This window comes from Neorhizobium sp. LMR1-1-1.1 (genome assembly GCF_040675795.1).
In the GTDB taxonomy this organism is placed as follows: domain Bacteria; phylum Pseudomonadota; class Alphaproteobacteria; order Rhizobiales; family Rhizobiaceae; genus Neorhizobium; species Neorhizobium cellulosilyticum.
Genome location: NZ_JBEGHE010000069.1, coordinates 57,672 through 269,720 on the forward strand (window position 1 = coordinate 57,672; position 212,049 = coordinate 269,720).

At 59.0% G+C, this 212,049-nt stretch carries 187 protein-coding genes and 4 pseudogenes (1 of these 191 cut by a window edge); 87 read left to right on the forward strand and 104 right to left on the reverse strand.

The window, feature by feature from the left end; translation table 11 throughout:
• From MRBLMR1_RS27260 to MRBLMR1_RS27280, 5 genes are all read left to right on the forward strand, one after another.
• Positions 1-1,190: the 3' portion of an ABC transporter substrate-binding protein gene (locus MRBLMR1_RS27260; RefSeq protein WP_500066977.1), read on the forward strand. It extends 64 nt beyond the left edge of the window; the window shows 1,190 of its 1,254 coding nt (coding positions 65-1,254); the start codon falls outside the window, past its left edge; the stop codon is at positions 1,188-1,190.
• A gap of 73 nt (positions 1,191-1,263) precedes the next feature.
• Positions 1,264-2,196, forward strand: coding sequence for a carbohydrate ABC transporter permease (locus tag MRBLMR1_RS27265; protein ID WP_404945499.1), 933 nt, complete (start codon positions 1,264-1,266; stop codon positions 2,194-2,196).
• Positions 2,193-3,023, forward strand: a complete 831-nt coding sequence (locus MRBLMR1_RS27270; RefSeq protein WP_183685443.1) for a carbohydrate ABC transporter permease — start codon at positions 2,193-2,195, stop codon at positions 3,021-3,023. Before MRBLMR1_RS27265 ends, MRBLMR1_RS27270 begins: the two co-directional genes overlap by 4 nt.
• 4 nt (positions 3,024-3,027) lie before the next feature.
• Positions 3,028-4,662: a glycoside hydrolase family 43 protein gene (locus MRBLMR1_RS27275; protein WP_183685441.1), complete on the forward strand. Its 1,635-nt coding sequence runs from the start codon at positions 3,028-3,030 to the stop codon at positions 4,660-4,662.
• A gap of 4 nt (positions 4,663-4,666) precedes the next feature.
• Positions 4,667-5,665, forward strand: coding sequence for an ABC transporter ATP-binding protein (locus tag MRBLMR1_RS27280; protein ID WP_183685439.1), 999 nt, complete (start codon positions 4,667-4,669; stop codon positions 5,663-5,665).
• A gap of 21 nt (positions 5,666-5,686) precedes the next feature.
• On the opposite strand, the gene MRBLMR1_RS27285 is transcribed toward MRBLMR1_RS27280, so the two are convergent.
• From MRBLMR1_RS27285 to MRBLMR1_RS27310, 6 genes are all read right to left on the reverse strand, one after another.
• Positions 5,687-7,087 carry an ABC transporter permease gene (locus MRBLMR1_RS27285; protein WP_183685437.1) on the reverse strand — a complete coding sequence of 467 codons (1,401 nt, stop codon included), beginning with the start codon at positions 7,085-7,087 and terminating at the stop codon, positions 5,687-5,689.
• On the reverse strand, positions 7,084-7,773 hold the full coding sequence (locus MRBLMR1_RS27290; protein WP_148144503.1) for an ABC transporter ATP-binding protein: 690 nt from the start codon (positions 7,771-7,773) through the stop codon (positions 7,084-7,086). The genes MRBLMR1_RS27285 and MRBLMR1_RS27290 overlap by 4 nt, the downstream gene beginning before the upstream one ends.
• A 4-nt stretch (positions 7,774-7,777) precedes the next feature.
• Positions 7,778-8,206, reverse strand: a complete 429-nt coding sequence (locus MRBLMR1_RS27295; protein WP_148144746.1) for a hypothetical protein — start codon at positions 8,204-8,206, stop codon at positions 7,778-7,780.
• Between the two features lie 189 nt (positions 8,207-8,395).
• Entirely contained in the window at positions 8,396-10,150 is a 1,755-nt protein-coding gene (locus MRBLMR1_RS27300) for an alkaline phosphatase (RefSeq protein WP_148144504.1), read from the reverse strand.
• A gap of 187 nt (positions 10,151-10,337) precedes the next feature.
• Positions 10,338-11,132, reverse strand: a complete 795-nt coding sequence (locus tag MRBLMR1_RS27305; RefSeq protein ID WP_206827173.1) for an IclR family transcriptional regulator — start codon at positions 11,130-11,132, stop codon at positions 10,338-10,340.
• Between the two features lie 131 nt (positions 11,133-11,263).
• The gene (locus MRBLMR1_RS27310) at positions 11,264-12,172 is read right to left on the reverse strand and encodes a dihydrodipicolinate synthase family protein (protein WP_206827175.1); all 909 of its coding nucleotides are present in this window, start codon (positions 12,170-12,172) and stop codon (positions 11,264-11,266) included.
• Between the two features lie 361 nt (positions 12,173-12,533).
• Here MRBLMR1_RS27310 and MRBLMR1_RS27315 point away from each other — a divergent pair, with 361 nt between their 5' ends.
• The 5 genes from MRBLMR1_RS27315 to fhuB all read left to right on the forward strand — a co-directional run bounded on the left by MRBLMR1_RS27315 (position 12,534) and on the right by fhuB (position 19,478).
• On the forward strand, positions 12,534-13,403 hold the full coding sequence (locus MRBLMR1_RS27315; RefSeq protein WP_148144506.1) for an alpha/beta hydrolase: 870 nt from the start codon (positions 12,534-12,536) through the stop codon (positions 13,401-13,403).
• 234 nt (positions 13,404-13,637) lie between these two features.
• Positions 13,638-15,755, forward strand: coding sequence for a TonB-dependent siderophore receptor (locus tag MRBLMR1_RS27320; protein ID WP_183685435.1), 2,118 nt, complete (start codon positions 13,638-13,640; stop codon positions 15,753-15,755).
• A gap of 85 nt (positions 15,756-15,840) precedes the next feature.
• Positions 15,841-16,617: an ABC transporter ATP-binding protein gene (locus tag MRBLMR1_RS27325; RefSeq protein ID WP_500067044.1), complete on the forward strand. Its 777-nt coding sequence runs from the start codon at positions 15,841-15,843 to the stop codon at positions 16,615-16,617.
• A 12-nt stretch (positions 16,618-16,629) separates the two neighbouring features.
• On the forward strand, positions 16,630-17,514 hold the full coding sequence (locus tag MRBLMR1_RS27330) for an ABC transporter substrate-binding protein (protein ID WP_148144509.1): 885 nt from the start codon (positions 16,630-16,632) through the stop codon (positions 17,512-17,514).
• Positions 17,511-19,478 carry a Fe(3+)-hydroxamate ABC transporter permease FhuB gene (gene fhuB, locus MRBLMR1_RS27335; protein ID WP_148144510.1) on the forward strand — a complete coding sequence of 656 codons (1,968 nt, stop codon included), beginning with the start codon at positions 17,511-17,513 and terminating at the stop codon, positions 19,476-19,478. Before MRBLMR1_RS27330 ends, fhuB begins: the two co-directional genes overlap by 4 nt.
• A gap of 39 nt (positions 19,479-19,517) precedes the next feature.
• On the opposite strand, the gene MRBLMR1_RS27340 is transcribed toward fhuB, so the two are convergent.
• From MRBLMR1_RS27340 to MRBLMR1_RS27360, 5 genes are read right to left on the reverse strand one after another with little or no spacing between them, the layout of a single operon-like run.
• Complete coding sequence (locus MRBLMR1_RS27340; RefSeq protein ID WP_500067045.1) at positions 19,518-20,447, reverse strand: GDP-L-fucose synthase family protein; 930 nt, start codon at positions 20,445-20,447, stop codon at positions 19,518-19,520.
• Positions 20,448-20,459: 12 nt separating this feature from the next.
• Positions 20,460-21,545: a GDP-mannose 4,6-dehydratase gene (gmd, locus tag MRBLMR1_RS27345; RefSeq protein ID WP_500066978.1), complete on the reverse strand. Its 1,086-nt coding sequence runs from the start codon at positions 21,543-21,545 to the stop codon at positions 20,460-20,462.
• Between the two features lie 3 nt (positions 21,546-21,548).
• On the reverse strand, positions 21,549-22,715 hold the full coding sequence (locus MRBLMR1_RS27350; RefSeq protein ID WP_148144513.1) for a DegT/DnrJ/EryC1/StrS family aminotransferase: 1,167 nt from the start codon (positions 22,713-22,715) through the stop codon (positions 21,549-21,551).
• Positions 22,715-23,494: a glycosyltransferase family 2 protein gene (locus tag MRBLMR1_RS27355; RefSeq protein WP_206827184.1), complete on the reverse strand. Its 780-nt coding sequence runs from the start codon at positions 23,492-23,494 to the stop codon at positions 22,715-22,717. The genes MRBLMR1_RS27350 and MRBLMR1_RS27355 overlap by 1 nt, the downstream gene beginning before the upstream one ends.
• The gene (locus MRBLMR1_RS27360; protein ID WP_148144515.1) at positions 23,487-24,275 is read right to left on the reverse strand and encodes an NAD-dependent epimerase/dehydratase family protein; all 789 of its coding nucleotides are present in this window, start codon (positions 24,273-24,275) and stop codon (positions 23,487-23,489) included. The genes MRBLMR1_RS27355 and MRBLMR1_RS27360 overlap by 8 nt, the downstream gene beginning before the upstream one ends.
• A 275-nt stretch (positions 24,276-24,550) precedes the next feature.
• Between MRBLMR1_RS27360 and MRBLMR1_RS27365 the strand changes: the two genes are divergently transcribed.
• Positions 24,551-25,372, forward strand: coding sequence for a glycosyltransferase family 2 protein (locus MRBLMR1_RS27365; RefSeq protein WP_148144516.1), 822 nt, complete (start codon positions 24,551-24,553; stop codon positions 25,370-25,372).
• Here MRBLMR1_RS27365 and MRBLMR1_RS27370 read toward each other — a convergent pair.
• Genes MRBLMR1_RS27370 through MRBLMR1_RS27380 form a run of 3 tightly spaced genes read right to left on the reverse strand, consistent with a single transcriptional unit; the run spans position 25,369 to position 28,621 of the window.
• Entirely contained in the window at positions 25,369-26,382 is a 1,014-nt protein-coding gene (locus MRBLMR1_RS27370; RefSeq protein WP_148144748.1) for a sensor histidine kinase, read from the reverse strand. The genes MRBLMR1_RS27365 and MRBLMR1_RS27370 overlap by 4 nt on opposite strands.
• Before the next feature lies 1 nt (position 26,383).
• On the reverse strand, positions 26,384-27,088 hold the full coding sequence (locus tag MRBLMR1_RS27375) for a response regulator transcription factor (RefSeq protein WP_148144517.1): 705 nt from the start codon (positions 27,086-27,088) through the stop codon (positions 26,384-26,386).
• Positions 27,089-27,142: 54 nt separating this feature from the next.
• Positions 27,143-28,621, reverse strand: coding sequence for a DUF4153 domain-containing protein (locus tag MRBLMR1_RS27380; RefSeq protein WP_500066979.1), 1,479 nt, complete (start codon positions 28,619-28,621; stop codon positions 27,143-27,145).
• Between the two features lie 462 nt (positions 28,622-29,083).
• Here MRBLMR1_RS27380 and MRBLMR1_RS27385 point away from each other — a divergent pair, with 462 nt between their 5' ends.
• Positions 29,084-29,926, forward strand: coding sequence for a D-hexose-6-phosphate mutarotase (locus tag MRBLMR1_RS27385; RefSeq protein ID WP_500066980.1), 843 nt, complete (start codon positions 29,084-29,086; stop codon positions 29,924-29,926).
• A gap of 121 nt (positions 29,927-30,047) precedes the next feature.
• Here MRBLMR1_RS27385 and MRBLMR1_RS27390 read toward each other — a convergent pair whose 3' ends face one another.
• Genes MRBLMR1_RS27390 through MRBLMR1_RS27410 form a run of 5 tightly spaced genes read right to left on the reverse strand, consistent with a single transcriptional unit; the run spans position 30,048 to position 34,572 of the window.
• Positions 30,048-30,893, reverse strand: coding sequence for a transporter substrate-binding domain-containing protein (locus tag MRBLMR1_RS27390; protein WP_148144519.1), 846 nt, complete (start codon positions 30,891-30,893; stop codon positions 30,048-30,050).
• A 37-nt stretch (positions 30,894-30,930) separates the two neighbouring features.
• Positions 30,931-31,710 carry an ABC transporter ATP-binding protein gene (locus tag MRBLMR1_RS27395; protein WP_404945492.1) on the reverse strand — a complete coding sequence of 260 codons (780 nt, stop codon included), beginning with the start codon at positions 31,708-31,710 and terminating at the stop codon, positions 30,931-30,933.
• Complete coding sequence (locus tag MRBLMR1_RS27400; protein ID WP_148144520.1) at positions 31,707-32,429, reverse strand: ABC transporter permease; 723 nt, start codon at positions 32,427-32,429, stop codon at positions 31,707-31,709. The genes MRBLMR1_RS27395 and MRBLMR1_RS27400 overlap by 4 nt, the downstream gene beginning before the upstream one ends.
• Positions 32,429-33,148: an ABC transporter permease gene (locus tag MRBLMR1_RS27405; protein ID WP_148144521.1), complete on the reverse strand. Its 720-nt coding sequence runs from the start codon at positions 33,146-33,148 to the stop codon at positions 32,429-32,431. The genes MRBLMR1_RS27400 and MRBLMR1_RS27405 overlap by 1 nt, the downstream gene beginning before the upstream one ends.
• Complete coding sequence (locus MRBLMR1_RS27410) at positions 33,145-34,572, reverse strand: M20 family metallopeptidase (RefSeq protein ID WP_148144522.1); 1,428 nt, start codon at positions 34,570-34,572, stop codon at positions 33,145-33,147. The genes MRBLMR1_RS27405 and MRBLMR1_RS27410 overlap by 4 nt, the downstream gene beginning before the upstream one ends.
• Before the next feature lie 113 nt (positions 34,573-34,685).
• Here MRBLMR1_RS27410 and MRBLMR1_RS27415 point away from each other — a divergent pair, with 113 nt between their 5' ends.
• From MRBLMR1_RS27415 to MRBLMR1_RS27430, 4 genes are all read left to right on the forward strand, one after another.
• Entirely contained in the window at positions 34,686-35,315 is a 630-nt protein-coding gene (locus MRBLMR1_RS27415; protein WP_500066981.1) for a GntR family transcriptional regulator, read from the forward strand.
• 105 nt (positions 35,316-35,420) lie between these two features.
• A complete protein-coding gene (locus tag MRBLMR1_RS27420; protein ID WP_500066982.1) occupies positions 35,421-37,076 on the forward strand; it encodes a LytS/YhcK type 5TM receptor domain-containing protein in 1,656 nt (551 codons plus the stop codon).
• On the forward strand, positions 37,073-37,810 hold the full coding sequence (locus MRBLMR1_RS27425) for a LytR/AlgR family response regulator transcription factor (RefSeq protein ID WP_148144525.1): 738 nt from the start codon (positions 37,073-37,075) through the stop codon (positions 37,808-37,810). The genes MRBLMR1_RS27420 and MRBLMR1_RS27425 overlap by 4 nt, the downstream gene beginning before the upstream one ends.
• A gap of 101 nt (positions 37,811-37,911) precedes the next feature.
• A complete protein-coding gene (locus MRBLMR1_RS27430) occupies positions 37,912-39,111 on the forward strand; it encodes an MFS transporter (RefSeq protein WP_148144526.1) in 1,200 nt (399 codons plus the stop codon).
• Between the two features lie 224 nt (positions 39,112-39,335).
• Here MRBLMR1_RS27430 and nadC read toward each other — a convergent pair whose 3' ends face one another.
• From nadC to MRBLMR1_RS27450, 4 genes are all read right to left on the reverse strand, one after another.
• On the reverse strand, positions 39,336-40,181 hold the full coding sequence (nadC, locus tag MRBLMR1_RS27435; RefSeq protein WP_500066983.1) for a carboxylating nicotinate-nucleotide diphosphorylase: 846 nt from the start codon (positions 40,179-40,181) through the stop codon (positions 39,336-39,338).
• 15 nt (positions 40,182-40,196) lie between these two features.
• Positions 40,197-41,750 (reverse strand): L-aspartate oxidase, encoded by a 1,554-nt coding sequence (locus MRBLMR1_RS27440; protein ID WP_500066984.1) that lies wholly within the window; start codon positions 41,748-41,750, stop codon positions 40,197-40,199.
• Positions 41,747-42,718, reverse strand: coding sequence for a quinolinate synthase NadA (gene nadA, locus MRBLMR1_RS27445; RefSeq protein WP_500066985.1), 972 nt, complete (start codon positions 42,716-42,718; stop codon positions 41,747-41,749). The genes MRBLMR1_RS27440 and nadA overlap by 4 nt, the downstream gene beginning before the upstream one ends.
• A 69-nt stretch (positions 42,719-42,787) precedes the next feature.
• On the reverse strand, positions 42,788-43,693 hold the full coding sequence (locus MRBLMR1_RS27450) for an NrtR DNA-binding winged helix domain-containing protein (protein ID WP_148144530.1): 906 nt from the start codon (positions 43,691-43,693) through the stop codon (positions 42,788-42,790).
• Positions 43,694-43,993: 300 nt separating this feature from the next.
• Between MRBLMR1_RS27450 and MRBLMR1_RS27455 the strand changes: the two genes are divergently transcribed.
• Positions 43,994-45,310 (forward strand): replication-associated recombination protein A, encoded by a 1,317-nt coding sequence (locus tag MRBLMR1_RS27455; protein ID WP_148144531.1) that lies wholly within the window; start codon positions 43,994-43,996, stop codon positions 45,308-45,310.
• A 15-nt stretch (positions 45,311-45,325) separates the two neighbouring features.
• Here MRBLMR1_RS27455 and MRBLMR1_RS27460 read toward each other — a convergent pair whose 3' ends face one another.
• Positions 45,326-45,925 carry a CDP-alcohol phosphatidyltransferase family protein gene (locus MRBLMR1_RS27460; protein WP_148144532.1) on the reverse strand — a complete coding sequence of 200 codons (600 nt, stop codon included), beginning with the start codon at positions 45,923-45,925 and terminating at the stop codon, positions 45,326-45,328.
• A 121-nt stretch (positions 45,926-46,046) separates the two neighbouring features.
• Here MRBLMR1_RS27460 and MRBLMR1_RS27465 point away from each other — a divergent pair, with 121 nt between their 5' ends.
• The 6 genes from MRBLMR1_RS27465 (at position 46,047) to MRBLMR1_RS27490 (ending at position 51,961) form a co-directional block, all read left to right on the forward strand.
• Positions 46,047-47,783: a bifunctional alpha/beta hydrolase/class I SAM-dependent methyltransferase gene (locus MRBLMR1_RS27465; RefSeq protein WP_500066986.1), complete on the forward strand. Its 1,737-nt coding sequence runs from the start codon at positions 46,047-46,049 to the stop codon at positions 47,781-47,783.
• A 7-nt stretch (positions 47,784-47,790) separates the two neighbouring features.
• A complete protein-coding gene (locus MRBLMR1_RS27470; RefSeq protein ID WP_500066987.1) occupies positions 47,791-49,125 on the forward strand; it encodes a phosphatase PAP2/dual specificity phosphatase family protein in 1,335 nt (444 codons plus the stop codon).
• On the forward strand, positions 49,122-49,559 hold the full coding sequence (locus MRBLMR1_RS27475) for a hypothetical protein (protein ID WP_500066988.1): 438 nt from the start codon (positions 49,122-49,124) through the stop codon (positions 49,557-49,559). The genes MRBLMR1_RS27470 and MRBLMR1_RS27475 overlap by 4 nt, the downstream gene beginning before the upstream one ends.
• Complete coding sequence (locus MRBLMR1_RS27480) at positions 49,556-50,209, forward strand: lysophospholipid acyltransferase family protein (RefSeq protein ID WP_500066989.1); 654 nt, start codon at positions 49,556-49,558, stop codon at positions 50,207-50,209. The genes MRBLMR1_RS27475 and MRBLMR1_RS27480 overlap by 4 nt, the downstream gene beginning before the upstream one ends.
• The gene (locus tag MRBLMR1_RS27485) at positions 50,206-51,138 is read left to right on the forward strand and encodes a phosphatidate cytidylyltransferase (protein WP_148144537.1); all 933 of its coding nucleotides are present in this window, start codon (positions 50,206-50,208) and stop codon (positions 51,136-51,138) included. Before MRBLMR1_RS27480 ends, MRBLMR1_RS27485 begins: the two co-directional genes overlap by 4 nt.
• 286 nt (positions 51,139-51,424) lie before the next feature.
• Positions 51,425-51,961: a DUF992 domain-containing protein gene (locus MRBLMR1_RS27490; protein WP_148144538.1), complete on the forward strand. Its 537-nt coding sequence runs from the start codon at positions 51,425-51,427 to the stop codon at positions 51,959-51,961.
• 100 nt (positions 51,962-52,061) lie between these two features.
• On the opposite strand, the gene MRBLMR1_RS27495 is transcribed toward MRBLMR1_RS27490, so the two are convergent.
• Genes MRBLMR1_RS27495 through MRBLMR1_RS27510 form a run of 4 tightly spaced genes read right to left on the reverse strand, consistent with a single transcriptional unit; the run spans position 52,062 to position 55,561 of the window.
• Positions 52,062-52,598, reverse strand: a complete 537-nt coding sequence (locus MRBLMR1_RS27495; protein ID WP_148144539.1) for a winged helix DNA-binding protein — start codon at positions 52,596-52,598, stop codon at positions 52,062-52,064.
• 59 nt (positions 52,599-52,657) lie between these two features.
• Positions 52,658-53,638 carry a TRAP transporter substrate-binding protein gene (locus tag MRBLMR1_RS27500; RefSeq protein ID WP_148144540.1) on the reverse strand — a complete coding sequence of 327 codons (981 nt, stop codon included), beginning with the start codon at positions 53,636-53,638 and terminating at the stop codon, positions 52,658-52,660.
• A gap of 20 nt (positions 53,639-53,658) precedes the next feature.
• Entirely contained in the window at positions 53,659-54,972 is a 1,314-nt protein-coding gene (locus MRBLMR1_RS27505) for a TRAP transporter large permease (protein WP_183685430.1), read from the reverse strand.
• 4 nt (positions 54,973-54,976) lie between these two features.
• Complete coding sequence (locus MRBLMR1_RS27510) at positions 54,977-55,561, reverse strand: TRAP transporter small permease (protein WP_500066990.1); 585 nt, start codon at positions 55,559-55,561, stop codon at positions 54,977-54,979.
• 198 nt (positions 55,562-55,759) lie between these two features.
• On the opposite strand from MRBLMR1_RS27510, the gene MRBLMR1_RS27515 reads away from it, so the two are divergent.
• Positions 55,760-59,398 carry a hydantoinase B/oxoprolinase family protein gene (locus MRBLMR1_RS27515; protein WP_500066991.1) on the forward strand — a complete coding sequence of 1,213 codons (3,639 nt, stop codon included), beginning with the start codon at positions 55,760-55,762 and terminating at the stop codon, positions 59,396-59,398.
• 15 nt (positions 59,399-59,413) lie between these two features.
• On the opposite strand, the gene MRBLMR1_RS27520 is transcribed toward MRBLMR1_RS27515, so the two are convergent.
• From MRBLMR1_RS27520 to MRBLMR1_RS27545, 6 genes are all read right to left on the reverse strand, one after another.
• A complete protein-coding gene (locus MRBLMR1_RS27520; RefSeq protein ID WP_148144544.1) occupies positions 59,414-59,992 on the reverse strand; it encodes a flavodoxin in 579 nt (192 codons plus the stop codon).
• A gap of 28 nt (positions 59,993-60,020) precedes the next feature.
• On the reverse strand, positions 60,021-61,238 hold the full coding sequence (locus MRBLMR1_RS27525; RefSeq protein ID WP_148144545.1) for a (R)-mandelonitrile lyase: 1,218 nt from the start codon (positions 61,236-61,238) through the stop codon (positions 60,021-60,023).
• Between the two features lie 191 nt (positions 61,239-61,429).
• The gene (locus MRBLMR1_RS27530; RefSeq protein ID WP_183685427.1) at positions 61,430-62,446 is read right to left on the reverse strand and encodes a zinc-dependent alcohol dehydrogenase family protein; all 1,017 of its coding nucleotides are present in this window, start codon (positions 62,444-62,446) and stop codon (positions 61,430-61,432) included.
• Positions 62,447-62,500: 54 nt separating this feature from the next.
• Positions 62,501-63,742: a multidrug effflux MFS transporter gene (locus MRBLMR1_RS27535; RefSeq protein ID WP_500066992.1), complete on the reverse strand. Its 1,242-nt coding sequence runs from the start codon at positions 63,740-63,742 to the stop codon at positions 62,501-62,503.
• Between the two features lie 85 nt (positions 63,743-63,827).
• Positions 63,828-64,817: an aldo/keto reductase gene (locus tag MRBLMR1_RS27540; protein ID WP_148144548.1), complete on the reverse strand. Its 990-nt coding sequence runs from the start codon at positions 64,815-64,817 to the stop codon at positions 63,828-63,830.
• A gap of 221 nt (positions 64,818-65,038) precedes the next feature.
• Complete coding sequence (locus MRBLMR1_RS27545; protein ID WP_148144549.1) at positions 65,039-65,986, reverse strand: sugar-binding transcriptional regulator; 948 nt, start codon at positions 65,984-65,986, stop codon at positions 65,039-65,041.
• A gap of 211 nt (positions 65,987-66,197) precedes the next feature.
• On the opposite strand from MRBLMR1_RS27545, the gene MRBLMR1_RS27550 reads away from it, so the two are divergent.
• The 7 genes from MRBLMR1_RS27550 to MRBLMR1_RS27580 all read left to right on the forward strand — a co-directional run bounded on the left by MRBLMR1_RS27550 (position 66,198) and on the right by MRBLMR1_RS27580 (position 73,475).
• The gene (locus tag MRBLMR1_RS27550; RefSeq protein ID WP_500066993.1) at positions 66,198-67,835 is read left to right on the forward strand and encodes an ABC transporter substrate-binding protein; all 1,638 of its coding nucleotides are present in this window, start codon (positions 66,198-66,200) and stop codon (positions 67,833-67,835) included.
• Positions 67,836-67,906: 71 nt separating this feature from the next.
• Entirely contained in the window at positions 67,907-68,917 is a 1,011-nt protein-coding gene (locus MRBLMR1_RS27555; protein WP_500066994.1) for an ABC transporter ATP-binding protein, read from the forward strand.
• A gap of 71 nt (positions 68,918-68,988) precedes the next feature.
• Complete coding sequence (locus MRBLMR1_RS27560; protein ID WP_500067046.1) at positions 68,989-69,915, forward strand: ABC transporter ATP-binding protein; 927 nt, start codon at positions 68,989-68,991, stop codon at positions 69,913-69,915.
• 14 nt (positions 69,916-69,929) lie between these two features.
• Positions 69,930-70,856 carry an ABC transporter permease gene (locus MRBLMR1_RS27565; protein WP_148144552.1) on the forward strand — a complete coding sequence of 309 codons (927 nt, stop codon included), beginning with the start codon at positions 69,930-69,932 and terminating at the stop codon, positions 70,854-70,856.
• Between the two features lie 12 nt (positions 70,857-70,868).
• Positions 70,869-71,750 carry an ABC transporter permease gene (locus tag MRBLMR1_RS27570; RefSeq protein ID WP_500066995.1) on the forward strand — a complete coding sequence of 294 codons (882 nt, stop codon included), beginning with the start codon at positions 70,869-70,871 and terminating at the stop codon, positions 71,748-71,750.
• A gap of 29 nt (positions 71,751-71,779) precedes the next feature.
• Positions 71,780-72,544 carry a glycerophosphodiester phosphodiesterase family protein gene (locus MRBLMR1_RS27575; RefSeq protein WP_500066996.1) on the forward strand — a complete coding sequence of 255 codons (765 nt, stop codon included), beginning with the start codon at positions 71,780-71,782 and terminating at the stop codon, positions 72,542-72,544.
• Positions 72,545-72,560: 16 nt separating this feature from the next.
• Positions 72,561-73,475 (forward strand): TIM barrel protein, encoded by a 915-nt coding sequence (locus MRBLMR1_RS27580; protein WP_500066997.1) that lies wholly within the window; start codon positions 72,561-72,563, stop codon positions 73,473-73,475.
• A 100-nt stretch (positions 73,476-73,575) separates the two neighbouring features.
• Here MRBLMR1_RS27580 and MRBLMR1_RS27585 read toward each other — a convergent pair whose 3' ends face one another.
• On the reverse strand, positions 73,576-75,162 hold the full coding sequence (locus tag MRBLMR1_RS27585) for a GMC oxidoreductase (RefSeq protein ID WP_148144556.1): 1,587 nt from the start codon (positions 75,160-75,162) through the stop codon (positions 73,576-73,578).
• A gap of 427 nt (positions 75,163-75,589) precedes the next feature.
• On the opposite strand from MRBLMR1_RS27585, the gene MRBLMR1_RS27590 reads away from it, so the two are divergent.
• The gene (locus tag MRBLMR1_RS27590; RefSeq protein WP_404945483.1) at positions 75,590-75,898 is read left to right on the forward strand and encodes a hypothetical protein; all 309 of its coding nucleotides are present in this window, start codon (positions 75,590-75,592) and stop codon (positions 75,896-75,898) included.
• 209 nt (positions 75,899-76,107) lie between these two features.
• Positions 76,108-77,013 (forward strand): S1C family serine protease, encoded by a 906-nt coding sequence (locus tag MRBLMR1_RS27595; RefSeq protein ID WP_148144751.1) that lies wholly within the window; start codon positions 76,108-76,110, stop codon positions 77,011-77,013.
• A 4-nt stretch (positions 77,014-77,017) separates the two neighbouring features.
• On the opposite strand, the gene MRBLMR1_RS27600 is transcribed toward MRBLMR1_RS27595, so the two are convergent.
• From MRBLMR1_RS27600 to MRBLMR1_RS27660, 13 genes are all read right to left on the reverse strand, one after another.
• On the reverse strand, positions 77,018-78,280 hold the full coding sequence (locus MRBLMR1_RS27600; protein WP_148144557.1) for a glycerate kinase type-2 family protein: 1,263 nt from the start codon (positions 78,278-78,280) through the stop codon (positions 77,018-77,020).
• Positions 78,281-78,443: 163 nt separating this feature from the next.
• Positions 78,444-79,052 (reverse strand): DUF2026 family protein, encoded by a 609-nt coding sequence (locus MRBLMR1_RS27605; RefSeq protein WP_206827301.1) that lies wholly within the window; start codon positions 79,050-79,052, stop codon positions 78,444-78,446.
• Between the two features lie 272 nt (positions 79,053-79,324).
• Entirely contained in the window at positions 79,325-79,528 is a 204-nt protein-coding gene (locus MRBLMR1_RS27610) for a cold-shock protein (RefSeq protein ID WP_112456227.1), read from the reverse strand.
• A gap of 146 nt (positions 79,529-79,674) precedes the next feature.
• Positions 79,675-80,283, reverse strand: coding sequence for a J domain-containing protein (locus MRBLMR1_RS27615; RefSeq protein ID WP_183825220.1), 609 nt, complete (start codon positions 80,281-80,283; stop codon positions 79,675-79,677).
• Positions 80,284-80,390: 107 nt separating this feature from the next.
• Positions 80,391-80,993, reverse strand: coding sequence for an alkylhydroperoxidase domain protein (locus tag MRBLMR1_RS27620; protein WP_148144559.1), 603 nt, complete (start codon positions 80,991-80,993; stop codon positions 80,391-80,393).
• Between the two features lie 13 nt (positions 80,994-81,006).
• Positions 81,007-81,603 carry a CMD domain protein gene (locus MRBLMR1_RS27625; RefSeq protein WP_500066998.1) on the reverse strand — a complete coding sequence of 199 codons (597 nt, stop codon included), beginning with the start codon at positions 81,601-81,603 and terminating at the stop codon, positions 81,007-81,009.
• A gap of 25 nt (positions 81,604-81,628) precedes the next feature.
• A complete protein-coding gene (locus MRBLMR1_RS27630; RefSeq protein WP_148144561.1) occupies positions 81,629-82,666 on the reverse strand; it encodes a putative FMN-dependent luciferase-like monooxygenase in 1,038 nt (345 codons plus the stop codon).
• The gene (locus MRBLMR1_RS27635) at positions 82,663-84,315 is read right to left on the reverse strand and encodes a dipeptide ABC transporter ATP-binding protein (RefSeq protein ID WP_206827226.1); all 1,653 of its coding nucleotides are present in this window, start codon (positions 84,313-84,315) and stop codon (positions 82,663-82,665) included. Before MRBLMR1_RS27635 ends, MRBLMR1_RS27630 begins: the two co-directional genes overlap by 4 nt.
• A complete protein-coding gene (locus MRBLMR1_RS27640) occupies positions 84,312-85,202 on the reverse strand; it encodes an ABC transporter permease (protein WP_148144563.1) in 891 nt (296 codons plus the stop codon). Before MRBLMR1_RS27640 ends, MRBLMR1_RS27635 begins: the two co-directional genes overlap by 4 nt.
• Positions 85,199-86,143, reverse strand: coding sequence for an ABC transporter permease (locus MRBLMR1_RS27645; protein WP_206827227.1), 945 nt, complete (start codon positions 86,141-86,143; stop codon positions 85,199-85,201). Before MRBLMR1_RS27645 ends, MRBLMR1_RS27640 begins: the two co-directional genes overlap by 4 nt.
• A gap of 81 nt (positions 86,144-86,224) precedes the next feature.
• Positions 86,225-87,853, reverse strand: coding sequence for a TIGR04028 family ABC transporter substrate-binding protein (locus MRBLMR1_RS27650; protein WP_148144565.1), 1,629 nt, complete (start codon positions 87,851-87,853; stop codon positions 86,225-86,227).
• 164 nt (positions 87,854-88,017) lie between these two features.
• Positions 88,018-88,734 carry a histidine utilization transcriptional repressor HutC gene (gene hutC, locus MRBLMR1_RS27655; protein WP_500067047.1) on the reverse strand — a complete coding sequence of 239 codons (717 nt, stop codon included), beginning with the start codon at positions 88,732-88,734 and terminating at the stop codon, positions 88,018-88,020.
• Between the two features lie 501 nt (positions 88,735-89,235).
• Entirely contained in the window at positions 89,236-89,988 is a 753-nt protein-coding gene (locus tag MRBLMR1_RS27660) for a FadR/GntR family transcriptional regulator (RefSeq protein ID WP_148144567.1), read from the reverse strand.
• 436 nt (positions 89,989-90,424) lie between these two features.
• Here MRBLMR1_RS27660 and MRBLMR1_RS27665 point away from each other — a divergent pair, with 436 nt between their 5' ends.
• The 8 genes from MRBLMR1_RS27665 (at position 90,425) to MRBLMR1_RS27700 (ending at position 99,097) form a co-directional block, all read left to right on the forward strand.
• Positions 90,425-90,898 carry a RidA family protein gene (locus MRBLMR1_RS27665; RefSeq protein ID WP_148144568.1) on the forward strand — a complete coding sequence of 158 codons (474 nt, stop codon included), beginning with the start codon at positions 90,425-90,427 and terminating at the stop codon, positions 90,896-90,898.
• 18 nt (positions 90,899-90,916) lie between these two features.
• Entirely contained in the window at positions 90,917-91,672 is a 756-nt protein-coding gene (locus MRBLMR1_RS27670; RefSeq protein WP_148144569.1) for an amino acid ABC transporter ATP-binding protein, read from the forward strand.
• Between the two features lie 10 nt (positions 91,673-91,682).
• Complete coding sequence (locus tag MRBLMR1_RS27675; RefSeq protein ID WP_148144570.1) at positions 91,683-92,351, forward strand: amino acid ABC transporter permease; 669 nt, start codon at positions 91,683-91,685, stop codon at positions 92,349-92,351.
• Between the two features lie 9 nt (positions 92,352-92,360).
• Positions 92,361-93,011, forward strand: a complete 651-nt coding sequence (locus MRBLMR1_RS27680) for an amino acid ABC transporter permease (RefSeq protein WP_148144571.1) — start codon at positions 92,361-92,363, stop codon at positions 93,009-93,011.
• 40 nt (positions 93,012-93,051) lie between these two features.
• Positions 93,052-93,897: a transporter substrate-binding domain-containing protein gene (locus tag MRBLMR1_RS27685; protein WP_148144572.1), complete on the forward strand. Its 846-nt coding sequence runs from the start codon at positions 93,052-93,054 to the stop codon at positions 93,895-93,897.
• Positions 93,898-94,071: 174 nt separating this feature from the next.
• On the forward strand, positions 94,072-96,162 hold the full coding sequence (locus MRBLMR1_RS27690; protein WP_500066999.1) for a hydantoinase/oxoprolinase family protein: 2,091 nt from the start codon (positions 94,072-94,074) through the stop codon (positions 96,160-96,162).
• A gap of 16 nt (positions 96,163-96,178) precedes the next feature.
• Positions 96,179-97,816: a hydantoinase B/oxoprolinase family protein gene (locus MRBLMR1_RS27695; protein ID WP_148144574.1), complete on the forward strand. Its 1,638-nt coding sequence runs from the start codon at positions 96,179-96,181 to the stop codon at positions 97,814-97,816.
• A gap of 75 nt (positions 97,817-97,891) precedes the next feature.
• The gene (locus MRBLMR1_RS27700) at positions 97,892-99,097 is read left to right on the forward strand and encodes a pyridoxal phosphate-dependent aminotransferase (RefSeq protein WP_500067000.1); all 1,206 of its coding nucleotides are present in this window, start codon (positions 97,892-97,894) and stop codon (positions 99,095-99,097) included.
• A gap of 169 nt (positions 99,098-99,266) precedes the next feature.
• Here MRBLMR1_RS27700 and MRBLMR1_RS27705 read toward each other — a convergent pair whose 3' ends face one another.
• The 8 genes from MRBLMR1_RS27705 to MRBLMR1_RS27740 all read right to left on the reverse strand — a co-directional run bounded on the left by MRBLMR1_RS27705 (position 99,267) and on the right by MRBLMR1_RS27740 (position 106,843).
• Positions 99,267-99,923, reverse strand: a complete 657-nt coding sequence (locus MRBLMR1_RS27705; protein WP_500067001.1) for a 3-oxoacid CoA-transferase subunit B — start codon at positions 99,921-99,923, stop codon at positions 99,267-99,269.
• Positions 99,920-100,579 (reverse strand): CoA transferase subunit A, encoded by a 660-nt coding sequence (locus MRBLMR1_RS27710; RefSeq protein WP_500067002.1) that lies wholly within the window; start codon positions 100,577-100,579, stop codon positions 99,920-99,922. The genes MRBLMR1_RS27705 and MRBLMR1_RS27710 overlap by 4 nt, the downstream gene beginning before the upstream one ends.
• Before the next feature lie 141 nt (positions 100,580-100,720).
• On the reverse strand, positions 100,721-101,629 hold the full coding sequence (locus MRBLMR1_RS27715; RefSeq protein ID WP_500067003.1) for a cupin domain-containing protein: 909 nt from the start codon (positions 101,627-101,629) through the stop codon (positions 100,721-100,723).
• A gap of 3 nt (positions 101,630-101,632) precedes the next feature.
• Entirely contained in the window at positions 101,633-102,394 is a 762-nt protein-coding gene (locus MRBLMR1_RS27720; RefSeq protein ID WP_206827235.1) for an HpcH/HpaI aldolase family protein, read from the reverse strand.
• A gap of 15 nt (positions 102,395-102,409) precedes the next feature.
• The gene (locus tag MRBLMR1_RS27725; protein ID WP_500067004.1) at positions 102,410-103,606 is read right to left on the reverse strand and encodes an acetyl-CoA C-acyltransferase; all 1,197 of its coding nucleotides are present in this window, start codon (positions 103,604-103,606) and stop codon (positions 102,410-102,412) included.
• A gap of 58 nt (positions 103,607-103,664) precedes the next feature.
• Positions 103,665-104,396, reverse strand: coding sequence for an NAD(P)H-dependent oxidoreductase (locus MRBLMR1_RS27730; RefSeq protein WP_148144581.1), 732 nt, complete (start codon positions 104,394-104,396; stop codon positions 103,665-103,667).
• Positions 104,397-104,503: 107 nt separating this feature from the next.
• Positions 104,504-105,808, reverse strand: a complete 1,305-nt coding sequence (locus tag MRBLMR1_RS27735) for an MFS transporter (protein WP_404945479.1) — start codon at positions 105,806-105,808, stop codon at positions 104,504-104,506.
• A 111-nt stretch (positions 105,809-105,919) separates the two neighbouring features.
• Positions 105,920-106,843: a DUF6282 family protein gene (locus MRBLMR1_RS27740; protein ID WP_500067005.1), complete on the reverse strand. Its 924-nt coding sequence runs from the start codon at positions 106,841-106,843 to the stop codon at positions 105,920-105,922.
• Between the two features lie 563 nt (positions 106,844-107,406).
• On the opposite strand from MRBLMR1_RS27740, the gene MRBLMR1_RS27745 reads away from it, so the two are divergent.
• Positions 107,407-108,186 carry an IclR family transcriptional regulator gene (locus tag MRBLMR1_RS27745; RefSeq protein ID WP_148144584.1) on the forward strand — a complete coding sequence of 260 codons (780 nt, stop codon included), beginning with the start codon at positions 107,407-107,409 and terminating at the stop codon, positions 108,184-108,186.
• A gap of 270 nt (positions 108,187-108,456) precedes the next feature.
• On the opposite strand, the gene MRBLMR1_RS27750 is transcribed toward MRBLMR1_RS27745, so the two are convergent.
• From MRBLMR1_RS27750 to MRBLMR1_RS27760, 3 genes are all read right to left on the reverse strand, one after another.
• Positions 108,457-108,747, reverse strand: a complete 291-nt coding sequence (locus MRBLMR1_RS27750; protein ID WP_148144585.1) for a hypothetical protein — start codon at positions 108,745-108,747, stop codon at positions 108,457-108,459.
• Between the two features lie 147 nt (positions 108,748-108,894).
• Positions 108,895-109,071, reverse strand: coding sequence for a hypothetical protein (locus tag MRBLMR1_RS27755; RefSeq protein ID WP_500067006.1), 177 nt, complete (start codon positions 109,069-109,071; stop codon positions 108,895-108,897).
• Between the two features lie 77 nt (positions 109,072-109,148).
• A complete protein-coding gene (locus tag MRBLMR1_RS27760; RefSeq protein WP_148144586.1) occupies positions 109,149-109,337 on the reverse strand; it encodes a hypothetical protein in 189 nt (62 codons plus the stop codon).
• Positions 109,338-109,658: 321 nt separating this feature from the next.
• Between MRBLMR1_RS27760 and MRBLMR1_RS27765 the strand changes: the two genes are divergently transcribed.
• A complete protein-coding gene (locus tag MRBLMR1_RS27765) occupies positions 109,659-110,273 on the forward strand; it encodes an RBBP9/YdeN family alpha/beta hydrolase (RefSeq protein WP_500067007.1) in 615 nt (204 codons plus the stop codon).
• 37 nt (positions 110,274-110,310) lie between these two features.
• Here the strand turns inward: MRBLMR1_RS27765 and MRBLMR1_RS27770 are convergent, their stop codons facing one another.
• The 16 genes from MRBLMR1_RS27770 to MRBLMR1_RS27845 form a co-directional block, all read right to left on the reverse strand.
• A complete protein-coding gene (locus MRBLMR1_RS27770) occupies positions 110,311-111,528 on the reverse strand; it encodes an SfnB family sulfur acquisition oxidoreductase (protein ID WP_148144588.1) in 1,218 nt (405 codons plus the stop codon).
• A 194-nt stretch (positions 111,529-111,722) separates the two neighbouring features.
• Complete coding sequence (locus MRBLMR1_RS27775) at positions 111,723-112,724, reverse strand: C-terminal binding protein (protein ID WP_183685415.1); 1,002 nt, start codon at positions 112,722-112,724, stop codon at positions 111,723-111,725.
• A 59-nt stretch (positions 112,725-112,783) separates the two neighbouring features.
• Entirely contained in the window at positions 112,784-113,344 is a 561-nt protein-coding gene (msuE, locus tag MRBLMR1_RS27780; protein ID WP_148144590.1) for an FMN reductase, read from the reverse strand.
• Between the two features lie 63 nt (positions 113,345-113,407).
• On the reverse strand, positions 113,408-114,589 hold the full coding sequence (locus tag MRBLMR1_RS27785; protein ID WP_500067008.1) for an acyl-CoA dehydrogenase family protein: 1,182 nt from the start codon (positions 114,587-114,589) through the stop codon (positions 113,408-113,410).
• 110 nt (positions 114,590-114,699) lie between these two features.
• Positions 114,700-115,803, reverse strand: a complete 1,104-nt coding sequence (locus tag MRBLMR1_RS27790; protein WP_148144592.1) for an LLM class flavin-dependent oxidoreductase — start codon at positions 115,801-115,803, stop codon at positions 114,700-114,702.
• A 152-nt stretch (positions 115,804-115,955) separates the two neighbouring features.
• On the reverse strand, positions 115,956-117,044 hold the full coding sequence (locus MRBLMR1_RS27795; RefSeq protein ID WP_500067009.1) for an LLM class flavin-dependent oxidoreductase: 1,089 nt from the start codon (positions 117,042-117,044) through the stop codon (positions 115,956-115,958).
• Positions 117,041-118,765, reverse strand: coding sequence for a dipeptide ABC transporter ATP-binding protein (locus tag MRBLMR1_RS27800; RefSeq protein WP_500067010.1), 1,725 nt, complete (start codon positions 118,763-118,765; stop codon positions 117,041-117,043). The genes MRBLMR1_RS27795 and MRBLMR1_RS27800 overlap by 4 nt, the downstream gene beginning before the upstream one ends.
• Positions 118,744-119,592 (reverse strand): ABC transporter permease, encoded by an 849-nt coding sequence (locus MRBLMR1_RS27805; RefSeq protein ID WP_148144595.1) that lies wholly within the window; start codon positions 119,590-119,592, stop codon positions 118,744-118,746. Before MRBLMR1_RS27805 ends, MRBLMR1_RS27800 begins: the two co-directional genes overlap by 22 nt.
• The gene (locus tag MRBLMR1_RS27810) at positions 119,589-120,599 is read right to left on the reverse strand and encodes an ABC transporter permease (RefSeq protein ID WP_206827243.1); all 1,011 of its coding nucleotides are present in this window, start codon (positions 120,597-120,599) and stop codon (positions 119,589-119,591) included. Before MRBLMR1_RS27810 ends, MRBLMR1_RS27805 begins: the two co-directional genes overlap by 4 nt.
• A gap of 34 nt (positions 120,600-120,633) precedes the next feature.
• Positions 120,634-122,289, reverse strand: coding sequence for an ABC transporter substrate-binding protein (locus MRBLMR1_RS27815; RefSeq protein WP_500067011.1), 1,656 nt, complete (start codon positions 122,287-122,289; stop codon positions 120,634-120,636).
• 538 nt (positions 122,290-122,827) lie between these two features.
• The gene (locus MRBLMR1_RS27820; protein WP_500067012.1) at positions 122,828-125,146 is read right to left on the reverse strand and encodes a molybdopterin guanine dinucleotide-containing S/N-oxide reductase; all 2,319 of its coding nucleotides are present in this window, start codon (positions 125,144-125,146) and stop codon (positions 122,828-122,830) included.
• A 46-nt stretch (positions 125,147-125,192) separates the two neighbouring features.
• Positions 125,193-126,569 (reverse strand): FAD-binding oxidoreductase, encoded by a 1,377-nt coding sequence (locus MRBLMR1_RS27825; RefSeq protein WP_500067013.1) that lies wholly within the window; start codon positions 126,567-126,569, stop codon positions 125,193-125,195.
• Positions 126,566-127,429 carry a 3-mercaptopyruvate sulfurtransferase gene (gene sseA, locus MRBLMR1_RS27830; protein ID WP_206827248.1) on the reverse strand — a complete coding sequence of 288 codons (864 nt, stop codon included), beginning with the start codon at positions 127,427-127,429 and terminating at the stop codon, positions 126,566-126,568. The genes MRBLMR1_RS27825 and sseA overlap by 4 nt, the downstream gene beginning before the upstream one ends.
• Positions 127,430-127,505: 76 nt before the next feature.
• Positions 127,506-128,108 carry a 2-hydroxychromene-2-carboxylate isomerase gene (locus MRBLMR1_RS27835; RefSeq protein WP_500067014.1) on the reverse strand — a complete coding sequence of 201 codons (603 nt, stop codon included), beginning with the start codon at positions 128,106-128,108 and terminating at the stop codon, positions 127,506-127,508.
• A gap of 15 nt (positions 128,109-128,123) precedes the next feature.
• Entirely contained in the window at positions 128,124-128,693 is a 570-nt protein-coding gene (locus MRBLMR1_RS27840) for a TetR/AcrR family transcriptional regulator (RefSeq protein WP_148144602.1), read from the reverse strand.
• Between the two features lie 204 nt (positions 128,694-128,897).
• Complete coding sequence (locus MRBLMR1_RS27845; RefSeq protein WP_148144753.1) at positions 128,898-129,668, reverse strand: FadR/GntR family transcriptional regulator; 771 nt, start codon at positions 129,666-129,668, stop codon at positions 128,898-128,900.
• A gap of 279 nt (positions 129,669-129,947) precedes the next feature.
• On the opposite strand from MRBLMR1_RS27845, the gene dgoD reads away from it, so the two are divergent.
• Positions 129,948-131,096 carry a galactonate dehydratase gene (gene dgoD / locus MRBLMR1_RS27850; RefSeq protein ID WP_148144603.1) on the forward strand — a complete coding sequence of 383 codons (1,149 nt, stop codon included), beginning with the start codon at positions 129,948-129,950 and terminating at the stop codon, positions 131,094-131,096.
• Between the two features lie 390 nt (positions 131,097-131,486).
• On the opposite strand, the gene MRBLMR1_RS27855 is transcribed toward dgoD, so the two are convergent.
• Genes MRBLMR1_RS27855 through MRBLMR1_RS27865 form a run of 3 tightly spaced genes read right to left on the reverse strand, consistent with a single transcriptional unit; the run spans position 131,487 to position 135,602 of the window.
• The gene (locus tag MRBLMR1_RS27855) at positions 131,487-132,020 is read right to left on the reverse strand and encodes a 2'-5' RNA ligase family protein (RefSeq protein ID WP_286194879.1); all 534 of its coding nucleotides are present in this window, start codon (positions 132,018-132,020) and stop codon (positions 131,487-131,489) included.
• A gap of 27 nt (positions 132,021-132,047) precedes the next feature.
• Positions 132,048-134,066 carry an acetyl-CoA carboxylase biotin carboxylase subunit gene (locus MRBLMR1_RS27860; protein WP_500067015.1) on the reverse strand — a complete coding sequence of 673 codons (2,019 nt, stop codon included), beginning with the start codon at positions 134,064-134,066 and terminating at the stop codon, positions 132,048-132,050.
• 12 nt (positions 134,067-134,078) lie between these two features.
• A complete protein-coding gene (locus MRBLMR1_RS27865) occupies positions 134,079-135,602 on the reverse strand; it encodes an acyl-CoA carboxylase subunit beta (RefSeq protein WP_500067016.1) in 1,524 nt (507 codons plus the stop codon).
• A gap of 296 nt (positions 135,603-135,898) precedes the next feature.
• On the opposite strand from MRBLMR1_RS27865, the gene MRBLMR1_RS27870 reads away from it, so the two are divergent.
• A complete protein-coding gene (locus tag MRBLMR1_RS27870) occupies positions 135,899-137,998 on the forward strand; it encodes a carboxy terminal-processing peptidase (protein ID WP_183685405.1) in 2,100 nt (699 codons plus the stop codon).
• Positions 137,999-138,029: 31 nt separating this feature from the next.
• On the opposite strand, the gene MRBLMR1_RS27875 is transcribed toward MRBLMR1_RS27870, so the two are convergent.
• Positions 138,030-138,911 carry a LysR substrate-binding domain-containing protein gene (locus tag MRBLMR1_RS27875; RefSeq protein ID WP_183685404.1) on the reverse strand — a complete coding sequence of 294 codons (882 nt, stop codon included), beginning with the start codon at positions 138,909-138,911 and terminating at the stop codon, positions 138,030-138,032.
• Positions 138,912-139,046: 135 nt separating this feature from the next.
• On the opposite strand from MRBLMR1_RS27875, the gene MRBLMR1_RS27880 reads away from it, so the two are divergent.
• Genes MRBLMR1_RS27880 through MRBLMR1_RS27915 form a run of 8 tightly spaced genes read left to right on the forward strand, consistent with a single transcriptional unit; the run spans position 139,047 to position 148,101 of the window.
• Entirely contained in the window at positions 139,047-140,597 is a 1,551-nt protein-coding gene (locus MRBLMR1_RS27880; RefSeq protein WP_500067017.1) for an ABC transporter substrate-binding protein, read from the forward strand.
• A gap of 21 nt (positions 140,598-140,618) precedes the next feature.
• Positions 140,619-141,500 (forward strand): dihydrodipicolinate synthase family protein, encoded by an 882-nt coding sequence (locus MRBLMR1_RS27885; protein WP_500067018.1) that lies wholly within the window; start codon positions 140,619-140,621, stop codon positions 141,498-141,500.
• A 32-nt stretch (positions 141,501-141,532) separates the two neighbouring features.
• Positions 141,533-142,495, forward strand: a complete 963-nt coding sequence (locus MRBLMR1_RS27890) for a nucleoside hydrolase (protein WP_148144610.1) — start codon at positions 141,533-141,535, stop codon at positions 142,493-142,495.
• Positions 142,492-143,472 carry a nucleoside hydrolase gene (locus tag MRBLMR1_RS27895; protein ID WP_148144611.1) on the forward strand — a complete coding sequence of 327 codons (981 nt, stop codon included), beginning with the start codon at positions 142,492-142,494 and terminating at the stop codon, positions 143,470-143,472. Before MRBLMR1_RS27890 ends, MRBLMR1_RS27895 begins: the two co-directional genes overlap by 4 nt.
• The gene (locus MRBLMR1_RS27900; protein ID WP_148144612.1) at positions 143,469-144,443 is read left to right on the forward strand and encodes an ABC transporter permease; all 975 of its coding nucleotides are present in this window, start codon (positions 143,469-143,471) and stop codon (positions 144,441-144,443) included. Before MRBLMR1_RS27895 ends, MRBLMR1_RS27900 begins: the two co-directional genes overlap by 4 nt.
• Positions 144,443-145,384 (forward strand): ABC transporter permease, encoded by a 942-nt coding sequence (locus MRBLMR1_RS27905; RefSeq protein WP_148144613.1) that lies wholly within the window; start codon positions 144,443-144,445, stop codon positions 145,382-145,384. Before MRBLMR1_RS27900 ends, MRBLMR1_RS27905 begins: the two co-directional genes overlap by 1 nt.
• A gap of 4 nt (positions 145,385-145,388) precedes the next feature.
• A complete protein-coding gene (locus MRBLMR1_RS27910; RefSeq protein WP_148144614.1) occupies positions 145,389-147,194 on the forward strand; it encodes an ABC transporter ATP-binding protein in 1,806 nt (601 codons plus the stop codon).
• Between the two features lie 13 nt (positions 147,195-147,207).
• On the forward strand, positions 147,208-148,101 hold the full coding sequence (locus MRBLMR1_RS27915) for a ribokinase (RefSeq protein WP_500067019.1): 894 nt from the start codon (positions 147,208-147,210) through the stop codon (positions 148,099-148,101).
• Between the two features lie 11 nt (positions 148,102-148,112).
• Here MRBLMR1_RS27915 and MRBLMR1_RS27920 read toward each other — a convergent pair whose 3' ends face one another.
• Genes MRBLMR1_RS27920 through MRBLMR1_RS27930 form a run of 3 tightly spaced genes read right to left on the reverse strand, consistent with a single transcriptional unit; the run spans position 148,113 to position 151,630 of the window.
• Positions 148,113-149,333 carry an amidohydrolase family protein gene (locus tag MRBLMR1_RS27920; protein ID WP_500067048.1) on the reverse strand — a complete coding sequence of 407 codons (1,221 nt, stop codon included), beginning with the start codon at positions 149,331-149,333 and terminating at the stop codon, positions 148,113-148,115.
• Between the two features lie 7 nt (positions 149,334-149,340).
• The gene (locus tag MRBLMR1_RS27925) at positions 149,341-150,906 is read right to left on the reverse strand and encodes a gamma-glutamyltransferase family protein (RefSeq protein WP_500067020.1); all 1,566 of its coding nucleotides are present in this window, start codon (positions 150,904-150,906) and stop codon (positions 149,341-149,343) included.
• A gap of 1 nt (position 150,907) precedes the next feature.
• Positions 150,908-151,630 (reverse strand): GntR family transcriptional regulator, encoded by a 723-nt coding sequence (locus tag MRBLMR1_RS27930; protein ID WP_500067021.1) that lies wholly within the window; start codon positions 151,628-151,630, stop codon positions 150,908-150,910.
• A gap of 207 nt (positions 151,631-151,837) precedes the next feature.
• Here MRBLMR1_RS27930 and MRBLMR1_RS27935 point away from each other — a divergent pair, with 207 nt between their 5' ends.
• From MRBLMR1_RS27935 to MRBLMR1_RS27985, 11 genes are all read left to right on the forward strand, one after another.
• Positions 151,838-153,391: an ABC transporter substrate-binding protein gene (locus MRBLMR1_RS27935; RefSeq protein WP_404945465.1), complete on the forward strand. Its 1,554-nt coding sequence runs from the start codon at positions 151,838-151,840 to the stop codon at positions 153,389-153,391.
• Positions 153,392-153,467: 76 nt separating this feature from the next.
• Positions 153,468-154,433: an ABC transporter permease gene (locus tag MRBLMR1_RS27940; protein WP_183685400.1), complete on the forward strand. Its 966-nt coding sequence runs from the start codon at positions 153,468-153,470 to the stop codon at positions 154,431-154,433.
• 12 nt (positions 154,434-154,445) lie between these two features.
• Complete coding sequence (locus MRBLMR1_RS27945; protein WP_500067022.1) at positions 154,446-155,402, forward strand: ABC transporter permease; 957 nt, start codon at positions 154,446-154,448, stop codon at positions 155,400-155,402.
• 9 nt (positions 155,403-155,411) lie between these two features.
• Positions 155,412-156,605 (forward strand): amidohydrolase family protein, encoded by a 1,194-nt coding sequence (locus tag MRBLMR1_RS27950; protein WP_500067023.1) that lies wholly within the window; start codon positions 155,412-155,414, stop codon positions 156,603-156,605.
• Complete coding sequence (locus MRBLMR1_RS27955) at positions 156,605-158,107, forward strand: amidohydrolase family protein (RefSeq protein WP_500067049.1); 1,503 nt, start codon at positions 156,605-156,607, stop codon at positions 158,105-158,107. Before MRBLMR1_RS27950 ends, MRBLMR1_RS27955 begins: the two co-directional genes overlap by 1 nt.
• Positions 158,104-159,105: an ABC transporter ATP-binding protein gene (locus MRBLMR1_RS27960; RefSeq protein ID WP_183685397.1), complete on the forward strand. Its 1,002-nt coding sequence runs from the start codon at positions 158,104-158,106 to the stop codon at positions 159,103-159,105. Before MRBLMR1_RS27955 ends, MRBLMR1_RS27960 begins: the two co-directional genes overlap by 4 nt.
• The gene (locus MRBLMR1_RS27965; RefSeq protein ID WP_183685396.1) at positions 159,102-160,082 is read left to right on the forward strand and encodes an ABC transporter ATP-binding protein; all 981 of its coding nucleotides are present in this window, start codon (positions 159,102-159,104) and stop codon (positions 160,080-160,082) included. Before MRBLMR1_RS27960 ends, MRBLMR1_RS27965 begins: the two co-directional genes overlap by 4 nt.
• A gap of 38 nt (positions 160,083-160,120) precedes the next feature.
• The gene (locus tag MRBLMR1_RS27970; RefSeq protein WP_500067024.1) at positions 160,121-161,317 is read left to right on the forward strand and encodes an amidohydrolase family protein; all 1,197 of its coding nucleotides are present in this window, start codon (positions 160,121-160,123) and stop codon (positions 161,315-161,317) included.
• Between the two features lie 81 nt (positions 161,318-161,398).
• The gene (locus MRBLMR1_RS27975) at positions 161,399-161,545 is read left to right on the forward strand and encodes a hypothetical protein (RefSeq protein WP_183685394.1); all 147 of its coding nucleotides are present in this window, start codon (positions 161,399-161,401) and stop codon (positions 161,543-161,545) included.
• A 257-nt stretch (positions 161,546-161,802) separates the two neighbouring features.
• Positions 161,803-162,831: a four-carbon acid sugar kinase family protein gene (locus MRBLMR1_RS27980; RefSeq protein WP_500067025.1), complete on the forward strand. Its 1,029-nt coding sequence runs from the start codon at positions 161,803-161,805 to the stop codon at positions 162,829-162,831.
• A 2-nt stretch (positions 162,832-162,833) separates the two neighbouring features.
• Positions 162,834-163,538: a FadR/GntR family transcriptional regulator gene (locus MRBLMR1_RS27985; protein ID WP_148144756.1), complete on the forward strand. Its 705-nt coding sequence runs from the start codon at positions 162,834-162,836 to the stop codon at positions 163,536-163,538.
• 107 nt (positions 163,539-163,645) lie between these two features.
• On the opposite strand, the gene MRBLMR1_RS27990 is transcribed toward MRBLMR1_RS27985, so the two are convergent.
• From MRBLMR1_RS27990 to MRBLMR1_RS28000, 3 genes are read right to left on the reverse strand one after another with little or no spacing between them, the layout of a single operon-like run.
• Positions 163,646-164,767, reverse strand: coding sequence for an iron-containing alcohol dehydrogenase (locus tag MRBLMR1_RS27990; RefSeq protein WP_500067026.1), 1,122 nt, complete (start codon positions 164,765-164,767; stop codon positions 163,646-163,648).
• A complete protein-coding gene (gene pdxA / locus MRBLMR1_RS27995) occupies positions 164,764-165,723 on the reverse strand; it encodes a 4-hydroxythreonine-4-phosphate dehydrogenase PdxA (RefSeq protein ID WP_183825029.1) in 960 nt (319 codons plus the stop codon). Before pdxA ends, MRBLMR1_RS27990 begins: the two co-directional genes overlap by 4 nt.
• A 2-nt stretch (positions 165,724-165,725) precedes the next feature.
• Positions 165,726-166,928 carry a sialidase family protein gene (locus tag MRBLMR1_RS28000; RefSeq protein ID WP_183685391.1) on the reverse strand — a complete coding sequence of 401 codons (1,203 nt, stop codon included), beginning with the start codon at positions 166,926-166,928 and terminating at the stop codon, positions 165,726-165,728.
• A gap of 348 nt (positions 166,929-167,276) precedes the next feature.
• On the opposite strand from MRBLMR1_RS28000, the gene MRBLMR1_RS28005 reads away from it, so the two are divergent.
• From MRBLMR1_RS28005 to MRBLMR1_RS28035, 7 genes are all read left to right on the forward strand, one after another.
• Positions 167,277-168,794 (forward strand): ABC transporter substrate-binding protein, encoded by a 1,518-nt coding sequence (locus tag MRBLMR1_RS28005; protein ID WP_500067027.1) that lies wholly within the window; start codon positions 167,277-167,279, stop codon positions 168,792-168,794.
• An 85-nt stretch (positions 168,795-168,879) separates the two neighbouring features.
• Positions 168,880-169,794, forward strand: coding sequence for an ABC transporter permease (locus tag MRBLMR1_RS28010; RefSeq protein WP_148144632.1), 915 nt, complete (start codon positions 168,880-168,882; stop codon positions 169,792-169,794).
• 14 nt (positions 169,795-169,808) lie between these two features.
• Entirely contained in the window at positions 169,809-170,741 is a 933-nt protein-coding gene (locus MRBLMR1_RS28015) for an ABC transporter permease (protein WP_206827277.1), read from the forward strand.
• Positions 170,734-172,353, forward strand: a complete 1,620-nt coding sequence (locus MRBLMR1_RS28020) for an ABC transporter ATP-binding protein (protein WP_183685388.1) — start codon at positions 170,734-170,736, stop codon at positions 172,351-172,353. The genes MRBLMR1_RS28015 and MRBLMR1_RS28020 overlap by 8 nt, the downstream gene beginning before the upstream one ends.
• A gap of 24 nt (positions 172,354-172,377) precedes the next feature.
• A complete protein-coding gene (locus MRBLMR1_RS28025; RefSeq protein WP_404945457.1) occupies positions 172,378-173,259 on the forward strand; it encodes a dihydrodipicolinate synthase family protein in 882 nt (293 codons plus the stop codon).
• Positions 173,260-173,615: 356 nt separating this feature from the next.
• The gene (locus MRBLMR1_RS28030) at positions 173,616-174,371 is read left to right on the forward strand and encodes a fumarylacetoacetate hydrolase family protein (protein WP_500067050.1); all 756 of its coding nucleotides are present in this window, start codon (positions 173,616-173,618) and stop codon (positions 174,369-174,371) included.
• Positions 174,372-174,573: 202 nt separating this feature from the next.
• The gene (locus tag MRBLMR1_RS28035) at positions 174,574-175,722 is read left to right on the forward strand and encodes an iron-containing alcohol dehydrogenase (protein ID WP_500067028.1); all 1,149 of its coding nucleotides are present in this window, start codon (positions 174,574-174,576) and stop codon (positions 175,720-175,722) included.
• Positions 175,723-175,830: 108 nt separating this feature from the next.
• On the opposite strand, the gene MRBLMR1_RS28040 is transcribed toward MRBLMR1_RS28035, so the two are convergent.
• Positions 175,831-176,673: a helix-turn-helix domain-containing protein gene (locus tag MRBLMR1_RS28040; protein WP_183685385.1), complete on the reverse strand. Its 843-nt coding sequence runs from the start codon at positions 176,671-176,673 to the stop codon at positions 175,831-175,833.
• A 234-nt stretch (positions 176,674-176,907) separates the two neighbouring features.
• On the opposite strand from MRBLMR1_RS28040, the gene rhaB reads away from it, so the two are divergent.
• The 5 genes and pseudogenes from rhaB to tpiA all read left to right on the forward strand — a co-directional run.
• The gene (rhaB, locus tag MRBLMR1_RS28045; protein ID WP_500067029.1) at positions 176,908-178,383 is read left to right on the forward strand and encodes a rhamnulokinase; all 1,476 of its coding nucleotides are present in this window, start codon (positions 176,908-176,910) and stop codon (positions 178,381-178,383) included.
• Entirely contained in the window at positions 178,383-179,654 is a 1,272-nt protein-coding gene (locus tag MRBLMR1_RS28050; RefSeq protein ID WP_404945455.1) for an L-rhamnose isomerase, read from the forward strand. Before rhaB ends, MRBLMR1_RS28050 begins: the two co-directional genes overlap by 1 nt.
• Complete coding sequence (rhaD, locus tag MRBLMR1_RS28055) at positions 179,651-180,505, forward strand: rhamnulose-1-phosphate aldolase (protein ID WP_286194888.1); 855 nt, start codon at positions 179,651-179,653, stop codon at positions 180,503-180,505. The genes MRBLMR1_RS28050 and rhaD overlap by 4 nt, the downstream gene beginning before the upstream one ends.
• Positions 180,506-180,517: 12 nt before the next feature.
• Positions 180,518-180,850 carry an L-rhamnose mutarotase gene (gene rhaM / locus MRBLMR1_RS28060; RefSeq protein WP_148144640.1) on the forward strand — a complete coding sequence of 111 codons (333 nt, stop codon included), beginning with the start codon at positions 180,518-180,520 and terminating at the stop codon, positions 180,848-180,850.
• Between the two features lie 181 nt (positions 180,851-181,031).
• Positions 181,032-181,730: pseudogene (gene tpiA, locus MRBLMR1_RS28065) on the forward strand (triose-phosphate isomerase); the annotation flags it as partial.
• A gap of 146 nt (positions 181,731-181,876) precedes the next feature.
• Here the strand turns inward: tpiA and MRBLMR1_RS28070 are convergent.
• The 11 genes from MRBLMR1_RS28070 to MRBLMR1_RS28120 form a co-directional block, all read right to left on the reverse strand.
• Complete coding sequence (locus tag MRBLMR1_RS28070) at positions 181,877-182,962, reverse strand: branched-chain amino acid aminotransferase (protein ID WP_500067030.1); 1,086 nt, start codon at positions 182,960-182,962, stop codon at positions 181,877-181,879.
• A 57-nt stretch (positions 182,963-183,019) separates the two neighbouring features.
• Positions 183,020-183,862 carry an HpcH/HpaI aldolase/citrate lyase family protein gene (locus tag MRBLMR1_RS28075; protein WP_206827889.1) on the reverse strand — a complete coding sequence of 281 codons (843 nt, stop codon included), beginning with the start codon at positions 183,860-183,862 and terminating at the stop codon, positions 183,020-183,022.
• Positions 183,859-184,311: a MaoC family dehydratase gene (locus MRBLMR1_RS28080; protein ID WP_206827887.1), complete on the reverse strand. Its 453-nt coding sequence runs from the start codon at positions 184,309-184,311 to the stop codon at positions 183,859-183,861. The genes MRBLMR1_RS28075 and MRBLMR1_RS28080 overlap by 4 nt, the downstream gene beginning before the upstream one ends.
• Positions 184,311-186,170 (reverse strand): acetyl/propionyl/methylcrotonyl-CoA carboxylase subunit alpha, encoded by a 1,860-nt coding sequence (locus tag MRBLMR1_RS28085; RefSeq protein ID WP_500067031.1) that lies wholly within the window; start codon positions 186,168-186,170, stop codon positions 184,311-184,313. Before MRBLMR1_RS28085 ends, MRBLMR1_RS28080 begins: the two co-directional genes overlap by 1 nt.
• Positions 186,171-186,182: 12 nt before the next feature.
• Positions 186,183-187,778, reverse strand: a complete 1,596-nt coding sequence (locus MRBLMR1_RS28090; RefSeq protein WP_500067032.1) for a carboxyl transferase domain-containing protein — start codon at positions 187,776-187,778, stop codon at positions 186,183-186,185.
• Positions 187,778-188,941: an acyl-CoA dehydrogenase family protein gene (locus MRBLMR1_RS28095; RefSeq protein WP_206827881.1), complete on the reverse strand. Its 1,164-nt coding sequence runs from the start codon at positions 188,939-188,941 to the stop codon at positions 187,778-187,780. The genes MRBLMR1_RS28090 and MRBLMR1_RS28095 overlap by 1 nt, the downstream gene beginning before the upstream one ends.
• Before the next feature lie 28 nt (positions 188,942-188,969).
• Positions 188,970-190,364: a dihydrolipoyl dehydrogenase gene (gene lpdA / locus MRBLMR1_RS28100; protein ID WP_404945449.1), complete on the reverse strand. Its 1,395-nt coding sequence runs from the start codon at positions 190,362-190,364 to the stop codon at positions 188,970-188,972.
• Between the two features lie 3 nt (positions 190,365-190,367).
• A complete protein-coding gene (locus tag MRBLMR1_RS28105; protein ID WP_404945448.1) occupies positions 190,368-191,630 on the reverse strand; it encodes a dihydrolipoamide acetyltransferase family protein in 1,263 nt (420 codons plus the stop codon).
• A gap of 3 nt (positions 191,631-191,633) precedes the next feature.
• Positions 191,634-192,647: an alpha-ketoacid dehydrogenase subunit beta gene (locus MRBLMR1_RS28110; protein WP_206827875.1), complete on the reverse strand. Its 1,014-nt coding sequence runs from the start codon at positions 192,645-192,647 to the stop codon at positions 191,634-191,636.
• A 1-nt stretch (position 192,648) separates the two neighbouring features.
• Entirely contained in the window at positions 192,649-193,881 is a 1,233-nt protein-coding gene (locus MRBLMR1_RS28115; protein ID WP_423334253.1) for a 3-methyl-2-oxobutanoate dehydrogenase (2-methylpropanoyl-transferring) subunit alpha, read from the reverse strand.
• A 130-nt stretch (positions 193,882-194,011) separates the two neighbouring features.
• On the reverse strand, positions 194,012-195,013 hold the full coding sequence (locus MRBLMR1_RS28120) for an AraC family transcriptional regulator (RefSeq protein ID WP_500067033.1): 1,002 nt from the start codon (positions 195,011-195,013) through the stop codon (positions 194,012-194,014).
• A 129-nt stretch (positions 195,014-195,142) separates the two neighbouring features.
• On the opposite strand from MRBLMR1_RS28120, the gene MRBLMR1_RS28125 reads away from it, so the two are divergent.
• Genes MRBLMR1_RS28125 through MRBLMR1_RS28135 form a run of 3 tightly spaced genes read left to right on the forward strand, consistent with a single transcriptional unit; the run spans position 195,143 to position 198,261 of the window.
• On the forward strand, positions 195,143-195,910 hold the full coding sequence (locus tag MRBLMR1_RS28125) for a 3-hydroxyacyl-CoA dehydrogenase (protein WP_500067034.1): 768 nt from the start codon (positions 195,143-195,145) through the stop codon (positions 195,908-195,910).
• Positions 195,911-195,931: 21 nt separating this feature from the next.
• Entirely contained in the window at positions 195,932-197,119 is a 1,188-nt protein-coding gene (locus MRBLMR1_RS28130) for an acetyl-CoA C-acyltransferase (protein ID WP_500067035.1), read from the forward strand.
• A gap of 14 nt (positions 197,120-197,133) precedes the next feature.
• Positions 197,134-198,261 carry an acyl-CoA dehydrogenase family protein gene (locus tag MRBLMR1_RS28135; protein ID WP_500067036.1) on the forward strand — a complete coding sequence of 376 codons (1,128 nt, stop codon included), beginning with the start codon at positions 197,134-197,136 and terminating at the stop codon, positions 198,259-198,261.
• 86 nt (positions 198,262-198,347) lie between these two features.
• Here the strand turns inward: MRBLMR1_RS28135 and MRBLMR1_RS28140 are convergent.
• A pseudogene (locus MRBLMR1_RS28140) lies at positions 198,348-199,183 on the reverse strand (fumarylacetoacetate hydrolase family protein).
• A 304-nt stretch (positions 199,184-199,487) separates the two neighbouring features.
• Positions 199,488-199,634 (reverse strand): annotated as a pseudogene (locus tag MRBLMR1_RS28145) (SDR family oxidoreductase); the annotation flags it as partial.
• Between the two features lie 84 nt (positions 199,635-199,718).
• Between MRBLMR1_RS28145 and MRBLMR1_RS28150 the strand changes: the two are divergent.
• Positions 199,719-200,039, forward strand: a pseudogene (locus tag MRBLMR1_RS28150) (winged helix-turn-helix transcriptional regulator); the annotation flags it as partial.
• A gap of 134 nt (positions 200,040-200,173) precedes the next feature.
• On the opposite strand, the gene MRBLMR1_RS28155 reads toward MRBLMR1_RS28150, so the two are convergent.
• Positions 200,174-200,557: a glycine zipper domain-containing protein gene (locus MRBLMR1_RS28155; RefSeq protein WP_500067037.1), complete on the reverse strand. Its 384-nt coding sequence runs from the start codon at positions 200,555-200,557 to the stop codon at positions 200,174-200,176.
• Between the two features lie 245 nt (positions 200,558-200,802).
• Here MRBLMR1_RS28155 and MRBLMR1_RS28160 point away from each other — a divergent pair, with 245 nt between their 5' ends.
• The 5 genes from MRBLMR1_RS28160 (at position 200,803) to MRBLMR1_RS28180 (ending at position 203,379) form a co-directional block, all read left to right on the forward strand.
• A complete protein-coding gene (locus MRBLMR1_RS28160) occupies positions 200,803-201,252 on the forward strand; it encodes a DUF892 family protein (RefSeq protein WP_500067038.1) in 450 nt (149 codons plus the stop codon).
• Between the two features lie 28 nt (positions 201,253-201,280).
• Entirely contained in the window at positions 201,281-201,904 is a 624-nt protein-coding gene (locus MRBLMR1_RS28165) for an alpha/beta hydrolase (protein WP_500067039.1), read from the forward strand.
• 334 nt (positions 201,905-202,238) lie between these two features.
• Positions 202,239-202,661 (forward strand): GNAT family N-acetyltransferase, encoded by a 423-nt coding sequence (locus tag MRBLMR1_RS28170; protein WP_286194987.1) that lies wholly within the window; start codon positions 202,239-202,241, stop codon positions 202,659-202,661.
• Positions 202,662-202,740: 79 nt separating this feature from the next.
• On the forward strand, positions 202,741-202,953 hold the full coding sequence (locus MRBLMR1_RS28175) for a hypervirulence associated TUDOR domain-containing protein (protein ID WP_206827859.1): 213 nt from the start codon (positions 202,741-202,743) through the stop codon (positions 202,951-202,953).
• 15 nt (positions 202,954-202,968) lie between these two features.
• Positions 202,969-203,379 carry a GFA family protein gene (locus tag MRBLMR1_RS28180; RefSeq protein WP_206827858.1) on the forward strand — a complete coding sequence of 137 codons (411 nt, stop codon included), beginning with the start codon at positions 202,969-202,971 and terminating at the stop codon, positions 203,377-203,379.
• Between the two features lie 303 nt (positions 203,380-203,682).
• On the opposite strand, the gene MRBLMR1_RS28185 is transcribed toward MRBLMR1_RS28180, so the two are convergent.
• Both MRBLMR1_RS28185 and MRBLMR1_RS28190 read right to left on the reverse strand, forming a co-directional pair.
• On the reverse strand, positions 203,683-204,168 hold the full coding sequence (locus MRBLMR1_RS28185; RefSeq protein WP_500067040.1) for a GFA family protein: 486 nt from the start codon (positions 204,166-204,168) through the stop codon (positions 203,683-203,685).
• Between the two features lie 242 nt (positions 204,169-204,410).
• On the reverse strand, positions 204,411-205,454 hold the full coding sequence (locus MRBLMR1_RS28190; RefSeq protein ID WP_206827856.1) for a class I SAM-dependent methyltransferase: 1,044 nt from the start codon (positions 205,452-205,454) through the stop codon (positions 204,411-204,413).
• A gap of 254 nt (positions 205,455-205,708) precedes the next feature.
• On the opposite strand from MRBLMR1_RS28190, the gene MRBLMR1_RS28195 reads away from it, so the two are divergent.
• Positions 205,709-207,685 carry a putative bifunctional diguanylate cyclase/phosphodiesterase gene (locus MRBLMR1_RS28195; RefSeq protein WP_500067041.1) on the forward strand — a complete coding sequence of 659 codons (1,977 nt, stop codon included), beginning with the start codon at positions 205,709-205,711 and terminating at the stop codon, positions 207,683-207,685.
• 331 nt (positions 207,686-208,016) lie between these two features.
• Here MRBLMR1_RS28195 and MRBLMR1_RS28200 read toward each other — a convergent pair whose 3' ends face one another.
• Both MRBLMR1_RS28200 and MRBLMR1_RS28205 read right to left on the reverse strand, forming a co-directional pair.
• A complete protein-coding gene (locus tag MRBLMR1_RS28200; protein WP_500067042.1) occupies positions 208,017-209,210 on the reverse strand; it encodes an enolase C-terminal domain-like protein in 1,194 nt (397 codons plus the stop codon).
• Between the two features lie 3 nt (positions 209,211-209,213).
• A complete protein-coding gene (locus MRBLMR1_RS28205; RefSeq protein ID WP_206827854.1) occupies positions 209,214-210,524 on the reverse strand; it encodes an MFS transporter in 1,311 nt (436 codons plus the stop codon).
• Positions 210,525-210,714: 190 nt separating this feature from the next.
• On the opposite strand from MRBLMR1_RS28205, the gene MRBLMR1_RS28210 reads away from it, so the two are divergent.
• Positions 210,715-211,752 carry a LacI family DNA-binding transcriptional regulator gene (locus MRBLMR1_RS28210; RefSeq protein ID WP_206827853.1) on the forward strand — a complete coding sequence of 346 codons (1,038 nt, stop codon included), beginning with the start codon at positions 210,715-210,717 and terminating at the stop codon, positions 211,750-211,752.
• Positions 211,753-212,049 lie beyond the last annotated feature (297 nt).

Sequence of the window (212,049 nt, forward strand, 5' to 3'; positions counted from 1 at the left end):
CCGATGACGTCCGCATGCTGGCGATCGAGCCGAATGTTCCGGAAGGACGGCAATATTATCTCGATGTCGCGAAGGCATATGAGGCTGCAAATCCGGGCACCAAGGTGCAGTTCGACTTTCTCGACGACACGTCGTTCAAGTCCAAGCTGCCGACCCTGCTGCAGTCTTCCGCACGTCCTGACGCCTTTTTCACCTGGACCGGCGGTGTGTTCTACGAACAGGCCAAGGCAGGCGTGCTGAAGGATATTTCGGCGGACTTCACGGATGCGGACCGCAAGAACTATTCGCCCTCCGGCATCCAGTCGATGAGCCATGATGGCAAGCTCTATGGCGTGCCGATGTATGCCGCGAGCGTCGTGCTTTGGTACAACAAGGCGCTTGTCGAAAAGGCCGGTGTCGATCCCAAGGCGATCAAGAACTGGCAAGACCTGCTTGCCGCTTCCAAGAAAATCCAGGGCGCCGGCATCGTGCCGATCGTCATGGGCGGCAAGGACAAGTGGCCGATCGCTCTCTTCTACGGCCAGCTTGCTGCCCGTATCGCCGGCACCGATGGCGTCGCAGCCGCCGACAAGGGCGAAAACGAAGGCTTCAACAATCCGGCCTTTGTTCAGGCTGGCGAAGCCGTGAAGCAGCTGGCCGATATAAAGCCGTTCCAGCCGGGTTACATGGATACGACACAGCCGAAGGCGGCAGGCCTGTTCGGTGACGGCAAGGGTGCCTTCTATCTGGCCGGTAACTTCCTGGTCGGCGCGCAGGCGCAGAATTCGGCCTCCGGCAAGGGGCTTGGAGACGATCTCGACTTCATCACCTTCCCTTCTGTTGACGGCGGCAAGGGTGATCCGGCCGACACGTTCGGCGGCGTCAACGGCTGGCTGGTCACCAAGGATGCTGGCAAATCGACGGTCGATTTCCTCAAATTCCTGACCAACAACAAGAACCAGACGGAAGGCGGCCGCCTGAAGATCTGGTTACCGATCGGCACCGACGCCCAGTCCGGCATTGCCGATCCGCGCCTGCGCCGGATAGCAGAAGGTCTTTCCAAGGCACCACATCACCAGCTCTATCTCGACCAGATGCTCGGTGCAAGCGTCGGTGCGGCCTTGAACGACGCCGCAGCACAGATCGTCACCGGCGACATCTCCCCGGAAGAGGCTGCAGCCCTGGTGGAAGAAGCACGCGAAATGCGCTGATCCCTTGCTTGAAAGTGGGCGTGGCGATGCATTCGCCGCGCCTCACCCAACACCGGACATATCGAGGAATGACATGACGACCATGACCGGCTCACGCCCACAGCTGAGCCCGGCGGCGCGCATTGCGCGCATGCATAGACAGGGGAAGCTCACCGCTCTCTTGCTGTTTCTGCCGCCGGCCCTGGTGCTGTTCACCCTTTTCGTCATCTGGCCGATCTTCAACGCCGCCAATCTCAGCTTCTTCAAGTGGAGCGGTTACGGCGCGATCGACAATTTTGTCGGCACGCAGAACTATCAGCGGCTTGCCAACCATTCCGTCTTTCACCAGTCCTTGTGGAATTCGGTAAAGCTGATCCTGGCGTCGCTGTTCATCCAGATTCCGCTGGCCCTTATGCTGGCTCTGCTCATCTACAAGAAGACTTCGATCAACACGGCGTTCCGGCTGATCTTCTTCGCCCCCTATATTCTCGCCGAGATCGCCTCCGGCGTGATCTGGAGCTTCATCTTCGACGGTGATTTCGGGGTGTCCGGCCAGATCGCCACCGCACTCGGGATCGAGCCTTTCTATATCCTCGCCGACCGGCAATTCGCCTTCCTGGCCATCATCACCGTCGTCGTGTGGAAATATTTCGGCTACCACATGATGATCTTCATCGCCGCCTTGCAGGCAGTGCCGGATGATCTGATCGAGGCTGCCGAAATCGACGGTGCAGGCCGCTGGCAGAAGGTGTTCTACGTCAAGCTGCCGCTGATCATGCACGCGATCAAGCTCTCCGCATTCTTCGCAATCGTTGGCGCGCTGCAGGTCTTCGACATCATCATTCCGCTCACCAATGGCGGCCCGTCGAACTCCACCCATTCGATCGTCAGCTATCTCTACACCTATGGGCTTGCGCAGCTGAATGTCGGTTATGGCGCTGCCGTCGGTGTCGTCCTGTTCATTCTCTGCATGGTGACCGCTTTCAGCTACCGGCGCCTCGCCATGGGTAAAGGAGGCGCATTATGAACCGCCCTGGCTTTTTCCTGGCGCTTGCCCGCGCCGCAGTGCTCTCGATCGTCGCGTCGCTGGTCATCGTGCCGCTGATTGCAACCTTTCTCGGCGGTTTCAAATCCGTCGGCGAATTGAGGGCCTCGCCCTTCGGCCTGCCGCCTGTGTGGCGCATCGAAACCTATACGGATATTCTCGGTGGACCGGTCTTCTGGGGTTATATCCAGAACTCGCTGATCATCTCGTTTTCGGCGGTGTTTCTCACCCTGATGCTAGCCTCGATGGCAGCCTATATCTTCGCGCAGATCCACTTTTTCGGCTCGAAATATATCCAGGCCTATCTGCTGCTGGGGCTGATGTTCCCGTTTGCCACGGCGATCGTGCCGCTCTTCCTGCAGATCCGCAATTTCGGCCTGCTAGACAATCCGCTCGGTGTGATCCTGCCCCAGACGGCCTTCTCCATGGCCTTTGCGATCGTGCTCCTGCGCAGCTTCTTCCAGCAATTGCCGAAGGAGCTGTTCGAGGCCGCCTATGTGGATGGCTGCGGGTATATCGGTTTCTTCTTCCGCTTCACCCTGCCGCTGTCGACGCCGATTCTTGCCACTGTCGGCACTTTCGTCTTCGTTCAGAGCTGGAACAACTATCTCCTGCCTCTGGTCGTGATCAATGACAGCGCAGGCTACACCTGGCCGCTCGGCATCATGCGGTATCGCGGCGAGTTCATGGTCGAGTGGAACCGCATCCTCGCCTTCGTTTCGCTGACCATCCTGCCGGCGCTGATCTTCTTCACCTTCACCCAGAAATACATCGTGGCCGGTCTCACCCGCGGCTCCGTGAAAGGATGACCTCATGACACCCGTAATCCGAAACCCGATCCTGCCCGGCTTCAATGCCGACCCTTCGATCTGCCGCGCCGGCGACGATTACTACATCGCCGTTTCGACCTTCGAATGGTATCCGGGCGTACAGATCCACCATTCGCGTGATCTCGTGAACTGGCGTCTCGTCACAAGGCCGCTCAACCGGGCCTCGCAGCTCGACATGCGCGGCGATCCGGACAGCTGCGGCATCTGGGCACCATGCCTCACCTATTCCGACGGTCTGTTCTGGCTGGTCTATACGGATGTGAAGCGCAAGAGCGGCTCGTTCAAGGATGCGCATAACTATGTGGTCACCGCGCCTTCGATCGAAGGTCCGTGGTCGGACCCGGTCTATCTGAATTCCTCCGGCTTCGATCCGTCGCTCTTTCATGATGACGATGGCCGCAAATGGCACGTGAACCTGCTTTGGGATCATCGCGGACGTCCATCCCGCTTCGGCGGCATCGTGATGCAGGAATATGACCCGGTAGAAAAGAAGCTCGTCGGGGCGATCTCCACCATCTTCAAGGGATCGCCGCTCGGTCTTTCGGAAGGGCCGCATCTCTACAAGCGTGACGGCTGGTATTACCTGATCGTTGCCGAAGGCGGCACAGGCTACAGCCACGCCGTGACGATGGCGCGTTCGCGCAATCTGACCGGCCCTTACGAACTGCATCCCGACACCCATGTCGTCACTTCACGGTTCCACCCGGATGCAACGCTGCAGCGCGGCGGGCATGGCGATTTCGTCGAGACGCCGGATGGCGGGACCTACATGGTGCATCTGTGCAGTCGACCGCTGCCCGGCCTCTACCGCTCGGTTCTTGGCCGCGAGACCTCCATCCAAAAATGCGTATGGGGTGAAGATGGCTGGCTGCGTCTGGATGGCGAAAAATTCGTGCCGCAGGACGAGGTGCCGGCCCCGAACCTGCCGGCGCATCCGTTCCCGGCAGAACCGGAGCGGTATGAGTTCAACCCGGACAGCGGATTGCCGCTGGCTTTCCAGTGGCTGCGTTCTCCTTATCCCGAACGGCTTTTTTCCCTGACGGAACGCCCCGGCCATCTGCGTCTGTTCGGGCGCGAGTCGGTCGGCTCATGGTTCGAACAGTCGCTTGTTGCACGACGCCAGACGGATTTCGATTACGATGCGGAGACGGAAGTCGATTGCGATCCGACCTCGCATCTGCAGATGGCCGGACTGATCGCCTACTACAATCGCTTCGCCTACCACTATCTCTGCGTCAGCCAGGACGAGAAGGCCGGGCGTTCGCTGCAGATCTTCTACTGCAACGGCCAATGGCCGAACGGCATGACGATGCTAGGACTGGACAATCCGATTTCCGTTCCGGACGGTCCGGTGCGCCTCCGGGTCGAGGTGCGCGGGGCGGCGTTGCGCTTCTTCTACATGAAGGATGGCGCCTGGACCCGCATCGGTCCGGTTCTCGACAATTCCGTGCTTTCCGACGAAAGCGGCGAGGGCGAGCAGAGCAAGATCACCGGCTCCTTCGTAGGCATCGGTAATTTTACAGGCGCCTTTGTGGGCATGGCGGCCCACGATCTCGGTGGGCTGGCGATGCCGGCCGACTTCTCGCATTTCACCTACAAGAACCTTCCCAAGGAATGATCCGATGGCCGTTGTCGAATATCAAAACATCAAGAAGGTTTTCGGTGCGGTCACCGTCATTCCGGATGCCTCGCTGCATATTCCGGACGGTTCCTTCACGGTCTTCGTCGGTCCGTCGGGCTGCGGAAAATCGACCTTGCTGCGCCTCACGGCGGGGCTGGAAGATGCGACCGACGGAAAGATCTTCATCGACGCGCGCGATGTGACCGAGGAACGCCCAACCGAACGCGGCATTGCCATGGTCTTCCAGTCCTATGCGCTTTACCCGCATATGGATGTGGCCGAAAATATTGGCTTCGCGCTGAAAATGGCCAAGGTTCCTAAGGCGGAAATCAAGGCGAAGGTTGAAGCCGCCGCTGATGTGCTCCAACTGACGCCGCTTTTGAAACGCAAGCCGGCGGAGCTATCCGGTGGCCAGCGGCAGCGTGTCGCCATCGGCCGCGCCATCGTGCGCCAGCCCAAGGTCTTCCTGTTCGACGAACCGCTGTCGAACCTCGATGCAGCGCTACGCACCCAGATGCGGGTCGAACTGGCGCAGCTGCACAAGCGGCTTGGCGCGACGATGATCTACGTGACCCATGACCAGGTAGAGGCCATGACGCTGGCTGACCAGATTGTCGTGCTCAACAAGGGGCTGATAGAGCAGGTCGGCGCGCCGATCGATCTCTACAACAAGCCGGAGACCCTGTTCGTCGCCGGCTTCATCGGCTCGCCGAAGATGAATTTCTTCACCGGGCCGCTGGCTGCGGCAGTCGGCGCGCATACGCTTGGTGTCCGGCCCGAGCATCTGGACGTTGATCGCAAGGACGGACTTCTTTCCGGCAGCGTGCAGTTCTCGGAACGGCTGGGCAGCGACACCTATCTGCATGTCGCGATGGAGGGTATCGGCATCGTTATTGCCCGTGCTGTGGGCGACGCGGTTTATGGGGCAGGGGAGACTGTATGGCTCTCCTACGCTCCGGAGATGACGCATCGTTTCGACGAAGCCGGCAAGCGACTGTGAAGACGAAATCCTGCGCGCTGATCAGGCGCGCAGGGCGGTTGCGGGGGACTGGCGATAGGCAAGCAGTGCCGGCACGGCTGCCAGAATGGCGGCGAAGCCGAGGAATACCAGCGCCAAACGCAGATCTTCACGCGTAAATCCGACTGGCAGGATGACGCCGCTTTTGGCGGCGAAAAGCTGCGCGCCGATCTGGGCGGCCGCCAGGCCGATGAGGAAGCCGATGCCGATGCCGAGCGCAACAAGCAGGAAAAGCTCCAGCCAGACGATGGTGAATACGGAAAGGCGGGGAGCGCCAAAGGCTCGCAGCGCACCGATCTGACGACGCCTCTGGCCGACATGGATGACGGTGACCAGAACCAGTGCTGCCGCAACAAGCCCCTGAGAGCCGGCAGCGACCGCGCTCAGGATCATCTTCGCATCCCCGAGCGTCGCATAAAGCCTCGTCAGCACTTCGCCGGGAAAGACGCCAAGCGTGCTGCCGGTTCGATATTCCTGACGCAGCCGATAGGCATCGGCAATCGTTTTCGGCTTGACGAGAATGGCCGGCAGGCCGGGCGTGGAGGGACCAAAGGTTTCGACTATCAGCGCATCCGGATCGATGCTGCCGTGATGATCCTCTTCGATATGAGCGGAGGACGCTGCACCGAGGGCGAAGGCTGGTTTGGCAGGCTGCACGGCGGGTATCTCCGCGACCGGTGTGGCGTGTTCCTCCGTCTCGCCCTCGACATGCGTTTCGCCGTCCTCGTGGTGTTCCTTGCCTTCATGGGCGTGGTGGTGACCGTCTCCGTCGCGATGCTCTTCCTCATGCCCATGCTCTTCGCCGAGACCATGGACGTGCCAGACTGCCTGAATGGGCACAAGAATGGCGCGGTCCCAAGGCGTGCCGGTCGGTCGCAGCTTTCCAGTGACTTTATAGGCCGGGCCGGCATGCGTATGGCCACCCGTCTCGGCCGTGCCGTGCATCGGCTTGATTTCCGCGCCGAGCGGCAGATTGACGGTAGCGCCGAGAACCGCTTCACCTTCCAGGGCAAACATCCTGCCTTCGGCAAAGCCGGGCGTGGTGCCCGCAACGAGTTTCGTGGTCGTACCGATGATCGGATAACCGGCAAAACTGTCGCCAAAACCGACCGGGGCAGCCCAATCGACGCGCGGATCGGCGGAAAGCTTGGTCAAGACAGAACCATCGATCAGAGGTAGAGGGGCGGCCTGCAGGAAGATGGAGGAGAGGACAAGCTGGGTTTCGCTTCCGGCGGCGCCGACAATCAGATCGAACTTGTCTGCGGCGCGGGCGCTGCCGAGACGAAGAGAACGCTCCTGGAGTGTGACGGCAACGCCGAGTGCGGTGGCAAGTGCCACCAGAAGCACCACGACGGCACCGCCGAGCCAAAGGCGACGCAGATCTGCAAGGATGAACCGGATCATGCCGCCATCTCCCCGGTCTGCGTGTCGCCGACGATCTGGCCGCCCTTCAACGACAGGCGGCGACCAAGCCGTTCGATGAGGCGCGGGTCGTGGCTGGCGACGATCAGGGTCGAGCCGGCATCCGCGGCAACCGACAGAAGAAGATCACCGACTGCCTCACCGCTTTCGAGATCGAGGCTGGCGGTCGGCTCGTCGGCGATGATGACGCCCGGCTTGCGCAGAAGCGCGCGGGCAATCGCGACACGCTGCATCTCACCACGAGACATGGTCTCGACATGCTGTTCGGGCCGCTTGAGGCCAACCGTTTGAAACAGCATGTGGGCGCGCTTCACAAGATCGGCCGTCACCACGCGCGACAGGCGCGCCGGCAGCAGAATGTTGTCGATCGCCGACAGGCCGGGAAAGAGATGAAAATCCTGCATGACCAAGCCGATATTGGCGGCGCGCCAGCGGTCGCGCCTGCCTTCGGAAAGATCCGCAAAGTTTTGATCACCCCAGAAGACGTGACCCGCACGCGTGCGTTCAAGGCCGGCAATGATGTTGATGAGCGTGCTTTTTCCCGAGCCGGAACCACCCGTCAGCGCAACACCGCTGCCTGCTGCGATTTCGAGATGATCTATGGCGAGCACCGGTGCCGTCAGGCCGGGAAACGCGACGGCGAGATTTTCAATTTTCAGCGACAGCATGTTTTCAAACCGTGGCGTATTCGGCCTGGCGAATACGAAGAAGACTGACGAATCCGGTTTCCGGATCCGTCCAGGAGCCCATTTCCAGCTTGCCGCGCACTTCGATCGTCTGGCTGGGCTGGGTGAAGGTCTGTTTTTCATCGAGATAGACGACGACGATGTTGTCGGGCCAGTCGCTATCGGTCGAGCAGAAGGGGCAGATCGACATTGGAATTTCGGTCAGCACGAAGAATTGCGCTTCGGCTTTCAGCGGTGGGGCCATGAAACCGCGCATGGCGATCTCCTTGCCGTTCAGCTGCTTGACCTTTTCGGAGAATTCCAAGCCGAGGACGCTGACCTTGCCGTAAAGTTCGTCGAAAGTGATGTCGCTATTGGCCTGTGCACGACCCGCAGCCGCCAGCAGCGGCAGGCCGGACATGAGGCCGAGTGTCATGGTGAGCGCCTGGCGGCGATTGAAACGCGCCGGATGAAGCTGCTTCATGACCCTTCTCCTTCCTGAAATATTCGCTCATCGTCACGCGGGACGGCGGACAATGCAAGCCGGGCAAAACCAGGGACAGCTCAACCCGGAAAAATACGATGAGGGCACGCCACGGCGGCGTACCCTCATTGTTTTCAAGTCTTAGTTGGTCTGCTTTGCGCCAAGCGCGAAAGCTTCGGCGAGAGCCTTGTAGACGTCGCTCTGCTCCATATAGCCACGGAAACCTTCGGCGCCGGGGCCTTCTGCCTGCAGAACGATATCGTCAACGGCGTGCACGCCGCTGTCTGCGCTCTTCGGGATGATGCCGGTTACGAGAACTGCGCCGGGCACATCCTTATAGGCTTCGTTGGCGACATATTCCTTCTTTTCGTTCTGGATGGCTGGAACGAACGGAGCATCAAGCTTCGGGCGGAAGGTTTCGTAATGGTCCGGGCCGTTGTTGGCGTTGAGGAACAGGCGACGCGATACGTCGACCTTGTCCGGGTAGCCGTCGCCGTCCTTGTCTTCGTAGTTCGGGAAGCCGGCTTCGGCATAGGTGCCGACCTTTTCGCGCATCTCGGTGCCCGGCTTTTCGTCATCGACGGTGCCGATGATGGAAACGCCGTGCGTGTGGTCGCCGGTAACGACGATCAGTGTGTCGGGGTTCTTGGCGGCGAATTCGCGCGCAACACCGATCGCCTTGTCGAATTCGATCGTGTCGACGACAGCGCGATCCCAATCCAGCGGATGGGACATCTTGTCGACGTTTGCGGCTTCAACCATCAGGAAGAAGCCTTCCGGGTTCTTCGACAGGTTGTCGAGAGCAACCTTGGTCATTTCGACGAGGCCCGGCTGTTCCGGGAATTTGCCGACGGTGCCCTTCTTCAGGAACTCGCGGTCAAGCGTCGTGTCCATGTTGCCGGTGTGGAACAGGCCGAGGATCTTGCCGGTATTGGTGCCGGCAGCCGTTGCAAGTTCACTCTTGCTGGTTGCCAGCGTGTAACCGGCATCCTTGAACATGGCGATATAGTCCTTGTCGTCCTTGCGCTTCGAGCCGGCAGTTGCCTGTGGCAGGAAGTAGGCGGAACCGCCGCCGAGCAGAACGTCCGGCTTGACGTCGAACAGCATGCCGTTGATTTCGGCCTTGTCGCCGCGCTTGCGGGTATGGGCGACGACGGCTGCCGGCGTTGCGTCCTGCAGTTCGGCGGTCGAGATTATGCCGATCGACTTCTTGGTCTGGCGGCGCAGCGCTTCCGCGATGTTTTCGACCTTCGGGTCGTCCATCGAGGAAGGAGTACGGTCGGCATAAACACCGATGGCGTTCACGGCGGTCTTGTGACCTGTCATGTAGGCCGACATGGTGTTGGCGCTGTCGGTGGCGACGGCGTCGGTGGCCGAGGTGCCGATGAAGGCTGCCGGCGGAACGTCGTCCATGTTCAGGCGGCCATTGGCCTTGCCCTCGGTCATGCCCTTGGACATGATGCGAGCAGCGGTGCGGTGAGCAACCGACAGGCCGTCGGCGATCAGGAAGATGACGTTCTTGGCCTTGGCCTGTTCCGGCGTGCCGTAGACGTTCCAGGTGATGCTCTTGGTCTCGCTGCCGGCGGCAACTTCAACCTTGTAGTCGCCGGCTTTTGCAAGTGTCACGCCGCGCAGGATGACGGCCGAACCGAGGACCTTGTCCTTGTTCTTCTCTTCGGCAACGAACTCAGCTTCCTTGCTGAGAGCTGCCTTGTAATCCTGGCCGTTGACGGTGATCTTGACGTCTTCCGGCTTTACGACTTTATCGAACTCGACTTTGAAATCGAACGGCGAACCAGTCAGGATCGTCGCGCGATCGAGCGGGTAGACTTCGGCAGCCTGAGCGGCGCCGGCGAGAATGGTCGTAGCGACCAAGGCGGAAAAGAGTTTGCGCATATTCCCCTCACGGACATGTGAAAAAACGACGCCCCCTCCTAGTCCCGCCATGTGACAGTTGGATGACTTGCCCACAGTAATGATTGGTCGATGTCTCGACGCCCAGCCTCAAATTTCCGGTGGCAGTGAAATGCAGTTGCCTGGATCACCCGTCCATACCGTGGCAAGCCAAGCAGGCCGGCTCGCGTTAGGAACGGTGCCCGATCAGAGCAGAAATTTCGCTACTGACGGAATTCAACAGGCCGATGTAACGTTCGAAGTCACGATTGTTGACGATCGGCGTGAGCGTGGAGAGGCTGATGGCTGCGGCAATCTTACCCTTGTGGTCGAAGATCGGCACGGCGGTGCAGCGCACGCCTTTTACATGTTCCTGGTCGTCGATCGCATATCCCTGCTCACGAACGCTGGTAACCTCTTTGACAAAGGCTGCTTCGCTGCCGATGGAACGCGGTGTCGCCGCCTCGTAGGAATATCCTGTCAGGATGCGCTCTCGGGTCTCCCGATCCTGAAAGGCAACCAGCACCTTGCCGATTGCCGTACAGTGAAGCGGGAGTTGCCGACCTATCCGTGAATAAGTGATGACGGCTGCCTGCCCCTCCACCTTGTCGATATAGACGCCATGCTTTCCATCGAGGATGCCGAGATGCACCGTCTGGCCGGTCTGTTCGGAGAGGCTGACAAGAAAGCTGTTGCAGATCTTGCGGATGTCTATCGAACTGATGACAAAATTGCCGCGTTCGACCAGTTTCATCCCCAGGCGATAACGCCCGTTATCCTCATTCTGGTCGATGTAGCCGCGCGCCTGCATGGTCTTAAGCAGCGCATGCAGCGTGCTCTTGTTCAATCCGGTCCGGATACTGATGTCCGTGATCTTGATCTCCCTGTTCTGATCGTCGAACAGGTCGAGAATCTGCAGTGCTCTGTCTACGGACTGGATGATCGGCATGCTTACCCGCTGGGATGAGAGCAAGCCGATGTCCACCGGCTCGCCTGAAATTGAATGATGTCTAGCACAGTTCCGGCTGTCTTGCAGGTGCGCGACATATGGCCCGGCTCGCGGTAACCAGCCGGGAGGCGGTTCCCTTCGATGGTTCCGATCTCGCCAAGGCAGGCTCAGATGATGCCCGCATCGGTGAGCACGCGACGGACCACCGCAATCTTCTCCTCGCTGAGCGGCGCTGCCGGTGGCAGCGAATAGGAGGAGATCGGCAGCCCGCAGGCTTTCATCGCTTCCTTGACCACGCCGACGAACGGCACATCGACCTTGTAGATGCGCGGCAGCTGCAGGATGGTGCGATGGAGAGCGGTGGCCCTTGCAAGATCGCCGTCCTTGACTGCGCGATAAATGCCCGTCGAAACATTCGGCGCGAAATTTGCGCTGGCAGAAATGGCGCCGTCACCGCCCAGAAGCAGCGTATTCAACAGATGATCGTCATAGCCGCAGAAGACACTGAATTCGGGATGTGCGCCCTTCACGATATCGACCATGTCTCGCAGATGCGCCACCGAATCGATCGTATCCTTAAGGCCGACGATATTGGGATGTGCATCGACCAGCCGCTTGACGAAGGCAGGATGGAGATCCTGGCCGGTAAGCGCCGGGAAATTATACAGCAGCACTGGCAGTTCGACCGCGTTGGCGATTGCGGAGAAGTAACCGAACAGGTTTTCTTCCGTCACCTTCCAGTAGTAGGGATTGATGGCCACGACGCCGTTGGCGCCGATCGACTGGGCGTGCCGGCTGAGCGTGACTGCCTCGCGCGTATTGGTGCTGCCGGTGCCGATCAGTACCGGCACGCGGCCGGCAGTGTAACCGACGACAAATTCGGCAAGCGCCAGACGCTCCTCATGGGACATCTGGGAGAACTCTCCCCCGGTGCCGAGGAAGAACATGCCGTCCACGCCTGCATTGACGAGATGGTCAATGACCAGTGCCATGCCGGCCGTGTCAAAGCTGCCATCATCTTTGAAGACCGTGGGTACGGGTGGAATGATGCCGGAAAATTTCATCAATCTGGACATTAACAAACCTCCTTTTGTCAAAAGCGATATCGGAACATGCGAAATGGTTGGACGTTAGAAATTTCTCATATGTTCTATATTATAGAACGACGTTCCGATAATTTTCAGCGTAGCCGAAGTGCCACTGTCCGGCTTTGGCAAATGCCATTGCGAGGCTGTATGTCGCACCATGGGGAGATTGCGGGCACTGATCGGGTGCTGAGGGGCAGCCGTAGTCATCCTGCCCATCCGCCTTGGCGATTGAAATGACCGCTCAATACCTGTGATTTCTTGTCAAGATTTATCCCGGGTGGCTTGCAGCCATTCGATCGATCCCCTAGCGATCACTTACGTGATGCACGATTGACTGATGGGAGAGAGCATGACCGAGGGGACACAAGTCTATGCGATGCCCGGGACATGTTTTTTCGATCTGATGCCCGCAAAGGGTGGTGAACCCTATCGGATCTTCCTTTCAATTCCGACCGGCGAGCCGCCTGCGGAGGGATGGCCGCTTCTGGTGACGACCGACGGCAATGCCACCTTTCCCTTCGCGGTAGCGAGCCTTGTTACTCAGGCCCCCTATTCCACGGGAACGAATGTCGGTTGGGGCGTCGTTGCAGCCATCGGTTATCCTTCGGACGAGCCCTATAATGCGATGCGCCGAGCCTGGGATCTCGGACCTCCGCCGGTCAAATCCTATCCGCCTTATTTCGAAGGTGGTCCTCCGGTTCTGATCGGCGGCACGGGAGAATTGCTCGATTTCATCGAACACGAACTGCTGCCGAAAATCGCGGACATGGTGCGGCTCGATCCTGCGCGCCGATCGCTTTTCGGCCATTCGTTCGGCGGCCTCTTCACGCTTTTTTCGCTGTTCGAGCGACCGGGTCTGTTCAAAAATTGGATTGCCGCCAGCCCGACCATTTATTGGGAAGGAAGCGAAATCCTCAATAATGAGGCGCGGCGACAGGATGCACCCGGTAACGCACCATTCCTGCATCTATCTGCCGGGGAGTACGAAGGCGATGAACTGGCACCGTTTCAGTATCGGAACGAGGATGCCGAGGCACGCCTCGAAAAGCGGAAAACGGAGAGAACTATATCGCTTGCCAGGGAAATGGCTGTTCGTCTGAACGGCACTGCAGACAGTATTCGCACCGAATTTGAAATTTTCCCTGGTGAGACGCACATGTCGGTGCTTGGACCTGCTGTAAACCGGGCCGTCAACATCGCATTCGCAGTCAGAAAGTGATCTTTAATATCAAAGGCCTCTGGCATATGTGCCTCGACTGAGGCGTGACAAATTTACGCCGCCTGAGAAAAAGATGACTATATGCATCATATTTTATTGATCACTCGAAATCGAGCTTTTATAGCTGACCCCGTGAGTTGACTTCGTCGAGAGAAACTCGCTTTCGCGCGTCTCACATCCACGATCTTTTCGGATCATTCAATTCAGTTTGTCCCTTGTCAAAAGGATCGGGCAATGACGTTCTCTCTTCACCGGTTCCACGCGCGCCATCGTCTTCTTGGTTCCACTATACTGGTTGGTGCCATGACCGTAGCTTTCGTACCGGCCACGGCTATTGCGCAGGACGCAGCTGGTGAGGCAACTCAGCTTGCTCCGATCGTTCTCCAAAGCGGAGCAACGACAATCGGCGAAGACAACGACACGGTGGTGCCCAGGCGCACCGTTTCAGCCACCAAGACGGACACGCCTTTGGTAGAAACGCCACGCGCCATTTCGGTGGTGACACACGAGGAAATGGAGCAGCGTGCCGTCACCGACATGATCCAGGCAGCCCGCTACAGCTCGGGCGTCACCACCGGCGCTTTCGGTTACGATCCTCGTTTTGACCAGATCTACATCCGCGGTATCGAAACCACGACCACCGGTGACTTTCGCGACAGTCTACGCCAGCCGATCATGAACTACGGCTCGTTTGCTACTGAAGTCTATACGCTGGATCGCATCGAGATCCTCAAGGGGCCAGTCTCGGTGATGTATGGTGCGGCGAGCGCCGCGGGTATCGTCAACCGTATCTCCAAGATGCCGCAGGAAGAGGCTCACCACGAAGTCGAATTGCAATACGGCACCGTTGGCCGCAAGCAGGCTGCCTTCGATTTCGGAGGTCCAGTTGGCGAGAGTGACGAGCTGTTCTACCGCTTGGTCGGCCTTGCCCGAGAGGGAGAGGGAAGCTACGACATCCCCGATGATCGCTACCTCCTCCAGCCATCGTTTACCTGGAAGCCAAGCGACGACACGACCCTCACGGTCTACGGTCTGGCGCAGAAGGGTGAAACAGGCGCGAGCGCGTGGAGCTACCTTCAGGGCAAGGACGTCTTCCTCTATACCGACCCTGACTTCAACAGCCAGAAGGTGGAGCAGTACCAGCTCGGCTATCAGCTTGAGCACAAGTTCGATAACGGCCTGACCTTCCGCCAGAATGCGCGTATCGGCGATGTCGATCTCAAGGCGCATTACCTGAACCGCGTATACCTTAATGCCGCTGGCAATTGGCCAACGACTGCGGTGACGGAGGACATGCGCGCCTATCAGATCGACAATCAGCTCGAGAGCCAGTTTGACACCGGCAGCCTTTCGCATACGCTGCTCATGGGGCTTGACTACACCCGGGTCATGTCGGAATTCGCTATGGGCGATGATGAGGTTGCGCCAGGTACTCCCGGCTCCACGGTGGCAATCCCCGCGCTCACCGACTTCACCGACAGCAGCCTCAGCCAGACAGGCATCTATGCCCAGGACCAGATTGAATTCGGCAAATGGCGCGCTGTGGCGGGTCTTCGCTATGACTGGGCGCACCAGAAGACCGCTGTAGAGGGCGGCTCCACCAGCGAGAAGGATGACGGTGTCCTCTCCGGCCAAGTGGGACTGCTTTACCTGTTTGACAACGGTCTTGCGCCCTATATCAGCTATGGAACATCATTCATTCCATCCACAGCGCTTGCAGCCGATGGTTCGGTTCTCGAACCAACCAAGGGCCGCCAGATCGAAGTTGGCTTGAAATACCAGCCGCAGGGCGAGAACTATTCGTTGAGTGGTGCCGTATACAGGCTGGTGGAAACGGGCAAGCCTCAGTACGATGTCCCGAGCTACCTGTTCTCGCACAATTCCGGCGAAAACACCTATACCGGCTTTGAAATCGAAGGACGTACCGAGTTCGATAACGGCATCAGCCTGATCGCTGCCTATACCTATGCTCACGCCGAAATCACGGAAAACTTCGACCCAACCCTGATCGGCAACACGCCTTCGACGGTGCCGCGTCACGTCGCATCTCTGTGGGTGAACTATGCCGTGCCGGAAGACACTGCATTGAGCGGTCTTAGCATCGGTGGTGGTGTACGTGCGATGAGCGAATCCTTCACCAGCGACGCGAATACCGGCAAGAATGCCGGCGTTGCCTATCTCGACGCCGCACTGTCCTATGACTTCGGCGCCACCGCTCCCGACCTCAAGGGACTATCGCTTGCTGTCAGTGCCACCAATCTTGCGGATCGACGCGAACAGGTTTGCACGGACGGTTATTGCTATACCGGCCGAGGCCGCACGGTCTTGGGTTCGCTCAAGTACAAGTGGTAAAACTGGCAGCCGTCCTTCCGATGTCATCCTAGACATACGGGCGGGCGGCATGACCTTGGTTCCGCTCGCGCAGGAAACGCTCGATATGACGAAAGCCTTTACCGTGCAGGACCTCGGTCTTTCGATCGATGGCAATGCGATCCTGTCGGATGTCGGCCTCGATTTTCCGGCAGGAGAAGTGGTGGCTTTGGTCGGCCATAATGGCTCGGGCAAATCAAGCCTTTTGAAAATACTTGCACGACAGCTGACGCCAACCGCGGGATCCGTCGCTTATGCTGGCCGCGAACTCAAGCAGTATGACGGCCGCGATTTCGCACGGTCCGTCGCCTATTTGCCGCAAGATCTGAGCACCGGATCCGACATGACGATCCGCGAGCTTGTCGCCTGCGGGCGTTATCCCTGGCATGGTGCACTTGGCCGGTTTTCCGATCTCGACCGGCAGAAGGTCGAGGCTGCGATCGAGGCGACGCATATCGAAAGATTTGCCGACCGAATGGTGGGCACGCTGTCCGGCGGGGAGCGCCAGCGGGCATGGATCGCCATGCTGATCGCACAGGACGCAAACTGCCTGTTGCTCGACGAGCCGACTGCTGCACTCGATATCGCCCATCAGATCGAAGTCCTGTCGTTGGTGCGGCGGCTTGCGCATGAGGGTGGTCGAAGCATCGTCATCGTGCTTCACGATATCAACATGGCCGCACGCTTCTGCGATCGGATCCATGCGCTGAAGGGCGGACGCGTGGTCGCCAGTGGAACGCCGGATGGCATACTTGTGCCAGAGACTTTACGCAGCATTTACGGAATCGACATGGATGTGATTGCCGCATCCAGCCTGTCGCATCCCCTTGCCTATGCCCGCTGAGGCCATGACAAGATGACGGTCTTGCGGCGATCTTTCCTGCAATGCGCGGCGGCGGCAGCAGCAATGATGCCGAAGCCGGTATTTGCCGAAATGGCCGGATTGCGAATTGTCAGCCTTGATTATGGGCTATCATCCACGCTTCTGTCGCTTGGTCTGCCGCCTGTCGGAATTTCGGATCTCGCCGATTGGGGCCGATGGGTCGTCGAGCCAGTTCTGCCATCCTCCGTGATCGATATCGGCAGCGCCAACGAGATCAATTTCGAAATCCTCGTGCAGTTGAAGCCCGATATCATCCTGACGACACCTTATCTCAATGAACTTTTGTCCAAGCTCCAGCCCTTCGCAAAGGTCGTTCGATTGGAAGTTTTTACGCCAGGCGCCGGTCCTATCCTGCCGGCGGCCATTGCCGCGACACGCAGGCTTGCGGCGGAAATCGGACGGCAGAACGAGGCGGAGCGGTTTCTGGCGCATTCCGACGCCTTTTTCGAATCCTGCAGGAATAGACTTTCCGGCAGGAAATTGCCGCCGGTGGCGCTGGTCAATTTCATGGACGCCCGCCACGCCCGGATCTATTCGGCGCCGGGCCTGTTTCACAATGCGCTGGAGCGTATCGGCGTGCGCAACGCCTGGGAAAAACAGTCGAATTACTGGGGATTTGAGACGATCGGCATCGAGGAATTGTCGGCGATCAAGGATCCGGATGCGCGCCTGATCGCCTTCGATCCCATCCCGCCGGATGTATTGCCGAGGCTCGCCGATAGTCCGCTCTGGCAACGCCTTCCATTTTCCCAGCCAGGACATTTTTCCGTTCTTCCACCGGCCCTGATGTTCGGCATGGTGAACGAGGCCGTGCGCTTCGCCGGTCTGTTGACTGAGCTTTTGGAAAAAGATTCATGACTGCATCCCGTCGCGACATTCTCGGGCCGGCCCTCGTGACGTTATTGCTGTTTTGCGCCGGCGGAGTGGCATCCTGGTTTCTTGCCGCCCCCGCCTTGTCCGCGCCAACGATGTCCGCATACGATATCGAGCGGATGGTGCTCTATTATTCAACGCTCCCGCGGCTCGCGACGGCGCTGCTTGCCGGTGCTGCCCTTGCCTTGTCGGGCGCGCTTTTCCAGCAGGTCCTGCGCAATCCGCTGGCCGATCCGACGACGCTCGGCGTTTCGGCAGGAGCAAACCTCGCCTTGGTCATCACATCGCTTTTCCTGCCCGGTCTTTTGGGAGCCGGCCGTGATCTCGTTGCTCTAGTCGGCAGTGGTGTCGCAGCCGCAATCGTCGTCAGCCTCGGTGCGCGCCGAGGGTTCTCACCCTATTCGCTCGTGCTCTCCGGCCTGGTGCTGAGCCTCTGGTGCGGCGGCCTTGCGGCCATCCTGACCTATCTGAACCAGAAATACCTGGCGAGCCTGTTCATCTGGGGCGCGGGCTCGCTCGCACAGCAAAGCTGGGTCATTCCCGTGTCGCTGATCTGGAAACTTGCCGTCGTTTCCATCATCTGCGCGGTGCTCATCCGGCCGCTCTCCCTGCTTGATCTGGGGGAGAGCAGTTCCTCGGCGCTCGGGGTGAAGTTGATCCGTCTTCGTGCCATCGTCATTGTCTGCGCCGTTGCGCTTGCAGCCTTCGTCACCAGCGCTGTGGGTGTGATCGGCTTTATCGGACTGGTGGCGCCGACGATTACCCGGCTTGCCGGTGCGCGGCGGCCGGCGCAATTGATCTTATGGTCTCCGCTGGTCGGCGCCGGGCTGCTCTTCTTTGCCGATTCCGTCCTGCAGCTTGTCGCAGGCGAGCTTGGCGATTTCCTGCCGACCGGAGCGGTCACGGCGATCTTCGGCTCGCCTTTACTTCTGGCGCTTTTGCCGCGACTGAAGATCCGCCACCGAATTCAACAGGCCGCGATACAAAAACGGTCGCGCCGATGGGATACAAAAATCCCGATCATCATCGCTTTTTCAATCCTCGTTCTTCTGTTGCTGCTCAGCATGTTTGTCGGGCGAGGTGTCGATGGAAGCTGGACGCTTGTTTTCGGTGAATATTCTCTCGATATTCTGTCCATCCGAATACCGAAGATATTCGCTGTCCTGGCATCCGGGGCGATGCTCGCCGTCGCGGGCGCGATCCTCCAACGGCTGACCGGAAACGAGATGGCAAGCCCCGAAGTTCTCGGGATCAGCGCCGGGTCGACATTCGGTGTCGCGATCGCACTTTTTTCGATCGCGCCGGGGTTTTCCGGCCAATTCCTGTTTGCGGTGATAGGGGCAATCATCGTGCTTTCGATGATATTGCTTGGTTCCCGTCGATCATCCTTCGCACCCGAGCGGGTATTGCTTGCCGGTATCGCGCTCAGTGCAATGGTCGATGCCGTTGTCGGCGTGCTGAGTTCGACGGGGGATCCGCGCGCTGTGCTTTTGATGCGCTGGATGAGCGGTTCCACCTATCTGGTCGACGGCATGAGTGCCGCAGCAGAGACAGTGATTGCAGTTATCCTCATCGCAACTGCATTTGCCGCACGGCGATGGCTTGATATCCTGCCGCTCGGACCCGCGCCATCCGCTGCGGTCGGTGTACCTCTGGCGCGCGCCAGACTGGCACTGTTCGGGCTTGCCGGATTGCTGACTGCAACTGCAACGCTGACAATCGGCCCTCTGTCCTTTGTCGGGCTGATGGGACCGCATCTGGCGCGGGAGGCCGGCCTGACGCGTGCCATGCCGCAAATGATCGGCGCATCCCTGATTGGCGGCGGATTGATGGTGGCCGCCGATTTCGTCGGCCGGACGATCGTGTCGCCCTACCAGATCCCGGCGGGGCTCGTTTCAGCACTCATCGGCGCGCCATTCCTGATGCTGATGATGCGTCGAAAGGCCTGAGCGTCTTCCGCTCCGGACTTTGAACGGCTCCCCACCTGCCTACTGGCTGGCCAGAAAACTCTCGTAGGTCTGCTTCAAGCCCACTCTCAGCGGCCGGGCATTGTCCCAGCCGAGGCCATGCAGGCGAGTGAGATCGGCAAGCTTGCGCGGCGTACCGTCCGGTCGCGAACGATCAAAGGAGAGCGGTCCCTCGAAGCCTACGGTTTCACAGACAAGATGGGCGACATCGGCGATCGAAAGCTCTTCGCCCGAGCCGATATTGACCGGCAAAGCGTCGGAATAGTTACGCAACAGGAAGACGACTGCCTCTGCCAGATCGTCGACGTGAAGAAACTCCCGAAGCGGCTTACCGCTGCCCCAGATCGTCAGACTGTCTGCATTGTTCAGTTTGGCCTCATGTGCCTTGCGGATCAGCGCCGGCAGGACATGACTTGTTTCCAGGTCGTAATTGTCGCCGGGACCGTAAAGGTTGGTGGGTTGTGCCGAAATGAAATCCAGTCCCTGCTCCTGCCGATAGGCCTGGCAAAGCTTGATGCCGGCAATCTTGGCAATGGCATACCATTCGTTGGTCTTTTCCAATGGACCTGTCAGCAGCGATTCCTCGCGGATCGGCTGTTCCGCGTCACGCGGATAGATGCAGGTCGAGCCGAGAATAAGAAGCTTCTCCACCCCGGCGCGCGCCGAACCCTCGATGACATTCGCCTCGATCATCAGATTGTCGTAGAGAAAGGAGACTGGCGACGTGCTGTTGGCCGCAATGCCGCCAACACGGGCTGCCGCCATGATGACGGCATCCGGCTGTGTGTCCACAAGCCAGCGCCGCGTCGCAGCCTGATCCCGCAGGTCTACTTCGCTGCGCGGCACGGTCAGTACCTCGCAGTTTTCCCTTGAGAGAAGCCGCACGAGCGCCGAGCCGACCATACCGCGATGGCCAGCCACCCAGACCCGTTTTCCCTCAAGCTCGAACAGCGGCTTCATCTGTCAGTCCTTGTCCCTTTGATGCACCGAATTCCCATGTTCGCGAATATCGGACTGGACCATCTCGGTAATCATTTCTTCCAGCGTGGTGGTTGCTGTCCAGCCGAGCTTTTCCTTAGCCTTGGCAGGATCCCCCAGCAAGAGATCGACTTCCGTCGGGCGGAAGTAACGCGGATCGACCTCGATGAGGCAGCGATCCGTGCCACGCTCGAAGCCGCGTTCATCGACACCTTCGCCCTTCCATTCGATATCGATGCCGGCAACCTTGAAGGCCGTACTGACAAAATCACGCACGCTGACGGTGCGGCCGGTGGCCAGGACGTAGTCGTCTGGTTCATCCTGCTGGAGAATCCGCCACATGCCTTCGACATAGTCACGGGCGTGGCCCCAGTCGCGCTTGGCGTCGAGATTGCCGAGATACAACCGATCCTGATCGCCAGCAGCGATGGCGGCCACGGCGCGGGTGATCTTGCGGGTCACGAAAGTTTCGCCGCGACGCGGGCTTTCATGATTGAAAAGGATGCCATTGGAGGCATGCATGCCATAGGATTCACGGTAATTGACCGTGATCCAGAAGGCGTAGAGCTTGGCGACGCCGTAAGGCGAACGCGGATAAAACGGGGTGGTTTCCTTCTGGGGTGTCTCGACCACCTTGCCGTAAAGTTCGGATGTGGAGGCCTGATAGAAGCGAGTCTTCTTTTCCATGCCCAGAATGCGGATCGCTTCGAGGATGCGCAATGTGCCCATGCCGTCCGCGTTTGCGGTGTATTCCGGCGTTTCGAAGCTCACATGCACGTGGCTCTGTGCGGCAAGGTTATAAATCTCATCCGGCTGCACTTCCTGAATGATGCGGATCAGGTTGGTGGAGTCGGTCATGTCGCCGTAATGCAGGGTAAAATGGCGTTCGGTTTCGTGCGGGTCTTCGTAAAGATGGTCGATGCGCCCGGAATTGAAGCTCGATGAACGGCGCTTGATGGCGTGAACATCATAACCTTTCTCGAGCAGGAGTTCAGCCAGATAGGAACCGTCCTGCCCGGTGACGCCAGTAATCAGTGCGCGTTTCACAGCCTTGTTGGTCATGGTAGTCATTCCTTAGCAGGGACGAGCGACTGCTGCGAAGGCTTCAGCCACACGCGCAATATCCGCCTCGTTCAGGTTATGATGGTTCGGCAGGTAGATACCGTAATCGTGCACCTTGTCTGCGTTCGGTAGCGCGGGCTGCGAATGGTCCCTGAGCCAGAAGGGATGGCGCGCGATGTTGCCGCAGATCAACGGACGGCATTCGATATCGAGCGCATTGATGTGCTTGTAGGTTTCAAGCCGGTTTTCAATGAACGTCCCATAGGCGAAGGAAGAAAGAACTTCCGTATTGCCCGACTGGCAAAAGAAGTCCGGCAATGCCTTGCGATAGAGCTCGAAATTGATGCGCCGGCGCTCAACGATATGGTCGAGTTTTTTCAGCTGCGAACGTCCGAGGAACGCCTGAAGGTCGGTCGAGCGCAGGTTATATCCGGCGTGATAGAAGGTGTAGAGGTTCTTGAACTCGTCGATACCATTCTCGTCAGCCAGAGATTTGCGCAGGTCCGGCCGCAGGTCGCGGCTCCATCCATGCGATCGCAGCGATAGCATCAGCTGGTGCAGGTCGCTGTCGTCGGTGACGACCATGCCGCCCTCAATGGTGGAAATATGGTGGCCATAATAGAACGAGAAGCTGCCTGCCGTCCCGATCGAGCCGAGTTTCCGGCCCTTGTATGTAGAGCCTAGCGCTTCGCACGAATCTTCTAAAAGCTCGATGTCATAACGCTGGCAGATGTCGCGGATCGCATCCATGTCGCCGGAGTGGCCGAGCACATGCACAAGGATCAGCAGCGACGGGGGATCAGTGCGGCACAGATCCTCCAGGTGGTTGAGGTCGATACCGAGCGAATTGGGATCGCAATCGCACAGGCGGACGTCGAAGCCCAATTGCAACAGGGGCGAGACGGTGGTGACCCAGCTGACGCCGGCGGCGATCGCCTTGTTATTGCGCAGACGGCCGGCTTCTTTCAGCGCGGCGATCATCAGGAGGTTGGCGGAGGAGCCGGAATTCACATAGACCGCATGCCGGCTGCCCATCCAGGTCGCGAACTCTTCTTCGAAGGCGAGCGTCTGCTCGGCCTTGGTCAGTCGGTTGCCCGCGAGCATCCATTCGGAGAGCGCCTCAAGCTCGTCCTGGGCAATGGTTTCCTCGGCGAGGCGGATAGGACGAAGTGCGGACATCAAGATGCCTCCCTGATGCGCACCGAGCGCATCACTTTCATTTCCAGATAATAGCGGGTGACTTCGGCATAGGCGGCGCGAAGTTTCAGGGTCTTCTCGCCGGACGCAAAAGCATCGATGGTGATGGATCCCTCATGAGCGCGGAAGAAGGCGAGCGGCTCTTTGACAAAGCCGACCTTGGGATAACGCAGCATCGAGAGTAGCGAGACAAAGGCGTCAGGGCCGACGCCGCGATATTCGTGCGTCTGCAGCGGCAGCCGGCCTTGATAGAGAGCATCGAGCAGGATCTGGCGGCGATAGACGGCTGCACCGGGCGAAATCAGCGAGCCGAGGATCTGTTTCTCGACAGCCTCGACAGCGAATATGCCGGTTTCGGGTAGCCACTCTACGAACTGGCGAAGCTTGGTCGGAAGCCCCGGTCCATCGACCACATCCGCGCCGCTGAATGCAAAGCCGGTGTCTTCGCCGATAACGGAAAGGCAAGCCTCGATGAAATTCGGAGCGATCCAGTCGTCATCATACTGAAGGTGCACGAAGTCACCCTTGGCATGCAGCACGCCTTCCAGCCAGCAAAAATGCGGGCCGAAGTCGCGTTCGCGGCGAATGTAGAGGATACGATCACCGTAGGATGACGCCACCTCCGCTGTGTTATCTGTCGATCCGTGGTCGACAACGATAACCTCGACGGGGCGCGTCTGGTTCAGCGAACTCTCTATCGCCACAGGTAGCATGCCCGCGCGATTGAAGGTTGGAATGACAATGGAAACAGTCTCAGACATTAAGGTCTCCTAGGATCTGTCTAAGCCGCGAAATATTGGCAACGAGAGTATCGGCGCTGCCGGTAGCTCGGATTTCGAGAGGATGCGGGCTCAATCCCTGAACAAAATCGCGTATCGTCGTGCCACTGCCAGAGGCGACATTGACAGGACCGGTTGCTGAAGAAAGGGCAAGGCGCACCACGTATTCGGCTGCCTTCTCAGCAGGCAGAAAATCACGGATGCTGTCTGCGCCAGGCAGTTCGAAAGGCTGCGTCAGATCTTCATTGGCAAGACGACGTTCTACAGAGGGGCGCAGGAACGAGCCCGTTTGGGCAGGGTCGTGAATGGAGAAAAGCCGCGTTGCGAGAAAGGCCCGCCCTGTGGCGTCGCATATATCTGCAGCAACGCTTTCCGCCTGCCACTTGGTGCGGCCGTAAAGCGATGCCGGCACCTTCTCCGCTTCTTCGTAAATTGGCTCTGCTGATGGCGCGTAAATGTGGCTTGAAGAGCAAAACACAAACGAAGCCTTCTGCCCCTCCAGCGCGGAAAGAAGGTTGATCGTGCCGCCGACATTCACCGCGTAGGCACGAGCAGGATCTGCCTTGACCGAGGCGACAGGAACCAGAGCAGCAAGGTGGATAATCTTATCGACTGAGGCTGCCGTATACTGCGCCCGCACGGCATCCAGGCTGGTCAGGTCGATCTTGTTGATGATTACTTCCGCATCAGGACACAGGCGGGCCAGATGTGAAATCACATGCCGCCCCAGTATCCCGCCTGCACCGGTCACCAGGATTCGCATTGATCACACCATCTACGGACATGGGCCGGAGACGAAGCCCATCGACAATAAGAAGTGGAGCCGACTGCCTGCTGCATTCTATGCCCTTGTTATGCGTGACGAAGGGTTTCGCAGCGCAGAGATTCATCCAAGTAACAGGCTTGAAGACTCACGGTTCAGGCCCCAGAAATCGTGGTTATGGCAATTGACGTGAACGCCCGACGCATGCCATCCCTCGTTAACAATAAATGACGCTTGTTCCATGCGCGAACCTTACGGCGAAGGAATTCCCCGATATGCATTATACCCGAGTGAGGACGCAGAGCGATTTTGAGGGCGCTCTGGTTACCGTGTATTGCGCGGTCTGGCATCGGCAGCAAAACAAGCTCGATCTTCTAAAATCCCATTATGTTAATCTGCGCCGCCAGAGTATTGGCGTGCGCATGATCTACATTTTCGACAATGGTGATACGCCGCCGGATTGGCTGGATGCGGATTGCTACGTGTTCTCAGGCCCACTTTCGATCTACGAAGCGTGGGCTGCAGCCGTCGCGCTCAACAAGTCGTTCTATGTCATGAACCTCAATCTTGACGATCGCCTGGCCACCAATGCAGTGGAAATGATGGTTGGAGCGTCCTGCGCCTCGTCGGCGGCGCTCGTTGGCGGCGAGTGGCTGATCTGTTTCGATGACTCCCATCTGGATCAGCCGTTCAAGGCGCCTTTGCTTATCGCTTCGGAATTCGTATCCGAGTGGCCGCCCAAACCACATTCGCGGCTGAGATTGGGCTCGGGGTCCGGTGAACGCGGCACTTTTGGTCCGGCGACCCTCTGGCATGCCGCAGCGTTGGGGAAATATTATCCGAGTTATTTCAACGATGGATCGATCATCAAATCGATTGGCGATACGTTGTTTTGGGGCGCGGTGCATCAAAAAGGGCTAAAAATGGTGCGTCTGCCGATGCTGATCGGCAAATATTACTCGTCACCGACCCAGCAGGCGGAATTCCGTTCGCATGAGGACCAGGAGCTTCTCACTCGCCATGGCATCTCCAAAATCTCGTTTGCGGACCGCATTCTTGGCGGAGAAGTGCCGGAAGTGCCTGGACCAACCATCTAGCCTCTCGATTGCGGAACGGTAACCAGGAAAACGGTGCCCTGGCAGGATGATTTTTGCAGCGTGATTGTTGCTGCGTGCGAGGCGAGCATCGTACGGGCGATTTCAAGCCCCATTCCCGTTCCGCCATCCAGTCGCCGGGTCGAGAAAAATGGCTGGAACACACGGTCCTTGTTTGCGTCCGATATCCCGCTCCCATCGTCCGCTACGAAGATCTTGGTGGAAAGCCGGTTGGCTTCCACCCTAAGATCGAGGCGCGTTGCACCATTCTGGAAAGCATTTTCCGCGAGGTTTGCGAAGACCACATTGGCCGCCTCAATCGGAAGCGCGAAGCGAGCCGCCGATTGTCCTGATACAGCAATCACATAATCGGGAAAGCGGACCTGAAGCATGCTTTGGATCTCGTCGGCACAGATTTTGTCGACGGGGAGCGCTGTTTCTGCTTGAGCGAGTTCGCGAAGTCTCTCCAGCAACAGGTCAAGCCGCTTCGAATCGTCGATGATGTTTTCGAGAAAATGCAGGCGTTCGGCCTTGGTCATAACCTGATCGTCACCATCGTCGAGCATCAACTCTGCCGCCCCGCGGATCGAGGTCAGGGGCGATTTTAGTTCATGCGACACATGTGCAGCAAAGGAACGCACATATTCGCTGCGATCGACAAGTTTGCCGGCGAGATCCAGAAAGCTCTGGGACAAGGTTGCGACTTCGCGCGTGCCGTAGCTTTCAAGCGGCCGGATCGCGGCTCTCCCGCCTTGGGCAATCTCGTTCGATCGCACAATCAGCGCATTGATAGGGCCGGCAATGTTTCGATTGAGAACATAGGCAACCGCTAGGGTTACGAGAAACACAACAAGAAGTACGGCGGCCTCCGTCGACGTCGTCAAGGAAGCGCTGTCTGTTGCTCGAAACCAGATGATGCTGATGATTGGCAACATCATGATCGATAGAAGCACCGAATAGACGATGAGCGCGATCGGTGGCCGCCATTTCGATTTGACCTGCGGAGCCGGCATTTCAGCTGCCTCGCTCATTGTTCGCGCGCAGCTTGAAGCCGACGCCATGGACCGTTGTGATGATGTTATCGGCGCCGGTCGCTGCCAGCTTCGCCCTTATATTGCGGATATGACTGTCGATCGTACGGTCGGAGACATACGTTCCGGGTCCGTAGGCGGCCTGCATCAATTGCTCGCGACTGAAAACCATGTCCGGGCGCGTCATCAGGGTTTCGAGGATCGAAAATTCGAGAGCGGTGGGCGTCATGGGAGTGCCATTGACGTTTACAGTGCGGCTAGCTCGTTCCAGCCGCAGACCACCAGCGACCACACCCTGCTCATTTTTTTCGGTTATGCCCGAAACACCGCTGCGCTTGAGGATGGTTTTGACCCGCGCAACCAATTCGCGTGGGCTGAAAGGTTTTGTAACATAGTCATCTCCGCCGATTTCCAATCCCAAAACCCGATCGATCTCTTCATCCCTTGCAGAGAGAAAAAGGATCGGGATCGAAGAAGTCTTTCGGATCTGACGGCAGAGATCCAGCCCGTCCATATCCGGCATGCCGATGTCGAGAATGATGAGGTCAACCCTGCCGGAACGAAACGCCATCATGGCCTGAGATCCGTTCCGTGCCGTTTCGGTCATCATGCCGGCACGTTCCAGCGCAAAGCAGATGACGTCGCGGATGTTCGGCTCGTCATCAACAACAAGGATGCGGAGTGGCATGATGTCTCCCGAGATATTCGACCATGTCGGTGATATCGTCGTTTCATGGCCCAATCAAAGCCTTGTCAGCAAATAGTTTTTCATCCTCTCTTGCCGGTAGCTCCAGCTGCGCCACGCCTGGGGCCGCGATGTGATCGGGAAAGCAAGGTGCTGTCTCGCAAAGCTTGCCAGACGTCTTTTGTCGCCATCTTCGGGCGCGGCGGATAGGTAAAGATCAAGCGCCGGAATGGCTGAGGGGCCAAGCGAGGCAAGATAGTGGATATCCAGTGGCGTTCCATGTTGGGAAAATTCCAGACTGTTCTCGACATTGAACCGCGCGATAAACGCTGAAGAGTCGAGGAATGCCCCAAAGTATAGAACTGTTGCCAAAGTTAAGAGGTTCATCGAAATCAGCCATTCGTTGGAACGTCGCAATGCTATCCGCAAGAGGATGAACATCAGGCCGGTTGCAACCAGTCCCATCCACACACCCGCAGCAAGCCGCAGATGCGTCAGCGAATAGGCTTCCACGTAAAGATCGAGCCTTAGAATGGATGACAGGCAGAGAAGGACGTTCTGGATGATCCATGCAATGACGAGAGCGCGAATTAATCGGCTCGCGTCCCCTGGCCCGCCCCGGCGCATGGCAATGAGCACGAATGCTGCGGCCAGCAATGCGGTTGCCGCCAATGGATAGGCGCCTTGATGTGCATATTCGGCATGGCTCATTCCTGCCGGCAATTCTGCACCGCCCCAAAGGTAGATGAGGTCGAGCGCGGTTTGCATGGCAAAGAGCAGATTGAATATCGCCAGGGAGCGGACAAGTGCCCTGTGATCGAGGAGGCCGGTTATTGGGCTATCCCCCACGGGATCTATCGACGATCGCCTGCGTTTTGGTGTCAATCGTGGGCGTATCATAGCCCAGATCAAGCTTGCCGCAGCCAGCCAGAACGCCAGCCGGCTGATATCGAGCAGGTTCAACATGAACCGCAGATCGATATTGTGAAGGCCCATCTCGATCAACGGATTGGCGGCGCTGAACAGAAGCAGGAAAACCAGCCCCATACCGAGTGGCAGCATCCAGCCGGTAAGCGATTTCAGCCCTGCACCAAAGATCGTTCGACCGGATAGAGAACGTGAATATCGTCGGTAGGTTTTCGGCAATCCGGTCAACATCGATGGCATGAAACGCAGAAGAACGAGAGGGATTGCGCCCGGTCTTTTCGGCAGAAGTTTTGCGGCTTTGAGGGCGATAAGGATCACTGCTGCCATCGAGATAATGAACCCGCTCGCCGTCGGTGCTTCCAGCAATGGTGCTGATGCGATGGCGGAGAGGCAGAGATAGACAGCGGCGGTAACTGGATGCGTCGGTTTGCGTGCCGAAATCAGAATGGCGCAAGTAAGTAAGATCGGCAAAAGAAAAAGATTCAGGCCAAATGCTTGTCTGAAAGAGAGAAAATCCGCAAGTGCGACCGTCGCGGCAAGAACGGCTACACGCCTCTTGCCGTTTGAGAAGGCGTTCGTAATGATGAATTGGGGATGGGTCAGTTGCATGGTTGAATTCCGCGCTCATGCCAATGGAGATGAATTTCCTCACCGCGGCCGACAGATGGATCTGGGCCTTCACGGCGAAAATCTTCTCCAAGCCACCAGTCCTCGGCGAGGAGGCGATAGGGCAAGCGGGGAAGGGTGGAGCGATCGGGAATGAGGTGCTTTTTCATGTCGGCAGAATGCCCATGGCATTTGCAGATTATGTGCAGGCCATGAGGAGATATTCAGGATTTTGGTCCGAACCGAGCCGACTTCATCGAGATGCCTTTGGGAGAATGCATGTTCTCCGGCAGATAATCTTAAAACGGGCTTTCCACAAATGGCGCTGGCGGGCTTGAAGCAGGATCGTGCAGCCAAGCTCCGCTGACCGTACGTGGTAGCTTTGCCGCATACTCAACTCCATGTGTCTGCTGTACAAAAATGACAACGTCGCCTGGCGCGGCTCCATGGGAAGAGAAAGACATCATGAATTCATTTCAACCAGCTCCCTCGAAATCGTACCTGACGACACCGGGAGGCGCGGCGGCCGCCGTTCTGCATCATGGCGCTCAACTGGCTTCCTGGCAGTCTGCGAAAGGTACGGAGAACATCTATCTATCGGAGCTGGCCGATTTTTCTCCGGGTAGCGCGGTGCGTGGCGGCGCGCCAATCTGCTTTCCGCAATTCTCCACCCTCGGCGATCTGCCGCTGCACGGTTTCTTCCGCAACCAGATCTGGACGCCGGTTCCGGGTGGTGCAGATGGCGCCGAGATTGCGCGGTTACAGCTTCGCGATACAGACGAGACTCGCGCGCTTTGGCCGCACGCTTTCCAAGCTGAACTTCAAGTGGCAGTTGCGGACCACAGCCTGGAGATCGCGTTTTCGGTATCGAATACAGGGGCCGAGGTTTTCTCCTTTACCGCAGCGCTCCACACTTACTTCCGGGTGACGGAGATCGCGAACGTAGCCATCGCCGGCTTGCAGAATGTCCGCTATCTAGACAAGCTAAAGGATAATGTCATCGATACTGAGACGAGCGCGCGACTGCTGATCGACCGCCCGCTGGACCGCATTTATTACAGCACCACGGGGGCGCTCACCCTCGAAGAGGGCGCTCGTCAGTTACGGATTTCTACGCAGGGCATGCCCGATACCGTGGTATGGAATCCTGGCCCGGAACGTTGCGCCACCATCGCCGATCTGCCCGATGATGCCTGGCGGCATTTTGTCTGCGTCGAGGCTGCGGCTATTGACGCGCCTATCTCTCTTGCTCCTGGCGCAACGTGGCGCGGGGTCCAGAAAATGGAAGATATTCAAGGCGATCGATAAATTCCGGAATGCGCCGCAGGCGATCATTCGTAGTGTGATTACCGTCTTTAATGTCGGTAAAAAATCTTTCGTGAGGGGCAGGCGCCGCGCTTTCAGCGGCGCCTGCCCCTCGATCGCAGAATTATTGCGGGGTCAGATCGAAGCCGAACCATTTCATCGACAAGGTCTTCAGCGTGCCGTCAGCCTTGGCGGCGGTGATCGCCTCGTCGAACTTAGCCTTCAGGGCCGTATCGCTCTTGCGCAGGCCGACGGAGCTGCCGGCGCCGAGGAAGCCACCCTGGAAGCGCGGGCCGACGATTTCGATATCGCTGTTGGTCGGCTTTTCGACGGCGGTCTTCAGATAGCCCATCGACGCCATGATCACGTCGACGCGGCCGGCGATCAGGTCGAGGTCATGCTGTTCGGTGGTCTTGTATTCGCGCTTTTCGACGGTGTCCTTGAGATATTCGTCGATGAAGCGCGACGCGATCGAGGCGGTCTGCACGCCGATGATCTTGCCCTTCAAAAGCGGCTTCAGCTCTTCGACGGCCTTGCGTGCGCCTTCCTGATTGCTGGAGAGCGAATAAAGCGCGTCCTTCAGCGGCATGCTGGAAAGGTCGCTGTCCTTCAGCACGGCGAAAGCCTGGCCGGTGCTGCCGTAGGACATCGAGAAATCGATGACTTCCTTACGCTTTTCGGTGGCGGACATGCCGGCCATGATGGCGTCGAACTTGCCGGCGTTAAGCGCGGGGATCATGCCGTCGAAAGCCTGGGCAACGATGGTGCACTTGATCTTCATGTGATCACACAGATAGTGCGCCAGCTCGACATCGTACCCGTCCAGCGTGCCATCCGGGCGGGTGAGGTTATAGGGAGGAAATGCACCTTCGGTGGCGATGGTGATTTCCGTCTTTTCCTGCGCGAAAGCGCCGGTCGCAAGCGTCATCGCTGCGAACATGCCGGCAGCCAGTGTCTTGATGATTGTCATTGTCGTTACCCGTCTCCTTGTTGGGTATTCATTGGTCTCAGGCGTTGATGAATTTGCGAAAACGCTCCGACTGCGCGTGGGTGAACATCTCCTCCGGGCTACCCTGTTCCTCGATTGCGCCCTGATGGAGGAAGATCACCCGGCTGGATACGTCGCGGGCAAAGCCCATTTCGTGGGTGACGACCAGCATCGTGCGGCCCTCGTCGGCAAGCGAGCGCATGACACGCAGGACCTCGCCGACCAGTTCCGGGTCGAGCGCCGATGTCGGCTCGTCGAACAGCATGACCTTGGGGCGCATGGCGAGCGCCCGCGCAATTGCCGCACGCTGCTGCTGGCCGCCGGAAAGATGCGAGGGATAATGATTGCGCTTGTCGGCAATGCCGACCTTTTCGAGCAGCGCTTCGGCTTCGGCGATCACATCCGCCTTCGGCCGTTTTTGCACATGGATTGGCGCCTCGATGATGTTCTCGATCACCGTCTTGTGGGACCAGAGATTGAAGCTCTGGAACACCATGCCGAGTTCGGAGCGGATGCGTTCGACCTGCCGACGGTCGACAATATGCCCGTGGCCCCTTGCATCGCGCTTGAGAGATATTTTTTCGCCAGCCACGCTGATATCGCCGGCATCGGGTGTTTCCAGCATGTTGATGCAGCGAAGCATGGTCGATTTGCCGGAACCGGACGAACCGAGAATGGAGATGACTTCGCCCTCATGCGCCGTCAGGTCTATGCCTTTCAGCACTTCGACCGGGCCGAAGCTCTTGCGCAGTCCGCGGACCTCGATCGCAGGTGTAGTATTGGGTGTCATTGCGGTCATTTCATTTCTCCTGCCGCAACGGGCTGAAGGCTGGGCGCTTGTCGCAAATGCGGGCTCAGGCGATATTCTGTCAGGACGACGATGCGGGTGAGCAGGAAATTGATGGCGAGATAGATCGCGCCTGCAACGATAAAGACTTCGATCGCCCGGTAGGTTTCGGAAATCAGCTTCGCGGCAACGCCCGTCACTTCCATGATGGTGATGATCGAGGCGAGCGAGGTCGCCTTGACCATGGAGATGATCTCGTTGGAATAGGCCGGCAGCGACTGGCGGATTGCCAGCGGCATGACGATGCGGCGGAACACCAGAAAACGTGACATTCCGCAGGCGCGGCCGGCTTCCACCTGGCCATGCGGTACGGACAGCAGGCCGCCGCGGATGATTTCGGCGGAATAGGCGGCGGTGCATAGCATCAGCGCGATGATCGCGCACCAGTAGGGATCGCGCAGGATAAACCAGAACATGCTGCGGCGTACGCCGCGGAACTGGCTGAGGCCGTAATAGATCAGGAAGATCTGCACGAGCAGCGGCGTGCCGCGGAAGATGAAAATATAAGCGCGGGCGAACCAGTCGAGAGGGGCAATGCCGGAGAGCCGGCAGAGCGCCAGCCCGAGTGCGAGGACGGTTCCCAAAGCCACCGATGTTGCAGCCAGTTGCAGCGTCGTCGGAATGGCCGAGATCAGCGTGACAAACGTCTCGTAGAGAAACAGGAAATCCATCAGCCCCTCCGGACACCGCGGGTGAACTGCTTTTCGCTGAACTGCAGCAGCGCGCCCGACAAGGTCGAGATGGCGAGATAGATCATGGCGGCGATGAAATAGAAGTCGAAAGGGCGACCGGTGGAGCCGGCACCAATCTGCGACTGGCGCAGCAATTCGACAACGCCGGTGATCGACACGAGGGCGGATTCCTTCAGCACGATCTGCCAGACATTGCCCATGCCGGGCAGGGCGTAGCGCAAGGTCAGCGGCGCGATGATGCGGCGAAAGCGCAGGAAGGGAGGCATGCCGCAGGCAATCGCCGCTTCAAGTTCGCCGGCATGGACGGCCTTGTAGGCGCCGCGAAACACTTCCGTCTGCTGAGCGCCGGAGGTGACGCCGACGGCGAGTGCACCGGCGAGAAAACCGGGAAAGCTGATGAAGCCGCTTGCGCCGAAGAGATGGCCGAAGGCGGAAATGACCGTGCTGCCGCCGAAATAGAAGAGGTAGATGACGAGCAGATCAGGAATGCCGCGCAGCACCGTGGTGTAGGTGCCGGCAACGCCGCGGGCAACCGGTCCGCCTGCAATCTTTGCCCATGCGCCGAGCGCGCCGAAGACCATGCCGATGGCATAGCCTGCGAGCGCGATCAGGATCGTCATCATCGCACCGGCGGCAAGCGCCGGTCCCCAGCCATCCGGCCCGCTGCCGATCAGATCGAGAAAGGAGGGTTGTGTCATGCAGCATCCTGGACGAGCGGGATCGGAGGATCGACGTCATCCGGGATCGGGTTGACGAAGGGCGTGCCTTCGAGGCGATAGGCGAAATCGGCCTTTGCCTCGGCAATCCGTTCTGGATTTGCGAAGAGATCCGCAGCCGTCGAGGCCATGACCTTGGCTGCATGGGCCATGCCCTTGTGGGCTGCCGGCAGCTTGCCCTGCGCGACCAGCTGCCAGGAATGGCCGGGCGTGCCGATTGCGTAAGTGGCGCCGCGCACCTGCACGGTCGGAACCACCCAGCTGACGGTGCCGACATCGGTGGAGCCGACGATCGATGTATCGCCGCTTTCCGGCGGGAAGATCACGTCGCAGAGCGACACGCCGGGGCGGGGTTTGAGACCGAAACGCTGGAAGGACGACTTGATGTCGGCCGGCGTGAACGTCTTCTGGAATTCGGCAGCCTTGGCGCGATCGGCATCATCGAAATCCGGCAGGCCGATACGCTCGATATGGCCGTGCATCAGGGTCTCGAGCGGCGTGTTGCCGACGAGGTTGGCGTCACCGCTTATGATTTCGCTTCTGACTGTCGTGCCGGTCATCAGGGCAGCGCCGGCTGCGACATCCTTGACGCGATCCACGAGTTCGAGGAGGTCCGGCAGGTCGCGTGCGCGCACAAGGTAACGGACCGTGGCACGGGCCTGGACGACGTTCGGGGCATGGCCGCCAGTATCCGTGACGGCGTAGTGAATGCGTGCGCTCGACGGCATGTGTTCGCGCAGATAATTGACGCCGACATTCATCAGCTCGACAGCATCGAGAGCGGAACGTCCGAGGTGGGGCGTGGCAGCCGCATGCGATGCGCGGCCGGAAAAATGGAAATTCAGCTCATTGCAGGCAAGCGAGACCGGATTGTTGACGCCGACAAAAGCGGCCGGATGCCAGCAGATGGCGATATCGACATCATCGAACACGCCGGCGCGAACCATGAAACCTTTCGAGGAGCCGCCTTCTTCCGCCGGGCAGCCATAATAACGGATACGGCCGGGCAGGTTGTTGGCGGCGAGGTAATCCTTGACGGCTGCTGCCGCGAGCAGGGAGCCGGAACCAAGCAGGTTATGCCCACAGCCATGGCCGTGACCGCCGGCGACCAGCGGGCGTTCTTCGGCGAGACCGGCTTCCTGGCTGAGGCCGGGCAGGGCATCGTATTCACCAAGAATGGCGATGACCGGGCCGCCTTCGCCGGCTTCGCCCATCACCGCTGTCGGCATGCCTGCGACATTGCGGATGATCCGAAAACCTTCCGCCTCAAGCTGTGCCGCATGCGCTTCACTGGAAGAAAATTCCTCGTAATTCACCTCTGGTGTGTCCCATACCTGGTCGGCGAGGCGGGCATAATCGGGCGTCTTGTTGTCGACGAGTTCCCAGACGGCGTCGGAATTTTTCATGCTATCGGTCTTTTGTTGACAAAATTGGTACCAATCCTATTTACGGAATAACATTTGCGCAACATTTCTTTTTGATTATTTATTGAGCAGGTATGCGGGCTTCGAGAGTGGTGATGACGGGTTCCCAGACGGTTACCGACGTGGATGGAGAGCGGGATGCGACCCAGTTGATCCTGCAGGATATTCAGTCCGGCATATATGCGCCCGGCACGTGGCTCAAGCAGATCGATCTCGAGATGCGTTATGGCCGCGGCCGCAACGAAATTCGCCGCGCACTCGATCGTCTCGCCCTCAAGCGGGTTGTCGAGCATGTCCCCAATCGCGGCTATCATGTCTATCTGAGTGACGGAAAGCAGTGGGACGATATCGCCGAGATCCGCATCATGCTGGAGACCGGTATTGCCGGAAAAGTCATTGCACATGCGACGACGGCGGATATCGCGGGTCTCAGAGATCTGGCGAACCGGTTTCAGGGCCTGCTTCTTTCGGGCACGGTGCTCGAGCTTTACGAGGCAAACCTCGCCTTTCACCGCGCTTATGTCGATCTTGCCGGAAACGTGGAACTGCACAGCGTGATTGCGGAACTGCGGCAGCGTACGTCCTCCGCCCCGGTGTCGCAGTGGCATACGCGATCGAGGATCGAGGTTTCGGCTGCGGAACACCACGAGATGGTCAATGCAATCGAAGGGAAGGACGAGATGCGGCTCAGGACACTCATCGAGCGGCACATCCGGCAGAAATAGCCGGTTTCAATTCCTGCTCAAAAGTCGCACAATCCCGTCAGTTTTTCAATTCGACCCATTCAGATCGGCCGAGATTCGGTTCACTCGCTCGTTTTTCGGTTCATTATGATTCTACTTGCTCTTTTCGAACGCGCAGCGCTGATGCTGATGGTGCTGTTCTTTCTCGGACGCACGCGCCTTTTCAAGAACGTGCTCTGGAAAGGCAGGCTCAGCGGGCTTGAACTTGCCTTTCTGTCCGCACTGTTTTCCGGCTTTGCGGTCGGCGGCACCTATATGGGCATTCCGGTCGAAGGCGCGCTCGTCAACGTCCGCACCATCGCCATCATGTCCGGCGGTATTCTGTTTGGGCCGTGGGTCGGCATCCCCGCAGGCATCATTTCCGGCCTGCACCGTTTCCTGATCGACATCCACGGCCCGTCGGCAACCGCCTGCCTGATCAGCAGCATCTGCGCCGGGCTTCTATCGACCGTTATCCACTATCGCGGTCGCCGCAGGTGGCTTTGGCTGACCGGCAGCCTTGCCGGCATGGCCTGCGAATGCCTGACCATGCTGCTCATCCTGCTTCTGGCCCCAGTTGGTGTCGGCAGCGCGATCGTTGCGGAAATCGCCTGGCCGATGATCATCGGCTCCATGTGTACCGGGATGATCATCAAGCGCATTCAGGATATCGAGGACGAGAAGGAGCTGACGGCAGCCCATCAGGCAAAGCTTGCACTCATCATCGCCAACCGAACCCTGCCGTTTTTCCAGAACGTGCAGGATGATACTTTCGCAAAGGTCTGCGGCGTGATTCACGAATGCCTGGGGGCGGACGCGGTGGCGATCACCGACCGCGACCATGTCCTTGCCTATGTCGGTATCGGTCACGAATATTACGACGAGAAAAAGCACAAGCATCTGAGTGAACTGACGGCCGATGCCATCCGCAACGACCGTATCACCATCGACAACAACCTGCATCGTTATCCGGCGGCGGATTTCCGTTCCGTGGCGATCGTGCCGCTGCGCGAGAACGGCCTTGTCACCGGCACGCTGAAGATCTTCTTCGCCAAGCCGGACATGATCACGGATTCACTGCGTGAACTCGGTGTCGGCCTGTCGCAGCTGATCTCGACGCAGATGGAACTGTCGCGCGTAAAAGCTCTGCGCGAGATGGCGGCAAAGGCGGAATTCCGCGCACTTCAGAGCAAGATCAATCCGCATTTCCTTTTCAATGCGCTCAACGCCATCTCGTCTCTTGTAAGGCTTCGCCCCGACGAGGCGCGGCAGGTGATTGCCAAGCTTGCGGATTATCTGCGCCAGAACCTCTCGCTCAGCGACGGCATGATCGACATAAAGGACGAGTTGCGGCAGGTGCAGGACTATGTGGCGATCGAGCAGGCGCGTTTCGGGCCAAAATTGACGGTCACGTTCGATGTTGATGACGTGAATGTCGAGATCCCAAGCCTCTCACTTCAGCCGCTGGTCGAAAACGCCATCCTGCACGGCATCCAGTCACAGCCGAAGCCGGGCGAAGTCCATATCGCAGTGAAGCGCCTTACCGATCGGGTCAATGTCACCATTCGCGATACGGGCAAGGGTATCGATCCCGAAGTCATCGAAGCGGTTGCCAATGGCCAGGCCGTGCGCGACCGGATTGGTCTGATGAACGTGAATGAGCGCCTGAAGCTGCTGCATGGCCAGGGGCTGACGATCCAGAGGCTTGAACCGGGTACGTCCGTGAGCTTCGATCTGCCGCTCGAAAACAAGGAAGCCGCATGAAGGCCCTGATCGTTGAAGACGAATATCTGGCGCGGGACGAGCTGAAATGGTTGATCGAGAACCATAGTTCCATCGAGGTCGTGGCAACGCAGGAAGATGGCCTTGCGGCCCTGCGTTATATGCAGGAACATGATCTCGACGTCGTGTTTCTCGACATCAACATTCCGTCGATCGACGGGATGACGCTGGCGCGCAGCCTTCACAAGCAGAGCAATCCGCCCAAGATCGTCATCGTCACGGCTTACAAGGAACATGCGGCCGAAGCCTTCGAGCTCGAAGTGTTCGATTATATCCTCAAGCCCTTCAATGAGCAGCGTGTCGCCAACACGCTGAAGAAGCTGGAAAATCAACCGGCCCCGGCAGCATCGGCGGAGCCGGTACCCCAGCCGGTTACCGCAGCCAAGCGCACGGTCAACATTCCGCGCAAGGACAGCATCCTCGTGCTGCCGGCGGACCTTATCTATTACGCCCGTGCCGACGAGAAGCTGACCTATGTACATACCGTCAAAGGGCATTTCGTCATTCCGACCAGCATTGGCGATTTCGCCGAAAAGCTGCCGGCAGACACATTCTTCCGCTGCCATCGCTCCTGGTGCATCAACACGTCCAAGATCCGCGAGATCTCACCGTGGTTCAATGGTACCTATGTCATCAAGCTGCACAATTTCGATGATGTCGAAATTCCGGTCAGCCGGTCTCACTTGAAAGAGTTCAAGCAACTCATGCAGCTCTGACTGCCATTCATTCCACCGATCGTGCAGTTCACGCCTTTTTCGAACAGACGGAATAAAGAGCGGCCTAGGTTTCCTCCATATTCATAAAGGAGGAAACGCGGATGACCGCTCTTTCCAATTCAAAGCGTTATTTCACACTTGTCGGCACCATTTTGTGCCAGTTCGGCCTCGGTTCGGTCTACACATGGAGCCTGTTCAACGAGGGACTTTCAGCCAAGCTTTCGCAGCCGCTGACCCAGGTTGCGTTCACCTTCGGTCTGCTGAGCCTGGCACTTGCCGTCGGCTCGTCGCTCTCGGGAAAACTGCAGGAGAAGTTCGGGCTTCGCAGCGTCGCAATCACCGCCGGCCTTGCGCTTGGCCTCGGCCTTTATCTGACCTCGACGGCAAGCAATCTCGCGCTGCTCTATATCTACGGCGGCATTCTGATCGGCGCGGCCGATGGCGCCGGCTATCTGCTCACCCTGTCGAATTGCGTCAAATGGTTTCCCGAGCGCAAGGGCCTGGCTTCGGCATTTTCGATCGGCGCCTATGGTCTCGGCAGTCTCGGCTTCAAATACCTGAACCTCGAGCTGATCAACCGTTTCGGCATGGAAAGCGCTTTCGGCCTGTGGGCGATTGCGGCCCTGGTTCTGGTTGTCGGCGGCGCGCTGCTCATCAGCGAGGCTCCGCAAACCCGTGCTCAGACAGCCGGTGCCGGCGCAAGGGATTACACGTTGGCAGAGGCCGTCCGTCAGCCAAGGTACTGGCTGCTGGCGCTGATGTTCCTCACCGTCTGCATGAGTGGCCTATACCTGATCGGTGTCGCAAAGGATGTCGGTGAGCGTTACGTCGGCCTGTCGACTTCGGTTGCAGCCGATACCGTCGCCATCATCGCTGCCGCTAACCTGCTGGGCAGGCTCGTTCTCGGCATCTTGTCGGACAAGATTGCCCGTATCCACATCATCAGTATCGCGCTTGCCTGCGCCCTGACCGGCATGGCCATGCTGCTTTTCGTGCCGCTGAATGAATATTCGTTCTTCTTCGCTGTCGCCTGCGTTGCCTTCTCGTTCGGCGGAACGATCACCGTCTATCCGGGCCTCGTCAGCGATTTCTTCGGCCTGACCAACCTCGCCCGCAACTACGGCCTGATCTATCTGGGCTTCGGTATCGGCAGTGTCGTCGGTTCGATCGTTTCCTTCGTCCTCGGCGGCTTCCTGCCGACATTCTACCTGTCGCTGCTGCTGCTGTTCGCCTCGCTTCTGTGCTCGATCAGCCTTTGGCCAAGCCGGTCGCATCACGCAAAGACCGCGACCGTACATTGAACGTCGAGAAATCCTTCAGATGTCTTCACTTCGTGATATCTGAAGCCATCCTGGCCGCGTGCAGCCAACGCTTCAAAGCCTCGCCATTGGCGAGGCTTTGGAAATATGCAGCTGTAGATGGCCGGTCAAAGCTCTGGCCCGATCGCCTTGAGGGTGGGCGTCTTGTCGGGTTTCTTGTGCGGCGTTCGGACGGCAAACTTCATATCGTCGAGGCATATCGCGCTCTAAATGTAGTCCAATCCGATATCCAGCACCTGTGCGCTATGGGTGATCCAGCCGACTGATAGCAGATCCACGCCGGAGGCGGCGATTTCAGCTGCTGTCGTCGGATTGATATTGCCGGAAGCCTCGGTAATCGCCCGACCGGCGGCGAGATTGACCGCCTGGCGCAATTGGACCGGCGTCATGTTGTCGAGCAGGACGGCATCGACCCCGATCTGCAGGGCTTCTAGCAGCTGATCGAGCGTGTCGACCTCAACTTCTATCTTGACCATGTGCCCAACGCCCGCCTTCGCGCGCCGGATAGCTTCTGCAATGCCGCCGGCAATCGCGATATGATTGTCCTTGATGAGAACCGCATCGTTCAGCGCGAAACGATGGTTCATGCCGCCCCCGGCTCGTACTGCGTATTTTTCGAGCGACCTTAATCCCGGGGTCGTCTTGCGGGTGCAGACGACCGACGCTTTGCTGCCTGATATGGCTGACACGATGCTCGCTGTCACGGTCGCTATACCGGAGAGGTGGCCGAGAAAGTTCAGTGCAGTACGTTCGCCGGTCAGCAAGGCGCGGGAAGGCCCTTCGATGGTGGCGATCACATCGCCGGGCTTCACCACAGAACCGTCCTCCATATGGCGAACCATGCCAACCGCCGGATCTATGAGTTGAAACGCAAGCTCGGCGGCATCGAGACCGGCAATCACGCCTGGGTTGCGGCTGACCATCGCAAGGCGTGAGCGATGTCCTACAGGAATAACAGCTGCTGACGTAATATCGCCGGCAAGTCCCAAGTCCTCGATTAGGGCGTTGCGTACTGTGGGTTCGATAACGATCCGGGGAAGCGTCGCAATCATCTCGTATGTCGCTCTTTAAGCACTGTGAATGAGGGATAGGGGCGCCATTTGGCGCGCGGCGGCCAGCACTGCACTGAGTGTCATTCTTTGGCGCCGAGCGTCCGGGAGGCTGAGCGGGTAATCGGTTCGGGCATGGGCGCCACGTGACTCTTCCCGCATTAATGCAAAGACGGCGATGGAAATAGCGACAAGAGCTGGATCTGCCGCCGCCCCATCCTGTTCCACCAATGGCAGCAGGCTTCCGATCGCAGATCTCATCGTCTGTGAATTGCGCAGCACACCGAGACTGCGAGAGACGATGGGTCGTACAAACGAAAGATCCGATGATACCGGCAGCTCGATCGCGTTGCATATCGGGGCCATTGACCTTGGCCTCGCAAGGATATCGCGGGCGGCGTTCATGCCCATGACCGCGGCTTCAAGAAGCGAGTTGCTGGCTAGGCGGTTTGCGCCATGCAGGCCGGTCGAGGCGGCCTCGCCGACAACCCAGAGGCCATCGAGAGTACTGCGTCCTTGACGATCGGTTGCGACGCCGCCCATGTGATAGTGAACGGCAGGCCGAACGGGAATGCGCTCTCGCAACGGGTCAACACCGGCTTCTCGGCATAGAAGCGTTATTGTCGGGAAACGGTTGGCAAAGCCTTGCCCCAAAGCCTCTCTCGCATCGAGGAACACCCTGCTGCCTTTGGCAATTTCGGCGCTGATAGCTCTGGTAACGACATCGCGTGGGGCAAGCTCGGCACCCGGTTGATCGGCCAGAAACCGCTCGTTCCTGTCATTGACAAGAATAGCGCCCTCGCCACGCACCGCCTCGCTGACAAGTGCCAGCGGCCGCCCGGCGGACCAGTTGGCGGCGTCGAGCGCGGTTGGATGGAATTGTACGAATTCCATGTCGGCAAGCTTGGCGCCGGCACGGGCGGCGAGCATGATGCCTTGCCCGTAATTGCCGCTCGGGGTCGTGGTCGTTTCGTAAAGACCGCCAAGTCCGCCCGTGGCGAGAACGATCCGCGTTGCAGGAATGACGAGAGGCCCCGATCGGCTTGCGCAGATAAGACCGGACAACACATCATCTGTCTTCAGCAAGCGGCGGACTTCGATGCCTTCCATGACTGTGATCGATGGTGTGCGGCTAACCTTCTCCACGAGGGCGTGCACAATCGCAGCTCCCGATCCGTCGCCGGCGACATGGGCGATGCGGTGCCGTGAATGTGCAGCCTCCAGTCCAAGCAAATAGGCTCCGTCAGGGCTCCGGTCGAACTGCACGCCGAAACTCTCAAGCGATGCGATCGCGGCCGGTGCGTCTGCGAGGATCGCAGCCGCGACGTCGGCGTCACACAATTCGTCGCCTGCTGCCAGCGTGTCTGCTAGATGCAGGCCGACGCTGTCGTCATCGCCAAGGCTTGCGGCGATGCCGCCTTGCGCCCATGCGCTGGAGCTTTCGGCCCCCAGTGCCGCCCGTGTCAGGAGCAGAACCGGCTGCGGCGCCAGCGTCAACGCCGTGACCAGTCCCGCGAGCCCGCTTCCGACCACCACGACTTGGTCGGCGAAGCGATCGAGATACTCCGTCATATCGCCAGCATCCTTTCGACAGCAAGCCGTGCGCCTGCTGCCACGGCGGGATCGACTGTCACTTCATGGCGATTTTCTTCCAACGCCTGGCGGATATTGGAGAGCGTGATGCGCTTCATATGCGGGCAGAGGTTGCAGGGTCTGATGAATTCCACGCCTGGATGGTCGACCGCGACGTTGTCGCTCATCGAGCACTCCGTCAGAAGAACGACGCGCGCCGGGCTCTTGGCTCCGACATAGTCCGACATGACAGCCGTGGAGCCGGCAAAATCAGCTGCCGCCACCACGTCAGGTGGACATTCGGGATGCGCCAGAATGGTGATGCCGGGATGCGCATCACGCAGGTCGCGCACATCCTGGGAGGTAAAAAGCTCATGCACTTCGCAATGGCCGTGCCAGGCTATGATCTCGACATCTGTCTCGCGGGCCACGTTTTGTGCCAGATATTCATCCGGGATCATCAGGACTTTCGACACACCGAGGGATTCGACAACCTTCTTTGCGTTGCCTGACGTGCAGCATATATCCGACGCCGCTTTGACGGCCGCCGACGTGTTGACATAGGTGATGACCGGCACGCCGGGATGGGCCTGACGCAGAAGCGCCACGTCTTCCGGCGTGATGGATTCTGCCAGCGAACAGCCGGCGCCCATGTCCGGGATGAGCACGGTTTTTTCCGGGTTGAGCAGCTTTGCGGTTTCCGCCATGAAATGAACGCCGGCCAGAACGATCACGTCTGCCTCTACATCGATTGCCTTGCGAGCGAGCGCCAGACTGTCGCCAACGATATCGGCAACGCCATGGAAGATTTCCGGTGTCTGGTAGTTATGCGCGAGGATTACCGCATTACGGCTTCGTTTCAACTCGAGGATCGCGTCAACATCTTTCTGGTGCGACAACCACTCCGCTTCAGGCATGACTCTGCGGACGCGCTCATAGAGCGACAACATGGAAACCGGCGAATTCATCGATAACCTCCGTTAATACTCTATTTGAGTATATGTGCGGCAAATAGTTATTCTCGATTCGAGATTATGTCAATTACGCGAGAGCGGAAGTTTCGAACCCGACAGGGCACGTTCTTCGAGGACCGCATGCCGATAACGAAAGAGCTTAGCCGGACGGCCGCCGGTTTCGCTGCTCATGCCGCCGGTTTCCTCGATCAACTCCTGTTGATCTATGAGCCGCCGGAAATTTGGTTTGTGCAGTGTCAGCCCCGCCAGCGACTCGACGGTTCGCTGCAGCTGCAGCAGTGTGAAATTTTCCGGCATCAGTTCGAAGACGACCGGTCGATATTTGATCTTGGCGCGCAGCCTTGCGATTCCAGTCGCAAGAATACGGCGATGATCCGCAAACATCGGGCGTCCGGTCGCAGGGTCGGCTTTTCCCCCAGCCTCGGCCACGATCCCAGCCTCGTAAAGCAATTCATATCGCTGCAGTGTCAGGTCTTCGTTCCAAGGGCTGCCGTCCAGCCCGAAGGCGAAATCGGTTCGGCGCTGGCGATGTTCGCGGCGGGAAGGCTCGGCGATGATCCAAGCGTGCAGACTTTCTGCGATGGACTGCAGACTATTGGGTCTTCCATTGCGATGATCTTCCCAGGGAAAATATTCGTACCAGCCATGCCAGCCGGGCTTGCCTGCACCGGGCGCGGCCTGTTCGCGGACAAGCCCAAGATAGCTGATCGAAATCGTCCTGCCGTCATCGCTCCCTGCCGATGAACGATCCCGGTCGGCGAATGTGTAGAGTTGCTCGAGATAGCCGATCGGGTGCCCGGTCTGGTCGCCAATCCATTCGCGCAAACCCGATTGCAGGCTGCGGTGCCCCAGCTCGAACGGACCAGACGGTAGCGCCTCTCCCGATTTTACCGTCATGACACGCGGAACATCGCTCGTCACGGCAGTCAGCGCGGCAATGAGCTCGATATGTGTTTGGCTATCCGGCAAACGAGGTCCTGTCTGGTCTCAAATCTATCGTCATGTCTCCTGTTTGATTTGCTATCAGAGCGGGCAGAATTTGGGAATGAATGCATTGGGGATATCTGTTGTTGTTCAGGGATGTGAGATCATAGAGCCTGACCGTGCCAGTCAATGCGACGGAGGATGAACCAGTTGAATATCCGCGTCAGATCGCGGAGCGAATTGCTGTATTTGACCCAGCCTGCGGAGGCCGGTAGACGAACCTGATCCGGCGGGCAGCAATTTAGATGCGGCCGTCGGAATGGAAATCCTTTCGATGAGGCTCCCATGACCGATCTTTTCGATGCCGCACCCCGTACCGGCTCCATGCCGCTCGCGGCGGAATTGCGTCCGACGACGCTCGACGACGTCATCGGTCAGGAGAAGGTTCTCGGCGAGGGAACGATGCTGCGTCGGCGCATCGCTGCTGGGCGGCTGGGCAGCATCATTCTCTATGGCCCGCCCGGGCTTGGAAAGACCTCGATTGCCCGCGCCATCGGCAACATGCTGGGCAAGAATTTCAGGCCGCTGCATGCGGCGCATAACAATGTCGCCGATATCCGCAAGATTGCCGACGAGGCGCGCATGCGGCCAACGCTGCTGTTCGCCGACGAGGTGCATCGGTTCAGTGCGACGCAACAGGATCATCTTCTGGCGCTCTGCGAGGAAGGGATTGCCGATTTCATCGGCGCGACGACCGGCAACCCCTATCACTCGCTGACGCCCGCTCTGATTTCCCGATCGACCATCCTGAAGCTGGAGCCCCTGGCGATCGAGGAGATGGAGGAGGTCGTGCGGCGCGGCCTCGATCATCTCGCCGGCAAAGGTATTGCGGTTGAGCTTGCCCCGGCACTGCTGCGGCGCATTGCCGGTCGCTCCGGCGGAGACGCGCGCCGTGCTCTCACCGTGCTCGAAAGCCTTGCCGTCGGCCATCCTTCGGGAAAGCCTGTGGTGATCACGGAGGAGATGGTCGATGAGGCCTATTCGGCGGCGCCGGTCAATCACGACCGCTCCGGTGACGCGCATTATGATGTGGTGTCGGCCTTCGTGAAATCCATGCGTGGCTCGGATCCGGATGCAACGCTCTACTGGCTGGCGCGGTTGGTGCATGGCGGCGAGGATCCGCGCTACATCGCCCGCCGCATCATGATCCACGCCTCGGAAGATGTCGGGCTGGCCGATAACACCGCGTTGCAGACGGCTGTTGCCGCACTTCATGCGGTGGAGAAGATCGGTTATCCGGAGGCGCAGATCGTGCTTGCGCATGCAGCCCTTCATGTGGCGCGCGCGCCGAAATCGAATTCCGCCTGCCGCGGCATTTCATTGGCGCTTGCCCATGTGGCAAGCGAGGCGCCGTCATCCGTGCCGATGCATCTGCGCGACGCGCACTACAAGGGAGCGGCGGCGCTCGGCCATGTCGGTTATGCCTTTCCGCATGACGATGGTCGCGGCTGGAGCGATCAGGTCTATGCGCCGGACGTGCCGCATGGCTCCTTCTACCAGAGCGATGCGCGCGATGCCGCAACCTTCGAGCGGCGGGCGGACGAACATTGGGAGCAGGTGACCGGCCGCGCCACGGCGCGGCGTTTCGGCGACAAACACTGATATTGGCTTAACCGATCAGCGCGGATCGACCAGACCGGCTCGCACACGGTTGACCACCGTCCAGATCAGCAGGACGCAGGCCATTGGCTGGATATGCCATGTCCAGTCGGGCAGGGTCTCGAATATGGCGACGAGCGCGCCCAGGGCTCCGAAGAGCAGGGCACGGTCGCTCTTGCCCATCGGCCCTTCGTAATTGCGGCCGTTTCCATGCGCGATGCCGAGAACGCCGGCAAATTCCGTCAGTACCGCAAGAAAGACGATGGTTGCGATCCATGGCAGGGAGAAAGGCGCAATCAGCGCGAAGGGGATGTAGAGCGCTGCGTCCGACACGACGTCGGTAATCTCGTTCAGATAGCCGCCAAGCGCGGACCTTTGGCCATGTTCGCGCGCCAGCATGCCATCGACGGCATTGAAGGCCATGCGGAGAAACATCCAGATCGGCACGAGCGCAAACAGCGCAGGCAGCGGCTCGATGATCAACAGGACGCCGATCGCAACGGAAACGAAGGAGGCGAACAGTGTCACCTGGTTGGCGGTCACCCCTATTGCTGCGAGGTGCCCAACCAGCGGGCGAAGGAGGGCCTGGAATGACGACTTCAGTTTGTAGATCGACATGAAAGCTCGAATCCGCTTGATTGCGTTCAACAAATGCAGACGCAAGTTGAAGAAATCAACTGCAAACCTGGGGCTTTCATCCGTATAGGTTACGGAACAGATGGGCGGGAGTGACAAAAGCATGATCGAAACCGCGTTTGCGAGCCATGACGGCGTCGAACTCTTCTATCGCCACTGGCCCGCTCGCTCCGGTACGACGAAGGGTGCAATCGTTCTTCTGCACCGCGGCCACGAGCATGGCGGCAGGGTCGCCCATCTTGTCGAAGAGCTTGGTCTCGACGATTTCGCCTTCTACGCCTGGGATGCGCGCGGGAATGGCCGCTCTCCCGGCGAACGCGGCCACTCGCCATCTTTTGCTCATTCGGTGCGCGATCTCGACTGCTTCGTTCGTCATATCCGCGAGACCGGCGGCTTTGCCATGGATCAGGTCGCCGTCGTGGCCCAAAGTGTCGGCGCGGTGCTCGCATCCACATGGGTGCATGATTATGCGCCTGGCATCCGCGCCCTGGTGCTGGCTTCGCCGGCATTCGACGTCAAGCTTTACGTGCCTTTCGCCCGGGAGGGCATTGCGCTGTGGCAGAAGCTGAAAGGCACGTTTTTCGTCAACTCCTACGTCAAGGCACGGTTTCTGACGCATGATGCCGAGCGCATCGCATCGTTCGAGAGCGATCCGCTGATTACCCGGCCGATTGCGTCCAATGTTCTTCTCGAGCTTTACGAGGCTGCTGACAGGGTTGTCGCGGACGCCCGCGCGATCACGGTGCCGACGCAATTGCTTATTTCCGGCAGCGATTTCGTCGTGCGCCACGCGCCGCAACATCGCTTTTTCGAAAACCTCGGCAGCACGATCAAGGAACGTCATGTGCTGCCCGGTTTCTATCACGACACGCTCGGCGAACGGGACCGGGCCAAGGCCGTGAAAAAGGTACGTTCGTTCATCACCGAACGCTTCCAGGAGGTGCCGGTCGTTGCTGATCTTCGGCAGGCTCACCTATCCGGTTACAGCCGCGACGAGGCCGACCGGCTGGCGACGCCATTGTCGATAGCCTCGCCGCGCGGATTGTATTGGGCTTTCACGCGCGCCTCGATCCGCTTCGGCGGTCTCTTTTCCGACGGTATCAAGACGGGCCTGCGGACCGGTTTCGATTCCGGTTCGACACTCGATTACATTTATGAGAACGATGCGCGGGGCCTTGGTCCAGGTGGCCGGCTGATTGACCGGCAGTTTCTCGATGCGATAGGCTGGCGCGGTATCCGGCAGCGTAAGGTGCATCTCGAAGAACTGATCGGAAGGGCGTTTGCGCGCCTGAAAGCCGAGAACAAGCCGGTACGGGTGCTCGATATCGCCGCCGGTCACGGGCGCTACATTCTCGACGCAGTAGCGGCATCCGAGGTGAAACCGGACAGCATCCGGCTGCAGGATTATTCGCCGATCAATGTCGAGAAAGGCACCGCGCTCATCGCCGAGCGTGGCCTGAGTGACATTGCGAGCTTCCATCGCGCCGATGCCTTCGATACGGCCGGCCTGACTTCGATCGAGCCCAGGCCTACGCTCGCCGTCGTTTCCGGCCTTTACGAACTGTTCCCGGATAATCACGCCATCGAAGCCTCTCTGCGCGGTCTTTCGCAGGCGCTGGAGCCGGGATCGCTGCTGCTCTATACCGGCCAGCCATGGCATCCGCAGCTTGAGATGATCGCGCGGGCGCTCACCTCTCACCGCGGCGGCGAGGCATGGATCATGCGCCGACGCACACAGCAGGAGATGGACCAGTTGGTCGCCGCTGCCGGTTTCCGCAAGATCGAGCAGCGTATCGACAAATGGGGCATTTTCACCGTGTCGCTGGCCGAGCGTATCTGAGGCCGAGATGGGGGAGGGGAATGCATCTGTTCCGGTTGGCGTGCGCGGCGCTGTGATGCGAACGGCAGCGCTGTGGCTGCTTTTCCTCGCTCCGTTTTTCTATCTCACCTATGGCGTGGCGAACTGGCTGGCTTCGCTGCGCGCCGACGTGCCGAACCTTGCCTTCGGCTGGGAAAAATACATTCCGTTCTTCGCCTGGACGATCATTCCCTATTGGTCAATCAACGCGTTTTATGCGCTGTCTCTCTTCGTCAACGATACGCCGCAGGATGTCGGCCGTCTGGCGCGCCGGTATCTGACTGCGCAGGTCGTGGCGGTTATCTGCTTCATCGCGTTTCCCCTGCAGGCGATTTTCCTGCGGCCGGAAACCGATGGCCTTCCGGGCTTCATGTTCGATGTTCTCGGCGGTTTCGACAAGCCGTTCAATCAGGCGCCGTCGCTGCATATCGCCCTTCTGGTGATCATCTGGGACCATTGGCGTTGCCGCTTGAAGGGTTTTCCGCGCACAGTCTGGCATGTCTGGTGTGTGCTGATTGGGCTTTCGGTGCTGACCACCTGGCAGCACCATGTCATCGACATTCCGACCGGAATGCTGCTCGGCCTGTTTGCGCTCTGGTTGTTTCCTGCGGACAAAGCCTCACCGCTTGCCGACTTCCGCCTCACGAAGGATCGAAAGGCGCGGCGGCTGGCGATCGTTTATGCGGTTGGCGCGACAATCTTCCTGCTGATTGCGGTGATTTCGGCGCGCAGCAATGGTGCAGGCCTGTTGTGGCTGTGGCCGAGCCTTGCTCTGGCGCTCGTTGCCATAGGTTATGCCGGAGCAGGACCGCGGGTCTTTCAAAAGCAAGGAGACGGGGTGACGAGCCTTGCGAGCCGTTATCTGCTCTGGCCCTATCGTCTCGGTGCGCGGGCGAACCGCTGGTGGTGGACGCACAGGCTTCCGGCTGCGGTCAAAGTTGGCGACGGGGTGTTCCTCGGGCGCGCTCCGGGCCGTGACGAACTTAGGGCCTATGCCTCGGTCGTCGACATGACGGCTGAATTTCCGGCGCGCCGCGCTGCCGGTCTCGTTTGGCGTGCGATACCGTCGCTCGATCTGCTGCCGCTATCGGTGGCAAGTATTCGTGATGGGGCGCTTGCTGTCGAGGACGTCCGCAGCCGTGGCCCGGTGCTCGTCTGCTGTGCACTCGGGTTTCAGCGTAGTGCGGCGGTCGTCGCATGCTGGCTCGTGCGGTCCGGTCATGCGGCTAATGCTGCTGCGGCAGCTGAGCAGATCAAGGCGCTCGGCCGTCCTGTTCATCTCAAGCCGCAAACCTATGCGGCAATCGACGAGGCGGCGCGATGAGCGACTGGAAACCAGCGACGGCAAAAGCGGTCCGGCGATTATGCTGCAACGGCATCGGTGGTGGCCTGGTCGCTCTGTTTCTGCTGGCCATCGCACCATTGACGGAGGGTTCAAACGGGTTCGGCTCGGCACTTGGCTGGTTGCTTCTGCTCGCTTTCTGCCTTGTCGCTCTCGCACTGACGGTTCATCTCCTGTTCGATGCCGCACTGTTTCGCATAGCGCTTTCGCATGATGGCGAAGAGGCGGGCCTGGCTGCGATCGATGACGTTCTGGTGCGAATGGGGCTGAGGGCGAAGCCTGCCGTTCCGGCACCCTTGTCGCAACGGTTTTTCGGATGCCGTCGGCTTATCCTGCTGCAATGGATGAGCCTTGTCGCCGGCATTGTACTTTACGGCATTCTTCTCCTCGATGCGATGAATGGAGGTCTTGCATGAGAGGCGGTGCATCCCTGCTTCAGATCGTGTCCGGTTCCTTGCTCGCCGTATTCGCGCGGGCGGTAACCGGAGTGCGTCCCATATGGGCGGGATCCGCGCCGAATGGTCGCCAGCGCATCTATTTCGCCAATCACGCCAGCCATGGCGATTTTATTCTGGTCTCGACCTGCCTGACGCCTGTCGAGCGCAGCCGGACGGCGGCCGTTGCCGGGGCGGATTACTGGGATTCGGGCCGTGTGCGCCGATTCATCTCCCGCCGGCTGCTGCGCACCGTGCTTGTCGAGCGCAACTGGGTGGAGCGAACGGCCGATCCCATGCAGGTGATGATCGATGCGCTTGGTACGGGGCAGTCGCTGATCTTCTTTCCGGAAGGCACGCGCAACATGACGGAAGAGCCGCTCTTGCGGTTTCGGTCCGGCCTCTACAATCTTGCGGCTGCCCGGCCGGATGTGGAGCTGGTGCCCTGCTGGATCGAGAACATGTCGCGCGTCCTGCCCAAGGGCGCGCTTCTGCCGATCCCGCTTCTCTGCCGGGTCGTTTTCGGCGAGCCGGTGAGGCTCGACGAAGGCGAAGACCGCAAGACCTTTCTCGACCGCGCCCGGCAAGCCCTTCTTGCGCTTGCGCCCCAAAGGGATGGAGACAGCCGATGAGCGATGACACGACGCGCCTTTTTATCGGTCTGGTCGGCGTGCTTTTAACGGCAAGCGTGATTGCGGGCGTGCTCTCCTGGCGCAGCCCGAAGCCGTTGCCGCCGACGCTCGACAATCTCAATGCACGGATCAAGGCGTGGTGGATCATGGTGGCGGGCATCAGCTTCGCCTTCCTGTTCGGCACAGGCGGGGTGATCCTGCTTTTCGCCTTCGTGTCCTTTGCCGCGCTGCGGGAATATGTGACGCTGACCAATACGCGCCATGCGGACCGCTGGACGCTGCTCGGCATGTTCCTGATCGTCAACCCGGTGCAGTATTATCTGATATGGATCGACTGGTACGGGCTCTATTCGATTTTCATTCCGGTCTACTGCTTCCTGGCCATGCCGGCGCTGACGGCAATGCGCGGCGACACGTCCCGTTTCCTCGAGCGGGTCAGCGAGCAGCAATGGGGCATCATGCTATCCGTCTACTGCATCAGCCATGTGCCGGCGCTGGTGACCTTGCCCATTCCGGGTAATGAAGGGCGGGGGCTGCTGCTGATCGCCTTCCTGATCGCGACAGTGCAGGGCAGCGATGTGCTGCAATATGTCTTCGGCAAGCTTTTCGGTCGTCACAAGGTTGCTCCCAGCATCTCGCCGTCCAAGACCTGGGAGGGACTGATCGGCGGGATCGCCAGTGCCTCGCTTATGGGCGCAGGGCTTTACTGGCTTACTCCCTTCTCGCCTATTGAAGCGGGAGTGCTGGCAGTACTTTCCTGCGTCATGGGCTTTTTCGGCGGCCTTGTTGCTTCCGCCATCAAGCGGGATCGTGGCGTCAAGGACTGGGGCCACATGATCGAAGGCCATGGCGGCATGCTGGACCGGGCCGACAGCCTGGTTTTTGCAGCGCCCGTCTTTTTCCATATTGTCCGCTATGCCTGGACATAGCGCTGGATCCGTCTAACTGGCGCAAACCGTGATCGTTATATTGCCGAGTCGGTGACAAAGCTGGCCATTGTCCAGGAGGGAGAGCGTGAAACCAGTGAGCAAGAAGCTCGGCTTGGTTCTCGCAAGCCCTGATACAATCTCCTGATACACGCAGTCACGTTGGCGCGCAGGACGAGATATTTCGTGTTTCGATATCTTTGGATCATTCTTCTGCCACATGCGTTAGTAATCGCTGTGTGTCATCCGCACCCGAACGGATGAACATAATATTACAAGGAGTACAGGGATGAAAAAGACAATTGCCGTGGCCCTCGCAGCCCTCCCGGTCGCATTCGTTGCAACGGCCGCATCCGCAGCCGACGTCATCAGCCGGCGCGACAGCGTGCCGACCTATCAGGAAAATGATCAGCGCGGCGGTGTTCGCATCGGTTACCTGGATTGCTCGATCGGCGGCGGTGTTGGCTACGTTCTCGGTTCCGCCAAGGAAGCAGACTGCGTCTTCAAGTCGACCATGGGCAGCGAGCCGCTTGACCGCTATACCGGCGTCGTTCGCAAGATGGGTGTCGATCTGGGCTTCACGACCCGCAGCCGTTTGATCTGGGCGGTCTTCGCGCCGACCGCAGGCTACCACCACGGTTCGCTCGGCGGCCTTTATCAGGGCGCAACGGCAGAAGCCACGGTTGGTGCCGGCATCGGCGCAAACATCCTGGTCGGCGGCACGTCCGGATCGATCCACCTGCAGACGGTAAGTGTGACCGGCCAGCTCGGCCTCAACCTTGCTGCCACCGGCACGTCGGTAACGCTGTCGCCTGCAGCAATGTAATCTGATCAATCGGCCTGCCTCGTAATTTCCTGAAGGCAGGCCGAATCTATTATGTGCGACGATTGGTGCGTTGATCGGTTTTTTTGGGGTTTACCTCCGGTCAAAGCGACGCAGCGGCACGCGCTGCCTGATCATAGTGACCGGAAAGCGCGCGTAGCCTTGCGGCCACTTGAGACAGGCTGTCTATCGCAACCTCCGTCGACAGCACCGACTTGACGAGCAGGCTCTCGCGGGTCGCCTTGTAGCGGGCGCAGGCATCGGCACCGGCTTCGGTGACCATTACCAGCTTTTCCTTGCCGCGACGGCCAGACTTGATCAGCTTCATCCGCTCCAGCTTTTTCAGCGCGTAGGTAACCACATGCGTGTCCTCGATATTGAGGACGAGGGCGATGTCGGCGAGAGTTTTCGGCTTGTTGCGGCTGTTGATGTTGTGCAGGACGAGGATATCGACCGGCGACAGATCCGGCACGCCGGCTGCTGCCATGCAGCGGACCATCCAGCGGCTGAAGGCGTGGTTGAGCATGACGAGGCCGAACTCGATCTCGGAGAGTGCGGGCAGCGCGCCGCTTGCCAGATGTTCCGAGGATACGATGGGGCCGAGGCTATGCTCCGCCAGAGGCTGCTTTTCCTGTGACATGATCCCTCCTCTCCCGCGAAGGAAAGGCGCCACGGCATGGTCGCCGCAGCGCCATCCGATTATTTCTTGTATGCGTCGAGAATGGCCTGGCCGTCGGCTCCGGCCTTCTTTGACCAGTCTTCCGTCAGCTTGGCGCCGACTTCCGACAGGCCAGTCTTCAGTTCGGCGCTCGGCTCAAGGACCTGCATGCCGTTCTTCTTGAGCGTGTCCATATAAGACTTTGTCCTCTCGGCGGCGAGCGCCCAGCCACGGGTTTCGGCCGCCGCCGCCGCATCGGTCACGGCCTTCTGCGTGGCGGGATCGAGTGCCGCAAAGGCGGCTTTGTTGACGAAGATGGCGTTCTTCGGGATCCAGGCCTGCGTGTCGTAATAGTGGGTGAGCGATTCCCAGATCTTCGAATCGACACCGGTCGCCGATGAGGTCATCAGACCGTCGACCACGCCGGTGGCCAGTGCCTGCGGCAGTTCGGCGGCCTGGACGGTGACCGGCTGCGCGCCGACGATTTCAGCAATGCGCGACGTGCCGACATTATAGGCGCGCCATTTGAGGCCCTTGAGGTCGGCAACGGAATTGACGTCCTTCTTGGTGAAGATGCCCTGCGGCGGCCACGGTGTGGTGTAGAGAAGCTTCAGACCCTGCTTGTCGAGCGCCTGTTCGATAGCCGGCTTGGAAGCGTCGTAAAGCTTCTTCGACTGATCGAAGCTGGTTGCCAGGAAGGGCACGACATCGAGGCCGAAGACGGGGTTTTCGTTTTCATGCAGCGACAGCAGAACTTCGCCGACCTGCGCCTGGCCGGTCTGGACGGCGCGCTTGATATCCGGTGCCTTAAACAGCGAGGCGTTCGGATGGACGGTTATCTTCAACTCGCCCTTGGTCGCCTCGTCGATATCCTTGGCGAACTGGTTGAGGTTCTCGACATGGTAGTTTGCCGGCGGGTAGGCCGACGGCAGGACCCAATTGGCTGCGAAGGACGGTGCGGTGGTGGCGAGAAGGGCGGCAGCAGCGAGGCCCCATCGCGCAAATCTTGCAGTTACGTTCATCTTGTCAGTTCCCTCTCTTGTTATCCCGGAAACGCCATTTGCGGCAGAACCATCACGATTTCCGGGAAGACCGTGATGATGGCGACTGTCGCCACGAGCAGGAAGAAGAACGGTAACGAAGCCTTCGCTACCGTCAGGCTGTCACGGCCGCTCATCGTCTGGAGCACGAAGAGATTGAAGCCGACAGGCGGCGAGACCTCGGCCATTTCAACGATCAGCACGAGGAAGATGCCGAACCAGACAAGATCGAAACCGGCCTGCTGGATCATCGGCAAGACGACGACGGTGGTCAATACGATCATCGAAAGACCGTCGAGCGCCGCACCCAACAGGATGTACATGACCGTCAGGACGGCGATCAGCGCGAAGGGGCTGAGGTTGAAGCTGTCGACCCAGGCGGCCAGCGCGTTCGGAATGCCGGTATAACCCATGGCGATCGACATGAAGCCGGCGCCGGTGAGGATCAGCATGATCATGCAGGTCAGCCGGGTTGCGCCCATGACGCTGTCCCAGAAGGATTTCCAGGTCAGTGACCTCGACCATGCGGCAATACCGAGCGAGCCGAGTACGCCCCATGCAGCGCATTCCGTTGCCGTCGCCCAGCCGAGCAGCAGCGTTGCGAAGACGAGGATGATCAGCAGCGTGACCGGGATGAGGTTGGCCGATTCCTTCAGCTTTTCCTTGAAGCTCATCTTCGGCGGGGCAGGCGGCGTCTTGTCCGGGTTGAGCAGCGACCAGACGGCGATATAGCCGCAATAGAGGACCATCACGATCAGGCTCGGCAGGAAGCCGGCGAGAAAAATCTGGATGATCGAGACGTTGGCGGCCACCGCATAGACGACCATGGTGATCGACGGCGGGATGAGGATGCCGAGCGTGCCGGCGCCGGCAAGCGAGCCGAGGCTGACCATTTCGTCATAACCGCGCTTCTTCAGTTCCGGCAGGGCGATCTTGGCGATCATCGCCGTTGTTGCCGCCGATGATCCGGAAATCGAGCCGAACAGGCCGCAGCCGAGCACGTTGACATGCATGAGCCGGCCCGGAAGCCAGCCGAGCCAGGGGGCGAGGCCGCGGAACATCTCTTCTGAAAGTTTTGTCCGAAACAGGATTTCGCCCATCCAGACGAAAAGCGGCAGCGCTGCGAGCGACCACGACGCGCCATTGCTCCAGGAATTGGTGGCAAGCACGGCGCCGATCGGGATGCCGGGCATGAACAGCATGGCGATGAAGCCGCAGATCAGCAGCGAGAAGCCGATCCACACGCCGCTTGCCAGAAGTGCGAGAAGGGCAACCAGAATGATGCCGGAAATTTCGACGAGTTCGACTGTGCCCATGAGATCAGGCCCCGCTCTGGATGGCGCGTTCGATGGCTTCTTCCGGTGTGTCCGGCGCGGGTTTTTCGTAACGGGGCAGGCCGCCGAACAGCACATGCACAAGCTCGTCGACCATGGCGACGGCAAGAATGATCAGACCGCCGGAAAAGCCGATCTGCGGGATCCATAAAGGCATGGCGATCACGCCCTGGGCTAGGTCGTTAAACGCCCATGAGGTGCGGTTCATGTCAAACGCATACCAGGCGAAATAGACCGCAGCAGCAGACCCGATCAGCAGGGCCACGACCTCGAAGAGCTGGCGGGTGGGTCCGGTCATCCGCTCGATCAGCAGGCCGACGCGGATCATTTCTCCTGAACGAAAAGTATGCGCCAGGCCGAGAAAGGCGGAAGCCGCCATCGCCCAGGAGGCGAAGTCGTCACCGGCCGGGACGTCGATGCCCAAGGGGCGGCCGGCGGAAAGCGCCAGCATGATGACGAAGATCGAGATGAGGAAAAGCCCGGCCAGCCAGCCGGAGACGAGATACAACCCATCCAGCCCCTTGCGGAGCCATTCGGGGAATATGCTGTGGTGCGGATCAGCGGCGGACATGACGTGTCCTCCGCTCGAAAATGCGGAAATCGCTCATGTGGCTTCCCCTCGGTTGCCGTTGAAGGCAAGGCTCTTTGCGGCCCTTTGCCTGTTCGATAGGCATGATGCAGCATTGTGCATTTTCCTGTCAACTAATCATTGACGTTTTATCGACGAACTGTTTTCGTTGGGTCAGATCGAGCTTCCAAGGGGGACAGCATGGCTGGCAACGCAACCGGCAGTAAGTGGGATTTCTGGGTCGATCGAGGCGGTACATTCACCGATATCGTCGGTCGCAAACCGGACGGAACCCTCGTTGCGCACAAGGTTCTCTCGGAAAATCCGGAGGCTTACCGGGATGCGGCGGTGCAGGGCATTCGCGAGCTTCTGGGTGTCTCCACCGGAGAGCCGATCCCCTCAGGATTGATAGGCGCGGTAAAAATGGGCACGACGGTCGCCACCAATGCGCTTCTGGAGCGCAAGGGCGAAAAGACGCTGCTCGTCACCACACACGGTTTCCGCGATGCGCTGGCGATCGGTTATCAGGCCCGTGCCGACATCTTTGCCAAAAGGATCATCAAGCCCGAATTGCTTTACAGCGCCGTCGTCGAAGTCGGCGAGCGTGTCCGTGCTGATGGCCAGGTCGAGGCGGTGCCGGATGAAGCAACCGTCCGCACCGACCTGCAGGCGCAGTTCGATGCCGGTTACCGCGCCATCGCCATCGTCTTCATGCATGCCTATCGGTATCCGGCTCACGAGCAGCTTGTCTCGCGTATTGCCGGCGAGATCGGCTTTACCCAGATTTCCGTCAGCAACCAAGTCTCACCGCTGATCAAGCTTGTCGGCCGCGGTGATACGACGGTGGTCGATGCCTATCTGTCGCCGATCCTGCGCCGTTACGTCGAGCAGGTGGCGGAAGAACTCGGGGCGGATGCGAACGGGTCGGGTGACGATGGCCCGCAACTGATGTTCATGCAGTCTTCCGGCGGCCTCACCGCCGCACGGCTGTTTCAGGGCAAGGATGCGATCCTTTCCGGTCCCGCCGGCGGTGTGGTTGGCGCGGTGGAGACATCACGGCTTGCCGGGTTCGACAAGATGGTCGGCTTCGACATGGGCGGAACGTCGACAGACGTTTCCCACTATGACGGAGAACTCGAACGCTCCTTCGAGACGGAGGTCGCAGGCGTGCGCATGCGCGCGCCGATGATGTCGATCCACACTGTTGCTGCCGGTGGTGGCTCGATCCTGCATTTCGAGAATGGCCGTTTTCGCGCCGGCCCGGATTCCGCCGGCGCCAATCCCGGACCGAAGGCCTACCGCCGCGGCGGGCCGCTCACCGTCACCGACGCAAACGTGATGCTCGGCAAGCTCTCTCCCGATCTTTTCCCGAAAATCTTCGGTCCCAACCGTGACCAGCCGCTCGATGCAGCGGCCGTCCGCAAGGCTTTCGAGGAGATGGCCGAGGTGGTCGGCGATGGCCGCTCGCCCGAACAGGTGGCCGACGGTTTTCTCGCCATTGCGGTGGAAAACATGGCGAATGCGGTGAAGAAGATTAGCGTTCAGCGCGGTTATGATGTCACGCATTATGCGCTGACCTGCTTCGGCGGTGCCGGCGGTCAGCATGCCTGCCTGACGGCCGATGCGCTTGGCATTTCGACCGTGTTGATCCATCCGTTTTCCGGCATTCTGTCGGCCTATGGCATGGGGCTTGCCGATATCCGCGCCACCCGCCAGCGCACGATCTCTGAAGGTCTTGCGGCGGCACTTGCATCGCTGGGCCCGGTTCGTGATGAGCTGACGGCGGCCGTGCTTGGCGAAATGAAGAGTCAGGGCGTGGCGGAGACGGATATCGAAGTCCTGCATCGCGCCCATCTGCGGTATCAGGGCACGGATACGACCCTGTCCATCGCTGTTTCCGATGCCGCCGAGATGACTGCCGCTTTCGAGACGGCGCATAGGAAGCAGTTCGGTTTCATCTTCGAGAATCGCGAGATCATTTTCGAAGCCTATGAAGTCGAGGCGATCGGCGGCGGGGCGGATAGTTCAGAGCCGGAATTCGCGCTGGAGACTCCAGCGCCAACATCCACGGAAGCGACGAAATTCTTCTCCGGCGGAGCCTGGCGCGATGCTCCCATCTATCGCCGTGCCGACATTTCACCTGGTGCCCGAGCCAATGGCCCCTGCCTGATCGTCGAACCGCATCAGACGATCGTCGTCGAGGATGGCTGGGCTTTCGAGATCACAAAACTCAACCATGTGGTGCTGAAACGCGTCGCGGAGCTTTCCCGTGCAAAGGCGGTCGGCACTCAGGCCGATCCGGTCCTGCTCGAGGTCTTCAACAACCTGTTCATGTCGATTGCCGAGCAGATGGGCGTGACGCTGCAGAACACGGCGTCTTCGGTCAATATTAAGGAACGGCTGGACTTCTCCTGCGCGGTGTTCGACGAAAACGGTGCGCTTGTCGCCAATGCTCCGCATATGCCGGTGCATCTCGGCTCGATGGACCGTTCTGTCGAAAGCATCATCGCGCAGAACAAGGGCAGGATCCGTCCCGGCGACGTGTTCGCGCTCAACGCGCCCTATAATGGCGGGACGCATCTGCCGGATATCACGGTGGTCACGCCGGTTTTCGATGAGGCAGCTGAAAAAATCCTGTTCTACGTTGCCTCGCGCGGTCACCATGCTGATGTCGGCGGTACGGCTCCCGGCTCGATGACGCCGCTTGCGACGACGGTCGATGAGGAAGGCGTGTTGTTCGACAACGTCCTGCTTGTCGATCGCGGCAGGTTCGACGAGGCGGGCATCACGAAGCTGCTTTCCGATCACCCCTATCCGGCCCGCAACGTTGCCCAGAACGTTGCCGACCTTCGCGCCCAGATCGCCGCCAACGAAAAGGGCGTGCACGAGATGCGCAAGATGATCGCGCAATTCGGCCTGGATGTGGTTCAGGCCTATATGGGCCATGTGCAGGATAACGCGGAAGAGAGCGTTCGCCGGGTTCTGGAAAAGCTCGGCGATGCCGAATTCTCCTATGCGACCGACCAGGGCAGTACGATCAGGGTGAAGATCACCGTCGATAGAGCGAAGCGCGAGGCGACCGTCGATTTCACCGGAACCAGCGAGCAGAAAAAGAACAATTTCAACGCGCCCGAGCCCGTGACACGGGCGGCGGTTCTCTATGTCTTCCGCGTCATGGTGGAAAGCTCGATCCCGATGAATGCCGGCTGCCTGAAGCCGATCAGGATCATCGTGCCGGATGGCTCGATGCTCAAGCCGCAATATCCGGCAGCGGTCGTTGCGGGTAATGTGGAGACCTCGCAGCATGTCACCAACGCGCTGTTCGGCGCCTTGGGCGCGATTGCTGCCAGCCAGGGAACGATGAACAATCTCACTTTCGGCAACGCCACCTACCAGTATTACGAAACCCTGTGCTCCGGCTCGCCCGCAGGCCGGTTCAACGACGGCACCGGTTTTGCCGGTACGGATGCGGTGCATGTTCACATGACCAATTCCCGCCTGACCGACCCGGAAATTCTCGAGACGCGTTATCCGGTGCTGCTGGAAGATTTTCATATCCGTGAAACATCCGGCGGCAGGGGTGCGTTTTCGGCCGGTGACGGCACGAAGCGGACGATCCGCTTTCTCGAAAAGATGGATTGCGCCATTCTCTCGTCACATCGCACGATCCGGCCGCATGGGCTTGCCGGTGGCGGAGAGGGCGAACTCGGCCTCACCACCGTGCGCCGTCTCGACGGCTCGGTGGAAGAACTTGCCGGCTGCGCCCAGACGCTGATCGAGGCGGGCGAAGCCGTCACGGTCGTGACGCCGACGGCGGGAGGTTATATGGCGGCGGAATAGGAATGGCGAGCTGAGCTAGTTTTCCACCAGCCAGCTGGAGACCTGCTCCAGGGTTTTGCGCTCCTGGTCCGCCTCCATCGAAAAGGCCGGGCGCAGGTCGGCGCCCGGCATATGGGCGCGCAGCACGTCGATACTGTTGCCCAGCCCATATCCCCCATGGGTGATGAAGGGAATGACTACTTTGCCGGAGAGGTTATGGGCGCGAAGGAACGAGCGGATCACCGGCGGGGCGGTCATGCCCCAGATCGGCATGCCCAGATAGACGGTATCGTAGCGACCGATATCGGCAACGAAATGCCCGAGCGGCGGCAGATATTGCGACTGCGTTTCGCGGCGTGCCTGTTCGACAGTCGCTTCGTAGTCCTCCGGATAGGGCGTCTCCGTCTTGATCTCGAACTGTGTCGCATCCATGGCCCGCCTGATCTGGCGGGCGATGACGGCGGTGTTTCCCGTTCGCGAATAATAGGCGACGAGGATGCGCCCCGCTTCAGCAGGGCGCTGTTCGGCCGATGTCTCAGATGCTGCCAGCACCAGGCCGGCGGCAGTCAGCGGCAGAGCCTTCAGCAGGTTTCTTCTCGGCAATTCGGTTCCCATGATCGGCTGCCTCCGGCTCCCGGTTTCGTCAGTCTATGGCACCGGCCGTGGCGTAATCCTCGTCGGAAACCTTCTCCATCCAGGTGACGACACTGCCGTTTTCCGCCTCGGCCACGGCGAAATGTGTCATGGCTTCATCGGCGGACGCGCCATGCCAATGTTTCAGATGCGGCGGGATCCAGACGACATCACCGGGACCGACCGTTTCGACCGGGCCGCCTTCCTTCTGCACCCAGCCCTTGCCGGAGGTGATGAAAAGCGTCTGTCCGAGAGGATGGGTATGCCATGCGGTGCGCGCGCCGGCCGAGAAGGAAACGGTTGCGCCACTGATGCGCGCCGGATCGGTGCCCTTGTAGTGGCCGGCAACGCTCACTTCTCCGGTGAAATAGGCGTCCGGCCCGGGGCCGGAATTGCTGTTGGCGCGTGTGACCTGAAGGTCCATGTCTGCTCCTTGGGATTTGACTTGTGTCGGCTTTGCTTGAGCCGCAGCGTTACGGCTATCGAAGACCGCCTTCAGCACAGGGACTGCGGACATGGCGCGTGGCCAGCCTGCATAAAAGGCGACATGGGTTATCGCTTCGGATGCCTCGGAAGCGCTCAGGCCGTTATCCATCGCGCGGTTGGCGTGAAATGGCAGCTGTTCCGGCTGGCCGATCGCCACGAGTGCGACCATGGTAATCAGGCTTCGGTCGCGGGCGGAAATATCCGGCCTCTGCCAGAGATCACCGAACAGCACGCGGTTGGTCAGGTCGGCAAGGGCAGGGGCAGTCGGAGCGACCGCCGTATTGACCGTCGCGGTACGGGCAGCTTCCGCCGCCGCTTCAAGTTCGATGCGTGCGGCATCGCTGTTTCTCACCGGCGCGATATTGCGTTCACCGAAGACCTGGGCGACTTCCTGCACCGCTGAAATCGAATTGGGCCAGCCGGAATAAAGCGCGAGTTGGGTGATCAGTTCACCGATCTCCTCGGGCTTTACACCGTTATCGAGCGCGCGCCGCACATGGCTGCCGATCTGTGCCGACTTGCCGGTGGAAACGAGAACCGCGACCGTCACGAGGCTGCGGTCGCGGGGCGCAAGTTCGGTTCGCTCCCACACCTCGCCGAAGAGGACGCTATCGGTGAAATGGCCAAGCCCCGGTGCAACGTCATAGACCGCCGGCGGAGCGACGCGCCGCCGTTCCTCCTGGGCTTCGACGCCTGTGACGGCGAGCGTGGACATGGCGATGCTGGCGGCGATGTTCTTCATCCGGATTTTCCTCTTCATACGGTGTCGGTTGGCCAAAAGCGCGGATTTCCCGCCCTTGATGTGGGCCGGAATTGCCGCAGGATTAGATGGTTGAAACCGATTGGGCCTATGCGACGGGTTCATGAATGGTCGGCCGGTCGCGCCATCGATATCGGCGACGCGACCGGTCTCTTTTTAGAAGCGCAGGAGTTTTAGAAACGCAGCAGTGTCTTGATCGCCCGGCGCTCGTCCATCGCCCTGTATCCCTCCGCCACGTCGGCCAAAGGCAGTTCGAGGTCGAAAACCTTGCCGGGATTGATCGTGCGGTCGAGAACCAGATCCATCAGATAGGGTAGGAAGCGGCGCACCGGGGCGGGGCCGCCAAGCAGGCTCTTCTGCTGGAAGAACAGGTTCTGGCCGTCGAATGTCACGCCATGCGGAACACCGACAAAGCCGATCTTGCCGCCCGGACGGGCGCAGGCGAGCGCCTGGGACATGGATTCCTGCGTTCCGACGCATTCCAGAACGGAAGCAGCACCTACGCCCTCGGTCAGTTCCTTGATGCGGGCCACGCCTGCGTCACCACGTTCAGAAACGATATCGGTTGCGCCGAATTCCATCGCCAGATCCTGGCGGGTCTTGTGGCGGCTCATCGCGATGATGCGTTCGGCACCCATCTGTCTGGCGGCGAGAACGCCCATCAGGCCGACAGCGCCGTCACCCACGACGACGGCGGTCGATCCCTCCTGGACGCCTGCCGCGTCGGCCGCATACCAGCCGGTCCCCAGCACGTCGGAGGTGGCAAGAAGGCTCGGGATCAGATCGTCGGCGGGCAGGTCGGCGGTTGCGACAAGCGTTCCGTCGGCCAGAGGCACGCGGGCATAGGGCGCCTGAGCGCCGGTCATGAACTCGCGCTGCTCGCAGGACGACTGGAAACCGAAGCGGCAATGCGGGCAGGTATTGTCCGAGAGGCAGAAGGAGCCGACGACGAACTGACCCGGCTTGACGTTTCTGACCGCACCGCCGACTTCAACCACCACGCCGCAATATTCATGGCCCATGGAGAGCGGTGCGGTGACTTCGTTGGCGCCGCGATAGGGCCACAGATCCGATCCGCAGATGCAGGATGCCGACAGTTTGATGATGGCATCCGTCGGCTTGAGGATCTTCGGTTCGGAGACTTCCTCGCAGCGAACGTCGCCGGGACCATGGAGAATTGTCGCAAGCATTATGTGCTTCCTTCTGATTTCAACTTTGTTGTCGGGAACGGATGAGAGGTTTGATCAGTCCTTCGAAGATGTCGAGATGACGAGCCAGGCGCAGAGTGCTGCACCTGTCGCCATCACCGCGATCACCCAGCCCATCGGCCAGGGCGTGCCGTCCGCAAGAGCGCCGACCAATCCCGACCCGGCAATGCCGCTGCCATATTGAATGGCGCCGACAAGCGCCGAAACCGAGCCGGCCTGTTCGGGGTAATCGGCCATCGCACCGGCGATCGAATTGGCGACGACGAAGCCGGTGACGGAAACGAAAGCCAGAAGCGGCAGGAAAAGCCCCCATAATCCGCCGAAATCGAAATAGGAATTTATCGCAAGGACGATGCCCGAGAGCATCGCAAAACCCGTACCACCTGCCAGAATCCGGTTCATGCCGAAGCGATGGACGAGCCGCGCGTTGATCAGGTTGGTGATGACGATGCCGATGATGCCTGAACCGAAAAGCAGCCCGTAATATTCGGCCGGAACCTTGTGGTAGGTGATGAAGGCGAACGGGGTTCCGGCGATATAGGCATACATGCCCGAGTAGAAGAAGGCGCCCGTACCGGCATAACCGATGATCTTCTTATGGGTGAGCAGGTTCGCGTAACGACGGAATGCTCCTGTCAGTGGCTCCGTACTCCGCCGCTCGGCCGGCAATGTTTCCGGCAAGGTGAAAAGACCTACGAGCGCCAAAGGCCCGAGCAGTACCAGCACCCAGAATATTGCGCGCCAACCGGCGATGGCCGCGATCTGGCTGCCGAGGATGGGCCCCAGCAACGGGGCGATTGCCATCACGGCAATCAGCGTGGAGAGCATCTGTGCGGCGCGCGCACCTTGATAAAGATCACGGACGATGGCACGTGACAGAACCACACCCGCACAGGCGCCTATCGCCTGCAGGATGCGCCACAGAATGATCTCCTCAACGCTTGCCGAGAGCGCACAGCCGATCGAACCGATGACGAACAGGACAAGGCCGATCGCGACCGGGAGCCTCCGTCCGTATTTGTCGCTCAGGGCTCCCCATAAAAGCTGTCCAAGGCTGAAGCCGATCAGGAAGCCTGAAATGGTGAACTCGACACTGCCTGCATCGGCGCCCAGCTGATCGGCCATTTCCGGCATCGCCGGCAGATAAAAATCGGTCGGGATCGACGCAAAGCCCATCAATGCGCTGAGGATGGCGAGCACCTGCCAGCGCTGCGTGTGCGGTGTGGGGGCGCTGTCGATGATGGTATCCGCCGAACAGAGCTGAGTTTGGGATGGCATGAGGGTGTGGGTGTCCTGTTGCCGGATAAGTGCCAGCGCCCGGCAGGGCATGCTGCTCCTGCCGGCCTGAAATAATGCGGGAATGTTAGAGACCGGTCGTCCTGAGCAGATGTTCGGGATAACGCTCACCCTCGATCCGGATCTCGGCGGCGGCTTTTTCTATCCGTGCAAGCTCACCCGATGTCAGTTCGACATCCGCGGCTGCTAGGTTCTCTTCGAGCCGGTGCAGCTTGGTGGTACCGGGGATCGGAACGATCCATGGCTTCTGCGCCAAAAGCCATGCAAGCGCGATCTGGGCAGGCGTACCACCCTTTTCATCGGCAATCGTCTTCAAAAGATCGACCAGCGCCTGGTTTTTCTCCATCGCCTCCGGCGTGAAACGCGGCAGGATATTGCGGAAATCGCCTTCGCCGAGCTTCGTATCCTTGTTCATAGCGCCGGTGAGGAACCCCTTGCCGAGCGGGCTGTAGGGAACGAGGCCGATGCCGAGTTCCTCGCAGGTCTCAAGAATGCCGTTGGTCTCGACACCGCGGGTCCACAGCGAATACTCGTTCTGCAGCACGGTGACCGGCTGCACCGCATGGGCGCGGCGCACGGTGTTGGCGCCCGGTTCCGACATGCCGAAATGCTTGACCTTGCCCTCGGTAATCAGGTCTTTCACCGTGCCGGCGACATCCTCGATCGGCACATTGGGATCGACGCGATGCTGATAGAGCAGATCGATCACCTCGACGCCGAGGCGCTTCAGGCTGCCTTCGACGGCTTGCCTGATATGCGCCGGCTGGCTGTTCAGGCCGGACTGCTTGCCGTCGACGAAGTTGAAGGCAAACTTGGTGGCGATGACGACCTGATCGCGGAAAGGCTTCAATGCCTCGCCGACCATTTCCTCGTTGGTAAAGGGGCCGTAGACCTCAGCCGTGTCGAAAAACGTTACGCCGCGTTCGACCGCCTGACGGATCAGGGTGATGCCTTCCTCTTTGCTGACCTTGTTGGCATAACCAAAATCCAGCCCCATGCAGCCAAAACCGAGTGCCGACACTTCAAGGCCGGCCTTTCCGAGGACGCGCTTTTTCATATCCTGTCTCCATTCACGGACAATAACGAGCGGGTGTCTTCCGGCCAGTTTTCGCTGGCGATCACCTCACCGTGGATGGAGATGTAAACCTTAAGCAGTCATTCTATTAGGCGCTGGATACGGCATGAACTTATGCTTAAAATTCATGAATTGGCTCGAAGCCAGGTCATGCCGCAGCTCGCTCGCCGTAGATGATAAATGTGATTGTCGAGCCTCACCGCTTATTCAGATAGGTTCCTGCCCAACAGGCGATAAGCGCTATCCGTATCGGTAATCACGGTGGTCGCCAGGCCTGCACGGAGGCACGCAGTCAAAATCGCCCTCTTATGCGCTCCTCCAGACGCAATGATCCGTGTTGGAATTCGGCGATAATCGTCGATCGATGGAGATATGACCTGCCGGTTCAAGGGGTGATCAATCTCCTGGCCATTACCATCGAGATATCGTCCCAGAAGATCGCCGACAGCACCGGCATCCGTCAATTTCCCAACATCGGTACCAGTGGGCAGGCCGTATCGAACCTGAAGCGATTCCGGTGAAATGTCGCCGATGCTGAGGATAGAGACATCTACCGCGGTTGCTTCTTGAAGCAGGCTCTGGAACACCGTCTGCGCAACGATCGTGTCACGCGAAGCCGGATCGTCCGCATAGATCGGTGCTGCCAGATAGTGACATTCCGCATTCATGACCTTGGCGAAGCGCCGCACGATTTCGAACGTGTTGATTTCCGAGCCGCGCGTCAAGCCACCCATCATCGATCGAACCTTGACGTTCGGTACATTCGCCGGCGCCATATGGTGGACGGTCTCGCGTAGCGTTGCGCCCCAACCGACCCCAAGTGACGCCGGCTCGCTTGCCTGGATCAGTCGCTCCAGAAACATTGCAGCCGCGCGACCGATCACGGTCGCCATCTGTTTTTTGTCCTCGGGAGTCGGAACGATGACCACGTCAGTCAGGCCAAATCGCTGCCGCAGCTCAGCCTCCAGCTCGATGTTTTCGGTCAGTGGAGAGTTGAAGCTGATCTTGACGACACCCTGATCAAGCGCTGCTGAGAGCAGCTCGTTGACCTTGCGGCGTGTGAGCAGCATCCGCTCGGCAATCTGCGCCTGCGTCAATCCTTCCACGTGATAGAGCCACGACGCTCTTACCATGAGCTGCTGATTGGACATGTTGCCTCCCGCCCAAATGTCACATCAGCGTAACATTTGTAACCTAGAGCTACGCGAAGTCGGCGGGGCGGTAAAGCGGCTTTCATCAACCACAGCCTCCTGACGAAATTTTGTCTGTCGATTTCCATGCGACGCCCGACGCCGAGGTCCTCCCGACCGGCGAAGGCGTCCGCGCGCCCATATCGTTCATTTGGTTCAACAGGAGAGATCCATGCTTTCTATCAACCGTCGCCATGCGCTGGGACTGATGTCTGCTGCGGCCGGCACCATCATCCTGCCACGCATGTCGTTCAGCCAGGGTGCACGTCCGTCGATCACGATCGCCGTACAGAAGATCACCAACAACAACACGCTCGATGTTTGGAATGAACAGTCCAACGTCGGCGAACGCGTGTTCTTCCCTAACCTCTGGGAAGGCCTGATTAACCGTGACTGGATGGGCAATCAGGGTCCGGTTGCGGGTCTGGCCACCGAATGGAAGCGTATTGACGACAAGACGCTGGAACTGAAGCTGCGCCAGGGTGTGAAGTTCCATAACGGCGACGAGCTGACCGCCGAAGATGTTGCCTTCTCCTTCTCGAAGGAGCGCGTGTTCGGCAATACCGAACCGGTCGGCGGCAAGACCATCTTTGAAGCCGAGAACAAGCCGACCACGGTCAAGGAACTGCCGGCGATTGTTCCGGGCGTTGCCCGTCGCCTGTGGCCGGCACTCACCGGCGTCGAAGTGGTGGACAAGTACACTGTCCGTTTCCACAATGCGACGCCGGACGTGACGCTTGAAGGCCGTCTTTATTCCTTCGGCAGCCAGATCACCAGCCGCCGTTCCTGGGATGAAGCCAAAAGCTATACTGACTGGGCGCGCAAGCCGATCACCACCGGCCCTTACATGGTTGGCGAATACAAGCCGGACGTCTCGCTGACGCTGGTTGCCTTCGATGAATACTGGGGTGGTCGTCCGCCGCTGCAGCAGATCCGTTTCGTCGAGGTTCCGGAAGTGGCGTCCCGCGTCAACGGCCTTCTGTCGGGCGAATATGACTTTGCCTGCGACCTGCCGCCGGATCAGATTGCCACGGTCAAGGCTGCTCCCGGCCTTGAAGTGCAGAGCTCAACGATCTGGAACCATCGCGTTTCTACTTTCAATACCCAGAACCCCATTCTGGCAAACCCGCTGGTTCGCCGCGCCATGACCCATTCGATCGATCGCCAGGCGATCGTTGAGGCACTCTGGGCCGGTCAGACCGTGGTTCCTGCCGGCCTGCAGTTCGAATCCTTCAAGACCTCGAACATGTTCGTCGAAGGCTGGGCAGCACCGGAGTACAATCCGGATCTCGCCAAGAAGCTTCTCAAGGAAGCCAACTACAAGGGTGATGCGATCCCCTATCGCCTGCTCAACAACTACTACACCAACCAGACTGCCAATGCGCAGATCATGGTTGAGATGTGGAAGCAGGTCGGTCTCAATGTCGAGATCCAGATGAAGGAAAACTGGGCGCAGATCCACGACCCGGCAGGCGTCAAGGGTGTACGTGACTGGTCGGCTTCGAACACGATCAACGATCCGATCACCCCGCTTGTCGTCCAGTTCGGCCCGAACGGTGAAGCCCAGCAGAAGAAGGACTGGAGCAACGAGGAGCTGAACAAGCTCTCCGTCGTCATGGAAACCTCCACCGATCGCGATCTTCGCAAGAAAGCAATCACCCGCATGCTGGAAATCGCCGAACGTGAAGACCCTGCCTATCAGGTCCTGCACCAGAACGCCGTCTTCACCGGCATGAAGTCCTCGCTGAAGTGGAAGGCCGCCCCGGCTTTCGCCATGGATTTCCGCACTGGTAACTGGAACGCCTCCTAACCGTTCGATATCGCGCGCCGGCCGCCCCCAGCGGCCGGCGTCTTCTATTGCTGAAATGGAGATGAGCTCCGATGGTTTCCAACAACCTCGTGGAACTGCGCGACCTGAAGGTTGCTTTTGACGGTATCCAGGTGCTGCACGGTATTGATCTCACGGTCGGCCGTGGTGAGGCGATCGGCCTTGTCGGCGAATCCGGGTGTGGCAAGTCGGTCACATGGCTTGCAGCACTCGGTTTGCTCCCGGGCAAGGCAACGGTTGCTGGTTCGGTGCGCGTTGACGGGCAGGAGATCCTCGGCACCCCGCGCAGCGTGCTCGAAAGTGTGCGCGGCAAACGGATCGCGATGATCTTTCAGGATCCATCTAGCTCGCTCAATCCCGTTCTGAAGATCGGCCGTCAGATTACCGAAGCGCTCGTCCTTCACCGTGCCTTGACCGGCCAGGCGGCAAAGGCCGAAGCGCTGCGGCTGATGGACATGGTCGGTATTCCCGATGCACGCCGGCGTTTTGATCTTTTTCCGCATGAATTTTCCGGCGGCCAGTGTCAGCGCCTGATGATCGCCATGGCGCTTGCCGGCGAACCTGACCTGCTGGTGGCTGATGAGCCGACCACGGCACTCGACGCGACCATTCAGGCGCAGATTCTTGACCTCCTGATCGAGCTTCGCGCCGAAACCGGCATGGCGACGATTTTCATCAGCCATGATCTCGGTGCCGTTTCCCAGGTCTGCGAACGCGCCTGCGTCATGTATGCCGGCCGCATCGTCGAACAGGGCACGATCGAGGCACTGTTCGACAATCCGCGCCATCCCTATACGCGTGGCCTGTTCGATGCCATTCCACGGCTTGATGGTCCGCGCGAACGGCTGATCCCCATTCCGGGCACCGTTCCCCATCCACGCGATCTGCCGGAAGGCTGCGCCTTCTCGCCACGATGCTCGCATGCTGCCATAGACTGTCGCAGCCGCAGGCCTGCTCTCTCTCCGATGGATGATGGCCGCCTTCTTTCCTGTTTTCACCCGGTCAACCAGACCTCCGATCTGGCGACTGTTGCGGCAAGCCGCGTTGCGGAGGCCGTATCGTGATTTCCCATACTGCGAATGCCCCTTTGATTGAAGCGAAAGATCTGGTCAGGACCTATGAGGTTCGCCAAGGCATGTTCGGCAAGGCGACGCCGGTGCGCGCCGTTGATGGCATCAATCTCACTGTCATGCCGGGCGAAACGCTTGGCGTGGTCGGCGAATCCGGTTCAGGCAAGTCGACACTTGGGCGCATGTTGCTCGGCATCGACCCGTCGCAGGAAGGTGAGACCTTTTTTGAAGGCACGCCGATGCCGAAGCTCGGCACGCCGGAATGGCGCGCGTTACGGGCCAGGATGCAGCTCGTCTATCAGGACCCGCTCGCTGCTCTCGATCGGCGGCTGACGATAGCAGAGCAGATCGGTGAGCCGCTTGCGATCCACAAGCTGGTGCCGAAGGAACATCGCGGGACCCGCGTGGCCGAACTGATGACCGCCGTGGGCCTGCGTCCCGATCAGGCGGATCGTTATCCGCATGAGCTTTCCGGCGGACAGCGCCAGCGCGTCGTGATTGCCCGTGCGCTCGCCTCGCGCCCGAAACTTCTCGTCTGCGACGAACCGGTTTCGGCGTTGGATGTGTCGATCCAGGCGCAGGTCGTCAACATGCTGCGCGACCTACAGGAAAAGAACGGCATCGCCATGGTGTTCATCAGTCATGACCTGAAGGTGGTGCGCAACATGGCTGACCGGGTTGCGGTCATGTATCTGGGACGGATCGTCGAAGAAGCCTCGTCCGATGTCATTTTCTCAGCACCGCTGCATCCCTACACCAAGGCTCTGGTGTCCAGCGTGCCGGTGCCGGGAAAACCTCTCAAAGGGCGCGTGATCCTGCAGGGCGAGCCGCCGAACCCGGCCAATCGTCCGTCCGGATGTGCCTTTCATCCTCGCTGTCCGCTGGCGACCGATATCTGCCGCACAAGCGTGCCTCAGCTCCGTCAGGTTGCAGATGGCCGCACTGCCGCCTGCCATCTGGTGGTCGGCGCCGATCAGCCTGTTGCTGCATAAGGAGCGCCAGAGACATGTTGCGTTTTGCCTCCATCCGTCTTCTCCGCGCGATGATTACCATTCTGGCGGTCCTGACCTTCGCCTTCGTGGTCCTGCGCATGTCCGGTGATCCGGCGCAGGTCATGCTCGGGCCTGACGTGCCGCAGGAATCCGTCGATGCCTTCCGCAAGGCCTGGGGTCTCGATCAGCCGCTCTGGATCCAGTATCTCGCCTATATCAAGGCGATCTTTACCGGCGATTTCGGTGTATCGATGCGCGACAAGGCGTCTGCCATGCAGCTGGTCATCGATCGAATTCCCGCCACCCTGCAGCTCACCATTCCGGCGCTGTTCCTTAAGGTCGTGATCGGCATTCCGGCCGGCGTCTACGCCGCGCTGCATCGCCAGAGCGCCGTCGATCGCGGCGTCATCCTGGCTGCCATCTTCGGCTTCACCATTCCGTCCTTCGTCATGGGCCTGCTTTTGGTGCTGATCTTCTCGATCACGCTCGGCCTGCTCCCCTCCGGCGGACAGGACACCTGGCAGCACGGCATTCTGCCGACACTGACGATGAGCATCGGTGGCATCGGGATCCTCGCCCGTTTCTCGCGCAGCGCGATGATCGAAGTGATGAGCCAGCCTTACATCCGCACGGCCTCGGCCAAGGGCATGGCATGGCAGGATGTCGTCTGGCGTCATGCGCTTCCCAATGCCGCCGTGCCGATCGTCACCATTGTCGGCTTCATGGTCGGCTCGCTGATCGCCGGTGCGGTCGTGGTGGAATCGATCTTCTCTTGGCCCGGCATCGGCCGCCTTCTGGTCGTCTCGGTCACCAACCGCGATCTTGCCGTCGTTCAGTGCATTCTCTTGATGATCGCCGCCACCATGGTCGTGTCCAACCTGATCGTCGACCTGCTCTATGGCTGGCTCGACCCGCGGCTTCGTGCCCAAAGCGCCCATTAAGGAGAGACGGACATGACCATCGTCGATACATCCCGTCAGCCGGCCTCCGAACTGCCCTTCTTCATCCGCTTCATCAAGCAGGTGCGCAAACTGCCTTTCTCCGTCGGTTTCGGTATCGCATGGCTCGTTGCCATGGTGCTCGTCGCCTTCCTCGCCGACCTGATCCGTCCCTATGGCATTACCGCCATGGATTTACGTGCGCGTCTGTCGCTGCCCGGCAATCCGGCGCATCTTCTGGGAACCGATGAGCTCGGGCGTGATGTCTTGTCCCGCCTCATCCAGTCGATCCGCGTGTCGCTCGCCATTGCCTTCGGCGCAACCATCATCTCGGCTGTCTTCGGAACGGCGCTTGGTTTTGCCGCCGCAAAGTTCCGCGGTGCGGTCGAACATATCGTTCTGGTCCTAGCCGATTTCCAGGCAGCCTTACCGTTTCTCATCATGTCGCTTGCGGTTCTGGCCTTCTTCGGTTCGTCCATGCCGCTTCTGATCGGCCTGATGGGTTTCTACGGCTGGGAGCGTTACGCCCGCATTGCCCGCGGTCTGGCGATCTCGGCAAGCGCGCAAGGATATGCCGCGGCAGTCGTGCAGCTCGGTGCGACGCCGACCCGGGTCTACATGAAGCACATCCTGCCCAACGTCGCCTCGACGCTGATCGTCTCGATGACGCTGACTTTTCCGGAAATCATCTTGATGGAAAGCGGGCTTTCCTTCCTCGGGCTCGGCGTTCAGCCGCCGGAAACCAGCCTCGGAAACATGGTGGGCTTTGGCCGCGAATATCTCACGCGTGCGCCATGGATCATGCTTGCCCCCGCCTTCGTCATCATGATGACGACGCTCTCCATCTCGCTGGTCGGCGACTGGCTGCGCGACAAGCTCGATCCGACACTTCGATAATCTCTTCCGTTTCATTCAAGGATTTTCTCATGACTAGAACCAAGATCACCGGCCACCGCGGCGCCCGTAATCTGTGGCCGGAAAACTCACTGACCGGCTTTCGCAACGTGCTGGCGCTTGGTGTCGACGCGATCGAATTCGACGTGCACCTCACCGATGCCGGCGAACTGGTCGTTATCCATGACGCGACGCTGGAGCGCACCACAGACAAGTCCGGCCTCGTACGTCATCTGACGCCGCAGTCGCGCACCGAGACGCATCTCGAAGCGACGGCAGATACGGTGCCGACGCTTGCTGAAGTGCTGGCCATTCTGGTCGATGCCGGTGAGCGTCAGCTGCATGTCGAGATCAAGTCCGATGAAGCGAAGAATCCCTATCCCGGTATCACCGAAAAGGTGGTCGCCGAGATCGAACGTTTCGGCCTCGCTCACCGCTGCCACCTGACCTCGTTCGATGTGTGGGTACTGGAGGAATGCCGCCGCGTGGCGCCGAAGGTCGAGCGCCTCGTTTCGGTGAATGCGGAATGGGCAGCCAAACAGGGCGGCCTTTCAAGCTTCATCGATAATGTCGATGGCCTCGTCGATATCGTCGCCATTCACCACGAGCTGATGGCGGCCGAGTGGGACCTCATCACCTCCAAGCTGCCGCTCGATCGTCTCTGTGTCTGGACTCTGAATGACGAGGCACTGATCCGGCCGTGGCTGGAGCGTGGCATCGGTCACCTGACTTCCGACAGTCCCGATCTCGCGCTGACCCTGCGCGGAAAAATCCAATCACAATCCGAACCTGTCTGAAGAGGAAAGATCAACCATGGGCAATATTATTGGTACAGGCTTCAACGCCGGCTCCGTCAACGGGGAACTGGCAAGCCTTGAAGAGGAACTGCGTGTCCTGGCTGGGATCGGCGTCGATACGGTCGAATTGGGTCTCACCAGCCTCGATCTGATTGCCGGCGGCCGCATCATCGAGGAGCGCGCCGAGAGACTGGTCGCTATCACCAAGCAGTTCGATTTCCGCTATACGGTGCACGGCCTCGTCTCCTCCAATTTCATGGATCCCGACACCTGCCGGTACCAGATCGATGCCGCCAAGGCATTGGCTCAGGTCTGCGACCGGATCGGCGCGCGCATCCTCGTCCAGCACGGCGGCAATCTGCGTGCCGATCAGTTGGCGGAACGCGCTGAAGCTGACAGAAGAGAGCGTGAAGCGCTGTTCGAACTTGCCGAATTCTGCAAGCCTTATGGTGTTCGCATCGCGTTCGAAAACATCTTCACCACGGAGCTCGGCCAATACCGCCAGACGCCGACGCAGGTTGCTGAAACGGTCAAGGCGGTCAATCATCCCAACCTCGTGGCACTGATCGACTTCAGCCACGCCTATCTCGAATCCACCTATCGCGGCCTGAATTTCCGCGAAGAACTGCGGGCCATGGCATCGGTAGCCGGCCATCTGCATGTCCATGACTCGTTTGGCCGCCCACAGGCTTTCTACAAGCCCTTCCATGTTCAGGAAAACACCGCGCTCGGTATCGGCGATCTGCATATGCCGCTCGGTTGGGGCGATATCGACTGGGAAGATATCTTTTCAGAGCTCAACTTCCTGCCGGGTACCGTGCTGATGATGGAGATCGGCCGCCGTTACCATGCGGAACAGCCCGAAAGCCTTGAACGTGCAAAACGGCTGATGGCTCTCAACACCAGTCAGCCGAAGATTGCCGCTGAGTAAAATTTTGAAATGGCCTTCCTTTCGCGGATCCATGTCCGCAAAAGGCAAGGCCATTTGCAATCTCGTCGCGGCTGCGGATTGATTGCATCACGCTTTGCGCTCAGGCAGTCCTTGCCGGTTGGACACGACCGACGATCTGCACGAGATGATGAGCCAGTCGAATCCCGAAAGCGACTGCAGGAAATGTCGGATTGGCTTGTCCCGAAGTCGGGAAAACCGAGCTGCCTGCAACGAAGAGGTTATCGATGTCGAAGGCACGGCAGTCCGCATCAACGACACCCTCCCGACGGTTAGTGCCCATTCGCGTCAGTCCGATCTGATGATAACCGTCATGAGCCTGCGATATCACCATTTCTTCGAGGTCGCCTTCCAGGAAACGAAGTGAACCGAGGCCCGCTGCCCTCAACCACTCGTCAAAACTATGATGTATCTTCAGCACGGATTGATAATCCTCCGGGCAGTAACTGAATTCGGTGCTTATCCCGAATTGACCATCCCGGTCGGCATCGTTGATCAAGCCAACACGGCTTAGCCTGCGCGGCGCCTGCTCTGCATGATAGGTCAGGCTGTATTCGTTATGGACGTCACGCATCTGAAGGTGCGGCAGTCCGTAAAAATATCTTTCATGCGCAACCTTGGAAATCGAAGCCAGACCGTTGATGGGATGCCGCATCAGGTACATTCCATGCGTAATGCAGTCCTGGCGGGATGCACTGCGTTTGCCCTGCAGCACTTCTCGCAGGAATACGGCAGAAGCCAACGGCTGACGCGGCGGTAGTTTGCCTACGTCTGAATTGTGTGGCCACATTACCGTGTTCAGTACGCCTAGATTTCGTTGGGTCTGTGGAGATGGCTGCAGGCGTCTGCGCGTGAAGCGACCATCCTGCTGCCGCCTGAAGAAAAACTGCTCTGCGATTGCCTCTGACCGAAACCGGATTTGAGCAATCTGGCCCGTCAGATGCCCCATGTAATACCGCCCGAGCGGCCCTTCCTTGCCGGCAAACAGATCTGGAAATTGGGCCTGCAGGTTCAGCAGGAGACGCGAATTCTCCCTGCCTCCACATGCCAGAACGAAGTGGTTCGCGTGAACCGTACCCAATTGCTTGTCGCATCGAATGGCCGCCGAGGTCGTCCGGCCTGTTGCACTATCAAAATTCAATTTGATCAGTTGGGCGTCGAGAAGAATGTGCAGAGATTTCGAAGACAGAAGAGCAGAGCGATTTGCTGTCGCAGTGTTTCGAGGAAAAGCCCAGCTTTCCATCGATTCCAGGAATGCTTCGTTTGCCAGCGGCGTATTGTGTGGGCGCGGCGCCTTCATGAGTTTCGCCGCTTCCACGTAATGCGGCTCAAGTTCGCTATGACTGATTGGCCAGCGTGCATCCTCGCCAAGATAGTCGCGATGCTCGAAATCAATGTCGTCGAGTTCGACGCATCGCCCTCCCCATCTGCTTGAAGTGCCTCCCAGGCCAAATGCCAGCGTATCGTGATCGGGTGCGTGAGGGACAGTATCATCCAATCGCACTCCTTCCCGTCTCTTGGGCGGTATTGCATTCCGTGCGCCACGTTCGAGAAGGAGTGTTCGAACGCCGGCCTGGCTGAGAGTAATTGCAATACAGACGCCGACAGGGCCGGCGCCGACAACGCATACATCGAATCCGCTATTCAGGACGTCGCGGCTGGACAGCATGAAGATACCCCCGTCACTGGTCAGTCATATTGTTCATGCGCCGATAGTGCGCCCAACATGACCGATATCGCCTCGTTACATGGTCGAAGGCCTGCCTTGCCGCCTTCTGATTTCGATTGACTGTCCCAGAAGAAACATCGGATCTGATTTAACAGAAGAGATGTGTCTATGTATTCATGGCAAGCAACGTAACGTGTGTTTTATTTAAGTTAAATTCTTGTTTTTATATGATATTGCGGAGTTTAAGCTCGACTTATTCGAATATATGATGGATCGAAGGCGTAAGAAACGCAAGATTAATCGAGACTCTTCTTGAATTTTGTTTTATCCCGATCCAAATCGGTTTTCTGCATTCTCGCAGAGGAGCATCAATGTCAAACATGGGTGTCACCATAAGAAAAACCTGCGGATTCGCCGCGGTGCAAACATGAAAGTCAGGCCGGAGCTCTCCGCATTTCTCGCCTGTTCACTGGCCCTGGCCGGCCCAGGCAATGCCGCCGAATATTTTTGGTCAAGCAGCAGCGCTTGCATTGAAAGACAGTTGCAGGTTCAGCGCATCCGGGAGGGCCTTAGAGCGGGCCTTATAGAGCTTCGTCTTGCAGAGCTTGGGCATGGCAGCGTCAAAGGTGATAAGGATTGGACACCTCCCCAAGTCATTGAGGATACTGCTTTCAAAGGTATCGATCAGTATATCCTTAATCTGCAGATAATCTGCAGGCTTCGATATCCTGGTTGAATGCCGGGTTTGCATATGCTCCAGACGGATTGCCAGGCAGACGCTATACCGACCAGTAAATGGTAAGGAACACTCGGGCGTATCTCATGGAACAAATTGCTCGCCTGGACGTCCCATGCTGGTTAGCTTACGTTTCTCGTGCGCTGAGTTTATCATCATACGGCAATATCTTCCGGGATCCTCCCCGGCTTGTTTTGAGGATTTGCACAATGGATTTCGAAAAAACCTTGCGGTCGCTCGTCGCTGTCCGTGCCTCCGTTCCGGAAAAGGCCTTCACGGCTGGCACGCTCGGCACGCGCCGGGAGGGTAGCGGCGTGGTGATCCGCGAAAACGGCTTGGTGCTTACAATCGGTTACCTGATTACAGAGGCAACGGAAGTCTGGTTGACACGTCACGACGGTCGCGTCGTGCCGGCTTATGTTACGGCCTATGATCAGGAAAGCGGTTTCGGTTTAGTTCAGGCGCTTGCGCCACTCGAACTGCCGGCGCTTCCCATCGGTGATTCAGATGAGGCATCTATCGAAGATGCTATCGTCTTTGCCGACGGTGAGGGACAATATGTGCGGGGGCATATCGTCGCAAAACAGGAATTCGCCGGTTATTGGGAATACTTGCTGGAGGAAGCGATCTTTATTACGCCCGCCCATCCGTCGTGGGGGGGAGCTGCTTTGATCGACAGTGAAGGCAAGCTCGTCGGGCTGGGATCACTGCGATTACAGATGAGCAAGGGCGGTGAGATCGCCGACATCAATATGGCGGTCCCCATCAATCTGCTGAAGCCTATACTCGATGACGTCCTGAGCCAGGGAATAATCAATAAACCGCCAAGACCCTGGCTTGGGGCATATTCGGCTGAGACCAATGGCGAAGTCGTGGTCATGAGCGTTACGGAAAACGGGCCGGCCGCCAAGGCGGGGTTGCGCAGCGGTGATGTCATTTCCGAAATCCGGGACGGTGAAGTCGATGGATTGGCGGACTTCTATCGGAAAGTCTGGGAGAGCGGCTCACCGGGCGCCGAAATTCCTATGCGCATACTTCGTGACGGACGTGAAGCCTGGCTCAGGGTGAAATCTGCAGACAGAAACGACTTCTTGATAAAGCCGTCGTTGCAATAATAGTCTAGCGTATCAGGATAGCCCTGAAATCATTGACATTTGTTCCTGTTGGTCCGGTTTCGAACAGGTCGCCGATTGCAACAAAGCCTGAATAGCTGTCGTTGCGCTCGAGCAGAGCGCGGCCTTCGGTTCCGGCATGCAGCAGACGTTGTGCAGTCGTGCCATCAACAAAGGCGCCGGCATTATCTTCCGAACCATCGATCCCGTCCGTGTCGGCGGCAAGCGCCACGATCCCGGTGCCGCCAATTGCCAAAGCAAACGATAGGGCGAATTCACCGTTCCGTCCGCCTCTGCCGCCTTTCGAGCGGATGGTTACGGTTGTCTCTCCACCGGAGAGCAGCACGGTCGGCTTGGTAAATGGCTGGTCTTTCAAGGCAACTTCTCGGGCGATGGCCGCATGAACGAGGGCGACATCACGTGCCTCTCCTTCAATGGAATCCGAGAGGACATGCGCTTCGACGCCATTGCTGCGGGCGAGATCCGCTGCAGCGCGAAGCGAGACGCCGGCAGAGGCAATGATGTAGTGTTCGTTTTTCGCAAAATGTGGCTCTTGCGGCATCGGCGCGTCGGCTGCCTGCGAATTCAGATGGGCAATGATGGCCGACGGCAGGTTCATTCGATATTGTTCTATGATTGCCAGAGCCTCATGGCGCGTGCTGTCATCAGGTACGGTCGGGCCGGAGGCGACGAAGGCTGGATTGTCGCCTGGTATATCCGAGACGATCAGGCTGACGACACGTGCCTTCGTCGCTGCCGCCAACCGGCCCCCCTTGATTGTCGAGACGTGCTTGCGCACCACGTTCATGGCCGAAATGGGTGCGCCGGAGGCTAGCAGCGCCTCGTTCAGCGCAATCTCGTCCTGAAGCGTCAGCCCTTCCGGAGGTGACGGAAGCAAGGCGGACCCACCACCGCAGACAAGCGCTATGACCAGATCACCTTCCGAGAGGCCTGAAATAGTCTCGATCAGCCGGCGGCTTGCCGTAAGTCCTGCCTCATCCGGTACCGGGTGGGCAGCTTCGATGATCTCGATACTCTTTGTCTCGCAGCCATAACCGTATCGCGTGACGACCAGGCCGCTGAGCGGAGGGCCATTCCAGACGGCCTCCAGCGCCGCGGCCATCTGTGCGGCTCCCTTGCCTGCACCGATCACTACTGTGCGAGCGTTCGCGGGTGGATTAGGTAGATACTTGCGAATTCCGTTAAGAGGATCAGCGGCCTTTACAGCGGCATCGAACAGCATCTTCAGCAGTTGGCGTTCACCGATCATATCATTTCCTCGCCTTGGGCGAACTGTTCTGACCATGGTGGTCAGCACGCGTCAATCGCACTTTTCCTTGCTTTCATCGATGAAGCGGGATGTGTTTATGGGAAACAGCGATCTCCCGGTCTGCCACGGCAGGAAATAGGGCATCCTCTTCTCCGAGGCTCTGTCACCAGGCCCCAACGAGACTGTGGCCGACAAGCGGAACTTCCTTGATCGCCCCGTGCTGCCCCTCAATCGAAATGGATGACGGGATTTGTCTCGGCGATTTGCGAAACCATTTTGCAGCAATCGTAGCCAGATCTCCGATCATCGCGTGTTTGCGCCATTCGGCGAAGCGCCGGGCAGTTGCTTCAGGTTCCGACATATAGAAGAAGTCGCCCGACTTTTCGATCTGATTGATCGAGATCGCCACATCGGACATCGGACGTTGAAACATCCTAGAGGAAACCGAGAGTTCTTTTGCGCTTTCGGAAAACGCAGGCGCCATGAAATCGATTGCCCAGCCATCCACTTCCACCCAGCAATGAAAGTTCTCACCGGCTCCGGTTACAAAACCGTCCTCGCGGTGATCGGCAAAAAGGATGACGGTTCCGCCAAGATTATAGGCCGCCAAACCACCCTTCGGTGTCGCATCCAGCTTATAGTGCTGTTTTAGAATAAAGGCTCCGAATGTGCTGAAATACATGGAAGCTGTTGCGGGGTCAGCATTTTCATTAACAAGAAGGCTGTTGATGACCCTGTAGATTCGATGATAGTCGCTCTGCTTGATCAGCATTCGGTGGCCCTTCAAATCTGCTAATTCGGGGGCTGATAGCGTATCGCCCGACAATCGAATTCTCTTGGGAAATAAGACACTCAGGCCCTCAGGCGCCGCAGTGTTCGTTGTGTGCAGACATCATCTACGACACAGCTAATGGGAAATGTATTCGCCCAATCAGCGGAAGGTCGACGTTCTTAAGCTCGCCGGGAGCTGAATATCTGAACCCGCCTTCGGAAATGATGCCGCGTTTTTGCACGCGACATCATCTATTCCGTCAAAGAATCCGCTTACAGCGGGTTGACGTTCTCAGCCTTCGACTTGCCGGTCTTGCGATCCTGGCCCAGTTCGTAGCTGACCTTCTGGCCGTCACGCAGAGCGGCGCCGTAGGCTACTGCCGAAATGTGCACGAACACGTCCGCGCCGCCATTTTCAGGCGTGATAAAGCCGAAGCCCTTGTCTTGGTTGAAAAATTTAACTGTGCCGGTCGCCATCAGAAATCCCTGTTCACTTGGGGAACTCGCCCCACCATTTTATATGGCGACGCTGAAAGCCTCGCCATACAGATACCACGCCGCAAGACGCTTAATCGTTACATATCCCGAACTGGGTGCTCAGGTAAACCGTTTGAACGCTTCCTCTAGCAAAATCCGTTCAGCTTCAGGATTTTATGCGCCTCGATTGACGCTCGAAGCAGGTCTTCTGAATTGCGATTGCCCTGATTTGCATCAGGATGGTGCATCTTCAGACGTTCCTTGTAACGGGTTCTGATTTCCTCAGGCGTCGCATCCTCCGAAAGTCCGAGCACCTCGAAAGCTTTTGCTTCGAGGACTTTCAGCTTGCGCGCTTGAGTTTGTCGTTTCTCAAGCAGGCGCTGCGCTGCGGACTTGCGGGCGTTGATCGACTTGGCCGAGCCGGACCGGGCGGTGGAAGGAAGCGGAGCCTCTTTCGCCTCGGTAAAGGCCGTGCCGGATGTTACCCGGCTGCCTGCCGCAGCTTCCTTTTGGTAACGGGCAACTTCAGGCGTGGAGAGGGCCGGGGAGTAATTATAGCCCTTGTTGTATTCCTTCACATGCTCGATACAGAAGGACAGATACAACCCATCTGCCGCGCCGCCGACAGGCGCGCGATGCGGAGCGACCTTGTCGCAACCATCCCACTGACACTTGGGGCCAACGGGTTCAGCAGGCTTGGCAGCCCGCTTCTTAGTGGACTTCAGGCTTACGAAAATTTTTGAATCAGACGTCATGGCCCGTATATGACGACAACAGGTCGGCATGGCAAGAATGGTCTTCCATGCCGACGCCATTGATCCGTGATCAACAGCTCGAGTGTTGCGAATGTGTTCGGATATGGTCAGCCCGCAGGGGTCGGCTCGCCGATCGAGAGCATCAGCCTGTTTGCCCAGTTGAAGAACGCGGCGCCATGAACGACGTCGGAAATTTCTTCGTCTGACAATCCGGCTTCACGTAGACGCTTTGCGTGGTCTGCAGTGAAGCTGGGCGGCGTGGTGCTGAGCGCCACCGAAGCCGAGACGATTGCGTTCCAGCGTTCGCCAAGATCGGCCCCCACTCCTTCGTCCAGCAGCTTCTGCACATCCGCTTCACGCTTGGAATATTGCGAGGCAAAGCGCGAATGGACCGAAGCGCAGAGAATGCAACCGTTCAGCCTTGAGGCAGCCGTTGCAGCAAGCTCCCGCTCTGCGCGCGGCAATCCATCCTTGGTGTTGTAGAAGATGTCGTTGTCCGTCTTGGTGCGGGCTTCGAGAATATCCGGATCGCGGACCAGAAGCGCGAAATAGGCAGACTTGGCGCGCGCCTTGTCGACCAGCGCCTCATAATGGCGGTCGGTGAGTTCGCCCTCTGCCAGTGGCTGAAGCCAAGCGGTCCAGCCAATCTTGTCCTGGGTGAAGACAACCGGTGGGTTTTCGACGGTGGGTTCAATAACGGTATCAGACATGGAAGGTTCTCCGTTAGGCCGCAGCCAGGACCCGAAGGCCGGCGACGACGCGGATCTGGAAGGCGAGGAAGGAGACGAGCTGGGATAGCGTGACCACGCCCGTCGTGCTCCATCCGGCTGAAAGCAGTTTTTGCAGTTCCGCGGGGCTGGCGTCCCGAGGGTGGTATGTCAGCAAATAGGCGTGTTCGAGCGCTGCGGAGAGCCGATCCCCGAGGATGGCGCGATCGGTGGGGCCGATATCAAGAGCCGGCCCATCGGTGTTTTCCGCGCTCAAAGGCCCTTCGGGATAATGACCATAGGGGCCTTTCGCCGCATTGAGCTCGGCCAGAGCCTTCACGGTCGCGAGAATGACCGTACCGTTTTCGAGCCCTGCCAGTTTTGTCCCGTAAAATTCCTTGATGCTTTTGTCGCCATGCAGGACTGCAACAAAGACTGCGACGGCAAAACGCTCGACAAGCGATGCCTGGCTTTCATCTACGGGTTCGAAAAGAGCCGTCCAGCTTTTCTGTGCGTGCTCCTTGGTGATCGGGCGCCGGCTGCGCAGCGCGTCGGCAGGCGCGCCCGGCGTGATCCCGACGAGGTGGTCGATAACGTCGATCGTATCGGTCATGAATGTCTCTTTCGATTATCGGCTATTACTGGGCGGCAACGAGCTGCGGCGCTGAAGACCGCGTCCAGCCCAGGGCCGGCGCGACTTCCGCAGCGATCAGTTCGATCGAGCGCAGGATTTCTGCATGAGGCGGGTCGATGGAATGGACCTGGAAAACGATGTCCGTCGCGCGTGCAAGGGCCGTGTCCTTCTTCAGCGATGCGATAACATCGTCCGGCGTGCCGACGTGGCTGTCGAGCGCCTTGATCAGGTCTTCGAGCCTGTCTCCTGCAATCCGGTGGCCGGCGGCTGCGAAACGATCGGCGACACGGCGGAGGCCGGTTTCGGCAAAGGCGAGCGCTCGTTTGCGATCGTCGGCGACGAACAGGCTGCGCGAGCCGAGAATGCGCGGTGCGCGGCCCTGAGGCAGGCCGGCAAGATAGGCGTCGATGATCGGGTTCTGGATGTCGTCCAGCGTCGCATCGGGATTGTCGGCCGGGCGGGGCTGGGTTCTCGACAGCATCAGGCCATCGCCGCTAAGTCCCGCGAGGCGTGCGCCATTGGCGGAGAAGGTGGCGAGCCAGACCCGATCGAGCAGATGCGGGGCATCGGGATAAAGGCGGTTGCCGCCATGCAGAACCTTTCCGGCCCAGGCATCGCGAACCACGGTGAGGTTTTCGGCATAGACTTCTCCGCGACGATCAGCGTCGATGCCGAAAGCCTCGAAGGATTCCTTCGTGCCGCCGGTGCCGAAGCCCACTTCCAGCCGCCGGCCTGAAAGCAGATCTAGCACGGCAGTATCTTCGGCCACGCGCAGCGCATTTTCCATCGGTAGCGTGATCACGCCGGTACCGAGGCGGATGGTCGATGTGCGGGCAGCGACATGCGAGAGGAAGACCGCGGGGGAGGGAAGCCCGCCTTCTTCCGCGTGAAAATGGTGCTGCGCGATCCAGGCGCTGTCAAAACCGTTTTCTTCGGCATGGATGATCTGTTCCGCCGCCAGCCGATAACGTTCGCCGGCCGGAACATCGTCGAGTAGACGGGTGAAAAAGCCGAGACGTTTGGGGGCAATCTTGCTGGTCATGATAAAAGTCCTGTTTTTATAGGCTGGCGCGATATCTCGGCGCGTGGAAATTTCTGTCCGGGAATGGCTTCGATGAGTTCGCGCGTGTAGGCGGTCGAGGTTGAGGAGAAGACCTCGTCAACGGTGCCGTAATCGACCTGCCTGCCATTGTGCAGGACGGAAACCGTGTCGGCGATCTGCCGCACGACCGCGAGGTCATGGGAGACGAAGACATAGGTAAGGCCGAGATCCCGCTGCAATTCTGCAAGCAGTTCGAGGATCTGCGCCTGCACGGTGACGTCGAGTGCAGAGACGGCTTCGTCAAGCACCACGACCTCAGGCTCCAGAACCAGCGCGCGGGCGATTGCCACACGCTGGCGCTGGCCGCCGGAAAGGGCGTGCGGCAGACGGGAGAGAACCGTGGCGGGCAGGCCGACGCGCTCGATGATGGCGCGGACGCGCGCTTCTCGCTCGGCCCGTGGTAACGGGTCGAAATTGAGCAGCGGTTCCTCGACGATCGCCTGCACCGTCTGGCGCGGATCGAGTGATGCCCAGGGGTTCTGGTAGACGAGCTGCACCTTGCGCCGAAACTGCCGCAAGGCCTCGGAACGCAGGCTTGCGACATCGAGATCGCCGATGCGGATCTCGCCGGATGTCGGTTTCTGGAAACCGGCGATCGAACGGATCGTCGTGGTTTTTCCCGAGCCGCTTTCGCCTACCACCGCATGGGTCGTGCCACGCGCGACACTGAAGGAAATGTTATCGACGGCGCGAAAATTCTTAGCCGTCGGCAGCGAAAAATCCTGAACCAGATTGGTGACAGTCAGCGCGGCTGGCCGGCTCGGCTCGACCGGCGGGCGCGGCTTGGCAACAGAAAGCGATGGAGCATCGGAAAGCAGCTTGCGGGTATAGGCGCTTTGCGGCGAGGCCAGCACGTCTGCGGTCTTGCCCTGTTCCTGAATACGCCCGCCCTGCAGTACTATGAGCCGGTCCGACCGGTCCGCGGCAACGCCGAGATCGTGGGTGACAAGCAGGACCGAGGTACCGTGTTCGCGGCGCAGATCGTCGATCAGGTCGAGGATACGGCGCTGTACGGTGACGTCGAGTGCGGATGTGGGTTCGTCGGCTATGATCAGCGCCGGACGCAGAGCGATGGCAATGGCGATCAGCACCCGCTGCTTCATGCCACCGGAAAGCTCGTGGGGATATTGGTGTATCCGCAGTTCCGGCTGGGAGATTCCGACATTGGTGAGAAGCTCGATAACCTTGCGATCGGCTGTGCGGCGATCGAGCCGTCCGTGAATTTGGAGGATCTCGCGCACCTGCGCGCCGATAGTGAGGACAGGATTGAGGGAACTGCCCGGATCCTGCGGAACGAGGCTGACGACGGCGCCGCGGATCGATCGCAGGCGCCTTGCGCTCCAGCGGCTGATATCCTCGCCATTGAGGAGAATGGAACCGCTTTCGACCCGACCGTTCTCTGCAAGCAGGCCGATGACGGCCTGTGCGGTCGAAGTCTTGCCGGATCCGCTTTCGCCGACCAGAGCCACGACTTCGCCCGGCTCAACGGTGAAGGAAACGCCATGCACGACCGTCGGGCGCTCCTCGCCCTGGCTGTAGGAAATGTGCAGGTCACGGACGTCGAGTACGGAATTTGGGGAGGTGCTCATCGTGTGCTCCTTCCGATGGACTGGCTGATGCGGTTGGCCGAAAGAACGACGGCAACGACGATCAGGCCGGGGGCGGCGGTCAGCCACCAGGCGGTTGCGAGGTAGTTGCGGCCTTCGGCAATCAGCAGGCCCCATTCCGGCGTCGGCGGCGGTGCGCCATAGCCAAGGAAGCCGAGGGTGGAGATCTGCAGGATCGCCCAGCCGAACTGCACGGCGGTATAGGCTACGACCGAGGTCAGCGAATTGGGCAGGATATGCCGCCACAAAACCTTGCCGAACGTGCCGCCGCTTCCGAAGGCCGCCTCGACGAATTCGGCATTGCGCACGCGTACGACTTCCGACCGCATGAGGCGGGCGAAACCGGCAATTGCCGTTGCGCCGACGGCGATTGCTGCATTGAGCGTGCCGAAGCCGAGCAGGATGATGATGCTGAGCGAAAGCAAGAGGGTCGGGATAGACAGGAGCACATCGACCAGCCGCATCAGGACTTCATCGACACGTCCGCGGACCGAACCTGCGATCAGGCCGAGCCCGCTGCCGACGACAAGCCCGACGCCGACGGCAGCAATGGCTCCCGAAAGCGAATGAACCGCGCCGTAGACGATGCGGGCGAAGAGATCGCGGCCAAGCGAATCCGTGCCCAGAATATGCAGGGCTGAGGGCGCCTTGAGCTGGCCGCCGGGCGTGCCCTGCAGCGGATCATAGCTGGTAAATACCCAAGGCACGGTTGCCCACAGAAGCACAAGGGCAAGCACCAGCCAGGCAAGCGCGAGACCATAAGGGAAGTTGCGCAGGACGCTCAGCACGTCGCGACGATTGCCGGGGCGGCTCGCGGTCTCGGCAGCCACCGTTGGAGTGAGGTGAACGAAAGTGTCGAGGCTGGTCATGCTGCAGCTCCCTGTCCGGTCCGGAGGCGTGGGTCGAGCAACGGATAGGCAAGGTCGACCGCGAGATTGATGGTGACAAAAGCGGCAGCGGAGATGACGACGACTGCCTGAAGCACCGAGAGATCCTGATTGCCGACCGCCTTTTCTGTAAGGCCGCCGATACCGTTGAGGCCGAAAACGGTTTCGGTGACGACCGCGCCGGCGATCAGTTCGCCGAAGAGCACGCCGGCGATCGTCAGCGTCGGGAGGATGGCATTGCGGGCGACATGCCGCCAGAGCAGCCGCGTCTCGCTGGCGCCCTTGGCGCGGGCGACGGACACGAAGGGACGAGTGCGGATTTCATCGATATTGCGGATAAGGATCTGCGCCAGCGGCGCGGCGATCGGAACGGCAAGCGTTGCGACCGGCAGAACAAGGCTTTCCCACGGGCCGGGATTGATGACCGACACCAGCCGGAAGCGAAAGGAGAATATCTGGATCAGCATGATCGCCAGCCAGAAGACCGGGACCGAGATGAACAGCGACGGCAGTGACTGGATGGCGTTTCTCAGCCACGCGAAAGGCGCCATCGAGGAGAGAAAGGCGATGAAGACGGCAAGCAGGGTCGCCGCAAGAAAGCCGAGGCCGGCAAGCTTCAATGTCGGTGGCAGGTTGGTGGCAAGCTGGGCTGAGACCGGAACGCCCGCCTGCAGCGAATAACCAAAATCGCCTTGCAGGAAATTGACGAGTGTGTGTCCGTATTGCACGACCACGCTGGAATCCACCGCATAGGCGGCGCGGATTTCCGCGACCTGATCGGCGCTCAGGCCGAATTCCGGATTGAGGAACTTGATCAGCACCGCATCGCCGGGCATGGCCTGCAGCAGGATGAAGGACAGCGTGAAGGCCGCCCAGAGAACGAGCAGCGCCTGGCTGATCCGTCCTATGACATATCGCGTCATTTCATATCTCCAGCAAAGGGTGGATGGCAGCCCTTAAGGCTGCCATCCGTGCGGCTTGGGAGGCCTGTTGGTTATCGGCGCTTACTTGTCGAGCCAGGTGCTATAGAAGGCCGGGCGACCGACCGCTTCGAAGGCGACGCCCTTGACATAGGGTGCTCCAGCGAAGGCCTGCGGCTCCTCGAAAATCGGAACGGCATAGGCCTGATCGAGAACATAGGCCTGCGCATCCGCCACCGCCTTCAGGCGCTTTTCGCGATCCGGCTGCGAGGCGATTTCGTTCAGGATGGCGTTCAGCTTGTCGTCGGAGAAGGTCTTTACCTTGTCGCTGACGCCGCCCTTCTGCACCAGCACGTTGCGGTTGGTCGGATAATACTGGCTCTTGATCACGTCCGGATCTGCACGGCCGACCATGGCGACGGCGACCGGCGTTTTCAGCGGATCGAGTTCATCGACCACTTTGCTGCCGGCGTCACCGGCCAACACGTTCAGCTTGACGCCGAGTTTCGACCATTGCTGTGCAATCAGCTGCAGAACCGCACGGCTCTGCGGCTGTGGCAGCGATTCATAGGAAGTCAGGACGAGCTTCTGGCCATCCTTGGCGCGGATGCCGTCTGCACCGAGCTTGTAGCCGGCTTCGTCGAGCAGCGCTTCCGCCTTTTCCGGATCATAGCCGAGCTTGTCTTCCTGCGGTACGTAACCGATTGCGGTCGATGCGATGATCGAGGTCGCCTTCGGGTAGTTCTTCGAGAAGATCGTCGAGAGAATCTCGTCGCGGTTGACCGCGAGCGACAGCGCCTTGCGCACCTTGAGGTCTGCGACCAGTGGATTATCCGGGCGGAATACGATCGAGTTGTTCACGCCGCGCGTGCCGGGCGCATAGATGGTAAAACTCTGCGCCTCGACCTGGCCTTCGTCATAGGCCTGGATCTGACGAATGAAATCGGCCTGACCGGCGAGAAGAGCGCCGATACGCACGCTGTCTTCGGCGGTGATGATGTAGTTGATCTCGTCGAGATAGGCGCGGCCCTGATGTTCGAGCTTCGCCGGTCCCCAGTTATAGTCCTCGCGAACCTTCAGATCGAGCGACTTGCCCAGCGTCTCGGCATTGACCACGAAGGGGCCGGAGCCGATGATCTTCGTTGCATCGCCAAGCTGCTCGAAGGGCAGCGCCAGGGTCGAGAGCGAGACGATGCCGGAGCCGATCACCGACGTGCCCTGCAGGAAGCCGGGGGAGGGCTTCTTGAAGGTGAACTTTACCGTCAGCGGATCGATGACTTCGCTACGCTCGTAATTGTTGACCACTTCGGAAACCGGCTGTTTCAACTCCTTGTTGCCGAGGCCGTAGGTGTCGAAGTTCTTCGCGACGGCTGCGGCATCAACCGGTGTGCCATCGGAGAAGGTGACGCCGGGACGGAGCTTGAACGTGTATTCGGTGGCGTTGTCGTTGACCGTCCAGGATTCCGCCAGCCAGGGCTCGATCTCCAGCGTCTTCGGGTTCTGGTAGGTCAGTTTGTCGGTGATCTGGTTGAGAATACCACCGTTGGGGTAAAAGCCGCCCGCCGGCGGGTAGAGATTGGTGTGGGCTTGCTGCTCAAGATAGACGAGCGTGCCGCCCTTGACCGGCGCGTCTGCCGCGAGGCTGGCCGTTGCAAGTGTCGTGGCAGCCAGCAATCCGAGGCTGAGAGAAAGAAGTTTCCGATAGCGCGTCATAGGTCCGGTCTCGCGGTTGATCGATGACCATGAGCCTATCCAGTTGCTTCAGATTTCTATGGATTTGCTATTCTATTTTGAAGGCAAGCGCGGAAGTTTCTTTGCTGTCTGGAGGCTGTTAGAACAATCGCATTCCGGTCTTGCTGCCGCTGCGTTACATCCACTCAGGCGGACGCCGGACGAAAATCCGCGGTGACGACGTGGCGATTGCCGGGATAGGTCATGCGCACCCAGGTCACCGCTCCCGATGTATTCCAGGTGCGGCGCTCGATGACGAGGCAGGCATTTTTCGGGGTGAGATTGAGGAGCTTGTGTTCCTTGCGGTCGGCAGGCACGGCCTGGATGCGGTGCTGGGCGGTGATCCAGGGAATTTGCGAAGAGAGCCAGGGGCCGGGTGCGACCGAGATGAAATCGGTTTCGAGCGCGGCCGGTACGGTGACAAGATTGATTGCGCGCTCTTCGAGGCAGAACGGCTGGCCTGCGGCAAGATGCAGGCAGGTGACGAAGAGGACGTCGCCGGGCGTGCCGGTCGCAAACCATGCTAGCTCTTCCCCGATCGCCTTGCGGCGGGTGATCGACAACCGCTGATAGAAATATTCAAGGTTGAGGGAGCGCACCTCGTCGGCAATATCGTGGATCTCCAGCACGGCTGATTGTGCCTTGGGCTGGGATACGAAACTTCCACCCTTCTTTCGGCGCTCGATCAGGCCAGCCTGTGCCAGTTGGCCCATCACCTTGTTCACAGTCATCCGCGAGACGTCGTAATGCGCGGCAAGATCGACCTCGAAAGGGATCCGGTGGCCGGGCGGCCATGTGCCGGAAACGATCTTTTCCTCGATATCCGCCAGAATCTTGCGGTGAAGGGTCAGGGTTTTGGAAATGCGGGCGGTCTCCGGTTGGGCAGTGTCGATGCAGGTCTACACTTCACGCCGAGCCCGTCAATCGCCGCTTATCTGCGCTCTCAACAGTTTCGGTTCGGGCGGCTTTGGATCTAGCGCCTTCTCCGGAGGTATAGGCGTTGGGAGACCATTTCGACACACCACTGTTTCACCATTCGGTCAACGCGCTCTCGTTGACAACCGAAGATGAGCAAGTGATCCCGGTGGCTTATAAGGTCATCGGAGCCATTGAGGTAATGGGCGATAAAATCTCACCCGAGCACATTTCCGTTGCCGGCGGGTTAAGGTCAGTCTATCTGCGCCGCTTCGCTTTTAGATAAGCGCTCGGATGCGGATTTTTTCTGAATAAATTTCTTGGCCTGTTGCCCTATAAGTTGGGCAACGAAGTTTTGCTCACTGCGCCGTATTATTCTGCCGCTCGGGATGTCTCAGGTTACTAAACAACATCAGCGCCAGTGCAGTATTTTTTGCAATTGCGGCTTCTCAGTCATCTCTTGCCACATTGCTGAGCGGCGATGCGCCGCCATCCGCAAAGCCGCGATAGCGCAGATGGCTTCGGTTCAAGTGCGCCCGCATGGCCTCACGCGCCTTTTCCGGGCTTCCGGTGCTGATCGCCTCGCAAATTGCACGGTGTTCGACAACGGTGTTCTGCACATAGTCAGACGTTATGAGCGCAGGGTTCAGCTCTTTGGAAAAAGCGGGCTGCGGCAGGATCTGCAGGCTCATGAGGCTGAAGAATTCGATGAAGGCGCCGTTGTTGGTCGCTTCCGCAATGGAGCGGTGGAAGACGAAATCGAGATGATCGAGTGCAGCCTCGTCATCCAATGAAGCCTCGAACTGACGCGCGGCATTCCATATGTTCGATTCCTGCGCCCAAGAGCGCCGGACGGCGGCGAGGCCTGCCGCATGCACCTCGAATGCCATCCTGAGTTCGAGAAGATCCATGAAGGATGTCTTGAGCCGAGATAAAGGGGCGAGGGCAACGTCAGCATCGAATGTGCCCGGGTCTTCGGCGCCGGCACGTGGGATATCGCGGACAAACACGCCGACGCCATGCCGTGCTTCGACGACACCTTCAGAACGCAGCGCCGAGACCGCCTCTCGGATAACGGTTCTGCTCACTCCGAATTGCTGTGACAGCTCGTTGAGTGAGCCGAGCTTTATGCCGGCCGAAAGCTGGTTGTCGCTGATATGCGTTTTCAGTGCCTGTATGGTTCGGCCCGTCAAAGTGTCCAAAAATCACCCGTCTTGTGAAGCGCTGGCGGTCTGCGCATGTCTTGATAAGCAGCAAGGTAGCACGACCTATCGTAGTGATGCTATCTCTTTAATACATCTTTTGTTTGATAGAGTGCGCACACTGGATTTTTCCGTGTGTTTCGATCCCTGCGATAGCAGTAAAAAGAATCCGAGAAGTGCTTTAAATGATGCAATCTTTATGTCGTATTATCACGTCTAAATACATATAAATCAGATAGTTAGATTTGATAAATCGCCTGAATTCACCAAGTGATAGCATCACTAATTTTCTTATTGACAAGAGATAGTATTTCAATAATCTCAAACCATAAGAAGTGAGCAGGCGATCAGCCAAGGCCATCAAGCCTATGACGACCTGCTCCGGGAACATGGTTGCGCTTCTGGCGCATCTTTAAAAATCGGATGGAAAGTCGCTATGGGTGTCGTCTCCGCACGCCTCTCAGAGCTCGGTATCGTATTGCCTACGATTGCGCCAGCCTCTGGGAATTACATATCGCATCGCATCGTTGGGAGCCTTCTCTTCGTATCAGGTCAGATACCAAGGATCGATGGCGTCGAGCATTATGTCGGTGTCGTCGGCAAAGACCTCTTGCCCGAAGATGGCTACAAGGCTGCCCGGCTTTGCGCACTGAATATCGTGGCACGCGTCAATGCGGCGCTGGAGGGAAATCTGGATCGTGTCGTTGCGTGCGTCCAGCTGCGCGGCTTCGTCAATGCACCGGCGGACTTCAAAGGACATCCCGCGGTCATCGATGGTGCGTCCGATCTTCTCGTCGAGATCTTTGGCGACAAGGGTCGCCATGTACGCACGGCGCTCGGTGCCGGTTCGCTGCCGCGCGGATCATCCGTCGAAGTCGATGCGATCTTCGAAATCGCACCTGAAGCCTGACAAAAAGGGGAACTGGCCATGAACGAGACCAGCATTTCGGAAAAAGCCATCTCCATGAGCGGCGTCAACAAGTGGTACGGCCACCTGCAGGTGCTGAAGGGGATCAACCTTGAAGTCGGGCGCGGCGAGCATATCGTGCTTTGCGGCCCATCCGGATCCGGTAAGTCGACGCTGATCCGCTGCATCAACCATCTGGAGGAAATCCAGGAAGGCAGCATCGCCGTCAACGGCACGACGCTCAGCCAGAAGGGCTCCAATGCCGACCACATCCGCCGCGATGTCGGCATGGTGTTCCAGCAGTTCAATCTCTTCCCGCATTTGACGGTATTGCAGAACTGCATGCTGGCGCAGCGCCGCGTGCGCAAGGCTTCCGCAGCAGAGGCAAAGGACAAGGCGATGCGCCATCTGGAACGGGTGCATATTGCCGAGCAGGCACAGAAATATCCCGCTCAGCTCTCCGGTGGCCAGCAGCAGCGCGTCGCAATCGCTCGGGCGCTTTGCATGGATCCACAGATCATGCTGTTCGATGAGCCGACATCGGCGCTCGATCCGGAAATGGTCAAGGAAGTGCTCGACACGATGATCTCGCTTGCAGACGATGGCATCACGATGATCTGCGTGACGCATGAAATGGGCTTTGCCCGCGCCGTGGCGCACCGCGTCATCTTCATGGATCGCGGAGAGATCATTGAAAGCGCCAAGCCGGATGTGTTCTTCAGCAATCCGAGCCATGAGCGTACCAAGACCTTCCTCAGCCAGATCCTCAATCACTGAGGGGCGGGTGATGAATTACACATTCGACTTCGCCCCCGTGTTTGCCGCCTGGCCGTCGCTGGTCGATGGCGTGATCGGTACTCTGAAGATGTCGTCGCTATCGATGATCTTCGGCCTGTCGCTCGGCATCGTCTTCATGATGATGCGGATGAGCAAGAAGCCGGCGCTGAAAGCAATCGCCGTCGGCTACATCGAGATGATCCGCAACACGCCGATCCTCGTGCAGGTGTTCTTCGTCTTCTTCGGCATGCCGGCGATCGGCATTCGCCTGAGCGGCGAACAGGCCGCAATCCTTGCAATGACGCTCAACTGTGCGGCCTATGCGGCCGAGATCGTCCGCGGCGGCGTCCAGTCCATTCGCCCCGGCCAGATCGAGGCGGGTAGGGCGCTCGGCATGCATGCGGTCGACATCTACCGCTTCATCGTGTTTCGCCCGGCGATCCGCGCTGTCTATCCGGCTCTGTGCAGCCAGTTCATCCTCATGATGTTGAACTCCAGCCTGATGTCATCGGTTTCCGCCGAAGAACTGACCTATTTCGCCCAGACGCTCGATGCCCAGACATTCCGCAGCTTCGAGATCTATCTGACGCTCGGCGTCATATACCTGGCGCTGTCGCAGTTCTTCTCCATCGCTCTCGGCGTGATCGGCCGGGTCTATTTCTCCTATCCGGCAAAGTGAGGCAGCGAGATGATCCGTCAATTCGGTTGGGGTGAGTTCCTCTTTCTGCTCGAAGGCGCACGCTGGACGGTTGTCCTGTCGCTGCTTGCCTTCACCCTCGGCGGCGCGCTCGGGCTTGCCGTGGCACTCGGGCGAACCAGCAAATGGGGCTGGCTGCGCATCCTGATGGCGACCTATATCCAGATCTTTCAGGGCACGCCGCTGCTGATCCAGCTCTTCTTCGTCTATTTCGGCCTGCCGCTTCTGGGGCTCAAAGTGGATATCTGGGTGGCGCTGACGATCGGCCTGTCCTTGCACACGAGCGCCTTTCTCGGCGAAATCTGGCGCGGCAGCATCCAGGCGGTGCCGGATGGTCAAAGCGAAGCGGCGCGAGCGCTCGGCATCGGCTACATGCACCGGATGATCGATGTGGTCCTGCCGCAAGCCTTCCGCATCGGCCTGCCGGCGACCATCAGCTTCCTCGTAAACCTGATCAAGGGCACGGCGCTCGCCGCCCTGCTTGGCCTCACCGAGCTTACCCGATCGGGGCAGCTGATGGCCAACATCACCTTTCAGCCGCTGCAGGTCTATGGGGCGGTCGCACTGATCTACTTCATCATCTGCGTACCCCTGACCTATTGCAGCGCAAAGATCGAAAGGCGCCTCAACGCCGCTCGGTAAAACAAGAACGCATGAAAAGAAACCAACCAGAGGTGACCACATGTTCAATACAGCATTGACCCTTGCGCGTTCGAAAGTCATGGGCGGGTTCGCCGCCGTGCTTCTGGCTGCGACCTCCTTTGCCACAACGGCTTTCGCCGTGACGCCGGAAGAGATCAAGGCCAAGGGTACTGCCACGATCGGTGTGCAGATGGATCAGTTTCCATGGGGCTTCATCGATCCCAAGGGCCAGAACGACGGGTTTGACATCGAGATCGCCAAGCTGATCGGCAAAGAACTCGGCGTCGAGGTGAAGTTCGAGCGCATCACCGGCCAGAACCGCATTCCGCTGCTGGTCAACGGCAATGTCGATTTCCTCGTGCCGTCCATGACGATCACCGAGGAACGCGCCAAGGTGATCCAGTATGTCATTCCCTACTCGTCGAACGACATCACCGTCTGGGGTAAGAAGGACGCGGCCATAAAGGCCAATGAGGATCTCGGCAAATACGTGATCGGCGTCAATCGCGGCAGCGCCTTCGATCCGCTTCTCGTCAAGGTCGCCCCGCCGAATACGCAGATCAAGCGTTTTGATGATGACGCGACGACGGTTCAGTCGCTGCTGTCCGGCCAGGTCGACGCTATCGTCGGCAGCATTACCTACGGCCTCGTCATCAAGCAGGCTGGTTATGATGCGCAGTTCGAGCGCAAGTACAAGGTTGCCGACAACTTTCAGGGCATGGCAGTTCGCAAGGGCGACCAGGAAATGCTCGCCTTCCTCACCGATTTCGTGACCCGTCACACCGCTGACGGCACGCTCGACGCGCTCTACAAGAAGTGGATCGGCGTCGATCGCGCAAAACTCCCGACCACGCTGCCGGGCGTCGACTTTACAGGCAAGCAGTAACATCTCGATCCAGCGCGACCGCTGAAGGCCGCCGCGCCGGACAGAAAACATCAACAACTGAAGAGCTCTTGGCCCCCGCCTGTTCGCGCGGGCGGGGACAGGTCGCTGCACGCCGAAAAACGGGTTTTCGGGCAGCACGCAACAACAGCTCGCTTATGGAGCATGAGACAGACAATGGCGAAAGATGGCAAGCAGATCAGGGTCGGTGTCGATATCGGTGGCACCTTCACCGACGTTGCGATGGAGGTAGGCATCACGCTCCATTCGATCAAAGTGCTGACCGACTATTCCTATCCCGAAAATGCGATCGTCAAGGGCATTCGGCAGGTCGCCGAAGTCGCCGGTGTCGAGCTTTCCGAAATCGATACGATCATTCACGGCACGACGCTCGCCACCAATGCGCTGATCGAGCGGCGCGGCGCCCGCACCGCCTTCATCACCACCAAGGGCTTTCGCGACGTCATCGAAATGCGCACCGAAAGCCGTTTCGAACAGTATGATCTTGATATCGTTCTGCCGGCGCCGCTCGTGCCGCGCAACGAACGGTTTGTCGTCGATGAACGTATCGGCGCCGATGGTCTCGTGCTGAAGCCGCTTGATCTCGATGAGGTCGATGCCCTGTGCGATCACATCATCGCCGCCGGCTATGAGAGCGTCGCCATCGGCTTCATTCACTCCTATCTGAACGGCACGCACGAGAAGATCGTGAGAGACCGGCTTCTCGCCAAGAAGGCAGACATTTCGGTTTCGATCTCCTCTGAAGTTTCGCCGCAGATGCGCGAGTTCCAGCGTTTCAACACCGTCTGCGCCAATGCTTTCGTCAAGCCGCTGATGGCGTCCTATCTGAATCGCCTCGTCGGTCGCCTGACCGAAGAGGGCACGCGTTGCCCGGTCTTCATGATCCACTCGGGCGGCGGCATCATCAGCGTTGAAAGCGCCATCGAATTTCCGGTACGCCTGCTTGAATCCGGCCCGGCCGGCGGCGCGATCTTCGCAGCCCATATCGCCAGCAGCTATGGTCTCGATCAGGTGCTCTCCTACGACATGGGTGGCACCACGGCAAAAATCTGCCTGATCGAAAAGCAGACGCCGAAAACCTCAAAGACCTTCGAAGTGGCACGTACCTGGCGCTTCAAGAAGGGCAGCGGCATGCCGATCTCTATTCCCGTCATCGAAATGGTGGAAATCGGCGCAGGCGGCGGCTCGATCGCAACGATCGACAGCATGCGCCAGATCCGCGTCGGCCCGCATAGTGCTGGCTCCGAACCGGGTCCGGCCTGCTACGGCCGCGGTGGCGCAAACGCGACCGTCACCGATGCCGACCTCATCCTTGGCCGTCTGGATGCCGACGAGTTTGCCGGCGGCGCGATGAAGCTCGACCGCCCGGCATCTGACAAGGCGATAGATACGGATCTTGCCTCCAAGCTCGATACCGATATCGCCACAGCCGCCTATGGCCTCAGCGAGGTGGTCGACGAAAACATGAGCAATGCGGCACGCATGCACGCCGTGGAAAACGGCAAGGAACTCTCCGAGTTCACCATGATCGCCTTCGGCGGTGCTGCCCCCATCCACGCCGCGCGCCTTTGCGAAAAGCTCGGCATGGCCGAACTTCTGATCCCGCCGGGCGCGGGTGTCGGCTCGGCTATCGGCTTCCTGCGAGCACCCTTCGGTTTCGAAAGCGTTCGCAGCGCTTATAGCCGCCTCAGCCGCTTCGATGCGGCCGCGATCAACCATACGGTGTCTGAGCTGATCGCGGAAGCGACATCCTTCGTGCGCTCCGGCGCGCCAGATGCCGATCCGGATCTCGAATGCATCGCCTACATGCGCTACGTCGGTCAGGGCTGGGAAGTGCCGGTGACGATCGAAGTTCGTGACTATGCGGATGCCGATGGCGACCTGTTCCGCAAACTGTTCGACGAGCAATACGAACACTTCTTCGGTCGCGTCATCGACGGGCTCGATGTCGAGATCGTCAGCTGGTCGCTGCGGGCCACATCCAAGGTCGCGCCGCCGGAGCGGATCGGAAAGACGGCAAAGGCCGGCGCGGCAAAGGTTCGTGGCACACGCGACATCTTCGATGTGCAGGAAGGCAGCTTCCAGAATGCTTCGATCGTCGACCGCACAGACATGAAACCGGGCGATTTCGTCTCGGGGCCTGCCGTGATCACCGAACGCGAAACCTCGACCATCATCACCGCCAGCCGCGAAGTCATCATGCAGGCCGATGGCTGCCTGCTCGTACGCGTCAAGCAGAGCGCTTGAACGGAGGATACTATCCATGAAAACCAATGCACTTTCCGACGTTCACATGCAGATCATGTGGAACCGGCTGATCTCCGTCGTTGAAGAGCAGGCCGTCACCCTCATCCGCACGGCATTCTCCACCAGCGTGCGTGAATCGGGCGACTTGTCCGCCGGCGTCTTCAACCGCGGCGGCCTGATGATCGCCCAGGCGGTCACCGGCACGCCCGGCCATGTCAACGCGATGGCGGAAGCCGTCGGTCACTTCATCCGCGATATCGGGCCTGAAAACATTTTCGAAGGCGATGTCTTTATCACCAACGATCCATGGAAGGGCACCGGCCACCTGCACGACTTCACCGTCGTTTCGCCGAGCTTCCGCAACGGCGCGCTTGTCGGTTATTTCGCCTGCACGGCACACGTGGTCGATGTCGGTGGTCGCGGTTTCGGGCCGGATGCGAACGAGGTCTATGAAGAGGGTATCTTCGTTCCGATCATGAAATTTGCCGAGCGCGGCAAGGTCAACAAGGATCTCGTCAACATCCTGCACAACAATGTGCGTGAGAGCCATCAGGTGGTCGGTGACGTCTATTCGCTGGCCGCCTGCAACGAGATCGGCCATCGCCGGCTGATGGACATGATGGAAGAGTTCGAGCTCGACGATCTGGAGACGCTCGGCGAATTCATTTTCAAGCGCAGTTATGACGCCACGATCGAGCGAATTGCTGCCTTACCGAAGGGCTCCTATTCCAACACGATGCGGGTCGATGGTTACGGTTCACCGATCGATATCGCGGTACGTCTAGATGTCGAAGGCGATCATATTCTCGCTGATTTTGACGGGACCTCGCCGCCGAGCCCGAAGGGCATCAATTGCCCGATCATCTATTCGGCAGCTTATGCATGCTACGGCATGAAGGTCGCGATCGCACCCGATATTCCAAATAACCACTATTCGCTCCTGCCGTTCCGCGTCGTGGCACCGAAGAATTGCATCCTGAATGCCCAGCATCCGGCGCCTGTCTCGGTGCGCCACGTACTTGGCCATCTGGTGCCCGATGCAGTGCTCGGCGCCGTGCACAAGATGTTGCCGGGCAAGGTGCCGGCGGAAGGTGCTGGCGCGCTGTGGAACCTGCATGTCAGCGTTCGCCCGCTTCAGGGCGACAAGGCTCCGGCTGATGGCGGCCAGCGTGCCGAGGTTCTGCTGTTCAACAGCGGTGGCTCCGGCGCACGCCCGACGCTCGACGGCATGAGCGCAACGGCATTCCCGAGCGGCGTGCATTCGATGTCGATCGAGGCGACAGAACATGTCGGTCCGGTCATCTTCTGGCGCAAGGAACTGCGCGACGGGTCCGGCGGTGCCGGCCAGTTCCGCGGCGGTCTCGGTCAGGTGGTGGAAATCTCGCCGACCGAGGGTCACGAGATGCACTTCAACGCCATGTTCGACCGTGTCGATCATCCCCCGCGCGGTCGCGAAGGTGGTGAAAACGGTGCCGCCGGTGCCGTGATGCTGGATGACGGAACCCGTCTCGCTTCCAAGGGTCGCCAGCATGTTCCGGCCGGTCGCAGGCTAATCCTGCAGCTTCCGGGCGGCGGCGGTTACGGGTCGGCTGACAAACGGGATGTCGCTGCGGCAGAACGCGATATCGCCTTTGACTACGTCGCTTCGAAATAACTCTCCCAAGAGTGTCGGGCGAGGCAGAGGCCCCGCCCGGTTTCGATCAAGTCAAATCCTCCAGGGAAGCCGAAAATGAGTTTCGAGAACCGCCGTGCCGCGGGCATCAAGTCGTCTCCGAGCATGGCGATTGCCATGGCGGCAAAGAAGCTGGCATCAGAAGGTCACGACATTATCGACCTGTCGCTCGGCGAGCCGGATTTCGAACCGCCGCCGCATGTTGCGGAAGCGGCCGTCGAAGCGATCCGCAAGGGCGGTATCCGCTATGGCGCGCCCGCGGGAATGGAAAGCCTGCGTCAGGCGATCGTGAAGAAGTTCAAGACGGAAAACGGACTGGATTATTCCACCGACGAGGTGATGGTTGCCAATGGCGCCAAGCAGATCCTGTTCGACGTGTTTCTCGCAACGCTGGAAGCGGGCGATGAAGTCATCATTCCCACACCTTGCTGGGTATCCTACGGAGACATCGTCTCGCTGCATGGGGGCACACCGGTCTATCTGACCTGCGGTGCGGATGCCGGTTTCAAGTTATCGGCCGAGCAGCTCGAAGCAGCGATCACGCCGAAGACCAGATGGCTGATGCTGAATTCTCCGTCCAATCCGACAGGAGCGATCTATTCCGGCGAAGAATATCGCAAGCTTGCAGATGTGCTGGCGCGCCATCCGCGTGTGCTCATCGTCTCCGACGAGATCTACGAGCATGTGCTGTTGAACGACACGCCCTTTGTCTCCTTCGGCGAGGCCTGCCCGCAGTTGCGGGACCGGACGCTGATCGTCAACGGCGTCTCCAAGGCTTACGCCATGACGGGTTGGCGGCTGGGTTATGCCGCCGGTCCGAAAGCGCTGATTTCGACGCTCAACAAGATGCAGTCGCAAAGCGTCTCATGCGTGTCGCCGGTCGCTCAGGCGGCAGCAATCGCGGCCCTCACCGGAGATCAGACTTTTGTCAGCGAGGGTGCCCGAACATTTGCCGGGCGCGCGAAGATCGTGGCCGGCCGGCTGGCCGAGATCGAGGGTATCGATTTCATAGCGCCCGATGGAGCCTTCTACGCCTTCATCGGCGTGCAGCGGCTGATGGGCCGCAAGACCGCCGAAGGAGACGTTCTCGGCGACGATACGGCGTTTGCTGCGCATCTGCTGCAGACATTCGGCCTGTCGAGTGTGCCGGGGGCTGCGTTTGCTGCGCCCGGCTTTATTCGACTATCGATCGCGGCATCCGAACCTGAACTCGAAAGTGCCTGCGAAAGGCTGGCCAATATGGTGCGCTCGCTCAAACCTTGAGACGCAAATCCCCCGGATGGCGCAGATTGTGAAATAGTGGGCATGCCGCCCTTGATTGGTGTGGCGTAGCGTTGGGAAAGAGGAAAGCTGACGCCGGGACATGGTGATGCCTCTGAATGAAGCGGGGACGGCGACGGAGGAGGATACACCGCTCCCGCGAACCGATAGTTCAGGCTGCGATGCCCATCACGCCTGGAACCTTCGGGATTAACAGTTTGGCCTCCGACGCGGCGACAATCTGTTCGACTGTCACGCCCGGCGCTGTCTCGAGAAGCACAAGGCCTTCTTCTGTTGGCTGGATGACGCCCATCTCCGTGACAATCAGGTCAACGCGGCGAACGGATGTCAGCGGCAAGGTGCATCTCTTCAGGATCTTGGATTCGCCTTTGGCGGTATGCGTCATCGCAACGATGACGCGCTTGGCGCCGGATACGAGATCCATTGCGCCGCCCATGCCCGGCACGATCTTGCCGGGCACCATCCAGTTGGCAAGGTGTCCTTCTTCGTCGACCTGAAGCCCCCCCAGCACAGTGACATCGAGATGGCCGCCGCGAACCAGTGCGAAGGACATGGCGCTGTCGAAGGCACAGGCTCCCGGCAGGGCGCCTGCAGGCGTCCCTCCGGCGTCCGTGAGATTGCTTCCGGCAAGACCCGGATCAGGCAAGGCGCTCATGCCGATAATGCCGTTTTCCGACTGGAACGAAACGTCGAGCCCAGCAGGCAGGTAGGAGGCGACCATGGTGGGCAAGCCGATCCCGAGATTGACGAGCGTGCCGGCCTTGAGTTCCTGAGCAACCCGCCTCGCGATGATCTCTTTCTCGTTCATAACGAGGCTCCCTTTGCAATCAGCAAGTCAACAAGAACATGCGGCGTAACGACGGCATCGGGCTCGATGCAGCCAACCGGCACGATTTCGTCCGGCTCCGCGATAACGATTTCAGCAGCCATGGCCATCAGCGGATTGAAATTACGCGATGTCAGCGAATAACGGAGGTTCCCGGAGTAATCAGCGCTGCGTGCCTTGATCAAGGCGAAGTCAGCCTTGAGCGCCGTTTCCAACAGATAGGGGATACCGTTGATTTCGATCGTTTCCTTGCCGATCGCTGCATCCGTGCCGACACCGGTTGGAGTCAACACGCCGCCAAGCCCGGAACCTCCGGCGCGTACCCGCTCGGCGAGCGTGCCCTGCGGAACCAGTTCGACTTCGATCACACCGCTGATCAACTGCTTTTGCGTGATAGGATTGGTGCCGATGTGGCTGACGATGGCCTTTTTCACCAGCCCGGCGTCGATCAGCTTGCCAACGCCCACATTCGGGCGCGCTGTATCGTTGGCGATGAGCGTCAGATCCTTCTTTCCCTGACGCACCAGTTCATCGACAAGATCCTGAGGCGTCCCAATGCCGACGAAGCCACCGATCATCAGGACGGCTCCATCCGGTATCCGTCGCACGGCTTCCTCGGCGGTATTCACCTTATACATTTTTGAGACCTTTGATTTCTAAAGAGCTGAAGCTTTGCTGCCGTGCTGGAACGCCCGCCCGAGGCAGCGCCTTGCGCACTTTCGAACAGGCACATTCCAGCAGAGGGCCGACTGCTGCCAGCCTGGCCCTCTCCCGCTGGATTACCGGGTGCCCGGCATTGGATAGTCGGCATCGTTCAAAACCCAGCCGGGCTTAAGCGAAAAGTCCAAGCGCGGCGGGCAGAAGATATCGACCAGATCGTTGTTGCCGTCGCTGCTGGCCCGCGTCGTGTGAATGACCGGAGGCGGGATGACGAGCACCGATGGCGAGCCGACATCAATCGCCTTGTCCTCGCGCCAATCGGCCATATCGGTCGTCCAGGCCCAGCGCAGGTAGTGTGTAAAGCTCCCGCCCAATGCCAGCGAGCACTGTTCGAAATCGTCGTGATGATGCGGCGACATCTTTGCCGGATCGCGCGGTCCGACCTGGGACGGAAGGGCATTCACCATGAATGTCGTGCAGCGGAAGATTCGCCCGAAACGACCCGGCTCATCGGGAACGTTCAGCGAATACTGGCGTACTTTCCACCCACCCACGGGTTCCGGCCAGGGCTCGAATGCGGGGATGTGCTGGCGCGGCACATCGTAAGCGTCGGCATTGGGGCATGCCTTGACCAGATCCTTCGAGGCCGTGGTGAAAAGCCGTGCGAGCTTGCCGCCAGACGGCAGGACGATCCGGCTGTCGCCCGGCGGTATGAAGGTGACGGAATAACCCGCAACCTCGACCTTCTGACCACCCCACTCGACGATCGCCCTGTCGGCCGGATTGGCAAGATAAAGAACGTATTCGTCAGCTTGTCCCTTGCGCTCCAGGGTCGCCCCGTCCCTCGTTTCGGAATAAGCGAGGACGAAATTACAACCCCTGACATACCAGGTGCGGCTTCCATTATGCTCATCCTGCGGTGGCGTATCATAGAAGGTCACCAGTTGCTCTTCTGCAACCAAACCCGTTGCCGGCGGCTTTGCCGCCGCGGCGAAGAGATCTGCGCGCGGATCCTTGTCGTTGTACATGTTTCACTCCTTCTCGGTTTTTGCTGTGATCATCATCTGGGTGGCGGATTTGCGCAGAAGCGCCTGATCGGAGCCGCAGACGAAGACGGTCACGCCAAGGGCGTGCCATTTGGCGATATGGGCGGGATCGCCGACGAACAGGCCGATTGCGATGCCCGCCTTCTTGCCGGCTGCGATGATCTGGTCGATGGCGGCATCCAGTTCCGGCGAGGGATAACTGACCCCCATCGATTGCGAGAGGTCTGCCGGCCCGATGAACAGTAGATCGACATCCGGCTCGCCGGCGATCTCATCGAGATGATCGAGCGCCGACTTGTCCTCGATCTGCACCATAACGACACTCTCCGCGTCGCATTTGACACGATAGTCGGCGATGCCGATGCCACCGTAATTGCCGGCCCGTGGTGATGGCGAAAGGCCACGTTTCCCACGAGAGAAACGCACTGCATCGCAGACGGCACGGGCACCTTCGGCATTCAGCACGTGCGGCACCATCACTCCGGCAAGTCCGAGGTCGAGCAGCGGAGAGATCCAGTCGACCGAGGCACCCCAGCGACGGGACAGGAGCGGCAGGCCGATCGCCTTGCCGGCAAGTGCCAGCATGTCTACCTGGGCGATGCCGATCGGCGCATGTTCCTGGTCGATCACCGCAAAATCCAGTTTCGCATGACCAAGGATTTCTATCACATGCGGGGAAGGCGTCTTGATGAACGACCCGACAAGCAGCTCACCTGCGTGGATCCGTGTTCGCAAATTCGAAGTCATTTTTCCTCCTGAAGTCTACGCGCGATTGGCCAGGCAATTCTCGATAACAAGAGCGATCCCCTGCCCACCGCCGATGCACATGGTGACGAGACCGTAGCGGCCGCCGATGCGCTCCAGTTCATAAAGAGCCTTGACCGTCAGGATGACGCCGGTCGCGCCCAGCGGATGCCCGAGCGCGATTGCACCGCCATTCGGATTGACCTTTTCGAGAGGCAGACCGAGCAGCCGGTTCACGGCAATCGCCTGCGCGGCGAATGCCTCGTTTGATTCGATCACGTCGATCTGCGCGAGATCGAGGCCCGCGCGCTGCAGCGCCAGCGGAACGGCATGAGCCGGGCCGATACCCATGATTTCCGGCGGAACGCCGGCAACGGCCCACGAGAGCAATTTTCCACGCGGACGAAGATTTCGGGCAGCAACTTCTGCGCCGCTTGCCAGCACGACGGCTGCAGCACCATCATTGATGCCGCTCGCATTACCGGCAGTCACCGTACCGTCCTTGCGAAAGGTCGGTCGCAGAGATGAAAGGCCTTCGAGCGTCGTATCCGCGCGGGGATGCTCGTCTTGCGTGACGATCTGCTCCCCTTTCCGGGTCTTGACCGTGACCGGAACGATCTGAGACGCGAACCGCTGCCCGGCGATCGCGCGCACTGCCTTCTGCTGGCTGTCGAGTGCGAAGACATCCTGCTCGCTGCGGCCGATATCGTATTTGGCAGCAATGTTTTCCGCCGTGATGCCCATTCCCCCACAGCCAAACGGATCGGTAAGCGATCCGAGCAACCAATCGGTCAGCCCGGCATCCCCCATCTTCTGGCCCTTGCGCAGGCTGTCGATCGAATAGGGGGCACGGCTCATGACTTCGGAGCCTACGGCGAGCGAGAGCCTGCTTTCGCCGGCCCGGATCATCGAAGCTGCCGTTGCGATTGCCTGGGCGCCGGAGCCGCAGAGCCGGTTAAGCGTGAGGCCCGGTGCAGAGGCAGGCAAGCCGCTTTCCATGCCGATCACGCGCCCGAGGTAAAGATCGCGAGGCGAGTTCGGAATGACATTGCCGGCGACGGCATTGTCGAGATCGGCAGCGGCAACACCCGAGCGTTCAACCGCTGATTTTGCGGCAATCACGCCGAGTTCCGCCGGTGTAAAGGTGCTCAATGCCCCCCCGAACGTACCGATCGCGGTACGGGCCCCATCGAGAATGAATATGTCCTGTTCCATTTTTAACTCCAATCAGAGGTGACGAGGCAGGCTCGTTCCAAATGTATCCTTGCCGACGTCATCGGCCTCTCGCCCATGCTCCGTCCTCAACCAGAGACAGCGGGTCGGCGGGATAAAGCGATTTGTCCGTGGGAAGCCTGGCGATCTCGAGCACCTGTTTCGCCCAGAGCGACAGATGGGTCTGGCGATCCTCCTCGCTCATGCGTGGTGCGCCGTAGCAAACGAAGGATGGCGCGACTTCGAAGCCCATATATTCCAGCGCACCGCGCTTGATCGGGCGCAGGAGTTGTTCAATCGGTCCATAAACGCCATCGTCGCTGAAACGGGCGGGTGTTCCGCCTGTGGTCACCGACAGGATCGCATGCCTGCCGCGAAAGAGGCCGGTGTCAAATCGATAACCGTCCACATAGGCGAAGCCATAGGCCAGAACCCGGTCGAGCCAGCCCTTTAGGATGGCGGGCGGCCCTCCCCACCAGAGCGGGAATTGAAAGATGACGACATCGGCGGCAGCAAGCTTGGCCTGTTCGCGTGCTATGTCGGGCGCGAAGGATTTGGTGCGAACCGCATTGGTCTGTTCGTTCTGATAGTGCAGGTGATCGGCATCCGCACGGGCGGTGAAATCGCCAGGTCCGGAGGAGGCGCCGAAATTTTCGGCATAAAGATCCGAAACCACGACATCATGTCCGGCGGAACGCAGCGCAGCGGCGGCGCTTTCGGTCAACGCATGATTGAAGGACCGTTGTTCAGGGTGAGCGGTAACGATCAGGATGTTTCGATTCTGAATTGTCATGGTGGTCACGCATTTCAGCTGAGATGTTGAGGTTCCGGGTGTCGCGCACTACCGCCCCCCAACGGCCTGGGGCCGTTGGGAATTTCAGATTGCGTTTGACGGTATTGTTAAGGGTTGGCTTCGTTTGGCTGTCCGCTCGGCGCGACGGGCGTCGCATCGACTTTTCCATCCGTCGTGGTCAGATCCCGGCCGTTGGTCTCCGGCAGGATTGCGACGGCTAGCAACACGAAGACGTAAGCGGACATTGCCGTCACACCCATTGCGCTGTGCAAGGGCAGCAGTTCAGCGGATGCCAGCATGCCGACGATGGCCGGGTAGAAGGCACCCACGGCTCTGCCGAAATTGTAGCTGAAAGCCTGCCCGTTCGCACGGATGAGACTGGGGAACAACTCGGTGAAATAAGGGCCAAGTGCACTGTAGATACCGAGCAGCGAGAAGCCGAGCAGGAAGATGAGCAGCAGCGACACCGCACCCATTTCCGGCACGAACAGGAACACCGGTATGATGATCCAGTTCAGGATGGTGAAGACGAAGAAGCTGAGTCGGCGGCCGATGGAATCGCAGAGATAAGCAGCGACGATATAGCCGACGAACGATCCGAAGGTCAGTACGAAGACATAGTAACCGACTTCGACCGAGGTGAGGTGATAGTTGCTCTTGAGGAACGACGGCAGCCACATGACGATCGAGAATGCGCCGCCCTGTACCCCCAGAGCAAGCAGCGAGCACAGGATCGTCGTCTTCAGGTAACGCGGTGCGAAGATGACCAACGGATTGACACGTTCGCCACGGGCGTGCTGTTCCTTCTTGGCTTTCAGGAAGACTTCCGGTTCCTCCACGCCGCGCAGTGCCCAGAAAACCCAGACGGCAGGAAGTGCGCCGATCCAGAACATCCAGCGCCAGGCCTCGGACGGTTCGATCGTGGCGAAGAGCACCGAAGACAGGATGGCCGCAAAGCCGTATCCGAGTGCATAGGCGCTCTGGACGCTACCGACGGCCTTGCCGCGATAGGCAGGGCGAATGACTTCACCCATGAGAACTGCGCCTGCTGCCCATTCGCCACCGAAGCCGAGGCCGGAGAGAATGCGGGCAATCAAAAGGTGCTCATAGGAATCGGCAAAGCCGCTTGCGATGGTAAATACGGTGAACCATGCGATGGCGATCTTCATGACCTTCACGCGACCGATGCGATCACAAAGAATGCCGGCGACCCAACCACCGACTGAAGAGGAGATCAAAGCGGATGTGCCGAGCCAGCCGGCTTCGGCATTGGTAATCGACCAGAACGCAACAAGTGTCGGAATAAGAAAGCTGAAGAGCTGTGTGTCGAGCGCATCGGTCGCCCAACCGGCAAAGCAAGCATAGAACGTCTTTCGTTCTTTGCTGTTAAGCTCGTGATACCATTGTAACATTTTTTCCTCCAGAAAAGCTGCTTCGGATTCCCGGTCCGGAGCAGACAGCGCTAATAGTTTTGAAATGCGCTTTCAGGCCTACCTTTTGGCTTGATAGCAAGTATCAAATGGTCAGCCGGTGAGGCCGAGGACATTCGCCGCATTGGTCGCCACCATTTCGTGGATCTGGCTGTCGGAATAGCCAAGCTTGATGCAGGCGAGAACGCCATTTCGGAAACCTTCAATCGGTGTGAATGTGCCGACTTGTCCGAGATCAGAACACAAGATTGTCCGATCTACGCCAACGATATCGATATGAGCCTTAAGCTCTTCTTCCTTGCGCGTCTGGAACTTCGAACCGTTCAGGAAGAAGGCGAGCGAATGCTCTACATAGGCCCCCATTCCGGCGAGTTCGCGGGCGTCTTCCAGGGACGCACCGACGATGTCTTCCGGATGAGTGAATATGAGGTGTTCTACGCCCCGCTTTATAGCCTCCGCGAATATCACCTTTGTCTCTGAGACGTGGATGTGGCCGCTGGCTAAGGCCATGCCAGTTGCTGCAACGACATCGAGAACATCAATTACTGGTTCGAGAAGCTTGCCGTCGCTGTCGAAAAGCGGAACCGCGGTCGCTGGGCGGATTTTCTGCGTCGATGCAGGATGAACCCAGCCCGATGATTTTTCCCATTTAAGATGGTTTTCGGCGGCAAGTGTCGGCAACCATACAATTTTCCCGCCCATGGCAGCGGTGTGCTCGACCGCATAAGGATTGAAGCCACCCACCACGTTATTCAGTACGATGCCTGAATAAACCTTTGTCGAAAGTTCGGGGTGATGCTTGCGGATCATCTCCGTTGGCACGACGCCGGAGTAGTCGTGATCCTTGGTGACGGCCGCAATGAAGCCCGCATCCGAGAGTTGTCTGGCCAGTTCCAGATGATCGACAGCCCGAGCTGCGATCGATGGGCCGCTGTGAACATGCGGGTCGACGCCCCCGCGCAATATCTCATCGACACGGGCGTCAAGTTCCGAGGTCCTTGAGGCAATTTCAGCCATTTATATTCCTCCATTCTCCTCTGGCGGCATCTTCACGTCACCAGCTCGATTTCCGTTATTCCAAGACGGACCTCCAGAAGAGGGATGCCATTCCATCAATCACGGCACCGCATTCTTTTGTTCCGCTGAAAGAAACGTTGTTCTGATTTATTTGCTTTCCGCGATCATTCGTCAAGCGGTTGGTTGGGGACGGCTTGCGCGTCAAACGGACGCGGCGGTCAATATTTCTGGGATTTAAACGCCGATAGAAGGCTTGCTGTTTCGCAAGCGGAAAGCCAAATACCTTGATTTCTCAGAACTTTGTTCTTACCAGTTTATGTTCGCGAATGAGCGGTTACGCCCGTGGACGAAATTGCGCACGAGTGTTTTGCGGCGTCTTGGGAGGGAATGAATTTTCTGAAAGACGCTCCAGCAGAGCGTTCCGGAATGGAAAAATGGCAGGCTGCTATTGTTTCAGACTCGACCAGAAATCTCGGATGCCTGGATTTAGCATGCTTCGGAAGCACAAAGCGGCTCCGATTATTTTATGGACGTTTGGATGAGTTTTAAAGGTGTAACGGCAGATGACTGATACTGAAGACAAAAATTCAGATGGCCTCCAGTCCGTCATCCTTACGATGAATATTATCGAGCAGGTCGTCCGCACTCCCAAGGGTGTAGGTGTGACCAGCCTCGCCAATACGCTAGGGACAAGCAAAAGCCGTATCCACCGCCATCTCCAGACGCTTGTTCAGCAGGGATATGTATTTCAGCAGGATGATTCCGAACGATATGAATTAGGCTCCAAGCTGCTATCTCTCGGCCAATCCGTTTTCGACAATATGGGTCTTATTCGTGCCTCCAACGATCCGCTTCTCGATCTTCGGGATGCGCTGGGCCACTCTGCTGTCGCATCGCAACTGACGCCGGAAGGCATGCTTGTCATTGCGACCGTTCCTGGGCGGGCTTCGATTGAAATCGGGGTTCGGGTCGGATCGATCCTGTCATTTCACGGGTCTGCTCAGGGCAAAGTCGCAACTGCCTTTTCCTCGCAGGCTTTTCAGGCGCGTGTATTACGAAACCGGCTTGAGCTTTTCACCCCTGAGACAATCGTTTCGCCGACCGTGCTGGCGCAAGAATACGAAATCATCCGGCGGCAGGGCTGGGCTGTCGCGCCCAATCAGGCCGCTCTCGGTTTGAACACGCTCGCCAGCCCGATATTCAACGCAGCAGGCATGGTCTGTGGCGCTGTGGGCATCGTCGACATGATCCAGTTCCTCGGCGAGGTTCCATCAGAAGAACATATCGAAAAGACGAAGAGCACCGCCGTGCGAATTTCGCGGCTTCTGGGGTATTCGGGGTAACAGACTGCCTGGCCCGGCATAACCGATGTGAAGCCGGGTGGTCATGATTTCGCGAACACCCACGGGTGAACAATTCAAGGCGGTCCAAGCCCGGTGCTTTCTCAAGGATGGCGTGCCCGCTCACAACAAGCGAGCGATGCTGTTTCGCCGGTACGGATCATATCTCCGCCAAAATTCAAGCATGAGACGACCTGTCGGCGCAGAGCGTTCAAATTCCGGCAAACCGTAAGAGAGAGCTGTATCTCCCCGCAGCCAAATCCGCTGAGCTATTTAAGAGCAACGCAGGTCGATCAAGCCACGATGAGCGGAAATTGCTTTTCGCATTGCGGGAATGGTGTCGTTTCCCTCGCGAAACAGGTTGATGACGATCGCCGCTGCCAACTCTGCCTCAGGACTTTGTTTTTCAACTTTTGCTTGATCAACCCATTCGCTGAAAGCAGCCTCAACAATGGCAAGTTCGGTCGGGCCGAACGTCTTTTCTAGAAATGTTGTCATGCTATGCATCTTGTCCTGATCGCCGGGGATGTGGGTCGGGGAGGTGGGTTCGTCAAGATCGTTCACGAACCTCTTTTCCCGTCTACCTCCAGGTTACCGCCAGCCTATCCATAGCTGAGCAAGGTTTTTGCATTGTCGCCTCAAGCTCGGAAGGCTAAACGCGTCGCCGTTCTCGTCGTGCGAGAGCTCAGATGAACGGATGTGCCAGGCGTACTAATCGCTCATCCGGCCAGCAGCAAAAATAACCGAGACGAGACCAGCTGCCAGGCTGACAGCGACAAGGCAGCTGGGTATTCCGGTGTCGAAATTGCGCAAGACCAAGCTTGCAACGATGAGGGATGCACCAACCGTCAATGTCCGGTTGCCGGTTACTTTCAGAATGTCTTTCATGGATCTCTCTGGGAAAACGAGTTTGTCGAGCGCGGGCGTGACGCCGACGACCAAGTTTGGCACTTGGTCTGTCGTCGTCAGGCAGCAATCGGCCTTGAGGATCTGAGATGGTCGCTGATCGCGGCCCTCAGTTCGCCAAGCGTTGCAAAACGCTGATCATCGAGATCGATGACATGAAACTTCACAGCTATAAAACGCAGCTTCCCGCTATCCGGAATAGCTATACCGACCGGCAACCCACCATGCTCAACGACTTGCTTCTGCATGTCCTTCACTCCAATCTCGCAATCTTTCCTCAATGTTCTCGGCCGTAATGGGCGCAATACACATCTGCATTCGCGAGTGAAGGTGGCATCGGGAAACGGAAGAACCTACAAACTGGCTGGTTTTGGCTTGGCCTGCAGTGATGAAGTTTTTCATGTCCGACTTCCATTCGTTCTGTATTCGATTTCTGTAAATTACCGGATCATGTTGCGCGCAACGAGGCAAATTAATCTATCTTTCTGGTAGATTTTGGATGAGCTTTCGCCGACGCAACGTGACCGCCCGCCTATCTTCTACAAGCGTTAGAAACGTATGAGGCGGTTATGATCCAGACGCTTGTCATTCCGGGTTTGAATGGCTCTTCCGATGAGCATTGGCAGCGACACTGGGTACGCGAGCAAGTATCCGCGTCGGTCGTGGAACAAGAGAACTGGACCTGTCCGGTTCTTGCGCATTGGCAGGCGAAGCTCGATGAGGCGCTGTCGAACACCGATGGCGCCTTTCTCGTTGCACACAGTCTCGGTTGCCTCCTTGCAGCAAGCTATGCCAGCCGCCGTGGGGCAGGCCTTATCCGTGGCGCGCTACTGGTCGCTCCTTGTTCGCTGGAAACAACCATGCAGATGCATCCCTGTATGATTGAATTTGGTGCCGAACCGCTCGAGCATCTTCCCTTTCCAAGTCTCGTTGTCGGTAGCCTCAACGATCCCTACATGAGCGTCCCGCAGTTGGAACGTCATGTGAAAGCCTGGGGAAGCGATCTGGTGACGATCGGGTTTTCCGGCCACATCAATGTTGCAAGCGGTTTTGGGCGCTGGCCTGAAGGATATGAATTCTTTGAGCGGCTGGTGCGGCGTTCTCTATTGAGGGAGCAGTGGGCATCCCCCACCGCGTCGCCATCTGGACAGCTCGTCGAGGCTTTAGGCCGAAGCTATAGATAATCGGCATGCCTGCTTTCAGCATCCGGCGATCGCCTGTTCAGAATTGGCCGTTCGGCCTGGGAAGCCTGCCATTGAGGTGAAAGTCGCCGATGGCGTGATATTTCCAGCGTACCGGATCATGAACCGTGTGGGTTCGTGCATTTCGCCAGTGGCGATCGAGATTGAAATCCTCGCCTGTCGCGGACGTTCCTGCAAGCTCGAAAAGCGCGTTGGCGGCCTCGAGCGCGGCTTCGGTCGTCAGGATTTTGGCAGTTGCCACGGCCAGAGAGGCATCCGAGGCTGCGGATGCAGACGGAGATACCTGGGCTACGTCCACTTTTCGGCCAGCGCGCTCGATCATTGCTGCCGCCGCTTCGATCTTGACGGCGATCGATCCCGTTTTTGCGATCGCCAGAGGGTCGGTGCTCGTGCTTTCGATGTCGAGATTTCGATTGCCCCGTGATCTGGTCTGAACGAAATCGATCATGTCGGCAAAGGCCGCACGGGCAATGCCGAGATCGACGGCTGCGTGCAGCAACTGGCCAAGCGATCCCAGCGTTGCCGGTTGTTCGAGAGCCCTGTCGTGAGCGATAACGGAATCTGCCGATACATACATGTTGTCGATGATCACGGAGCCACTTGCCGTCGTCCTTTGGCCGAAGCCTGCCCAATCATCGATGATAGTCAGCCCCTCGGTGTCGCGAGGGACTATCGCCATGACAAGATGCTCACGATCGTCCTGCGCGAAGACGGCAATCCAGTCGGCAAACAAGGCGCCGGTGGAGTAATATTTCTGGCCGGAAATACGATAACCGATCCCATCCGGCACGAGGCGGGTGGTTATCAGTCCTGCCGCCTCGGTATTTCTTTCGGCAAGGGCGTTGGCAAAGTGATCGCCTGCCAATGCCCTGATGAAGAAATACCGCTTCTGCTCTTCTGTACCGGCAAGGCGGAGTATCTCAAGGATTTGGAAATGGCTCTGGGGGATCTGCCCGATGGAACTGTCCGCCTCGGACAGGATCGCCAGCACTTCGGCCAGAAACGGGTTCGAGATATCGGCTCCGCCATATTCAGCCGGAACCGTGATGCCCAGAATGCCGGATTGAGCGACACGCTCCAGTTCGTGATGGGGTAGGATACGTTGCCGGTCACGACGGCTGGCGCCGCTGCGAATTTCATTCGCTAGGGCTTTTGCAACCTCAATCGCTTCATCTTCAGTTCTTATATAAGGGGAAACGGCCCTGAGCGTTCCTGCCAAGTTGATGACCTTGCTCATCGCACCCTCCTGCACAAGGGCGATATTCAGCCATGGTCCTCATCGCGATAGAAGGAACAAAGCATTAAATAACGCGACTAGCGGAGCGTTTTTTTCTCTCAGTACTGCACCAGGAAGTTTATCAGTCATGCAAACCTTCTTGCGGTCACTTGTACGAAGCCGCGCTGAGTTTTGCGAACCCCGCTCCGGCGAGGTCACTCCGTCACTCTGTTGCGAAGCCTGCCCTCATCGAACAACAGCTTTACCGTTTTTGCTGCATTCGTGCGCATCTCTATGGCTGCGTGATCGGAGTAAAATGCATTGTGCGGCGTGATGACCAGGCGGCCTGCGAGCCAATCCTCACGGTTGCGCCATGCTTCCAACAGAGGGTGATTTCCCGGCGGTTCACGCAGTAACGTGTCGATTGCTGCCGCTGCGACCTGCCCGCTCCGAAGCGCTGCTTCAAGCGCATCGAGATCTTCGATCAATTCCCCTCGCGCAGTGTTGACGACAATCGTGCCGTGTTTCAACCGGGCGAGGCCTTCAGCGTTCAGAATGCCGCGTGTCTGCGCTGTTGCCGGGCAATGAAGGGTGACGATATCCGACTGGGCGAAAACGTCATCCAGTCGCTCGGCCCGTTGATAACCGATGGCTTTCTCGTGCCCGGGTGGCTGGCCGGGATCGTAACCAAGCATGCGAAATCCGAAGGGCTTCAATCTGTTGATGACTGCCGTTCCGATTCTGCCGACGCCAATGACCCCGACCGTAGCACGGTTCGAGCGGGAAAGCGGCTTCAAGCTGTGGATTTGCCAACCGGAACTATATCCTCGGGCGCGTTCGTCATGTTCCCAGAGACGCCGATGCAGGGAAAGGATCATCGCAAGCGCATGATCGGCAACTTCCTCTGTCCCATAGTCGGGATTATTGGCAAAGGGGATGCCAGCAGCGGCAAGGGCCGCAAGATCGATCTTTTCGTAACCGACGCCGTAACGAACTACGCCCTTGCAGCGGGTCAGGTGGTTTATGGTCTTGGGTCCAAGCCGCGCGCCCCATACCATCAGCGCATCAAGCCTGGCCAGACGACCGGGGTCAAACGACGTCTCGTCCGTGCTGGCGAAGAAGTCGATCTCGACGTCATCACCAAGCACTTCCGCTTCGAGATCGGGCCGGCCGATCATGTGATCGGTAATCCCGACCACATATTTTTTGGCTGTCATCCCGTCTGTCCCTATGCCGCTGGCTTATCTTCCGGATCCGAGGCCAGCGAACCCGCGGCCTATTCGGCTGCAATCGCCGCAGAGATCGAACGAGCGCTGATCAGCAAAGACGCTTCGGCAAGCGCCTGGTTCACGCGACCGAGGATGGCCGGTGAGGGAGCACCTTCGACGAAATCACGGCCCGAAGCGTAGATTGCAGTCGGTGTGACAAAGGCTTCGAAGAAGGCAAAGAGCGGTCGCAACTGATGTTCGACCACAAGCGAGTGCCGGTCCCCGCCACCGGTAGCGGTTAGAACGATCGGCTTGCCGCGCAGGTCGGAAGGATCCAGCAGGTCGATCACATGCTTGAATAGACCGGTGTAACTTCCCTTATAGGTCGGCGAACCGATGACGAGGGCTTCTGCCTCGATAATCGTCCTGATCACCTTGCGGGCGGCTGGATCTAGATCCGTGACCGATCTGGCGGTCGCCAGCGATGGGCCGAGGTCCTCAACATCGAAGACCACGTGCTGAAAACCGGCTTGCGCCGCCAACGCTTCCGTCACATTCTCCACGAAGCGTCGCGTACCTGAAGGGCGCGAGATGTTGCCCGAGAAGCCGACAATAAGATTGTTACTCATTCAAATCCCTTTCAGAAATGCGGTCACAGGCTGTTAGCCGTCAGTGAGGTTTCTCTCGCTTGCTCAGGCGGTCTTGAGGATCGCAACATTGGTCACATCGTCGGACCGGCCGGCATTTCTTCTTTTCCACTTATCGAAAGCGGCGCGTCCAAGGATGGAGACGGTAGTATCCTCCTGCGGCGCGTGGACCAGTACGGATTGGATATCCCGGAAATGACGTTCAAGGCCCAGGTCCGAGCTCAGGCCCGGATTGCCGATGCCGCGTACCGCAATCTCGACAGCGTCCCGGATCTGCCGGCCGGCAAGTAGTCTTGCCCTTATCAGTGCCTCCGCGTCGTCACTATTGTGATCCAGCGTGCCGAATATGATCTGGCGGGCGCCTGAAATGGCCAGATCAATTTCCCCTGAGAGCGTAACAAACCGCTCTGTCCGAGCGATGGGATGGCCGAGGTTGGCCGGTATGCGTTCATGCGCGAACTGGATGAAGACAGCTTGGGCCGCTTCGGCTGCGCCGAGATAGATAGCAGTCAATGCCAGATTGATCGCAGCATGAGCTCGGTTATCCTGTTGGGCGATAGAAGGATCAACCAGGTCCAGCGCGTTTTCTGTCGGAATTTCAACATCCGTGTATGCGACGTCATGGGACCCGGTCGCTCGCATGCCAAGGCTTTTCCAGTTCTCGATGACCTCAATACCCGGAAGGCCGTTTGGCACGACGAAGGTTCCGACGCGCGCCGGCACTTCGTCCGTATGTGCCCAGACGAGAAAATGCGTCAGGCCATGGGCACCCGTCACGAAACGTTTTCGGCCAGAGATCGACCATCCGTTTGCCGTGCGGCGCGCGATCGTTGCAGGCAGGCCGCCGCGTGCGGGCGAACCGAGTTCAGGCTCCACGCGAGCCGCGTTAAGCAGCAAGGGGCGTTGTTTGGCCTCTTCCAGCAGTTGCCTATAGAGGCCATCCGGCCAATGGCTCTTTGTCGCCTGGCCGAGATGGTTAAAGATCGTCATGGCACTGATCAGTGCCACCGAAGGATCGCCACGACCAAGTGCTGCCAGAATATGCGCGGCATCACTCAGCGTTGATCCTTCACCGCCATAACGGCTGGCCACGGTGCTTTCCAGCAAACCCGCCTCATGAACGGCACGGATACCGACCCATGGGAACTGGCCGGTCTGATCCGCATCGGGTGCGGCTTCTGCAAGGATGCGTGCCGTAGCATCTAGGAGAGTTGGATCATAGGACATGCAGTTCTGGGCTTTCCGGATTGCAGGGAATATCTCCCCGAAGAAGCGATTGAGTTCGCTGTTTTAACTGAAGTGGGTGAAGATCCGGCAAGGTGCCGGACTTTCCAGGTTTACGCGGCCGTCTTGCGCTTGGCCTCTTCCCGCTCGCGAATGCCTTCGCGCACGAGTGGAAGCACGTAGCGTCCGTAATCGACGGCATCGTTGTAATTGTCGTAGCCGCGGATCGAGATCAGATCGGCGCCGAGATCGATATAATCGAGGATCGAGTCCGCGATCGTACGTGGTGAACCGACGAGTGCCGTGGTCGCGCCGCTGGCATTGGTCGCGGTGACTGTCGGATACCAGAGGGCGCGGTCATGCACGTCGCCACGCTTGGCGATTTCCAGTAGTCGCTGCGAGCCGACATTGGCCGGCGGCGGAGCGTTTACCGGAGCACGATGAAGACCCTTCTGGCGGTTCTCGTTCAACTGGTCGAGAACCCTGTGCGCCTTTTGCCACGCAAGTTCGTCGGTTTCGGCGACGATGGGACGGAAGGTGACCCAGATGCGCGGGCGATCTGTCCGGCCGGCCTTTGCCGCTTCCGCATAGATCCGTTCGATCTGCTGTTTTGTTTCGGCAAGCGGTTCGCCCCAAAGGCCGAAGATATCGCAGAGGGAGCCGCCGATGCGATAAGCCGCGTCGGACGAACCGCCTAGCGAGATCGGGATCAGCCCGTTGGTCGGGCGCACGGCACTGCGAAACTGCTTGAACTGGTAATATTTCCCGTCGAAATCGAAGGGTTCCTTCGATGTCCAGGCGAGGCGCAGGATGCGGATATACTCTTCCTGCCGCTCGTAGCGCTCTTCCTTGTTGAGGAAGTCACCCTCGCGCGCCTGCTCCTCATCGCTGCCGCCGGCGATGAAGTGGACGACGACGCGACCGCCGCTCAGCTGGTCGAGCGTAGCGAGCGATTTTGCCGCAACGGTCGGGTAGACAGTGTTTGGCCGCAGCGCCACGATGATCTTGATGTGCTTGGTATGTGCCAGCACCGTTGCGCCCAGCGTGAAGGGATCGAATGACGACGAGGAATAGGGGATCAGCGTATAGTTGAAGCCGTAATCATCCAGCGAACGAGAGTAGCGTTCGAGGAACCGTGGATCCACAGGGGCGTCGGGAATGGGGTGCAGATCATTCGACGCATTGGGAAAGCTTACGCTGATAAATTCCGCGGTCATGTGAGCTCCTTAAGTTTGGCAGCCGATGCGCAAAGGTTAAGCAGCGGCAGATGGATGAGGAAGACAGGTCGTTCTTTTTCTATGGAGTATGTAGAAAATATTCTCTGCGGTTGATGATGCTTTAGACGGTGTTACCGCGACCCTGACCGTTCTTAGTGCTGCAGGGCGGGCGACCAGCCGAATGCCGGGGCTACGGTTTGGGCAAGGTCGCTCAATAGCCGGATGTTTTCGGTGAGCCCGAAGGCTGGTGGCAAAAAGAGGACCAGCTCGTCAGCTGCGCTGAGACCTGGATCGTTAAAGATGGATTCGATCACCTGATCGGGTGTTCCCTGGAAAACGGGAGATATGAGTGCTCCGACCGGCTGGCTGGCGGGTGCGAGCGCGCCCTTGGGACGTGATGCGGCAATGCCATTGGTCCGACGATCCAGATCATACGCGGCATATTTTTCGCGAAGCTCGGCGGTTGTGCCAACAAGAACAGAGGCGGCGACGGCTACCGGCGGTGGCTCGGTTGCCCAGAGCTTGCGCCAGGTCGTGCGGTAGGCTTCGATGATCCGAGCCTGATAGTCGCCGAAGGTCTCGCCTTCGGACTGATCGTGCAGCACGGTCCCGGAAATCAGTCCGATACCGAGTTCGGCAGCCTGGATCGCTGAGCCGAGGCTGGCTGAACCCTGCCGGATACGGCTGCGCAGGGTCGGGCTATGTGGGGTGACCCGTAGCTCGGCTCCCAGTGATGCCCCCTGAACCGGCTCGGTGACGGTATGCAGGATTTCGCCGGAAACAGCCGAGAGGAAACGTGCCTGGCGGCGTTTGGCCTCCGTGCGGGCGTCGGTATCGACGGTGCCGAAGACAGCATCGAAAGCCCCATTGGTCCCGGTCGAGATGGCAAGCTCAAGCCGGCCGCCGATCAGAAGGTCCGTCGTACTGGCAGCTTCTGCGAGAAGGATGGGATCCTGATAACGCATCGGGATGACGGCTGATCCGAGCGTGATATGCCGCGTATGCTGGCCGACGGCTGCGAAAAATGGAAGCGGTGAGGACAGGTAATGATCGAAATGACGCTGATAGGCCCAACCCGACTGGTAACCGAGTTGCTCGGCCTGTCCGAACAGCTTCAGTCCGTCGCGCAGTCCTTGAGCTGGTCCGGCATCGTCATTGAATGACACGCGTGTGTTGAAACCGAGCCGCTGCTTGGGACGGAATGAGCCGGGTAGGCTTTTGGCCGGAACGGCGATGGTCATGCGATCTGTTCCTTTCTAAAGACTTCCCGAGGTTTCGGCTGGGTGGTGTTGGCCAGATTGGTAATGCCCGCCGGGATCGATTCCAGGAGGGTCGCCGTGTAGGGATGCTGCGGATTGCCAAAAATATCCGCGACGCTGCCATGTTCGACGATGCTGCCTTGCTGCATGACGGAGACGGTATGTGCGAGCTGGCGGACAAGCGCGAGGTCATGCGAGACGAAGACATAGGTGAGGCCCAGCTTGGCCTGCAGCGACAGAAGAACCTCGACGATATCCGCCTGGACGCTGACATCGAGTGCCGATGTCGGTTCATCGAGAACAATCACATCGGGTTTGAGGACAAGCGCTCTCGCAATTGCCACACGCTGCCTTTGCCCGCCTGAAAGTGCACCCGGCTTGCGGGTAAGCAGGTGTTCAGCCAAGCCGACATTGGCGAGCGCCTCGCGTACCCGTTCTGCACGCTCTTTCGGTGTTCCAACCTTGAAACGGTCCAGAGGTTCGCCCACCAGATGCTCGACGGTCCAGGTCGGATCGAGTGAGGTGAAGGGGTTCTGGTAGACGAGCTGGAGGTGCCGCCATACGGCACGCAATGATGCGTGCGAGCGGCCGGACAGTCTTTCACCAGCAACTGAGATCTCGCCCGCGTCCGGCTCTTCAAGCCCGAGCAACAGCCGGATGGTTGTCGTCTTGCCGGAACCCGACTCTCCGACCAGTGCATGAGTTGTACCGGGAGCGACGGCAAAAGAGATATCGTTGACAGCTGTCAGTGTCCTGCCGTCAACCGTAAAGCTCTTTCTTACCGCGTTGACCTCGATCTTCGGAGCCTCGTCGGCACTGCGCAAACGCAAGCCCGTCTCCCTTAGCCTCGCGTACCGATCCGGATTGAGAGCCGGTACATCGGCATGCAATTTCCGCGCATAGGCCGAGGTCGGGGACGAAAATACCGAGGACGTCTTTCCGGCTTCCTGCACCACACCGTTCTTCAGCACGACGAGACTGTCCGTCCTTTCGGAAGCGATGGCGAGATCGTGGGTGATGAGCAGCAGGCTAATATTCAGATCATGCTGCAACCGGGAGAGAAGATCGAGAATCCGCTTCTGGATGGTTACATCGAGCGCGGATGTCGGCTCGTCGGCAATCAGAAGCGCCGGCCGAGGCAGAACGGCGAGTCCGATCAGCACACGTTGCAGCATGCCACCAGAGAGCTGGTGAGGGTAGGAAGAGAAAACCCGTTGAGGATTTTCGAGCCCCACCTGGGCAAAGGTTTCGAGGACGAGAGCTTTGCGGATCGAGGCATTCGGCTCGTCCGTCAGCTCTGCCGCTTCCATCGCCTGTGCGCCGATCGTACGCACCGGGTTGAGTGCATTGCCGGGATCCTGAGGGACAAAGCCGATCTGGCGTCCGCGCAGTGGTCGGAAACGGCGCTCGGGAAGGGCCAGCAGGTTGTCTCCGCCAAACCGAACGGCGCCGGAGGCTGTTGCACCGCTCGGCAACAACCGCAGAATGGCGCGGGCAATCGTCGATTTTCCGGAGCCGGACTCGCCGATCAGGGCGAGGCTTTTGCCACGTCCGAGTTCGAACCCAACATCGTGCACGACATCCTGCCGTCCATAGGACACAGACAGATTGTCCACACTCAGCAGAGGGGTGACGGGTTGCGGCGCCGGAGCGACCGTAATTGCGTGAATGAGAGCGGCGCTCAGTCTGTCTTGCGAAGCCATCGGCTGATCCTGTTCACTGAGAGTACGGTTACGATCGTGATGAAGGCGGGCGCATAAACGAGCCATGGCCATTTGAGGTAATCCTTGCCGATCGAGATCAGCAGGCCCCAGTCTGAGGCAGGCGGCGGGTCGCCGTATCCAAGGAAGGCAAGGCTGGCGATGACCAGAATGGATTCGCCGAACTGCAGCACCGCAAGCGGCAGCACCGAGCGCGAAGCATTCGGCAGGATATGCCGCCAGAGGATGTACCAGCGCGAACCGCCGGACAGGAATGCGGCCTCGACAAATGTCGCCTGTCTGGTCTTGATGACCTCTGCGCGGGTGACGCGTGCAAAGATCGCCACAGCCGATACGCCCGTCGCTATTGCAGCATTGATCGTCTCGAAGCCGATCGCGGTGACGACGATGACGGCGAGCAGGAATTTCGGGATGGAAAGCAGGACATCGACGAGACGAGCCAGAACGACATCGACCCAGCCGCCAAGGAAACCTGCCAGCAGCCCGATCAGTCCGCCTGCCAGAACGCCGATCACCACGGCAACCAATGCGCTCGATACCGAGGAGGCCGTGCCGTAGACAACGCGAGCGTAAAGGTCGCGCCCGAGGTGATCTGTGCCGAACCAGTGCGCGGCACTGGGGCCGAGCAATTTGTCTGCCGGAACACCCACGACCGGACTGTATGTGGTGAATAGCTGCGGCGCGATTGACCAGGCAATGATGGTCGCGGTGATCAAGAAGGAGAGCGCAACAATCGGCGGCATTCGAAGCGCTTCCGCCCAGCCGCTTCGGCTTCCGCGTGAAAGTGTGGAATTCGCGACAAAGGTCATGGCATCACCACTCTGGTGGGGCCGATCGATGTCTCGTCCGCAGTGGTCGGCTGGCGTTTCCGCCCGCCCAGAATTTTCACGCGCGGATCGAGGAGGGGGTAGAGAAGGTCCGCAACGAGATTGACAAGAACGAAGATCACGGCGCCGAGCGAGACAATGGCCTGCAGGACGGGCAGGTCCTGTGTGCTGACCGATCGTTGTACGAGACTGCCGATACCGGTTCGCCCGAATACCGTTTCTGTAATCAGAGAACCGCCGAGAAGTTCACCGATCGTAAGGGCGATGACGGTGACGACGGGGAGCGAAGCCGGCTTCAGCAGGTGGCTTACGAAAAGACGCGCCTGACCGAGGCCGCGGCTGCGGGCGACGGTGGCATATTCCTGCTCCGCCTCCTTATCGAGATTGGCGATGAGGACCTCTGCGATCTGTGCGGAAATCGGGATGCCGAGCGCGATTGCCGCAAACAGGGTTGCCCAGAAACTATCCGGATTGATCACCCGGAACAGCCCGAGCTGGAAACCGAACAGGTGGATCAACACCAGGCCGATGACGAAATTCGGTACAGACAGGAACAGCGAGGGAAACCCGCGAAGCAGGCCCTGCCCGTATCGCTTGGGAACAAAACGGGTGCCATAGGCAACAAGCATGGCCAGGACCAGCGCGACGGCGAGACCCGCCGATGCCAGAATAAGCGTCGAGGGCAGGACCTCGGCAATCAGCGTCGAGACGGGCCGGTTGGACCGCATCGAGATGCCGAGGTCGCCGGTCAGGAAGCCGGACAGCGAATGCCAGAGCTGGACGATGATCGGCTTGTCCAGCCCCTGTGCGGCGATGATCTCGGCGATTTCTTCTTCACTGAAGCCGTTCTGCGGGTTGCGCAGAACGCTGGTGATCGGATCGCCGGGAAGAATGCTGACGACCACGAAGGTGAACACATAGGCCAGCAGGATGACGACGACCGCCTGGCCGAGCCGTTTTGCGGCATAGGTTAGGTAGGCATTGCTCATGCCGGTGCCTCGCATTGGTTGGTTGCTTTATGCGTCAATCGGCAATAAAGGCCGTGTAGTAGCTGGCATAGGCAACGCCGTTATAGACCTCGCCTTTCAGCGTCGGCGATTGCACATAGATGCGCTGGACGATCTGCGTGCGCGGGATGAAATATCCCTGGTCGAGAACGTATTGCTGCAGATCATTCAGCAGCGGGTTGCGCTCATCGAAAGTGCCTGCTCCCGCGATTTTGTCGCGCAGATCGTTGAGCCTGGCATCGCGGTCATCGAGTGCGAACCAGTTCTCGCCATTATTGGCATTTGTCAGGATACCGGCAACCGTTCCGGCGTCGATGAAGCTGCGTGTGACTTCGTATGTCGGGATGGCAGGACCGCCATATTTCACCTTTTCTCCATAGGTCACGACGTCATAAGCACGGATAGCTACCTTCCAGCCAAGCTTGCCGAGCTGCTGGGCGATAAGCTCGTCCACAGACTTGGAGGTGGCGAGATAGGGATTGGAATGGAGCGTCAGCGTAAGCGGTTTGCCGTCCTTGGTGCGAACACCGTCTGCGCCCTTTGCCCATCCCGCCTCGTCGAGCAGCTTTTCGGCTCTGTCGGGATTGTAAGCTAAAAGGCCGCTCTGGTCTGTGGCGCCGGGCACGTTGCTCTGGATGAACGAGGTCGGCAGCTTCCAGTCGGGCGTGTAGACCGTATCGATGATTTCCTGACGATTGATACCGGCCTGCAGCGCCTGGCGAACTTTTACGTCGTCATAGGGCGCGATCTTCGTATTGACCGCCCAGCCATTGACGAAACCGAGATAACGCGGCGTAGCAATCGTATAACCTTCTTCCTTGAGCGACTTCAGCTCCTGGGGGGAGGCATTATAGGCGACATCTGCCTGACCGGACTGGACCGAGGCGACCCGGAGCGAGGGTTCTGACACAAGCTTGTAGGTGATTGAGTCGAGGAAGGCCGGACCGGTATGGCCGACGGCGGCCGGTCCCCAGTTATAATCCTTGCGCTTGACCAGCGTAACGTGATCGCCTTCCTTCCAGCTCTCGACCACATAGGGTCCGCTGCCGGCAGTCTTGCTCAGGTCGGCTTGCTGGGAAGCCGGTTGGGCTAGGCTTTTGGGCGATACGAGGATCGAGCCGTGGTAGCCCAGCGTCGGAATAAAGCCCAGTGTAGGCTTCTTGAAGAACACCTTGACGGTGGACGGGTCGATAACTTCGGCGCGATCGTAAGTCTTGGGGAAAAGGCCGATTGGGTTGATGCCTTCGTTCTTTCGGCCTGCATACCAGATGTCGAGATTGGCAACGACCGCGGCGGAATCGAGCGGTGTACCATCGGAGAAGGTCACACCGTTCTTGAGGTGTAGCGTGAATTCCGTGGCATTGTCATTCTGCTCCCAGCGTTCGGCGAGCCAGGGGCTGACCTTGCCTTCAGCATCAACATAAAGAAGCTTGTCGGTGACATGCCCCCAGATATGTCCTTGGAAGCTGGAGATGGCGCTGTTGTTGGGGATCCAGGTATCGCCGAGAGAGTCAATCAGGAAGGTTATGTCGCCACCATCTTTCGGCGTTTCGGCGGCCTGAGCCGGAGTGAAGCCCGTTGTCGAGACCAAAAGAGCCGCTGCAACCGTAGCCGATGTCGTGATCAGCAGGCGGCGCCGGGAGAGATTGAGAAGAGAAGATCGTTCGGTCATGGGGTGATCCTGATGTTTCGGGGTGTAGGTTGTGTTTTCGATGTTCTGCGAGCGCGCATGCTGGTCCGCGATAAGCGGAAACTGCGCGCGTCAAGCCGTTGCCGCTGCGGTTCCGTGCCGAGCGGGCGAATAGGAAAATGCAAATTCCGATGACTGGACTTCGGCGGAGCCGCTGTTAACTGGTCCTGGCAGGCCGTATCGCGCGCAGAGCGCGCTCGGCGCTACATATTCCGTTCATGACGCGGTCCTCCGTTGTTCAGCAAGAAGATCATGACACACAGCCTATCAGCGCAGCGCCAAGGAGAAAGACTGGTTATTCTTTTTCCATGGAATTAGTGGATTAATTTGTCGCAGTTTAGGAAGCGTTTGGGATTGATGTTTCAAACGTGGTGACGGGGAATGGGGGAGGCCTGAACGCCGGATTGCGAGGCAGGCGGTGAGAAACTGAAAATGCAGCGAACTGCCGGCCTACATCTTGGTCGAGACCGCATACGAGAGATGATCGGCCGGCACAAAGGTGAGGATTTGCGGTCCGGGTTTATGTCTCGGGACCATTCTCATTCGTCACGAATGTCATGCCCTCGAAGACCCGGACCGGTGGAGTGTTGCCAGAAAACCGCTCGACCTCCACTTTGGTGATCTGACCGGTGCAGCCTTGGGCCAATCTGGAAGTGCCTATATCCTGCGTGAGGATATTCGGATTTCCATGGATGCACATCGGGTGTTCCGACTTCGGATCATCCGGCTCGAACCATGCGCCCGTCGAAAGCTGCATCACGCCTTGCCTTACTTCGTCGCTCAATATCGCTGCTGCAAGGCAACTGCCACGATTGTTGAAAAGCCTGACTATATCGCCATCCTCTATATCGCGCGCTGCCGCATCGGCCGGGTTGATGCGGACCGGCTCGCGCTCCTTGATCTTCGTAGAGCGGCTGAAGTCACCATAATCGAGCTGGCTATGCAGTCGCTGGTGCGGCTGGTTGCAAACCAGATGCAGCGGGTAGATCGTTTTATCGACCGCCGCTTCAGCCCTTGCGGGGTACCAATATGGATGACCGCCGCAATCGTCATAGTCGAACGCTGCGATCGTCTTTGAGAATATCTCTATCTTGCCGGATGGGGTCTGCAGCGGAGATGCAGACGGGTCGTCACGGAAGGCACGTGCTGGGCCGCCATCATCGGGTTTGATCGGCAGCCGCAGTTCACCGCGTTCCCAGAACTCTTCGAAATCCGGAGCGTCATGCCCGCCGGCTGCGAGCGCCTGACGTGTCGTTTCGAAAAGGAAGCCGAGCCATTCCCGGGCCGTGCGGTTTTCGGTAAACGCGTCGAATTTCCCGAGATGCCGGGCGATGGCGGAAAAAATCTCATAGTCGTCGCGTGCTTCGCCGACCGGTTCGATCAATTTCTTCATCGCTACCATCAGATCGTCGCGGTCTGCCGCGCCGATATCGTCCCGTTCAATCGTTGTCGTTGCCGGCAGAACGATGTCTGCGTGACGCGCGGTGGACGTCCAGGCCGTCTCATGAACGATGATTGTCTCGGGTCGCCTGAATGCGGCGCGCAGCCTGTTGAGATCCTGATGGTGATGAAATGGATTGCCGCCTGCCCAATAGACAAGGCGAATATCCGGATAGTGCAGATCATTGCCATTATACTGGAATTCGCCACCCGGATTGAGCAGCATGTCCGCGATACGGGCGACGGGGATATAGTCCGCCAGAGGATTCTTGAACTGAATGAGCGTTGGCAGCGGCACGGCCAGCTGGCGTTTTCCGATGTTTCCAAGCGCTCCGAGCGAATAGGAATATCCGCCTCCATCAAGACCGATCTGGCCGAGCATCGCGGCAAGCACAATACCCATCCAGACTGGTTGTTCGCCGTAGTCGGCTCGCTGGAGCGAATGACTGACGGTCACCAACGTCCGCAAGCGTGCCATTGCCCGCGCCAAATCCCTAATTGTTTCTGCGCTTATGCCGCAGATTTCCGCTGCCCATTCGGCCGTTTTCGGCAATCCATCGTTGCGGCCAAGCAGATAGTCCTCGAAGCGCTCATATCCGACCGTATAGCGCTCAAGAAACTCGCGGTTATGCAGTCCTTCTGCCGCCAGCACATGTGCTATTCCCAGCATGAGCGCAACGTCGGTGCCCGGAATGATCGCCAGCCATTCAGAATTCACTTCAGAAGGAAAGTCGTCCTTAAGCGGGGTGATGGAGACGAACCGGGCGCCGCGAGCGCTGGCGCCCGACAGTTTCGGCCGCACGATATGGGCACCTATACCGCCGCCATGCACGTCGGCGTTCTTGATCGCCATTCCGCCGAAGGCGACGACGAGTTCTGTGCTGCGCTCGATTGCATCCCAGGTGACGCTCTTGCGGTCGACCGTGTCATAAGGCCCCAATACATGCGGGATGATGACCGATGCCGCGCCGGAACTGTAGGTGTTGACGGATCGCACGTAACCGCCGAGCACATTTAGAAAACGATGGATCTGGCTCTGCGCATGATGAAAACGGCCGGCACTCGACCAACCATAGGAACCGCCGAATACGGCTTGCGGGCCAAAATCCCGGTAAACGCGGTGAAGTTCGTTTGCGACCAGCTCCACCGCTTGGGGCCAGCTAACTTCAATATAATCATCGGCGCCACGTTTTTTTGCGTGGGCAGGTGCTTGCTCAAGCCAGCCACGCCGGATGGCGGGGCGTCTGACACGAGCAGGACTATCGGCAATCGCCGGAATGTTGCCCAGCAGGGGAGACGGGTGCGGATCGTCGGGATGAGGCCGGATGTGGAGGGTGCCGTTTTCATATCTGCCTGAAAAGGCGCCCCAATGTGAGCTGTGAGGCTTGAACGAGCTCATGGCGGGTATCCTCGGCGATCAATGTGTTTCAGCTGTCGGTCAAGGGCTAATTTGGCAAAACCTTGCCAGGGTTCATGATGCCCGCCGGATCGATAGCATTCTTGATGACGGCCATGAGATCAACGGCATCACCATGTTCAGCCCGAAGATAGGCAATCTTGCCCGTGCCGACCCCATGCTCGCCTGTCGATGTACCGCCGACGGAGATGGCATATTGCACCATCTTCTTATTGATTGAAGCGACTTCGTCGAGTTCCTGCCGGTTGTTCGGATCGACGGCGAAGACGACGTGGTAATTGCCGTCCCCGACATGTCCGAGAATGGCTGCCTGGACACTGCAATCCTTCAGAAGTTCGCGTGTCTTCAGGATGCAGCCACTTAACTCGGAGACAGGCACGCAGACATCGGACGACCAGCCCTTGGCGTTTTCTCGCTGGGAGACGACAGCATAAAAGGCGCTATGACGCGCCTTCCAAAGCCGGTTACGCTCTTCTGCTGCATTTGCCCATTCAAAATCCCGACCGTCGTTTTCCGCGACGATTGCGGCAACCATTTCGACCTGTTCCTGCACGCCGGCCGGCGAGCCGTGAAACTCGAAGGCAAGCGTGTCCTCGATCTTCAGCGACAGGCTGGAGTAGGCGTTGACTGCCTTGATCAGGCCGCGGTCCATCAGTTCCATACGGGCAACGGGAATGCCGAGCTGGACTACCTGAATTGCAGCGGCTACCGCCTGTTCGACGCTTTCGAAAGAGCAGAGCGCAGCAGAGATCGTCTCTGGAATACCGTAGAGACGCAATGTGACCTCAGTAATGATGCCGAGCGTGCCCTCCGAGCCGACGAAGAGCCGGGTCAGGTCGTAACCTGCGGAGGACTTGCGCGCCCGGCCCCCGGTACGGATGATCTGGCCATTCGGCAATACGACGGTTAGCCCAAGCACGTTTTCACGCATGGTACCGTAGCGCACGGCATTGGTTCCGGAAGCGCGTGTAGCTGTCATGCCGCCGATCGAGGCATTGGCACCCGGATCGATCGGGAAGAACAGACCCATGTCACGCAGATGGGTGTTCAACTGCTCGCGCGTAACGCCCGCCTCGACGGTGCAGTCGAGATCCTCGGAGCTGATGCGGGTGATCTTCGCCATGCGCGACAGATCGATGGAAATACCACCGCGCACTGCGGTCAGGTGGCCTTCGAGCGATGTTCCCGCGCCAAAGGCGATGACCGGAACGCTTTCGGCAGCGCATAGCCGCACGATATCGGCCACCTCTTGTGTGTTCTCCGCAAAAACGACGGCATCCGGGATGGCAGGCGTGTGATGGGATTCACCGCGGCCATGCTGTTCGCGCAGGGCCTGCGATATCGAATAACGATCACCGAAGCGTTTGCTCAGCGCTTCGGAAAGGGAGAGCGGAAGCGCGCTCATTTTCCGTCTCCGGTCTCAACAGGTGTATCGCCTTGCTGCCCCCATTCTGTCCAGGCTCCGTCGTAGATCGCCACGTCGTCCTTGCCTGCAAGATGAAGGCCGAAGGCAAGCGCTGCTGCAGTTACACCTGAGCCGCAGCTTGCGATGACAGGTTCGGAAAGATCGAGCCCGGCCTGTTCAAAAGCCTTCGCGATGCTTGGGGTATCGAGAAGTTCGCCGGTCTGGGGATCGGTCAGCGCATTGAATGGCAGATTGAGGCTGCCCGGAATATGACCGGAGCGAAGACCCGGGCGGGCTTCCTTTTCTGTCGCGGTGAAGCGTCCGGCGGAGCGGGCATCGATTACCTGTTCTGCCTGGCTTGCGATATTATCGAGGACCTGTGCTTTCGAACGCACCGCCCCGGGATTGAAATGCGCCTTAAAAACGCCTCTGGAGAATGGTGCAACCTCCTCGGTTACCGGTCGACCTTCTGCCAGCCACTTCCGCAGGCCACCGTCTAGAACTGCGACCTTGTCGTGTCCGAAAGTCCGCAATGTCCACCAGACGCGGCCAGCCGACATAAGGCCGGGCGTGTCATAGACCACTACGATGCTGCCGTTCGAAATGCCGAGATCCGCCGCATATTGCTCGAAAGCTTCGGGCGAGGGTAGCATATGCGGCAACGACGTTTCGTGGTCGGCAATCTTGTCGATATCGAAAAACCGCGCCTTCGGAATGTGCCGGGCGGCAAAATCGTCAGCCGCGATCGGGGTGGCGCCCGGCAGTTTGAAAGATCCATCGAGAATGACGAGATCCGGCTGGTCAATATGCGCTGCAAGCCATTCGGTGGTGACAAGAGAGCCGGGCAGGGAAAGAGACATTGGGAAACTCCGAAAATATAAGCGGATAAACAAACCTGTGCCGCGTCTGCGGCGCATGAGGTCGCTTGAGTGAAAATCAGGCGACCAGCTTTTCGCCCTTCAGATGGCGTTCAAGGAAAGGCAGGCTGTCCTGGCCCCAATAAAGCTCGCCGTCATACAGGAAGGTCGGTAGCCCGAAGACGCCGGCAGCCTTTGCAGTCTCGTAGCTGGATGTGCGGCGTGCCTGCACGGCTTCGCCCTGGCCCAGGTCATCCAGTGCTGCTGAATCAAAGCCCGCTGCCGTCGCAATCGACCGGCGGATCTCGGTATCGCCAATATCTTCGCCACGTCCCCAGAACGCTTCCTGAAGCGCTTTCGTCAGCTTGAGCCAGTCCTGATTGGCCTCGATCGCGGCGACGACCATCAGACCGGCCGGTGCTGGATCGGAAAGTGCGGTGCGATTGTCGAAGTTGAGCGTCTTGCCTCTCAACGCCGCCCAACGTTTCAGGTCTTTCGTCCAGTAGGCGCGGCGCGCTTCGGGTCGATTGCGGGAGTAGATACCGCCATTGTCCTCGACCAGCGGAATGACGTGAGGACGGATCGTGGCGCCATGTTCAGCTGCCAGCGTGGCAAATGGTTCCAACCCGATAAAGGCCCAGGGTGAGCCAATGCTGAAGAAGAAATCGATCGTTTTTGTCATGGTCTGCTATCGCTTTCAGGAGGGCTGCTTGGTGGACACTGCCATATCGAAGACGGAAAGTGCGCAATCACGGGCAATGAGTACGGCACTCGGGTCGCGTCCGACTGCCACGGTAGCCAGCGCGCCTTCGTAAAGAAGGGAAAGATGGGCGGACGCCTGTTGAGATCCGCTGTTGGCCTTTGACATAATGGCAGAGAATATGTCCCGAACCATTGTTTTGTGAGTTCGAGCTACAGAGACGACACGTTCGGAATCGCCGTGTTCCGCGACTGCCAACGCAAATGCGCACCCGCGAAACTCCGGGCTGTCTGCCTTTTCGTGCAAGCGTTCGAAGATCAGCTTTATCTTGTCTCTTGGGGCCATCGCCGCTTCGGTGACGTCTTCGAGAGATCGGATAACTCGATCGTGGCGGGCCTGAAGGTAGGCTGCGACCAGATGGTCCTTGGAAGGGAAGTGCCGATAAAGCGTCGCCTTGGCGACATTCGCTTCTTCTATGATGCGGTCAATTCCCACCGCTCGAATGCCTTCTTTATAGAAAAGTGCTCCGGCAGCAGTGAGGATCTGGTCAGGTATGGCTTCTCTCATCGCATCGCTTTAAATTTTGGGCCTATTACTTCGATGATCCATAGACGGTCCCAAATCGACGGAAGCAAGACCGGTCTGTCTCTCGTTGGTGGAGTTGTCAACGATTGACGGGATTACGTCAAGCGGCCCGCAGCCCTCTCACGCATGAAGTGGCAGAAAATCGCATATGATCTTGATGTATTGTAGGATTTATTCAATATCCTGTTATGGCTTTGGCTGCTGAAAAACCATACTTGCTTGTCGAAGTGCTTCAGTCATTTCTATTCGTGCCGCGCCGATAAGGTGTGCCATGGCATGGTGCGCTGCCTCGGGTCGTCGCATGCGAATGGCCTCCAATACAACCTGATGGCTCAAGATCGCCTGTTCGTGTGATTGGCTGGCACGGTTGGTGAGCCGGAAGCTCGCGAGCAGCGCTGCCTGGATGGCGCTTGCGAACTGCCGGTAGACCCAGTTTCCGCTGGCATTGATGATTGCGGTATGGAATTCCAGATCGGCCCGACTCCAGGCCTCTGTATCTCGGGAGTTGGCCTCGACCATGTCCTCGAATGCTTTTGAAATCTGGTAGAGCTGGCGCGCGTTGGCATTGGCGGCGGCTTGCGCGGCTGCTGCAGGTTCTAACAGTTGTCTCGCGTCGATCAGCGAGGAATAAAAGGCGTCGTCAGCTCCCACCGACAGTATGACCTCAAGGACGATCGGATCAAGATAGTTCCAGTTTTCCTTCGGCAGGATGGTAGTGCCGGCCCTTGTTCGCGATCGAACCATGCCGAGGGCAGAGAGATATTGCATGGCTTCCCGCAGGCTGGTGCGGCTGACGCCAAAACGTTCGGTAAGCTCGGCCTCGTTAGGCAGGGTGGAGTTTTCGGCAAACGCTCCCGATACGATCATTTCGATAAGACAGTGAAGCAGCGCTTCTCGGACAGTTCGTTTTCCGCGCTGTGCGATCGGTTCACCGTCCTCTGTCAGCACCCGTGTCATCGAAGCGTTTCTCAGCAGAGAGCCTTCTTTTGTCATTGCTCGATCTCTCTCCTGAGGGGTGCCGTTTGTCGTTTGCAATTCATAGTATGGAACGATCTTATTTTTGGATCAAATCCAGAAATAAATCATATTTATATTGACATCCATCCTATGAATTTTAATCCTTGTGAGCAGAGGATTAGATCGCCTGGTGCCGACCGTTTCTGGAGCAAAAGGAACACCATCGTCCGCGCTATAGTCGGCAATGCAGCCGCACGACTTCATATTTGGAGCACTTTGATGAAGATTACCAAGCTTACCACCTACATCGTCCCGCCGCGCTGGCTGTTTTTGAAGATCGAGACCGACGAAGGCATCGTCGGTTGGGGTGAGCCGGTGGTCGAGGGCAGAGCACTGACGGTCGAGGCCGCCGTGCATGAGATGTCCGATTACCTGATCGGCAAGGACCCGTTTCTGATCGAGGATCACTGGACTGTTCTTTATCGCGGCGGGTTCTATCGGGGAGGGGCCGTTCACATGTCGGCGCTCGCCGGCATCGACCAGGCGCTCTGGGACATCAAGGGCAAGGCGTTGGGCCAGCCGGTCCATTCGCTCCTGGGCGGCCAGGTAAGGGATCGGATCAAAGTCTATTCTTGGATCGGCGGCGACCGCCCGTCGGATGTCGCCAACAATGCAAAGGACGTGGTTGCCCGCGGGTTCAAGGCCATCAAGCTCAACGGCTGCGAGGAAATGCAGATCGTCGATACAAATGAAAAGGTTGAAAAGGCAGTCGAGACGATCGCCATCATACGTGAAGCCGTTGGCCCGCATATCGGCATCGGCGTCGATTTCCATGGCCGTGTCCACAAGCCGATGGCAAAAGTCCTTGCCAAGGAACTCGAGCCCTACAAACTGATGTTCATTGAGGAACCGGTGCTTTCCGAGAACCGCGAGACGCTGAAAGAGATCGCCAACCATTGCTCGACACCGATCGCGCTCGGTGAGCGGCTGTTCTCACGCTGGGATTTCAAGCAGGTTCTGTCGGACGGTTATGTCGACATCATCCAGCCGGATCTATCGCATGCTGGCGGGATTACCGAATGCCGCAAGATAGCCGCCATGGCGGAAGCCTATGATGTGGCGTTGGCGCCACATTGCCCGCTCGGCCCGATTGCGCTTGCCGCCTGCCTGCAGGTCGATGCCGTCTCCTATAACGCGTTCATTCAGGAACAGAGCCTCGGCATCCATTATAACCAGGGCAATGACATCCTCGACTATATCTCAAACAAGGAAGTCTTCCATTACGCCGATGGCTTTGTCAGCATTCCACAGGGGCCGGGCCTCGGTGTTGAAGTCGACGAAGCCTATGTGATTGAACGATCCAAGGAAGGCCATCGTTGGCGCAATCCGATCTGGCGCCATGAGGATGGAAGCTTCGCCGAGTGGTAAGGTAGTTTCCTCAAGCAATACGCGTCCGGCTCGTTCAGGGCCGGGCGGTTTTTATCCGATGAAATCGGAAATCGTCGACGACCGCATATTCTGAAACACGCTGTCTCCGTAGTCGGGAAGGTCGTGCAGCACGCTTCCAAACTGAAGGCCCAAAACCCAGGCACCCAAGGCGAAAATCGACAGGAGGATCGAGAATGACGGTCCAAAGTCCGTGAGCACGATGTGGCCTAAGCGTAAAAGGTTGCTTGCGTTGGGCATATCATCAATCCTCGGACATCAAGCTTGTGGTGAGAGAAAGAACGAGGGCGTAATGCCTGTCAGGGCTTCCGGTTCCGACGATGGCTCGGTTTTTTGATGAAATTGCGAAAACGTTTCCAAGAGTACGGAGGATCAGTGTCCCGCGCCGGATGACTGGGGCTGCTGCCCCTCTCGATCCGATAATGACATCAAGCCTTCATGACGCCACGGGCCGCCCAGATAACTCCATAGATCGAGCCCGGTCATGCGGATGGATTTCGGTTCGAACCGGCTGGTCAGCTCGAAAAACAACTGGTCGGCTTTTGCCCGCGATACCTTGTTCTGGATCGTGATATGCGGGCGGAATTTCTGCAGATCCTGCGGGCCGGGCCAGGAGCCGAAACGACGGGAGAGTTCGGCTCGCAGCTCCTGCAGTTCGGGGCTTTCGATCTTGAATGCGACGCCTGCTCCCAGATGCTGAATGCCGCTGACGGTTGCGAGGAAATCTGTCCGCTCCAGCAGCGTTTCGGCCAAGATCTCCTTGACCGCCGCGAGCCGCTGGCCGGGGAGATGGTGGAAGATGGTGACATGCGCCTTGAGGAAATTGCGGGCAGGCGGAAAATGCTCCTGTCGGAGACGATCGAATGGCTCCATGTCGTCAAGCTCGACATGAGCGGTTATGATCAATGGCGGCAATGTCACCCGGCGATCAGATCATTCGAATTCGATGATCAATTCGTCCACGGCAAGGCTTTGGCCTTGTGTGGCGGCAACGCGTTTGACAAGCGCCGCTTTCTCGGCCTTCAGAACGTTTTCCATCTTCATCGCCTCGACCGTGGCAAGCGTCTGGCCGGCCTCCACCTTGTCACCCGCGCTCACTGCGATCGAAGTGATGACCCCGGGCATCGGGCAAAGCAGTATTTTCGACGTGTCCGGCGGCAGCTTGACCGGCATGAGCTTGGCAAGCTCGGCAATGCGCGGCGAGCGCACCCGCGCCAGAATATCCATGCCGTGCCAGCGCAGCCGGATGGCCGACCCCACCAGATCAACCTTCACCATCAGGCTCTCACCGCCGACATGGAAATCCCCAAGACTCTGCCCCGGAAACCAGCCGGTCGCAGCAGAGATATGATGGGCATCGTCGAAACGCACGAAGGCTCCATCGGCCGCCGTATCGAGCGTGACCGGGCCTTCGAATGTGGACTTTGCCCCGGCCGAAAGTGTCACGACCCAGTCCTTCGCCACCGCCCGGCGGCGTTTGGACAGCGTGCCGGAAATCCAGCTTGCACGTTCCTCCAAAGCCTGGTTGACCAGCACTGCAATGACCGCAAGCTTGCGCGCGTCGCCGACATCGGGCTCCACACCGGAAAAGCCATCCGGAAACTCTTCAGCGATATAGGCGGTCGTCAGCTCGCCGGAGCGGAACCTTTCCTGCCCCATCACGGCAGACAGGAAGGGAAGGTTGTGACCGATCCCTTCCACCTCGAACGCATCGAGAGCCGTCCCCATGGCGTCTATTGCGGCTTTCCGGTCCTCGGCCCAGCTGCAGAGCTTGGCGATCATCGGATCATAATACATCGATATCTCGCCGCCTTCGAAAACACCGGTATCGTTGCGGATAACGGCGCCGCTATCTTGCAGCCCCTCGACCGGCGGGCGGTAACGGGAAAGCCGGCCGATCGACGGCAGAAAATTGCGATAGGGGTCTTCGGCATAAAGTCGGCTTTCGATCGCCCATCCCCTGAGTGATACGTCCTTCTGCTTGAACGAAAGCTTTTCGCCAGCTGCAACGCGGATCATCTGTTCGACGAGGTCGATGCCGGTGACGAGTTCGGTCACCGGATGCTCCACCTGCAGGCGGGTATTCATTTCGAGGAAATAGAAATTCCGGTTGCCGTCGACGATGAATTCGACCGTGCCCGCGGAGAAATAACCGACGGCCTTTGCAAGTGCTACCGCCTGTTCCCCCATCGCCTTGCGGGTCGCATCATCGAGGAAAGGCGAGGGGGCTTCCTCGATGACCTTCTGGTTGCGCCGCTGGATGGAGCATTCGCGTTCGCCGAGATAAAGCGTGTTTTTATGCTGGTCGCCCAGAACCTGGATCTCGATATGGCGCGGCTGGTCGACGAACTTCTCGATGAAGATACGGTCGTCGCCGAACGAGCTTTTCGCCTCGTTGCGGGACGACTGGAAACCCTCGCGGGCTTCCGCGTCGTTCCAGGCGATGCGCATGCCCTTGCCGCCGCCGCCTGCGGAGGCCTTGATCATGACCGGATAGCCGATCGAAGAGGAAATCTTCACCGCCTCGTCGGCATCTTCGATCAGGCCCATATGCCCGGGCACGGTCGAGACACCGGCCTTCGAAGCGATCTTTTTCGAGGTGATCTTGTCGCCCATTGCCTCGATGGCCTTCACGGGCGGGCCGATGAAGGTGACATCGGCATTTTCGAGTGCGGCGGCGAAAGCGGCATTTTCCGACAGAAAGCCATAACCCGGATGTACGGCATCCGCACCGGTCCGGGCGATCGCATCGAGTATCTTGTCGATGACGATATAGGACTGGTTGGAAGGTGCGGGGCCGATATGCACCGCCTCGTCGGCCATCGACACATGCAGGGCATTCGCATCGGCGTCCGAATAGACGGCGACGGTTGCGATGCCCATCTTCTGCGCTGTTCTGATAACCCGGCAGGCGATTTCGCCACGATTGGCGATGAGGATTTTCTTGAACATGGTTGCGGGCCTTCAGAGCGGTATCGTGTCGTGTTTTTTCCAATGCGTCGTTACCTGCTTGTTACGCAGCGAGGCAAAGGCGCGGGCGATACGGCGACGGGACGAATGCGGCATGATCACCTCGTCGATGAAACCGCGCTCGGCGGCAACGAAGGGATTGGCGAAACGTTCCTCGTATTCCTTCGTGCGGGCCGCGATCTTGGCCGGGTCTGAAAGTTCGGAGCGATAGAGAATTTCGGTCGCCCCCTTGGCGCCCATCACCGCGATCTCAGCTGTTGGCCATGCATAGTTGATATCGGCGCCGATATGTTTTGATGCCATCACGTCATAGGCGCCGCCATAGGCCTTGCGGGTGATCAGCGTCACCATCGGTACAGTCGCCTCCGAATAGGCAAACAGCAGTTTTGCGCCATGCTTGATGACACCACCATATTCCTGCGCGGTGCCCGGCAGGAAACCGGGGACGTCGACCAGCGTCAGGATAGGAATGGAAAAGGCATCGCAGAAACGGACGAACCGCGCCGCCTTGCGCGATGAATCGATGTCCAGGCAGCCGGCCAGAACCATCGGCTGGTTGGCAACGACGCCGACCGTCTGGCCTTCGATGCGGATGAAGCCGGTGACGATGTTTTTCGCGAAGGCCTGCTGGATCTCGAAGAAATCACCTTCGTCCGCAAGTGCCGTTATCAGTTCCTTCATGTCATAGGGTTTGGCCGCGCTGTCCGGCACCAGCGTGTCGAGCCGCATTTCGACCCGTGATGGGTCGTCGTGAACCGGCCTGATCGGAACCCTGTCGCGATTGTTGAGCGGTAGGAAATCGAAAAGCCGGCGAACCGCTTCCAGCGCCTCGATATCGTTTTCAAATGCCGCGTCGGCCACGGATGACTTTTGCGTGTGGGTGGCTGCGCCTCCCAGTTCTTCCGCGGTCACGATCTCGTTTGTCACCGTTTTCACCACATCCGGGCCGGTGACGAACATGTAGGACGAATCGCGGACCATGAAGATGAAATCGGTCATGGCAGGCGAATAGACGGCGCCGCCGGCGCAGGGGCCCATGATCACGGAAATCTGCGGAATGACGCCGGATGCCTCGGCATTGCGGCGAAACACTTCGGCATAACCGGCAAGCGAGGCGACACCTTCCTGGATGCGCGCGCCGCCTGAATCGTTCAAGCCGATCACCGGTGCGCCGACCCGCACCGCCATATCCATGATCTTGCAGATCTTTTGCGCATGGGTTTCCGACAGCGAGCCGCCGAGTACGGTGAAATCCTGGGAAAAGACGTAGACCTGCCGGCCGTTGATCGTGCCCCACCCTGTGACTACGCCATCACCGGCGACTTTCTGGTCCGCCATGCCGAAATCTACGGCGCGATGGGTGACATACATGTCGAATTCTTCGAACGAACCCTCGTCGAGCAGCACCTCGATCCGTTCGCGGGCCGTCAGCTTGCCTTTGGCATGCTGGGCCTCGATCCGCCTGACGCCGCCGCCCAGCCTCGCCTCCGCGCGACGCTTTTCGACCTCGTTCAACATTGCCCGCATATTTCCTCCCAAAGAATGTGCGAATGCAGACACATATAAAGATAGCAAAACCGGAGCGAGGGAAAGGCCGGTTTCAGTCTTAAGACCATGAAGGAAAATGTGATGGCGACCGGAAAACATGGCGCAAGACGACGGCAGGGCAGAGCGGGAGCCGGCTCGCGACAGCAATTTTGTCGATAATGTGGGCGTTAGACACAAATTATTGCGCATAGAGTTGGGTTGCTAAAACGGCACGGTTGATGCAACACCTGACAGTCTGTTTATTCTGCACTTGGGATTATAGCTGAATGCGCGCTCGTTACGGTTTCGTTGGCCTGTTTCTTCTAATGGCACCGTCGGCCTATGCCCTGGAGCTTGGCCCGCCACCGGTTCTTGCGCCGCAAAAGAGCCAGGCGGAGGCCGCAAATCTGAGCGCGCAATTCCTTGAGCGCTATGCCTACAAGCCGGTTCCGCTCGACGATGCCCTGTCTGCGAAAATAATGGATCGATATCTGAAGTCGCTCGATCCGGACCGGAGCTTTTTCCTGCAGGCCGATATCGACAAGTTCATGGTCAACAAGACCAGGATCGACGATGCCATCGTCAACGAAGACCTGAAGATCCCGTTTTCGATATTCAACGTCTATTCGCAGCGCGTTGTCGATCGCATGGCATATGCGCGGGACCTGCTCAAGCAGGGCTTCGATTTCAGCGCCAAGGAAGATTTTCCTCTGTCGCGTGAGGATGACCCATGGGCGCAATCGGAAGCACAGCTTCATGACCTGTGGCGCAAGAGTGTCAAGAACGACTGGCTGCGGCTGAAACTAGCCGGCCAGACAAGCGACACAATTCGCAATACGCTCGACAAGCGTTACGAGAACATCCAGCAGCGCGTCTACACCTACAAGAGTGATGACGTGTTCCAGTCCTTCATGGCTGCCTACACAACCTCCGTCGATCCGCATACCGACTATTTCGGTGCTGCCGCCTCGGCTGATTTCGACATTTCGATGAAGCTTTCGCTGGTCGGCATCGGGGCGGTTCTGCAGGAACGGGACGGCTACACGACCATTCGCGAACTCGTGCCCGGCGGTCCGGCCCAGCTATCCGGGCAGCTGGCGGTCGGAGATCGCATCATCGGCGTTGGCCAGGGCAAGGATGGCGCGGTCAAGGAAGTCGTCGGCATCCGCCTCGACGAAGTTGTCCAGCTTATCCGCGGCGAGAAGGACTCCGTCGTGCGGCTCGATATCCTTCCCGCCGAGACTGCCGCGAATGCAAGCCATCGGGTGATCAGCCTGGTGCGCGACAAGATCAGCCTTGAAAAACAGGCTGCGAAGAAAACCGTCCTGCCCATCGATGATCATGGTGTGCCCCGCAAGATCGGGGTCATTACCCTGCCGGCCTTCTACGAGGATTTCGATGCGCGCCGCAAAGGCGACAAGGACTACCGAAGCGCCAGCCGCGACGTCGCCAAGCTTCTCGGGGAGTTGAAGCAGGAAAAGGTCGATGGCGTCCTGATCGACTTGCGCGACAATGGCGGCGGTTCGCTGACCGAAGCGATCGACCTGACCGGTCTGTTCGTCGGCAAGGGTCCGGTCGTTCAGCAACGCGATGCGGCGGGCAGGGTCGAGGTCGAAAGCGATGATCTTTCCAAGCCGGCCTGGGCTGGCCCGGTCGGCGTGCTGATCAATCGCGGCTCTGCGTCGGCATCAGAAATCTTTGCAGCGGCGATACAGGATTACGGTCGCGGCGTGATCATCGGCGAGCCCAGTTTCGGCAAGGGCACAGTGCAGACTGTCATCGATCTCGACCAGGCCGTTCGCAACAATACGCCGAAATACGGCCAGTTGAAGCTGACGATCGCGCAGTTTTTCAGGATAAACGGCGGCACGACCCAGCTTCGTGGTGTGACGCCTGACATTACTTTGCCGGGTCTCCTTGATCCGAAGATCGTTGGCGAGTCGAGCTATGACAATGCCTTGCCGTGGGACAAGATCAAGCCTGCCAGATATACCGCATCAAACAAGACGACTTCGTTGCTGCCGCAACTCCTGAGCCGTCATGAAGCCCGCGTGAAAGACGATAAGGATTTTCAGCGTTTCGTCGAAGACGCTGCGGAGTTGAAGGCGCAACGGGAAAAGCGCGTCATCTCCCTGAATGAGGCCGAGCGCCGAGAAGAGATGAAAGCCCTTGAAAGCCGCCTGAAGGCACGTGCAGAAGGTGATGACGGCGTGCTGCGTGGCGAGGATGACGGCTTGCAGGCCAACGAGCGCAGTCTGAGTGCGGATCTTGCGCTTGAGAATGCCCGCAAGAACGCAAAGGACGTCTTGAGGACCGAGGCTGCTTCCATCGTTGCCGATCAGGCGGAATTGCTGGCTCCAGTGCGAAAGGCCGCCAATCAGCCGTAACGAAGCGCCGGCAGGAAAGGCTCGCTCTGGGTCAGTTCTGGATCAGGTGCTGGATCCTGTTGATGATCTCGTCGAGGATGGCGATCCGTTGACCGCCGCTCGGGCGTATGGCGAAATAGGAAACCTCGATATTCGGTTCGAACGGGATGGAGATCACATCCGCCTCCGCGGACCTGAGGCTGGTGTGATCGACGATCCCCACTCCCATGCCGGCGGCGGCGAAGTAGCAGCAGTTCAGCATGGATGTTTCCATTGTGCTGACCGGCTGATGCTCCTCGCGAGAAAAGGCCCTGTCGAGCGAGAGGCGCAAAGGCGAATTCCGGCCTGGTATCAGCACCCGCTCATCGATGAGATCGGAGGGCGTAATGACGGAACGCCCCGCCAAACGATGGCCCGGCGCCATCGCGGCAACGGCATGCGTGCTGTGCAGACGAACGGCGTTTTTGTCGGCCATGCGCGGTGAAGCGAAGACCAGGCCGAGATCGTAGCGGTTTCGCTCGACCATGTCCCAGATGTAACGACTGTTCTCGACCTCGATAACCAGAGGAATATCCAGCCGCTCGCCGATCACGTCGACTATGGCCCGATGCAGATAGGGACGGACAAGTGATGTCACGCTGCCGATACGAAGAACGGTATTCTTGTGCAGGCGGATATCGTCGGCGGCCTGGGCAATCTGGTCGAGACCCAGATAAAGCCGCTCGACCTCCCGATAGAGCTGGGTCGCCTCTGCGGTCGGTATGAGGCGTGCGCCGATCCGCTCGAACAATGTCATCTGAACGACGTCCTCGAGATCGCGGATCAACCGGCTGACGGCGGGTTGGGTAACATTGAGGGCATCTGCCGCCGCGGTAATGCCCCCGGCCATCATCACGGCCCTGAATGCCTCTACCTGACGTGGTTTCAATCGCATGCTGGTATCCTCTCCATAACATTAAGGCATGGATCGAGTACAAAATGCAATTTTTCTTTCTTGTAAGAAAGCTTTAACTCATCTCCACCCCGCAGGGAGAGTGCGGAGATTGGACAACCCGGAGGAGTCCTCACCATGAAGTTTTCTGTGTTCGCAGCCGCATTGGTCGCGTCTGTTTCCGCCATGCCGCTCGCAAGCCAGGCAAAGGATTTGACCGTCGGTCTTTCCGCCTCGACGACATCCATGGATCCGCAATTCTATGTCGTCGGCCCCAATAGCGCGATGGCGCGCAATATTTTCGACGGCCTTGTCAATCAGGACGACAAGCAGCAGATCCAGCCGGCTTTGGCAGTCTCCTGGCAGATCGTTGATGACACGACCTGGGAATTCAAGCTGCGCGAAGGCGTGAAATTCCACGACGGCAGCGATTTCACCGCTGAAGACGTGGTCGCCAGCATCAAGCGCATTCCGCTTGCATCCACCAACAGCCCTAGCTCGTTTGCCGCCTATGTGAAGGCGATCACCGACGTGACGGCAGTCGATCCACTGACGGTGCGCATCAAGACCTCCGGCCCGACGCCGCTGCTCTTGAACAACCTCAGCCGTATCGCCATCCTGCCGGCCGAGATGGAAAAGGTCACGACCAGTGAGATGAACACCGGCAAGGGCGTCATCGGCACCGGGCCGTTCAAGTTCGTTTCGTGGTCTCCGGATGATAACGTCGTCGTTGAGAAAAACGATGCCTATTGGGGCGAAAAGGCTCAGTGGGACAAGGTCACCTTCCGTGTCTTCAAGAACCCGAGCGCCCGTGTTGCCGCCATGCTTTCGGGCGATGTCGACATGATCGAAAACATCCCGACGGCCGATACCCGCCGCCTGGAAGCCTCCGACAAGATGAAGGTCGTCAACATTGCCGGCAACCGCATCATGTATCTGCATATGGACCAGAACCGCGAACAATCGCCGTTCGCCAAGGGTCCTGACGGCAAGAACCCGCTCTTGAACGCCGATGTGCGCCGTGCGCTTTCGCTGTCGATCAACCGCGAGGCGCTGGTCGATCGGATAATGGACGGGCAGGGCGTACCTGCCGGCCAGGTCGTGCCGGAGGGTTATTTCGGTTATGATCCGGCCATCAAGGTCGATGCCTATGATCCGAACAAGGCGAAGGAACTGCTTGCCAAGGCCGGTTACCCGGATGGTTTTGCGCTGACCTTCCATGCCTCCAACGACCGTTATCCGAACGACAGCAAGGTGGCACAGGCAATCGGCCAGTTCTTCAGCCGCGTCGGCGTGAAGACCGAAGTCGCCACCCTGCCAGGCAGCGTTTATTTCACCCGCGCCTCGAACCTCGAGTTTTCGTTCATCATGGGTGGTGCTGCCGTCGAAACCGGCGAAGCTTCGGGCGTTCTCGGGCCTATCCTTGAGACCTATGGCGAAAAGGCCGGCCAGGGCAATCGCGGTCGTTATTCCAACCCGGAATTCGACAAGGCGCTCAACGAAGCCCGTGCAACGCTGGACGATGCCAAGCGCGAGGACCTGCTGAAGAAGGCCACGGAAATCGCGATGACCGACCTCGGCGTCATCCCGGTCTTCTATCTCGCCAATACCTGGGCGGTGAAGAGCGACATAAACTATGCGGGTCGCTCCGACGGCTACACGCTTCCCTATTACGTGAAGCCGAACTGATCGAAAGAGGAGCGGTTCACCATGTCCTTCAGCGGTGTATTTCCCTATCTCGTTTCGCCGATCGACGAAGCCGGCAATGTGATGCGGAATCTGCTTGCAGATCTCGTGGACCATCTCATCGATGAAGGTGTCCATGGCCTCGCGCCGCTCGGCAGCACTGGTGAATATGCCTATCTCTCCCAAGAGCAAAGGCGCCGCGTCGTCGACACGGTGATCTCGGCCAGCAGTGGCCGTGTCCCCGTTGTCGCCGGCGTGGCGTCGACATCAACAGCCGATGCCGTTGCCCAGACCGAATATATGGTGAACTCGGGCGTCGACGGGATTCTGGCCATCCTGGAAGCCTACTTCCCGATCAGCGACGAGGGCGTTGAAGCATATTTTACCGCAATCGCCAAGGCGGCAAAAGGGCGCCCCGTGGTGCTCTACACCAACCCGCAGTTCCAGCGCTCCGACCTGTCGCTCCCGGTGATCGAGCGCCTTAGCCGCATCGACAATATTCGTTACATTAAGGATGCCTCCACCAATACCGGTCGTCTTCTCTCCATCATCGAGCGGACGCGTGGCCGGATGGAAGTGTTTGCAGCTTCCGCACACATTCCGACCTGCGTGATGATGATCGGCGGGGTTGGCTGGATGGCTGGACCGGCCTGTATCGCGCCCAGACAGAGCATTGAACTCTACGAAACCGCCAAGGCGGGTGATTGGGCGCGGGCAATGGAGCTGCAGCGGCCGCTCTGGAAGCTGAACGAGGTTTTTGCGAAATACTCGATCGCCGCCTGCATCAAGACGGCGCTCGACCTGCAGGGATTCGCCGTTGGTGCGCCGATGCATCCGCAAATGCCGCTGAATGACGCGGCGCGCGAGGAAATCGCCGGCGTTTTGCGCAGTATCGGCGCCCTTTGACGTTTCTGGTTCCCACATTGAAGGCATTTTGTATGAAGCCGACTTCGATCATCGTCGATTGTGATCCCGGTATCGATGACACGATTGCGCTTTTGACCGCATTCGTTTCGCCGGAACTGAAGATCCTTGGTATAACTCCGGTCTGCGGCAACCAGCCGCTGGAGCGTACGGTGCGTAATGCGCTGCAGGTTTGCGAGCTCGGAAACCGCACTGATATCCCCGTCTATGCCGGTTGTTTCCGGCCGATGCTGCGCGAGCCGATCCATGGACAGTTCCATGGCAAGACGGGCCTCGGCAACACGACGCTGCCGGAGCCGGTGAAGAAGGCGGAAGCGATGTCCGCCGTCGATTTTCTTATCGAAGCGCTTGGCAATGGTGCCGAAACCGGTGAGCGCATCACGCTCTGCTGCCTTGGACCGCTCACCAATGTTGCGGTGGCCCTACGGATGAAACCGCAATTGGCCGACGGTATCGAACGCATCGTCATGATGGGCGGTGCCTATCGCGAGCCGGGCAACCGCACGATGACCTCGGAATTCAACGTTCTCGCCGATCCACACGCTGCGCATATTGTATTTTCGAGCGGCATCCCGATCGTGGCGCTGGCGCTCGACGCGACCCATCAGGTGATGCTGAAGCCGGAGCATGTCGCCGAGTTTTCGCGCGTCAGCGGCCGTATTTCCGAAACGCTGGCCGAACTCATGGCTTTCTGGGACCGCAACGACGTGCGCCGTTACGGCTCGCGCGGCGGCCCGCTTCATGACCCGCTGGTCATGGCCTACATCCTCGCGCCGCATTTGTTCGAGACGCAGAAGGCGCGCGTCTTCGTCGAATACGAAAGCGAGCTTTGCATGGGCCAGACGATTGCCGACTGGTATGGCAAGAGCGGGCTGGCGCCGAATGCAGACATCGTCACCAAGGTCGATGCGGAAGGCGTGATTGCCTTTTTCCTGGAGCGCCTGTCGCGCTACGCTGACGAAAAGGCTGTCGCATGAGCAGCCACAAGGTCATCATCGATGCGGATCCGGGCGTGGACGATGCCGCTGCCATCCTGATGGCGCTTGCCTCGCCGGAAATCGAGGTTCTCGGCCTCTCTATCGTGGCCGGCAATGTTTCGCTGGAACATACGGTTACGAATGCCTGCAAGCTGGTGGGCGTGAGCGGCCGCCGTGACGTGCCGGTTTTTGCCGGCGCAAGTGGCCCGCTTGTGCGCGAACAGGTTTATGGCAAATACGCTCGCATCGGTTCGTTCGATGACAAGCTGGTCAAGGCGGGCGATGTCGTGCCGGCAGAAGAGAGTGCAATCCAGTTTATCGTGCGTTCGGCTCGCGCCGCCGTAACGGCGGGTGAGCAGATCACCATTTGCGCCATCGGACCGCTCACGAATGTCGCACTGGCGCTGATCCAGCATCCGGATGTCGCGCGCGGCATTCGCCAGATCGTATCGATGGGCGGTGCCTTCACGGCGCTTGGCCATCGCACGCCCTGGGCGGAGTTCAACATCTATGCCGATCCGCACGCGGCCGAGATCGTTTTCCAGTCCGGCGTGCCGATCGTGCTGATGCCCCTCGACATGACCTTTCAGGCTTTGTTTACGGCAGACCATTTCGAGCGGTTCCGCGCCGGCGGCGAGGCGGGTGCCGCACTCTACAATCTCTTCACCACTTTCGACCGCAGCGACGAAAAGCGCTTCGGTCGTCCGGGCGGCCCGATCCATGATGCGACGACTATCGCCTGGCTCATCCGCCCCGAACTGTTTACCAGCCGCGAGGCTTTTGTCGGCGCGCAGGTTACCGGCCTGACGATGGGTTATACCTATGCCGATTTCTACAACAAGATGAACCGGCCAGCCAATACCACTGTCGTCACCGATGTCGACGAAACCGGGTTCATCGAATTGCTGATCGAGCGCATTGCCCGCCATGGCGGGGAAACGTTCGGTAGCCGAACTATGGGAGGCTCACACGCATGAGCGGATATCTATTAAGCCGGTCCCTGCAGACCGTGCTCACACTTTTCGTCATGTCTGTTCTGGTCTTTGCTGGCCTCTTTCTCGTCGGCAACCCGGTCGACGTCCTCTTGAGCCCGACCGCGACACCGGCCGAACGCCTGCAGGTCATTCAGGCCTTCGGTCTCGATAAGTCGGTCTGGGAGCAGTACTGGATCTTTCTGACCAACGCTCTCTCCGGTGATCTCGGCAATTCATTCGTGTTCAACCAGCCGGCCCTGACGCTGATCCTGAACCGGATGCCGGCGACCTTGGAACTGGCTTTCGTGGCGCTCGCCATGGCGCTGGTCATCGGTATTCCGCTCGGCGTTTATGCCGGCTTGAAGCCCAAGGGTTTTATCTCAAAATCGATCATGACCTTCTCGATCCTCGGCTTCAGTCTGCCGACCTTCTGGATCGGCCTCGTCATGATCATGTATTTCAGCGTCTATCTCGGCTGGCTGCCGTCATCGGGCCGTGGCGATACCGTCAATGTATTTGGCGTGCCGCTGTCGATGTTCACATGGGATGGCCTGTCGCATCTGTTCCTGCCCGCCTTCAATCTGGCGCTGTTCAAGATCTCGCTGGTCATCCGCCTCACCCGCGCCGGCGTGATGGAAACCATGCAGCTCGATTTCGTCCGTTTCGCCCGTGCCAAGGGACTGCCGGAACGTCGTATCGTCACCGTGCACGTATTGAAGAATACACTCATCCCGCTGATCACCGTCATCGGCCTCGAACTCGGTTCGCTGATCGCCTTTGCGGTCGTGACCGAAACCATCTTTGCATGGCCGGGCATGGGCAAGCTGATCATCGATGCCATCGGTGTTCTCGATCGCCCCGTTATACTCGCCTACCTGATGATTACCGTCGTGATGTTCAGCGTCATCAACCTTCTGGTCGACATTCTTTACTCGATCGTCGATCCCCGCGTCCGTCTTGAGGGGAACTCGTGATGACCGACAATACTTCGTCCTCCACCACTTCAGTTCATGCCACTGCAAACAGCGGTGCAAAATCCACCTCCCGTTCGCCTGCGCGCGAAATCATCTATGCCTTGCTGCATGACAAGCTTGCGCTACTCGGCATGGTGCTGGTGACCATCTTCATTCTTGCGGCGATCTTCGCGCCGCTGATTGCACCGCAGAACCCCTACGATCTCGCGCAGCTCGACATCATGGATGGCCGACTGCCGCCAGGTTCGGAAAGCATGTCGGGCATGACCTACCTGATCGGCACCGACACACAGGGGCGCGACCTGTTCAGCGCCATCCTTTATGGCCTGCGCACCAGCATCCTCGTCGGCCTTTCCAGCGCGGCGATCGCATTGGTCATCGGCGCCTCGATCGGCCTCGTCAGTGCCTATGTCGGTGGCCGGACCGACTCGATCCTGATGCGTATCGTCGACATCCAGCTCAGCTTCCCCGCCATCCTGATCGCGCTGATCTTCCTCGCCATTCTCGGTCAGGGCGTCGACAAGATCATTCTGGCGCTCGTCGTGACGCAGTGGGCCTATTATGCCCGTACGATCCGCGGTTCGGCACTGGTGGAGCGCAAGCGCGCCTATGTCGATGCCGCCCGCTCGATGGCGCTGCCGGACCGCAGCATCCTGTTCCGGCACATCCTGCCCAACTGCCTGCCGCCGCTGATCGTGGTCGCAACCATGCGCGTTGCCTATGCAATCATGCTGGAAGCGACACTCTCCTTCCTCGGTATCGGCCTGCCGGTCACCGAACCGTCGCTGGGTCTCCTGATCTCGAACGGTTTCGAATACCTGCTCTCCGGCGATTACTGGATCAGCCTCTTCCCGGGCATCGCCCTTCTGTTGCTCATCGTCGCGATCAACCTGATCGGTGACAGCCTGCGCGACATCCTCAATCCGCGTCGCGAGGGCTAAGATCATGACCAATCCTATTCTCTCCATCTCCAAGCTCAACACGGCCTTCCGTGTCGGTAGCGAATGGCGCAATGTCGTCAATGATGTGAGCTTCGACATCGCACCGAAGGAAACCGTTGCCGTCGTCGGCGAATCCGGCTCCGGCAAAAGCGTCACGGCCATGTCGATCATGCGCCTGCTGTCGCCCGGAAACTCCCGCGTGACCGGCAAGATTGAATTCGAGGGCAAGGATCTTCTGTCCATCCCGCTCGAAGACATGCAGAAGATCCGCGGCAACCGTATCGGCATGATCTTTCAGGAACCGATGACCTCGCTCAACCCGGTCCTGAAGATCGGTGAGCAGATCACCGAAGTGCTGCGTCAGCATCGCGGCATGTCGGAAAGCCAGGCTCAGGCTGAAGCCGTACGGCTTCTCGAAAAGGTCCGGATTCCCTCGGCCAAGTCGCGTCTCAACGAATATCCGATGAACTTTTCGGGCGGCATGCGCCAGCGTGTCGTGATCGCGATCGCGCTTGCCTGTGATCCCAAGCTTCTGATCGCGGACGAGCCGACCACGGCTCTCGACGTCACCATCCAGGCGCAGATCCTCGAACTGATCAAGACATTGCAGGAAGAGGAGGGCATGTCAGTCCTCTTCATCACCCATGACATGGGCGTGGTCGCGGAAATTTCCGACCGCACCGTCGTCATGTACCGCGGCGAGCAGGTCGAGACCGGCACGACGCACGATCTCTTTGCCGGCGCAAAACATCCCTATACCCGTGCGCTTCTGTCGGCCGTGCCGCAGCTTGGCTCGATGACCGGCAAGGATCGTCCGCTGCGGTTCCCACAGGTCGACATGCAGACCGGCGAGATCAAGCCGGTCAAGGCGACCGAGGACACCGTCAAGCGCGATCAGCCGCCGATCCTCAAGGTCGACAACCTGATCACCCGTTTTCCGGTCAAGCGGGGCTTCCTGCGCAAGACGATCGGCCGTATCCATGCCGTCGAAAGTGTTTCGCTGGAGCTTCGTCAGGGCGAAACCCTGTCGCTGGTCGGCGAATCCGGTTGCGGCAAGTCCACCACCGGCCGCTCGATCATCCGCCTCACCGATCCGGTGTCGGGCGAAGTACGGATCGATGGCAAGAACGTGCTGAAAGCCGGAAAAACGGAACTGACGGACATTCGCCGCGAAGCGCAGATGATCTTTCAGGATCCGTTCGAAAGCCTCAACCCGCGTATTCGTGTCGGGCAGGCGATCGCCGAGCCGATGATCACCCATGGTCTGGTGAGTGCATCGAATGCGCGTGACCGTGTTGGTGAACTCCTGGAGCGTGTTGGTCTTGCCGCGTCGATGGCGGATCGTTTCCCGCACGAGTTTTCCGGCGGCCAGCGGCAGCGTGTCTGCATCGCCCGTGCGCTTGCTCTGGAACCCAAGCTGTTGATCGCCGACGAATCCGTTTCGGCGCTCGATGTGTCGGTCAAGGCGCAGGTCATCAACCTGATGCTGGACCTTCAGGAAAAGCTTGGGCTGGGTTACCTCTTCATCAGCCATGACATGGCGGTTGTCGAGCGCATCAGCCACCGCGTTGCGGTCATGTATCTCGGTGAAATCGTCGAAATCGGCCCGCGTCAGGCCGTGTTCGAAAACCCGCAGCACGATTATACCAAGCGTCTGATGGCGGCGGTTCCGATCGCCGATCCGTCACGCAGGCAGACGCGCCGCATCTCCAATGACGAGATCAAGAGCCCGTTCCGCGGCGCCGATTACGTTCCGCCCAAACGCACCTATGAAGAAGCCGGCGAAGGCCACTTCGTTCAGGTCGCTTGAAGAAAGACATGCCATGATCATCACCTTCGGCTCCATCAACGTCGACTTTGTCTACGAGGTCGAGGAGATGCCGCAACCGGGGCAGACCCTGCTTGCCAGACGGTTCCGCACGGAATCTGGCGGCAAGGGCGCTAATCAGGCGCTGGCAGCGGCACGGGATGGCGCCGAAGTGGTGATGGTCGGTGCGGTCGGCAAGGACAGCCTTGCCGAAATCGGCCTTCAAAATCTTGCAACGACGGCTGATATCAGCCGCGTTGCGCGCGTGAGCGAGCCGACCGGCAATGCCTCGATCCATATCGATGCCAAGGGCCGCAATATGATTGTTGTTGCGGCTGGCGCTAATCTTTCCGTGTCTTCGGATGCCGTGGAAGAGGATCTGCTGCAGCAGGCAAATGTCGTGCTGATGCAGATGGAAAACGATGTGGCGGAAGTGGAAAGGCTCATCCGCCTCGCAAGTGCCTCGAAGGCCCTGTCGATCCTCAATCTCGCTCCGGCTTTCCCTCTGTCCGAAAAGATTCTGTCGCTCTGCGGCCTTGTCGTCGTCAACGAAGATGAGGCCGAGGCGCTGGCCGGTTGGCTAGGCTGCCGAGCATCCGCCGCAGCGCTCTCGATCCGCCTTGGCACCGGCGTTCTGCGAACTCTGGGTGGAGACGGTGCGGAAGCCTGTGTCGATGGAGATGAAATCCGGGTCACGGCTCTGCCGATCGATGTAAAGGACACGACAGCGGCCGGCGACTGCTTTGTCGGCGTGCTTGCTTCAGCACTCGATCGCGGCCTGCCGCTCAAGGCGGCCATGCAACGCGCTTCGGTCGCGGCCGGTATAGCCTGCTCGCGACGCGGCAGCCAAAGCAGCATTCCTGCAGCCGGGGAAACCGACAGGCATCCCGGATTGCTCGCACTGACGTAAATGCAATCGCCTCAGAGCAACCGCGCCTTCGGGCGAACGAATGTCTTTCGCCCGCGCTTCCATCCCGCAAGGGTGGGAGCTGAGGAACGGACGATCTCGGATGGATTTGCGGCATCGAGAGCGACGATATCTGCCGGTTGGCCGACCGACAGATCATGTCGAAAGCCGGTAATTGCTGCTGCTTGCGCTCCCACCATGTCGAAGACAAGCTCGATGTCGGCGTCACGCGAAAGCTGCATGACATTGGCATAAAGATTGGCCATGCGCGCCAGCGATGCATCACCGAAGGGCGTGAACGGGTTCAGCACATTATTGGTCGCGATTGCCGTTTTGACGCCCAAAGCTGCAAGGGCGTTGGCAGGTGCGATACCGCGCGGAACATTCGAACCATATTGCCGCCCCATAAGAAAAAGGTCGGTTGCAGGCAGGACCGTGAGTGCGATACCCGCCTCGACAATCTTCTTTCCAACTGTGGAAAGCGCATCGGGATCGAGCGCTGACAGATTGGTGACATGCCCTATCGTCACGCGGTCGGCATAACCGTTTATTCGTGTCGCTTCGATCACGGCCGGAAGATCGGTCTTTGCCGGATCGAGGCTGAAATCGAGGTGGAAATCGACATCGACGTCATGTTTTCGCGCCAGTGCGAAGATCCTGCGGACATGTTCTGTTGGATCGGCATCGGTATAGGGGCAGCCGCCAATCAGGTCCGCCCCCGAGCCAAGCGCCTCGTCGAGCATGGCTTCCGTTTCCGGTTCCTGTGTCAGCCCTTCCTGCGCGAAGGCGCAGATCTGGATATCGATTGCGAAGACGTAATCCTCGCGAACCCGCTTTATCGCCTCGAAGGATCGCATTCCGGCGCGTGGGTCGATTTCAACGAATGTCCGCATGCGGTTGGTGCCATGCATGATGGCCTTTTCGACCAGCGCCGATGCCCGCTTGTAGACGTCGTCCTCCGAGAACCCGGCCTTTGCCTTCGCCGTCTCGCGCACGGCCTCCTCGAGCGTTCCCGCACAGATCGAGCAGCGTTCCATGATGCAGGCCTTGTCGAGATGGATATGGCTGTCGACAAAGCCGGGAAAAGCAAAGGCTCCTTTGAGATCCTCTACCTCGACCGCCTCGCAAGTGATCCGGCTTCCTATTTCTGCAATCAGGCCGTCCCTGATGGCGATATCGACTAGGCCCGGATGGCCGGCGATCAAGGCATTGCGGAGAACGAGATCGACTTTCATCTGAAACCTATATTCCGATGGCGCAGCCATCGCTGCGCGGGTCATGCGCCCCGTCCATCCCGCCGTCGCCGTCCAATCGAATGACGCCGGCCTGACCGGAAAGGGCATTCAGCGCCGAGATCGGAATGACCTCGTGCCCGCGACCCGCAAGCTCGGCCAGAACATCATCGCCGACGGCATCCTCGATCTTGAGGTTGTCGCGGGTGTCGGAGAAGGTTCTGCCCAAAAGGAAACGGGGCGCCGAAAGGGCGGAGAGCGGGTCAAAGCCGTGGTCTATAAGACGGCTGAGGAGAACGGTCAGCGTCTGCGGCTGGCCGTCTGCACCCTGGGTACCGTAGAGAAGATGCGGCATCCCGTTCTTCAGGCCAAGGCCGGGATTGAGCGTGTAAAAGGGGCGTTTGCCGGGCGCCAGCACATTCGGGCTTTTCGGATCGGTGCTGAACGCGGCTCCTCGGTTCTGCCAGAGAATGCCGGTATCCGGCAGCAATACGCCGCTGCCCCAGTCATAATAGGTGCTCTGCAGCACGCTTGCCGATCGGCCTTCGGAGTCGACTGCTGCGAGATAGACAGTATCGCCGGTCTGGAAACGGTGAGGCCAGGGCAGGGCGGATTTGGGATCGATCGCCTCCGCCTTGGCCGCAAGATAATCGCCCGCCAGCCATTCTGCGCAACGTTGCGCGGCGAAATCCGGATCGGCGATCTGCTCACGGTCGAGAAACGCCTGTTTTACCGCCTCGACACAGAGATGGTAGAAATCGGCAGAGGTCGGATCGACATTCCGCATCGAGAAATTCGACAATATGCCCATGATGGCGAGTGTCGAAATACCCTGCGAGGGGGGCGGCGGGCCCAGAAGCTCGATATCGCGATAGGTGACAGACACCGGGTCGGCAAGGGTGGCCACGGTCTTTGCCAGATCATCTGCCCGGATCTGGCTGCCGGCTGCTTCCAGCGCCCTGGCGATGCGGTTAGCGAGTTCGCCCTCGTAGAATTCGCGATGCCCATGCAGAGCGATCGCTTTTAGCACTTCGGCAAGCTGTGGTTGGCGTTGATGCCCTTCCGTGACGAAAGCATTTGCGACCCCCGGCCAGCTTTCGATCTCGCCGCTTCGAAAGGCATGCCAATGCTGTTGCGAGCGGCTGACCGGAAAACCTTCCTCCGCCAGTTCGATCGCATCGCCAAGCAGTGAGGCAAGGCTCTCCTTGCCCTGCCAGTTTTCCTGCGAAAAATTGAGTGCCTGGCCCCAGCTGTCGACGACCGCCGCAGTGGTCAGGGCAGAAAGCGGGCCGCGGGCAGGTATGGTTTCAAACTTCGGCAGGTCATTCGCTGCCTGGCCGATCCCCATGATGGCCTTGCGCCGGCCGGCGCGGTCGGCGACGATCCAGATAGCATCGCCGCCCAGCCCGCAAAAATGCGGATAAAGCACTGTCAGCGCGGCACCTGCAGCGATCACCGCCTCGATCGCCGTGCCACCGCGGCGCAGGACCTTGGCTCCGGCTTCGCTGGCGAGATGGTGCGGGCTTGTCACCATGCCGCGCCTGGAGCGCGCAGCCGTCTCTCTTTGCTGGCTCATTTCAATCGGATGCCGACATGTAGCGATTGAGGATTTCGGTAATGTCGGGGCCGTCATCCTTGTCATCCGTCTTGGCGCGGTCTTCGACTGCATGCAAATGGTGGTCCATGATCCGGCAAGCCGTCTGTGGATCCTGCTCCTTGAGCGCCTCGATCAACTGCACATGTTCGTCGATCCCGCATTCGGCGGAATGCGGTCTTCCGAAACGCGCGAGGATCAGCGACGAGCGCGAGACGACCTGGCTGATGAAGTCGATCAACAGTTTCGATCCGGTGAGTTCGGCAAGCAGGATATGAAACTCGCCGGCAAGCCGGATGGAGCGCGGCGAAGATGCCTGAAGCGCCCTTTCTTCTTCCCGAACATGGCTGATCAGCGCGTCGATGCCATCGCGCGGCATGCGCTTGCACAGCCTTTCGATCACTTCACGCTCCAGGCAACGTCTCAGAGCAAAAACCTCTTCCGCTTCTTCCAGCGTCGGCATGGCGACGGCTGCGCCGCGGTTCGGCTTGATCTCGACAAGGCCGTCGGAAGCCAGCCTTAGCAACGCATTACGGGCACTCGTGCGGCTGACACCGAACGTATCACCGATGGAATCTTCCGGCAGCTTGGTGCCGGGCTTCAACGCCTGTTCGAGGATTGCGCGACGAAGCGAAGCGTAGATCGCATCGCTTCTGCTGAGATTGGTGGACATTGCTGTCGCTCTTTCGAATGAATGCAGTTTCATCAGCATATCGCATAAAAATCGTACGTCATCCAGTCTAATAAATTGCATGCAATTATCTATTGAGTTTGCATTCGTTCTGATCTAGCCTGAAGTCAAGCTGATAGAGAAAGCGCCAAAAGCCACCTTCAGCAGCCGGTTTTAACGTCATGCATTCCAGTTCCAAGCATCGTCTTGTGAGAATTGCATGCAATCCGAGGGGAATTATCAATGCGTTTATCGAGAATTCTGGTGGGGGGCGTTGCGCTTCTTGCTCTTGCGATGCCGGCCACGGCCGGAACGTTGAAATGGGGTGCCTCGCGCGATATCAGCTCGCTCGACCCCTATTCCTACGGCGACAGTTTTGCGCTTGGCGTCCTCAATCACACTTATGAGGGACTGGTCCGCTACGATCGCAATCTCAAGATCGAGCCTGCGCTCGCTACATCCTGGGAAATCGTCTCGCCGACGACATGGCGGTTCAAGCTGCGGGAAGGCGTGAAGTTCCACAACGGCGCCGATTTCACGGCTGAAGATGTGCAGGCTTCGCTGAAGCGCGCCTCGGACCCGAAGTCGCCGCTGCGCGGCAATATTCCGGCCTATAAGGGCTCCCGCGTCATCGATGCACACACGATCGAGATCGATGTCTCGGCCAATTACCCGCTTCTGCCGAATGACCTTACAACCATCTACATCTTCGATGCAGGTTGGCTGAAGGTCAATAATGCCGAAGCGCCGACCGATGTCGGGTCCGGCACCGAAGGTTATGCCACCTACAATGAAAACGGCACCGGCCCGTTCAAGCTCGAAAGCCGCCAGCCGGACGCAAAGACGGTCTTCACCAAATTCGATGGCTGGTGGGACAAGCCTGAACACAATATCGACCGGATCGAGCTGACCCCGATTGCCTCGCCGGCAACTCGTGTTGCTGCCCTTCTCGCCGGCGATATCGATTTCACCGATCAGGCGCCGGTGCAGGATCTGCCGCGGCTTGCCGCTTCGCCTGAGGTCAAGGTGCTGGAAGGCACCGACCTTCGCACTGTGATGATCGGTTTTTCCCAACGTGATCAGCTTCTGTCCGGTGCTGCAAACCCGATGAAGGATCTGCGTGTCCGCCAGGCAATGCAGCTCGCCATCGATCTCGACCTGATCAACAAGAAGGTGATGCGCGGAAAATCGCGCAATGCCGGCGCGCTCGTGGCTCCGCAGATCCCCGGTTATGACGCGGCACTTGATACGCCAGTGAAAGCCGATCCGGAAAAGGCCAAGGCTCTGCTGAAGGAGGCAGGCGCGGAAGGTTTCGAATTCGAGTTCAACTGTGCCGACAGCCTCGTCAACGAGGAGCAGATCTGCCAGGCGGTGGCTTCCATGTGGTCGCGCGTCGGCCTGAAGCCGAAGCTGGACCAGGGCACCCGTGCGGTACAGACGCCGAAGCGCTCGTCCGGCAAGGTCGATGTCTACACGCTCGGCTGGGCGACCCTGCCCATGCTCGACACCTACAGCCTCACCTCGCAGGTTCTTCATACGAAGGAAGGCTCGTTCGGCATCTTCAACTGGGGCGGCTGGTCCGATAAGGAATTCGATAAGGTAACCGAGGCTTCCGCCGTCGAACTCGATCAGACCAAGCGGCTGGCGATGGAAGCGCAGTCGCTGAAAATCGCCAAGGACCATGCCCTGATGATCCCGCTGCATCAGCAGCCGCTTGCCTGGGCGACAACCGCGAAGATCAAGGATTTCCCGCTCTTCTCGGACAACCTTCCCCGCCTTTGGCTGGTGAAGATGTAAGTCGCCATGCCCCTTGCCGTCGATCACACCGGCAAGGGGTACCATTCGCTTTTCTGAAACCAGGGACGCCGCGACCATGATCGCCTTCCTCGTAAAACGCGTCGGCAACGCCATCCTTGTCATGCTGACCGTCGCCTTTTTCGCCTTCCTGATCTTCCGTTTCCTCGGCGATCCCGTCGAGATGATGGTGAATGAAAGCGCCACCCAGGTGGAGCGCGACGAGTTGCGCAGCCGTCTCGGCCTGAATGACGGATTTCTGGTGCAATATCTGCGTTTCGTTACCAATGCCGCCCAGGGTGAATTCGGTCTTTCCTGGCGCAATCAGCAGAATGTCATCACCCTGATCGGCGAGCGTTTTCCGGCAACTTTCGAACTCGTCATCATCGCCACCATCCTGTCGCTGGCGATCGGTATTCCACTCGGCGTCTTCACCGCGATCGGCCGCGGGCGCTGGTGGGCTGAAGGCCTGCAGTTTTCCTCCATCGTCGGTGTCTCGCTGCCGAGTTTCTTCGTCGGCATCATCCTGATCCTTGCCTTTTCCGTCAGCCTCGGCTGGCTGCCGGGTTATGGTCGTGGCGAGGTCGTGCAGCTTGGCTGGTGGTCGACTGGACTGCTGACGCCCTCCGGCCGTGCCGCAATCGTGCTGCCGGCGCTGTCTCTGTCGCTTTTCCAGATCACGCTGGTTATGCGCCTCGTCCGCGCCGAAATGCTGGAAATATTGCGGGCCGATTTCATCAAGTTCGCCCGTGCCCGCGGGGTGAAACGCCGGGCGCTCTGGTTTCGCCATGCACTGAAAAACTGTCTCATGCCGGTGGTGACGCTGACGGCAATGCAGGTGGGCAACCTGATCGCCTTTGCGCTCGTCACCGAAACCGTCTTCCAGTGGCCCGGCATGGGCATGCTGTTCATGCAGGCCGTCACCTTCGTCGATATCCCTGTCATGGCGGCCTATCTCTGTATCGTATCCTTCATCTTCGTGACGCTGAACACGTTCGTCGACATTGCCTATGCGCTGATCGACCCGCGCCTGCGCGCCGCGTGACGGGAGACAACCATGACTATCGTTGAACAGACGACAAAGCAGCAGCTCCGCTCTTCTCCTTCCCGGTTTTCCCGCCTGCGGGATTCCGATCTGTGGTGGAGTTTCACCCATCACCCTTCCGCTGTCGGGGCTGCAATCCTGCTGTTGCTTCTTATCGGCTCGGCGTTTTTCGCGCCGCTGATCACCGTCCAGAACCCGTACGATCTCGCCTCGCTCGACCTGCTGAACGCCGAGATTCCGCCGATCTGGATGGAAGACGGTCAATGGCCGTTCATCCTTGGAACCGACACGCAGGGCCGCGACCTGTTGTCGGCCATTCTTTATGGCTCGCGGGCATCGATCGTCATCGGCGCGGCTTCTGTCGCGGTATCGCTGATCGTCGGCTCGGCGCTCGGATTGGTCGCCGGTTATTACGGGAAATGGGCGGATGGTCTGCTGATGCGGGCCGGAGACGTTCTCCTGTCGATGCCGACCATGCTGATCGCCATCCTCGTCTCGGCGCTCGCACGGCAGGCTCTGCCGCCATCCTTGCGTGAGGTTGGCGCTTCCGGTGTCATCGTGCTGGCGATTTCACTTTCCGCCTGGGTGCAATATGCGCGCACCGTCCGGGCGCTGACCATGGTCGAGCGCAACAAGGAATATGTGCAGGCGGCAAGGCTGATCCGCGTGCCGACATGGCGGATATTGATCAAGCATATCCTTCCCAACACCACCACGCCGCTTCTGGTGACTGCGACGCTGAATTTCGGCCTCGGCATCCTGATCGAGGCGACACTTTCCTTCCTCGGCGTCGGCATGCCGCCGGAGCAACCGTCGCTCGGCACCCTGATCCGCATCGGCAATCAGTTCCTGTTTTCCGGACAATGGTGGATCGTGCTTTTCCCCGGCCTGCAGCTCTGTCTGCTGGTCGTCTCGATCAACGTGCTGGGCGACTGGCTGCGTGACGCTCTCAATCCCAAACTGCGCTGAGGCATATCCATGAGTGATCTTCTGATTAAGAACGCAAGACCCATGGGGGGCGAGGCGTCCGACATCCTGATCAGGGACGGCCTTATTGCCGCAATCGGACCGGGACTTGCCGACGAAGGCATTGCAACGGAGGACGCCGGTGGCCGTATCGCCATTCCGGGCCTGGTCGATGCGCATACCCATCTCGACAAGTCGCTGCTTGGTTATCCCTGGTATGTCAACGAGGTCGGCCCGCGGCTGATCGACAAGATCGACAACGAGCGCAAGGTGAAACGCGACTACGGGCTTGATGCCCATGTCCAGTCCATGCGCCAGTCGCTGCAGTCTGTCGGTTACGGCACGACGCTGATCCGTACCCATGTGGATATCGACACCGATCAGGGGCTGGTGGCGCTCGAAGGCGTGATGGAAACGCGTCGCAAGCTTGCCGGTGTCGTCGAGATCGAGATCGTCGCCTTCCCGCAATCCGGCCTGCTGCGTCGGCCCGGTACGGTCGAACTGCTCGATCAGGCGATGGCGATGGGTGCGGATCTCGTCGGCGGCCTCGACCCTTGCGGCATGGACCGCGACCCGAAGGGACATCTCGACACGATCTTCGCGCTGGCGGAAAAATACGGCAAGGGCATCGATATCCATCTGCATGAAGGCGGCGAACTCGGGGCCTTTTCGATGGAGCTGATCTTCGAGCGCATTCGGGCTTTCGGCATGCAGGGCAAGGTGGCCGTCAGCCACGCCTTCTGCCTCGGGATGCCCGACTGGAACGTAAGCCAGGGATTGATCGATACCTGTGCCGAACTCGACGTGCCGATCCTGACCACCGCGCCGCCGTCGCGCGAAGTCCCGTCGCTCAAGCGGTTACGTGCTGCCGGCGTGCGCTTCGGCGCAGGCGTCGACGGTTTTCGCGACACATGGGGGCCTTATGGCAATGGCGACATGCTGGAGCGCGCCATGCTGCTCGGCATGAAGAACAATCTGCGCCGCGACGATGAATTGCTGATGGCGCTTGATGTCTGCACGACAGGCGGCGCGGTGGCGATGGATCGCGCCAACCATGTGCTCACTGTCGGTGGGCGTGGCGATGTGGTCATCGTCGAGGGCGAGAGTGTCGGTGAGGCGATCGTTACCCACCAGCCGCGCAAGCTTGTCGTGACGGCCGGCAATGTTGTTGCACGTGACGGCAAAAGCCTGCGGGAACGGCCATGATGAAAGACCGGAACTGGTCCGCCCTTCCGCTCGGAAAACGGCCGCCCGGCCGGTGGGCGCTGAAGGCTCGCTACATGATCGCCGATTTGCCCGAAGGCCGGCGGCTCGTCGAAGGTGGCGAAGCGGTGATCGAGAATGATCGCGTCATCTGGATCGGAAAACGGTTCGAGGGCGACGTTGCGGCATGTTACGACATGGGCGACGCCCTGATCGGCCCTGGCTTCGTCGATCTCGATGCGCTATCCGACCTCGACACGACCGTTCTGGGCATGGACAACCAGCCAGGCTGGAAGAAAGGCCGTGTCTGGCCGACGGATTACGCAGCACGGGCTTATGAAATGTACAGCCCGGAAGAGCTTGTCTTTCAGAAGCGTTATGCCTTTGCGCAGCTTCTTCTGAACGGCATTACTTCGGCTCTGCCGATTGCATCGCTCTTTTACCGCGCCTGGGGCGAGACGGTGGCGGAATTCGAGGCGGCGGCGGTGGCAGCCGAGGAACTCGGCCTGCGCGTCTGGCTCGGGCCTGCCTATCGCAGCGGCGGCGTGATCCTCGATGAGACGGGCGCGATGCAGCCGGTCTTCGACGAGGAGCGGGGGTTGGCGGAACTGGATGCCGCCGCGGCTTTTGCAGGCCGTATCCACGGAACCGCCGCCGGACTGATCTCCGGGATGTTTGCCCCGGACCGGGTAGAGACCTGTACCGAGATCCTGTTGCGCCGGACATTCGCCCATGCCGATGAGATGGACCTGCCGGTTCGCCTGCATATGGCACAGGGCGAGATGGAACTGCAGACCGTGCGGCGCCTGCATGGGGTCACCGCGCCGGAATGGCTGGATGGCCTTGGCCTGTTCTCCTCACGCCTGATCGCACCGCATGCGACCGTTGCCACGAACGACGATCTTGCCCGCTATGCCTCAAACGGCGTCACGGTCGTCCATTGTCCGCTCGTTTCGGCCCGGCATGGTTCCTCGCTCAAGTCCTTCTCGAAGATAAAGGCGATGGGTATCCGCATCGGGATGGGCACCGACACCGCGCCGCCGGACATGGTGCTGAACATGTCGGTCGGCCTGATGGCAAACCGCATTGCCGAAGGGTGTGGCGATGCCGGATCTGCCGCGGACTTCTACGACGCTGCGACGATCGCAGGTGCCGACGCTCTCAAACGCCCCGATCTAGGTCGGCTTGCCATCGGCTCCAAAGCAGATATCGCCGTCTTCGACATGGCCGACCGGATGATCGCACCGCGCATCGATCCGATCCAGACGCTCGTCTATGGCGCGACCGGGCGCGTCACCCGCGCCACCATCGTCGATGGTCGCCTGTCGATGCGTGACGGACAGGTTGCCGGCATCGACCTTTCGGCGGCTCGCGATGAGGCACAGGCGCAGTTCGACAGGCTTGTGACGCGTTATCCCGAACGCACTTACGGGCATCCGCCGGTCGAGACGATCTTTCCTCCAAGCTATCCACTGCATCTCAGCCAAAGCGAGGTTGCGTCATGAGCATACCCTGCCATCCACCAGCCTCCGATGCGCTCGCGCTGGATGTTCGCGGCCTGTCCGTCGAATTTCCGACCCGCAAAGGAGTACTCACCGCACTCTCCGATGTTTCGTTGACGATCAAACGCGGCGAAATTCTCGGTGTCGTCGGCGAATCCGGCGCGGGCAAATCAATGACGGGCATGGCCGTGCTCGGCCTGCTCGAACCGCCCGGCCGAGTGGCTTCTGGCGAAATTCGCATCGGCGGCAAGCGCACGGACAATCTCGGCGAAGCGGAAATGGCATCGATCCGCGGCAGCATGGTCGGTGCGATCTTCCAGGATCCGCTCACCTCGCTCAATCCGTTGTTCTCCGTCGGCCAGCAGTTGATCGAGACCGTCCGGCTGCATTCCAGCCGAAGCCGTACGGAAGCGCGCGCCCAGGCGATCGCATTGCTGAAACAGGTCGGCATTCCCGGCGCGGATGAGCGGATCGATCACTATCCACACCAGTTTTCCGGCGGCATGCGCCAGCGTGTCGTCATCGCACTGGCGCTTGCGGGCAATCCACAACTGATCATCGCCGACGAACCGACGACGGCGCTCGACGTTTCGATTCAGGCGCAGATTACCGCATTGCTGCGAAAACTTTGCCGTGAGCACGGTACGGGCGTCATGCTGGTGACGCACGATATGGGCGTGATTGCCGAAACCGCCGACCGTGTGGCCGTGATGTATGCCGGCCGCGTCATTGAGATCGGTCCGGTCGAAGAGGTGCTGAGCCGACCGAAACATCCCTATACGCGCGGCCTGATGGGCTCGATCCCGGCCCTCGGCGCCCGTGTCGAGCGTCTTGCCCAGATCGACGGTGCAATGCCGCGACTGAATGCCATTCCCACCGGTTGCGCCTTCAATCCGCGCTGTCTTGAATCCGGGTCGCGGTGCCGGCAGGTCCGCCCCGTGATGGTTGCCGAAGGGCAGGGCAGTGTTGCCTGTCTCGTTCATGATGGAGGTGTTCAGTGAGAAGCACAAACAACGCCCTGGAAGTCGATCAGCTCTCCCGCATTTTCGATGTCTCCGCGCCCTGGTTGAACCGGGTGATCGACCGCAAGCCGAAGCGTTACCTGCGCGCCGTGCAGGATGTCACCTTCACGGTCGAGAAGGGGAAATGCCTCGCACTTGTCGGTGAATCCGGCTGCGGCAAGTCCACGGTCGCGCGGCTTGTCACCGGGCTTTACGCACCGAGCGAAGGCGCAATCCTGTTTGCACCCGCGGACAAGGGCCGAGGCCGCGGCAAGCCGATGGAAGCGCAGATGATCTTCCAGGATCCGCATGCGAGCCTCAATCCGCGCTGGCGTGTCGGCGATATCATCGCCGAGCCGATCCGCGAATTCGGCCTGCGCAATGGCGCTGACGTGATCGAGGCGCGTGTCGCCGAACTGCTGCGCACGGTCGGTCTTTCTGCGGATGATGCGAAACGGTATCCGCACGAATTTTCCGGCGGGCAGCGTCAACGCATCTCGATCGCCCGGGCGCTCGCCAGCGAGCCGGAATTCCTCGTCTGCGACGAGCCGACCTCTGCACTCGACGTTTCGGTGCAGGCGCAGATCCTCAACCTGATGCGCCGCCTGCAGGACGAACTCGGCCTTACCTATCTTTTCATCAGTCACAACCTTGCCGTCGTGCGGCACATGGCGGATCGGATCGCAGTCATGTATCTCGGCCGGATCGTTGAGGAAGCGGATACGGAGGCGCTTTTTGCCGATCCGCAACACCCCTATACGCGTCTGCTGCTCCAGACGATCCCGGATGTCGCGGCTCCCAATCGCGACCGGGAACTGATGGGCGGTGAACCACCAAGCCCGCTCGATCCGCCGAAAGGCTGCGCCTTCCACCCCCGCTGTCCGATGGCGACGGATATTTGCAGCAAGGCGGCGCCCGAGGTTCGGGCACGCAAGGGCGGCGGTTTGGTTGCCTGTCATCTGGCGCTAGCCATCTGAATCCTTCAACGACCAAGATTTTCAGGAAATACCCGATCATGACCAAGACGATATTCACCAATGCGAAGCTTGCCGATGGGAGGCTGCATGATATTCATGTCGAGAACGGCCGGATAACCGGTATCCAGCCGGCGACCGAGGCATCCGCTTCAGGCATTGTCGTCGATATCGCAGGGGATCTGCTCGTTCCGGGTTTCGTCGAAGGTCACATCCATCTGGATACGAGTTTCTACGGCGGAAAATGGGTGCCGCATCGTCCCTGCACCAACGGTTTCGACGTGCATGAACGGGTCGCCTTCCAGGCCGAAAACATGGCGAAAGCGGAGCCGATGGCCGAGCGTGCCATCAAGCAGCTCGAACTTTGCGTTTCGCACGGCACGCTGCAGATGCGCAGCCACGTCATGGTCGACGGGTCGGTCGGGTTGAAGTCGCTGGAGACCATCCTGGCGGTGAGGGAAGAATACCGGGATATAATCGATATCCAGCTCGTCGCCTTTCCCCAGAGCGGCATTCTGAAAAGCCCCGGCACTCCAGAGCTTCTCGATGAGGCGATCGGCCTTGGTGCAGACCTGATCGGCGGCCTTGACCCGGCCAGTTTCGACCGTGATGTCACCGCCCATCTCGATGTCGTCTTCGGCATCGCCGAAAAACGCGGCGTCGATGCGGATATCCATCTGCACGAGGGCGGCACGATGGGAGCCTTCACCATCGAGGAAATCTGCGCACGGACGGAAGCGCTCGGCATGCAGGGCCACGTTTCGATCAGCCACGCCTATGGTCTCGGCGATCTTCCGGCCGATGCAGCGCGCAGGATCGCCGCAAGAGTTGCCCGGAGCGGTATCTCGATCATGACCAACGCGCCGGGACATCACAGCTTTCCGCCGGTCGCGCTGTTGCGCTCGGAAGGCGTCAACGTTTTCAGCGGCAGCGACAACATCCGCGATAGCTGGTGGCCTTATGGCGATGGCGACATGCTGCGCCGGGCGGAAATCATCGGTTACCGCTCCGGCTTTTTTACCGACGCGGAATTGCAGGCGGCCTTCGATATCGTCACCACGGCGGGTGCCAAGGCGCTCAGGCTTGATGGTTATGGGATCGAAGTCGGTGCCAAGGCTGATTTCGTTGCGATCGCCGCCGAACATGTTGCGGAAGCGGTCGTCGGCTTCCCCGGAAATCGCAAAGTATTCAAACAGGCGCGCCTGGTGGCCGACCAAGGCCAAGTCAGGCAAAAGTAACTAGCATAAAATCGCGTTTCGATCGAGAGCCTCGCCCCACGTCATGGTAGGCGGCCTCGGTTGGAGCGGTAGAAGAAAATCATGGCAGTCCAAAGCTATTTCCGTATAGCGAAGAGCGGGCTTGTGACTGGCAGTCGAGATTTCACCGAGTACCAGTACGCCACCGCATCGATAAAATACCGCATCCCTGCCATTCGGAAAATGTTCGTCAAGTTCCAGAAGGGCTGAGCTATTGCTGCTGCCCTTGTTTTCTTTGCAATTGATCAAAACGGCGAAATTGCTGTCGATTCGATAGCTGGCCTTGCTGATGCCTTTGGTTGATGGCTGCGAGGTTTCTCTCCGATCGCAGGCCTGGCAGAGTAGGCTTTACGTCCCCTCGCTTTGTCAGAAGAGGTGATCTCATTTGTAATTTAGTTCTATATTATTGTTGACATATAAGCGTTTTTTTATGGTATAAAGATTACAACATAAGTGGGCGGAGACATATGTTAGCCATTCTCGCGGACGATTTGACAGGTGCGCTCGACTCTGCAGCCCCTTTTGCCGGGCGTGGTCTTCGTACGGAAGTCGCGCTCGACCGGGATGCAATCTCTGGTGTCGTTGGGGACCGCCCAGACGTTTTGTCGATCAATCTTAATACGCGGGAAATTGATTCAGATAAGGCTCGTGCTGTAACGACTGCGGTCATTGCTCTGCTGCCGAAGGGGACGAAACTTTTCAAGAAGGTCGACTCCCGCTTGAAGGGCAATATTGTCGCCGAGTTGGATGCTACCCCCTTCAAGAAAGCTCTCGTCGTGCCGGCGATCCCGGAATTTGACCGTATCGTGGAGGATGGGCGCGTCTCCGGTTTCGGCATAGAGACACCGATCGTGATTGCCGATCGGCTGGGCGCCCATGCTGCCTGCGCCCGCATTCCGAATACCCGCACGCCGGCCGATATGGATGCCATTCTGGCTGAGGCGCAGAGCGATGGCACGGACCTGTTGGTCGGAGCTCGTGGCCTTGCCGAAGCGCTTGCTCGACGCATGACCGCCGGAGCCGAGGCACGTGCGGCAGCCATTCCCTCCGGCCGGATTGCTTTCGTTATCGGCTCGCGCGATCCGATAACGCTTAGGCAGATAGAAATTCTGCGCCATGAACACAGGTTGAATTATCTGCCTGCGCCCAACGGTCATCTCGACGCGGCAACCGATACCGGATCTGACTTGACGCTGGTTCAGGCAACGCCGGGTACCGACGATGTAAACCCTCAGCTTGTCTCAGAAGCTCTGGCGGACGGTCTGAAGCGGAATTTTGCCGATTACGATGGCATACTGCTTCTCTCTGGTGGCGCGACTGCGGAAGCCGTGCTGCGCAGGTTCGGTCTTTCGCGGCTGCGCCTGCATGGTGAATGCATGCCGGGCCTAGGTCTTGCTTCAGCCAACGGGCGCTGCATTATCGCCAAATCGGGTGGTTTCGGTCAGCCCGATACGTTGAAACAGATTGCAGATACTGTCCTGCAGAAAGCAGGTTGATGATGGGATTGGAAACAGGAACAGCTCGCAAAGGTCTCGCTGACGTCGTTTTCGAGCGTATGCTGCGTGCGATCAAGTCCGGTGCCTACAAGCCGGATGAGCGTCTGCCGACGGAACATGATCTCGCCGCCGAATTCGAGGTTTCCCGCCCGGTTATCCGCGAGGCATTGAAGCGCTTGCGCGACCAGAGCCTGATCTATTCCCGCCGAGGGGCGGGTAGTTTTGTCCGCTCGATGGGTCTGAGAAATCCGCTCGGTTTTGGCCAGTTGGAAAATGTCGCCGACCTTCTGAATTGTTACGAATTCCGCCTGACGCTGGAGCCGGCTGCAGCAGCTGCCGCCGCCACGCGGCATGATGCCGAAAGCCTGAAGGCGATCCGCCAGGCGCTGGAACTGCTGCGTGACGCGACAAACCGCCAATCACATCGCGAAGACGCAGATTTTCAGTTCCATCTCGCAATCGCCCGCGCCGCCCAGAACAATTATTTCTCCACCGCCATGGAAGCGTTGAAGGACCATATTGCCGTCGGAATGAAGTTCCATGGCGCCTCGATCAAGCGGGAGGCGTCTGGCTTGTCCCGCGTGTTTGGCGAACATGAGGCTATCGCCACTGCGATTGCCAGCCGTGACGAGAATGAAGCGCGGCGGCTGATGCTTGAACATTTGAAGGGCTCGCGCGAGCGGCTTTTCCAGTCATCTCATAAGTAGGGTGGGAGAGAGCGAAAATAGCTCTCTCAAGTCTATACCGCAGCGATATCAGACAAAAAAGGTGGCGCGAGCTATCGCGCCACCTCTCCTCCTCCAGCGGCCTGTGATCAGAAGCTGGCCCTGTAGATCCCTAGAACGTCGTTAACACTCATATCGACCGGGTTATTGTCCATCAGTCGGCGAATGGCGTGGGCGTCCGCGGCAAAGCGGGGCAAATCAGCTTCGGCGGCACCGTGTTTGGCGAGAGACATCTGGATGCCAAGATCAGCGCAGAAGCCATGTGCCGCACTGCTCAGGTCGGCCTGTGAAAGGTTCTTGCCGAGGCCGAGTGCCTCAGCAACTTCTGCCGTCTTGTCCCTCATGACCGGTTGGTTGAAGGCGAGGACGTGCGGAAACACGATGGCGTTGGCGAGCCCATGCGGCAGATGCAAAAGCGTCCCGAGCGGATAGGCAATGGCATGACCTGCCGCCGTGTTGACCGGGCCAAGGCAAATGCCGCCGTAATAGGACGCGAGCATCAGCCCTTCGCGGGCTTCTCGGTCCGATCCATCCTTGACCGCACGTGCCAGGAATTTGCCGACAAGATGAAAGCCCATACGGGCAAAACCGTCGATCATCGGATGGGCGCGTCTGTTGGTGAATGCCTCGACGCAATGCGCCATGGCATCGACGCCGGTTGCGGCTGTTACGGCCGGCGGCACCGAATAGGTCAGTTCCGGGTCTAGGACCGACAGATCGGCGATCAGATGCGGGCTCTCGACCGCGATCTTGCTGCCCTTGACCGGGTCGGTAATCAGCGAGCGGATACCGGCTTCCGAACCGGTGCCGGCTGTCGTTGCCACCTGCGCCAGCCGGGTCTTGCGGCCGGTAACCTTGTTAGGCCCGGCAACGTCGGCAAGCGCCTGTTCGCCGTCCCACAGGGCTGCCACCAGCTTGGCGACATCCATGACCGAACCGCCGCCGAGACCGACAACGAGATCCGGTTTTGCTGCCCGCGCTGCAGCAAGCGCTGCATCGAGCGTCGCAATTTCAGGCTCGCCCGGAATGGCATCGAAAACTGATATTTTGCCCGGCAGTTTAAGGCGATCGACAAAGCCGACAGTAATCGGCGTCGCGATCACCAGCGTCGAGGATACGTCACCGGCCCATGGCCCAACTTCGCTGATCGTGCCGGCGCCTACAAGAAGTCTTTTCGGCTGATGCAGGGTGATAACGGGAGCGCTGCTCATGCCTGTTCTCCTTTGCCGCCGTTCACCAATTTGCGGGCATAGGCTATGGCCGAGAGCATGTTGCCGTGGTTGGCAATGCCCTTGCCGGCAATGTCGAAGGCCGTTCCGTGATCGACCGAAGTACGGTCAATCGGCAAATCGACGGAGACATTCACGGCAGTATCAAAGGCAACAAGCTTGATCGGGATATGACCCTGGTCGTGATATTGCGCGACCACGAGATCGAATGCGCCGGAATAGGCACGGTGGAATACAGTGTCGGCAGAAATCGGACCATAGGCATCAATGCCTTCGGCACGCGCTGCTGCAACGGCCGGTGCTATCTGGTCATCGTCTTCAGTGCCGAAAAGGCCGTTTTCGCCGCAATGCGGATTGATGCCGGCAATCGCGATGCGGGGAGCGGCATAACCGGTGCGCTTCAGGTGGTCATTGCCGGCCTTGATCGTTGCCAGTACCCGTTCGGTCGTGGCGCGGCGGATGGCTTCCTGTAGCGAGACGTGCGTGGAAACGTGGATGACCTTCAGCTTTTCCGATGCCAGCAGCATATAGGCCGCCGCTGATTTGGTCAGGCTTCGCAGCATGCCCGTATGGCCATCGTAATGGTGGCCGGCAAGGTTGAGTGCTTCCTTGTTGATGGGGGCTGTAACGACGCAGCCGATCACTCCGGCTTCCGCATCTCGCACCGCTTTTTCGATGAAACGGAAAGCTGCGTCGCCGGCGACCGGCGACAGCGTGCCCCATGGAAGCGGCGCACCTTCGATAGGGAGGTCAACGACATAAGGTTTGAGATCGATATCGACATTCAGTGCCTCACGGGCCGCTTCCAGCGTGGGCAGATTGCCGTAGATGCGGGTGGCAGCGCGGTCCGCATCGTCCATTTCGGCCAGCGCCCGCACCGTGATTTCCGGTCCGACGCCGCAGGGGTCACCCATGGTGATGCCGATGATATTGCTCATGATTATTCTCCCACTTCTGCACTCGAACTGGCATTGGCCCAGCCCGGAGCCAGACGAACATATTTGATGGCGCGCCTGTAATAGGTGTAGGCGATGTGGAGGCTGCCGTCTGGTCCTTCCAGCAGCCACGGATAGGACATTTCCTTGTTGTGGCCGTCGATTGAATTGTTCGACATGCAGGTGCCAGGACCATTTTCAATCACGATCCGCTGTGAAAAACTTCTGGCACCATCAGCCGAAATGCAGACGGAAACCGGAGCGCGTGGCACGCCCCAGATGGGCACGCAGCCGCCATCCGGGTTGGCATCCGGCCGGTCGTCTTCTTCGCCCAACTCATCGTAAAGCGACGCGCGGCGATCTGCAGACATTTCCGCATTGGTCGGGTTGCAGATCATTGCGATCCGGCCGTCTTGCAGGCGGATCGCTGCAATTGAAGAATTGTTGTTTGGCACATCGGTTGCCTGCGGCGCGGACCAAGTGCGGCCGCCGTCCCCACTTTCCGTGCGATAGACGGAATCGGCCTGGCGGCGGCGGAATACTGCCGCCAGTTTATTCTCGCCGATCAAGACAGGGCTCATATGCACGCAGCCTGTCGACTGGTCGATATCCTCCAGTCGCCATGTCTTCCCGCCATCTTCAGAGATGCCGACAGCGGCACGGTCATGGCTGCCATTCCACTTTTGGCCTGGACGCTGGATGCAGCGGAAGATCGGCAAAAGCCACGCGCCATCATCGCGTACCACCAGAGGAGCGCGAACGAAACAGCCGCGCGGCAGATCGAGATATTGTCCCTCGCTTGCCGTCAGCTTGGTCGGGTCGCAGGCATCGCGCGAAATCTCTGCCAGACGAATCCGGCATTCGTCCTGATTGCCGGATGGCTGCGAGGTGTGAAACAGGATGAGCTTGCCATCAGGTGCGGCAAACAGAACCGGATTCTGTTCGGAATGATCTGGGTCGAAGCTCAGCCGCTGCGGCTCGCCCCATTGGTCGGAGCCTTCAGGCAGGACCGAAGCAAAGATCGAGATATCCGACTTCCCTTCTAGCGTGCCGCCAAACCAGGCGCAGATAAGTGCGCCTTCATCGGTCATGTGAAGGAAGGAAGCATGGTTCTGGATCATCGGAGAGGCCAACATGGCCTCATGTCGTCCATTTCCGGCAACGTTTACCGCGCCGTTCATGGCGGATGCAATCTCTTCAGGCGTCATCGGGGTCTCCTCTTGACCCTATGAAAATCACTCAAATAACAAAGTTGTCAAGTTTGAAAAAAAACGAAATTTGCCATTGATGACCCTATGTTGCGATACATCTATCTGAAATTAAATCGTTTTATGAAAGTTAAGTTTGTACAAATCGATAGTTCCGAATATTTAATTTGACAAACTTATCGAGAAATCCGATGGTCGGTGCCAGCTCGATCAAGGCGATCGTTAAGGACGGAGGCATCCCGACCGACGCACAGGGCTTCAGGAGGAGTGCCTTCAGCACGCGAACGCCAATGCGCCGCGAGATGAGCAGCAAACGGTGCGACATGCACCCCAGAGGGAGGAAATGACATGAAAACCTCGCATCTATTTGGAGCCGTTCTTGGCTCTGTCATGGCATTCGGTGCCGGCATTGCACCGGTTCATGCCGCGTCTACGGATATCAAGATCGTTCTCCCGGAAGAGGCAGACCTTCTCGAGCCGTGCATGGCGACCCGCTCAAATATTGGTCGCGTCATCATGGAAAACGTCAGCGAAACGCTGACCGAGCTCGATGTCCGCACCAAGAACGGTGTGATGCCTCGTCTGGCTGAAAAGTGGGAGCAAAATGCCGATGGAAGCTGGCGTTTCCATCTGCGCCAGGGCGTGAAATTTTCCGACGGCAAGGCTTTTGGCGCCAAGGATGTCAAATATAGCTTCGACCGCATTTTCAGCGACAAGAATGTCTGCGAATCCCGCCGCTATTTCGGTGGCATGAAGTTTGACGTGAAGGTCGTCGACGACAACACGATCGATTTCAAGGTTGATCCAGTCCAGCCGATCTTGCCGCTGCTCCTGTCGCTCGTCACCATAGTTCCGGAAGGCACGCCGCTAGAATTCGTTCGCGAGCCGATTGGCACCGGTCCTTACAAGCTGTCCAACTGGACGCCGGGTCAGCAGATCGTGCTTGATGCGCGTGACGATTACTGGGGCAAAAAGCCCGCCGTCACCAAGGCAACCTACGTCTTCCGCGCCGATCCTGCCGTCCGCGCCGCCATGGTTCAGGCCGGTGAAGCCGATCTCGCACCGTCGATCTCGCAGGTCGAAGCCACGAACGAGAAGACCGACTTCTCCTATCTCGACAGCGAAACGGTCTATCTGCGTATCGACGGAAACATCGCGCCGCTTAACGATGTCCGCGTCCGCAAGGCAGTCAATCTGGCGATCGACCGTCAGGCGTTCCTTGGTACACTCGTGCCGCAGGATGCTGTTCTGGCAACAGCCCTTGTGCCGCCGACCACGCTCGGCTGGAACCCGGACGTCAAGGTTTTCCCGTATGATCCGGATCAGGCCAAGAAGCTGCTTGAAGAAGCCAAGGCTGCCGGCGTTCCGGTCGATACTCCGATCACAGTCGTCGCCCGTACTGCGAATTTCCCCAACGTGACGGAAATCATGGAAGCCGTCCAGGCGCAGCTGCAGGACGTTGGTTTCAAGATCGACCTGAAGTTTGTCGAAGTCGCCGAGCACGAAGTCTATTACTCGAAGCCATTCAAAGAAGGCCGTGGCCCGATCATTGTCGCTGCCATGCACGACAACTCCAAGGGTGACCCGTCCTTCACCATGTTCTTCAAGTACGACTCGAAGGGTACCCAGTCCGGTTACGCCGACCCCAAGGTCGATGATCTCATCGCCCGCGCTTCGGCCGCCACCGGTGATGAGCGTGCAAAGCTGTGGTCGCAGCTGATCGCCTATGTCCACGACGATCTTGTCGCCGACGTCCTGCTCTTCCACATGGTCGGTTATTCTCGCGTATCCGAACGTCTGGACTTCAAGCCCAGCATTGCCACCAACGGGATGCTGCAGCTCTCTGAAATCGGCTTCAAGAAGTAACTACCGCCAGGCGATTTGATCGCCCTATCGAAGCGAAGTGGGCGGCGAGGCGTTCGCCGTCCATTCCAGCAAGATCGAGGTCCCAATGCTCAGATTCATCCGCAAACGCGCCCTCGCCAGCCTTATCTCGCTGATCGGGCTGCTGGTCATGGTATTCTTTCTGTCCCGCCTGACCGGCGATCCGGCATCGCTCTTTCTTCCCGTCGAAGCGTCGGCCGAAATGAAGGCCGAATTCCGTGCCCTGCATGGGCTGGACCAGCCGCTTCTCGTGCAGTTTGGCCAATATGTCGGCGATGTCGTCACCGGTGATCTGGGGGAGAGCCTGCGCAAGGCCCGTCCCGCACTTGACGTCGTGCTCGAAGCCTTCACATGGACTCTGTGGCTTGCGGTCATCACCATGACGCTGGTCACAGTCTGCGCCATTGTCGTCGGTTCGCTCGCAGCCTTCCGCACCGGTGGCTTTTTCGATCGCTTTTCTTCGATGTTGTCGTTGATAGGCGCCTCCGTACCGGATTTTTGGCTGGCCATCGTCGCCATCGTTATCTTCGCCATCCAGCTTTCCTGGCTGCCGACCTCCGGTACCGGTACGCTCGCCCATTGGATTCTGCCAATCTGCGTTCTGTTCGTGCGTCCCTTCGGCATCATCGTTCAGGTGGTGCGCGGCTCGATGATCTCGGCGCTTTCTTCCGCCTATGTGAAGACTGCACGCGCCAAGGGGGTCAAATCCGGCCCGATCATCTTCGTTCATGCACTGCGCAACGCCATGTTGCCGGTCATCACGGTTATCGGCGATCAGGCGGCAAGCCTCTTGAACGGTGCTGTCATCATCGAGACGATATTCGGGTTCCCCGGTGTCGGCAAGCTGATGATCGACAGCATTCTCCAGCGTGACTTTAACGTCGTGCTAGCGGCGATCCTCGTCACCGCTTTCGCCATCTTCCTCATGAACCTCGTGATCGACCTCGCTTACGCGCTTCTCGATCCGCGCATCCGCTACTGAGGATCGACATGACCATGGCCATTCAATCTACCCACACCCCAAAAGAAACAGTCGCGGAAGAACCAAGTGCCATTGTGCGTATGGCGCGTATGCTTTGGGCAGACAAGTTCGCCCTCTGTGCCGCAATCTTCCTCGTCTTCGTCATCGTCATGGCGATCATCGGCCCGACATGGCTCGATGAGCTTGCGACCAAACAAAACCTGCGTGGCCGTAACCTTGCGCCATTCATGTTCGACCGCGAATGGTATATGTGGCTCGGCGCCGATGCGCTTGGCCGCCCGCTCTGGCCGCGCATCATTGTCGCCACCCAGAACACCATGATGGTTGCAGCAGGTGCCGTTGTCATCTCGGCCATCGTCGGCACGCTGCTCGGCCTTATCGCTGGCTTTGCGTCGGAACGCGTCAGCCAGGTCATCATGCGTCTGGCAGACGTCATCATGTCCTTTCCGTCGTTGCTGGTGGCCGTGATCGTTCTCTACATCCTCGGTTCGTCCATCCTCAACCTCATGCTGGTACTCGCGATCACCCGTATTCCTGTCTATCTGCGCACCACCCGAGCGGAAGTTCTGGAAATCCGCCAGCGTATGTTCGTGCAAGCCGCACGGGTCATGGGGGCGTCGTCCAACCGTATCCTCTTCCGCCATATCCTGCCGGTCGTCATCCCTACGCTGACGACGTTGATGACGCTCGATTTTGCCTATGTCATGCTGGCGGAAAGCGCGCTGTCCTTCCTCGGCATCGGCATCCAGCCGCCGGAAATCACCTGGGGCCTGATGATCTCTCAGGGCCGCCAGTACCTCACCAATGCCTGGTGGCTGTCCTTCTGGCCGGGCCTTGCGATCATCCTCACCACGCTCTCGCTCAACCTTCTGTCCAACTGGCTGCGTATCGCGCTCGACCCCGTGCAGCGCTGGCGCCTGGAAATGAAAGGACCGAAACATGGCTGATCATCTGCTCGAAGTCCGCAACCTCTCGGTCGACTTCCACACCGCATCAGGTGTTGTGCACGCCGTGCGCAACATCTCCTACCATCTCGACCGTGGCGAGACCCTCGCCATCCTCGGCGAGAGCGGTTCCGGCAAGTCGGTGTCGTCCTCGGCGATCATGAATCTGATCGACATGCCACCCGGCAAGATCTCCTCCGGGGAAATCCTGCTCGACGGCAAGGATCTCCTGACGATGAGTGGTGAGCAACGCCGCGAAGTCAACGGCCGCCGGATCGCCATGATCTTTCAGGATCCGCTCAGTCATCTCAATCCGGTCTACACGGTCGGATGGCAGATGCGCGAGGCGCTGAAAACCCACGGCATAGGCAATACGCAGGCCCAGGCCGAGGCGCTCCGCCTCTTCAAGCGCGTCGCCCTGCCTGATCCGGAACGCGCGCTCGACAAATATCCGCACGAGTTTTCCGGCGGCCAGCGCCAGCGTGTCATGATCGCCATGGCGCTTGCCCTGAAACCTGACCTTCTGATCGCCGACGAACCCACCACGGCTCTTGACGTCACGGTGCAGGCGGAAGTGCTGAACCTGCTGAAGGAACTCCAGCGCGAAACCGGCATGGGTGTGCTGATCATCACCCACGATCTTGGCGTTGTCTCCGAAGTCGCCGACCGCGTCGTCGTCATGGAAAAGGGCCAGCTGGTCGAAAGCGGCACGGTGCGCGAGGTCTATCACAATCCGCAGCACGCCTATACGAAAAAGCTGATCGCCGCCGCTCCCGGCAAGGGCGAAATGCATGAACCGGAAGCTTCCGGCGACGCCATCCTCAGCGTCAAGGACGCCCGCAAGTTTTATGGCGGCTTCGAAGCCCTGAAGGGCGTTTCCTTCGATCTCAAGGCTGGCGAGACCGTTGCTGTCGTCGGCGAAAGCGGCTCGGGAAAATCCACGCTCGCCCGTATCCTGCTGCGTCTCGAAGAAGCGGATGGCGGGACTGCAAAATGGAAGGGCAAAGACCTTTTCACCATGTCGCCGGGTGACCTGTTCAAGCTGCGCCGCGATCTGCAGATGGTGTTTCAGGACCCAACCCAGTCGCTGAACCCGCGCATGACTGTCTACCAGCTGATTTCCGAGGCCTGGGTCATCCATCCGGAAATTTTGCCCAAGGCGAAATGGCGCGAGCGTGTCGCCGAGCTGCTTGGTCAGGTCGGCCTTTCTTCCGAACATATGGGCCGTTATCCGCATCAGTTCTCCGGCGGCCAGCGCCAGCGTATCGCCATTGCCCGCGCGCTTGCGCTTGAACCGCAACTGATCGTCTGCGACGAGGCCGTCTCGGCGCTCGACGTTTCGGTTCAGGCGCAGGTGATCACGCTTCTCGACAAGCTGCGCAAGGAAATGGGCATCGCCTTTATCTTCATCGCCCACGACTTGCCGCTGGTGCGCGATTTCGCCGATTATGTGATGGTCATGCAGAAGGGCGAAGTGGTCGAATTCGGCACTGTCGCGCAGGTCTTCGACAATCCGCAAAAGCCCTACACGCAGGCCCTACTTGCCGCCAGCCTCGATCCGGACCCGGACGTGCAGGCGGCCAACCGCTATGCCCGGCTGGCAGCCGCATCCTGATTTGATTGATTCCGGAGTAGAATGATGACCAAGAAAGCCTTCGTCGCGATCGTGACATGCTTCAACGACGACGAAACGATCAATTATGAAGCGACGCGCGCGCAGGTGCGTCGTCAGGTGGCGGCCGGCAACAACATCATGTGCGCCGGCACCAATGGCGATTTCTCCGCGCTGACACACGGCGAAAAGATCAAGCTGCTCGAGGAAGTGGTCGATGAAGTCGGCGGCAAGGTCGACGTCATCGTCAATGCCGGCATGCCCGCCACGTTCGAGACGCTGCAGCTGGCAAAAGAATTCGACCGCATCGGCGTCACCGGCATCGCCGTCATTACCCCCTTCTTCATCGCCTGCACGCAGGACGGCCTGATCCGTCATTTTTCCACCGTCGCCGATGCCGTCAACACACCGGTCTATCTCTACGACATCCCGGCCCGCACCCAGAACCACATCGAGCCGGAAACCGCCCGCAAGCTTGCAGCCCACGGCAACATCGCCGGTATCAAGGATAGTGGCGGCGCACAGGAAACGCTGGCCGCCTATCTGCAGGTTTCCAAGGACGTTGAAGGGTTCGAAGTTTATTCCGGCCCTGATCATCTGGTCCTGTGGTCGTTGCAGAACGGCGCTGCCGGCTGCATTTCAGGCCTGGGCAATGCCATGCCGGACGTTCTCGCCGGCATCGTCGGCGGCTTCAACTCGGGCAATATAGAAGAAGCCCAACGCCAGCAGGAAATCTACACTGCCTTCCGTACCGATCTTTACGCCCACGGTTTCCCGCCTGCCATGGTCAAGCGTGCGCTCTATCTTCAGGACGCTTCCGTTGGTGCCAGCCGTCAGCCAGCACTTCTCCCCAACGCTGAGCAGGACGCCAAGATCGGCGAGACACTGAAGAAGTTCGGCCTGCTCTAAGGGAGGCAATTATGTCTATTGCTGTCGCTACGACGTCGCCCGGTCGGGCGGCATGGCCGGTTGCCGCAACTGCTTGAGGAAACCGGCTGGGAAATCATCCGCTGCACCGATACAGCGCTACCAGATGGCGGCCTGCCTCGGCATATGGGAAGTCGATTTCCCAGCTGTTGGGCGGGTATCGGTCAATTCGGCGACGTTTATATGTCGGCATGATAGATTCATTGCTGCCGCATGCCGAACGTCTTGGCCTTGAGCTTCAGAAATCTTTGTAACAACGGCAAATCGGCAAAGTAGGGTGACACCCTGCACGCCAAATCAAAACCTGAACAATTCGGAGATGATAAATGAACGATAGTCTGTCGACGGTTTTCGATGTTCAGGCGCTCGCCGACAGCTTGTATGCGTTACGCGAAGCGTGCCGATCGCAAGCGACCGCCGAATTTTCTTTGCCTCAGAACTTGGTGACCGCGATGCAGGCTCAACAGGCACTTGCCGCAAAGGAAGGCGTACCGGGTAACGCCTGGAAGGTGGCGATGTCCCCTGACAAACATGCCGTCGTGGCGCCGCTGCACCCTTACGTCGAAACCTCGCGCGATGCGGAATTGCCCTATCTTCCCGGCATGAAGTTCGAGGTGGAGATCGCCGTCCGCCTCGGCCGATCCCTTCCGATCAAAAGTGATCTCTATTCCCGTGAAGAGATCTATGATGCGGTTTCAGAGGCTTATCTCGGAGCGGAACTATTATCATCTGCCATAAAAGAGGGCGGAACGTTGTCTTTCCCGCTTTTTGTGGCAGATCGCATAGGAAATCGCGGATACGTGCTAGGCCCGGCTGTCCCTAAAACCCTCCTTGATACGGTGGGTGAGGCTGAGCTAATCGTCACTCAGGGAGGCAACCCGATCTATAAAGGACCGGTAAAGCATCCGGTTGGCGATGTTCTTGCGTGGCTGGTCGCCTATGCGAACGACAGTGCCCGTCCCGCAAACTCGCTGAAGGCCGGTGCGATCATCACGACCGGTGCTCTTTCTGGCGCAATGCTGTTGCCGGGATCTGGCAAGGTCGAAGTTCTGCTATCCAAGGTGCATGCGTTAAACGTGGTGCTCATGGCATAAACTCTCCGACTGTTCGACGCTGCCGCGCTCTCCTGCCATGTTCCGACCTCTAATTTCCGGCCATGCAGGCTGCAACAATGTCCAAGGCACAAAGGCTTCCTCGTTCGGCCTTCGCTAAACTTCCGGTCACCAAGGAGATTATCAGCAGGAGCGCTGCCGTCCATAGAAGCGGCAGCCTCCCGATCAGGAGGAAAAGAACGAGATGGCATTTCGACTGTGTTTCCCAAAAATCAACATCAGCGGTGCCGGCAGTCTGGCCGAAGTTCCCGGTGAGCTTGCTGCTCGCGGCTTGAAGCGGCCGGTCATTATCACCGACGCGACGCTGGTGAAGTTCGGACTTGTCGCACCACTTCTGGAAGGCTTGAAAGAAAAGGGTATCGAGGCTTTCGTTTACGATGGCGTCGTTCCCAACCCGACCGTTCCGGTCGTCGAGGCTGCCTACAAGGTGTTTGTCGACAACAGGTGCGACGCGATCATCGGTGTCGGCGGCGGCAGCCCGATCGACACGGCCAAGGCCGTGCGCATCCTCTCGGCCAATCCCGGCCCGATCACGCTTTATGAAGGTGTCGGCAAGGTCGCCAAGGCAGGCGCATTCCTGGCTGCCGTCAACACGACTGCGGGAACTGCCGCTGAAGTCACCTCCAACGCGGTCATCACCGATCCGGTCGCTCAGGTGAAGATGGTCATCATCGACGCCAACATCATCCCGGATATTTCGGTCAACGATTCCGCCATGATGACCGGTATCCCGGCTGCAACGACAGCTGCAACCGGCATGGATGCTCTGACCCATGCAATCGAAGCCTATGTCGCCAAGGGCGCGCATGTGCTGACCGATTATGCAGCGCTCGAAGCGATCCGCCTGATCGCGGCCTATCTGCCGCGCGCAGTCAAGGATGGCAAGGATCTGGAGGCACGCGAGATGATGGCCTATGGCCAGTTCATTGCCGGTCTCGCCTTCAACAGCGCCGGTCTCGGGCTCGTCCATGCCATGGCGCACCAGCCGGGCGCAGTGAAAGATCTTCCGCATGGCGTCTGCAACGCAATCCTGATGCCGCTGGTCGAGGAGTTCAACCGTCCTTATGCCGTCGAACGGTTTGCACGCATCGCCGAAGCAATGGGTGTCGATATCAAGGGATTGAGCATTGAGGATGCCTCCAAGGCCGCGATCAAGGCGATCCGCGATCTGTCGGAAACGGTCGGCATTCGCAGCGGCTTTGCCGAACTTGGCGTAACCGAGGACGACTTCCCGCTCTGGGTCCAGAAGGCACAGAAGGATCCTTGCGCACCGGGCAACCCGGTCGCGGCCACGGATGCGGATATTCTGGACCTCTACAAGAAAGCTCTGTGATTACGCGCGGAAGCGCGATTTGCGAATAGACACGAAAGGCCCGCTCATAAGGCGGGCCTTTCGGCGTTCCGGCCGCAACGCCGGCCGCCTCATGCCCCTTGTTCGGGTTCAGGCGTGGTTGTGACGCGGCATGCGACGATATTCGCTCGGCGCCATGCCGGTCATCTTGCTAAAACTGTAGGAAAAATAGTTGCTGTCGTTGAAGCCGCAGGAAAAGGCGATGTCGGTGACGCTGTCATTGGTCGCGCGCAATGCCCGCATGGCTTTGCTCAGTCTGAGCTTGACGAGATAGTTGTGCGGCGTCGTGGCCGTCGCCTCGCGAAACAGCCGGCTGAAGCTGCGCGAGGAATAGCCGAAGCGCTGAGCGACACTTTCGAGGTCGATATCTTCGGTGCAATTGTGCCTGAGATAGTTGAGCACATGTCCGAGGCGTGCCGAATTCGGCAGGCCGCGTGCGTCCGTGGCGAATTGAGAGCGCGACAGGATGATCGAGAGCTGGTTGAACAGCGCCTCCGACATCGCGTCCGAAAGCGGATCTGACCGGCGGGCCTCGTTCTCCAGCGCTTCGATCAGCGGCTTGACCTGCGCAAGTACATCCTCGGTAACCTGCCAGTGGCGCCTTGTGCCATCTTCCCCATCTGCCGAACGCCGCATGATGTCGAGAAAATCATAACGCCCGGAGGCCCTATCGGGCCGAAACAGGATGTTGGTCAGGTAGAGGTCGTCGACCTGCTCATAGGCGTGGTGGTCCTCTGCCTTGATGTAGAAAAGTTCTCCGCAAGTGATGAAGTGCGGTTCATCATTCAACATATGCCAGCCATTGCCGGAGAGAACGATCATGACCTCGTGAAAGTCATGGTCATGCAGAGGAAACGGTGTCTGCGGAGTTCTTTCCTCCACGATGACCGTTTGAGCGTCCGAGCGGAAAAATTCCTTGGCCAAAAGCTTCATCGAATCAAAACTTCATAATCGCGCACAACGGTACAGATAGCCCATTCGAAAACGCCGATCCGGATCTGCATCAATGCGGCGCTGCGACTTAATAATGCAGCCAGGCAGCTTGCCGCGAAAGCCCCGATGTCATCTTCGAATAATGACACGTATCAGCAAATCTCATGTCTGCATCTTCAAGGCGCCATGCCCATCAACAGGGCTAAGCTGCTGAAAACGAACAAGAGAACAAGCATGAAAGTGCCTGAGAAAATCGTTGCCGTCGATATCGGTGCCAGCAGTGGCCGTGTTATCCTGAGCGAAGTCAGGGATGGCATTTTGTCGCTGACGGAAATCCACCGGTTCGAAAACAACCTGTGTGGCGACGATGTCTTTGCGCATCAATGCTGGGATCTCGATTTCCTTGAAGCTGAAATGCGAAAAGGGCTGGCGATTGCCCAAGAGCAGGGGGGCTTGGCGAGCGTCGGGGTCGATGCCTGGGGCGTTGACTACGTATTGCTGGACGACAATCTGGAGCGCATCGGCCCCGCCGTGTCCTACCGGGATCATCGCACCGACGGCATGATGGAGACGGTCTTCGCTGAGATCTCGCGCGCCGAAATATACCACCGCACCGGCATCCAGTTCCTGCAATTCAACACGCTCTATCAGCTAGCAGCCACCGTTCGTCAGCATCCCGAATGGTTGGCTCGCGCCCGCCACTTCCTGATGATCCCGGACTATCTGCATTTCCGCCTCTGCGGCGTGCTTTCCAACGAATACACCAACGTGACGACGACGCAGTTATTCAATCTGCATGAGAACGATTGGGATACTGATCTGCTCGAAGTCGCGGGATTGCCCAAGACGATGATGATGCATCCGGTCGAGGCAGGCACCATCATCGGCGAGATACCGGCCTTGCAGAGCGAGGCAGCCATCAAGGTCGTTGCCCCGGCCACCCATGATACGGGGTCCGCGGTTGCGGCCGCACCGTTGGAAACCGAGGATGAGGCCTTCATCAGTTCGGGCACATGGTCGCTGATGGGGATCGAGAGCAAGACGCCATTTGCCGATGCTGAGGCGCTGGCCGCAAATGTCTCGAACGAAGGCGGTGTCGAGCGGCGTTACCGCGTCCTCAAGAACATCATGGGTTTCTGGCTTATCCAGCGGGTCCGCAAGGAACTGGGATCACCGGATCACGGCGGGCTCGTGTCGGAAGCGCGTGACGGCACGCCCTGGCGAAGCCTGATCAATCCCCAGGAGGCGCGGTTCCTCAACCCCGATAACATGACGGCGGAAATCCAGGCGTTCTGCCGGGAGACGGGACAGCCCGTACCGGAGAGCGCCGGCGCCCTTTCGCGCTGCATCTTCGATAGCCTGGCCCTTTCCTATCGCCAGGTGAAAGAGAAGCTGGAAACCCTGCGCGGGCGTCCTGTCAATCGTATCCGTATCGTCGGTGGCGGCAGCCAGAACGACCTCGTCAACCAACTTTGCGCCGATGCTTGCGGCGTTCCGGTAACGGCCGGTCCGATCGAGACGACGGCGCTCGGAAATGTCTGCGTGCAGATGATCGCCCTCGGCCAGCTTTCCAACCTCGATGAAGCGCGCGCACTCGTGCGCCGTTCATTCCCTCTAACCGAATATCTTCCCCGCCAGCGTGTACCCCAAGCCGTCTGGGATCGTTTCCAGTCGTTTAGCGCGCTGCCTGCTCTAGAAGGACAAGATTGATGAGCCAATCACAGAAAGTCGAAGCCGCCTATACCATGGCGCGTGATGTCTTCGCCGCGACCGGGATCGATACCGAGGCGGCTCTCAACCGCCTCGACAGCATCCCGATCTCGATGCATTGCTGGCAGGGCGATGACGTTCGCGGCTTTGAAAACCCGGCGGGCGAACTTACCGGCGGTATTCAGGTCAGCGGCAACTATCCCGGTCGCGCAAGCACTCCGGGCGAATTGCGCGCCGATCTCGATTTCGCCATGGCACAGATCCCGGGCCAGAAGCGGCTCAATCTTCACGCCATCTATCTCGAAACCGACAAGCCGGTCTCGCGTGACGCGATCGAACCCCACCATTTCCAGAACTGGGTCGAATGGGCCAAAAAAGCCGGCATTGGCCTGGATTTCAACCCGACCTGCTTTTCGCATCGCTTGAGCGAAGATGGGCTGACGCTCAGCCATCCCGACAAGGCGGTGCGCGATTTCTGGATCGCCCATTGCCAGGCAAGCCGCAAGGTCAGCGAATATTTCGGCAAGCAGCTCGGCACGCCATCGGTGATGAACATCTGGGTGCCGGATGGCATGAAAGATTTGCCTGCCGACCGGTTTGCACCGCGTGAGCGTCTCGCTCAGTCGCTGGATGCGATCATTGCCGAAAAGATCTCGCGCGAGTTCCACAAGGATGCCGTCGAGAGCAAGCTTTTCGGTATCGGAGCCGAAAGCTACACGGTCGGCTCCAGCGAGTTCTGCATGGGTTATGCCACGAGCCGCAAAACGCTGCTTTGCCTCGATGCCGGTCATTTTCATCCGACCGAAGTCATCTCCGACAAGCTGTCGTCGGTGCTGCAATTCGTCGATGAAGTTTTGCTCCACGTCTCTCGCCCGGTCCGCTGGGATAGCGACCACGTCGTGCTGTTTGATGATGAACTGCAGGCAATCGCCAACGAACTGATCCGGGGCGACGTACTTGGCAAGGTCAATATCGGCCTCGACTTCTTCGATGCCAGCATCAACCGCGTGGCGGCCTGGGTGATCGGCACGCGCAATACCCGCAAGGCGCTTCTGCGCGCTCTGCTTGAGCCGGCTTCCAGGCTGAAACAGGCGGAAAGCGAACGGGATTTCACGACACGATTGGCGATAATGGAAGAAGCCAAATCAATGCCGTGGTCTGCGGTTTGGGATTTCTATTGCCTCAGCAGAAACGTGCCGGTCGGCATCGCCTGGCTGGACGAGGTTAAAAATTATGAACGCAACGTGCTGAGCAAACGAAAGGCCGCATGATCATGACACTGCATACTGCAAATTCCTGGTTCGTAACCGCCATGGTCAAGGCGACCTCGGACATGTGGCTGAAGGGGTGGGACGAGCGCAATGGCGGCAATGTCAGCCTACGCTTGCTGCCGGAGGACGTTGCTCCCTATCTGGCGCAGTGGCCTGCAAACCGTAGCGCTCCGATCAGCGATCCGCTGCCGGAACTGGCCGGCCAGTACTACATCGTTACCGGAACCGGAAAATATTTCCGCAACGTTCAGCTCGATCCGGCAGCCAATATGGGTGTCGTCCAGGTGGCACCTGACGGAACCTCGGTGAAAATCCTCTGGGGCTTCACCGATGGCGGCGCGCCGACCTCCGAGCTTGCCTCCCATCTGAAGTCCCACGGCGTTCGCCAGAAGGTCAGCAATGGTCGCGATCGTGTCATCATGCATTGCCATGCGACCAATCTCCTGGCGCTGACCTATGTGCTGGATCTCGATCCGGCCAACGTGACCCGCGCCCTATGGGAGAGCAGCACCGAATGCCTCGTCGTCTTCCCGCAGGGGGTCGGCACCATGGGCTGGCTGGTTCCCGGTACCGATACGATCGGTGATGCGACCGCCAAGGAGATGGCCAATCACACGCTGGTCATGTGGCCCTTCCACGGTATTTTCGGCACGGGCGATACGCTCGATGAAGCCTTCGGCCTGATCGATACCGCCGAAAAGGCAGCCGAAGTTCTCGTCAAGGTCGTCTCCATGGGCGGTGCCCGCCAGACGATTACGACCGCCAACCTCGTCGATCTCGCTGCGCGCTTCGGCGTCGAGCCGATGGCGGAAGCCATGGCCGTCGAAACCTGGCGACTTGCCGGAAAATAAGGGAGTAAAGCCATGGTCGCAGTGGAAACGAAGATCCGGAAGGCATTTGTCATGCAGGTCTTTGCCGACAAGCATGAGGAATATAAACGTCGCCATGACGAGATCTGGCCGAAGCTTGCCGAGACGCTGAAGGACCATGGCGCATCCTCTTACGCCATCTATCTCGACGAGGCGCGTAGCCTGCTTTTCGCCTCTGTCGAGATCGTGTCGGAAGAGCGCTGGGCGGCTGTCGCCGACACCGCGATTTGCAAGGAATGGTGGGCATTCATGACTGAAGTGATGCCCAGCAATCCCGATAACAGCCCTGTTTCGCAGGAATTGAAGGAAGTTTTCTACCTGCCCTGATCAGCCAAAATGTGCCGACGAGAACATGTCTCGCGACGGTGAGCTGGAAACCGGAAATAAACGGTGCGACGGGGTTGGATGCAGCGATGTCACACATTTTCGTTGTGGCATCGCTGAACTGAAGACAGAGAATAACGAAATGCGGGCCAGCGGAAGCCGGGTTCGCGGGGAGAGATATGTCATGGGACCGGTGCCGAAGCCGCTTATTGCCGGGAACTGGAAGATGAATGGCATGCGCGGTAGTCTTGCGCAGATCAAGGAGATTGCAGCCAGCAACATGCATGCTTCAGGCAAGTTCGATGCGCTGATTTGCGTACCAGCCACGTTACTGCATTCAGCGACCTTAATGACGGCAGATACGCCGTTGAAAATTGGAGCGCAGGATTGCCATGATCGGGAAAACGGTGCCTACACCGGAGATATTTCCGCCGGCATGATTGCCGATAGTCTTGGCAGCCATGTCATCATTGGCCACTCCGAACGACGCACCAGATACCGGGAAGACGACGCCCTGGTGCGATCCAAGACAATTGCCGCACATAAGTCCGGATTGATTGCCGTCGTCTGCATCGGCGAAACGGAAGAGGATAGATCGAGCGGCCGGACGCTCGACGTGCTTCGGTACCAACTGGCTAGATCATTGCCCGACGGCGCGACGGGAGAGAATACCGTTATTGCCTATGAGCCGGTTTGGGCGATCGGTACAGGTCGTACGGCCTCGATCGCAGATATTGCAGAAGCACACCGCTTTATCCGTTCCGAACTCTGCAAACGCTTCAATAGCGAGGGCGATCGCATGAGGATTTTGTACGGTGGGTCGGTAAAACCCTCGAATGTCGATGAAGTTCTGCACGTGGAAAACGTGGATGGAGCGCTTGTCTGAGGTGCCAGCCTGACGGCCAATGACTTCCTGTCCATCTGCAGCGCCTATTGACGGTCCTCGCCGTCAACCAATCGGTTTTCGGGGCGCCCGTCGCTTCTATATGACGGGCGCCACCAAGTCCTCAAGTGCGGATGCGCGCGGCCTCAGCTAACCGGGATCGAGTGAAGCCAACCGTGGCTGTCGGCAAGTGCCTGGGTCTGGATACCGACCAGCTTGTCTCTTAACAGGGTCGTGACCGCTCCCGTCTCGCCGGTGCCGATGGTGAGCGAGCCGCTGCGATGCTTCAATTCTCCGATACCGGCAACGACAGCCGCCGTGCCACAGGCGAAGGCTTCGACCAGGCGGCCGGAGGCGACATCCGCCTGCAGCTCGTCAAACGCGTAAGGGCGTTCTTCAACGGCGATATTGTTGTCCTTCGCGAGCGTCAGGACGGAGTTGCGGGTAATGCCGGGCAGGATTGTGCCGAGCGGCGGCGTGACCATCGATCCGTCGTTGATGATGAAGAAGATGTTCATGCCACCGAGTTCCTCGATCCATTTGCGCTCGGCGGCATCAAGGAACAGGACCTGATCGCAGCCTTGGCTGCCGGCTTCGGCCTGGGCAACCAGGCTTGCTGCATAATTGCCGCCACACTTGGCAGCACCCGTGCCACCGACAGCCGCACGGGTATAATCTTCGGAAACCCAGATCTTCACCGGCTTGGCGCCGCCCTTGAAATAGGGACCGACAGGCGAGGCGATGACGCAGAAGATATATTCCTTCGACGGCCGGACACCGAGGAAGGACTCGTTGGCGAACATGAAGGGGCGAAGATAGAGGCTGCCGCCATTGCCTTCCGGCACCCATTTCCTGTCCACGGCGACCAGCTTCTCGATGGCGGCGAGAAAATCCTCTTCAGGCAGTTCGGGCATTGCGAGCCGGCGTGCCGAGGCGTTGAAGCGTTTTGCGTTCTGATCCGGGCGGAACAGCACGACCTTGCCATCGGCAGCCCGGTAGGCCTTCATGCCTTCGAAGATTTCCTGCGCGTAGTGAAGCACGCTGCTGGCCGGATCAAGAGCGAAGGGTGCACGAGCGGTTACCTGCGCCGAATGCCAGCCCTTGTCGGCGCTCCAGTGAATGACGGCCATGTGATCGCTGAACAGCGTTCCGAAACCGAGGTTCTGGAAGGCGAGGGCGCGATCGGCCTCTGCCATGGGTTTAGCATTCTTGACGATTTCGAATTCCAGCATGGGTCACCTAGAGATATGGATCGGCCGCTCAAACGCGGCTTTGTCGGCGTTGTTGAATCACGGCGACTGCCTTTCGGCAAGCCCAAGCAGTCGTCTTGCCTGTTTCAAATGCGGTTTATCGATCATCCTGCCGTTGAAGTTAAGCACTCCCTGTCCCGGATTGGCGGAAAATGCGTCCACAATCGCCTGTGCCTGCGCCAATTCCTCGGCTGTCGGGGTGAATGCCGCATTGATGACAGGCAGCTGTTCGGGATGGATCGCCATCATGCCGGTAAAGCCGTCCCGTCTTGCACGCCGGGCATAGACGGCCAGCCCGTCGAGATCACGAAATGCCGGATAGACCGTTTCGATTGCCTCCACGCCTGCGGCATGCGCGCCGAAGAGGGTGAGCGAGCGGAGCATTTCATAGGGTGGTGTATAGCGCCCGTCCTCCTCGCGTGAACCCGTGGCGCCGATTGCAGCCGGCAGGTCTTCCGCGCCCCAGGTGAGGCCAAGGATCAAATGCCGGACGCTTCGATAACTACCGAGTTCGAACACCGCCGCCGGCGTTTCGGTGGCAATCGGCAGGATGGGAATGCCCGGAGCGCGTACAGCCATCGCCTCGACACTTGCTCCCCCCTCGGCTTTAGGCAGCACGAAAGCATCGGGCTTCACATCCTTCAACGTGTCGAGATCATCCCCCAGAAAGCCGCTGTCGAGCGGGTTTATTCGGACGAAGAGTTTTCGGTCTCGTCTGGCGGAACGGAGAAATTCGGCGGTCATTTGCCTCGCCGTCGCCTTTGCCTCGAGCGCGACGGAATCTTCCAGGTCGAGGATCAGCGCATCGGCATCCAGCCCGAGCGCTTTTTCCATCCGGTCCGGCCGGTCACCGGGGACGAAAAGCAGGGAGCGCAATGTCATTGCGGCCTCCGGTGAAGAAGGGCGCTGCGCAGGCATTGGCAGACGATCTCGTTGCGCTGGTTGATCAGTTCATGGCGGAAGGTGACGATACCGGCCGCTGGTCGCGAACGGCTTTCCTTCAGCTCGACTATTTCGGTTTCCGCCCTCATCGTGTCGCCAATAAAGACCGGCTTGGGCATGGTGAGCTTGTCGTAACCCAGATTGGCAACGAGTGTTCCGAGCGTCGTATCGCTGACGGAAAGCCCGACCATCAGCGCGAAGGTGAAGGTGCCGTTGACGATGATCCGGCCGAATTCGCTCGCCTTTGCCGCCTCGATATCGAGATGCAGCGGCTGTGGATTATGGGTCATGGTGGAGAAGAGGAGATTGTCGGTTTCCGTCACCGTGCGGCGGATCTCGTGGGCGATCCGGTCGCCGATGGTCCAGTCCTCGAAATAGCGTCCGGCCATCATTGGTCTCCCTCGATGCGCACGAGCAGGCTGCCTTCCGTAACCTGTGCGCCGGACATGGCCTTGAGTTCGACAACGGTGCCGTCGAAAGGCGCACTCAACGTCTGTTCCATCTTCATTGCCTCGATCACCACGAGTGGCTGGCCGCGGACGACCTTCTCTCCCTCACCGACAGATACGGCGATGACGGTGCCGGGCATGGGGGCGATGATCGCGCCATCCGCATGGTTGTGGCTTCCACTGGCGTGATCGGCGCGAGGCGAGCTGAAAGGCCATGCCGCGCCATCGACAAAGACGACATCTGCGGGGCCATTACCGCTTTTGCGCCGGGAAGGGTCCAGGGTCACCAGATAGGGGCGGCCGTCTACTTCCACGCTCACCAGCCGATAGGCCTCCGCATTCAGGCGGAATCCGGCAAGCGCGGTCCATGGCTCCTGCGCGCCGGTCGGCAGGAGTGCTGCGGCAGCCGCCTGCAACACGCGCTCGTCGGGTTCTGTCGATGGAACAAGATCGGCCAGATGGCGGGCGATGAAGCCGGTATCGACGGCGCCCTCCAGAAAATCCGGGTGTTTCAAGGTGCGTGCCAGAAAGGCGGCATTGGTGCGAACGGGCCAGATTTCGACGCTCGCCATGGCATGGGTAAGTGTGTTTGCTGCCTGTCGGCGGCCTGGGGCATGGCTGATCAGCTTGGCGATCATCGGGTCGTAATGGGCGGTCACCTCGTCGCCTTGCTCGACGCCGCTATCGACGCGAACGCTTGGCGGAAGGCGCAGATGCTCCAACAGGCCGGTGGAGGGCAGGAAATTGTTGGACGGGTTTTCGGCGTAAAGCCGCGCCTCCATCGCCCAGCCGTTGATGGAAAGCTCGTCCTGCCTCAGTGGCAAGCGCTCGCCCGAAGCGACCCGGATCTGCCATTCCACCAGATCCTGCCCGGTAATTGCCTCGGTAACCGGATGTTCTACCTGCAGCCGCGTGTTCATTTCCATGAACCAGATGCGGTCGGCACGCAGTCCTTCGGAGGCATCGGCAATAAACTCAACCGTTCCGGCCCCGACATATTCCACCGCCCTTGCTGCTTTGACGGCGGCATCGCAGACGGCGTCGCGTGTTGCCGCGTCCATACCCGGTGCGGGGGCTTCCTCAATCACCTTCTGATGGCGGCGCTGCAATGAGCAGTCGCGCTCGAAGAGATGCACGACATTGCCGAACGTATCGCCAAAAACCTGAACCTCGATATGCCGCGGCGACAGGATGTATTTCTCGATCAGAACCCGGTCGTCACCAAAGGAGGAAGCCGCCTCGCGCCGGCAGCTTTCTAGTGCTGCGAGAAAATCGGAAGCCGTATCGACCTTGCGCATGCCTTTGCCGCCGCCGCCCGCAACGGCCTTGATCAGCACCGGATAACCGATCGCTTCGGCTTCCCGCTGCAGCCGGGCGGGATTCTGGTCTTCGCCGAGATAACCCGGCGTGACCGGCACGTTTGCGGCGATCATCCGTTGCTTGGCGGCGTCCTTCAGCCCCATGGCGCGGATGGCGGCGGGCGGAGCGCCCACCCATGTCAGCCCATTCGCGATAACAGCCTCTGCAAATTCGGCATTTTCCGACAGAAACCCGTAGCCGGGATGAATCGCCTGAGCGCCTGTCTGTCGGGCCGCGTCGAGAATACGGTCATGGCGGAGATAGCTGTCTCGCGCCGCGGCTGGACCGATATGTACCGCTTGATCGGCCTCGCGCACAAAGGGCATGGCGGCATCTGCATCGGAATATACGGCAATGGTGCGAATGCCGAGCCGGCTTGCGGTGCGGATGATGCGGCGGGCGATTTCTCCGCGATTGGCGATCAGCAGGCTTTCAATCACCGGTCATCCTCCTCACATTCTAAACAGGCCGAACTGCGCACGGTCGGGGATCGGCGCGTTCAGCACTGCGGAGAAGGCCAGCCCCAGCACGTCGCGGGTCTGGGCGGGATCGATTACGCCGTCGTCCCAAAGCCTGGCGGTTGCGTAATACGGATTGCCCTCGTCCTCGTATTTCTGCCGGATCGGGGTCTTGAAGGCTTCCGCTTCCGCTGCACTCCATGTCTCGGCATTGCGATGCACGGAGGCGAGGACGGATGCCGCCTGTTCGCCGCCCATGACGGAAATCCGCGCATTCGGCCATGAAAACAGGAAGCGTGGCTGGTAGGCGCGACCGCACATGCCGTAATTGCCGGCGCCGAAACTGCCGCCGATCAGCACGGTGATCTTTGGAACGGAAGCCGTTGCGACAGCCGTCACCAGCTTTGCACCGTTCTTGGCAATGCCTTCCGCCTCATATCTGCCGCCGACCATGAAGCCGGAAATATTCTGCAGGAAAAGCAGCGGAATACGGCGCTGGCAGGCAAGCTCGATGAAATGCGCGCCCTTCAAGGCGCTTTCCGAAAACAGCACGCCACTATTGGCCAGAATGGCGACCGGAATACCCCAGATGCGGGCAAAACCGCAGACGAGCGTCGAACCGTAGAGGGGCTTGAACTCCTGCAGTTCCGATCCGTCGACGACGCGGGCGATGACCTCGCGCACATCATAGGGCGTGCGCACATCCTGCGGCACGACGCCGTAAAGCTCTGACGTCTCCCGCAGAGGAGGGCGCGGATTTGCGATCTCGATATCGACTGCCTTTGGCCGGTTGAGGGTCGCCACGATATCCCGGACGATCAACAGCGCATGTTCGTCATTCTCGGCGACATGATCGACGACGCCTGATTTTCTTCCATGGGTTTCCGCGCCGCCCAGTTCCTCGGCCGAAATCACTTCACCGGTCGCGGCCTTCACCAGCGGCGGGCCGGCGAGGAAGATCGTGCCCTGATTGCGCACGATCACCGTCTCGTCGGACATGGCCGGAACATAGGCGCCGCCCGCCGTGCAGCTTCCCATCACGCAGGCGATCTGCGCGATACCCGCCGCCGACATCTGCGCCTGATTGTAGAAGATCCGGCCGAAATGATCGCGGTCCGGAAAGACTTCCGCCTGATGCGGCAGGTTGGCCCCGCCGGAATCAACCAGATAGATGCAGGGCAGGCGGTTTTCAGACGCGATCTCCTGTGCCCGCAAATGCTTCTTCACCGTCATCGGGAAATAGGCGCCGCCCTTCACCGTCGGGTCATGCGCGACGATCATGCATTCGCGGCCCGACACCCGACCGATGCCGGTGATCATTCCAGCAGCCGGTGCTTCATCGCCATACATGCCGCCTGCTGCAAGCTGGCCGATTTCCAAGAGCGGCGAGCCGGGATCTAGCAGCCGCTGCACCCGGTCTCTGGGCAACAGCTTTCCGCGTGCGACATGGCGCTCGCGATGGCTTTCCGATCCGCCGCGCGCAGCCGCCGCAACTTTCTCCCGCAGTTCTTCGGAAAGCGCGCGGTTATGCGCCTCATTGGCCTTGAAGCCTTCGGAATTGCGATCGAGCGTGGTCCGGATCTGGGGCATCAGCCGTTGCCCCCCGCACCAATCACTTCCCGGCCGATCAGCATGCGGCGCACTTCATTGGTGCCGGCACCGATATCGAGCAGCTTGGCGTCGCGCCAGAAACGCTCCACCGGCCAATCCTTCGTATAGCCCGCGCCTCCGAGCGCCTGGATAGCCTGTTCGGCGACCTTTACTGCGCTTTCCGACGCATAGAGGATGGCACCGGCGGCGTCCTGCCTTGTTGTGCGGCCTGCATCGCAGGCGCGTGCCACGGCATAGACATAGGCCCGGGCTGAGTTCAGCGCCACGACCATATCGGCGACCTTGGCCTGCATCAGCTGGAAACTGCCGATCGGCACTCCGAACTGTTTTCGCTCCCGCAGGTAAGGCAACACGACATCGAGGCAGGCCTGCATGATGCCGAGCTGGATGCCGGACAGCACGACCCGCTCGTAATCGAGGCCGGACATCAGCACTTTCGCGCCGCCGTTCAGCGGTCCCATGAGATTTTCCTGCGGCACGAAGCAGTCGTTGAAAACGAGCTCGGCGGTCGGCGAGCCGCGCATGCCGACCTTGTCGATCTTCTGGCCGATGGAAAAACCGGCAAAACCCTTCTCGATCAGGAAGGCGGTGATGCCCTTCGATCCGGCGTCGGGTTCCGTCTTGGCGTAGACGACGAGGGTCTGGGCATAGGGCGCATTGGTGATCCAGAATTTGGTGCCGTTCAGGCGAAAGCCGCCTTCGACCCTGTCGGCTCGCAATCGCATGGAGACGACATCCGAACCTGCACCTGTCTCCGACATGGCGAGGCTTCCGACATGGTCTCCGGAAATCAGGCCGGGGAGATATCTTGCCTTCTGATCGGGCGTTGCCCAGCGTGCGATCTGGTTGATGCAGAGGTTGGAATGCGCTCCGTAGGACAGGCCAACGGAGGCCGAGGCGCGGCTTACCTCCTCGCAGGCGATGACATGTTCCAGATAACCCAGTCCAAGCCCGCCATCGTCTTCCGCAACCGTGATGCCATGCAGCCCGAGCGCACCCATTTCCGGCCAGAGTTCGATGGGAAAGCGATCCTTCGCATCGATTTCGGCGGCGATTGGCACAATGCGTTCGCGCGCAAAACGCTGCGTCGTCTCGCGGATCGAGCGAGCCATATCGCTAAGGCCAAAATCCATGTCAGTCATCGGGCCTCCTCCCAGATAGCCGTTCCGTTTAGATATGCAGCGCGTGTCCCATCGCCTTGAGCGCCGCCTCCTGCAGGGCTTCGCTGCGTGTCGGATGGACATGGATCGTGCCGGCGATATCCTCCAGCCGAGCCCCCATCTCGATTGCCAGCGAAAATGCCGCCGAAAGTTCGGATACGCCTGACCCGACCGCCTGCAGCCCCAGTACGAGATTGGTATCGGCGCGCGCCACAATGCGGACAAAACCGTCTTCGTCCTGCATCGTCATCGCCCTTCCATTGGCGGTGAAGGGGAACTGCCCGACCTTCACTTCGTAGCCTTGAGCGCGTGCTTCTGCCGGTGAAAGCCCGGCGCTGACGATTTCCGGATCGGTGAAGCAGATCGAGGGGATGGAGCGCTTGTCCCAGGCGCGCTTTTTCCCCGCAACTATCTCCGCCACCATCTCGCCCTGCGCGATGGCGCGATGCGCCAGCATCGGTTCGCCGGTGACATCGCCGATCGCATAGACGCCACGCATCGAAGTGCGACAGCGATCGTCGATACGCAGGTATGGACCGGATCGATCGAGATCGAGGTCTTCAAGCCCGGACCCGACGCTGCGCGGACGGCGGCCGACGGCAACGAGGATATGATCTGCCGGCAGTTCCTGCCGTCTATCCGGTCCTTCGACAACCAGCGCATCGCCCTTCTCGGAAAGCCCGATCGCTTTGGTGTTGGTGAAAAGCCTGATGCCGCGCTCAGTCAGCCTGCGTGTCACAGGCTTGATCAGGTCGGCATCGTAGATCGGCAGGATCTGCGCCGTCGCTTCCACCACGGTTACCTCCGATCCGAGCTTCGCAAAAGCGGTGCCGAGCTCCAGCCCGATATAACCGCCGCCGACCACGATGAGCCTGTTCGGCACTTGCCTAAGCGACAGTGCTTCGGTCGAGGAGATGACGGGTCCACCGAAGGGCAGGGCTGGAAGTTCGACCGGGTCGGAGCCTGTGGCGATCACCACGGTTTCCGCGCGAACGATCTGCTGGCCGGTTTCGGTTTCCACCTCCACCGTCTTGCCGTCACGGAAACGGGCGCGGCCGGAAACGATCTTGACGCGGGCCTTCTGCAACAGGCCGGAAACACCGCTTGTCAGCCGCCCGACAATGCCGTCCTTCCAGGTCATGGTGCCGGCAAGATCGATCGACGGTTGATCGACGCGAATGCCCATTGCATTGCGTCCGCCTGCCATCTGCCGTGTTGCATCAAAAACCTCCGCCGCGTGGATCAGCGCCTTGGAAGGGATGCAGCCGATGGTGAGGCAGGTGCCGCCGGGCTTGGCAGCCTCGACGATGACCGTATCGATGCCGAGCTGGCCGGCGCGGATGGCGCAGGCATAACCGCCGGGGCCGGCGCCGATGACGAGAAGCTTGCAGGAAATCTCTTTCATGGCTCACCCTTCGATGAAGATCAGGGCTGGAGTTTCAAGCAGTGTGCGCAGGCGCTGGATAAAGGTTGCCGCGTCAAAACCGTCTATGATGCGGTGGTCGAAGCTGGAGGAGAGGTTCATCATCTTTCGCGGCACGAATTGCGCCCCATCCCAGAGCGGGCGGGTGGCGATCTTGTTGACGCCGACGATCGCCACTTCCGGATGATTGATGACCGGCGTTGAGACGATGCCGCCGAGCGCGCCGAGCGAACTGATGGTGATGGTCGAACCGGTCAGCTCGTCACGCGTGGCGGTACCGGAACGGGCGGCCTCCGCCAGCCGGTTCATTTCCGTTGCGCAATCCCAGATACTGCGTGCTTCTGCGTGCCTGACGACCGGTACGGTGAGGCCTGACGGTGTCTGGGTGGCGATACCGATATTCACCGCGCCGGACCGGGTCAGTATACCGGCATCATCATCGAATGTAGCGTTGATGTCGGGCTGATCGGTTACCGCCTTGACCATTGCCCGCATCAGGAAAGGAAGGAGCGTGAGTTTCGGTTGGTCGGGCTTGCGCGCACTGTTCATCGTCGCCCGCAACTCCTCCAGCGCCGTCACGTCGACCTCTTCCACATAGGTGATATGAGGGATGCGCGAGGTGGAAAGCGTCATCTTCTCGGCGATGCGGCGGCGAAGGCCGGTGAGCTTGATCTCCTCCTTCGAGGTCTTCCTGGCAAAACCCTGCTGCGGGGCCGGTGCCTCCTTGCCATGGGCAAGGAATTGCTCGACATCCTCGCGCAGGATGCGCCCGGCCGGCCCCGTTCCGCTCAACTGGCGAAGGTCTATGCCGTTGTCTCGTGCCAGCAGCCGCACCGATGGAGCGGCAAGCGGCTTGTCCATCTCCGTTGATAGGGTTGAAGAGAGGGACGGTGCCGGTGACGTAACGGGCGTGGCAGGTTTCGTTGGTTTTTCAGCGGGCTCGGCCTTCTCTGGCCTAGGTTCTTCGGCCTTGACCGGCTCAGGAGCGGTGACTTCGTTGCTGCCACCTTCCGTCTCGATCCGGATCAGCGGTGCCCGGACTGCGATCGTGTCGCCGATCTCGCCGCCGAGCCAGATCACGGTTCCGCTGACGGGGGTAGGAATTTCCACCGTCGCCTTGTCGGTCATCACGGCGGCGACCGTCATGTCCTCGCGCACGGGATCGCCGACCTTCACCAGCCATTCGACAAGCTCGGCTTCGGCAACGCCTTCGCCGACATCCGGCATCTTGATGGTGAACTCGCCCATGGCTCAGGCCTCCATGACGTCGGTCAGCGCGCGCCCGACGCGGGCGGGGCCGGGAAAATAGTCCCATTCCTGCGCATGCGGGTAAGGCGTATCCCAGCCGGCGACGCGCATGACCGGGGCTTCGAGATGATAGAAGCAATGTTCCTGCACCAATGCTGCGATCTCCCCGCCGAAGCCGGAGGTGAGCGTTGCTTCATGCACGATAACGCAGCGCCCTGTCTTGGAGACCGACCTCACGATCGCATCTAGATCGAGCGGCAGAAGGCTTCTGAGATCGATGACTTCGGCATCAATGCCGGTATCTTCGGCGGCGGCGAGTGCCACATGCACCATCGTGCCATAGGCAATCACGGTGACGGCCGAACCTTGCCGGCGCACTTCCGCCCTGCCGATCGGGATCGAATAATAGTCATCCGGCACATCGCCGAGTGAGTGTTTCGACCAAGGGGTGACCGGCCGTTCGTGATGCCCGTCGAACGGGCCGTTATAGAGCCGCTTCGGCTCGAGGAACATCACCGGGTCGGGATCTTCGATCGCGGCAATCAGCAGGCCCTTGGCATCATAGGGATTGGATGGCACGACGACCTTGAGGCCGCAGACGTGGGTGAACAGAGCTTCCGGGCTCTGGCTATGGGTCTGTCCGCCAAAAATACCGCCGCCGGTGGGCATGCGCACCACGATCGGGCAGGTGAAATCGCCGTTGGAGCGATAGCGGATGCGCGCGGCCTCCTGCGTCAGCTGGTCATAGGCGGGGTACATATAGTCGGCGAACTGGATTTCGACGCAGGGTTTCAGCCCATAGGCGGCCATGCCGATGGCGGTGCCGACGATGCCGGATTCGTTGATCGGCGTGTCGAAACAGCGGGTCTTGCCGTATTTCGCCTGCAACCCTTGCGTACAGCGGAAAACGCCGCCGAAATAACCGACATCCTCGCCGAAGACCACGACATCCTCGTCCCGCCCCATGGCGACATCCATGGCGCTTCTGACCGCCTCGATCATCGTCATCCGGGCCATGTCAGTATCCCGCCTTCTGCCGCTGGCGGCGCAGATGCGGCGGCATCTCGGCATAGACGCCTTCGAAGATGTCGCGCACGGAGGGCCTGCCACCGGCATGCATCGTTCCGTGTTCCTCGGCCTTGCGCTGGGCGGCAATCACCTCGTCCGTAATTTCAGCTTCCGCCTGCACATGCCGTTCTTCCGACCAGAGGCCGCGCAGGATCAGGTGTTTCTTCAACCGCAAGACCGGATCTCCAAGCGGCCAGGCTTCGGATTCCGTCTTCGGACGGTAGGCGCTCGGGTCGTCGGAGGTGGAATGCGCGCCGACCCGGTAGGTGACGTATTCGATCAGCGTCGGCCCGAGATTGCGCCTTGCCCGCTCCGCCGCCCAACAGGCGACGGCATGCACGGCCAAATAATCATTGCCATCGACCCTCAGCGCCGGAATGCCGAAACCGAGGCCGCGGGCGGCAAAGGTGCCGGAGCCGCCGCGGGCGATGCCCTGAAATGTCGAGATGGCCCACTGGTTGTTGACGACGTTGAGGATGACCGGCGCCCGGTAAGTCGAGGCGAAGACCAGCGCCGAATGAAAATCCGATTCCGCCGTCGATCCGTCACCGATCCAGGCGGCGGCAATGCGGCTGTCGTTCTTGATCGCCGACGCCATGGCCCAGCCGACGGCCTGCACATATTGCGTGGCGAGATTGCCGGAAATCGTGAAGAAGCCATGCTCCTTCGACGAATACATGATCGGCAGCTGCCGGCCGCGCAACGGGTCGCTTTCGTTGGAATAGATCTGGTTCATCATCTCGACCATCGGATAGTCGTCGGCGATGAGAAGGCCTGCCTGTCGGTAGGTGGGGAAATTCATGTCGCCCTTGTTCAAGGCTTTGCGAAAGGCACAGCTGACGGCTTCCTCGCCCAGATGCTGCATGTAGAAGGACGTCTTGCCCTGCCGCTGCGCCATCAGCATGCGGGCATCAAAAGCCCTGAGCGTCATCATGTGCCGCAGGCCGGTTCTCAGGTCGTCATCGGACAAAAGTCCGGCCCAGGGGCCGACTGCCTCGCCATCCCGGTTCAGCACACGGATGATCGAATAGGCGAGATCGCGAATGTCTTCGGCTGCCGCATCCACGTCCGGGCGCGGTACGGCACCTGCCCTTGCGATCTTCACATTGGAAAAATCGGGCTGCCCGCCCGGACGCACTGCAGGCTCCGGAACGTGCAGGCTCAGATGACCTGTATCAACCATATTTCCTCCCGATCGACCTGCTTCTCCTCAAAAGCGTGTCGATTAGAAAAGAATGGTATTCGCAGCGCCAATGGCAAGCCATGACTGAACTGCTGTGAATTTTCGGACAGTTTTGCCACAGATGAGCCGGCTACAGGCTCGTCTGGCTTTTTCGAAAAGCTTCTGGGCTTTGCCCCATCCATTTCTTGAATGCCCGATAGAAGGCACTCGGTTCGGAATAACCAAGACGGGTGGCAATCTCGCTGACGGTCTCGCCCGTATTGGTCAGCATACCGCAGGCGAGGTCGCGGCGGATCTCGTCCTTTATGCCGGCATAACTTTGGCCCTCGTCATGCAGGCGGTGGCGAAGCGTCGAAGACGACATGCGCATGTCGGTTGCGAGTGTCGCGAAGCTTGCCCAGGCTGCAGGTTCCCTCTGGGTGAGGCGACGCCTGACCGCCGCAGCCGTTCCGGCGTCATAGCGATAGCGCAACAGGATGTTTGCAGGTGCGCCGCGCAGGAACTGCCGCAATTGCTGCTCGTTGCGCGAGATGGCTAAGGTCAGCATGGCGGCGTCAAAGCCCAGCCGGCTGACGGATTGCGAAAAACGGATTGGCGCGCCGAAAAAGAGCCGGTGATCGGCGCTCTGTTCCGGCTCGGCGCAACGGAAATCGACGAGGCGGATCGGGATGCGGCGGCCGACCAGCCAGCAGATAAGCCCATGCAGGATGATCCAGTAGCTGCGATAGGCAAAGGCGGATCGAGGCTCTCCCTGGTCGCTCAGCTGGACTTCTGCGATCCCGTCATGGACCACAAGCCGGCCCGTCGGCTCACCGAGAACGAGGTTGAGAAAACGCAGCGCCCGCCGCAATGCCCGCTCCAGCGTCGGGGCATGCAGCACGCAATGGCAGAGAAGGGTAAAGCTGCCGCGCTGCATCGGTCGGGTGCCGAGGCCGAAACATTCGTCGTCGAGTTCGGCGGCAATCGCCAGCCACAATTGCCCGAATGTCTGCGCCGAAACCGGCTCGGTGACGACAGGCGGCAGGCCGAGATCGCGAAGCAACGGCTCGGTCGGACGCCCGCTGCGCCTGAGGCTGTCGAGGGCTTCCCCGACAAAGCTCGGGGCGATCATGTGTCGTTCGGTCTCGGCCATTCCTCAAGCTCAACTGGCAAAACTGGCCGAAATTATGGATCACTTCCGTCATCGCTTGCAACAGTGAAAGCTTATAAAGTGCCATCTGCCATGCGGGTTGAGGAGCCTGCCGGCGAGGGAGGGTTACGTATGCTGATCCGTGATGCCGGTTTCATCGTCTCCGGCGGCTGTTCCGGCCTCGGCGCCGCGACGGTGCGCATGCTTGCCGAGGCTGGTGCGCGCGTGATGATCGCCGACCTCGACCGTGACAAGGGTGAGGCCTTCGCCCAGGAATTCGCGGGGCGCGTGCATTTCGTCCGAACCGACGTCACCAGCGCCGGAGATGGGGAAGCCGCAGTGGCCGCGGCGCTCGAAACCTTCGGAAATCTGCGCGGGCTGGTCAATTGCGCCGGCATTGCACCGGCGCAGAAGGTGATCGGCCGCGACGGGCCGCATGAACTCGAAAGTTTTGCCCGGACGATCAATGTCAATCTGGTCGGCTCCTTCAACCTGCTCAGGCTTGCGGCCAATGCGATAAGGGATAGCGAACCCGATGCCGAGAGCGAGCGCGGCGTGATCGTCAATACGGCCTCGATCGCGGCATTCGACGGGCAGGTCGGACAGGCGGCCTATGCGGCCTCCAAAGGCGGGATTGCGGCGATGACGCTGCCGATCGCCCGTGAACTGGCGCGTTACGGCATTCGTGTCATGACCATAGCGCCCGGCGTTTTCGAAACGCCGATGATGGCGGCCATGCCTGAGGAAGTGCGCCATGCGCTCGGTAGCAGTGTGCCATTTCCTCCACGGCTCGGGAGGCCATCCGAGTTTGCGGCGCTGGTTCGCCAAATCCTGGAAAACACCATGCTGAACGGCGAAGTCATTCGCCTCGACGGCGCCATTCGGATGGGAGCGCGCTGATTGGCGCACAGAGGAGGCAAGATGCAATTGCAGGATCCCGTCGTCATCGTTGGTTCGGCCCGCACGCCGATTGGCGGCTTTCAGGGCGAATTGAAGGACGCGACCGCAGCAGATCTCGGTGCGGCATCCATTCGCGCCGCTCTTGAGAGAAGCGGCGTGCAAGCGGATGGGGTTGACGAAGTCGTCTTCGGCTGCGTGCTTCCGGCCGGACAGGGGCAGGCGCCGGCGCGGCAGGCGGCGATCCATGCCGGTCTTCCCTTTGCCGCGGGTGCGACGACGGTCAACAAGATGTGCGGTTCCGGCATGAAGGCCGTTATGATGAGCCACGACCTGATCGCCGCCGGCAGTGCCGCGATCGCCGTCGCCGGCGGTATGGAGAGCATGACGAATGCACCGTATCTTCTGGATCGGGCGCGGGGTGGATACAGGCTGGGGCATGGCCGCGTGCTCGACCACATGTTTCTCGACGGGCTCGAAGACGCCTATGACAGGGGGCGGTTGATGGGCACATTCGCCGAGGATTGCGCCGAGGCCTATCAGTTTACCCGTGAGGCGCAGGACGAATATGCCGTAACTTCTCTCATGCGGGCGCAGAAGGCGATCGCGGAAGGCTGGTTCGACAGCGAGATCGTTCCGGTCACGGTCAAATCCGGCAGAACCGAGCAGGTGGCGCATCGGGATGAACAGCCCGGCAAGGCCAAACGCGACAAGATCGCGACCCTGAAACCCGCTTTTCGTGAGGGTGGTACGGTGACGGCTGCCAATTCCAGCTCGATCTCGGATGGCGCGGCGGCACTGGTGCTGATGCGGCGCTCGCAAGCCGAACGCAGGGGGCTTACGCCGCTCGCTACGATCATCGGCCATGCCACGCATTCGCAGGAGCCGGCCCTGTTCGCCACAGCACCGGTCGCCGCCTTACAGAAACTCTCCGACCAGACGGGCCTACCGCTTTCCGATGTCGACCTGTTCGAGATCAACGAGGCCTTTGCGGTCGTCGCCATGGCGGCGATGCGGGATCTCGACCTGCCGCATGACAAGGTCAATGTGCATGGCGGCGCCTGTGCGCTCGGTCATCCGATCGGCGCATCCGGCGCGCGTATTCTGGTGACGCTGATTGCAGCACTTGAACGCTACGACCTGAAACGCGGCATGGCGGCACTTTGCATCGGCGGTGGCGAAGCGACGGCCATCGCCATTGAACGATCCTGACGGGAGGAAGACCGATGATCCTTTCGGAAACCCAGCAGCAGATCCGGGAAATGGCCCGCAGCTTTGCCCGCGAGCGGCTGGCGCCGGGCGCTGCGGAACGGGACCGCAAGCACCGGTTTCCGCGCGAGGAATTGCAGGAAATGGGTGCGCTCGGGCTGCTCGGCATGCTGGTGCCGGATGCCTATGGCGGTTCCGATACCGGCGTGCTCGCCTATGCTACGGCGGTGGAGGAAATCGCTGCCGGCGACGGACCTTGCTCGACGATCATGAGTGTCCACAGTTCGGTCGGCTGCGTGCCGATCCTCAAATTCGGGACGGAGGAACAGAAGGAGCGCTTTCTGCCGCGTCTTGCGTCAGGCGAGTGGATCGGCGGTTTTGCGCTGACCGAACCGCAGGCCGGCTCTGACGCCTCGAACCTCAAGACACGCGCGCGGCGCGATGGTGATGATTATGTGATCGACGGTGCAAAGCAGTTCATCACCTCGGGCAAGAATGGGCAGATGATCATCGTCTTCGCCGTCACCGATCCCGATGCCGGCAAGAAGGGCATAACGGCCTTCATCGTGCCGACGGATACGCCCGGTTATGAGGTGATCCGTGTCGAGGAGAAACTCGGCCTTCATTCATCCGACACCTGCCAGATCGCTTTCAACGAGATGCGCATTCCAGCGAACTTGAGGCTCGGCGAAGATGGAGAGGGTTACCGGATCGCGCTTGCCAATCTGGAGGGGGGCAGGATCGGTATCGCGGCACAATCCGTCGGCATGGCGCAGGCGGCCTTCGAGGCGGCGCGCGATTATGCCCGTGAAAGAAAGGCTTTCGGCAAGCCGATCTCCGATCATCAGGCCGTTGCCTTTCGGCTGGCCGACATGGCAACGCAGATAGAAGCGGCCCGGCAACTCGTCTGGCATGCGGCTGCATTGCGGGAGGCGGGAATGCCGTGTCTATCCGAGGCGTCGATGGCGAAGCTCTTTGCATCGGAAATCGTCGAACGCGTCTGCTCCGACGCGATCCAGATCCATGGCGGTTACGGTTATATGAGCGATTATCCGGTGGAGCGTATCTATCGGGACGCACGCATCTGTCAGATTTACGAAGGTACGAGCGACATTCAGCGGCTGGTCATTGCGCGGAATTTGTGAATGCCCGCCTCTGCAATAGACGCGGGCAAAATCGGCATCGCATCTACGGATGTAATTCGCGGTGCTTGGCTCGATGCCTGTATGGGCTACCTGACAGTTTGGCGTTGCTCTCCCAAACCGTCGATGCCAAGCGTCATCACATCGCCACGCTTGAGATAAGTCGGCGGCTTCATGCCTATTCCGACACCGGGGGGTGTGCCTGTCGTGATGATATCACCAGGTTCCAGCCGCATGAAACGCGACAGGTAGGAGACGATATGGGCAAGCGAGAAGATCATCGAGCTTGTCGAACGGTCTGTCGGCGCTCGCCGTTGACATCGAGCCAGAGACCGAGGTTCTGGACATCGGCAATTTCGTCACGGGTAACGAGCCCGGGGCCGATAGGACCATAGGTCGGCAGGCTCTTGCCCTTGATCCACTGGCCGCCGCACTCGATCTGATAGGAGCGTTCCGACACATCGTTGCAGATGCAGAAACCCGCCACGTGGTCGAGAGCATCAGCCTCGGAGACGTTGAAGGCGGCAGTGCCGATCACCATCGCGATCTCCACTTCCCAATTCGATCTCTCCGATCCTTCCGGCATAGCCACGTCGTCGGTTGGGCCGGAAATGGAGGAGGGCGCCTTGCTGAAGACGACGGGCTCGCTCGGGATGGGCATGTTGGATTCATGCGCGTGATCGACATAGTTCAGGCCGATCGCGATGAAATGTCCGGGTTTTGCCACGCAGGGGCCGAGCCGCGCGCTATTTTCGGCGATCGGCAAGGTAGCGAGGTCGGCATTGCGGATCCGTTGAAGGCTTGCCGGCGACACCGCCTCGCCTGCGAAATCCGCAACAAGGCTGCTCACGTCGCGAATGCGGCCTTCGCCATCCAAAATGCCAAGGCGCTCTGCGCCCGGCCCGCCAAATCGAACCAGTTTCATAATCTCTCCTGAGATGTAGGGGATTGGGAGCAGGCCGAAGCGGCACCCGGCGTTTCGGGAGAGACTACAGCTTCGACATCCACTACGGCCACAGCCCTAACAGTGCAGTTCCCGCAAATGGCGCTGACACAGCGATGGTTGAAGCTGGGTCGGATCGCACGGATCGTGTTGAACGTTACGCGCGAGCAGGTACAGGACGCGCCGGAGTTTGAAGGCGTCGCGGCTGCTCAACAGTAAAGTCTCAAGTGGTGCGCTCGTTTGGAATGCAAGCGCACCACATCTACGATAGCTTCATTCCATAGGCTCAGATCTGCCGCATTCCTCCATCGACGCAAAGTTCGACACCTGCGATGTAGCTTGCCTCGTCGCTCAGCAGGAAAAGCGTAGCCGCCGCGACTTCCTCTGGACGTGCCATCCGCTTCATAGGTATAGGCGCAATCAAAGACTCGCGGACATCATCTCCTTTCACTTGACGGTCTCGAAATGATATACGCTGTAAATCTGATATCCATTACGCACCCTGAGTAGCCTAGATATGGACCAGTATATCGACTCGGAATCTCTATCCTGTCGCGCCCTTAACGAGATGACGGTCGTGCGTCCCGTGCTGGATAAGATTGCAGATAAGTGGACGATACTTATATTGACCGTGATTTGTCCGAAGCCGTCACGGGTTAACGAGATCAAGCGACGTCTCGACGCGATTACGCACAAAGCGCTTGCAGAGGCGCTGAAGAGGCTGGAACGAAATGGTTTGGTGACGAGGACTGTCTTGCCAACGCAGCCGATTGGTGTCGAATACGCTATTACCCCTTTGGGGCATTCTCTAAGACAACAATTTGAAGCGCTCTGCGCCTAGTCGCTAGACAATGGCCCTCAGATCGAGGCGGCCGCCGCTCGCTTTGATAAGGCAGGTAAATAAGCTAGGTACTGTAAGCAAATCGGCCACCCACGTCGGCAATGGGAGGCCTTGTTGATGTTCATGTCCAGTTATCGCGTAATTCCGACGATAAAGCCGACTACCGCAGCAAGGCCGATCGCCTGCCAAGGATTTCGTTGGATCCTAATCCTCACGTTGTCGGTCGCTCGATACTGCAGGCTCTCGGCCTCGTCCCTGAGAGCAGCGAGCTGCTCGCGCGGCTCAACGTACGGGTCATTTCGATGTTCAAGGATCGATTCGAGAGCTTGGTCGACACGTGGCGCATCGGATGCTGCCCGTCGCCCAGTTCCTGAGGGTATAGAGGTCGTGGTGGCCGAAACTTGATCAGACGCCGGGAACGTTTCCTCCAAACCCTCATCTAGAAGACTGGTCGATCTTTGCCGAACCTGTTCGGCGTCGAATGCTTCAACCGCAGCTGATTTTTCATTCGCCATTTCCACCTCCTTAAAATCTTTAGCACAACTCATGATCTGTGTTTGTATCGCCGCGAGTCCCGGCTATGCATGTGCGCCACTGGAGGAATCCAGTCGATCGAGACGCGGCGGCGCTTATAGAACCCTTCTGATTGCCTTGAGTTGCTGAGACGAGCCGATCGTACGGTTCCGTACCGTCGTCCTTACGAATGGAACGTGCTCAACTGTCATGTCTTTCCCCTGCCTCATTGGAAAGGGAGAAAACAATGGTTACTATGGTTGGGAATGAGAGCGACTTTGGAAAGCTCGTGAAGGATCTGATCTACCTCGAGCACGATGCGATTGCAGCTTACGAGTCTACGATCGAGCGTCTCGATGACAAAACGCTTAGCGCAAAGGTCGACGAGTTTCGTCAAGATCATCTCCAGCATCTCTCCACCCTTAACGAAATCGCTGCAGAAGCTGGCATCGATGTTCCTGAGAAGGGTGACATGAAGCAGATGCTGACAACGGGTAGAATCGCGCTCGCCGACATTTTCGGCGACAAGACAATCCTAAATGCAATGAAGACGAACGAAGACGACACAGTCGCTGCCTATGAGCGTGCCTCGCAGCACGAAGAGGCTCGACCGGAAACGAAAGCGTTCTTTATGAAGGCCCATCAGGACGAAGTCCGTCATCGTACTTGGTTCGAGACGACTGCTGACCGGTTCTGATCTCACAATCGAGTCAATCGTCTCGAGCTTGGCACTGACGACCGGACTTAGCATTCTTTTCCATTGCATCGGAGCGTCAGGTGCGCAGATGATGCCACTCGCCTCGTCCTGGAAGACAAGCCTACCTGCAGCACGGTTCGCCACGCCCGACGCGCCATTTCGCAAAGTGGCTGGACCTGGTCATCTCTGGTTTCAAGTCGACGGTAATCAACTTCGGCCTGACCGCCTTGCCGAAATCCGCGACGCATTCGATCGCACGATCGATCAGATCATCAAGCGCGAGCGGTTTGAGGAAGCACTCGATCGGGTCGCCTTTGTCGGTGTGTCACAGGGCGCGATTGTTGCTCTTGACGCTGCTGCGTCTGGCAGATGGAACGTCGGCGCTCTGATTGGCTATTCCGGCCTTCTCCCGCCCGTCCCGGTTTCTTCCGCCAGCAGTGGCACACCGGTTCTTCTCATTCACGGGCAGAATGATCGGACAATCCCGCCATTCGCCTCTACCCTCGCCGCTCCAGGCGGCTGGCTTCAAGGTAGATCTGAAGATCGAGTCAGGTGTTGGTCATACAATCTCAATGACGGGCGCACGGCTCGGCCTGGAATTTCTCCGCACACACTTAGCCTGATTTTCAAAGACAGGAACTTCGAATGCTAGACTTACTACAAGCGAACGCTCCGATCGTCTCCGCTGCGGCCAGTCTTGGGACCCTTTGCATCTGGGCTGTCTACCTTCAAATCTTCGTCGGAGGACATCGATGCAGTTGCAGAAAACATCGAGATTACGATACTGGGCATTTACGGCTCGGAGGACCTACTGATCGGAGCGACGCGAAAATTTGACCTCCCGAAGTCCGACAGCGGATCGGCAGTCCGAGCATCCGAAGCGCTCACGCGCCAGATCACTCGCAGGCGGGAACGCAAGAAGTTGCTCAAGGAATTACATGAGCAGCTATAAGAGGTACCCCTAGCGTGCACATGGGAAGAAACATATGGCCAGCACAGATAAGCACTATTCTGTCGAGGAGAGAACGCCCGACTACGACGATTACATGCGTCTCCGCCAAAACGCTGGTTTAACGCCATTTTCGAGGGCAGCGGCTGAAATCGGGCTAGCGGGAACTGTCTTCGCCGTGGTCGTAGTGGTCGATGGTCAGGTGATTGGAATGGGTCGGCTGATTGGTGATGGCGGCTGCTTTTTCCAGATAACCGATGTTGCAGTACAGCCAGATCACCAGGGTCGCGGGCTCGGTAAGGCGATCATGACGGCAATCATGGAATATGTGAACACGATGCTACCGAAGACAGCTTATGTGAGCTTGATTGCCGACGTACCCGCCAACAAGCTTTATGAACAATTTGGATTTAGGGAAACCGCCCCAAGATCTGTAGGTATGTCCTACATAGTGAAATAGCTTACCCAGGCGACGACAGCTTCAACGGAACCATATCATCCTCTCAGATGTTTGCTGCCGATATCATGGAGGACGCCGTATGGCAGACGATCTGAAGAAGGGCGACACTGTGGCGTGGAAAACGAGCCAAGGTGAGACGACAGGTAAGGTGATCAGCAAGCAAACCAGCCCGACGAAAATCAAGGGGCACGAGGTAAAGGCTTCCAGGGCGGATCCACAAATCATCGTCGAGAGCTCTAAATCTGGAGCCAAGGCGGCACATAAGCCGAGCGCCCTCAAGAAGACGTCTTAAGGCCTCTTTTCGCTAATGAGGTCCAGCAGGTCACTCCGGGTAGCAAAGTGTAGGTGCGGTCAGCTACGGGCCAATTGCCATGGCGAGCCTCAAAGGGTTTCGGTCTGTCATTGCCTGGAATGCCAGCTACGAACCGGAAGTGCCTTTGCAGTCCAGGCCCGATACGCGAAGACGGATGTGGAGATCGAAGGAAGTTCTCGGCTGTACGAAAGGATTGGAGATAGCGGTATGTGGGCACGCTACCATTTCTGTCCGGATTGCGGATCAACTGTCTATTACGAAAACGAGGATACGCCCGGAGTCTATGCGATTCCTGTAGGCGCATTTGCCGATCCTGCTTTTCCGGCACCCCAGCGCTCGATATATGAAATCCGCATGCATCCCTGGACTGATGTCAAAGGAGACGTGATCCATCGAGAGCGTTGACCCTGCAACTTCAATTAAACACGTACTGTAACTGGTGCGCCACTTCACACCGCGATTTAGCGGTGCTTCATATACGCAGCCGTGTTTTGGGAGAGTGTGCGTGTATTACGAGCGGAATGCGAGGAAAGCTCGCAATCTGATCGATGAGGACGACAGGGGGAATGACGTCCGTTCCCAGACCGCCGGGAACTCAGGCCACGACGCTCCTGTTGTCGGAATATCAACGGGCAAAGAAGGCACATCGAGCGTGGTCCGAGGCACGGAAGGTCCTTAGGGGCTTTCGCCTATAACAAGGTTCCGGAGTTATTGGCGGGTTTCGCACAGCGTCGTCAATCGCGTGGGCGAGGGACTGTGTTGGCGGTCATTCGAGGAAGGCCATCGTCCATATGTAGATACGGCAACTGCGATCCTTGCATACCCGTGGGCTAACGGTGGGTACTGCTCTGGATGATCCATAGCGCCAATCATGAAAAATATCTGGTCATCAATGCGTCCGTCGCAATAAGCGATTGGGGATCCGCATGTCGGGCAGAACGTTCGTTGAATAGGGTCTTTGCCGTAAGATGACCCTTCCAAGCCACTAAAAATAATGTCTTTGCAAAAGAAGCCGACAAAAGCTGCGACCGGCGCTCCGCTAGCTCTCCGGCAATCATCGCAATGACAGTAGCCCGAATAGAACGGCTCGGACTTTGCTTCAAATTTGATCGCTCCGCAGCGACAGCCGCCAGTGTGTCTCACCGTTGATCTCCGAGAACAAGAAGCCTCTGATCGAGACCGACACAGGAACATGGCTCGAGAATATCATCAAGTCCGATGACAGGGGAGGCGAGCAGATGAGGCCCAAGCGGTATCCAAGGGTCGCCTTCCACGTGCCGAAGTGCCGCCTGAGGCAGAAGCTGGAGGCGGCCACGCGTTATAAACGGCCGCTGAGATCGTCGAGATCTCGAAGCGGCCGCATGATACGTCGAAACTCCGAAACAGTCGGAGCCATGTTAATTTGCGGCAGAGGAAGATTATTTAGATTTGTCGGCCTAAGGTTTTCTTCGGAGGGTGCTGTAGATGATGTTCCGATTGGTACCATACCAGACTGCGGTCCCCAGAGTATCGGTCGTAGCGCTCGCGTTGGCGATCCGCCACATATCGCTTTCAGACCTCTGCAAGAGCTCCCAATTCATGTAAGATTCCATGTAGCCATCGTCAGCCATTTCGTCGGAAAAATTCGCGAACAAAAATGTACCGCCAGGCTTCAACATTTCCATGCAAACCTGTGTCAGTCGGATCGCTACCTTGTCGGTGAGATAGTCATACAGACCGGCAGCGTAGATCAAATCGAATGAGCCGACCTGGTGCTTCCTTGCAAGAAGGCCGCGTACCGACCCATCGATAGGCTCGACACGAGTTCCGCTGAATTGGGTTGCAATGGAACCGATGCTGAGAGGATCTTGATCAAGAGCAAGCCATCGCTTGAGGCGGTTCTCATGCAATGCCTTAGATGTCTCCGCCTCACGTAGGTGACCGGCAGCAATTGCAAGGATTTCCGTATCAGGGCCGACGCGGGCCGCGGTATCATCAACGAATTTCGTCAGAATATCGCGTCGTTCTCTCACAGCGACCGGACCTGGAGCATTGATGGTGTATCCGAAGATGTCTCGGCCGAGTGGAGTGGTTTTTGCTACTTCTTCGGCTATCGCAGGATGCTGATAGATAAAGTCGATAAGGGTGGCATCTCCGGAATAACCCCGTGGCTTCTCGAAAGACCAGCTGGTAAAAGCGCACTGGCGCAGGATCTCAGCGGAAGAATGAGACCTGATGATCGGTGCCAGCTTTTTCCACACGGCTAGCCCATATTTCAAGCGAACATCGTGAAGTCGAGCAATAAGCCACTTCACGGCATTCGCGCGGTTCTGCGTGGACGATAGCCGCTGCATCGCAACGTTGATGATTATTTCGAACTCAGCCGCTGCGGTCTGCACCAGGTCGGCTAGTTGCGCCTCGGTTTGCGGATTGAGGTGGTCGCTGACGGACTGCGGAGTGATCAAGCTTTGGCCGTCGAATGAAAATGCGGGCTTTGCCACGTGCGCCTCTTAAGTAAATGAATATCAAAAGAAATCGCTAAAATCTTCAGCATGTGTGCCGATGACAAGCACCCAAGGATCGCATGCCTTCATTAAAGCTCGTCTAACGTTCAGAGAATGTTAGCGAAGTTGGAACAATTCCGTGCGGTTTTTGCAAAGCTCCGCTGTCATTAATTGATGTGAAGTGCACGCAAGGTTATCCAACCTTAGCTAGCGGTCCGGTGTCGAGGCTGCACCATGGTGGGTAACAGGGCATGATGCACGTGTTGGCCGAAACTGCAGCTGCGAGACCCAGTTCGAGTTTGTCGACGAGGGAGCTGCGTGGCCTATTTGATCTGCAGAGTGAGATTGAACGAAAGAGTGCCACGCGAAGAGGGCTCTGGATCGCTGTAGGTGCCTATCTCGCGTATTCGTTGACAGATTGCCTCTTTATCGCCGACGTTGCCCAGACCACTATCATTGGGCGCTTCATTGTCGGTATCAGTGCGCTGTGCATTCTAGAACTTTTGCTTAACCGCAAAGCCACAGCGAACACGATTGACGTAGTCTCAGCTATCTCGGTCTCTACGGGCTATCTCGTGTGGCTCATTACAGCGCAGATGACTGCGGATCGGGTCGCATTCTCATACTACATGGTTTTTGGCGCAATCTTTATGATGAGCGTCAACCTGTTCTTCCGGTTTAGGTCAAACGTAGCGATAGCCTCGTCTACGGCCAATATGGTCATTTTCTTAGCCGCTCTTTCCGTTTTCGCACCAATGCCTCTTACTCATAAGTTGATAATGGGGGCATTCTGTATCTCTTGTTTCATTTTCACCGCATACGTAAATCTTCAGCTCAATAGAGAACGTTACAAAGTCTTTCTAAACGCTCTTGAGGCAAGCCTACAGCAAGCTGCCGCCCACGAGAGAGGCAAGGCCCTCTTGCATCTCTCAAACACTGACCCCCTGACCGGGCTCGAAAATCGTAGAGCTATCGATCAACGACTACGTGACCACTGGCAGCGCTGGCTCGACGATGGCGCTTCTTTTGCAGTCCTGCTCATCGATGTTGACTACTTCAAACATTACAATGATTGCTACGGGCATCAGCAAGGCGACCAATGCCTTGTGTCAATATCCGAACATCTCCAACAGACGGCATCGTCTCATGGAGCAGTGATTGGACGCTACGGGGGCGAGGAATTCATCGTCATCAAAACGGCAACAATTTCGAACGACGTGACGGCGCTTGCAGAAGCGATACGTCAAGCCATTGTGGAGTTGGCTCTGCCGCACCAGCATAGGCGAGATGGAACTCCGATAATCACCGTGAGCGTCGGCGTCTCCTATACCCGTGAGGAAATCAAGCAGGTCGACAAGGTTGTTCACGAGGCTGATCGGGCGCTTTATGCCGCCAAAGCAAGAGGACGCAACGTCGTTGCTCTCTTCGACGCCATGGATCCAAGGTATAGTGTTGACCGTGAAGATGTCGCAGCGACCCTCAAAATTGCACTCGATCAGAAATTAGTCTCGCTGGTTTATCAGCCGATCCGCAATATGCAGACAGGCATGCTCGACGGGGCAGAGGCACTGATGCGCTTGAGAATGCTTGATGGGACCCCAGTCGGGCCAGATGTCTTCATTCCCATCGCAGAGAGGACGGGAGCGATCATTGGCCTCGGACGTTGGGCAATACGTACTGCTTGTATCGATCTATTGGTGACGGATTTGGTTCGTGTCGCCAGCGTCAATGTGTCCCCCACTGAACTAAAAATGCCTGGTTTCGCAGACTACGTCGCAGCGACCTTGGCGGAATGCGAAATAGATGGCGCGAGGCTCGCCTTCGAGATTACCGAAGGTGTGGAACTCGAAATCGATCAACACCTTGTACGTTGCATCAGCGACCTACGGAAGCTGGGTGTCCAAGTCTGGCTCGACGACTTCGGGACAGGCTTCGCAGGGTTGTCATGGCTCCGCCTGATAGATTTCGACATAGTGAAAATCGATCGCTCCTTCCTGCACGACTCTCGTACGGAGAGAGGCCGGAGAATGCTCCTCGATATCATCAACCTGCTGAGAAATCGTGGAGTGAGGATCTTAGTTGAAGGTGTGGAGACAATCGAACATCAGCGACTGATGCTACAGTATGGCATCCACCATCTCCAAGGGTATTACATCGCGCGACCCGCGCCAGCGGATCAGCTTCGACCGATAACGTTTTTCCGTTCAAACCAGCCAGAAACAGCGTAGGTTGAACGTTATGCCTTGGCGTTCACCGTGATAGCGAACCAGATCAAGGATCGGCCTTTCGATAGGCCTCTATTACGCTATCGTTCTCAGTTTTCGACCTGCGATCTTGGTGAAGGCGGACCGCATTTCGCCTGATGGCGGTATCAGGATCCGATGCGTCTAATACGGACGGCGATAGCCAGTATCGCTGTTTTAATTGCCTGATGAAGATCCTTCCAAAACCAATTGAACGGGCATTGTTGATCCTCCCGTCGACCTGCAGTTTGAAACGGCTCCGCGGGTATCTCCTGAGGAGCCGAAGTAATGAGCAAAAACCGGTTTGCCTCGAGCTTCAAGCAGGTAAAACGATAGCCTCTTGTTCAATTTTGGTTTCATCGATTTTCATCGCCAAGCCCGGACGCTCCGGCACTTCGATGAAGCCGTCAACCACATCGAGTGGATCCACGAGAAAGTGCTGATGAACCGCGTTCCACTTGACCAGATACTCCTGATAGGGAGTGTGGATTGGAGACTGGGTGGCTGAGAAGTGGGCCGTCGCGAATGTCGAATGGCCATGGGGAATGGTGATTACATCATTCGCCGTTGCATATGCCGCGATTTTCAACGTTTCGCTCAGCCCCCCGCACCAATAGATGTCGGGCTGGATCACATCGAGGGCCCCCGTGTCCAGGAAACGCTTGAAGCCCCAACGAGTGTATTCATGCTCCGCGCCGCAAAGCGGAATGCGGATCCTGTCGCGTAACTTCGTGTAGCTGTCGATGCGATCCGGCATGACGCATTCTTCAAGCCACCGAGGTTTGAACTCCTGGATCCTGTCGGCGAGCTCGACGACATAGCCAACATCCATGGCCTGCCAGCAATCGAACATAAGATCGTAGTCCTCGCCGACCGCCTCACGCAGGGTCCGGACGAGTTCGACATTCTTTTTCAGTCCCTCGTAACCACTCATCGGGCCATGCCGGAAGAACCACTTCTGCGCGCGATAGCCCTTTTCCTTGTATTCAATGGCTCGATCGCGAACTTTGCCAGCGTCTAGCACCGCAAATCCCAACATCGAAGCGTATGCTGGGATCTTCGTTTGGGTCGGACCGCCGATCAAGCGATAGACTGGCTGCTCCATCCATTTTCCACGCAGATCCCATAACGCGCAGTCGATCGCGCTGATCGCGAGCATCGCGTCGCCTTGCCTTCCGTGAACCATGCCGCGGTGCATTTGGTCCCAGAGTTTCTCCCCGGCAATGGGGTCTTGGCCGACCAGGAAACGTCGCAGCTGCTTAGCAATGATGAATGCCACGCCTTCCGGTATCGGGCCCGCTAGACCAGAGACGCCGTCATCTGTGTGGATCTCGACAAAGTAGGTGACGATCTTGAACCCGTCGGGTGTCTGGACGCCTCCTTCGTGGTCGTTACGATCCCGATACTCGGGGTAGACGTCGATGGGGCGTACGAGGCGTTCCTCCCAAAGGTCACCTTTAGTTGGCAGGGTGCCGTGGAGTTGACGTAGTCGGACTTCTGTGATCTGCATGATTTATGTCCTTGAGGCGTTGCTGGCAGCAGCAGTCCGCCCAAATGTGAGTGTTATGACTGTGAGGACGACGATCGACATTGTCGCCATCAGTGCGAGCCAATAGAAGCCGCCATTGAAGTTGCCCGTCTGGTCGCGAATGATCCCGATCACCCATGGATTGATGACGCTCGACAGATTGCCAAGTGAGTTGATCAACGCGATACCGCCGGCGGCAACAACCCCGCTCAGGACGGCCGTTGGCAATCCCCAGAACACTGGCATTGCGCCGAAGACGCCGATTGCGGCAAAGCATAGCGAAATCAGCTTGAGCGTCGGGTCGTTGATCCACGCGGTAACGAGAAGGCCGACGATCGAGATCCCCAGCGCGAGATAGTTGGTTGCCACCCGCTTGCCGGGCTTGTCAGCTAAACGCCCAAGGAGAAGCATTCCGACTGCGCCGAACGCATAGGGAATTGCTGCGACGAAGCCGGATTGCAGTTGTCCGAAGCCGAACTCCTTCAGGATCAGGGGCAAGAACGTGCTGACCGCGCCATTGAGGTTGGTGAGACCGTAGTACATGAGGCAAAACAGAAGGACTTGCGGACTTAGCAGCGCCTTCATTAATTGCTTGCTATGGCCGCCCTGACTGTTGGCCGAACGCTCGGCACGCTCTGTTTCCAGCCGCGAAACCAACCAGTTTTTCTCTTGGTCAGACAGAAACTTGGCTTCCCGGGGAGTGCTCGGGAGAAGGAACGGGATAAACACCGCCAGGACGACGGCCGGAATCCCTTCGATGATATACATCCACTGCCACCCGTGAAGGCCGAGCAGCCCATCGAGTTCCAGGAGTACGGTTGACAGAGGCGTGCCCAAAACGAGCGCGATCGGAATACCCGTCATGAACATGCTCATGATGCGGCCACGGTAGGCCGCCGGAAACCAAAGCGTCAGATAGAAAACTACGCCCGGGAAGAAGCCAGCCTCGGCAGCACCGAGAAGTGCTCGAAGAACATACAGGCTTTCGGCGCTCCATACAAATGCGTGGGCAGCGGAGATAAGTCCCCATGTAAGCATGATGCGGGCAATCCACCACCGCGCGCCGAAACGCTCGAGAGCAAGATTGGACGGCAGCTCGAGCAGGACGTAAGGGACAAAAAACACGCCCGCGGCGAAACCGAACGCAGCCGTGGATAGTCCGAGGTCCTGGTTCATCGTTAGGGCAGCTACCCCAACATTCGCGCGATCCAGGATCGCGATGAAGTAGCTAAATATTAGAACAGGTAACAGTCGCCGCGTGATTTTGCGGACAACATCTTTCTCCAGGTCTGCCATAATTCCTCCAAAAGCAGATTGTCGGAAACGTTTGCGGTGCGTCAGGCATCATGAAGCGTGATATTTGGCAGAAACGCAGCCCAATAACGCAGAAAAATCCGACGCGATCCTCTTCTACGGAAACGTTTCCGGGAAGTTGCCACCGCGTCCTACTCCATGTCAATAGTGTTGAGAGACAAAAAGGGTAAGCATGAAAAAGCGGTCAGGCATCGGAATTCGCGATCTCGCGTCCCATCTCAAGATGTCCATTAGCACTGTGTCGCGCGCGATGAACGGCAGCCCGGAGGTCAGCAAGGAAACGCAGGACAAGATTAGGGCGGAAGCAGAGAGACTTGGATATAGACCCAACCAGTCGGGGCGCAGCCTTAGGAGTGGAAGTACGAACACGGTCGCCTTGACGATGCGAACCGACATAGGACGCACCGTCGCCGGAGAGACATTTTTCATGGCGCTCAGCGAAGGGCTTCAGGCGTCGCTGTCGTCAGCAGGCCTCGACTTATTGATTCTTCCTTGTTCGTCGGATCAGGATCAGAACGAGTTCCTTTACAGGGCCGTCGACAGGCATCTCGCGGATGCTTTTGTCATCTCAAACGTCCAGCGGTATGACCCACGCATCGATTACCTGCGGCGAGGAGACGTGCCGTTCGTCGCTTTGGGAAGCAGTGAGACAAAAGGGGACTACGCAGCGCTTGATCTTGATTTTGCGGGAGTGGCAAGGGCCGCAGTTGATCGCTTGACGGCCGCTGGACACAGACGCATCCTTCTCGGCCTAACGTCTCAGGACACGAACAGTAACTTCGCCTTTCTGCACGGCTATCAAAAAGGTCTGTCCGATGCAGGGCTTCCATTTGACGAGGAACTCGTCCTGCGACCCTACGATCGAATTGCGGGCGGTGCCGAAATTGCGAGCGCTTTACTGGATATGAAAGTAAGACCTACCGCAGTCCTTCTGATCCAGGAGACGATGGCGATGGGCCTTTACCAGAAACTCAATCAGGCGGGAATTTGTCCAGGGAAGGACGTGGCGGTCATAGGATTTCGCGAAAATCCCGTCTGTCGATATCTCGCGCCAACACTCACATCATTCAGGGTGGACCTGAGGGCGTATGGGTACCGGCTCGGAGAGGTGATGATCAGGGAGCTTAGTTTGTCGCGAAAGCCAGAGGCAAATTCAGCACCCCGTTTGGAATTGTTTCCCATGGTGCTCGTGGACGCTGAAAGCGGATAAAATATGCAAACCGCTTGAGTGGAGTGAGCCGCGCGCTTTAGCGGACTGCAAATTCCGAGGCAACCCGCCCCCTGATTCCGAAATGATGTCGCCCCCTAATTCCGAGAAATAGTCGCCCCCTCGTTCCGAGATGATGCCGCCCCCTTTTGAGGCATCTTTGAAGGATGTTGTGCAGGTGTGAAGTTTCTTCCCTCGAGGTCGAGGAGGAAGGAACGCAATGCCTGCGGAGAGAGTGGAGATGCGGCGTGTCCGCGAGATACTGAGATATCGGTTTGAGCAAGGACTTGGGCACAAGTC

What these genes read in the sequence shown, in the direction of transcription:
- MRBLMR1_RS27265 (WP_404945499.1), top strand. Translation starts at nt 1,264, where the DNA reads ATGACGACCATGACCGGCTCACGCCCACAGCTGAGCCCGGCGGCGCGC.
- MRBLMR1_RS27270 (WP_183685443.1), top strand. Translation starts at nt 2,193, where the DNA reads ATGAACCGCCCTGGCTTTTTCCTGGCGCTTGCCCGCGCCGCAGTGCTC.
- MRBLMR1_RS27275 (WP_183685441.1), top strand. Translation starts at nt 3,028, where the DNA reads ATGACACCCGTAATCCGAAACCCGATCCTGCCCGGCTTCAATGCCGAC.
- MRBLMR1_RS27280 (WP_183685439.1), top strand. Translation starts at nt 4,667, where the DNA reads ATGGCCGTTGTCGAATATCAAAACATCAAGAAGGTTTTCGGTGCGGTC.
- MRBLMR1_RS27285 (WP_183685437.1), bottom strand. Translation starts at nt 7,087, where the DNA reads ATGATCCGGTTCATCCTTGCAGATCTGCGTCGCCTTTGGCTCGGCGGT.
- MRBLMR1_RS27290 (WP_148144503.1), bottom strand. Translation starts at nt 7,773, where the DNA reads ATGCTGTCGCTGAAAATTGAAAATCTCGCCGTCGCGTTTCCCGGCCTG.
- MRBLMR1_RS27295 (WP_148144746.1), bottom strand. Translation starts at nt 8,206, where the DNA reads ATGACACTCGGCCTCATGTCCGGCCTGCCGCTGCTGGCGGCTGCGGGT.
- MRBLMR1_RS27300 (WP_148144504.1), bottom strand. Translation starts at nt 10,150, where the DNA reads ATGCGCAAACTCTTTTCCGCCTTGGTCGCTACGACCATTCTCGCCGGC.
- MRBLMR1_RS27310 (WP_206827175.1), bottom strand. Translation starts at nt 12,172, where the DNA reads ATGTCCAGATTGATGAAATTTTCCGGCATCATTCCACCCGTACCCACG.
- MRBLMR1_RS27315 (WP_148144506.1), top strand. Translation starts at nt 12,534, where the DNA reads ATGACCGAGGGGACACAAGTCTATGCGATGCCCGGGACATGTTTTTTC.
- MRBLMR1_RS27320 (WP_183685435.1), top strand. Translation starts at nt 13,638, where the DNA reads ATGACGTTCTCTCTTCACCGGTTCCACGCGCGCCATCGTCTTCTTGGT.
- MRBLMR1_RS27325 (WP_500067044.1), top strand. Translation starts at nt 15,841, where the DNA reads ATGACGAAAGCCTTTACCGTGCAGGACCTCGGTCTTTCGATCGATGGC.
- MRBLMR1_RS27330 (WP_148144509.1), top strand. Translation starts at nt 16,630, where the DNA reads ATGACGGTCTTGCGGCGATCTTTCCTGCAATGCGCGGCGGCGGCAGCA.
- fhuB (WP_148144510.1), top strand. Translation starts at nt 17,511, where the DNA reads ATGACTGCATCCCGTCGCGACATTCTCGGGCCGGCCCTCGTGACGTTA.
- gmd (WP_500066978.1), bottom strand. Translation starts at nt 21,545, where the DNA reads ATGACTACCATGACCAACAAGGCTGTGAAACGCGCACTGATTACTGGC.
- MRBLMR1_RS27350 (WP_148144513.1), bottom strand. Translation starts at nt 22,715, where the DNA reads ATGTCCGCACTTCGTCCTATCCGCCTCGCCGAGGAAACCATTGCCCAG.
- MRBLMR1_RS27355 (WP_206827184.1), bottom strand. Translation starts at nt 23,494, where the DNA reads ATGTCTGAGACTGTTTCCATTGTCATTCCAACCTTCAATCGCGCGGGC.
- MRBLMR1_RS27360 (WP_148144515.1), bottom strand. Translation starts at nt 24,275, where the DNA reads ATGCGAATCCTGGTGACCGGTGCAGGCGGGATACTGGGGCGGCATGTG.
- MRBLMR1_RS27365 (WP_148144516.1), top strand. Translation starts at nt 24,551, where the DNA reads ATGCATTATACCCGAGTGAGGACGCAGAGCGATTTTGAGGGCGCTCTG.
- MRBLMR1_RS27370 (WP_148144748.1), bottom strand. Translation starts at nt 26,382, where the DNA reads ATGCCGGCTCCGCAGGTCAAATCGAAATGGCGGCCACCGATCGCGCTC.
- MRBLMR1_RS27375 (WP_148144517.1), bottom strand. Translation starts at nt 27,088, where the DNA reads ATGCCACTCCGCATCCTTGTTGTTGATGACGAGCCGAACATCCGCGAC.
- MRBLMR1_RS27380 (WP_500066979.1), bottom strand. Translation starts at nt 28,621, where the DNA reads ATGCAACTGACCCATCCCCAATTCATCATTACGAACGCCTTCTCAAAC.
- MRBLMR1_RS27385 (WP_500066980.1), top strand. Translation starts at nt 29,084, where the DNA reads ATGAATTCATTTCAACCAGCTCCCTCGAAATCGTACCTGACGACACCG.
- MRBLMR1_RS27390 (WP_148144519.1), bottom strand. Translation starts at nt 30,893, where the DNA reads ATGACAATCATCAAGACACTGGCTGCCGGCATGTTCGCAGCGATGACG.
- MRBLMR1_RS27395 (WP_404945492.1), bottom strand. Translation starts at nt 31,710, where the DNA reads ATGACCGCAATGACACCCAATACTACACCTGCGATCGAGGTCCGCGGA.
- MRBLMR1_RS27400 (WP_148144520.1), bottom strand. Translation starts at nt 32,429, where the DNA reads ATGGATTTCCTGTTTCTCTACGAGACGTTTGTCACGCTGATCTCGGCC.
- MRBLMR1_RS27405 (WP_148144521.1), bottom strand. Translation starts at nt 33,148, where the DNA reads ATGACACAACCCTCCTTTCTCGATCTGATCGGCAGCGGGCCGGATGGC.
- MRBLMR1_RS27410 (WP_148144522.1), bottom strand. Translation starts at nt 34,572, where the DNA reads ATGAAAAATTCCGACGCCGTCTGGGAACTCGTCGACAACAAGACGCCC.
- MRBLMR1_RS27415 (WP_500066981.1), top strand. Translation starts at nt 34,686, where the DNA reads ATGACGGGTTCCCAGACGGTTACCGACGTGGATGGAGAGCGGGATGCG.
- MRBLMR1_RS27420 (WP_500066982.1), top strand. Translation starts at nt 35,421, where the DNA reads ATGATTCTACTTGCTCTTTTCGAACGCGCAGCGCTGATGCTGATGGTG.
- MRBLMR1_RS27425 (WP_148144525.1), top strand. Translation starts at nt 37,073, where the DNA reads ATGAAGGCCCTGATCGTTGAAGACGAATATCTGGCGCGGGACGAGCTG.
- MRBLMR1_RS27430 (WP_148144526.1), top strand. Translation starts at nt 37,912, where the DNA reads ATGACCGCTCTTTCCAATTCAAAGCGTTATTTCACACTTGTCGGCACC.
- nadC (WP_500066983.1), bottom strand. Translation starts at nt 40,181, where the DNA reads ATGATTGCGACGCTTCCCCGGATCGTTATCGAACCCACAGTACGCAAC.
- MRBLMR1_RS27440 (WP_500066984.1), bottom strand. Translation starts at nt 41,750, where the DNA reads ATGACGGAGTATCTCGATCGCTTCGCCGACCAAGTCGTGGTGGTCGGA.
- nadA (WP_500066985.1), bottom strand. Translation starts at nt 42,718, where the DNA reads ATGAATTCGCCGGTTTCCATGTTGTCGCTCTATGAGCGCGTCCGCAGA.
- MRBLMR1_RS27455 (WP_148144531.1), top strand. Translation starts at nt 43,994, where the DNA reads ATGACCGATCTTTTCGATGCCGCACCCCGTACCGGCTCCATGCCGCTC.
- MRBLMR1_RS27460 (WP_148144532.1), bottom strand. Translation starts at nt 45,925, where the DNA reads ATGTCGATCTACAAACTGAAGTCGTCATTCCAGGCCCTCCTTCGCCCG.
- MRBLMR1_RS27465 (WP_500066986.1), top strand. Translation starts at nt 46,047, where the DNA reads ATGATCGAAACCGCGTTTGCGAGCCATGACGGCGTCGAACTCTTCTAT.
- MRBLMR1_RS27470 (WP_500066987.1), top strand. Translation starts at nt 47,791, where the DNA reads ATGGGGGAGGGGAATGCATCTGTTCCGGTTGGCGTGCGCGGCGCTGTG.
- MRBLMR1_RS27475 (WP_500066988.1), top strand. Translation starts at nt 49,122, where the DNA reads ATGAGCGACTGGAAACCAGCGACGGCAAAAGCGGTCCGGCGATTATGC.
- MRBLMR1_RS27480 (WP_500066989.1), top strand. Translation starts at nt 49,556, where the DNA reads ATGAGAGGCGGTGCATCCCTGCTTCAGATCGTGTCCGGTTCCTTGCTC.
- MRBLMR1_RS27485 (WP_148144537.1), top strand. Translation starts at nt 50,206, where the DNA reads ATGAGCGATGACACGACGCGCCTTTTTATCGGTCTGGTCGGCGTGCTT.
- MRBLMR1_RS27490 (WP_148144538.1), top strand. Translation starts at nt 51,425, where the DNA reads ATGAAAAAGACAATTGCCGTGGCCCTCGCAGCCCTCCCGGTCGCATTC.
- MRBLMR1_RS27495 (WP_148144539.1), bottom strand. Translation starts at nt 52,598, where the DNA reads ATGTCACAGGAAAAGCAGCCTCTGGCGGAGCATAGCCTCGGCCCCATC.
- MRBLMR1_RS27500 (WP_148144540.1), bottom strand. Translation starts at nt 53,638, where the DNA reads ATGAACGTAACTGCAAGATTTGCGCGATGGGGCCTCGCTGCTGCCGCC.
- MRBLMR1_RS27505 (WP_183685430.1), bottom strand. Translation starts at nt 54,972, where the DNA reads ATGGGCACAGTCGAACTCGTCGAAATTTCCGGCATCATTCTGGTTGCC.
- MRBLMR1_RS27510 (WP_500066990.1), bottom strand. Translation starts at nt 55,561, where the DNA reads ATGTCCGCCGCTGATCCGCACCACAGCATATTCCCCGAATGGCTCCGC.
- MRBLMR1_RS27515 (WP_500066991.1), top strand. Translation starts at nt 55,760, where the DNA reads ATGGCTGGCAACGCAACCGGCAGTAAGTGGGATTTCTGGGTCGATCGA.
- MRBLMR1_RS27520 (WP_148144544.1), bottom strand. Translation starts at nt 59,992, where the DNA reads ATGGGAACCGAATTGCCGAGAAGAAACCTGCTGAAGGCTCTGCCGCTG.
- MRBLMR1_RS27525 (WP_148144545.1), bottom strand. Translation starts at nt 61,238, where the DNA reads ATGAAGAACATCGCCGCCAGCATCGCCATGTCCACGCTCGCCGTCACA.
- MRBLMR1_RS27530 (WP_183685427.1), bottom strand. Translation starts at nt 62,446, where the DNA reads ATGCTTGCGACAATTCTCCATGGTCCCGGCGACGTTCGCTGCGAGGAA.
- MRBLMR1_RS27535 (WP_500066992.1), bottom strand. Translation starts at nt 63,742, where the DNA reads ATGCCATCCCAAACTCAGCTCTGTTCGGCGGATACCATCATCGACAGC.
- MRBLMR1_RS27540 (WP_148144548.1), bottom strand. Translation starts at nt 64,817, where the DNA reads ATGAAAAAGCGCGTCCTCGGAAAGGCCGGCCTTGAAGTGTCGGCACTC.
- MRBLMR1_RS27545 (WP_148144549.1), bottom strand. Translation starts at nt 65,986, where the DNA reads ATGTCCAATCAGCAGCTCATGGTAAGAGCGTCGTGGCTCTATCACGTG.
- MRBLMR1_RS27550 (WP_500066993.1), top strand. Translation starts at nt 66,198, where the DNA reads ATGCTTTCTATCAACCGTCGCCATGCGCTGGGACTGATGTCTGCTGCG.
- MRBLMR1_RS27555 (WP_500066994.1), top strand. Translation starts at nt 67,907, where the DNA reads ATGGTTTCCAACAACCTCGTGGAACTGCGCGACCTGAAGGTTGCTTTT.
- MRBLMR1_RS27560 (WP_500067046.1), top strand. Translation starts at nt 68,989, where the DNA reads ATGTTCGGCAAGGCGACGCCGGTGCGCGCCGTTGATGGCATCAATCTC.
- MRBLMR1_RS27565 (WP_148144552.1), top strand. Translation starts at nt 69,930, where the DNA reads ATGTTGCGTTTTGCCTCCATCCGTCTTCTCCGCGCGATGATTACCATT.
- MRBLMR1_RS27570 (WP_500066995.1), top strand. Translation starts at nt 70,869, where the DNA reads ATGACCATCGTCGATACATCCCGTCAGCCGGCCTCCGAACTGCCCTTC.
- MRBLMR1_RS27575 (WP_500066996.1), top strand. Translation starts at nt 71,780, where the DNA reads ATGACTAGAACCAAGATCACCGGCCACCGCGGCGCCCGTAATCTGTGG.
- MRBLMR1_RS27580 (WP_500066997.1), top strand. Translation starts at nt 72,561, where the DNA reads ATGGGCAATATTATTGGTACAGGCTTCAACGCCGGCTCCGTCAACGGG.
- MRBLMR1_RS27585 (WP_148144556.1), bottom strand. Translation starts at nt 75,162, where the DNA reads ATGCTGTCCAGCCGCGACGTCCTGAATAGCGGATTCGATGTATGCGTT.
- MRBLMR1_RS27590 (WP_404945483.1), top strand. Translation starts at nt 75,590, where the DNA reads ATGAAAGTCAGGCCGGAGCTCTCCGCATTTCTCGCCTGTTCACTGGCC.
- MRBLMR1_RS27595 (WP_148144751.1), top strand. Translation starts at nt 76,108, where the DNA reads ATGGATTTCGAAAAAACCTTGCGGTCGCTCGTCGCTGTCCGTGCCTCC.
- MRBLMR1_RS27600 (WP_148144557.1), bottom strand. Translation starts at nt 78,280, where the DNA reads ATGATCGGTGAACGCCAACTGCTGAAGATGCTGTTCGATGCCGCTGTA.
- MRBLMR1_RS27605 (WP_206827301.1), bottom strand. Translation starts at nt 79,052, where the DNA reads ATGCTGATCAAGCAGAGCGACTATCATCGAATCTACAGGGTCATCAAC.
- MRBLMR1_RS27610 (WP_112456227.1), bottom strand. Translation starts at nt 79,528, where the DNA reads ATGGCGACCGGCACAGTTAAATTTTTCAACCAAGACAAGGGCTTCGGC.
- MRBLMR1_RS27615 (WP_183825220.1), bottom strand. Translation starts at nt 80,283, where the DNA reads ATGACGTCTGATTCAAAAATTTTCGTAAGCCTGAAGTCCACTAAGAAG.
- MRBLMR1_RS27620 (WP_148144559.1), bottom strand. Translation starts at nt 80,993, where the DNA reads ATGTCTGATACCGTTATTGAACCCACCGTCGAAAACCCACCGGTTGTC.
- MRBLMR1_RS27625 (WP_500066998.1), bottom strand. Translation starts at nt 81,603, where the DNA reads ATGACCGATACGATCGACGTTATCGACCACCTCGTCGGGATCACGCCG.
- MRBLMR1_RS27630 (WP_148144561.1), bottom strand. Translation starts at nt 82,666, where the DNA reads ATGACCAGCAAGATTGCCCCCAAACGTCTCGGCTTTTTCACCCGTCTA.
- MRBLMR1_RS27635 (WP_206827226.1), bottom strand. Translation starts at nt 84,315, where the DNA reads ATGAGCACCTCCCCAAATTCCGTACTCGACGTCCGTGACCTGCACATT.
- MRBLMR1_RS27640 (WP_148144563.1), bottom strand. Translation starts at nt 85,202, where the DNA reads ATGACCAGCCTCGACACTTTCGTTCACCTCACTCCAACGGTGGCTGCC.
- MRBLMR1_RS27645 (WP_206827227.1), bottom strand. Translation starts at nt 86,143, where the DNA reads ATGACGCGATATGTCATAGGACGGATCAGCCAGGCGCTGCTCGTTCTC.
- MRBLMR1_RS27650 (WP_148144565.1), bottom strand. Translation starts at nt 87,853, where the DNA reads ATGACGCGCTATCGGAAACTTCTTTCTCTCAGCCTCGGATTGCTGGCT.
- MRBLMR1_RS27665 (WP_148144568.1), top strand. Translation starts at nt 90,425, where the DNA reads ATGGGTGTCGTCTCCGCACGCCTCTCAGAGCTCGGTATCGTATTGCCT.
- MRBLMR1_RS27670 (WP_148144569.1), top strand. Translation starts at nt 90,917, where the DNA reads ATGAACGAGACCAGCATTTCGGAAAAAGCCATCTCCATGAGCGGCGTC.
- MRBLMR1_RS27675 (WP_148144570.1), top strand. Translation starts at nt 91,683, where the DNA reads ATGAATTACACATTCGACTTCGCCCCCGTGTTTGCCGCCTGGCCGTCG.
- MRBLMR1_RS27680 (WP_148144571.1), top strand. Translation starts at nt 92,361, where the DNA reads ATGATCCGTCAATTCGGTTGGGGTGAGTTCCTCTTTCTGCTCGAAGGC.
- MRBLMR1_RS27685 (WP_148144572.1), top strand. Translation starts at nt 93,052, where the DNA reads ATGTTCAATACAGCATTGACCCTTGCGCGTTCGAAAGTCATGGGCGGG.
- MRBLMR1_RS27690 (WP_500066999.1), top strand. Translation starts at nt 94,072, where the DNA reads ATGGCGAAAGATGGCAAGCAGATCAGGGTCGGTGTCGATATCGGTGGC.
- MRBLMR1_RS27695 (WP_148144574.1), top strand. Translation starts at nt 96,179, where the DNA reads ATGAAAACCAATGCACTTTCCGACGTTCACATGCAGATCATGTGGAAC.
- MRBLMR1_RS27700 (WP_500067000.1), top strand. Translation starts at nt 97,892, where the DNA reads ATGAGTTTCGAGAACCGCCGTGCCGCGGGCATCAAGTCGTCTCCGAGC.
- MRBLMR1_RS27705 (WP_500067001.1), bottom strand. Translation starts at nt 99,923, where the DNA reads ATGAACGAGAAAGAGATCATCGCGAGGCGGGTTGCTCAGGAACTCAAG.
- MRBLMR1_RS27710 (WP_500067002.1), bottom strand. Translation starts at nt 100,579, where the DNA reads ATGTATAAGGTGAATACCGCCGAGGAAGCCGTGCGACGGATACCGGAT.
- MRBLMR1_RS27715 (WP_500067003.1), bottom strand. Translation starts at nt 101,629, where the DNA reads ATGTACAACGACAAGGATCCGCGCGCAGATCTCTTCGCCGCGGCGGCA.
- MRBLMR1_RS27720 (WP_206827235.1), bottom strand. Translation starts at nt 102,394, where the DNA reads ATGACTTCGAATTTGCGAACACGGATCCACGCAGGTGAGCTGCTTGTC.
- MRBLMR1_RS27725 (WP_500067004.1), bottom strand. Translation starts at nt 103,606, where the DNA reads ATGGAACAGGACATATTCATTCTCGATGGGGCCCGTACCGCGATCGGT.
- MRBLMR1_RS27730 (WP_148144581.1), bottom strand. Translation starts at nt 104,396, where the DNA reads ATGACAATTCAGAATCGAAACATCCTGATCGTTACCGCTCACCCTGAA.
- MRBLMR1_RS27735 (WP_404945479.1), bottom strand. Translation starts at nt 105,808, where the DNA reads ATGTTACAATGGTATCACGAGCTTAACAGCAAAGAACGAAAGACGTTC.
- MRBLMR1_RS27740 (WP_500067005.1), bottom strand. Translation starts at nt 106,843, where the DNA reads ATGGCTGAAATTGCCTCAAGGACCTCGGAACTTGACGCCCGTGTCGAT.
- MRBLMR1_RS27745 (WP_148144584.1), top strand. Translation starts at nt 107,407, where the DNA reads ATGACTGATACTGAAGACAAAAATTCAGATGGCCTCCAGTCCGTCATC.
- MRBLMR1_RS27755 (WP_500067006.1), bottom strand. Translation starts at nt 109,071, where the DNA reads ATGAAAGACATTCTGAAAGTAACCGGCAACCGGACATTGACGGTTGGT.
- MRBLMR1_RS27760 (WP_148144586.1), bottom strand. Translation starts at nt 109,337, where the DNA reads ATGCAGAAGCAAGTCGTTGAGCATGGTGGGTTGCCGGTCGGTATAGCT.
- MRBLMR1_RS27765 (WP_500067007.1), top strand. Translation starts at nt 109,659, where the DNA reads ATGATCCAGACGCTTGTCATTCCGGGTTTGAATGGCTCTTCCGATGAG.
- MRBLMR1_RS27770 (WP_148144588.1), bottom strand. Translation starts at nt 111,528, where the DNA reads ATGAGCAAGGTCATCAACTTGGCAGGAACGCTCAGGGCCGTTTCCCCT.
- MRBLMR1_RS27775 (WP_183685415.1), bottom strand. Translation starts at nt 112,724, where the DNA reads ATGACAGCCAAAAAATATGTGGTCGGGATTACCGATCACATGATCGGC.
- msuE (WP_148144590.1), bottom strand. Translation starts at nt 113,344, where the DNA reads ATGAGTAACAATCTTATTGTCGGCTTCTCGGGCAACATCTCGCGCCCT.
- MRBLMR1_RS27785 (WP_500067008.1), bottom strand. Translation starts at nt 114,589, where the DNA reads ATGTCCTATGATCCAACTCTCCTAGATGCTACGGCACGCATCCTTGCA.
- MRBLMR1_RS27790 (WP_148144592.1), bottom strand. Translation starts at nt 115,803, where the DNA reads ATGACCGCGGAATTTATCAGCGTAAGCTTTCCCAATGCGTCGAATGAT.
- MRBLMR1_RS27795 (WP_500067009.1), bottom strand. Translation starts at nt 117,044, where the DNA reads ATGACCATCGCCGTTCCGGCCAAAAGCCTACCCGGCTCATTCCGTCCC.
- MRBLMR1_RS27800 (WP_500067010.1), bottom strand. Translation starts at nt 118,765, where the DNA reads ATGGCTTCGCAAGACAGACTGAGCGCCGCTCTCATTCACGCAATTACG.
- MRBLMR1_RS27805 (WP_148144595.1), bottom strand. Translation starts at nt 119,592, where the DNA reads ATGACCTTTGTCGCGAATTCCACACTTTCACGCGGAAGCCGAAGCGGC.
- MRBLMR1_RS27810 (WP_206827243.1), bottom strand. Translation starts at nt 120,599, where the DNA reads ATGAGCAATGCCTACCTAACCTATGCCGCAAAACGGCTCGGCCAGGCG.
- MRBLMR1_RS27815 (WP_500067011.1), bottom strand. Translation starts at nt 122,289, where the DNA reads ATGACCGAACGATCTTCTCTTCTCAATCTCTCCCGGCGCCGCCTGCTG.
- MRBLMR1_RS27820 (WP_500067012.1), bottom strand. Translation starts at nt 125,146, where the DNA reads ATGAGCTCGTTCAAGCCTCACAGCTCACATTGGGGCGCCTTTTCAGGC.
- MRBLMR1_RS27825 (WP_500067013.1), bottom strand. Translation starts at nt 126,569, where the DNA reads ATGAGCGCGCTTCCGCTCTCCCTTTCCGAAGCGCTGAGCAAACGCTTC.
- sseA (WP_206827248.1), bottom strand. Translation starts at nt 127,429, where the DNA reads ATGTCTCTTTCCCTGCCCGGCTCTCTTGTCACCACCGAATGGCTTGCA.
- MRBLMR1_RS27835 (WP_500067014.1), bottom strand. Translation starts at nt 128,108, where the DNA reads ATGACAAAAACGATCGATTTCTTCTTCAGCATTGGCTCACCCTGGGCC.
- MRBLMR1_RS27840 (WP_148144602.1), bottom strand. Translation starts at nt 128,693, where the DNA reads ATGAGAGAAGCCATACCTGACCAGATCCTCACTGCTGCCGGAGCACTT.
- MRBLMR1_RS27845 (WP_148144753.1), bottom strand. Translation starts at nt 129,668, where the DNA reads ATGACACGGGTGCTGACAGAGGACGGTGAACCGATCGCACAGCGCGGA.
- dgoD (WP_148144603.1), top strand. Translation starts at nt 129,948, where the DNA reads ATGAAGATTACCAAGCTTACCACCTACATCGTCCCGCCGCGCTGGCTG.
- MRBLMR1_RS27860 (WP_500067015.1), bottom strand. Translation starts at nt 134,066, where the DNA reads ATGTTCAAGAAAATCCTCATCGCCAATCGTGGCGAAATCGCCTGCCGG.
- MRBLMR1_RS27865 (WP_500067016.1), bottom strand. Translation starts at nt 135,602, where the DNA reads ATGTTGAACGAGGTCGAAAAGCGTCGCGCGGAGGCGAGGCTGGGCGGC.
- MRBLMR1_RS27870 (WP_183685405.1), top strand. Translation starts at nt 135,899, where the DNA reads ATGCGCGCTCGTTACGGTTTCGTTGGCCTGTTTCTTCTAATGGCACCG.
- MRBLMR1_RS27875 (WP_183685404.1), bottom strand. Translation starts at nt 138,911, where the DNA reads ATGCGATTGAAACCACGTCAGGTAGAGGCATTCAGGGCCGTGATGATG.
- MRBLMR1_RS27880 (WP_500067017.1), top strand. Translation starts at nt 139,047, where the DNA reads ATGAAGTTTTCTGTGTTCGCAGCCGCATTGGTCGCGTCTGTTTCCGCC.
- MRBLMR1_RS27885 (WP_500067018.1), top strand. Translation starts at nt 140,619, where the DNA reads ATGTCCTTCAGCGGTGTATTTCCCTATCTCGTTTCGCCGATCGACGAA.
- MRBLMR1_RS27890 (WP_148144610.1), top strand. Translation starts at nt 141,533, where the DNA reads ATGAAGCCGACTTCGATCATCGTCGATTGTGATCCCGGTATCGATGAC.
- MRBLMR1_RS27895 (WP_148144611.1), top strand. Translation starts at nt 142,492, where the DNA reads ATGAGCAGCCACAAGGTCATCATCGATGCGGATCCGGGCGTGGACGAT.
- MRBLMR1_RS27900 (WP_148144612.1), top strand. Translation starts at nt 143,469, where the DNA reads ATGAGCGGATATCTATTAAGCCGGTCCCTGCAGACCGTGCTCACACTT.
- MRBLMR1_RS27905 (WP_148144613.1), top strand. Translation starts at nt 144,443, where the DNA reads ATGACCGACAATACTTCGTCCTCCACCACTTCAGTTCATGCCACTGCA.
- MRBLMR1_RS27910 (WP_148144614.1), top strand. Translation starts at nt 145,389, where the DNA reads ATGACCAATCCTATTCTCTCCATCTCCAAGCTCAACACGGCCTTCCGT.
- MRBLMR1_RS27915 (WP_500067019.1), top strand. Translation starts at nt 147,208, where the DNA reads ATGATCATCACCTTCGGCTCCATCAACGTCGACTTTGTCTACGAGGTC.
- MRBLMR1_RS27920 (WP_500067048.1), bottom strand. Translation starts at nt 149,333, where the DNA reads ATGAAAGTCGATCTCGTTCTCCGCAATGCCTTGATCGCCGGCCATCCG.
- MRBLMR1_RS27925 (WP_500067020.1), bottom strand. Translation starts at nt 150,906, where the DNA reads ATGAGCCAGCAAAGAGAGACGGCTGCGCGCTCCAGGCGCGGCATGGTG.
- MRBLMR1_RS27930 (WP_500067021.1), bottom strand. Translation starts at nt 151,630, where the DNA reads ATGAAACTGCATTCATTCGAAAGAGCGACAGCAATGTCCACCAATCTC.
- MRBLMR1_RS27935 (WP_404945465.1), top strand. Translation starts at nt 151,838, where the DNA reads ATGCGTTTATCGAGAATTCTGGTGGGGGGCGTTGCGCTTCTTGCTCTT.
- MRBLMR1_RS27940 (WP_183685400.1), top strand. Translation starts at nt 153,468, where the DNA reads ATGATCGCCTTCCTCGTAAAACGCGTCGGCAACGCCATCCTTGTCATG.
- MRBLMR1_RS27945 (WP_500067022.1), top strand. Translation starts at nt 154,446, where the DNA reads ATGACTATCGTTGAACAGACGACAAAGCAGCAGCTCCGCTCTTCTCCT.
- MRBLMR1_RS27950 (WP_500067023.1), top strand. Translation starts at nt 155,412, where the DNA reads ATGAGTGATCTTCTGATTAAGAACGCAAGACCCATGGGGGGCGAGGCG.
- MRBLMR1_RS27955 (WP_500067049.1), top strand. Translation starts at nt 156,605, where the DNA reads ATGAAAGACCGGAACTGGTCCGCCCTTCCGCTCGGAAAACGGCCGCCC.
- MRBLMR1_RS27960 (WP_183685397.1), top strand. Translation starts at nt 158,104, where the DNA reads ATGAGCATACCCTGCCATCCACCAGCCTCCGATGCGCTCGCGCTGGAT.
- MRBLMR1_RS27970 (WP_500067024.1), top strand. Translation starts at nt 160,121, where the DNA reads ATGACCAAGACGATATTCACCAATGCGAAGCTTGCCGATGGGAGGCTG.
- MRBLMR1_RS27975 (WP_183685394.1), top strand. Translation starts at nt 161,399, where the DNA reads ATGGCAGTCCAAAGCTATTTCCGTATAGCGAAGAGCGGGCTTGTGACT.
- MRBLMR1_RS27980 (WP_500067025.1), top strand. Translation starts at nt 161,803, where the DNA reads ATGTTAGCCATTCTCGCGGACGATTTGACAGGTGCGCTCGACTCTGCA.
- MRBLMR1_RS27985 (WP_148144756.1), top strand. Translation starts at nt 162,834, where the DNA reads ATGGGATTGGAAACAGGAACAGCTCGCAAAGGTCTCGCTGACGTCGTT.
- MRBLMR1_RS27990 (WP_500067026.1), bottom strand. Translation starts at nt 164,767, where the DNA reads ATGAGCAGCGCTCCCGTTATCACCCTGCATCAGCCGAAAAGACTTCTT.
- pdxA (WP_183825029.1), bottom strand. Translation starts at nt 165,723, where the DNA reads ATGAGCAATATCATCGGCATCACCATGGGTGACCCCTGCGGCGTCGGA.
- MRBLMR1_RS28000 (WP_183685391.1), bottom strand. Translation starts at nt 166,928, where the DNA reads ATGACGCCTGAAGAGATTGCATCCGCCATGAACGGCGCGGTAAACGTT.
- MRBLMR1_RS28005 (WP_500067027.1), top strand. Translation starts at nt 167,277, where the DNA reads ATGAAAACCTCGCATCTATTTGGAGCCGTTCTTGGCTCTGTCATGGCA.
- MRBLMR1_RS28010 (WP_148144632.1), top strand. Translation starts at nt 168,880, where the DNA reads ATGCTCAGATTCATCCGCAAACGCGCCCTCGCCAGCCTTATCTCGCTG.
- MRBLMR1_RS28015 (WP_206827277.1), top strand. Translation starts at nt 169,809, where the DNA reads ATGGCCATTCAATCTACCCACACCCCAAAAGAAACAGTCGCGGAAGAA.
- MRBLMR1_RS28020 (WP_183685388.1), top strand. Translation starts at nt 170,734, where the DNA reads ATGGCTGATCATCTGCTCGAAGTCCGCAACCTCTCGGTCGACTTCCAC.
- MRBLMR1_RS28025 (WP_404945457.1), top strand. Translation starts at nt 172,378, where the DNA reads ATGACCAAGAAAGCCTTCGTCGCGATCGTGACATGCTTCAACGACGAC.
- MRBLMR1_RS28035 (WP_500067028.1), top strand. Translation starts at nt 174,574, where the DNA reads ATGGCATTTCGACTGTGTTTCCCAAAAATCAACATCAGCGGTGCCGGC.
- MRBLMR1_RS28040 (WP_183685385.1), bottom strand. Translation starts at nt 176,673, where the DNA reads ATGAAGCTTTTGGCCAAGGAATTTTTCCGCTCGGACGCTCAAACGGTC.
- rhaB (WP_500067029.1), top strand. Translation starts at nt 176,908, where the DNA reads ATGAAAGTGCCTGAGAAAATCGTTGCCGTCGATATCGGTGCCAGCAGT.
- MRBLMR1_RS28050 (WP_404945455.1), top strand. Translation starts at nt 178,383, where the DNA reads ATGAGCCAATCACAGAAAGTCGAAGCCGCCTATACCATGGCGCGTGAT.
- rhaD (WP_286194888.1), top strand. Translation starts at nt 179,651, where the DNA reads ATGATCATGACACTGCATACTGCAAATTCCTGGTTCGTAACCGCCATG.
- rhaM (WP_148144640.1), top strand. Translation starts at nt 180,518, where the DNA reads ATGGTCGCAGTGGAAACGAAGATCCGGAAGGCATTTGTCATGCAGGTC.
- MRBLMR1_RS28070 (WP_500067030.1), bottom strand. Translation starts at nt 182,962, where the DNA reads ATGCTGGAATTCGAAATCGTCAAGAATGCTAAACCCATGGCAGAGGCC.
- MRBLMR1_RS28075 (WP_206827889.1), bottom strand. Translation starts at nt 183,862, where the DNA reads ATGACATTGCGCTCCCTGCTTTTCGTCCCCGGTGACCGGCCGGACCGG.
- MRBLMR1_RS28080 (WP_206827887.1), bottom strand. Translation starts at nt 184,311, where the DNA reads ATGGCCGGACGCTATTTCGAGGACTGGACCATCGGCGACCGGATCGCC.
- MRBLMR1_RS28090 (WP_500067032.1), bottom strand. Translation starts at nt 187,778, where the DNA reads ATGCCCCAGATCCGGACCACGCTCGATCGCAATTCCGAAGGCTTCAAG.
- MRBLMR1_RS28095 (WP_206827881.1), bottom strand. Translation starts at nt 188,941, where the DNA reads ATGACTGACATGGATTTTGGCCTTAGCGATATGGCTCGCTCGATCCGC.
- lpdA (WP_404945449.1), bottom strand. Translation starts at nt 190,364, where the DNA reads ATGAAAGAGATTTCCTGCAAGCTTCTCGTCATCGGCGCCGGCCCCGGC.
- MRBLMR1_RS28105 (WP_404945448.1), bottom strand. Translation starts at nt 191,630, where the DNA reads ATGGGCGAGTTCACCATCAAGATGCCGGATGTCGGCGAAGGCGTTGCC.
- MRBLMR1_RS28110 (WP_206827875.1), bottom strand. Translation starts at nt 192,647, where the DNA reads ATGGCCCGGATGACGATGATCGAGGCGGTCAGAAGCGCCATGGATGTC.
- MRBLMR1_RS28115 (WP_423334253.1), bottom strand. Translation starts at nt 193,881, where the DNA reads ATGGTTGATACAGGTCATCTGAGCCTGCACGTTCCGGAGCCTGCAGTG.
- MRBLMR1_RS28120 (WP_500067033.1), bottom strand. Translation starts at nt 195,013, where the DNA reads ATGGCCGAGACCGAACGACACATGATCGCCCCGAGCTTTGTCGGGGAA.
- MRBLMR1_RS28125 (WP_500067034.1), top strand. Translation starts at nt 195,143, where the DNA reads ATGCTGATCCGTGATGCCGGTTTCATCGTCTCCGGCGGCTGTTCCGGC.
- MRBLMR1_RS28130 (WP_500067035.1), top strand. Translation starts at nt 195,932, where the DNA reads ATGCAATTGCAGGATCCCGTCGTCATCGTTGGTTCGGCCCGCACGCCG.
- MRBLMR1_RS28135 (WP_500067036.1), top strand. Translation starts at nt 197,134, where the DNA reads ATGATCCTTTCGGAAACCCAGCAGCAGATCCGGGAAATGGCCCGCAGC.
- MRBLMR1_RS28155 (WP_500067037.1), bottom strand. Translation starts at nt 200,557, where the DNA reads ATGGCGAATGAAAAATCAGCTGCGGTTGAAGCATTCGACGCCGAACAG.
- MRBLMR1_RS28160 (WP_500067038.1), top strand. Translation starts at nt 200,803, where the DNA reads ATGGTTACTATGGTTGGGAATGAGAGCGACTTTGGAAAGCTCGTGAAG.
- MRBLMR1_RS28170 (WP_286194987.1), top strand. Translation starts at nt 202,239, where the DNA reads ATGGCCAGCACAGATAAGCACTATTCTGTCGAGGAGAGAACGCCCGAC.
- MRBLMR1_RS28175 (WP_206827859.1), top strand. Translation starts at nt 202,741, where the DNA reads ATGGCAGACGATCTGAAGAAGGGCGACACTGTGGCGTGGAAAACGAGC.
- MRBLMR1_RS28180 (WP_206827858.1), top strand. Translation starts at nt 202,969, where the DNA reads ATGAGGTCCAGCAGGTCACTCCGGGTAGCAAAGTGTAGGTGCGGTCAG.
- MRBLMR1_RS28185 (WP_500067040.1), bottom strand. Translation starts at nt 204,168, where the DNA reads ATGTTCCTGTGTCGGTCTCGATCAGAGGCTTCTTGTTCTCGGAGATCA.
- MRBLMR1_RS28195 (WP_500067041.1), top strand. Translation starts at nt 205,709, where the DNA reads ATGATGCACGTGTTGGCCGAAACTGCAGCTGCGAGACCCAGTTCGAGT.
- MRBLMR1_RS28200 (WP_500067042.1), bottom strand. Translation starts at nt 209,210, where the DNA reads ATGCAGATCACAGAAGTCCGACTACGTCAACTCCACGGCACCCTGCCA.
- MRBLMR1_RS28205 (WP_206827854.1), bottom strand. Translation starts at nt 210,524, where the DNA reads ATGGCAGACCTGGAGAAAGATGTTGTCCGCAAAATCACGCGGCGACTG.
- MRBLMR1_RS28210 (WP_206827853.1), top strand. Translation starts at nt 210,715, where the DNA reads ATGAAAAAGCGGTCAGGCATCGGAATTCGCGATCTCGCGTCCCATCTC.